At 57.1% G+C, this 162,986-nt stretch carries 154 protein-coding genes, 7 tRNA genes, 1 rRNA gene, 1 riboswitch and 1 other annotated feature (1 of these 164 cut by a window edge); of the genes, 143 read left to right on the forward strand and 19 right to left on the reverse strand.

The features are described from left to right. The 3 genes from FX155_RS01480 to FX155_RS01490 all read left to right on the forward strand — a co-directional run. Window positions 1-779, forward strand: partial view of an alpha/beta hydrolase gene (locus FX155_RS01480; protein ID WP_154487531.1) — the 3' portion only. The gene continues 205 nt to the left of window position 1, outside the view; 779 of the gene's 984 nt are visible here — the last part of the coding sequence; its start codon lies beyond the left edge, outside the window; the stop codon is at window positions 777-779. Window positions 780-792: 13 nt separating this feature from the next. Further along, the gene (gene ygiD, locus FX155_RS01485) at window positions 793-1,584 is read left to right on the forward strand and encodes a 4,5-DOPA dioxygenase extradiol (RefSeq protein WP_154487533.1); all 792 of its coding nucleotides are present in this window, start codon (window positions 793-795) and stop codon (window positions 1,582-1,584) included. A gap of 161 nt (window positions 1,585-1,745) precedes the next feature. After that, a complete protein-coding gene (locus FX155_RS01490; protein ID WP_154487535.1) occupies window positions 1,746-3,140 on the forward strand; it encodes an NAD-dependent succinate-semialdehyde dehydrogenase in 1,395 nt (464 codons plus the stop codon). A 42-nt stretch (window positions 3,141-3,182) separates the two neighbouring features. Here the strand turns inward: FX155_RS01490 and FX155_RS01495 are convergent, their stop codons facing one another. Next, a complete protein-coding gene (locus tag FX155_RS01495; RefSeq protein ID WP_154487537.1) occupies window positions 3,183-4,424 on the reverse strand; it encodes an aminopeptidase in 1,242 nt (413 codons plus the stop codon). Between the two features lie 415 nt (window positions 4,425-4,839). Here FX155_RS01495 and FX155_RS01500 point away from each other — a divergent pair, with 415 nt between their 5' ends. The 20 genes from FX155_RS01500 to FX155_RS01595 all read left to right on the forward strand — a co-directional run bounded on the left by FX155_RS01500 (window position 4,840) and on the right by FX155_RS01595 (window position 22,079). Further along, complete coding sequence (locus tag FX155_RS01500; RefSeq protein WP_154487539.1) at window positions 4,840-5,151, forward strand: hypothetical protein; 312 nt, start codon at window positions 4,840-4,842, stop codon at window positions 5,149-5,151. Then, a complete protein-coding gene (locus tag FX155_RS01505) occupies window positions 5,145-7,001 on the forward strand; it encodes a V-type ATP synthase subunit I (RefSeq protein ID WP_154487541.1) in 1,857 nt (618 codons plus the stop codon). Before FX155_RS01500 ends, FX155_RS01505 begins: the two co-directional genes overlap by 7 nt. Window positions 7,002-7,015: 14 nt before the next feature. Next, complete coding sequence (locus FX155_RS01510; RefSeq protein WP_022487985.1) at window positions 7,016-7,492, forward strand: V-type ATP synthase subunit K; 477 nt, start codon at window positions 7,016-7,018, stop codon at window positions 7,490-7,492. A 16-nt stretch (window positions 7,493-7,508) separates the two neighbouring features. Then, window positions 7,509-8,117, forward strand: coding sequence for a V-type ATP synthase subunit E (locus FX155_RS01515; RefSeq protein ID WP_326831098.1), 609 nt, complete (start codon window positions 7,509-7,511; stop codon window positions 8,115-8,117). 1 nt (window position 8,118) lies between these two features. Beyond that, window positions 8,119-9,114 carry a V-type ATPase subunit gene (locus FX155_RS01520; RefSeq protein ID WP_154487543.1) on the forward strand — a complete coding sequence of 332 codons (996 nt, stop codon included), beginning with the start codon at window positions 8,119-8,121 and terminating at the stop codon, window positions 9,112-9,114. A gap of 26 nt (window positions 9,115-9,140) precedes the next feature. Continuing rightward, a complete protein-coding gene (locus FX155_RS01525; RefSeq protein WP_022487988.1) occupies window positions 9,141-9,467 on the forward strand; it encodes a V-type ATP synthase subunit F in 327 nt (108 codons plus the stop codon). A gap of 6 nt (window positions 9,468-9,473) precedes the next feature. After that, on the forward strand, window positions 9,474-11,249 hold the full coding sequence (locus FX155_RS01530) for a V-type ATP synthase subunit A (RefSeq protein ID WP_347567374.1): 1,776 nt from the start codon (window positions 9,474-9,476) through the stop codon (window positions 11,247-11,249). Then, a complete protein-coding gene (locus FX155_RS01535) occupies window positions 11,242-12,633 on the forward strand; it encodes a V-type ATP synthase subunit B (RefSeq protein WP_022487990.1) in 1,392 nt (463 codons plus the stop codon). The genes FX155_RS01530 and FX155_RS01535 overlap by 8 nt, the downstream gene beginning before the upstream one ends. 3 nt (window positions 12,634-12,636) lie before the next feature. Then, on the forward strand, window positions 12,637-13,272 hold the full coding sequence (locus FX155_RS01540) for a V-type ATP synthase subunit D (RefSeq protein ID WP_012937587.1): 636 nt from the start codon (window positions 12,637-12,639) through the stop codon (window positions 13,270-13,272). Window positions 13,273-13,376: 104 nt separating this feature from the next. After that, a complete protein-coding gene (locus tag FX155_RS01545; RefSeq protein ID WP_154487545.1) occupies window positions 13,377-14,729 on the forward strand; it encodes a PLP-dependent aminotransferase family protein in 1,353 nt (450 codons plus the stop codon). Between the two features lie 94 nt (window positions 14,730-14,823). Beyond that, window positions 14,824-15,381: a hypothetical protein gene (locus FX155_RS01550; protein WP_154487547.1), complete on the forward strand. Its 558-nt coding sequence runs from the start codon at window positions 14,824-14,826 to the stop codon at window positions 15,379-15,381. A gap of 15 nt (window positions 15,382-15,396) precedes the next feature. After that, the gene (locus FX155_RS01555) at window positions 15,397-15,972 is read left to right on the forward strand and encodes a nitroreductase family protein (RefSeq protein WP_154487549.1); all 576 of its coding nucleotides are present in this window, start codon (window positions 15,397-15,399) and stop codon (window positions 15,970-15,972) included. Between the two features lie 26 nt (window positions 15,973-15,998). Continuing rightward, a complete protein-coding gene (locus tag FX155_RS01560; protein WP_154487551.1) occupies window positions 15,999-16,856 on the forward strand; it encodes an NAD(P)/FAD-dependent oxidoreductase in 858 nt (285 codons plus the stop codon). Then, complete coding sequence (locus tag FX155_RS01565; protein ID WP_154487553.1) at window positions 16,853-17,860, forward strand: hypothetical protein; 1,008 nt, start codon at window positions 16,853-16,855, stop codon at window positions 17,858-17,860. Before FX155_RS01560 ends, FX155_RS01565 begins: the two co-directional genes overlap by 4 nt. Before the next feature lie 224 nt (window positions 17,861-18,084). Continuing rightward, window positions 18,085-18,552, forward strand: coding sequence for a peptidylprolyl isomerase (locus tag FX155_RS01570; protein WP_022487996.1), 468 nt, complete (start codon window positions 18,085-18,087; stop codon window positions 18,550-18,552). After that, window positions 18,549-18,818, forward strand: a complete 270-nt coding sequence (locus FX155_RS01575) for a GIY-YIG nuclease family protein (RefSeq protein WP_154487555.1) — start codon at window positions 18,549-18,551, stop codon at window positions 18,816-18,818. The genes FX155_RS01570 and FX155_RS01575 overlap by 4 nt, the downstream gene beginning before the upstream one ends. Window positions 18,819-18,974: 156 nt before the next feature. Further along, window positions 18,975-19,172 (forward strand): cold shock domain-containing protein, encoded by a 198-nt coding sequence (locus tag FX155_RS01580; RefSeq protein ID WP_009015310.1) that lies wholly within the window; start codon window positions 18,975-18,977, stop codon window positions 19,170-19,172. A 109-nt stretch (window positions 19,173-19,281) separates the two neighbouring features. Then, a complete protein-coding gene (locus FX155_RS01585) occupies window positions 19,282-20,037 on the forward strand; it encodes an SDR family NAD(P)-dependent oxidoreductase (RefSeq protein WP_022487998.1) in 756 nt (251 codons plus the stop codon). 9 nt (window positions 20,038-20,046) lie between these two features. Continuing rightward, window positions 20,047-21,393, forward strand: coding sequence for a branched-chain amino acid transport system II carrier protein (brnQ, locus tag FX155_RS01590; protein ID WP_154487557.1), 1,347 nt, complete (start codon window positions 20,047-20,049; stop codon window positions 21,391-21,393). 77 nt (window positions 21,394-21,470) lie between these two features. Next, on the forward strand, window positions 21,471-22,079 hold the full coding sequence (locus FX155_RS01595) for a porin family protein (protein ID WP_022488000.1): 609 nt from the start codon (window positions 21,471-21,473) through the stop codon (window positions 22,077-22,079). A gap of 41 nt (window positions 22,080-22,120) precedes the next feature. Here FX155_RS01595 and FX155_RS01600 read toward each other — a convergent pair whose 3' ends face one another. Further along, window positions 22,121-24,379, reverse strand: a complete 2,259-nt coding sequence (locus FX155_RS01600) for a LuxR C-terminal-related transcriptional regulator (protein ID WP_154487559.1) — start codon at window positions 24,377-24,379, stop codon at window positions 22,121-22,123. 169 nt (window positions 24,380-24,548) lie between these two features. On the opposite strand from FX155_RS01600, the gene FX155_RS01605 reads away from it, so the two are divergent. Then, window positions 24,549-24,625, forward strand: a tRNA-Arg gene (locus tag FX155_RS01605). A 33-nt stretch (window positions 24,626-24,658) separates the two neighbouring features. On the opposite strand, the gene FX155_RS01610 is transcribed toward FX155_RS01605, so the two are convergent. Continuing rightward, a complete protein-coding gene (locus FX155_RS01610) occupies window positions 24,659-26,062 on the reverse strand; it encodes an aspartate ammonia-lyase (RefSeq protein ID WP_154487561.1) in 1,404 nt (467 codons plus the stop codon). Between the two features lie 287 nt (window positions 26,063-26,349). Here FX155_RS01610 and FX155_RS01615 point away from each other — a divergent pair, with 287 nt between their 5' ends. The 11 genes from FX155_RS01615 (at window position 26,350) to FX155_RS01665 (ending at window position 38,166) form a co-directional block, all read left to right on the forward strand. Further along, window positions 26,350-26,718 carry a CidA/LrgA family protein gene (locus FX155_RS01615; protein WP_154487563.1) on the forward strand — a complete coding sequence of 123 codons (369 nt, stop codon included), beginning with the start codon at window positions 26,350-26,352 and terminating at the stop codon, window positions 26,716-26,718. Then, on the forward strand, window positions 26,711-27,394 hold the full coding sequence (locus FX155_RS01620; RefSeq protein ID WP_154487565.1) for an LrgB family protein: 684 nt from the start codon (window positions 26,711-26,713) through the stop codon (window positions 27,392-27,394). The genes FX155_RS01615 and FX155_RS01620 overlap by 8 nt, the downstream gene beginning before the upstream one ends. A 139-nt stretch (window positions 27,395-27,533) precedes the next feature. Continuing rightward, window positions 27,534-28,688 carry a M20 family metallopeptidase gene (locus FX155_RS01625; protein WP_154487567.1) on the forward strand — a complete coding sequence of 385 codons (1,155 nt, stop codon included), beginning with the start codon at window positions 27,534-27,536 and terminating at the stop codon, window positions 28,686-28,688. A 21-nt stretch (window positions 28,689-28,709) separates the two neighbouring features. Beyond that, window positions 28,710-30,149, forward strand: coding sequence for a YfcC family protein (locus tag FX155_RS01630; RefSeq protein ID WP_022488006.1), 1,440 nt, complete (start codon window positions 28,710-28,712; stop codon window positions 30,147-30,149). 91 nt (window positions 30,150-30,240) lie between these two features. Next, window positions 30,241-30,494: a binding site (T-box leader), on the forward strand. An 85-nt stretch (window positions 30,495-30,579) separates the two neighbouring features. Further along, the gene (locus FX155_RS01635; protein WP_022488007.1) at window positions 30,580-31,560 is read left to right on the forward strand and encodes a bile acid:sodium symporter family protein; all 981 of its coding nucleotides are present in this window, start codon (window positions 30,580-30,582) and stop codon (window positions 31,558-31,560) included. A gap of 86 nt (window positions 31,561-31,646) precedes the next feature. After that, window positions 31,647-32,402 carry a hypothetical protein gene (locus FX155_RS01640; RefSeq protein ID WP_154487569.1) on the forward strand — a complete coding sequence of 252 codons (756 nt, stop codon included), beginning with the start codon at window positions 31,647-31,649 and terminating at the stop codon, window positions 32,400-32,402. A gap of 130 nt (window positions 32,403-32,532) precedes the next feature. Next, window positions 32,533-33,408 (forward strand): NAD(P)-dependent oxidoreductase, encoded by an 876-nt coding sequence (locus FX155_RS01645; RefSeq protein WP_154487571.1) that lies wholly within the window; start codon window positions 32,533-32,535, stop codon window positions 33,406-33,408. A 128-nt stretch (window positions 33,409-33,536) separates the two neighbouring features. After that, the gene (locus tag FX155_RS01650) at window positions 33,537-34,580 is read left to right on the forward strand and encodes an ABC transporter substrate-binding protein (protein WP_154487573.1); all 1,044 of its coding nucleotides are present in this window, start codon (window positions 33,537-33,539) and stop codon (window positions 34,578-34,580) included. 109 nt (window positions 34,581-34,689) lie between these two features. After that, window positions 34,690-36,375, forward strand: coding sequence for an ABC transporter permease (locus FX155_RS01655; RefSeq protein WP_154487575.1), 1,686 nt, complete (start codon window positions 34,690-34,692; stop codon window positions 36,373-36,375). Between the two features lie 14 nt (window positions 36,376-36,389). After that, a complete protein-coding gene (locus tag FX155_RS01660; RefSeq protein WP_326831099.1) occupies window positions 36,390-37,460 on the forward strand; it encodes an ABC transporter ATP-binding protein in 1,071 nt (356 codons plus the stop codon). A gap of 325 nt (window positions 37,461-37,785) precedes the next feature. Beyond that, entirely contained in the window at window positions 37,786-38,166 is a 381-nt protein-coding gene (locus tag FX155_RS01665) for a RidA family protein (protein WP_022486751.1), read from the forward strand. A 38-nt stretch (window positions 38,167-38,204) separates the two neighbouring features. On the opposite strand, the gene FX155_RS01670 is transcribed toward FX155_RS01665, so the two are convergent. Next, the gene (locus FX155_RS01670) at window positions 38,205-38,957 is read right to left on the reverse strand and encodes an IclR family transcriptional regulator (RefSeq protein ID WP_022486752.1); all 753 of its coding nucleotides are present in this window, start codon (window positions 38,955-38,957) and stop codon (window positions 38,205-38,207) included. Window positions 38,958-39,156: 199 nt separating this feature from the next. Between FX155_RS01670 and FX155_RS01675 the strand changes: the two genes are divergently transcribed. Both FX155_RS01675 and FX155_RS01680 read left to right on the forward strand, forming a co-directional pair. Then, complete coding sequence (locus FX155_RS01675; RefSeq protein ID WP_154487579.1) at window positions 39,157-40,125, forward strand: agmatinase; 969 nt, start codon at window positions 39,157-39,159, stop codon at window positions 40,123-40,125. A gap of 3 nt (window positions 40,126-40,128) precedes the next feature. Beyond that, entirely contained in the window at window positions 40,129-40,647 is a 519-nt protein-coding gene (locus tag FX155_RS01680; RefSeq protein ID WP_154487581.1) for a folate family ECF transporter S component, read from the forward strand. Window positions 40,648-40,689: 42 nt separating this feature from the next. Here the strand turns inward: FX155_RS01680 and FX155_RS01685 are convergent, their stop codons facing one another. The 3 genes from FX155_RS01685 to FX155_RS01695 all read right to left on the reverse strand — a co-directional run bounded on the left by FX155_RS01685 (window position 40,690) and on the right by FX155_RS01695 (window position 43,334). Continuing rightward, entirely contained in the window at window positions 40,690-42,093 is a 1,404-nt protein-coding gene (locus FX155_RS01685) for a radical SAM protein (RefSeq protein WP_154487583.1), read from the reverse strand. Window positions 42,094-42,261: 168 nt separating this feature from the next. Further along, the gene (locus tag FX155_RS01690) at window positions 42,262-42,585 is read right to left on the reverse strand and encodes an AzlD domain-containing protein (protein WP_022486756.1); all 324 of its coding nucleotides are present in this window, start codon (window positions 42,583-42,585) and stop codon (window positions 42,262-42,264) included. Continuing rightward, window positions 42,582-43,334: an AzlC family ABC transporter permease gene (locus tag FX155_RS01695; RefSeq protein ID WP_195839598.1), complete on the reverse strand. Its 753-nt coding sequence runs from the start codon at window positions 43,332-43,334 to the stop codon at window positions 42,582-42,584. Before FX155_RS01695 ends, FX155_RS01690 begins: the two co-directional genes overlap by 4 nt. Before the next feature lie 185 nt (window positions 43,335-43,519). On the opposite strand from FX155_RS01695, the gene FX155_RS01700 reads away from it, so the two are divergent. From FX155_RS01700 to FX155_RS11625, 5 genes are all read left to right on the forward strand, one after another. After that, window positions 43,520-44,785: a DUF1015 domain-containing protein gene (locus tag FX155_RS01700; protein ID WP_154487587.1), complete on the forward strand. Its 1,266-nt coding sequence runs from the start codon at window positions 43,520-43,522 to the stop codon at window positions 44,783-44,785. Then, window positions 44,769-45,854 carry a 3-phosphoserine/phosphohydroxythreonine transaminase gene (gene serC, locus FX155_RS01705; protein ID WP_154487589.1) on the forward strand — a complete coding sequence of 362 codons (1,086 nt, stop codon included), beginning with the start codon at window positions 44,769-44,771 and terminating at the stop codon, window positions 45,852-45,854. The genes FX155_RS01700 and serC overlap by 17 nt, the downstream gene beginning before the upstream one ends. Window positions 45,855-45,866: 12 nt before the next feature. Beyond that, window positions 45,867-47,117 (forward strand): sodium/glutamate symporter, encoded by a 1,251-nt coding sequence (locus tag FX155_RS01710; protein ID WP_154487591.1) that lies wholly within the window; start codon window positions 45,867-45,869, stop codon window positions 47,115-47,117. Between the two features lie 134 nt (window positions 47,118-47,251). Then, a complete protein-coding gene (locus FX155_RS01715) occupies window positions 47,252-47,806 on the forward strand; it encodes a LemA family protein (RefSeq protein ID WP_022486761.1) in 555 nt (184 codons plus the stop codon). A 30-nt stretch (window positions 47,807-47,836) separates the two neighbouring features. Then, window positions 47,837-48,619: a TPM domain-containing protein gene (locus tag FX155_RS11625; protein WP_154487593.1), complete on the forward strand. Its 783-nt coding sequence runs from the start codon at window positions 47,837-47,839 to the stop codon at window positions 48,617-48,619. Window positions 48,620-48,701: 82 nt separating this feature from the next. Here FX155_RS11625 and hydG read toward each other — a convergent pair whose 3' ends face one another. The 3 genes from hydG to FX155_RS01735 all read right to left on the reverse strand — a co-directional run bounded on the left by hydG (window position 48,702) and on the right by FX155_RS01735 (window position 51,269). Next, window positions 48,702-50,123, reverse strand: a complete 1,422-nt coding sequence (hydG, locus tag FX155_RS01725; protein WP_154487595.1) for a [FeFe] hydrogenase H-cluster radical SAM maturase HydG — start codon at window positions 50,121-50,123, stop codon at window positions 48,702-48,704. A 341-nt stretch (window positions 50,124-50,464) separates the two neighbouring features. Next, window positions 50,465-50,992 (reverse strand): hypothetical protein, encoded by a 528-nt coding sequence (locus FX155_RS01730; protein WP_154487597.1) that lies wholly within the window; start codon window positions 50,990-50,992, stop codon window positions 50,465-50,467. Window positions 50,993-51,192: 200 nt separating this feature from the next. Continuing rightward, window positions 51,193-51,269 (reverse strand) — tRNA-Arg (locus FX155_RS01735). A gap of 184 nt (window positions 51,270-51,453) precedes the next feature. On the opposite strand from FX155_RS01735, the gene obgE reads away from it, so the two are divergent. The 7 genes from obgE (at window position 51,454) to FX155_RS01770 (ending at window position 58,530) form a co-directional block, all read left to right on the forward strand. Continuing rightward, entirely contained in the window at window positions 51,454-52,731 is a 1,278-nt protein-coding gene (obgE, locus tag FX155_RS01740; protein WP_022486765.1) for a GTPase ObgE, read from the forward strand. Window positions 52,732-52,787: 56 nt separating this feature from the next. After that, window positions 52,788-53,912 carry a glutamate 5-kinase gene (proB, locus tag FX155_RS01745; protein ID WP_154487599.1) on the forward strand — a complete coding sequence of 375 codons (1,125 nt, stop codon included), beginning with the start codon at window positions 52,788-52,790 and terminating at the stop codon, window positions 53,910-53,912. A 15-nt stretch (window positions 53,913-53,927) separates the two neighbouring features. Continuing rightward, window positions 53,928-55,184 (forward strand): glutamate-5-semialdehyde dehydrogenase, encoded by a 1,257-nt coding sequence (locus FX155_RS01750; RefSeq protein ID WP_154487601.1) that lies wholly within the window; start codon window positions 53,928-53,930, stop codon window positions 55,182-55,184. Between the two features lie 189 nt (window positions 55,185-55,373). After that, window positions 55,374-56,447, forward strand: a complete 1,074-nt coding sequence (locus FX155_RS01755; protein ID WP_302573729.1) for an efflux RND transporter periplasmic adaptor subunit — start codon at window positions 55,374-55,376, stop codon at window positions 56,445-56,447. Between the two features lie 17 nt (window positions 56,448-56,464). Further along, on the forward strand, window positions 56,465-57,163 hold the full coding sequence (locus FX155_RS01760) for an ABC transporter ATP-binding protein (protein WP_154487603.1): 699 nt from the start codon (window positions 56,465-56,467) through the stop codon (window positions 57,161-57,163). Continuing rightward, entirely contained in the window at window positions 57,156-58,370 is a 1,215-nt protein-coding gene (locus tag FX155_RS01765; protein ID WP_154487605.1) for an ABC transporter permease, read from the forward strand. The genes FX155_RS01760 and FX155_RS01765 overlap by 8 nt, the downstream gene beginning before the upstream one ends. After that, window positions 58,363-58,530: a hypothetical protein gene (locus FX155_RS01770; protein ID WP_154487607.1), complete on the forward strand. Its 168-nt coding sequence runs from the start codon at window positions 58,363-58,365 to the stop codon at window positions 58,528-58,530. Before FX155_RS01765 ends, FX155_RS01770 begins: the two co-directional genes overlap by 8 nt. A gap of 198 nt (window positions 58,531-58,728) precedes the next feature. Here FX155_RS01770 and gltS read toward each other — a convergent pair whose 3' ends face one another. Together gltS and FX155_RS01780 are read right to left on the reverse strand one after the other, a co-directional pair. Beyond that, complete coding sequence (gene gltS / locus FX155_RS01775; RefSeq protein WP_022486772.1) at window positions 58,729-59,928, reverse strand: sodium/glutamate symporter; 1,200 nt, start codon at window positions 59,926-59,928, stop codon at window positions 58,729-58,731. Window positions 59,929-59,986: 58 nt separating this feature from the next. Beyond that, a complete protein-coding gene (locus FX155_RS01780) occupies window positions 59,987-60,877 on the reverse strand; it encodes a bifunctional 5,10-methylenetetrahydrofolate dehydrogenase/5,10-methenyltetrahydrofolate cyclohydrolase (RefSeq protein ID WP_022486773.1) in 891 nt (296 codons plus the stop codon). 349 nt (window positions 60,878-61,226) lie between these two features. Here FX155_RS01780 and FX155_RS01785 point away from each other — a divergent pair, with 349 nt between their 5' ends. Both FX155_RS01785 and glyA read left to right on the forward strand, forming a co-directional pair. Beyond that, on the forward strand, window positions 61,227-61,565 hold the full coding sequence (locus FX155_RS01785; protein ID WP_106787911.1) for a DUF3870 domain-containing protein: 339 nt from the start codon (window positions 61,227-61,229) through the stop codon (window positions 61,563-61,565). Between the two features lie 147 nt (window positions 61,566-61,712). Beyond that, window positions 61,713-63,041 carry a serine hydroxymethyltransferase gene (gene glyA / locus FX155_RS01790; RefSeq protein ID WP_022486775.1) on the forward strand — a complete coding sequence of 443 codons (1,329 nt, stop codon included), beginning with the start codon at window positions 61,713-61,715 and terminating at the stop codon, window positions 63,039-63,041. A gap of 89 nt (window positions 63,042-63,130) precedes the next feature. On the opposite strand, the gene FX155_RS01795 is transcribed toward glyA, so the two are convergent. Beyond that, window positions 63,131-63,694, reverse strand: a complete 564-nt coding sequence (locus FX155_RS01795; protein WP_022486776.1) for a HutD family protein — start codon at window positions 63,692-63,694, stop codon at window positions 63,131-63,133. Window positions 63,695-63,893: 199 nt separating this feature from the next. On the opposite strand from FX155_RS01795, the gene ftcD reads away from it, so the two are divergent. The 3 genes from ftcD to FX155_RS01810 are packed head-to-tail and all read left to right on the forward strand — an operon-like array spanning window position 63,894 to window position 67,137. Beyond that, a complete protein-coding gene (ftcD, locus tag FX155_RS01800) occupies window positions 63,894-64,799 on the forward strand; it encodes a glutamate formimidoyltransferase (protein WP_022486777.1) in 906 nt (301 codons plus the stop codon). A 27-nt stretch (window positions 64,800-64,826) separates the two neighbouring features. After that, a complete protein-coding gene (locus tag FX155_RS01805; RefSeq protein ID WP_106787907.1) occupies window positions 64,827-66,497 on the forward strand; it encodes a formate--tetrahydrofolate ligase in 1,671 nt (556 codons plus the stop codon). 19 nt (window positions 66,498-66,516) lie between these two features. Next, a complete protein-coding gene (locus FX155_RS01810; RefSeq protein ID WP_022486779.1) occupies window positions 66,517-67,137 on the forward strand; it encodes a cyclodeaminase/cyclohydrolase family protein in 621 nt (206 codons plus the stop codon). Window positions 67,138-67,219: 82 nt separating this feature from the next. On the opposite strand, the gene FX155_RS01815 is transcribed toward FX155_RS01810, so the two are convergent. After that, complete coding sequence (locus FX155_RS01815) at window positions 67,220-68,668, reverse strand: sigma-54 interaction domain-containing protein (RefSeq protein WP_154487609.1); 1,449 nt, start codon at window positions 68,666-68,668, stop codon at window positions 67,220-67,222. A 274-nt stretch (window positions 68,669-68,942) separates the two neighbouring features. On the opposite strand from FX155_RS01815, the gene FX155_RS01820 reads away from it, so the two are divergent. The 4 genes from FX155_RS01820 to hutH all read left to right on the forward strand — a co-directional run bounded on the left by FX155_RS01820 (window position 68,943) and on the right by hutH (window position 75,260). Continuing rightward, window positions 68,943-70,541 carry a BCCT family transporter gene (locus tag FX155_RS01820; protein ID WP_022486781.1) on the forward strand — a complete coding sequence of 533 codons (1,599 nt, stop codon included), beginning with the start codon at window positions 68,943-68,945 and terminating at the stop codon, window positions 70,539-70,541. 4 nt (window positions 70,542-70,545) lie between these two features. Further along, window positions 70,546-72,075 (forward strand): HAL/PAL/TAL family ammonia-lyase, encoded by a 1,530-nt coding sequence (locus tag FX155_RS01825; RefSeq protein ID WP_022486782.1) that lies wholly within the window; start codon window positions 70,546-70,548, stop codon window positions 72,073-72,075. Window positions 72,076-72,327: 252 nt separating this feature from the next. After that, window positions 72,328-73,632: a Na+/H+ antiporter family protein gene (locus tag FX155_RS01830; RefSeq protein ID WP_154487611.1), complete on the forward strand. Its 1,305-nt coding sequence runs from the start codon at window positions 72,328-72,330 to the stop codon at window positions 73,630-73,632. Window positions 73,633-73,700: 68 nt separating this feature from the next. After that, window positions 73,701-75,260 carry a histidine ammonia-lyase gene (gene hutH, locus FX155_RS01835; RefSeq protein ID WP_154487613.1) on the forward strand — a complete coding sequence of 520 codons (1,560 nt, stop codon included), beginning with the start codon at window positions 73,701-73,703 and terminating at the stop codon, window positions 75,258-75,260. Window positions 75,261-75,365: 105 nt separating this feature from the next. Here the strand turns inward: hutH and FX155_RS01840 are convergent, their stop codons facing one another. Beyond that, on the reverse strand, window positions 75,366-76,781 hold the full coding sequence (locus FX155_RS01840; RefSeq protein WP_022486786.1) for an FAD-binding oxidoreductase: 1,416 nt from the start codon (window positions 76,779-76,781) through the stop codon (window positions 75,366-75,368). 215 nt (window positions 76,782-76,996) lie between these two features. Between FX155_RS01840 and FX155_RS01845 the strand changes: the two genes are divergently transcribed. The 29 genes from FX155_RS01845 to FX155_RS01985 all read left to right on the forward strand — a co-directional run bounded on the left by FX155_RS01845 (window position 76,997) and on the right by FX155_RS01985 (window position 102,053). Beyond that, window positions 76,997-78,625, forward strand: coding sequence for an FG-GAP repeat protein (locus FX155_RS01845; RefSeq protein ID WP_154487615.1), 1,629 nt, complete (start codon window positions 76,997-76,999; stop codon window positions 78,623-78,625). 107 nt (window positions 78,626-78,732) lie between these two features. Beyond that, entirely contained in the window at window positions 78,733-79,887 is a 1,155-nt protein-coding gene (locus tag FX155_RS01850; protein ID WP_022486788.1) for an efflux RND transporter periplasmic adaptor subunit, read from the forward strand. Window positions 79,888-79,901: 14 nt separating this feature from the next. Next, entirely contained in the window at window positions 79,902-83,051 is a 3,150-nt protein-coding gene (locus FX155_RS01855) for an efflux RND transporter permease subunit (protein WP_022486789.1), read from the forward strand. A gap of 172 nt (window positions 83,052-83,223) precedes the next feature. Then, complete coding sequence (locus FX155_RS01860; RefSeq protein ID WP_326831100.1) at window positions 83,224-84,981, forward strand: ABC transporter ATP-binding protein/permease; 1,758 nt, start codon at window positions 83,224-83,226, stop codon at window positions 84,979-84,981. A 19-nt stretch (window positions 84,982-85,000) separates the two neighbouring features. Next, the gene (locus FX155_RS01865; protein ID WP_022486791.1) at window positions 85,001-86,362 is read left to right on the forward strand and encodes an alanine/glycine:cation symporter family protein; all 1,362 of its coding nucleotides are present in this window, start codon (window positions 85,001-85,003) and stop codon (window positions 86,360-86,362) included. Between the two features lie 133 nt (window positions 86,363-86,495). Continuing rightward, complete coding sequence (locus tag FX155_RS01870) at window positions 86,496-87,677, forward strand: FprA family A-type flavoprotein (protein WP_154487617.1); 1,182 nt, start codon at window positions 86,496-86,498, stop codon at window positions 87,675-87,677. A gap of 111 nt (window positions 87,678-87,788) precedes the next feature. Then, window positions 87,789-88,541, forward strand: coding sequence for a 23S rRNA (guanosine(2251)-2'-O)-methyltransferase RlmB (gene rlmB, locus FX155_RS01875; RefSeq protein ID WP_022486793.1), 753 nt, complete (start codon window positions 87,789-87,791; stop codon window positions 88,539-88,541). Between the two features lie 102 nt (window positions 88,542-88,643). Further along, complete coding sequence (gene sigH, locus FX155_RS01880) at window positions 88,644-89,378, forward strand: RNA polymerase sporulation sigma factor SigH (protein ID WP_154487619.1); 735 nt, start codon at window positions 88,644-88,646, stop codon at window positions 89,376-89,378. 118 nt (window positions 89,379-89,496) lie between these two features. Continuing rightward, window positions 89,497-89,958 (forward strand): BREX-3 system P-loop-containing protein BrxF, encoded by a 462-nt coding sequence (gene brxF / locus FX155_RS01885; RefSeq protein ID WP_022486795.1) that lies wholly within the window; start codon window positions 89,497-89,499, stop codon window positions 89,956-89,958. A 23-nt stretch (window positions 89,959-89,981) separates the two neighbouring features. Continuing rightward, complete coding sequence (locus tag FX155_RS01890) at window positions 89,982-91,100, forward strand: 6-phosphofructokinase (RefSeq protein WP_022486796.1); 1,119 nt, start codon at window positions 89,982-89,984, stop codon at window positions 91,098-91,100. Between the two features lie 157 nt (window positions 91,101-91,257). After that, window positions 91,258-92,061: an undecaprenyl-diphosphate phosphatase gene (locus tag FX155_RS01895; protein WP_308664058.1), complete on the forward strand. Its 804-nt coding sequence runs from the start codon at window positions 91,258-91,260 to the stop codon at window positions 92,059-92,061. Between the two features lie 130 nt (window positions 92,062-92,191). Further along, window positions 92,192-92,267 (forward strand) — tRNA-Thr (locus tag FX155_RS01900). Window positions 92,268-92,289: 22 nt separating this feature from the next. After that, window positions 92,290-92,374 (forward strand) — tRNA-Tyr (locus FX155_RS01905). Between the two features lie 5 nt (window positions 92,375-92,379). Continuing rightward, window positions 92,380-92,455, forward strand: a tRNA-Met gene (locus tag FX155_RS01910). 3 nt (window positions 92,456-92,458) lie between these two features. Beyond that, window positions 92,459-92,534, forward strand: a tRNA-Thr gene (locus FX155_RS01915). A 5-nt stretch (window positions 92,535-92,539) separates the two neighbouring features. Further along, a tRNA-Met gene (locus FX155_RS01920) sits at window positions 92,540-92,616 on the forward strand. 74 nt (window positions 92,617-92,690) lie between these two features. Further along, window positions 92,691-93,884, forward strand: a complete 1,194-nt coding sequence (tuf, locus tag FX155_RS01925) for an elongation factor Tu (protein ID WP_154487621.1) — start codon at window positions 92,691-92,693, stop codon at window positions 93,882-93,884. Between the two features lie 138 nt (window positions 93,885-94,022). After that, on the forward strand, window positions 94,023-94,184 hold the full coding sequence (gene rpmG / locus FX155_RS01930; protein ID WP_022487512.1) for a 50S ribosomal protein L33: 162 nt from the start codon (window positions 94,023-94,025) through the stop codon (window positions 94,182-94,184). Between the two features lie 14 nt (window positions 94,185-94,198). Next, on the forward strand, window positions 94,199-94,423 hold the full coding sequence (gene secE / locus FX155_RS01935; RefSeq protein ID WP_022487511.1) for a preprotein translocase subunit SecE: 225 nt from the start codon (window positions 94,199-94,201) through the stop codon (window positions 94,421-94,423). Between the two features lie 2 nt (window positions 94,424-94,425). Then, the gene (gene nusG, locus FX155_RS01940; protein ID WP_022487510.1) at window positions 94,426-95,001 is read left to right on the forward strand and encodes a transcription termination/antitermination protein NusG; all 576 of its coding nucleotides are present in this window, start codon (window positions 94,426-94,428) and stop codon (window positions 94,999-95,001) included. A gap of 17 nt (window positions 95,002-95,018) precedes the next feature. Further along, window positions 95,019-95,444 (forward strand): 50S ribosomal protein L11, encoded by a 426-nt coding sequence (gene rplK / locus FX155_RS01945; RefSeq protein WP_012937656.1) that lies wholly within the window; start codon window positions 95,019-95,021, stop codon window positions 95,442-95,444. A 54-nt stretch (window positions 95,445-95,498) separates the two neighbouring features. Further along, entirely contained in the window at window positions 95,499-96,200 is a 702-nt protein-coding gene (gene rplA / locus FX155_RS01950; protein ID WP_154487623.1) for a 50S ribosomal protein L1, read from the forward strand. A 161-nt stretch (window positions 96,201-96,361) separates the two neighbouring features. After that, window positions 96,362-96,895 carry a 50S ribosomal protein L10 gene (gene rplJ / locus FX155_RS01955; protein WP_022487508.1) on the forward strand — a complete coding sequence of 178 codons (534 nt, stop codon included), beginning with the start codon at window positions 96,362-96,364 and terminating at the stop codon, window positions 96,893-96,895. A 74-nt stretch (window positions 96,896-96,969) separates the two neighbouring features. Beyond that, the gene (rplL, locus tag FX155_RS01960; RefSeq protein WP_012937659.1) at window positions 96,970-97,335 is read left to right on the forward strand and encodes a 50S ribosomal protein L7/L12; all 366 of its coding nucleotides are present in this window, start codon (window positions 96,970-96,972) and stop codon (window positions 97,333-97,335) included. Between the two features lie 381 nt (window positions 97,336-97,716). Further along, entirely contained in the window at window positions 97,717-98,742 is a 1,026-nt protein-coding gene (locus tag FX155_RS01965) for a methionine ABC transporter ATP-binding protein (RefSeq protein ID WP_154487625.1), read from the forward strand. After that, window positions 98,739-99,404 (forward strand): methionine ABC transporter permease, encoded by a 666-nt coding sequence (locus tag FX155_RS01970; protein ID WP_022487506.1) that lies wholly within the window; start codon window positions 98,739-98,741, stop codon window positions 99,402-99,404. Before FX155_RS01965 ends, FX155_RS01970 begins: the two co-directional genes overlap by 4 nt. 22 nt (window positions 99,405-99,426) lie before the next feature. Then, on the forward strand, window positions 99,427-100,278 hold the full coding sequence (locus FX155_RS01975) for a MetQ/NlpA family ABC transporter substrate-binding protein (protein WP_154487627.1): 852 nt from the start codon (window positions 99,427-99,429) through the stop codon (window positions 100,276-100,278). Between the two features lie 65 nt (window positions 100,279-100,343). Beyond that, window positions 100,344-101,519, forward strand: a complete 1,176-nt coding sequence (locus FX155_RS01980) for a M20 metallopeptidase family protein (RefSeq protein WP_154487629.1) — start codon at window positions 100,344-100,346, stop codon at window positions 101,517-101,519. 78 nt (window positions 101,520-101,597) lie between these two features. Further along, window positions 101,598-102,053: a DUF441 domain-containing protein gene (locus FX155_RS01985; protein ID WP_022487503.1), complete on the forward strand. Its 456-nt coding sequence runs from the start codon at window positions 101,598-101,600 to the stop codon at window positions 102,051-102,053. Between the two features lie 280 nt (window positions 102,054-102,333). Here the strand turns inward: FX155_RS01985 and FX155_RS01990 are convergent, their stop codons facing one another. Together FX155_RS01990 and FX155_RS01995 are read right to left on the reverse strand one after the other, a co-directional pair. Beyond that, window positions 102,334-102,756, reverse strand: a complete 423-nt coding sequence (locus FX155_RS01990) for a flavodoxin (protein ID WP_154487631.1) — start codon at window positions 102,754-102,756, stop codon at window positions 102,334-102,336. Between the two features lie 47 nt (window positions 102,757-102,803). After that, the gene (locus tag FX155_RS01995) at window positions 102,804-103,367 is read right to left on the reverse strand and encodes a DUF3793 family protein (protein WP_022487501.1); all 564 of its coding nucleotides are present in this window, start codon (window positions 103,365-103,367) and stop codon (window positions 102,804-102,806) included. 242 nt (window positions 103,368-103,609) lie between these two features. Between FX155_RS01995 and FX155_RS02000 the strand changes: the two genes are divergently transcribed. The 24 genes from FX155_RS02000 to FX155_RS02115 all read left to right on the forward strand — a co-directional run bounded on the left by FX155_RS02000 (window position 103,610) and on the right by FX155_RS02115 (window position 128,065). Next, window positions 103,610-105,139 (forward strand): efflux transporter outer membrane subunit, encoded by a 1,530-nt coding sequence (locus FX155_RS02000; RefSeq protein ID WP_195839599.1) that lies wholly within the window; start codon window positions 103,610-103,612, stop codon window positions 105,137-105,139. Continuing rightward, a complete protein-coding gene (locus FX155_RS02005; protein ID WP_154487635.1) occupies window positions 105,136-106,176 on the forward strand; it encodes an efflux RND transporter periplasmic adaptor subunit in 1,041 nt (346 codons plus the stop codon). Before FX155_RS02000 ends, FX155_RS02005 begins: the two co-directional genes overlap by 4 nt. Then, window positions 106,169-107,920 carry an ATP-binding cassette domain-containing protein gene (locus FX155_RS02010; RefSeq protein WP_154487637.1) on the forward strand — a complete coding sequence of 584 codons (1,752 nt, stop codon included), beginning with the start codon at window positions 106,169-106,171 and terminating at the stop codon, window positions 107,918-107,920. Before FX155_RS02005 ends, FX155_RS02010 begins: the two co-directional genes overlap by 8 nt. After that, a complete protein-coding gene (locus tag FX155_RS02015) occupies window positions 107,917-109,026 on the forward strand; it encodes an ABC transporter permease (protein WP_154487639.1) in 1,110 nt (369 codons plus the stop codon). Before FX155_RS02010 ends, FX155_RS02015 begins: the two co-directional genes overlap by 4 nt. Beyond that, window positions 109,027-110,142 (forward strand): ABC transporter permease, encoded by a 1,116-nt coding sequence (locus FX155_RS02020; RefSeq protein WP_154487641.1) that lies wholly within the window; start codon window positions 109,027-109,029, stop codon window positions 110,140-110,142. It abuts the gene before it with no gap. A gap of 37 nt (window positions 110,143-110,179) precedes the next feature. After that, entirely contained in the window at window positions 110,180-111,295 is a 1,116-nt protein-coding gene (locus tag FX155_RS02025) for a M20/M25/M40 family metallo-hydrolase (RefSeq protein WP_154487643.1), read from the forward strand. A gap of 144 nt (window positions 111,296-111,439) precedes the next feature. Next, the gene (locus tag FX155_RS02030; protein ID WP_195839600.1) at window positions 111,440-112,207 is read left to right on the forward strand and encodes a double zinc ribbon domain-containing protein; all 768 of its coding nucleotides are present in this window, start codon (window positions 111,440-111,442) and stop codon (window positions 112,205-112,207) included. Window positions 112,208-112,226: 19 nt separating this feature from the next. After that, window positions 112,227-112,826: an SH3 domain-containing protein gene (locus tag FX155_RS02035; protein ID WP_154487692.1), complete on the forward strand. Its 600-nt coding sequence runs from the start codon at window positions 112,227-112,229 to the stop codon at window positions 112,824-112,826. 24 nt (window positions 112,827-112,850) lie between these two features. Next, window positions 112,851-113,468, forward strand: a complete 618-nt coding sequence (locus FX155_RS02040; RefSeq protein WP_154487647.1) for a L,D-transpeptidase — start codon at window positions 112,851-112,853, stop codon at window positions 113,466-113,468. Window positions 113,469-114,014: 546 nt separating this feature from the next. After that, on the forward strand, window positions 114,015-114,329 hold the full coding sequence (locus FX155_RS02045; protein ID WP_154487649.1) for a hypothetical protein: 315 nt from the start codon (window positions 114,015-114,017) through the stop codon (window positions 114,327-114,329). Window positions 114,330-114,361: 32 nt separating this feature from the next. After that, complete coding sequence (locus tag FX155_RS02050; RefSeq protein ID WP_154487651.1) at window positions 114,362-114,712, forward strand: hypothetical protein; 351 nt, start codon at window positions 114,362-114,364, stop codon at window positions 114,710-114,712. A gap of 106 nt (window positions 114,713-114,818) precedes the next feature. Beyond that, window positions 114,819-115,109, forward strand: coding sequence for a GNAT family N-acetyltransferase (locus tag FX155_RS02055; RefSeq protein WP_154487653.1), 291 nt, complete (start codon window positions 114,819-114,821; stop codon window positions 115,107-115,109). A 480-nt stretch (window positions 115,110-115,589) separates the two neighbouring features. After that, the gene (locus FX155_RS02060) at window positions 115,590-117,053 is read left to right on the forward strand and encodes an anthranilate synthase component I family protein (RefSeq protein WP_154487655.1); all 1,464 of its coding nucleotides are present in this window, start codon (window positions 115,590-115,592) and stop codon (window positions 117,051-117,053) included. 1 nt (window position 117,054) lies between these two features. Beyond that, complete coding sequence (locus FX155_RS02065) at window positions 117,055-117,660, forward strand: anthranilate synthase component II (protein WP_022487488.1); 606 nt, start codon at window positions 117,055-117,057, stop codon at window positions 117,658-117,660. After that, entirely contained in the window at window positions 117,653-118,675 is a 1,023-nt protein-coding gene (trpD, locus tag FX155_RS02070; protein WP_022487487.1) for an anthranilate phosphoribosyltransferase, read from the forward strand. Before FX155_RS02065 ends, trpD begins: the two co-directional genes overlap by 8 nt. 16 nt (window positions 118,676-118,691) lie before the next feature. After that, window positions 118,692-119,477, forward strand: a complete 786-nt coding sequence (trpC, locus tag FX155_RS02075) for an indole-3-glycerol phosphate synthase TrpC (protein ID WP_022487486.1) — start codon at window positions 118,692-118,694, stop codon at window positions 119,475-119,477. Next, on the forward strand, window positions 119,474-120,100 hold the full coding sequence (locus FX155_RS02080) for a phosphoribosylanthranilate isomerase (protein WP_326831101.1): 627 nt from the start codon (window positions 119,474-119,476) through the stop codon (window positions 120,098-120,100). The genes trpC and FX155_RS02080 overlap by 4 nt, the downstream gene beginning before the upstream one ends. After that, entirely contained in the window at window positions 120,097-121,281 is a 1,185-nt protein-coding gene (gene trpB, locus FX155_RS02085) for a tryptophan synthase subunit beta (RefSeq protein WP_022487484.1), read from the forward strand. The genes FX155_RS02080 and trpB overlap by 4 nt, the downstream gene beginning before the upstream one ends. Then, the gene (trpA, locus tag FX155_RS02090; protein ID WP_154487657.1) at window positions 121,274-122,056 is read left to right on the forward strand and encodes a tryptophan synthase subunit alpha; all 783 of its coding nucleotides are present in this window, start codon (window positions 121,274-121,276) and stop codon (window positions 122,054-122,056) included. The genes trpB and trpA overlap by 8 nt, the downstream gene beginning before the upstream one ends. Window positions 122,057-122,212: 156 nt before the next feature. Further along, a complete protein-coding gene (locus FX155_RS02095; RefSeq protein ID WP_154487659.1) occupies window positions 122,213-123,592 on the forward strand; it encodes an LCP family protein in 1,380 nt (459 codons plus the stop codon). A 582-nt stretch (window positions 123,593-124,174) separates the two neighbouring features. Then, window positions 124,175-125,041, forward strand: a complete 867-nt coding sequence (locus FX155_RS02100; RefSeq protein ID WP_022487481.1) for a shikimate dehydrogenase family protein — start codon at window positions 124,175-124,177, stop codon at window positions 125,039-125,041. A gap of 43 nt (window positions 125,042-125,084) precedes the next feature. Further along, the gene (locus FX155_RS02105) at window positions 125,085-125,687 is read left to right on the forward strand and encodes a TRAP transporter small permease (protein ID WP_229778396.1); all 603 of its coding nucleotides are present in this window, start codon (window positions 125,085-125,087) and stop codon (window positions 125,685-125,687) included. After that, window positions 125,688-126,983, forward strand: a complete 1,296-nt coding sequence (locus tag FX155_RS02110; RefSeq protein ID WP_154487663.1) for a TRAP transporter large permease — start codon at window positions 125,688-125,690, stop codon at window positions 126,981-126,983. 17 nt (window positions 126,984-127,000) lie between these two features. Continuing rightward, window positions 127,001-128,065, forward strand: coding sequence for a TRAP transporter substrate-binding protein (locus FX155_RS02115; protein WP_154487665.1), 1,065 nt, complete (start codon window positions 127,001-127,003; stop codon window positions 128,063-128,065). A 117-nt stretch (window positions 128,066-128,182) separates the two neighbouring features. On the opposite strand, the gene aroD is transcribed toward FX155_RS02115, so the two are convergent. Then, window positions 128,183-128,935, reverse strand: coding sequence for a type I 3-dehydroquinate dehydratase (aroD, locus tag FX155_RS02120; protein WP_154487667.1), 753 nt, complete (start codon window positions 128,933-128,935; stop codon window positions 128,183-128,185). Window positions 128,936-129,179: 244 nt separating this feature from the next. On the opposite strand from aroD, the gene FX155_RS02125 reads away from it, so the two are divergent. The 5 genes from FX155_RS02125 (at window position 129,180) to FX155_RS02145 (ending at window position 135,066) form a co-directional block, all read left to right on the forward strand. Then, entirely contained in the window at window positions 129,180-130,736 is a 1,557-nt protein-coding gene (locus FX155_RS02125) for a YfcC family protein (protein WP_154487669.1), read from the forward strand. Between the two features lie 46 nt (window positions 130,737-130,782). Continuing rightward, on the forward strand, window positions 130,783-132,222 hold the full coding sequence (locus tag FX155_RS02130) for an aminoacyl-histidine dipeptidase (protein WP_154487671.1): 1,440 nt from the start codon (window positions 130,783-130,785) through the stop codon (window positions 132,220-132,222). 10 nt (window positions 132,223-132,232) lie between these two features. After that, window positions 132,233-132,802 (forward strand): DUF5714 domain-containing protein, encoded by a 570-nt coding sequence (locus tag FX155_RS02135; RefSeq protein ID WP_022487474.1) that lies wholly within the window; start codon window positions 132,233-132,235, stop codon window positions 132,800-132,802. Window positions 132,803-132,927: 125 nt separating this feature from the next. After that, window positions 132,928-134,568, forward strand: coding sequence for an ArnT family glycosyltransferase (locus FX155_RS02140; RefSeq protein ID WP_154487673.1), 1,641 nt, complete (start codon window positions 132,928-132,930; stop codon window positions 134,566-134,568). Window positions 134,569-134,574: 6 nt separating this feature from the next. Continuing rightward, a complete protein-coding gene (locus tag FX155_RS02145; RefSeq protein WP_154487675.1) occupies window positions 134,575-135,066 on the forward strand; it encodes a hypothetical protein in 492 nt (163 codons plus the stop codon). Window positions 135,067-135,245: 179 nt separating this feature from the next. Here the strand turns inward: FX155_RS02145 and FX155_RS02150 are convergent, their stop codons facing one another. Then, window positions 135,246-136,148, reverse strand: coding sequence for a LysR family transcriptional regulator (locus FX155_RS02150; RefSeq protein ID WP_022487471.1), 903 nt, complete (start codon window positions 136,146-136,148; stop codon window positions 135,246-135,248). Window positions 136,149-136,424: 276 nt separating this feature from the next. On the opposite strand from FX155_RS02150, the gene FX155_RS02155 reads away from it, so the two are divergent. The 27 genes from FX155_RS02155 to FX155_RS02285 form a co-directional block, all read left to right on the forward strand. Beyond that, window positions 136,425-136,988 (forward strand): biotin transporter BioY, encoded by a 564-nt coding sequence (locus tag FX155_RS02155; protein WP_022487470.1) that lies wholly within the window; start codon window positions 136,425-136,427, stop codon window positions 136,986-136,988. A gap of 1 nt (window position 136,989) precedes the next feature. After that, window positions 136,990-137,856 carry a hydroxymethylbilane synthase gene (gene hemC, locus FX155_RS02160; RefSeq protein WP_154487676.1) on the forward strand — a complete coding sequence of 289 codons (867 nt, stop codon included), beginning with the start codon at window positions 136,990-136,992 and terminating at the stop codon, window positions 137,854-137,856. Further along, window positions 137,843-139,312 carry a uroporphyrinogen-III C-methyltransferase gene (cobA, locus tag FX155_RS11630; RefSeq protein WP_154487677.1) on the forward strand — a complete coding sequence of 490 codons (1,470 nt, stop codon included), beginning with the start codon at window positions 137,843-137,845 and terminating at the stop codon, window positions 139,310-139,312. Before hemC ends, cobA begins: the two co-directional genes overlap by 14 nt. After that, complete coding sequence (locus FX155_RS02170; protein ID WP_022487111.1) at window positions 139,309-139,881, forward strand: precorrin-2 dehydrogenase/sirohydrochlorin ferrochelatase family protein; 573 nt, start codon at window positions 139,309-139,311, stop codon at window positions 139,879-139,881. The genes cobA and FX155_RS02170 overlap by 4 nt, the downstream gene beginning before the upstream one ends. A gap of 154 nt (window positions 139,882-140,035) precedes the next feature. Next, window positions 140,036-140,584: an NADH peroxidase gene (locus tag FX155_RS02175; RefSeq protein WP_154487678.1), complete on the forward strand. Its 549-nt coding sequence runs from the start codon at window positions 140,036-140,038 to the stop codon at window positions 140,582-140,584. A 93-nt stretch (window positions 140,585-140,677) separates the two neighbouring features. Then, window positions 140,678-141,307, forward strand: coding sequence for a lactate utilization protein (locus FX155_RS02180; protein WP_022487112.1), 630 nt, complete (start codon window positions 140,678-140,680; stop codon window positions 141,305-141,307). Window positions 141,308-141,399: 92 nt separating this feature from the next. Then, window positions 141,400-142,449: a [citrate (pro-3S)-lyase] ligase gene (citC, locus tag FX155_RS02185; protein ID WP_374047549.1), complete on the forward strand. Its 1,050-nt coding sequence runs from the start codon at window positions 141,400-141,402 to the stop codon at window positions 142,447-142,449. 58 nt (window positions 142,450-142,507) lie between these two features. Continuing rightward, a riboswitch (SAM riboswitch) is annotated at window positions 142,508-142,616 on the forward strand. A gap of 52 nt (window positions 142,617-142,668) precedes the next feature. Beyond that, on the forward strand, window positions 142,669-143,847 hold the full coding sequence (gene metK, locus FX155_RS02190; protein ID WP_022487114.1) for a methionine adenosyltransferase: 1,179 nt from the start codon (window positions 142,669-142,671) through the stop codon (window positions 143,845-143,847). Between the two features lies 1 nt (window position 143,848). Beyond that, window positions 143,849-146,242: a primosomal protein N' gene (priA, locus tag FX155_RS02195; protein ID WP_154487680.1), complete on the forward strand. Its 2,394-nt coding sequence runs from the start codon at window positions 143,849-143,851 to the stop codon at window positions 146,240-146,242. Window positions 146,243-146,337: 95 nt separating this feature from the next. Beyond that, on the forward strand, window positions 146,338-146,814 hold the full coding sequence (gene def, locus FX155_RS02200; RefSeq protein WP_154487681.1) for a peptide deformylase: 477 nt from the start codon (window positions 146,338-146,340) through the stop codon (window positions 146,812-146,814). Then, window positions 146,811-147,749 (forward strand): methionyl-tRNA formyltransferase, encoded by a 939-nt coding sequence (gene fmt, locus FX155_RS02205; RefSeq protein ID WP_154487682.1) that lies wholly within the window; start codon window positions 146,811-146,813, stop codon window positions 147,747-147,749. The genes def and fmt overlap by 4 nt, the downstream gene beginning before the upstream one ends. Before the next feature lie 3 nt (window positions 147,750-147,752). Further along, entirely contained in the window at window positions 147,753-148,526 is a 774-nt protein-coding gene (locus FX155_RS02210; RefSeq protein WP_022487118.1) for a DUF116 domain-containing protein, read from the forward strand. Beyond that, window positions 148,523-149,863, forward strand: coding sequence for a 16S rRNA (cytosine(967)-C(5))-methyltransferase RsmB (gene rsmB, locus FX155_RS02215; protein WP_154487683.1), 1,341 nt, complete (start codon window positions 148,523-148,525; stop codon window positions 149,861-149,863). The genes FX155_RS02210 and rsmB overlap by 4 nt, the downstream gene beginning before the upstream one ends. 8 nt (window positions 149,864-149,871) lie before the next feature. Continuing rightward, the gene (gene rlmN, locus FX155_RS02220) at window positions 149,872-150,933 is read left to right on the forward strand and encodes a 23S rRNA (adenine(2503)-C(2))-methyltransferase RlmN (RefSeq protein ID WP_022487120.1); all 1,062 of its coding nucleotides are present in this window, start codon (window positions 149,872-149,874) and stop codon (window positions 150,931-150,933) included. Further along, complete coding sequence (locus FX155_RS02225; protein WP_154487684.1) at window positions 150,930-151,661, forward strand: Stp1/IreP family PP2C-type Ser/Thr phosphatase; 732 nt, start codon at window positions 150,930-150,932, stop codon at window positions 151,659-151,661. The genes rlmN and FX155_RS02225 overlap by 4 nt, the downstream gene beginning before the upstream one ends. Next, on the forward strand, window positions 151,646-153,622 hold the full coding sequence (pknB, locus tag FX155_RS02230; protein ID WP_022487122.1) for a Stk1 family PASTA domain-containing Ser/Thr kinase: 1,977 nt from the start codon (window positions 151,646-151,648) through the stop codon (window positions 153,620-153,622). The genes FX155_RS02225 and pknB overlap by 16 nt, the downstream gene beginning before the upstream one ends. Then, complete coding sequence (rsgA, locus tag FX155_RS02235) at window positions 153,619-154,506, forward strand: ribosome small subunit-dependent GTPase A (protein ID WP_022487123.1); 888 nt, start codon at window positions 153,619-153,621, stop codon at window positions 154,504-154,506. The genes pknB and rsgA overlap by 4 nt, the downstream gene beginning before the upstream one ends. Beyond that, entirely contained in the window at window positions 154,503-155,144 is a 642-nt protein-coding gene (gene rpe / locus FX155_RS02240; RefSeq protein ID WP_022487124.1) for a ribulose-phosphate 3-epimerase, read from the forward strand. Before rsgA ends, rpe begins: the two co-directional genes overlap by 4 nt. 6 nt (window positions 155,145-155,150) lie before the next feature. Beyond that, on the forward strand, window positions 155,151-156,482 hold the full coding sequence (locus FX155_RS02245; protein WP_022487125.1) for a hypothetical protein: 1,332 nt from the start codon (window positions 155,151-155,153) through the stop codon (window positions 156,480-156,482). Between the two features lie 56 nt (window positions 156,483-156,538). Beyond that, window positions 156,539-157,495: an ABC transporter substrate-binding protein gene (locus FX155_RS02250; protein ID WP_154487685.1), complete on the forward strand. Its 957-nt coding sequence runs from the start codon at window positions 156,539-156,541 to the stop codon at window positions 157,493-157,495. 1 nt (window position 157,496) lies between these two features. Further along, window positions 157,497-158,324, forward strand: a complete 828-nt coding sequence (locus FX155_RS02255) for an ABC transporter ATP-binding protein (protein ID WP_154487686.1) — start codon at window positions 157,497-157,499, stop codon at window positions 158,322-158,324. A 4-nt stretch (window positions 158,325-158,328) separates the two neighbouring features. Then, window positions 158,329-158,967 (forward strand): MotA/TolQ/ExbB proton channel family protein, encoded by a 639-nt coding sequence (locus FX155_RS02260; protein WP_022487128.1) that lies wholly within the window; start codon window positions 158,329-158,331, stop codon window positions 158,965-158,967. After that, window positions 158,964-159,386: an ExbD/TolR family protein gene (locus FX155_RS02265; RefSeq protein ID WP_022487129.1), complete on the forward strand. Its 423-nt coding sequence runs from the start codon at window positions 158,964-158,966 to the stop codon at window positions 159,384-159,386. Before FX155_RS02260 ends, FX155_RS02265 begins: the two co-directional genes overlap by 4 nt. Then, on the forward strand, window positions 159,373-160,167 hold the full coding sequence (locus FX155_RS02270; protein WP_154487687.1) for an energy transducer TonB: 795 nt from the start codon (window positions 159,373-159,375) through the stop codon (window positions 160,165-160,167). The genes FX155_RS02265 and FX155_RS02270 overlap by 14 nt, the downstream gene beginning before the upstream one ends. An 82-nt stretch (window positions 160,168-160,249) precedes the next feature. Further along, the gene (locus FX155_RS02275) at window positions 160,250-160,993 is read left to right on the forward strand and encodes an RsiV family protein (RefSeq protein WP_022487131.1); all 744 of its coding nucleotides are present in this window, start codon (window positions 160,250-160,252) and stop codon (window positions 160,991-160,993) included. Window positions 160,994-161,159: 166 nt separating this feature from the next. Beyond that, window positions 161,160-162,245 carry a M48 family metallopeptidase gene (locus FX155_RS02280; protein WP_022487132.1) on the forward strand — a complete coding sequence of 362 codons (1,086 nt, stop codon included), beginning with the start codon at window positions 161,160-161,162 and terminating at the stop codon, window positions 162,243-162,245. Window positions 162,246-162,729: 484 nt separating this feature from the next. Further along, a 16S ribosomal RNA gene (locus tag FX155_RS02285) occupies window positions 162,730-162,986 on the forward strand; the annotation flags it as partial.

Genomic DNA, 162,986 nt, shown 5'->3' on the forward strand with positions numbered 1-162,986 from the left:
TGGATCTGCTCCAGCCCCAGAAAAAAGAGAAAATGCCCGCCATCGTCTTTGTCACTGGTGGGGGCTTCATCAACGCCAACCGGGACAACGGGGTCCAGCTGCGGAACTACCTGGCGGAAAAAGGCTATGTGGTAGCCAGCATTACCTACCGGGTGGCGCCCACCGCCCGGTTCCCGGAACCCTTGGAAGATGTGAAGGCATCCATCCGGTATCTTCGGGCCCATGCGGACAAATGGAACATCGACAAAAACCGGATCGGCATCGTGGGAGGCAGCGCCGGGGGTTATCTCTCCGCTTTTGCAGGGACCACCAGCGGCACCAGGACCTTTGACAAGGGAGAGAACCTCCAGGAATCCAGCCAGGTGAACTGTGCCGTGGATCTCTACGGGCTCTCCGACCTGAGCCGGGTGGGCATGGACTACCGCCCGGAAAACCAGAAGCTCCATCAGTCCGCCGGAGCCACGGAAGCCCTGTGGATCAACGGCAGTCCGGTGTTCGGCGGAAAAGACGGCGGGGTCAGCGCCGATCCCAAAGCCACGGAAGCAGCCAACCCCATTGCCTATATCGGGAAAAACAGCGCCCCCATGCTGCTGATGCACGGGACGGCGGACAAAGTGGTGTCCCCGGGCCAGACGGACCTGCTGTACCAGGCCCTGAAAACCAAGGGGGTGCCGGCAGAACGGTACGAAATCCCCGGAGCCGCCCATGGAGGCGTGTACTGGGTTCAGGACAATGTGCTCCAGGTGATTGGAGATTTCTTTGACAAGTATCTGAAATAAAAGGAGAGAAACCATGGAAGATCAGAAAATCATGCCGGTGGTGTTTTCCGGCCATGGCAGCCCCATGATTGCCCTGGCACACAATGCAATCACGGAAGGGATGGACCGGATCGGCCGGGCCGTGGAAAAGCAGTTCGGCAAACCCAAGGCCATCCTCATGGTGTCCGCCCACTGGTATACCCACGGGACCTTCGTCCAGAGCGCCCCGGAACCCCGGCAGGTCTATGACATGTATGGGTTCCCCAAGGAACTGTACCAGGTGAGGTATCCCGCCAAAGGGGACCGGGAACTGACCGGGAAGGTGCAGGAACTGCTGGGTTCCGCCGTGGCCGTCAATGACGACTGGGGCATCGATCACGGGGCCTGGACGGTGCTGGTGCACATGTTCCCCAAGGCGGATATTCCCGTGGTCCAGCTGTCCGTGGACGGGGATATTTCCCATGAGGAAGAATTCCAGCTGGGCCGGAAGCTGGCAGATCTCCGGAAACAGGGATATCTGATCCTGGGCAGCGGCAACGTGGTCCACAACCTCCGGGAAGTGGAATGGGACAACAAGGGCGGTTCTGCCGCCACTCTCCGGTTCAATGACTATATTACCGAAGCGGTGCTCCAGGGAGACACGGACAAGGTGATCGGGTTCGGATCCCATCCGGATGCGGCGTATGCCGTACCCACTCCGGACCACTACCTGCCCCTGCTGGTGTGCCTGGGAGCCGCCGGAAGCGACCGGGCCCAGGTGGTCAACAAAGTCTGCAACCTGGGATCCATGGCTATGACCGGGTATGCCTGGGGGATGGAGAAATAAAGAGAATACAGGGCTGCTGCAGGAACTGTTGCATATGCAACAGTTCCTTTTTAATTAATAAAAATTCTTAAAAACACTTGCGCTTCTGGAAGCCATATCGTATAATATGGTTAACTGTAAACGACATAAATACAATTGAAAAAAATAAAGGAGGAACAAAGATGGCTTATCAGACGATTTACCCCTATACCAATGAAGTGCTCCAGTCCTATGAAAATCTGTCCGATGCTGGGGTGGAAAAAGCCCTGGAACGGGCCTATGGACAATATCAGGCCTGGCAGCAAGACAATGATGTGGAAGGCCGGAAAGCTGTCCTGCGTCAGGTAGCCGCACTGCTCCGGAGGGATTTGGACCGGTATGCGGAAACCATGACCAAAGACATGGGCAAACTGTTTGTGGAAGCCCAGGGAGAAGTGTCCCTCTGCGCCGCCATTGCCGAATATTATGCGGACCAGGCGGATGGATTCCTGGCTCGGGAACCGGTGGAAACCCCTGCCGGCAAAGCCTATATCCTGAAACAGGCCCGAGGTGTGATCATGGCGGTGGAACCCTGGAATTTTCCCTTCTATCAGGTGATGCGGGTGTTTGCTCCCAACTTCATCATAGGGAATCCGCTGCTGCTGAAACATGCCTCCAATTGTCCTGGCTCTGCCCTGGCCTTTGAAGCCCTGGTCCGGGAAGCGGGGGCTCCGGAAGGAGCTTTCCAGAATCTGTTTGCCAGCTATGATCAGGTTTCCCGGATCATCGAGGATCCCCGGGTGGCCGGAGCCTGCCTGACAGGATCGGAACGGGGAGGTTCCTCTGTAGCAGAGCATGCCGGAAAGGCCCTGAAGCCTTCCTCCCTGGAATTGGGGGGCAATGATGCCTTCATTGTCCTGGATGATGCGGATATGGACGAAGTGAAGTCCCAGCTGTTTGCCGCCCGTTTGTACAATGCAGGGCAGGTCTGTGTTTCTTCCAAACGGTTCATCGTGACGGAAAAGAACTATCACCGGTTCCTCCAGGATCTGACCGAAGTCTTTGCTTCCGCCCAATGGGGGGATCCCATGGATCCGGCTACCACGCTGGCACCTCTGTCCTCCGCCACAGCCAAGCGGGATGTGCTGGCCGCCATTGACCAGGCTGTCCAGGCCGGTGCCCGGGTGGTGTACGGGAACCAGCCTATCGAGAGCCCCGGTTATTTCGTGATGCCCACCATCCTGACCGATGTGACGAAAGACAATCCCCTCTACAACAAAGAAGTCTTCGGCCCGGTAGGTGTGGTATACAAAGTCCGGGACGAAGAGGAAGCCATTGCCTTGGCCAATGATTCCAGTTATGGACTGGGGAACACGGTGTTCAGCAGTGATATGGACCATGCAGGCCGGGTGGCGGCCCGGATCGAAACCGGTATGAGCTTCATCAATCATGGCTGGACCTCTCTGCCGGAACTGCCCTTCGGAGGCGTAAAGAATTCCGGTTACGGCCACGAACTGTCCCGGAGCGGATTCGATACCTTCGTGAATCAGCACCTGGTGTTCATTCCTCAGGCTGTATGGGAACGGCACGGGAAGTAAAAATTAAAAGGGGGTGTGAATTTTTTCACACCCCCCCTTTTTTTACGCCCAATCCCCGTCCACGAACACGGGCACCCGGGTGCCGTCTTTCCGGATCCCGGTGATGGAAAGATCCGGGCTGCCCACCATGAAGTCCACGTGGATCATGGAATCGTTGAGGCCGGCTTTTTTCTGCTCTTCGTCGCTCATGTCCGCTCCCTTTTCCACACAGGTGGGATAGGCATCTCCCAGGGCCAGGTGGCAGGAGGCGTTTTCGTCCAGGAGGGTTTCGTAGAAAACCCTGTCCATAAGGGAAATGGGGGAGTGGTAGGGAATGAGAGCCACTTCCCCCAGCCGGCAGGCGCCTTCGTCCATTTTCAGCAGGTCTTTCAGGATTTCTTCTCCTTTTTCTGCCGTGGCCTCCACCACTTTTCCGTTTTTAAAGGACAGCCGGAAATTTTCAATGAGATTGCCGCTGTACACCAGAGGCCGGGTGCTGCACACCACCCCGTCCACCCGATCCGCCTGGGGAGCGGAATAGACTTCTTCCGTGGGGATGTTGGCGTTGAACAAAAAGCCCCGGCCGGTAGTTTCGGCTCCGCCCTGCCAGATGTGACGGTCCGGCAGGCCCACGGTGAGATGGGTGCCCAGGCTGTTTCTATATTCCAGGGAAGTGAACTGCTGGGCGGTCAGCCATTCCCGCCGCTGTTTCAGCTCTGCCAGATGCTTGTCCCAGTCCGCCAGCGGGTCTTCTCCCAGACACCGGGCCGCATCCAGCAGCTGGATCCACAGCCGGTCCCTTCCTTCCTGTTCCGGCAGATCCGGATACAGCAGGCGGGCCCAAACGGTACTGGGGACGGCGGCCACCAGCCAGTTGGTCTTGGAAGCCATCATCCCGTCGGAATACTCCTTTACCGCCTGGTGGAACGCCTTCTGCCAGGCCATGATCTTGTTCCGGTCGATGCCCTTCATGGCATAGGGGTCTGCGGAGATCAGGCTCAGGAAGGCCGCTCCCTTCCGGTAGTAGTACAGGTTGAATTCGCTGCGCCAGCCCGGGACGGATTCAAACTTGTCCTGGGTTTCATATTCGTACCGGAGCCGGGTGGTGCCGTTGCAGTACCAGTTGAACACCACCTGGGAAGCACCGGCCCGATAGGCCTCTTCCGTCAGCAGAGTGGCGAAAGAACTGGCCTCCACCGGGGCGTTGATCACCAGGATCTGGTCCTTCTGGAGGCAGATTCCTTTCTTCACCAGCACCCGGGCATACAAAGGCAGCTGCCGGGTCAGGGTTTCTTGTATATCCATGGAAAATCTCTCCTTTACAGTGTTAGTATGAATCTATTATAGCGGAAAAACAGGAACAGGCCAATGGAAGGGAGCGGGGCCAACGCCCCTACGGTTTGTACTGGCTCAAAATCAATTTGCTGAAATGGATTTCTTTTGGCCGCTGACCGTTGAGAAGGCTGCTGTGCAGGCAGCGCCTCTTTTTATATTTGTACCAAATGATACAAAAACTTTTGATAATGGAACAAAGTCAGGAAAAACTCTTAAATTTCCACAAAGTTTATGTTACAAAAATAGATACAGTATAGTATAATGGGTCTATAGTATACCAGCAGGAATTTTTCTGTTTTTGTTGAAATACTATATTGTTACCGCAATTTTATTTTTCATTGGAATCCGGAAGGCACAGCCTTCCCTGTGCAAAGGTGGTGATACCATGTCCATGCTGGAAGACATCAAAAATGCCGAACAGAAGGCGGATGACCTGAAGAAACAGGCCACCCTGGAAGCCCGGAACACCGTACGGGATGCTCAGGCAGAAGCCCACAAGGAGGCGGACGCCCTGATTGCGGAAGCCCGGAAACAGGCCGCCGCAGCCATTGCCCAGGCGGAAACCCAGGCCAAACAGGAAGCAGACGCCCTGGTGGAAGAAAACCGGAAACGGGATGAGGCCCAGGCGGCGGAAGCCCGGAAAAATCTGGATGGGGCAGTCCAGTATATTATGAAGAAGGTCGTGATCGAATGTTAGTACCCATGCAAAAACTGACCCTCTATGCTCTGAAAGCCGATCGCGATGCCCTGCTCCTGGCCCTCCAGAAGGACGGGAGTGTGATGCTGGAACCGGAAGCGGGAACCAAGGCCCTGCCCGGATCAGAAAAAGTCAGCGCCCAGCTGGATAAGACCGGCCAGGTGCTCCAGTTCCTGGTCCAGAACGGTGCCAAGAATCCTCTGTTTCCCCAAAAAGAAGCCATTTCCTATGGAAATTTCCTGAAAGAGACCCAGGAAGGCCGGCAGCTGACGGAGAAACTGGATACTACGGCCAGCAAGATCGCTTCCCTGGAAAGTGAAGCGGCCGCCCTCCGGACTCAGGCAGAAAGCCTGGATCCCTGGCTGAAACTGGATATTCCCCTGGAGCAGCTGAGCTTTACGGAAACCACCCGCTGCCATGTGGGTTTCCTGCCGGAAAAGGAACTGCCGGAATTCCAGAAGGCCATCAGCAGCCTCCTGGCGGATGTGAGCCTCTATGACTTGACCCAGGACGGCCAGGCCATGGTGATCCTGGCTTATGAAGACGCTGACAATGAGGTGAAGCATCTCCTGAAGGAACATGATTTCAGCGAGGCGGTGCTGCCCAAGCGCAGCGGCCTGGCAGCGGATGTCCGGAAGGAACTGCTCCAGGAAGCGGAAGAAAAGGAAAGTCGGATCACCCGGCTGAAAGAGGAAACCCGGCAAAGCATCCCTCAGAAACAGCAGGTGGAACTGTACTACGACCAGCTGAACGCCGCCCATGACCGTCTCCAGAACGGCGGGGTGGAAACCGTCAGTGCCTTCAAGGTACAGGGCTGGGTCCGGAAGGACCGGGTCCAGCGGGTGGAAAAAGTGGTCCAGGGCGTCACCGATGCTTACCAGCTGACCTTTGCCGACCCGGCGGAAGGGGAGATCCCTCCCACGGTGCTGGAAAACGGGAAGCTGGTAGAACCCTACGAAAGCGTAGTGGAATTGTACTCTCTGCCCAAAGCCGGGTCCATCGATCCGGACCTGATCATGGCTCCTTTCCATTTCATCTTTTTCGGGATGATGCTTTCGGACGCAGGCTACGGGCTGGTGCTCACGGTGATGCTGTATTTCGCTCTGAAGAAGTTCCGGCCTACGGGCTTTGCCCGGCAGCTGGCCATGGTGATTTTCTTCGGCAGCATTTCCACCATCCTGTGGGGGGCCATGTTCGGAGGCTGGTTCGGGCTGGAGTGGAAACCTCTGCTCTTTGTCCCCATGAAGGAACCCCTGAAGATGCTGGCCCTGTGCTTCGGCCTGGGGGCCATCCATCTGGTGGCCGGCATGCTGGTGAAGGTCTACATGCTCTTCCGGGAGGGAGACATTGTGGGAGCGGTCTGTGACCAGATCAGCTGGCTGATCATGTTCCTGGGCTTTTTCCTGATGGCTCTGGTTCCGGGGCCTGTGGGCAAATACCTGGCCTGGCTGGGTGCCGGGATCATCATCCTTTTTGGAGGCCGGGAGAAAAAAGGCATCGTCAGCCGGCTCCTGGGAGGGCTGCTGACTCTGTACAACATCAGCGGCTATCTCAGCGATCTGTTGAGCTATTCCCGGATCTTTGCCCTGGGACTGGCCACCGGGGTCATCGCCATGGTCATCAACACGGTGGCCCAGATGCTCTGGAGTGCAGGACCGGTGGGCATTGTGGCCGCCATCCTGGTGCTTCTGGCCGGTCACTATTTCAACATCATCATCAACGTGCTGGGTGCCTTCGTGCACAGCAGCCGTCTGCAGTACATCGAGTTCTTCGGCAAGTTTTATGAAGCCGGCGGCCGGGCGTTCCTGCCTTTGGCACTCCGGACCAAGTATACGGATATTACGAAATAAGGGAGGATTTCATTATGATTACTTTAGGAACAGCGCTGGCATTTGGTGGAGCAGCAACGGCTGCAGCTCTGGCAGGGGTTGGCAGTGCCATTGGTGTAGGGATTGCCGGGCAGGCCGCTTCCGGCGTGGTCAGCGAAGATCCGGACAAATTCGGTAACGTGCTGGTGCTCCAGGCTCTGCCTGGTACCCAGGGCATTTATGGCCTGCTGATCGCCTTTATCATCATCCTGAACCTGGGAGTCATCGACGGGAACGTAAAGGACCTGACCACCTTCCAGGGCCTGGCCTATCTGTTCGCCGCCATGCCCATGGGCATCGGGGGCCTGCTGTCCGCCATTTACCAGGGGAAAGTGGCTGCCTCCGGCATCTACCTGACCGCCAAACGGCCGGAAGAAACCGGTAAAGGCATTATCCTGACGGCTATGGTGGAAACCTACGCCGTGCTGAGTCTGCTGATTTCCTTCATCATGGTGAACGGGATCAAATTATAAGAAAGGGTGACCCGTCGTGTCTGGCGATAAAATCATTCAGAAAATAGAAGAAGAAGCGAAGCGGGACGCGGCAGCCATCGGAGCAGCAGCCCAGGAAAAGGCCCGGAAGGAAAAGGAACAGATCCTGGCCAAAGCCCAGGAACAGGTCCGGGAAATCCAGGCCAAATCCCAGGTGGATGCCAAAGAGGCTGCAGGCCGTCTGCAGCTGATTGCCGAACTGCAGAGCCGGAAAGAGAACCTGGCCAGCAAGCGGAAAGTGCTCCAGGAGGCCTTTGACCGGGCCCGGGAGCAGCTGGAAGCCCTGCCCCAGGAACAATGGGAGAAACTGATCGGGCGGATCATCCTGGAAGCGGATCTTACCGGCCGGGAAACCCTGGTGGTGCCTGCCAAGGACCGCCCCCGGTATGAAAAGGGATTCCTGGACCGGCTGAACAAAGAGCTGAAGGCCCAGGGCCGGAACGGGTCCCTGACCCTTTCGGACAAAGAGGCGGAGTTCACCGACGGTGTGCTCATCGAAGGGGAGACCTGTGATTATGACGGCTCCTTCGCCACCCTGCTGGAAGACGTACGGACCGGGGAGGAATACCGCGTGGCAGAGCTCCTGTTTGGCGCGGAGGTGAAGTAATATGCCCCAGCCCAGTTATGAATATGCCCTGGGCCGGATCAGCGTCCTGTCCACCCATCTGCTCACCGCCGCCCAGCTGCGGCGGATCGCGGAAGCGGACAGTACGAAGACAGCCATGAAGCTGCTGCTGGAAACCGGCTATGGGGAAAACGTGGCCACGGAACAGGAAGTGGTCCGGGGAGAAATCGACCTGATCATCCGGGCCCAGATGCAGCTGACCCGGAAACGGATCAAGGAACTGACCCCGGATCCGGAGCTTACCGGCCTGTTCCTGCTGCCGGTGGATACCCACAACCTGAAATGCCTGCTGAAGGCACGGCTGCTGGGGATCCAGGCCGATGACATCCTTCGGGAGGGAGGCAATTTCGACCTGAACCTGCTGAAGGACATGGTCCATACCAAGTATTATGAAGATCTGCCGCCCATTTACTGCCAGGTGCTCAACGAAATCGAAGGGGACCTGGCCCGGGAAGCGGATCCGTTCCGGCTCAGCGCGCTCCTGGACGGAGCCCTGTTCCGCCAGGCCAAAGAGGTGCTGGACCGGAAAAAGGAGCGGGGCTTCATCCGAAACTACTTCTCCCTGTGGGCGGATTACCAGAACACCATCAGCCTGATCCGGGCCCAGAACCTCCACTGGGAGCTGTCCCAGCTGCGTCTGGTCCTGGTGGACTGTGGGGATATCCCCAAAACGGTGTTCGAGGAAAGCCTGGATGTGCCTCCGGAACAGCTGGGAGCCCGGCTGAACCAGGGGAGCCATGGAGCCGAACTGGTCCAGGCCATCAATGAATTTGCACAGACCAATGAGCTGGGGGTCATTCCCCGCCGGATGGAAGAGGGCATGAGCCTGATCCTCCGCCGGGCCAGATGGGACACCCATACCCTGGGACCCATCGTAGGGTATCTGGAAGCCCGGGAAACCGAGGCGGAAGCCCTGCGGATGATCTTCGGAGCCATCCAGGGCGGTTTTGAACCCCAGCTGCCCAGCGTCTATGCCTGATCACAGGAAGCATGGGAGGCAGCAAGATGGATAAAAAGAAAATTGCAGTGATCGGCGATCCCAGCTCTGTGATGATCTTCAAGGCCGTAGGGTTCGATGTATTCTACGAGGAAGAACAGGAACAGATAGAGCGCAGGATCCACCGTCTGGCCGATGAGGGCTATGCCGTGATTTACATTACGGAAACCGCAGCCCAGAAGGCCCAGACCGTGATCGCAGAATATGCTACCGCTACCTTTCCCGCTATCATCCCCATCCCGGCCGGGAACAAATCCCTGGGACTGGGCATGAAGCGTGTCCGGGAAAATGTGGAAAAAGCAGTAGGCGCCGATATTCTATTCAAGGAAGGGTAGGGAACAATCGTGAGTGGAAAGATCGTGAAAGTATCCGGCCCGCTGATTGTCGCCGAAGGCATGAAGGACGTGCAGCTCCATGATATGGTCCGCGTCAGTGACAAGCGCCTGATCGGTGAAGTCATCGAGCTTCGTGATGATAAGGCTTCTATCCAGGTATACGAAGAAACGGCCGGCCTGGGGCCTGGGGAACCGGTGGAATCCACCGGCTCTCCCATGAGCGTGGAACTGGCTCCCGGGCTGATCGAAAGTATCTTCGACGGAATCCAGCGCCCGCTGGAAAAAATCTATGAACTGGCCGGGGACCGGATCAGCCGTGGGGTGGAAGTCCCCAAACTGGACCGGGAAAAGAAATGGCAGTTCGTGCCGGTGGCCAAAGTGGGGGACCAGGTGTCCGGCGGCGATGTGATCGGTACCGTCCAGGAAACCCCCGCCGTGCTCCACAAGATCATGGTGCCTCCCGGCCAAAGCGGCACTGTGGAATGGGTCTATGAAGGGGAAGCCACCATCCTGGACCCGGTGTACAAACTGAAGGACAGCAAGGGGAATGTGAAGGACTATCCCATGCTTCAGCAGTGGCCGGTCCGGGTGGCCCGTCCCTACAAGACCAAGCTGCCTCCGGAAGAACCCATGGTTACCGGCCAGCGGGTCATCGATACCCTGTTCCCCATTGCCAAAGGGGGCGTGGCCGCCGTACCCGGTCCTTTCGGCAGCGGCAAGACCGTGATCCAGCACCAGCTGGCCAAGTGGGCGGATGCGGACATCATCGTGTACGTGGGCTGCGGAGAACGTGGGAATGAAATGACCGACGTGCTGAACGAATTCCCGGCCCTGAACGACCCCCGCACCGGCCTGCCTCTGATGAAGCGGACCGTGCTGATCGCCAACACCTCCGACATGCCGGTGGCCGCCCGGGAAGCGTCCATCTATACCGGCATCACCATTGCGGAATATTACCGGGACATGGGGTACAAAGTGGCCATTATGGCTGACTCTACCTCCCGCTGGGCAGAAGCCCTCCGGGAAATGTCCTCCCGTCTGGAAGAAATGCCCGGCGAAGAAGGGTACCCGGCGTACCTGTCTTCCCGTCTGGCCGAATACTACGAACGGGCCGGGGAAGTGGAATGTCTGGGGAAGGACGACCGGGTAGGCGCCGTTTCCGCTATCGGGGCCGTGTCCCCTCCCGGCGGGGATATTTCCGAACCGGTTTCCCAGGCCACCCTGCGGATTGTGAAGGTGTTCTGGTGCCTGTCTTCGGCTCTGGCCTATGCCCGGCATTTCCCGGCCATCGACTGGCTCCAGAGCTATTCCCTGTATTCCGACCGGCTCCGGGCCTACTATGATGCCAAAGTGGCTCCCGACTGGTCCAAACTGGTGGGGACCGCCATGGAAATCCTCCAGGAAGAATCCAACCTGAACGAAATCGTCCGTCTGGTAGGGATCGATGCCTTGGGCTTCAAGGACCGGATCACCATGGAATGTGCCCGGTCCATCCGGGAAGACTTCCTGCATCAGAACTCCTTCCACGAAGTGGATACCTACACTTCCCTGGAAAAACAGTACGATATGCTGAAGCTGATCATCACCTGGTATGAAAAGGCCCTGGATGCCATGACCAAGCATGTGAAGCTGGACAAGCTGATCGACATGCCCATCCGGGAACAGATCGGCCGTGCCAAGTACATTCCGGAAAAAGAACGGAAGGAAAAATTCGGCCAGCTGAACCGGGAACTGGAGCAGGCCTTTGCAGAACTGACGGAAGAGGGTGAAGAAAATGCGTAAGGATTACAAAACCATCCGTGAAGTGGTGGGCCCTCTGATGCTGGTGGACCAGGTAAAAGGCGCAACCTATGACGAACTGGTGGAAATCCACCAGCAGAACGGGGAAGTCCGGAACGGGAAGGTGCTTACCGTGGACGGGGACAAAGCCCTGGTCCAGCTGTTCGAGGACTCCCAGGGGCTGCAGCCGGCTACCGCCAAAGCCCGGTTCCTGGGCCACGGGATCCAGCTGGGGGTGTCCCCTGCCATGCTGGGCCGTGTGTTCGACGGTATGGGCAACCCCATTGACGGAGGCCCGGCCATCATTCCGGAAGAATACAAGGACATCAACGGGGAGCCTATGAATCCGGCAGCCCGGGAATATCCTTCGGAATTCATCCAGACCGGGATCAGTGCCATCGACGGCCTGAACACCCTGGTCCGGGGCCAGAAGCTGCCGGTGTTCTCCGGCTCCGGTCTGCCCCATGCCCAGCTGGCTGCCCAGATCGCCCGGCAGGCCAGAGTCCGGGGAACCGATGAAAAATTCGCCGTGGTGTTCGCCGCCGTAGGGATCACCTTCGAAGAAGCCAACTTCTTCATGCAGGACTTCAACCGGACCGGGGCTCTGAGCCGTGCGGTGATGTTCATCAACCTGGCCAACGACCCGGCGGTAGAACGGATCGCCACCCCTCGTATGGCCATTACCGCAGCGGAATATCTGGCCTTTGAACTGGATATGCACGTGCTGGTCATCATCACCGACATCACCAACTATGCCGATGCCCTCCGGGAAGTGTCCGCTGCCCGGAAGGAAGTCCCCGGACGCCGGGGCTACCCCGGGTATCTGTATACGGACCTGGCCACCATGTACGAACGGGCCGGCCGGATCCGGGGCAAGAAGGGGTCCATTACCATGATCCCCATCCTGTCCATGCCGGAAGACGACAAGACCCATCCCATCCCCGACCTGACCGGGTACATCACCGAAGGCCAGATCATCCTGTCCCGGGAACTGTACCGGAAGGGGCTGACCCCTCCCATCGACGTGCTGCCTTCCCTGTCCCGTCTGAAGGATAAAGGGGTGGGCAAGGGCAAGACCCGGGAAGACCATGCGGATACCATGAACCAGCTGTTCGCCGCTTATTCCCGGGGGAAACAGGCCAAGGAACTGGCCACCATCCTGGGGGATTCGGCCCTCAGCAAAGTGGACAAGCTGTATGCCCAATTCGCCGATGCCTTTGAAAAGGAATACGTGTCCCAGGGGTACCGGACCAACCGGTCCATCGAAGAGACCCTGGATCTGGGCTGGAAGCTGCTGGGGATCCTGCCCCGCAGCGAGCTGAAACGGATCCGGGATGAATACCTGGACAAGTACTACAAACCGGCGGACGGCACCAAGGGGGAATAACCCATGGCTACCAACGTAAACCCTACCCGGATGGAGCTGACCCGTCTGAAACGCCGGCTGGCCACCGCCGTCCGGGGGCATAAACTGCTGAAAGACAAACGGGACGAAATGGTCCGGCAGTTCATGATCTACATCCGCCGGAACCACGAACTGCGGCTGAAAATGGAAAAAGCTCTCCAGAACGTGTCCCACCATTTCGTGGTGGCCCGGGCCCATATGGGATTCCTGACCATGAACGAAGCCCTGCTGTACCCGGCACGGAGTGCCGAGTTCGAAGTGGGAAGCAAGAACGTGATGAGCGTGGATGTGCCCACCCTGACCTATACCGGGGCCACGGCGGATGATGCGGCCCAGGTGCCTTATTCCTTCGCCTTCACCACCGGGGAACTGGATACGGCGGTGACGGAACTGACCACCTGCCTGCCGGATCTCCTGGAACTGGCGGAAGTGGAAAAGACCTGCAACATGCTGGCGGATGAAATCGAAAAGACCCGCCGGCGGGTCAACGCCCTGGAATATGTCATGATCCCGGAAATGCAGGAAAGCATCAAGTACATCACCATGAAGCTCAGCGAAAACGAAAGAGCCAGCACCGTACGCCTGATGAAAGCCAAGGAAATCATGGCGAAACAGGCGTGAAAAGCAGAGTGCTGCAGATTGTCTGCAGCACTCTGTTTTTTTATGCTACAATATCCGTGACCATATATCCTGCTGAAAAGCAGCACTGAAAGGAGCACGGTTCTTTGCTGACCACTTTTAATTTCCGGGCACAGCCGGGGGCGGGTCCCCTTTACCGGCAGCTGGCCGCTTATTTCTGCCGTGAGATCCGGCTCCACCACCTGGGATCCCAGGACTTCCTCCCTTCCATCCGGAAGCTGACCCGGGACCTGAAACTGAGCCGGACTACCGTGGAGGGAGCCTATCAGATCCTCATCGACCAGGGAGTGGTGGAAAACCTGCCCAACCGGGGGTACCGGGTGGCTGCCTACCGGCCCCGGGAAGAGGGAGAGGAACCGAAAACCCCGCCGGATCCGGCCCGGCCGACTGTCCTTTACAATTTTTCCAACAATTACATCGATACCTCCACTTTCGACACGGTGCTCTGGCGCCGGTGCCTGAACCAGGTGCTCCGGAATCCCGCCTCCATTGCCGGATACGGGGATCCACAGGGAGAACCGGAACTGCGGAAGGTGCTGGCCCGGTACAGCTACGCTTCCCGGGGGGTGGTGTGCCGGCCGGAACAGATCCTGGTGGGAGCCGGTCTCCAGACCCTGCTGCTGGTGCTGCTGCCCCTGCTGCCTCTGGAACGGAAGGTGGCGGGACTGGAAGCCCCCGGGTTCCCCCAGGCGGAACAGATTTTCCATCTCATGGGCTGGGAAACCTGTGCCTACGATCCGGCAGACCCCAAAGGGGACTGGCCCGGCCTTTTGATGATCTCTCCCGCCAATCCCTACAAGGGACGGGCCCTGACGGAAAAAGAACGGAACAACCTGATCGTGGCCACCCAGCTGGAGCGGGTGTACCTGCTGGAAGACGACTACAACGGGGAATTCCGCTACCTCCACCGGCCCACCCCTGCCCTCCACAGCTTCGGGAACCGGGAACAGATCATCTATCTGGGGTCCTTTTCCCGGACCATGCTGCCTTCCCTGCGGATCAGTTTTTTGGTGCTGCCGGAAAAACTGCTGCCTGCCTACCGGGCCATTGCCGGCCGGTACAACCAGACCTCGTCCACTGTGGAACAGCTGGCCCTGGCGGCCTATATTGAAGAAGGGCACCTGACCCGGCACATCCGGAAGCTCCGAACCCTGTACCGGACCAAGAGCCGGCTGCTCCAGGAAGCTCTGACTGCCGTGTTCGGGGACCAGGTACGGCTGCTGGGCTACGGCTCCGGGCTCCATCTCCACATTGCCCTGGATCGGTCGGGGACAGCAGAAGAACTGGCCGCCCGGGCCCTGGAAAAAGGCGTCCGGGTGATCCCTGTCCGGGGTACGGAACCGGGCCGGCCTCCGGAATTCCTCCTGTCCTTTGCCGGCATCGGAGAGGAAAAGATCCGGGCAGGAGTGGAGGCCCTCCGGGAAGCCTTGGAGGAGTAAAGGAAAAGACAATTGTCTTCTTTCCTCTGGGTAGGGTATAATAAAAAGGATACAGAAAAATCATGAAAGCCCAAACATTGGGGGAGGTGGATGTATGAAAAATACCTGGGAAATTGCCCTTCTGGCCGTGATGCTGGGGATGGGCGGGCCGGCGGCCGGGGAAGCGGCCCAGTATTTTGCTCCCCGTTACAGCCTCAGCGCCAACGGCCAGCTGCAGCCCCCTCTGACGGTGGAATTCCAGAAAGGGGTTCCCCAGAAGATCAGTGCCAGCCTTACCGGTGCCGCCGGCAGCGAAAAAGTCCTGGTGCTGGGCTGGCAGGTGGGAGACGGAGTAGGCCTGTGCACCCTCCAGAAAGGGGTGGAATACGCCCTGTACAAACTGGATTTCCGTCCGGGAAAACAGGATATCTTGGTGCTCAGCTACGGCCGCCGGGGCACCGGCAAGACCCATCTGAATGAAGTGGCCGTCATCGGGGAGGATTCCCTGGGGGTGATCCGGCAGCTGCCGGTGAACGGCTTTGTGCCCACCGATGTGTTCAACAGTCCTCTCCAGATCCGCCAGCAGGAAGCGGTGCTGTTCCTGGAACAGGCTCCCCATGTGCTGGCCCTCCGGGCGGACGGAGAAAACGGCTATGTGGCCGAAGTGGAATAAAAAGGAGTGATTGGAATGGAATTGGCTTCCCTGTATGATACCTGCCGGACCTACCGGCGTTTTGAACAGAAACCGGTGGATCCGGCCCTGCTGCGGACCCTGGCGGATGTGGCCCGGAAACGGAGCTGCGGCCGGAACGGCCAGAGCCTCCGGTTCACGGTGGTGGCAAGCCCCGCCAACGTGAAGGCCATGCAGCCGCTGCTCCGGTGGGCGGCAGCCCTGCCCAAAGAAATCGGCACCCCCAGGGAAGGGGAACAGCCGGTGGCCTTTGTGGTAGTGTCCCGGCCCAAGGAGGCCAACCCCACCATCACCAGCATCGACGTGGGCATCGCCCTGGATGCCATGGCCATCACTGCCTGGACCCAGGGGGTGGGCAGCGCCATCCTGGCAGCGGTGGACCGGGTAAAGATCGCCGCTCTGCTGGAGATCCCGGAAGACCGGGAAGTGGTCACCGTGCTGGCCCTGGGCTATCCCGCCCACAAAAGCACCCTGGTGCCCGGGGAAGAAGGGAAACTGGCCTACTATGTGGATGAGGCCCGGGATTATTATGTGCCCAAACTGCCCCTGGAAAAAGTGGCGGATTTCAAATAAACGGATGAGAAAACAAGGAGAAAGCTATGCTGTATGACATTGCCATTGTAGGGGGCGGCCCTGCAGGCTGCAGTGCGGCGGTGACCGCCGCCAACCGGTCCCTGTCCGCCCTGCTGCTGGATACCGGGGATTTCGGCCTGGCCCTGCGGAAAAGCACCCTGGTGAAAAACTACCTGGGGATGCCGGACCGGTCGGGAGCGGAACTGATGGACGCCTTTACCGCCCACATGAAGGCCGCCGGGACCACGGTGGTCCCCCACAAGGTGCTGAGCATCCTGCCCCGGGAAAAGCACTTCTATCTGGCCACCCCGGGAGAAGTGTACGAGGCCCGGAGCATCCTGCTGTGCCCGGGAGCCTCCCACGGAAAGCCCCTGGAGGGAGAAACGGCCCTTGTGGGGAAGGGGGTCACCTACTGTGCCACCTGCGACGGGTACCTGTACCGGGGAAAGACCATCGGGGTGGTGACCAATCTGCCCTCTGCCTGGGAAGAAGTGGAATTCCTGGCGGGGGTGGCTGGAGAAGTGAAGCTGTGGGCGGACTTCCCCCTGCCGGAAAAACGGCCTGCCAATGTGCAGATCATGGAAGGCAAACCCCGGAAGGTGCTGGGAGAGGAACGGGTGGAAGCCCTGGAAACCACTGCCGGCACGGAAAAACTGGAGGGGCTGTTCCTGCTCCGGGAAACGGATCCTCTGGACCGGCTCCTGCCGGGACTCCGGCTGGATGGTCCCTTCATCCGGGTGGATGACAACCTGGCCACCAGTGTGGAGGGAGTTTTTGCCGCCGGAGATGCGGTGGGCTATCCCTGGCAGATCAACAAAGCGGCGGGAGAAGGCCAGAAGGCTCTGCTGTCTGCGGCTTCCTGGCTCCGGGAGAACCCGGTATGAACGGTGGCAGGATCCGGCATTTCCTGCTGGTCCTGACGGTTCTGGCATTTTTGGGCTGCTTGGCCGGCGGGTGCAGCCGGTCCCAGACGGCAGAAAGCAGCCAGACCGCCGGAGAAACGGAAGCGGCTTCGGAAACAAAGGCCCTGGCTCCCGGGGAGGGGGAACAGGGAGCAAGGGTGGAATTCGTCAACCGGGAACACAAAATGGAACGGGTCATATTCAGCGGAGGTTACCTGCGCAGCCTGCCGGAAGAAAAGCCGGAAACCATCCTCCGGCCGGCCCCGGAGGGAGCCCAGGGGATGATCTTCGGGAAACGGGAGATCAACGGACTGGAATGGGCCAAGGTGGCCACCCGGGACGGGGTCACCGGCTGGTATGCGGTGCCGGCCAAAGAAGGGGCCGGGCCCCGGGACAAACGGAATCCCCTGCAGATCACCAACGATGGGTATGAGACCACCTTTCCCCAGGTGACCGGCGGTGTGGCTCCTCAGGTCCAGGACCGGATCAACCAGGAACTGGGGAACTACCTGTCTGTGTACCGGCACATTACCGGCCCGGTGGAAAGCGAGCTCCAGTGCCAGGTCACCTACAACCGGCGGCAGATCCTGAGCCTGGTGTTCCAGGGGACCCCCATCCTGTACCGGAGCTATCCGGTGTCGGAAGTGAACAGCCTGGCCAGCTGGACCCGGCTGAAGAACTACGCTTATGTATCCTCCCTCCAGGGAGGGGCTGATCCCACCCTGCTGGTGGCCCGGATCACGGACCTCCACTATGCCCTGGTGTTCGACCTGGCCACCGGCAGCCGGCTGACCCTGGAGTATTTCCTGGGAGCCAACCGGCAGGAAGAGCTCCAGGAACGGCTGGCCGGACTGGGCGAAGGAGCCCGGCTCCAGAAGGATGATTTCTACATCACCACCCAGGGACGTCTGGTGGCCCTGGCCTCCGTCCCGGGCAAAGGACGGGTGGATCTGGATCTGTCGGATCTGGTGATCAGGGAGTTTTAGGGAGGTGCGGTGCACCTCCTGTCAGCTGTCAACGGTCAACGGCCGTTGGAAATCAATTTTGCCAATTGATTTTGAACCCTGAACCGTAGGGGCCGCACGCCGGGCGGCCCGCAAACCCTGCGGACAAACGGTGATTTGGCGGGGGGCCGGGCGGGCCTGCCGCCCCTACAGAAACGATTTCCAGGGGCTGCTGAAGGCAGCCCCACAACAACGAGGTGAACAACATGAACAAAAAAGTGCATTTCCATACGAATCTGGGAGATTTTACTGCGGAGCTGTTTGAGGACAAGGCTCCCAAAACCGCCGGGAACTTCCGGGAGCTGGTGGAGAAGGGATTCTATGACGGGGTCATTTTCCACCGGGTCATCGACGGCTTCATGATCCAGGGCGGGGATCCCACCGGCACCGGCATGGGCGGCCCGGGCTACACCATCGACGACGAATTCGGTCCCGGCCTGGCCCACAGCGGGGAAGGGATCCTGTCCATGGCCAATGCCGGCCCCAACACCGGAGGCAGCCAGTTCTTCATCACCCTGGATGCCACCCCCTGGCTGGACGGCCATCATGCGGTCTTCGGGAAAATCACCCAAGGGATGGATGTGGTCCATAAAATCGGCTCCACCCCCACGGATTTCGCCGACCGTCCCCTGAAGGACGTGGTGATGGAAAAGGTGGAAATCGTAACAGAATGACTGCCTACGTCTATATGGTGCGCTGTGCCAACGGCGCCCTGTATACCGGCTGGACAAACGACCTGGTCCACCGGCTGGCCATGCACCGCCGCGGGTCCGGGGCCAAATACACCCGGGCCTTCAAGGCGGTGGACCTGGCCTATTTTGAGGAACTGCCGGACAAAAGGACGGCCCTTCAGCGGGAATATGCACTGAAACAACTGGCAAAAAAACAAAAAGAAGAGCTGGTCCGTCAATTTCCTCGAAAATCTTTGAAAATACCCTGAGTCGTCTGTACTCTCGCAATTCTTTTGCTTGTAAAAGTCCAGGGGTTATGCTAGAATGGAACACAGAAACAACGGACTTACTGAATGTTGAACTCACGCAGGTATCACATATAGTTGGATCGTTTTTCGCAATAATTTTTAGGAGGCCAAGTAAAGATGACTGGCAAAGTTAAATGGTTTAATGCTGAAAAGGGTTATGGTTTCATTGAACGGGAAGATGGCGGCGATGTATTCGTTCATTTCTCCGCAATCCAGGGTGAAGGCTTCAAAACTCTGGAAGAAGGCCAGGCTGTAGAATTCGACGTTGTCGAAGGCAACCGTGGTGAACAGGCTGCCAACGTTGTGAAACTGTAAGATATAGATATCTGCAAGAACAACAAGCGCAACAAAGAGGGGATATCGTGGAAACGGTATCTCCTTTTTTTCTGTTTGGGGAACAAATTGCAGGAAGGGAGTCGTGGATATGATCGGATACGGAATGGAGAAGAAAAAAGGGGTCATCAGCGGCGGCACGTCCGGCATCGGCCTGGCAGCAGCCCGGCTGCTGGTCCAGGACGGAGCCACAGTGTGGCTGGTGGGCCGGGATCCGGAACGGGGCCAAAAGGCAGTGGAGAGCCTCACAGGGCTGCCGGGAGAAGCCCTGTATCTCCAGGGAGATGTAAGCACCGTGGAAGGCTGCCGGAAAATCGCCGGGGAACTCCAGGCACAGCACCAGGAACTGGATTTTCTGGTGAACAGCGCCGGGATCTACCAGGAAAAGCCTTTCCAGGACGTAACAGAAGAGGATTATCAGCAGCTGATGGATGTGAATGTGAAGGGGACCATTTTCCTCACCCAGGCCCTGCTGGACCTTTTTGTCCAGGACGGTCCGTCCATTGTGAACATTGCTTCTGATGCAGCCCTGGAAGGAAATTACGGCTGCTGTCTCTATGCCGCTTCCAAGGGAGCTGTGGTGGCCTTTACCCGGTCCCTGGCCCTGGATCTGGCCCCCTGGATCCGGGTGAACTGCCTGTGTCCGGGGGATGTGGATACCCCTCTGGTGGAAAAACAGCTGGCGGAAGGGGGCTATTCCCGGGAATCCATGGCTTCTGTATATCCCATGGGACGGATCGGAAAACCGGAGGAAGCGGCCCATATGATCTGTGCGGTGCTGTCCCCTATGAACGGCTTCATGACCGGCGCCATCATTTCCGTGGATGGCGGCCTGACCGCCAAATAAGGAGGCACCATGAACAATCACAAACTGACTTCTGCTGAATATCTTTTTGTGGGCTCCATGCTGTTCGGGATGCTGTTCGGAGCCGGGAACCTGATCTTCCCGGTGCACATGGGCCAATTGGCCGGTGCCCATTTCTGGAGCGCCAACATCGGCTTCATTGCCACCGGGGTGCTGATGCCCTTCCTGGCGCTCATTGCCTTCGGCCTTTCCGGCAGCGGCAGCCTGGAAGAACTGGCCGGAAACGTGCACCCTGTCTTTGCCCGGGTCTTTACAGTACTGCTGTATCTGACCATCGGGCCGGCCTTTGCCCTGCCCCGGACTGCCACCGTGTCCTACCAGATCGGGATCGTGCCCTTTGTAGGAGAGAACCAGACCCTGATCCTGGCCGGGTTTACCTTTCTGTTCATGGGAGTGGCCCTGCTGTTTTCCCTGAAGCCATCCAAACTGGTGGTGTACATCGGGAAATTCCTGAACCCGGTGTTCCTGGCTTTCCTGGCCATCCTGGTGGCAGTGGCCCTGGTCCATCCCATGGGGTCCATTGCCGGAAGCCTTCCCCAGGGAGACTATGTGGACCATGCTTTCCTTACCGGGTTCAAGGAAGGGTACAATACCATGGACGTACTGGCCATGCTGGCCTTTTCCGTGGTGGTGATCGATACCCTGAAGAATCTGGGCGTCCGGGATGTGGCCACCATTTCTGTGGATCTGCTGAAGGTAGGGGGCATTGTGGTGTTCCTTATGTCCCTGATCTATACTCTGATCACCTGGCTGGGCACCTCCAGCCTGGGACAGCTGGCGGTATCCGCCAACGGGGGCATTGCTCTGGCCCAGATCGCCCATGGCTATTTTGGACCGGTAGGAGGTATGCTGCTGGCGGCCATTGTGACCTTCGCCTGCCTGAAGACCGCCATCGGCCTGATCACTGCCTGCGCCAACACCTTCCAGGAACTGTTCCCCGGGACCCTGGGCTACAAGGCTTACTGTGTGGTCTTTGCAGGGATTTCCTTCCTGATCGGGAATGTGGGGCTCACCCAGATCATTGTGCTGGCTGTGCCCATCCTCATGTTCCTGTATCCCATGGCCATTACCCTGATCCTGTCCTCCTTTGCCTCCGCTCTTTTGGGGAAGGACCGGCGGTTGTACCGGTGGCCCATGGTGCTGGCCGGTGTGGCGGCTTTTGGGGATGCCCTCAGCGTGCTGCCCAAAGGGCTCCAGGGGACGGCGCCGGTCCAGGCTTTGCTGGGCTGCTACCATCAGCTTCCCCTGTTTTCCCTGGGGATGAGCTGGCTGCTGCCCACCCTGGCGGCCCTGGCTGCAGCCGCAGCGGCCGTGAAGCTCTCCGGGGGAAAACAGTGAAATTTTGCGAAAATTGATGAAAAAGTGTATAATGAAAGAATGATGAATGTTTGAATCCATTGAAGGAGGGATTTCCCATGAAAAAAATGATGATGGCCACTGCAGTGCTGAGCCTGCTGCCTTTGACCGTGGCCTGTGCTTCTCCCCTGGCCAAGATTGCTCCTGGCGCTGCAAAAGTCGATGCCAACGTCACGGTGGGCAATACTCTCAAATGGAAACAGCACGGAGAGACCAAAGACTTTGGAGGTGATTCCCGGTACCGGGTGGGGGGTACCATCGGGATCGCCGACAACCTGGGTCTGGATTACCGGTATGCAGCCCATGAAGGGGACCATGATGCTTCGGCCCAGTCCCATCAGGTAAGCCTGATCTATCAGTTCAATCCCTATCTGTACGGGTACGGGGGCTATGTGCGGAACCGGCTGAAACAGCATGGCTACCATGACAACAACAGCGGCTATCAGGTGGGGGCCATAGGCCGGCTGCCCATTACGGACAAGACCACCGGCTGGGCCAAGTTCGGCACCGGCAACAACATCACCCAATATGAACTGGGCGTGGGCTATGCCTTCACCGACAACTGGGAAGCCAACGTCTCCTACAACGACAGCAAGTACAAAGATTTCAAAGGAGACATCGATGCCAAGACCCATGAAGTGAATGTGGGGGTATCGTACAAGTTTTAAAAAAAGGAGATGTCATGCGTCCTGTGTGACATCTCCTTTTTTCACATTTTCTCCACCGCATGGAGCAGCTGGGTCCTGTTCTTTACCTGGAAACGCTGATAGAGCAGGCTCAGTTGTTTTTTTACGGTGATTTCCGCCACGTTCAGTTCTTGGGCGATTTCTTTGTTGGTCCGGCCTTCTTTCACCCGCCGGATCACCAGCTTTTCCCGGGCAGTGAAGGATGCCTCCTTCAACGGGCGGCCTTTGGCCGGAGTGAGGGAATAGGACAGGACCGCCTGCAGGAATGCGGCAAATTCCGGCTGCCGGGCGGCTTTCACCAGCAGGGGACCCAGCAGGGACTGGTGCTCAACAAAAGGCAGGTACAGTCTGTCTTTCAGGGCTTCAGCCAGGGTGGACCGGAGCAGGGCGGCCGCTTCTTCCCCAAGGCCCGTATGCTCCAGGGCCGCAATCTGGACAATGGCATCGTAGCACCGGCACATTTGGGAAGAAGTGGGAGCTGGGACGGCATCCTGGGGACGGGTGGAAAGGAGCAGCAGCTGGTATCTGCCCATGGTCAGCTGGAGACGGTGCCGGGTGGACTGGCGCATCCCCTGGAGGGAAGGATAATCCGGCAGGCTGTTCATCCGTTCCAGATGTTTTGCCAGGCTGGGAGAAGGCTGTTCCAAAAGGCTCTGGACGAAAATCCCCACCAGATCCAGGTCCGTCCGGGTCAGGGGGTCTGTAATCAGCTGGGACAGCTTCTGGTAATGCTTTTTCCAGCCTAGGAACTGTTCCTGGTCCTGCCGGATCAGGGCGATCCGGGGCATCAGGAACAGAGCGATGATGGCCCGCTGCTGTTCATCCAGGGTCCGGCAGGGAGCATCCAGAAAAGCCTGGAGCACTTCTTCGGCCGTGGACAGTTCCCCCTGGAGATAGGCCAGCTCCGCCGCCACTGTGGAACGCCACAGGGGACCGCTGACGCCCTGGAGGGCTTCTCCGCAGCCGTCATAGAGGGCCTGGAGCTGGCGGGTGTTCCGGGCCAGGCTGCCGGCCCGGCGGTAGTACAGCACCAGTTGACCTGAGACACCCCGGTGGATGCCTTGGAAATAATCCCGGGGCAGCCGGATACGGTGCTCCCGGCAATAGGTGAAGAACTGCCGGAAGGCCGGCTCCATGGCGCCCAGGTCCGGCAGGCTGTCCAGGGCCGTAAGGAAAAGGATCCGGGCTTGGTCTTCCGGGGTACAGGTCCAGGCATCGGGCAGGGAGGCCAGCAGGATTTCCCGTTCTTCCCGGGCGGTCTGAGGGGACTGGAGCAGGTTCAGGGCCAGGAGGATCAGGCCGCAGCCAGCAAAATGCCGGGCTTTTTCCTCCTGAGGGCATTTCCGGAGCAGCTGGATCAGCAGGGAGGGAGGCTGCTGGTATAAAATGGCAAGGCCCGCCTGTTCTACGGCCTGGAGGGCCTGGGGCCAGGCTTTTCCCCTGAGAGCCAGGGCAAGGGCCTGGGCAAAATCTCGGCTGCGGAGCTGCCACCGGGCGGCCTGGAGACAGGCTTTCTTCTGCCAGTTCCAGGATTCACACTGGAACTGGCTCTGGAGATATTCCTGGAACACCGGATGGAAGGCAAAGGTCCCCTGGAAAGGCTCGTAGGTCAGGAAGGGGCTGCGCTTCCAGTGTTCTTCCAGCCGGGCTAGGGTGTCCGGGTGGGGGCAGAGGAATTCCGCCTGGGCCCGGGAAAAACGGGGGAACAGGGAAAGAATCAGGCAGACCTGCTGTTCTTCCCGGGAAAGGGGATGGAACAGTTTCCGGATCAGCTGGTACATCAGTTCCTTGTCGTGGGGGGTGAACAGGTCCGGATCCGCCGTCTTCAGCTTCCGGAAGTTCCGGATTCCCTGGCTGATGGCAAACAGCTCGTTTTCCCGGACGGCCTCATAGGCCATGGAATGGTTCAGATAGGTGATTTCCCAGCGGCCGGCGGCGTTTTTCCGGAAACAGAAGGCACAGCGCTGGTAGCCCTGGAGATACATTTTGTAGGAGGGATCCGTTTCCACCAGGGAAGACACCTGGACCAGCCACAGTCCCTCTGCCAGAGGACGCACCAGGGACCGTTCCTGGCTCTGCCGGCAGGGAATCAGCTGATCCTGGCCCTTCCGGAAAATGGCGGCAACCCTGTCCCGGCCTTCCACCTCCATTTCCTGCCCGGCCCCCAGCCAGATCACATCAGGAGCCAGATGGGCCAGCAGAGGATCCGGATCCGTTTTTTCAAAATAGGCATGGAGGATGGTGCGGGCCAGCTGGAGCAGTTCCTGTTCGATGGCTGTCATGGGAATTCCTCCTTTCAGGGATACAGAGGACCGCCCCTGGGATAAAAGGACGGAATAAACTGTTAATTTATATTATAAGGGAGAATCAGGAAAAATGTCTACATTTCCTGACAAAAGCAGGGGTATACCTTGCTTCCGGGGACGGCAGTTGTTATAATAATCATGTTATGCGGTTGTAGCTCAGTTGGATAGAGCATCTGCCTCCTAAGCAGAGGGTCGCGCGTTCGACTCGCGCCAATCGCACCATATGATAAAAAAAGCTGCCGCAAGGCAGCTTTTTTATTTCGCCACCGGCGTGGTCATCTTATAGGGATCCAGGACTCTGTCCAGCTGGGTGTCGCTGAGGTAATGGCGGCTCCGGGCCAGTTCCACCACCGGGATGTTCTTGGCCAGGGATTCCTTGGCCAGCTTGGCGGCTTTTACGTAGCCGATGTAGGGGCTCAGGGCCGTTACGATGCCGGCGCTCATTTTCAGCAGGTGCTGGCAGTGTTCCCGGTTGGCGGTGATCCCTTCCACACAGTTGATCCGCAAGGTGTCCGCCGCTTCCCGGAGCATGTCGATGCTCTGGAACAGGGAATAGAAGATCACCGGTTCAAAGGCGTTCAGTTCCAGCTGTCCCGCCTCCACGGCCATGGCGATGCAAGTGTCGTTGCCCACCACCCGGAAGGCCACCTGGCTCACCACTTCCGGGATCACCGGGTTCACTTTCCCGGGCATAATGGAAGATCCGTTCTGCTTGGCAGGCAGGTTGATCTCTTCCAGGCCGGTCCGGGGACCGGAAGACATGAGCCGCAGGTCATTGGAAATCTTGGACAGGGCGATGGCACAGTCCTTCAGGCTGCCGGATACGGCGGCGAAACTGTCGATGTTCTGGGTGGCATCGATCAGGTCCGCGGCCTGGGTAAAAGAAAAGCCGGTCAGCCGGGAAAGATCTTCGGCAATATGGCGGGAGTAGGCAGGGGCTGCATTGACTCCGGTACCGATGGCGGTACCGCCCATATTGATTTCGGTCATTTCTCTGGCTGCCGACTGGATCCGTCTGAGCCCTCTGTCCAGGGCGGTGGCATAGGCTTTGAATTCCTGGCCCAGGCGGATGGGCACTGCGTCCTGGAGCTGGGTCCGGCCCATTTTCAGGATCGGGTCGAATTCCACTCCTTTTTGGGCAAAGGCCTCTTTCAGGGCTTTCAGGCTTTTGTACAGGTCTTCCAGCAGGAAAAGGGCGGTCAGTTTCCCGGCGGTGGGGATCACGTCATTGGTGGACTGGCCCCGGTTCACATCATCGTTGGGATGGACCAGGGTGTAATCTCCCTTTTCCCCGCCTAAAATCTCGATGGCGATGTTGGCGATTACTTCATTGGCATTCATGTTCAGGGAGGTGCCGGCGCCGCCCTGGATGGGATCCTGGATGAACTGGTCCTGGTATTTCCCTTCCAGGAGCTGATCGCAGGCGGCCACAATGGCATCTGCGGTTTTGGGAGTCAGGGTGCCTGCCTGCCGGTTGGCCAGGGCGCAGGCTTTTTTGATGTACGCCAGGCTGCGGATCATGACGGGATGAGTGGACTGACCGGTGATGTGGAAGTTCTTATGGGCACGGAGAGACTGCACCCCATAATAGGCGTCCCGGGGGACGTACTTCTTGCCGATAGAATCACTTTCCAAACGTTCGAGTTTTTGCTCACTCATTGCCTGTTTCCTCCTTGGAAATCAATTTATGGTCCCATTATAAACCTTTTTCTCGAACAATCAAGCATAAATTCTTCATAGCGTTCTAAAAATATTGAACGGCAATGTAAAACTCAATGACGTATGTTCGATAAAATTTGAATTCGTACAGAAGAATTGTCAGCTAATTAAGTAAAAATAAGTCAGATTTTACAGTAAACATCTTCCCTTCCGGCCGTTGATACTATATACTATTAATATTGTGTGTTGCGGAACGTCTTGTATTTGCAGTGTAGTTGGGGGGAGTCATGAATATTGTCATGGAATTGGCGCTGATTTTCGGCGTCTGTCTGATCGGCATCGGCATCGCGGAGCTGCTGCCCTTTACGGTACCCTACAGTGTGATCAGTCTGCTGGTGCTGACTTTTCTGCTGTACCGGAAAATCCTGAAACCGGAGCAGATTAAAGATGCCGGCGGGTTCTTCATCCGGAATATGGGTATTTTTTTCGTCCCGGCGGTGGTGGGGACCCTGGAATATGTGGAAACCCTGAAAAACTATCTGATCCCCTTCCTGGTGATCACCCTGGTGACCACGCCTCTGGTGTATTTCATTACCGGCTGGAGTGTCCAGATTTGTTTGAAACTGTGGAGAAAGAAAGGAGCCTCCCATGCCTGATGCATTTACCCGTACCCCGTTTTTCGGCCTGACCCTGATCTTCATTTGCTGGGTCCTGGGGGTGAAACTCCAGAAAAAGACCGGCTGGCTCCTGTGCAACCCGGTGCTCACGTCAGCCCTGATGATCGTGGTGATCCTGACGGTCACCGGGGTGCCCCTGAAGCATTTCAATATGGGCGGGTCGGTGATCACCATGCTCCTGGGACCGGCCACGGCGGTGCTGGCCCTGAATATTTATCAGCAGCGGAAGGTACTCCAGGAGAACTTCCTGCCCATCCTGGTGGGCTGCACCATCGGCAGCCTGGGGAGCATCATTGCGGCTCTGGCCCTGTGCCATCTGTTCGGTACCAATTCCGTCTTTTCCGCCTCCATGCTGCCCAAAAGCGTCACCACGGCCATTGCCCTGGGGATTTCGGAAAACGGCGGGGGCATCCCGGGCATCACCGCAGGAGCGGTGGTGATCACCGGCATCGAAGGGGCGGTATTGGCTCCCTTCCTGAGCAAACTGTTCCATATTACGGATCCGGTGGCGGAAGGGGTGGCCATCGGTGCCTGCAGCCACGCTGTAGGCACCAGCAAGGCCCTGGAAATCGGCAAGATCCAGGGTGCCATGAGTTCCATATCCCTGTGTGTGTGCGGGATCATAACCACGGCAATGGCGCTGTTTTTTATGTGAAAAAGGGGGTGTGAAAGAATTCACACCCCCTTTTTTCTATTGCCAACTCCGAAGATTTTCGATAAAATAAAAATTAATATACACTATATCTGTATAAAATATCGATGATAAGTTGCTGTATTGTACAAAGGAGAAACCCATGGAGCAGCAAAACAAACAAATCCAGGAAGCGGTGGAAAGCTTCCGGCAGGACATGCTGGATTTTTGGAAGGATCTGATCAACTTCCAGGCCGGCAGCAAGGAAAAAGAACGGATGGAGACCCTGATGGAAAAGGTGTCTGCCTATCTCCAGAAGCTGGGAATGGAAAGCGAACTGGTGGAAACCGGGGCGGTCCCCCTGATCCGGGCCTGGTCCGGGAAGGAAAGGGCCGGCCAGCCCATCCTCCTGAGCGGACACCTGGATACGGTGTTCCCCAACGGCAGCTACCCGGAAAATCCCTTCACCATCAAGGAAGGAAAGGCCTATGGCCCCGGGGTCTGCGACATGAAGGGGGGGATTGTCATGGCGGTCTACCTGGCCAAAGTGCTGGAAAAAATCGGCTATGACCGGCATCCCATCAAACTGCTTTTCGTCCCCGATGAGGAAATCACCCACCAGGGGTCCCGGGCGGACCAGCTGCTGGCGGAAGAAGCCAAGGGCTGCCTGTGCGCCTTCAACTTGGAAACCGGCCGGATGGACAACTGCCTCACCGTAGGCCGAAAAGGCTGCATGGATGTGTGGATCACCGTCCACGGGAAGGCCGGCCATGTGGGCAATGCCTACACCAAATCCGCCAACGCCATTGAAGAAATGGCCCACAAAATCGTGGCCCTCCGGGCTCTTACGGACCTGGACAAAGGCCGGATCGTCAGCACGGACATCATTTCCGGGGGCACGGCCTCCAATGCGGTGCCGGATACCTGCCGGATCGAAGTGGACTGCCGGTACGATTACAATGAGGACAAGGACAAGCTCCAGGAAGCCATCCGGGCCATCTGCGCCGAGACCCATGTGGCCGGCACCCGGACAGAAGTGGAATTCCCGGCCTTCATGCCCGTCTTTGAACGGACCGAAGGCAATGACCACCTGCTGGCCCTGGTGAACCAGGCGGCTGCGGAATTCGGGATCCCGGCTTTCGGTGCGGCTCATCCCGGGGGCTGTTCCGATGCCTCCTTCATGGCCCAGGCGGGGATCCCCATCCTGGATTCCGTGGGGGTCCAGGGGGATGGAGCCCATACTCTCCAGGAATATGCCATCGTTGAAACCATGTTTGAACGGACCATGCTGCTGACCGCAGCCATCTGCCGTCTGTAACTGCTGTAAAGGGGAGTTGTTATGACAGAAAACAAACAGGACACCGTCCAGAAACCGGTGAACAAAAAAGTATCGGTACCCAGCCCGATCATTATCATCTTCTTTATCCTGATCCTTACCGCCATTGCCACCTATCTGATCCCGGCCGGGATCTTTGACCGGGTGAAGGATGCGGCCAGCGGCCGTATGGTGGTGGATCCCAACACCTTCCATTTCATCGCCAAGCATCCTGCCGGCTTCTTCGACGTGTTCAAGGCGGTGCCCCGGGGCGTCAAAGGGGCCAGCGGTATTGTAGGTTTCCTGATGATCATCGGGGGAGCTTTGAACGTAATGGCGGCCACCGGGGCCATCAACGGGGCTCTGGGCCATGTGGTCACCAAGGTGAAGGGTCGGGAAATGCTGCTGATCCCGGTGCTGCTCACCATTATGACCTGTCTCAGCACCTTTGCCGGCTGCAGCGAGGAATACATCGCCTTTGTGCCCCTGATCATGGCCGTATGCTATGCCCTGGGGTTCGACTCCATTGTGGCGGTGGCCATGCCTCTGGCCGCTGTAAGCGGGGGCTACGGAGCCGGGGTGACCAACGCCTTTACCGTAGGGGTGGCCCAGAGCATTTCCGGCCTGCCCATGTTCTCTGGCATCCAGGTCCGGGTGGCCATGCTGGTGGTGCTGATTGTGATCAATGTGGTGTATACCATGTGGTATGCCCGGAAGATCAAGAAGAATCCGGAAAGCAGCTACATGTACGATTATGACCAGATCTACCGTCCCCAGATGGATCTGAGTGCCTATGAAGGGGATAATGTGCTCATGACCGGCCGTCAGAAGATCATCATGGGCGGCTTTGTGGTCACCGTGGCCGCCATCCTGGTGGGGGTCATCAAATACGGCTTCTACATGGATGAACTGGCCGCCCTGTTCCTGATGATGGCGGTGTTCGCCGGCATTGTGGGACGGCTCAGCGTCAACGACTTTGCCAACGCCTTCATCGGCGGAGTGAAGAACATGGCCATGCCCTGCATGATGGTTTCCCTGTGCAAAGGGGTGACCCTGCTCATGGGGGACAGCAAGATCCTGGATACCATTATCTACTACCTGGCGGCCGGGCTGAATGTATTCCCTCATTCTCTGCTGGGCTTCGGCATGTTCATCGTCCAGGACGTGTTCAACCTGGTGGTGCCTTCCGGCTCCGGCCAGGCAGCCATCACCATGCCCATTATGGCACCGCTGGCGGATCTGGTGGGGCTCACCCGGCAGACCGCCGTCCTGGCCTTCCAGATGGGGGACGCCTTCACCAACATGATCACCCCGGCCAGCGGCACCACCATGACCGTGCTCACCGTAGCCGGTGTGCCTCTCCGGCGCTGGTGGAAGTTTGCCTTCCCTCTTTTGGGGCTGGAATGGATCTTTGCCTTCGTGGTGATGTGGTACGCTTCCGCTACCCATCTGGGACCCTTCTGATGGACGTATGGATGTCCGCGTATTGAGGACTTGAAAAAAACTTGTTGACAAATTTTCTCAAAAGCGTATAATAAAGCCCATAACAAAACATCAGACAGTGTTGAATGGGAAAAGTACTTGTCCAGTCTCACATTCCAGAGAACCTGCCGCTTGGTGCGAGGCAGGATGCTGAGAGGAGAAGGAAAATCACCCAGGAGCTGCCCGCTGAAAGATTCCAAGTAAGTGGGGCCGGCTGACAGCCGTTATTCTGTCCGGCATTGGAAGGGAAATCCGGAGATGCTAGTAAAGAGGTCGCAGCAGCGACAACAAGAGTGGTACCGCAGAGCACAGCGCTTTGTCTCTTACAGGAGACAAAGCGCTTTTCTTTTTCTCCCAGGGAAGCCATCAGCCGTTTGATTTTTGCAGAAAACATTTTTTGGAGGGGTAAAACATGAATCTGTTGACAAAAGTAAGTGGCTTTGTAGGGAAAAATCTCACCTGGCTGGTGCTGGCTACCATCGTGGGCGGCTATTTTGTTCCGGGGGCCTTTTCCTGGTCCGTCCATTACACTGTATGGCTCCTGGGTGTGGTGATGTTCGGCATGGGCATGACCCTCCATTTGTCCGATTTCAAACTGGTGCTCCAGCGGCCTAAGGAAGTCCTGGCCGGTACGGTGTGCCACTACACCATCATGCCTCTGGTGGCCTTTGCTCTCACCAAGGTGTTCCATCTGAGCCCGGATCTGGCGGTGGGCATGGTGCTCCTGGGTTCCTGCCCCAGCGGCACCGCTTCCAATGTGATGAGCTTCCTGGCCAAAGGGGATGTGCCTCTGGCCGTATCCGTCACCACTGTTTCCACCCTGCTGGCTCCTGTGATGATGCCCTTCCTGGTATGGGCCCTGGCCGGTGAATATGTGAATGTTTCCTTTGTTTCCATGGCTCTCACGGTGATGAAAGTGATCCTGGTGCCTCTGGTGCTGGGGCTCCTGGTCCACAAAGCCGTAGGGGAAAAGTTCCTGGCCCAGATCCAGAAAGTGCTGGTGCTGCTGTCCGCTTTTGCGGTGCTGTCCATCCTGGGCGGCGTGGTGGCTGTGAACGGAGCCAAGATCGTGGCCCTGGGTGCCTTTGTGGTGGTGCTGGTGCTGCTCCATAACCTGGTGGGCTTCGGCATGGGATATTTTATCACCGGGAAACTGGGTATGGGCAAACCCCAGCAGCATTCCGTGACCCTGGAAGTGGGGATGCAGAATGACGCCCTGGCCCTGTCCATCTGCGCCGTGTACTTCGCTCCTGCCGTGGCCATCCCGGCTGCTGTAGGCGCCGCCGTCCATCAGATCACCGGTTCCTTCCTGGCCGGCCTCTTCGCCCGGAATATGGACCGGTACGAAGCCAGAAAAGCCGCCAAAAAAGCAGCGGTGGCAGTGGGGGACTGAGTTAAAGGGAGTGCTGCACGTTCTGTGCAGCACTCCCCTTTTTTTTTATGCTATAATATTCCCGTATCAGAAAGGCGGGAAATCGTATGTTGAAGAAAATCATGCTCCTTGGCTGCCTGCTGGCCCTTTTCCTGGGGGCCGGGTGCGGCAAAGAGACCAATAAAACAGAACAGGTCCATGTGGCTTCCTATCCGGGCTGGGTAGAAATCCAGGCCGGGGATCAGGGATCCTTTGCGGTGCCTCCGGAAATGATCCTCCAGAGCCAGGAAACCCGGGATGGACTGCTGAAGGCTCCAGACCTGGATCCGCTCCTGAAAAAATGGCTGGAAGCGGACCAGGAAGTGGTGAAGAGCCCCGGGTCCGTCATCGTCCAGAGCGGGAAACTGGATCCGGTGCCCTGGAATACCGATGAACACCTGGTGTGGGTGGAATTCAAGACCGTGGCCAGCCCGGAAAAAATGCCCCGGTATGGCCAGAACATCGGCCTGAAAGGGGACCAGATCAAAGAATTCGGGGACATTACCCAAAAAAGCATCCAGGGGATCTACACCAAGATGCTGCCGGAAGGCTATTCCCTGAAATTCACCAACTGGCAGCCCATGGCCAGCAATATCGTGAACGGAGTGGAAAGCCTCCATACCAGCTATGACATGGAAGTGCTCCAAAAGGGACAGCACCTGATGACCTTCCACGCGGAACGGTGGACTCTGTTCAACCTGGACCGGGTCCATACTCTGACTGTGGTGTGGAACAAGGCAGATGACGGCTACTGGAAGGAAGACACCCACAAGCTCACCAACATCATCAATACTCTGAAGATCACCCCCAGCAAGGGGAAATAGGGGGATGTGAGGTTTTGTCAACGGTCAGCTGACAATCCAATTCCCTCTTGCGCGCCTCCATTCTCATAAATTATAATGATTCTAAATGATGTGGTTTTGTTTTGCATTTTTCCGGAAAGAAGGGGTTTGTATGACGGAAATCCGTGATATTGGTTTTATCGGTACGGGTATTATGGGGAAATCCATGCTGCGGAATCTGGGAAAGGCGGGCTATGCCATGCACTGCTATGCCCGGCATCCGGAAAAAGTGGCGGATCTGAAGGCAGAAGGGGTTACCTTTCATCCTTCCATCTCCGATCTGGCCGGTGCCTGCCAGTGCCTGATCACCATTGTGGGCTTTCCCCGGGATGTGGAGGAAGTCTATCTGGCCCCCGGGGCTCTTATGGACAGCGCCCGGCCCGGCAGCTTCCTCATTGACATGACCACCACCAGTCCCACCCTGGCCCGGAAACTGTATGAAGAAGGGACCAAACGGGGCTTCCATGTGCTGGATGCACCGGTGACCGGCGGGGATACCGGCGCCCGGAACGGCACCCTGTCCATCCTGGTGGGCGGAAAAAAGGAAGATTTCGATGTGCTCCAGCCGGTGTTCCAGGGCATGGGTACCAACATCAACTACATGGGAGAAGCGGGGATGGGCCAGCACGCCAAAATGGCCAACCAGATCATGATTGCCGGTGCCTTGTCCGGGGTCTGCGAAGCCCTCCGGTACGCCCAGGCCAACGGCCTTGATCTGGAAACCCTGTTGAAGGCAGTGTCCACCGGGGCGGCGGGCAGTGCCCAACTGAACGCCTTCGGGCCCAAGATCATCCAGGGAGACTATGCTCCCGGCTTCTTCCTGAAGCATTTCATCAAGGACATGGGCCTGGCGGAAGAAGAAGCGGAAAAGAAGGAACTGAAGCTGCCGGTGCTCCACCAGGTGCTGAAGGAATACCGTTCCCTGGCCAAGGAAGGAAAGGGAGATCTGGGGACCCAGGCTCTGTTCACCTATTATGAAAAAAAGTAATGGACAAAACTGATTTTTGACGTTTTTCCGGATGAAAACGGATATACTGAAAGAAATCATCCCTGACAGGCATCAGGGCATCACAAATTATCAGAATAGAAAAAATCATCAGGAAAGGACGGGATTGTATGAGCAGCAAGAAATGGCTGGCCGCGGCAGCGGCTCTGCTGGCCTGCGGAACCCTCCTCCTGGCCGGCTGCGGCGGGGGAGACAAAAAGGCGGCGGATGGGAAGAAAGGGGTATCCGGGAATGTAATGGTCTACACCTCCATGTATCCGGATATCGTCAATTCCATGTGCAAACCAAAAGTCCAGAAAGCCTTCCCGGATCTGAAAGTCAGCTGGTTCCAGGGCGGAACGGAAAAGATCAAGACCAAGATCGCCGGGGAAGTAAAGGCCAACAAGATCAGCGACGATGTGCTGATGGTGGCGGATCCTTCCTATTACATCTATCTGAAGGAAAAAGGTCTGCTGCTGGATTACAAATCGCCGGAAACCAAGCATCACATCATGGAAGTGGACAAGGACGGAGCCTGGGCTGCCGTCCGGGTGTGCAACATGATCATCGCCTACAACAAGGACAAACTGAAACCGGAAGATGTGCCCACCAGCTGGCAGGACCTGACCAATCCCAAGTACAAGGGGCGCATCGCCATGCCCAACCCGCTGCTGTCCGGTACCGCCTATGTGGCCGTAGGGACCCTGGCGGACAAATTCGGCTGGGAATACTTTGATGCCCTGAAAGCCAACGGACTCAGGGTGGAAGAAGGGAACAGCGCCATTCAGAACAAGCTCCTGACCGGAGAATACATGGCCGCCATCATCCTGGAAGAAAACATCCTGAAGCTCCAGCAAACCAAGAAGGAACCTCTGGAAGTGGTCTATCCCAAGGAAGGCTGCATCCTGATTTCTTCCCCCATCGGGATCTTCAAGGCCACCAAGAACCCGGAAGGGGCCAAAGCCCTCACCGACTGGTGGCTGAGCAAGGAAGGCCAGGCGGCGGTAACAGCCGGCTGGATGCATTCTGTGCGGGATGATGTGGAAAAACCCAAAGGGGCCAAGTACAGTCTGAAGGAACTGCTGAAGAACGCTCTGAAAGTGGATTGGGAAAAACTCACCCGGGACGAATCCAAGATCAAGGAAGAATTCCGGTCCAGAGTCATGGATGCCTGATCCGGCGTGTTGCGGGACATGATGCCCAAGTATGCCTGGAGACAAAAGGAGTCAGGGTCGGGAATCCAGCCCTGGCTCCTTTCCTGCCTCATTGTGTCCAAAGGAGTGTATGGTGAAAAAGTGGAATTTGCCTCGAATCGACAGTAAGTTTGCGGTCATTGCCCTTACCGTCCTGGCTCTGTTGTATTTTATCGTGCTGCCTCTGGCGGTACTGATCTGGGACAGCGTGATGGTGGAGGGGACCTTTGACCTGAGCAATTATGCAGCGGTGTACAGCCAGAAAGTGAACCTGAAAGCCCTGCGGAACACCGTGGAGATTTCCCTTCTGGTGATGCTGCTCAGCGTGCTGATCACCTTTCCCCTGGCCTGGCTCATTGGCCGGACGGACCTGCCGGGACGGAAAAAGTTCCGGACCATCCTGGTGGCCAGTTACATGATCCCACCCTATGTGGGAGCCATTGCCTGGACCCAGCTGCTGAACCCGGATGTGGGCTATCTGAACCAGCTGCTGAAAACCCTGTTTTCCCTGTCCCAGGCGCCTTTCAACATCTATACCCGGGGCGGGATGATCTGGGTCCTGACCTTATTCTATTCTCCCTTTGCCTTCATTACCATTTCCCGGGCCATGGAAAAAATGGATCCTACCCTGGAGGAGGCTTCCCGGATCGCCGGAGCGTCTCCCCTCAAAGCCCTGTGGGATGTGACTCTGCCTCTTATGGCTCCCAGCATCTTGGCCGGGGGACTCCTGGTGTTCATCGGTGCCGGTTCCTGTTTCGGGATCCCGGCCATAGTGGGGATGCCCGGGAACATCGAAGTGCTCACCACCCGGATCGTATCCTTCGTGTACATGGGGGATGACCAGGGAATCCGGGACGCCACCACGTTAGCGGTTTCTCTGATGTTTCTGGCCAACGGGCTGCTGTTCTTCATGAGCTGGCTCATGGGCCGGAAGGACTACACCACCATCAGCGGCAAAAGCACCCGTCCGGTGCTGGTGGAACTGGGCCGTTGGAAAGGACTGGCCACTTTCTTTGTGGGGCTCTACGCCTTCCTTTCCGTGATCCTGCCCCTGGGGTCCATTGTGATGACCTCCTTCATGGTCAGCATGTCCAAGGGCATCCGGCTGGACAATTTCGGCATCGACGCCTGGATCCCGGTGCTGGAAAACAGCCAGTACCTGGACTGCATTTGGCGGTCCCTGGGCTATGCCTTCATTTCCGCCTGTGTGGGTACCCTGCTGGCCCTGTTTGTAGCCTATCTGTCCGTAAAGACCCGGGTGCCCGGCCGGTCCCTGCCGGATATCCTGGTGATGGTGGGGGGCAGTACCCCCAGTGTGGTCATTGCCCTGGCCCTGATCATCTTCTTTTCCGGCAACTATGGGCTGAACCTGTATTCCAGCATGTGGATCCTGATCGTCAGCTATCTGGTGAAATACATGACCATGAGTGTCCGGACCATTGCCGCTTCCCTGAGCCAGGTCTCCAGCAGTCTGGAAGAGGCGGGGCTCAACGCCGGGGCCGACTGGCTGCGGGTGTGCCGGGACATTATCATGCCCCTGATCGCCCCCTCCATTGTGGCCGGCTGGTTCCTGATCTTCATGCCCAGCTTTTATGAACTGACCATGTCCAACCTGCTCTACGGCAGTGACACCCAGACCATCGGGGTGCTGCTTTACGAGCTCCAGACCTATGCGGATACCCAGAATGCCTCCGTGCTGTCGGTGATCATCCTGGTGATCGTCATGGTGGGGAACCTGATCCTGAACAAGGTATCCAAGGGCAATATTGCCATTTGATGAGGAGGACTATTGTGGCTCAAGTAAAATTGGAACATCTCTACAAACGGTTCGGTGCCGTGACGGCCGTGGGGGATTTCAACCTGGAGGTGGCGGATGGGGAATTCATATCCTTCCTGGGACCCTCCGGATGCGGCAAATCCACTACCCTGCGGATGATCGCCGGCTTTGAACGGCCCACGGAAGGGAACATCCTGCTGGGGGACACCCTGGTGAGCAGTGCGGAATCCCATGTGTTCGTACCCCCGGAAAAGCGGAACATCGGCATGGTGTTCCAGTCCTATGCGGTATGGCCCCATATGACTGTGGCGGAAAACGTGGCTTATCCCCTGAAGATCCAGAAGGTCCCCAAAGAGGAACGGGACAAACGGGTGGCCGAGGCTCTTTCCATGGTCCATCTGGACAAGTACGGGGAACGGTATCCCAGCCAGCTGTCCGGAGGCCAGCAGCAGCGGGTGGCTCTGGCCCGGGCTCTGATCGCCCAGCCGGGTCTGCTGCTTCTGGACGAACCGCTGTCCAACCTGGATGCCAAACTCCGGGAAAGCATGCGGTTCGAAATCTCCTCCCTCCAGAAACGGCTGGGGATCACGGTGATCTACGTGACCCACGACCAGTCGGAAGCCATGACCATGAGTGACCGGATCGTGGTGATGAACGGAGGCGTGGTCCAGCAGGTGGGACGGCCTTATGAAGTGTATACCCATCCGGTGAACCGGATGGTGGCGGATTTCATCGGCCTGGTGAATTTCCTGCCGGCGGAAGTCCGGGGCGAACGGGTCTTTGTCCAGGGCACCCAGGTGTCCTTCCCCAATAAGGCGAACCTGCCGGCAGGGCCGGCCATCATCGGGGTCCGTCCGGAAAACATCACCCTGTCCAAAACCGGTGGGATGCTCCAGGGAACGGTGAAGCACCGGTTTTACATGGGAGATGCGGTGGATTACCGGATCCAGGTGGGAGACCATGTCCTCCGGGTGATGACCCACGGCAGCGCCTACCACCAGTGGGCTGACGGAGAGAACCTGTACCTGGACCTGGAGGACGTGATCCTCCTGAACAACGAAAAGAGCAATTATGTGATTACGTGAAAGAGGGGGTGTTGCACGTTTCGTGCAACACCCCCTTAGCTGTAGAGCCGCATAGCGGCTCAAGTCTGGAGTCGGAAGTCTGGAGCCGAAGGTTAAATTTGCAGGCAAATTTTTTGAATGTGTAGAACCTTTGGACGAAATGATCGCTCAGATTGATTTCGATTCTGGTTTTACATAATCAAAAGGATCCGTCCAGCCAGACGGATCCTGTCCTGAGGCTTCCGACTTCAGACTCCCGACTTCCGACTAAGGGGCTGTTGCGCATGCAACAGCCCCTTTTCCATGGTATAATACCCCTATCCCAACTTTTAAGGAGGTTTTTCCCATGAACAAACAGATTGCAACTCCCAAAGCCCCCGGTGCCATCGGACCTTATTCCCAGGGTATCGAAGCGTCCGGCAAGACCGTGTATGTTTCCGGCCAGATCCCCATCGACCCGGCTACCGGTGAATTTGCCGGGACAGATATTGTGACCCAGACCCGCCAGTCCCTGACCAATGTGAAAAACATCCTGGAAGCCGCCGGCTACACCATGGAGGATGTGGTGAAGACTACAGTGCTTCTCAGCGACATTGCCGATTTCGGTCCCATGAACGAAGTGTACGGCACCTTCTTCACCGGCGTATGCCCGGCCCGTGCCTGCTTCCAAGTGGCCGCTCTGCCCAAAGGGGCCCTGGTGGAAATCGAAGCTTTTGCGTGCAAGTGATAAAAGGGGGCTGTTGCCATGGGCAACAGCCCCCTTTTTCACTCTTCCAACAATGCACTTTTCCGCTCCAGCCGGGTTACCGTTTCTTCCAGTCCCTGCCGGAGCACCGGGTAGGTGATGGCCCGAAGCCGGTCCACTGGACCGGAAATGGTCAGGACGAACCGTTTATCCTTCAGATGGAGGGGCATGGCGATGGCGGCCACCCCCTGGTCCACTTCTCCTTCCGAAATACAGTATCCGTCCTGGAGGATCTTCAGCAGCTGGTTCTTCAGGATCCGTTGCTTCGTCCGGTCCGGTTCCAGTTCCTGGAGCAGCTGCTCCCGCAGTTCTTCCGGCTGGGCGGCCAGCAGGGTCTTGCCTGTGGCGCCGCTGCGCAGAGGGACGATGTAGCCCCGTTCTCCCGCCACCCCCAGACGGTGCCGGCTTTTGGCCAGGTCCGCACAAATCCCCGTATGGCCCAGGAGCACGGACAGTACCACGGTTTCGTTGAACTTTTCCGCCAGCCGGTGCATTTCTTCCGACAGCAGATCCCGGGAGGTGTTGTGGACGGAAACGGCGGAAGCCACCAGCAGGATCCCGGTTCCCAGGTAGTACTTTCCGGTTTTGGCGGATTGTTCCATCCATCCAGCCTGCTGGAGGGTCCGGAGGATCCGGTAGACCGTGGTCTTGTGGAGCCCCAGGGCTTTGCTGATTTCCGTAAGGCTCAGGGTTTCCCGGCGCTGGGCGGCATACAGCTCAAGGATCCGGATGGCATGGAGGACGGAATGGACCGCCGGTGTGGTTTCTGCCATAACATTGAACTTCCTTTCCCAATGGATCTTGTTTTCCCTCATTATACGGAGAACCAAAAACAGGGTCAAGGAAAATTGTTTCGTTATAGTGTCCGTATTGCGAAATAGTGTCCAATTTCGTTGACTTCCCAGAGGGGTCTTCCTATAATGGTCCCAAGAGAAGGGAAAACCCAAGTACAGAAAGAAGAGGAGATTGCACATGGACAACTTCAGCCTGCAGAAACCTTTGAATATGGCCCCTACGGGCATTGCCACCTTTGCCAAAACCGACCTGGCGCCGGATATTTACAACCTGAATGCGGATATCGCCATCCTGGGAGCGCCGTTTGACCTGGCTATCCAGGGACGTACTGGCTGCCGGCTGGGGCCCCGGGGCATCCGTCTGGGTTCCACCCGGTTTACCTACAAAAAAGGCGGCACCTACGATTCCGAACGGAAAGAATTCTACATGGATACGGACAAATGGAAGGTGGTGGACTGCGGGGATGCGGATTATATCCCCGGGGACCTGATGGGTACCATGGCCAACCTCCGGGAAGCGGTCCGGATCATCCAGAGCCAGGGTACCATGCCGGTGGTGCTGGGTGGGGACTGCGCCGTGGACTTCCCTATGCTTCAGGGCATGGAAGGGGCCGGCAAGTTTGACATCATCCACATTGATGCCCATCTGGACTGGACCAAGCCTCTGGACGGGCAGAAATATTTCAATGGGTCTCCCATGCGGAACGCAGCCAGCCTGCCCTATGTGGGACGGATCCTCCATCTGGGGATCCGGGGCATCGGCAGCAGCGGCCCGGAAGACTTTGCAGAAGCCCGGGAACACGGGGACGGGATCTACTCCGTCCGGGACGTGCGGAAAAAGGGCATCGAGGCCATCCTGGACGAATTCCAGCCGGCGGACAAAGTGGTGCTCTGCTTCGACATCGATGCCATGGATGCGGTGTACGCTCCGGCCACCGGTTCTCCCATGTTTGGGGGCTTCAACTACGACGATGCGGTGGATATCCTGGAAGCCATTGCCAACCATACGGAACTGGTGGGGATGGTGCTGACGGAAGTGGCCCCTCCTTTTGACGATGTGGGGGGCACCACCGGGTATCTGGCGGCCCGGCTGATTTCTGACATGCTGGGGTTTGCCACCAAGGCCCGGGAAAAGAAACAGGAGTAAGCCATGACAGGGCTGCAGAAAAGGCGGCCCGGACAGTGGATCACCATGATCGGGTTCTGTGTGGCCATGGAGGTGATCCTGGCCCGGTTCCTGTCTCTCCATACCTGGAATCTGAAAATCGGCTTCAGCTTTCTGCCGGTGGCGGCGGCTGCCCTGTGGGGCGGGCCTCTGGCCGGCGGCATCACCGGGGCCCTGGGGGATCTGATTGGAGCCCTGCTGTTTCCGGTGGGAGCTTATTTCCCCGGATTTACCCTGTCCAGCTTCCTGGATGGGGTGGTGTACGGCTGGTGCTTCCGCCGGGGCATCGGCAAGCGGCAGATCCTGTTGGCGGTGCTGGTGGTCCAGGTGGCCATCAGCCTGCTGCTGAACACCTTTTGGCTCACGGTATTGTTCCAGGTCCCCTGGAAAGACCTGGCCACTCTCCGGCTGTTCCAGTGCGCTGCCGGGATCGTGATCAAGTTCGGGATCCTGAGCCTGGTACTGCCGGTATTGAAGAAACATCTGGTTCCCTTAGGAAAATAAAAGATGGGTGTGCTGCACGTCTTGTGCAGCACACCCATCTTTTCAATCTGCTCCTAAAGGTATTTCTTCTTTTTCTTTCTTTTCCTGGATCTCCTTCCAAAGTTTTGCAGCCATAGGAGCCCAGGCTTTGGCATAAGCTTGGCAGCTGCCGCAGAGGGTATCCACGTCTTCCGGCGACTGGAGGTCGGTGGAACGGGCACCGGAGCGATGGACCATGGCTTTCAGGCAGTCAGGGTTCTCCAGCATGGGACAGGGCCGCAGGTGGTTTGCATTGAAAGGCTGCCCTTTGGCATATTCCTGGAACAGGGGCTGGCGCAGGCAGGTGAGCAGGTCGTCCCGGTTGATATTGGCACTGGAATAGTGGATGAATACACAAGGTTCCACATCCCCGGCCGGGTTGATGTGGCAGTAGTTCCGACCCCCGGCGATGCAGCCGCCGATGAATTCCCCGTCGTTCTGGAAGTCGATGGGGAACAGAGCGATGGGATTTTCGCTGCTGCGGATCTCCCGGATCCGCCGGACCATATAGGCACGCTGTTCCGGGGTGGGCAGCAGATCCAGAGAGGCTTCATTGCCTACAGGCATGTAATGGAAGAACCAGCTGTACCAGGCTCCGTTGTCCACCAGCATCTGGAGGAAACGGTCACTGGTGACGGTTTCGATGTTCTTCCGGGTGTAGCAGATGGAAGTCCCGAAGAAAATCCCATATTTCTTCAAGAGAGCCATGGCGTGCATCACTTTATCGAAATCACCTTTGCCACGGCGGCTGTCATTGACTTCCCGATAGCCTTCGATGCTGATGGAGAAGCTCAGGTTCCCCACGTCCACTACCTGGCGGCAGAAATCCTCATCGATCAGGGTGCCGTTGGTGAAGGCGTGGAATTCACAGTCCGGATGGGCCCGGCAGAGCTTCAGGATATCCCCTTTCCGGACCAGAGGTTCGCCCCCGGTCATCATGAAGGTATGGACCCCCAGGGCTTTCCCCTGAGTCACGATCTTGTCCATGGTTTCATAGGAAAGGTTCAGGGTATGGCCGTATTCCGCCGCCCAGCAGCCGATGCAGTGCATGTTGCAGGCACTGGTAGGGTCGAACAGGATGGTCCAGGGAATGTTGCAGTGGTATTTTTCCCGGCAGGCTTTCCGGGTCTTCAGTCCATAAAATCCCGATTCAAAACCCAGATTCATGATCCCGGTTTTCAGGATATGGGGATTCAGGGTATCCAGGCCCCGTTCCACAAACTTCCACCATTTTCCGTCCTGGCGAATCAGTTCCCGGGCACCGGCAAAGGAGGAAGGGGCGAAAAAGCTCCCAAAGAATTTCTCCATCAGATAGGAAAGACGGAGCAGGGATTTCTTCCGTTCTTCCGGATCTTTTACAGACAGTACATGATCAACCACCGTTTCCACGGCTTTCCGTTCAGCATCATGGATCAGCTTGCTTTCCATGATCCCTCATCTCCTTCATTACAACTTCAGATATAAGTATAGCAGACGGAGATTAAAAGTCAAAAAGACAAATCAATTTCACAATTAAAAAATAAACAAAGAGAAAAGTGTAACATGGTGTTACAAAAAAAGCTGTGAAGAAATGAGGATCCATTTCTTCACAGCTCCTTACAAAAAGTGCTCCAACAACGCAAACACGCCGCCTCCGGCCAGCACTGCTACGCCCAGGGATTTGGTCTTCAATACCAGGGGAGTGATCAGCAGGGTGGTCAGCAGGGGAATGTTGTGGAGGGACAGGTTCAGGCGGCCTTCTGTCAGGAAAATATCCGGGAACACCAGGGCTCCGAAAATGGCCGGAGGCACAAAATTCAGCCACACCTTGAACCAGTGGGGAATGGGATGTTTCCGGATAATGGCCATGGGGATCACCCGGGGCAGGAAGCCGGTCAGGGCCATGATCAGGATTACACAGAGAATATAAGTCTGGTTCATGCTTCACTGCCTCCTTCCACAGGCCCGCAGTCTTCTTCCGCTTCCGGCGCTTTTTCCGGCTGGATTTTCTTTTCATGCTTCAGGTATACCCAGGCGGCCAGTCCGGAAGGGATCAGGGACGCCAACACAATATGGAGCTTGTAGGGTACCACCTGGGACAGCACCACAGCCAGGATCCCGGCAGTCAGGCCGGTGATCACCATGGTCCGGTTCTTCAGGTAGTTGGACCAGATCCCCAGGAACATGGCGGTAAGGATGTAGGACACCAGGGACAGATCCAGGTGGATCAGCCGGGAGGCATAGCAGCCGAAGGCGTTGGCTACTGCCCACACCCCCATGCTGAGGATATCCAGGCCCAGCGCTTCTTCATGGGTCCAGTGGTCCTGCCCTTCCTGGAAGGAAGAAAGGTTCACCGCAAAGGTCTCATCGGTGGTACCGTAGGCGAACAGCCCGGTGTAGAGTCCTGATTTTTGAGAGACCAGAGGAGCCAGAGTGGAGGTGAACAGGGAATACCGGAGGTTCACCATCAGGATGGTGAGAGCAATGGAAATATAGGAGGCACTCTGGAGCATCATGGCGATCCCGATGAACTGGGAACTGCCGGCAAAGGCCAGCACGCTCATAATGAACATATGGAAGGGATTCAGGCCGGCCTTTTCTCCCAACATGCCGCAGGCCATTCCCAGCACCCAGTACCCCAGGATGATGGGAGCGTCTTTCTGCAGTACACGTCGTGTAATATAAGCCATGAACAAAACCCCTCTTTCTATGTATAATGGATACAGAATTCTTTGTCCCATATTATATACCAGTTTACGAATTTTTACTATAAAAACGCAAATATGGTATAATGAACCTATGACACAATATTGCAGAGGGACTTTTGTTACGAAAAGCACCCAAAAATCAAAGCTATCATTCGGGAGTGATAATTATGGCAGAAATCAGACCTTTTGCTGCCCTGCGTCCGGTTCCGGAACTGGTCAGTCAGATTGCTGAATTACCTTATGATGTAATGAGCACCCAGGAAGCACGGGATATCCTGAAAAAGAATCCTCTGAGTTTCGTCCGGGTCACCCGGGCGGAAGCGGATCTGCCGGAAAATGTGGCAGAATCGGATCCCAGGGTTTATGCCAAAGCCCGGGAAAACCTGGAGAACTATGTGGCCAAAGGCCAGATGAAACAGGATCCCCAGCCCTGCTACTATATCTACCGGCAGCAGATGGGGGCCTATATCCAGATCGGTCTGGTGGCTGCCGCCTCTCTGAAGGAATATAAAGAAGGGATCATCAAACGCCATGAACTGACCCGCCAGGTGAAGGAAACGGACCGGGTGAATCACATTCTGTCCACCAAAGCCCAGACCGGGCCGGTGTTCCTGGCCTACCGAAGCAAGGGGCTTTTGACCGCCTTCCTGCTGGAATACATGGGCAGCCATACGCCGGTGTACAATTTTGTAGGGGATGACAAGATCCGCCACACCCTGTATGTAATCAGCGAACCCCTGAAGGTAAAGGAAGTGACCCGTCTGTTCCAACAGGTGCCGGAACTGTACATCGCCGATGGCCATCACCGGTGCGCCGCAGCCCTGCGGGTGGCGGAAGAACTGGCCAAACGGCCGGGTCAGACCGGAAAGGAAGAATACAACTACGTGCTGTCCGTGATCTTCCCCTCCAACATGCTCCATATCCTGCCCTACAACCGGGTTGTCCGGGATCTGGGAGAACTGAGCGAAGAGAAGTTCCTGGAAATGGTCCAGGAAAACTTCCTGTTGGAAAAGGACGACCGGCCGGTGGAACCTCAGGTTCCTCACACCTTCGGCATGTATATCAGCGGCCAGTGGTACCGGCTGACCGCCAAACCGGATACCTATCCCACCGCTGACCCCATCCATTCCCTGGATGTAAGCATCCTCCAGGACAATCTGCTGGCACCGGTGCTGGGCATCGACGATCCCCGGACGGATCCCCGGATCGACTTTGTGGGAGGCGTACGGGGGCTGGGAGCCCTGGAAGACGCGGTGGACGGGGAAGATGCCACCGTGGCTTTCTCCCTGTACCCCACTTCCATGGATCAGCTGATGACGGTGGCGGACAAGGGACTGGTGATGCCTCCCAAATCCACCTGGTTTGAACCGAAGCTCCGGGACGCACTGACTGTACACTTAATAGGAGATGAACAAGATGGGAAGAATCTTTAATTTCGGGGCAGGGCCCTCCATGATGCCCCTGCCGGTGCTGGAACAGGCCCAGCGGGAACTGCTGGATTACAAGGGAAGCGGCATGTCCATGCTGGAAATCAGCCACCGGAGCCCCCTGTTCGAGGAAGTGAACGACCAGGCCCAGGACCATATCAAAAAACTTCTGGGCATGGATGACAGCTGGAGCGTAATGTTCATGGGCGGCGGGGCCACCCTGCAGTTCTCCATGATCCCCATGAACTTTCTGACCCCCGGGAAGACCGCGGCTTATGCCATTACCAGTACCTTCTCTGAAAAGGCCATCAAGGAAGCCCATAAAGTGGGAAATGCGGTGGAAGTGTACAGCAGCAAAGCCACGGGCCTGGACCGGGTGCCCCGGCCGGAAGAACTGGTGCTGCCGGACAACTGCGCCTATCTCCATCTTACCGGGAACTGCACCGCAGAAGGCCTGGAATATTTTGACTATCCGGATACGGGAGATGTGCCCCTGATCGTGGACATGTCTTCTGACATCCTCAGCCGGCCCATCCCCCTGGACAAGTTTTCCCTGATCTACAACGGGGCTCAGAAGAACATCGGCCCTGCAGGGGTCACGGTGGTCATGGCCAAAAAGGATTTCCTGAAGGGACGGGATCCCCAGCTGCCCATTATGATGAACTACGAAACCTATGCGGACCACGATTCCACCTACAATACCCCGCCGGTATTCGGCATCTATCTGGTGGATCTCATGTCCCAGTGGCTGCTGGACCAGGGAGGCCTGGAGAAGGTGGAACAGCGGAACATCGCCAAGGCCAGAAAGGTCTATGACGTGCTGGATGCCCATCCGGACTTCTACAAGGGCCATGCCCAGAAAGACAGCCGGTCTCTGATGAACGTAACCTTCAACCTGCCCTCCAAAGATCTGGAAGGCAAATTTGTGGAAGAGGCCAAGGCTCGCGGTATGGCAGGGCTGAAGGGCCACCGGGCCGTAGGCGGCATCCGGGCTTCCATCTACAACGCCATGCCGCTGGAAGGCGTCCAGAAGCTAGTGGACTTTATGGAAGATTTCTGGAAGAAAAATCGCTAAGGACGTGACACCATGTTTATTTCCCTGTCCGAGGGAATATTGACCATCCGGGCGGATGGCATCTGCACCACCGCCCTGGCAGCGGTGATGCTGCTTTTGGGGGTGTGGCTGAAGGGACAGAGCCGGCTGCTGCGGAAATACTGCCTTCCTGCACCGGTGGTAGGGGGCACCCTGGCCATGCTCCTGGTGTTCCTGGGCCACGAAACCGGGCTGTTCCAGATGGAATTCGATACCCAGTTCCAGATCCCCTTTATGATTTCCTTCTTTACGGCGGTGGGACTGGGCGCCAAGCTGTCTGCCTTCAGCAAAGGGGTGAACAAAGGCGGGAAACTGCTGCTGATCTACTGGCTGATCACCGCCTTCATCTCCCTGTGCCAGAATCTCATCGGCCTCACCGTAGGCCGTGTGATCGGCCTGGAACCGGCCTATGCCCTGCTGTCTTCTGCCATTTCCATGGTGGGAGGCCATGGGGCCGCCGGGGCCTATGGGAGCACCTTCCTGAAAATGGGGTATCCCGCCAGTATGGAAGTGGGGGCCTCCGCCGCTACCTTCGGGCTCATTGCGGCGGTGATGTGCGGAGGGCCCATGGGCCGTTTCCTCATTGAAAAATACCATCTCCATTCGGAAGATATGGAAGAGGTCCGGCCCCTTCCGGAAAAGCCCAGGGAACTGACCCATCAGCAGATGGCCAAACTGGACATCCTGATCAATGTGGCGGTGATCCTGATCTGCATGGGCCTGGGGGTATGGCTGGCCCAGGGGGTGGGAATCCTGCTGAACATGACCTTCCCCAGTTATGTGTGCGCCATGTTTGTGGGGGTGCTGGTCCGGAATCTGAATGAAAAGTTCCAGGTATACCGGTTCAGTGAATCCCTGGTGGGGTCCTTCGGGGAAATCATGCTGAACCTGTATCTGGCCATTGTGCTCATGTCCCTGAAACTGTGGGAAATGGCCGGGATCCTCAGCGGGGTCATGCTCATTGTGCTGGCCCAGGTGGCCTTCATGCTGACCATGTGCTATTTTGTGGTGTTCCGGCTGCTGGGGAGCAACTACGATGCGGCGGTGATGTGCGCCGGTCTCTGCGGCCACGGGCTGGGGGCGGTGCCCTCTGCCATGGTGAACATGACGGTGCTGGCGGACCAGTACGGCATGAGCCGGAAAGCCTTCCTGATCGTGCCGGTGGTGGGGTCCTGCCTGGCTGATCTGGCCTATCAGCCCCACACCCTGCTGTTGATCAAGCTTTTTGTGGAGAATCTGGATTAGGGGGTGCTGCTGAGCAGCACCCCCCTTAATTCACAAGAAGTTTGACTTTTGACATTGACAGGGTTACAAAAATCGGATACCATGCAGAGTAGAGAAGGAAATTTTGACAGTTCTTTACAAGGAGGAACGGACAGATGAAAAAAGGTCTGGTGATTTTCTTTGCGGTGGTCCTGCTGCTGGCCGGGTGGATCTTCGGGTCCTACAACGGGGTGGTCACCGCCAACGAAAATGTCAATGGAAAATGGAGCCAGGTGGAAACCCAGCTCCAGCGGCGGAGTGATCTGATCCCCAACCTGGTGAATACGGTGAAAGGATATTCCGCTCATGAAAGCCAGGTGTTCACCGATGTGGCCAATGCCCGGGCCAAACTGGCAGGGGCCCAGAACGTCAGCGAAGCGGCCCAGGCCAATGGGGAACTGAGCAGTGCTTTGAGCCGGCTTCTGGCCATTTCCGAAAACTATCCCCAGCTGAAGGCCAATACCAACTTCATCCAGCTCCAGGATGAACTGGCCGGGACGGAAAACCGGCTGGCGGTGGCCCGTAAGGACTACAACGATGCGGCCCAGGCCTACAACGCCAAGATCAAAAGCTTCCCCACGGTGCTGGTGGCCCGGATGATGGGCTTCCAGGAACGGAGCTATTTCAAGGCGGATCCCCAGGCCCAGAAGGCGCCCCAGGTGAAGTTTTAACCGGGGGAACACCATGAAAGGAGGAGGCCTATGAAACAGCTGCTGCTGCTTCTGGTGCTGGTCTGCCAAATGGTCTTTGCCCCGCTCCAGGCAGGAGCGGCAGCCCAGGTCCCGCCCCGGCCCACATCCAGCATCTATGTCCAGGACCAGGCGGGGGTCCTGTCCCGGAGCACCCGGGACACTATCCGTGCCTACAGTACGGCCCTGGCTCAAAAGACCAAGGCCCAGATTGTGGTTCTGACGGTGCCCAGCCTCCGGGGCCAGTCCCTGGAGGACTACTCCCTGACGGTGCTCCGTCAGTGGGGGATCGGGGACAAGGAAAAGAACAACGGGGTCCTGCTGCTGGTGGCAGTCCAGGATCGGAAAAGCCGGATCGAAGTGGGGTATGGGCTGGAAGGCGCCCTGCCGGACGGGCTCACCGGACGGATCCAGGACCAGGCCATGCTGCCCTATTTCCGTCAGGGGGATTATGACCGGGGCATCCTGAATGCCTATTCGGCCATCCTCCAGACGGTGCTGAAAGAGTACAATCTTACCCCTCAGGACCTGCAGGTGGAAAAGACCCTGCCGGCCAAACAGGGGGACAGTGTGACCGTATCTCCCTTGATGGCAGGGGCCGGGCTCCTGGGGATCCTGATCCTGTTTCTCCTGGACCGGGTGCTTTTGGGAGGCGCCCTGTTCCGGTTCCTCTTTTATCTGTTCTTCTTCCGGGGCGGCGGCCGCGGAGGCGGCGGCTTCGGCGGAGGAGGCTTCGGAGGCGGCAGCTACGGGGGCGGCTCCGGAGGCGGCGGGGGCTCCAGCAGGAGTTGGTAGGGGCTGCGGAGCAGCCCCCTGGACAACGGTCAGCTGACAAAAAAGGGTGTTGCACGCAACGTGCAACACCCTTTTTTTACTATTAGAACCGGAAATCCCGTTCCCCTCCATCGATTTTCTGGAGATAGGATTCGCAGGTGGCTCTTACTTGCGGGTTGGGAATGTGGTTCAGTTCTCTTTGGATGGCTTCCATGCCTTTCTGGCGGGTTTCCGGGGAGGCGTAGTCGTCCAGGTATTCCCGGAGGGTCAGCAGGGCATTGGGCTGGCAGCAGTTGGAGATTTCTCCCGTTTTGGCCAGGCTCATGAACCGGTCCCCGGTGCGGCCGGCCCGGTAGCAGGCGGTGCAGAAGCTGGGGATGTACCCGTCGGTGAGGAGCCAGTTGATCACCTGGTCCAGGGTCCGGTTGTCATTTACTTCAAACTGGGCGGAATCTTCTTCTTCCTCTTCTGCATAGCCTCCTACGCTGGTCCGGGAAGCGCCGCTGATCTGGGAAACCCCCACTTCCAGTACAGCTTTCCGGGTGGCAGCGGATTCCCGGGTGGAAATGATGATCCCGGTGTAGGGAACGGTGATCCGCAGGATGGCCACGATCTTCTTGAACATGGCATCGGAAATGGCGTTGGGGAAGGATTGGACGGAAATGTCGTCGGCCGGACGGATCCGAGGCACGCTGATGGTGTGGGGCCCTACCCCGAACATGGCTTCCAGGTGTTCCTTGTGCATCAGCAGGCCGGCAAAGTCATACCGGTACATATTGAGGCCGAACAGCACCCCGACTCCCACGTCGTCGATGCCCCCCTCCATGGCCCGGTCCATGGCTTCCGTATGGTAGGCATAGTCATGTTTGGGACCGGTGGGATGGAGCTTTTCGTAGTTTTCTTTATGGTAGGTTTCCTGGAACAGGATGTAGGTGCCGATACCGGCTTCCTTCAGCTTCCGGTAGTTTTCCACGGTGGTGGCGGCGATGTTCACGTTCACCCGGCGGATGGCGCCGTTTTTGTGTTTGATGCTGTAGATGGTATGGATGCATTCCAGGATGTAGTCAATGGGGTTGTTCACCGGATCTTCCCCGGCTTCCAGGGCCAGCCGTTTGTGGCCCATGTCCTGGAGGGCAATGACTTCTTTCCGGATTTCGTCCTGGGTGAGCTTCTTCCGGGCAATGTGTTTGTTCTTCATGTGATAGGGGCAGTACACACAGCCGTTGACGCAGTAGTTGGACAGATACAGAGGGGCAAAGAGCACGATCCGCTGGCCGTAGATCTTGTCCTTGATTTCCCGGGCCAGGTCATAGATCCCTTCCAGGATGGAGGGGTCTTCGCAGGCCAGGAGCACGGAAGCTTCCCGGTGGGTGAGGCCTTTCAGGGTCCGGGCCTTTTCCAGCAGGCTCCGGCAGTAGTCCAGGTCTTTGCTCTGCTTATCCGCAAAGGCCAGGGTGTCCAGGATTTCCTGGTGGTTGATGAATTCATCCGCTTTCGGAGATGCAGGATTGTACGGTATGGTCATTTTTTCCTCCCCTTCGCTCCCTCTGAAATAGAAAAAAGGAGCCCGGCCTGAAAAAGGCCCAGCTCCCCCTGTGATTCGTTCCTGTACTGCCTTAGTACTCGGTTCACCTTGTACGCAGGGAGCAGATTATGGATATTGTAACGTGTGGAACAAAAAAAAGCAAGGTCATAAAACAACGATCCCAGGAGCCAGCTTACCGCTCCTGGGATCATTCTCTGTATTCAGTTGTCAAAGTTTCCAGGTCTTTCTCACTCAATTGTATTTTGGACTCACCCCAATAATCATTTCTGTTCGTACTTACACGATCCTGTATTTTGGACTCACCCCAAAAGCCAATTGGCTTACTTGAATTTCAATTCCTGATAACCGATCAACGCAGTTGCCGGGTTCAAAAGAGCAGTCCCGGTAAGGGTTGCAGTTTCGAAAGTGGCTTTGTAAATCACAAACGGTGTACCGCTTTTATCGTCTGTATATTTCGTGACCACAATATTCTTGGCATCCGGATAGTCTGCCAATATGGTTCCTTTCACATCAGCTTCCGTTTTGTTCACCGTAACGGATCCAGGATAGTTGCTCGTCTTGATGACGGCACTCTGTACCTTGCTGGTGGCCCGGTCCACAACGATTTCGTACCGCTGCAGAGTATCGGGAACCAGATACTCCAGATCAAACTTTGCATCATCCGTCTTCGCACTTGTCAGCACCGCTTCAGGCGGTACGACCTTCGCTGCAGCATCAATCGCAGCCTGTTTGCTGGCAATGGTATCTTTTACGGTTGGTGCAGCCATTGCGGGAACAACCGTACCAAAAGAGGAAGCAACAACCAATCCGGCAACGATTGCTTTCGCGATCTTTTTATCTAGGCCCATTGGAAACCCCTCCTGTCTTTCGGAACTTCCAACCTTCCCTGTCTTTGGTTGGATTTCCTTTCTTGGCTTTATCATAGCATTTTTCTAAAAATATGCAAGAAAAATCAGAAAGCGGCTGAAAAAGTTACAGTTTTTGTATAAAATGGTACGGCACAAAAAAAGAAGCTGTTGCATTTGCAACAGCTTCCTGTACATTCAATTGGTGGCCCCGGAGTGATTCGAACACTCGACCTTTTGGTTCGTAGCCAAACGCTCTATCCAGCTGAGCTACGGAGTCATTACCGAACAGTCATTATTATACGGGAAAGGGGAAAATCTGTCAAGGTGTTTTTGAAAAAACGGAAGAAAATCGGAGATATCCGGGAGGAAAGCCGGGACCCTCTAGGCATTTCCGCCCTGATATTATATAATAAGATATTAATCAATTACTGTTTTTACAGAAAGAAAGGCAAAGGTGTAACATGCTGTTTACGGATAAAGCAAGAATTTATGTGGAAGCCGGATCCGGTGGCGACGGTGCTTCCAGTTTCCGGAGAGAGAAATATGTGGCCTGCGGGGGCCCGGACGGAGGCAACGGAGGCCGGGGCGGTTCCGTGGTGCTGGTGGCGGACAAGGATCTGAATACCCTGGTGGATTTCCGCTACAAGCGGAAGTTTGTGGCCCAGCGGGGCGGCAACGGGGCGGCTAAGAACTGCACCGGGGCCAAGGCACCCAATGTGGAAGTGAAAGTGCCTCTGGGGACCGTGGTCTATGACGATGCCACCGGGGTGGCCCTGGCGGATCTGGCCCATCCGGGAGACCAGTTTGTGGCTGCCCGGGGCGGCCGGGGCGGCAAAGGGAATGCCTGCTATGTGACCAGCACCAAGCAGGGGGTCACTTTTGCGGAAAAAGGCGAACCGGGGACCAAGGGCTGGCTCCGGCTGGAACTGAAGATGCTGGCGGATGTGGGGATGGTCGGGTATCCCAGCGTGGGGAAATCCTCCATTGTGGCCCGGGTATCCGCTGCCCGTCCGGAAGTGGCGGCCTATCACTTCACCACCCTGACTCCCGTGCTGGGAGTGGTCCGGCTGGATGCGGAAACCAGCTTCGTACTGGCGGACTTGCCGGGGCTCATTGAAGGGGCGTCCCAGGGTGTGGGCCTTGGCCATGACTTCCTCCGGCATATCGAACGGACCCGGGTGATCCTCCATGTGGTGGATGTAAGCGGCTGCGAAGGCCGGGATCCGGTGGAGGATTTCAAGAAGATCAATGAAGAGCTGGTCCTCTACAGCGAAAAGCTGGCCAAACGGCCCATGCTGGTGGTGGCCAACAAAATGGACCTGCCCGATGCGGAAGAGAACTTCAAAAAGCTGGAAGCCTATGTGACGGCCCAGGGGTATCCCATTATGAAAGCCTCTGCCGCCACCGGTCAGGGGCTCCGGGAAATCATGTGGAAGGCCTATGAGATGCTCCAGAAGGCTCCGGCGGAAGAGGAAGTCATCGACATCGGCAAAGTGGAAGAAGCGGATCCGGATTCCTTTACCATCCTGCGGGATACGGAAGATGCGGATTTCGAAGTGAAAGGGAAGAACATCGAACGGCTGGTGGCCATGACCAATTTCGACAACGAGGAAGCGGTGTACCGGTTCCAGCTGATCTGGCGGAGACTGGGGATTGAAAAGGCCCTGAAGGAAAAGGGCATCCAGGAAGGCCAGTCGGTGAAAATCGGAGACATGGTCTTCGATTACGAAGAGCAGTAAGGGGAAGCGGGGCCTGAAAAGCAGGTTCTGTCTGTATGCACAAAGGGGTTGATTCCATGGATCGCGCCAAAATGGCAGAAGTCAAACGTGTGGTGGTGAAAGTCGGGACCAGTACCATTACTTATCCCAACGGCAAGATCAACTATGAAAAAATCGAGAAACTGGCCCGGATCATGACGGACCTCCAGAACCAGGGGAAAGAAATGATCCTGGTGTCTTCCGGGGCCGGAGCAGCCGGGGTGGGCCGGATGGGCCTGGACGCCAAGCCTTCCACCATTCCCGGGAAACAGGCCTGTGCCGCTGTGGGCCAGGGCATCCTGATGCATATTTACGAACGGCTTTTCGGGGAATACGGCCAGGTGGTGGCTCAGGTACTGCTGACCAAGTCGGACATGGTGAACCGGCACAGCTATGCCAATGCCCGGAATGCGCTCCAGGAGATGATTTCTTGGGGGGTGATTCCCATCATCAACGAAAACGACGTGGTGGCCATCGATGAATTCAAGATCGGGGACAACGACAACCTGTCCGCCCTGGTGGCCAGCCTGGCGGATGCGGATCTGGACATCCTGCTGTCGGACATTGACGGACTCTATACCGCCAATCCCAAGACCCATCCTGAGGCCAAACTGGTTTCTGTGGTGGAGGAAGTGACGCCGGAAATCGAAGCCACTGCCGGAGGAGCCGGATCCAAGAATGCCACCGGCGGCATGCTCACCAAGCTCCAGGCGGCCAAGAATGCCATGAGCGCCGGCATTGCCCTGATCATTGCCAACGGAGAGGATCTGGAAATCCTTCGTCGGATCATGAGAGGAGAACCAGTGGGGACTCTGTTCGTCCCTCGGGAAAACCATCTCCGGTTCCGGAACCAGTGGCTGGCTTTCGGGTCCAAGATCAGCGGAAAGATCATTGTGGATGAGGGGCTGGCCAAAGCCCTGCGTCAAAAGGGGAGCTGCAGCATCCTGCCGGTGGGCATTACCGCTGTGGAAGGCAGCTTCGACAGCGGGGACACGGTGAGTGTCCGGGATCAGGAAGGCCATGAACTGGCCCGGGGCATGACCAACTACAACGCGGAAGACCTGAATCTGATCAAAGGCTGCAAGACCAGCCAGATCGAAGAAAAGATCGGCTACAAACATTATGATGAAGTCATCCACCGGGACAACCTGGTGGTATTGTAAGAGGGGGCGGAAACCATGTATGAAGTGGGAATGGTGCGGACTCAGGGAGAAGCCGCCAAAAAGGCTTCTCTGGAACTGGGCATCCTGAATACCCGGGTAAAGAATGCGATCCTGGAAAGTATGGCGGACGGGCTCTTGGCGGAAGAAAAGGCCATCCTGGAAGCCAATGCCGTGGATATGGAAGAAGGCCGGAAATCCGGGCTCCGGGACTCTCTCCTGGACCGGCTGCTGTTGACCCATGACCGGCTGGCCCAGATGGCCAAAGGCATCCGGCAGGTGGCCGGGCTGCCGGATCCGGTGGGGCGGATCCTCAGCGGGGCCAATCTGGCCAACGGACTGACCATCACCAAGATTTCCGTGCCTCTGGGGGTGATCGGGATCATCTATGAAGCCCGGCCCAATGTGACCGCCGACGCCATTGCCCTGTGCGTGAAAAGCGGCAATGCTGTGATCCTGAAGGGGGGCAGGGAAGCCCTCCATTCCAACAAGGCCGTCAGCGATGTGCTGATTGCCTACGGGGAAAAGGCGGGACTGCCCCAGGGATCGGTTCAGTTCGTCAATGTGCCGGACCGGGCTGCGGTGGATGAACTGATCCATCTGGAAGGCCTGGTGGATGTGGTGATTCCCCGGGGCGGGGCCGGACTGATCAAAAACGTGGTCCACAATGCCTCTGTACCGGTGATCGAAACAGGTGCCGGGGTGTGCCACACCTATGTGGATGCCTATGCCAATGTGCCCATGGCGGTGGAAATCGCCATGAACGCCAAAGTGAACCGGCCTTCCACCTGTAATGCCATGGAAACACTGCTGGTCCACAAGGACATTGCGGACGCTTTCCTGCCGGCCATGCTGGAGGCTTACAAAAAGGCCCATGTGACCATCCTGGGGGATGCCCGGACCCAGGGCTACAGCGGAGACGTGCAGCCTGCCACGGACGAGGACTGGGCCACGGAATACGGTGACCTGCGGCTTTCCGTGAAGGTGGTGGACAGCCTGGAAGAGGCCGTGGCCCACATCCGCCGGTACGGCACCGGCCATTCGGAAGCCATTGTCACGGACAACTACGAAAATGCCCGGAAGTTCCAGCAGCTGGTGGATGCGGCAGCGGTGTATGTGAACGCCTCCACCCGGTTCACTGACGGGTTCGAATTCGGCTTCGGGGCGGAAATCGGCATCAGCACCCAGAAGCTCCATGCCAGAGGGCCCATGGGCCTGCCGGAACTGACCACCACCAAATATCTGGTCAACGGCAATGGCCAGGTCCGGAAATGACCGAAACGACCATGCATAGACAGTAAGAATTTCTGAGTTGTTTACAGACTGTTCATGGGAGATTCATAAATCTTTTATACAATAGCAGTATCCATAAGAGAATGAGGGAACGGATGTATGGAGAGCCATTCTCTGTACATCCGTGCTTTTTTTCCTGCAGGAGCAGGAGGATGATGGAGGGAAAACAGCGTGAACATCGTGCAGAAGCATAAAGTGCTGCTGATAGTCCTGGCAGTCCTGATTGCCGGCGGGGCCGGCGGCTACAAGTACTACCAGGTCAAAAAGACCCAGGAGGCCGTGGCGGCCACCCGGACCGATGCCGTGCAGCGGGGGGATCTGCGGAAGACCATTTCCGCCACCGGGGCCCTGAAAGCTCTGGACAACGTGGATATCAACTCCAAGATCACCGGCCGTATCGTCCAGGTCTATGTAACGGAAAACCAGCATGTGACCGCGGGCCAGGCTCTGGTGAAACTGGATGACACCTCTTTAAAGGCCACCCAGGAAATGAAGCGGGCTGCTCTGGCGGACAAACAGGCCACCTACGAACGGGACCAGGCACTGCTGGAACAGGGGGCCATTGCCCAAAGCGTATTCGATACGGCAGAAGCCAATTATCGGGTGGCCAAAGCAGAATATGAACAGGCTACGTCCAATGTGAATGATACGGTGATCAGCACTCCCATTGACGGGTATGTGATCGGTAAACCCACTCCTGTGGGGCAGACCGTATCCTCCGGTATTTCCACGCCTCAGGTACTGATGAGTGTGGCCAACCTGGACAAAATGCAGATCTACCTGATGGTGGATGAATCGGATATCGGCCAGATCAAACAGGGGCAGACAGTGGAGTTCACCGTGGACGCCTATCCCAATGAAACCTTCAAGGGAACCATCAGCCTGATCGGCCGCAGCGCCACCACCACCAACAACGTAAACTACTACACCTGCTATGTGGATGTGGAAAATTCGGAAGGGAAGCTGCTGCCCACCATGACCGCCCGGGCCAATGTGATCGTGGATGAAATCCAGGATGCCCTGACTGTTTCCAACAAGTGCCTCCATACGGAGAATGGGGAAAAGTATGTGCTGGTCTATGACAAGGCCACCAACACCAGCCGGAAGGTGCCGGTGCAGGTGCTGCTTACCGGGGAAGACCGGGTGGCGGTCCAGGGGGATCTCCAGCCTGGGGATGAACTGGTGGTGAAGACCACCAAGGCCACCGGCGGCACCAACAACAGACGGATGGGGCCTCCGATCTAAGAGACGGGAGGACAGCCATGAACGTCATTGAACTGAAAGACATTGTAAAAAGCTATCAGATGGGGGATACCATCGTCTATGCCCTGAACCATGTAACAGTGGATTTCGAACAGGGCAAATTCACTTCCATTGTGGGGCCTTCCGGCAGCGGAAAATCCACCATGATGAACATCCTGGGCTGTCTGGACCGGCCTACTTCCGGGGAATATTATCTGGAGGGAAAGAACATCGCCAACTACACTGACGATGAACTGGCCCGGACCCGGAACCGGCGGATTGGATTCGTGTTCCAGAGCTTCAACCTGCTGAACCGGCTGACGGCGGTGGAAAATGTGGCCCTGCCCCTGATTTACGCCGGGGTGAACCTGGAAGAGCGGACCAAAAGGGCGGAACAGGCCCTGACCAATGTGGGGCTGGGGTCCCGGATGTATCACAAACCCAACGAAATGTCCGGGGGCCAGCGGCAGCGGGTGGCCATTGCCCGGGCCCTCATCAACAATCCGGCCATCATCATGGCCGACGAACCCACCGGGAACCTGGACACCAAATCCACCCTGGAGATCATCGACATCTTCGAGAAGCTGAACCAGGAGGGGAAAACAGTGATCATGGTTACTCACGAACCGGAACTGGCGGCCATGACCCAGCGGATCCTGGTGATGCGGGACGGCCGGCTGACGGAAGAGAAAGAGGGAGGAGGTCAGGTGGTTGTTTAGAGAATGTGTGAAAATGGCCTTTGAAGGGATGCTGGCCAACAAGATCCGGACCTTCCTGACTATGCTGGGGATCATCATCGGGGTGGGCGCCGTCATCGCCATGGTATCTCTGGGACTGGGGATGCAGCAGAAGGTCAAGGAAAACATCACCAGCATGGGCAGCAACCTGCTGATCGTTATGAGCGGCGGCCGGACGGCCAATGGCCAGCGGATCGCCAGCGGCAGCGGGGCCAAACTGACCTACGAGGATGCCAAGGCCATCGAAAAGAACGTGGACGGCATCAAGTATGTGGCCCCGGGGGTGCAGGCCAGCTATCAGCTGGTGGCCGGGAACCAGAACTGGACCTCCCAGGTCCAGGGTGTCACACCCAACATCCTGTCCATCCGGAACTATTCCATCGATCAGGGCCGGATGTACAGCCAGCGGGATATGAACGGACGGGAACGGGTGTGCGTCATCGGGAAGACCGTGGTGGATACCCTGTTCCCGGACGGGAATGCTGTGGGGCAGATCATGCGGATCAACAAGGCTCCCTTTACGGTGATCGGGGTGCTGGCTTCCAAGGGACAGTCGGCTATGGGACAGGACCAGGATGACATTGTGTTCGTTCCCCTGACCACAGCCATGCAGCGGCTCATGGGGCTCACCTATATCCGGAACATCACCATCCAGTGTGAAAATGAAAACACAGTGTCCCAGGTCCAGTCCGATGTGGTGACGCTCCTCCGGACCCGGCACAAGATCAAGACGGGAATGGATGACGACTTTTCCGTCCGGGATCTGACGGAAATCATCAAGACCGCCCAGGAGACCACTGGGTCCATTACCCTGCTGCTGGCCATTGTGGCCGGAATCAGCCTCCTGGTGGGGGGCATCGGTATCATGAACATCATGCTGGTGTCCGTTACGGAACGGACCCGGGAAATCGGCATCCGAAAAGCCCTGGGGGCCACCTATCACGATATCCTGCTCCAGTTCCTGGTGGAATCCATGGTAATCGGGGTCACCGGGGGCACCACTGGCATGATCCTGGGGACGGTGATTTCGGTGATTGCTGCCAAGATCATTGGCTGGCCCATTGTGATTTCCATTGCAGCCACCATTATTTCTGTGGTGTTCTCCGTGGGCATCGGCCTGTTTTTCGGCCTCTATCCGGCCAAGAAGGCAGCCCTTCTGGACCCCATCGACGCCTTGCGCTATGAATGAGGCTCCAAAGCCCACCCTCCGGCAGAAATGGAGAGGGTTCCAAGAATTCCTCCGCCGTCCCAAGACCCGCTTCGACATTAAAGACCGGGGCCGGGCCCTGGTCCTGTTCCTGACAATTGTGGCAGGACTTATGTGGGTGGTGGAGAAAATAGGAGAATAAAAAAGCTTGCTGTCCGTGGATGTCTTCCACACGGGCAGCAGGCTTTTTTTGTCAGCGGCAAACGGTTAACGGTCAACGGCCGGATGATAAAATCTGCAGGCAGATTTTTTGAATAGGGAACTCGGAATCCGTAGAGGACGCACTTCGGGCGGCCAGCAAGTTTAACGGATACAAAGGCGAAAAGAGAGAGCATCTGTCTTACAGCAGATTCATGAACAGGGTGATGATCAGCGAGTTTACGATATCCGTAAAAAATCCTCCGCAGATGGGAATGATCAGATAAGCCTTTTCCGAAGGACCATAGACCTTTGTCAGGGAATCCATATTGGCCATGGCATTGGGGGTGGCCCCCATACCAAATCCGCAGTGGCCGGAGGACAGGACAGCTGCATCATAATCCCGTCCGCAGCAGGAAAAGGTGATAAAATAACAGAATGCGGCACAAATGCCTGTCTGGATCAGGAGAATCACCAGCATGGGCAGAGCCAGCCCTGCCAGCTGTTGGAGTTTCAGCCCCATCATGGCCAGGGCCAGGAAGAAATTCAGACAGATGGAACCTATGGTGCTGATTTCCGGGACGGGAATATTCTGCCCCTGGCTGTCACTGATATTGCGGATCAGGATCCCGATAATCATGGAGCCTACATAAGAGGCCATGGTCAGGTGGATCTGGTTGAAAAAGTACGTGATAAAGGTGCCTGCTCCAGAGGCCAGGAATAAAAGAGCAAGGGCCCAGGTCCCTCGTTCTGGATCCAGCGTTTGTCGAAAATGCGTGTTTTTCTCCAGTTCTGCTTTGGCTTCTTCGTTCTTGAAACCTGAAGAACTGGTTGTCAGGTGAAGAGAAACAATGCGTTTTCTGGCAACCGGATTGCCAATGAGATTTCCTGCAATCAGGCCATAGGTGGCTGCAGCAATGGCAACTGTTAAAGCATTGCTGATGCCCATGTCTTCCAGCAGAGGAGCGAAAGCAGCAGAAGTTCCATGGCCTCCTGTCAGGGGCAGAGAACCCAACGCCAATCCCAGCAGAGGCGGAAGACCGAAGAAGTGACACAGCAGGGCACCGGCCGTATTCTGGAGAACTATCAGAACAGCTACAACCGCCATAAAGACAATCAGTGTCTTACCTCCTTTTTTAACCATGGAAATGCTGGCGGAAAACCCCACACTGGTAAAAAAGAGATTCATGAAAACACTTTGAAGACTGGTGTCCAGAGTCAGATTCAGCAGGTTGAGTTCAAAAAGGGAAAACTGGAGAAGTGCAAAAACAATTCCTCCGATTACCGGACTGGGAATACAGTATGTCTGGAAAAATGCAATTCTCTTTTTCAGGACGGATCCCAGATAGAATACGATAACGGCCAAAGCCATGGTATGATAAAGATTCAGGGATATAGTCATGGTAATACCTCCTTTTCAAGAGATGGAAGGACAGTGTCTTTTTGCTGCCGTCATTCTTTTATCCATTTTCAGGGGATGGGCGGCCAAGGACCAGGAACGGTCTGGATGCTTTTTCAGCTGCTTCCAGTACATGCCGGGCCAGTATGGCTGTAGTGACGGAACCGACGCCGCCGGGAACCGGGGTGATGGCGTCCACAATAGGGGATACGTTGGAAAAATCCACATCGCCGCAGATTCCCCCGTTTTCTGCAGGGTTGATGCCCACATCGATGAGGGTCTGTCCTGGACGGACCATGGAGGCGGTAACCAGGTTCCGGCAGCCGGCGGCGGAAACGATGATGTCAGCGGACCGGCAGTACTTCCCCACATCTTTTGTCCGGATGTGGCAGATGGTGACGGTGGCTTCCCGTTTCAGAAATTCCATGGCAACAGGCCGGCCGATGACCAGGCTGGATCCGATTACCACCACATCCCTGCCTTTGACAGGGATATCGTAATGATCCAGGATTTCCATACAGGCAGCGGCGGTGCAGGGGGAATATCCGGTGGGAGCTCCGGTAAAAAGCCCGGCCAGAGATGCATCCGTGATTCCGTCCACGTCTTTTTCAGGGGCAAGAGAAGCCCGGATCAGAGCATCATCAAAAGCCGGTGGGAAAGGACGAAAAATCAGGCATCCGTGAATGGACATATCCTGATTGACCTGGCGGATCAGACGGAGCAGATCCTGCTGTCGGCAGTTTTCCGGAAGGATCTGGGGACGGCAGGTGATGCCGATGCTGCTGCAGCGTTTCTGGATGCTGGTCTGATACCGTACATCACTGAGCCGGTTTCCAATCCGGATCAGGGCCAGGACCGGTTCCACACCTTTTTCTTTCAGCAGGGAAGCCTGGTTCTGCAGAGAGGGCAGCAGGGCTGCGCTTACGGTTTTACCAATCAGTAATCTGGACATTGGATATTCCTCCTTGGCCTGACAGGAAATAAAAAAGCCTGACGGCAGCTGCAGTGCAGTTGGTCAGGCCTTCTAAACAGAGGGTAATGAAGGAGATTCAGTACCCTGTCTATAAGGGGTTTGAAATTTGTTATACTATACCACAGCAAACAGGAATCCTGCAAGTGGTATTTTCTGAAAAATCGATTTTCCAAAATATTCTTGACAGAATAGCCGGACCATGCTATGATTCACCTAAATCGTCGAGTATATGGGTTGCAGGATAACCTTCTGGAACCGACATATGGGAGGCTGACAAAAGAGTTTTCTTTTTGTCGGCTTTTTTTGTACCTGAAAAGAGGGCAGAGCTATGAGAGAATGTATCTATCCGGAAGATTCGGTCTTTGTGACCGGGGTGGCCAAAGTTACCCGGGAAGACGCCATCAATGCCATGTATGGTACGTTCAGCCTGAGCCTGATCATCGATGGACACACCGGGATGATCCTCAATGCCAGTGCCAATATGGTGATGCAGGATACGGTGGAGTTCCTGAAAGACATCCTGATAGGGCGCAATCTGCTGACAGATGGGGAAGCCGTTACGTTGATCTTAAAGAAACGGTTCCTGGCACTGTCACAAAAAGCCGTTATTACCGCTTTCAAGGATGCCCAGAATCATTTTCTGCTGGTGTACCCACAGGCGAAATAAGCACTCTTCTGCAGATTCTTTTTTAATGGGACTGGGATGACCTCTCAGTACTGTCTTGGGGAAGAACAGGCAGCTGTTGGATTTCAGCTGTATTGTTCTTCTTTTTTCTTGTGTTCTCAACCTCTCATGCTGGAAAGGAGTCCTGAAATGAAACCTGTAAAACAAGATGCTGTAAAACTGCTGGATATTTTCGATCCTGAAATGGCCAGTCTGCTGCATAGAGAAGAAAAAAGGCAGTTCGAAACCATTGGCCTGATCGCCTCTGAGAATGTGGCATCTCCGTTGTCCACCTGCCTGGAAGGATCCGTATTCACCAACAAAAATACGGAAGGGTATCCGGGAAAACGGTTCGTGGGAGGCTGTGAACTGGCGGATCAGGCGGAACTGCTGGCCTTGGAAAGAGTCAAAAAAGTCTTTGGGGCAGAACATGCCAATATCCAGTCTGGCAATGCGACGATTGCCAATTGCGCCGTACTGACCGGTCTTCTGGAAAGAGGAGATACTTTTTTAGGATTGACTCTGGATAATGGAGGCCATTTAAGCCATGGAGCCAAATTCCATTACAGTGGGCGGGAGTTCAATGCCCTTCACTATGGTGTCAACCGGGAAACAGAACGGATCGATATGGATCAGGTTCGCCAGATGGCGTTGGAACATCATCCCAAACTGATTGTTACCGGGGCTTCTTCTTATCCCCGTATGATTGACTATGCAGGATTCCGGTCCATCTGTGACGAAGTGGGGGCCTATTTCTGGGTTGACTGTGCTCACGATATCGGGCTCATTGCAGGCGGTGCCATTCCCAGTCCCGTACCCTATGCGGATGTGGTGACATTCTCTACCCAGAAAACGCTCCGGGGGCCCCGGGGCTGTGGAGTGATCCTGTGCAAAGAGGCTCTGGGGAAGAAAATCGACAGAGGGGTCTTTCCCCGTATCCAGGGCGGGCCCAAAGGGGATATGCTGGCCGCCAGAGGCGTGCTGTTTTTGGAACTGATGCAGCCGGAATTCCGGACCTATGCCCATCAGGTGGTGAAAAATGCCAAGGCACTGGCCAAAGGCTGTGCGGATGAAGGGATGCGGCTGATTACCGGCGGGACGGATACCCACATGGTTATGCTGGATGTGACGCCGGTCATTGCCAATGGACAGCTGGCGGAGACACTGCTGGCCAGCGTGGGAATCATCACCAACAAGAACATGATCCCCTATGATACGCTGCCTCCCAGTCTTGGCAGTGGGCTGCGCATCGGTTCTCCCACCATGACCACCCGGGGTGCAAAGGAAGAGGAGATGTATGAAATCGGCCGGCTGCTGGGAAAGGTGTTGAAGAACAAAGACAATGAAGAGTTGCTGGAACAGGTAAAGCAGGAAGTCCGTCAGCTGGCCGTCAGCCATCCCATGTTTTCCAGTGAATGGATGCCGGAAAAAATCAGGGCCCAGTTCGATGCCATGTACTGTCACGAAACCTTTGAATAAGGATCAGGTCAGGATGCATAAACGGCCGATGACCGCTGACAAAAAGAAGGTGCTGCCTGTATGCGTTTTTGCACAGGCAGCACCTCTTTTTACTTCACCACAATATACAACACGGCCACCCCTTCCGGCAGGACCAGCTCACAGGTCCCTTCCGGGGGAAGAACATAGAGAGTGTCCGGTTCTAGGGGCTTCCCGTCCAGAGTGGCGCCTTTCAGCTGGGCTTCCGTCCAGAAGGGAACGTAGACGAAACGCCGGGGAGCGGGCTGGAGCGGCTTGTTCCCAGTGATCTTTTCGCAGTGGGCCGTCAGGCCTTTCCGGGTCATCACGTTGAAATCCACCGCTTTTCCCATGGAGTGGGTATGCCAGGCTCCGTCAAAAGAAGCCTGTTCCAGGGGCCCCAGGGTCACCTGCCGGTTCCCGTCTTCCGGGAAGGTGAGGGTAAAACCACCCTTCAGGGGCAGGATGATCCGGTCGTAATCAGGGAGCAGGGTAAAATCCGAGGCTTCCAGATCCACCGTGGCGGAACTGATCCGGACGGCGAAATCCCGTCGGGCATAGGCGCTGCCAGGGGGATCGATGTAAAATTCCGTGGTGGTGCCTCCGGACCAGCGGGTGGTCACCGCCTGGGCCCGGGACAGTTTCAGGATGTCCATAGTATCACCTCATTGCAAGAGTCTTTTCCAGTTTCATCCTAGGGAAAGAACGTCCAGAAAGTGTCAAAAAATAAAAATATCGGAAAAAATTGATTTCAGACGTTTTTTAGGCGAAGAATTCATACTATAATAGCAAACAGGGGCATAAAGATGCCTTTCAGCTGTTACCAAACTATAACTGTCTGATGGAGGTGCCATTATGGCGAAAAAATTGGTTGAATTTGTTCCGAATTTCAGTGAAGGCCGGGATAAGGAAAAGGTTGAAAAGATCGTTGACGAAGCCCGCAAGATCAAAGGGCTGAAGATCCTGGATTACTCCAGCGATGCTGACCACAACCGTTCTGTCGTCACCATCATCGGTTCTCCTGAAGCGGTTACGGAAGCAGCCATCAACATGGCCAAAGTTGCCATCCAGCTGATCGATATGCGGACCCACCATGGGGCTCATCCCCGGTTCGGTGCCGTGGACGTGGTTCCCTTCACTCCGGTGATGGGCGTGACCATGGACGAATGCGTGGCCATTGCCAATGCTGTGGGCAAGGCTTATGGGGAAATGGGCATCCCTGTGTATCTGTATGAAGATGCCTGCACCAAGGAAGCCCGCCGGAACCTGGCTGCAGTACGGAAAGGCCAGTACGAAGGCTTCTTTGAAAAGATCAAGGATCCGGAATGGAAACCGGATTACGGCCCTGCCGTCATGAACGAAAAATCCGGCTGTTCCGCTGTAGGCGCCCGGGTGCCTCTGGTGGCCTTCAACGTGAACCTGGACTGCAGCGACAAAGCGGTAGCCGATGCCATTGCCCGGAAAGTCCGGAACATCGGCGGCGGTCTCCACTATGTAAAGGCCATGGGCGTGAAACTGGAAGAACGGAACCAGGTACAGGTTTCCATGAACTTGGTGAACTACGAAAAATCCGCTGTGTACCAGGCTTTTGAAATGATCAAGATGGAAGCCCGCCGGTACGGCGTCAATGTGGTGGGCAGCGAAGTCATCGGGACCGTTCCCATGAAGGCCCTGCTGATGGCTGCAGAATATTATCTGCAGATTGAAAACTTCAACCTGGACGAAATCCTGGAAAAACGGCTGCTGGAACTGGAAGAGTAACAAGTCGGTCCACAAGGAGGAAATTCGATGCTGAGCGATATCGAGATTGCGCAAAAGAATGTGATGGAACCCATCAGCAAGATTGCTGACAAAGTGGGGATCCTGCCGGAAGAACTGGAACAGTACGGTCATTACAAAGGAAAAATTTCTCTGGATGTGCTGAAACGTCTGGAAAACAAACCCAACGGGAAACTGGTGCTGGTCACTGCCATTACCCCTACCCCTGCCGGGGAAGGAAAATCCACCACCAGCATCGGCCTGGCCCAGGCTCTGAACCGGGTGGGCAAAAAGGCTGTGGTGGCCCTTCGTGAACCGTCCCTGGGACCTGTGTTCGGGATCAAGGGCGGGGCTGCCGGCGGCGGTTATGCCCAGGTGGTTCCCATGGATGACATCAACCTCCATTTCACCGGAGACATGCATGCCATTACTGCAGCCAACAACCTGCTGTCCGCTATGATCGACAACCACATCCATCACGGCAACGAACTGCGGCTGGATGCCCGTCAGATCACCTGGCGCCGGGTCATGGACATGAACGACCGTGCCCTGCGGAACGTGGTGGTGGGCCTGGGGGGCAAAGTCTGCGGGTTCCCCCGTCAGGATGCCTTCACCATTACCGTGGCTTCTGAAATCATGGCCATCCTGTGCCTGGCCAAAGACCTGGAAGACCTGAAAGCCCGGTTCGGCCGGATCGTCATCGGCTGCGACCTGGACGGGAATCCGGTCCATGTACACCAGCTGGGCTGCGAAGGGGCCATGGCCATGCTCATGAAGGATGCCATCAAACCGAACCTGGTCCAGACCCTGGAACACACTCCGGCCATTATCCACGGGGGGCCTTTTGCCAACATCGCCCACGGGTGCAACTCCCTCCTGGCCACCAAGATGGCCCTGAAACTGGGCGACATTGCCATTACGGAAGCCGGCTTCGGTGCTGACCTGGGTGCTGAAAAATTCATGGACATCAAATGCCATTACGGCAACATCTATCCGGATGCAGTGGTGCTGGTTGCCACCATCCGTGCCCTGAAGATGCACGGGGGCGTCGCCAAGGCTGATCTGAGCCAGGAAAATGTCCAGGCTGTCAGCGACGGGTTCTCCAACCTGGCCAAACAGGTGGAAAACATGCGGACCTTCGGGCTGCCGGTCCTGGTGGCCATCAACAAGTTCGCCACGGATACTCCGGCGGAAATCGACATGCTGCTCCAGAAATGCGCCAGCTACGGAGTGGAAGTCAGCCTGAACGAATGCTGGGAAAAAGGCGGCGAAGGCGGCATCGACATGGCCAACAAACTGGTGGCCATGCTGGAAGAACAGGCTCCGGAAAAAGTGGAACTGTACGATGTGAACGATACCATCCCCAACAAGCTGAAGGCCATTGTGACCAAGATCTATGGCGGTGACGGAGTGACCTTTACCCCCAATGCCAAGAAACAGATCAAACAGCTGGAAGACTGGGGACTGGACAAACTGCCGGTGTGCGTGGCCAAGACCCAGTATTCCCTCAGTGACAATCCGGCTCTCCTGGGCGCTCCCAAAGGGTTCAAGATCAATGTCCAGGATGTGCGGGTATCCAACGGGGCAGGGTTCATTGTCTGCCAGACCAGCAACATCATGGTAATGCCCGGCCTGCCCAAGAAACCGGCGGCCCTGAAGATGGACATCGACAACAACGGCAAGATCTACGGCCTGTTCTGAGCAGGGAGGAAAGGATCCTATGGAATTACGCAAACTGACAGTGGAAGGATTCATCAATGAAACGGCCTCGTCTTCTCCGGCTCCCGGAGGGGGCAGCATTGCAGCCCTGAACGCTTCTTCTTCCGCCGCCCTGATCGCGATGGTGGCCAACCTGACCCTGGGCAAGGAAAAGTATGCGGCTGTGGAAGGGGACATGAAGGATGTGGCGGCCAAAGCCACGGCCCTGAAAGATGATTTCCTGGCCCTCATTGATGAGGACAGCAACGCTTTCAATAAAATCATGGCAGCCTTCAAGCTGCCGAAGGATACGGACGAAGCCAAGAAAGCCCGGAGCGCGGCCATCCAGGAAGCCACCAAGGGCGCAGCCCTGGTGCCCTTCAAGGTGGGCCAGAAAGCCAACGAGCTGTTTGCTCTGGCAGAAACCGTGATCACCAAAGGCAACCAGAACGCCATCACCGATGGGGCAGTGGCGGCCATGAATGCACGGGCTGCCGTACGGGGAGCCTTCCTGAACGTAAAGATCAACCTGGGCAGCATCAAGGATGCTCTGTTCGTGGAAGATCTGAAAAAGAGAATGGCTGAAATCGAAGCCGATGTGGATGCCAGAGAACAGGCACTGCTGGGCAAGGTGAAGCTGTAAGAAAAGGGGCTGTTGCACAGGCAACAGTCCCTTTTGGGTCGCGGGCCGCGGCCGGGGGTGTGGATCTTTCCACACCCTTTTTTTACACCTCGATCCCGTATTTCCTGATCCGGTACTGGAGATTTTGACGCTGGATCCCCAGCTCTTTGGCGCTGCGGGTAATGTTCCCCTGGTTCCGGCGGAGGGTTTCCTCCAATAGGTACATTTCGTAGCTGGCCATTTTTTCCGCCAGGGTACGGCCCGGCATATCCGGAGGCGGGTCCTGGCGCCCGGACCGGGGCAGGGCGGATCTCTTCCGGCTGGTCTCCCTGAGGGAGGGGGCCGTCCAGGGGGCACGGATAAAGTCCGGAAGCAGGTCATCGGTGAGCTCGTTGCCTTCCGCCAGGTTCATGGCATAGTCCAGTACATGGAACAGCTCCCGGACATTTCCCGGCCAGCTGTACTGCTGCAGCTGCCACAGGGCTTTGGGGGCAATATGGGTAAGGGGATAGGCATAGCGGCTGGCGCAGCGGCGGAGGTAGAAATGGCACAGGGCTTCCAGATCATCGATCCGATCCCGGAGCGGGGGAATCTGGAGCACCATGGTGGCCAGCCGGTAAAACAGGTCTTCCCGAAGCCGGCCGGCCCGGACCAGCTGGAAGGGGTCCTTGTTGCAGGTGGAGATCACCCGCACATCCACTTCCCGTTCCCGGGTCTCTCCCACCCGGCGGAAAACACCTTCCTGGAGTACCCGGAGAAGCTTGGCCTGCATGGCCGGACTCATGGAATTCAGTTCGTCCAGGAACAGGGTCCCTTCATGGGCGGTTTCCAGCAGACCTTTCCGGTTGGTGGAACCGGTATAGGCCCCGGCTACGGTACCGAACAGGATGCTTTCAATGAGGCTTTCGGGAACGGCGGCGCAGTTGAACACCACCAGGGGCTTGTCTTTCCGGCGGCTCAGCTGGTGGATGCTTTGAGCCAGGATTTCCTTGCCGGTGCCCGTCTCTCCGTAGATCATGATGTTGCTGTCCTGGGGAGCCACCTTTCGGACCGTCTTTTTCAGTTCCTGCACGGATGGAGCTTCTCCAATGAAATCCTCCAGGTCATAGCTGCGCTTTTTCTTTTCCTGTCCCTGAGCCAGGGCCAGGTTCTGGGCCCGGTTCTGGAGCTGTTCCAGCAGCTGCCGCCGTTTGTCCAAGAGAAACACGTCTTCTTCAAAGTCGATGGCCGCCGTCAAAGTCCTGTTCTCAAAGACCGGATGGGCGGTGTTGAAAGTGTAGTGTTCCTTTCCGTCCATGGTTTTGTACCGGCAGAGCCGGTTCCGGATCTCTTTCTGTTCCCGGATGCAGGACAGGGTGGTGCTTTCTTCTGAAGTCACATTGACCACGGACAGCAGAGCTTCTCCCCGATACGGACTGTTTTCCGGCACACCCATCATCTGCCGGGCCTTCCGGTTCATGAAAATGGCTTTCCCCAGAGGAGAATAAATGTAGACTGCTTCATCCAAAAGGTCCAGGGCTTTTTCCAGAAAATGGATATAAGATGTCATCATGCCCTCCTTTTATGCGCAGAAAAATTTTGCAGATGCAGAATGATTTTGCATTTCTCTTTTCATTATGCCTGTTTCCCAGGGCAAAGGCAAGAGAAATCTGCTTCAGAAAGGCAGAAATTTGTTGTAAATGAAATAAAACAGGGTGAGAAGAAAAAGTATGCAGTATACATAGGAGATTTTTCCGGAAAACAGAGGAACTGGTATCCAATTTGCATAATAAAAAGACAGAAATCAACAAACGCAGCCACAACTGCAGAATCTGGGAGGGATTGCAATGAATGCGCAGACAACCGACAAAAAGGGCATCCGCTGGGATGTCTTCGTCCCCTGTTTCCTGATCATCGGCGGAGCCGCCATCCTGGGGGTGGTGAACAACGCCTGGCTGACAAAGGTGACCCAGGCCATATTCGGCTGGTCCCTGGAAACCTTTGGCTGGCTGTATCAGTGGGTGGCCCTGGGCACCCTGATCCTGATCACCCTGCTGGCCTTTTCTCCTCTGGGGAAGATCCGGTTCGGCGGACCCAACGCCAAAGCCAAATTCTCCTTCGGTGCCTGGTTTGCCATGACCCTGACCGGAGGCATTGCCACCGGGCTGATCACCTACGGGGTCAATGAACCGTTGATCTATTACGGCAGCATCTACGGGGAACTGAAGGAAACGGGCATTGCTCCCTTTACGCCGGAAGCCTCTTTCTTCGCCATGGCACGGTGTTTCTACAACTGGACTTTTATTCCTTATGCCATGTATGCCCTAAGCGGTGTGATCATTGCCTACATGTATTACAACCGGAAGAAGGAACTGTCCGTAGCCGCGTCCCTGACTCCTCTCTTCGGGGAACGGGTGACCAAAGGCTTCTGGCGGGCAGCCATTGACACTCTGTCGGTGCTGGCCATCGCCCTGGGGCTAGCGGCTTCCCTGGGTGCCGGGCTGGCTCTGGTGGGCACCGGGCTTACGGCTGCCTACGGAATCAAACAGGGGCCGGTGGTCTGGTTCATCCTGACGGCCGTCATCACCGCCACCTTTACAGTTGCCTCCGTCATGGGTATCGACAAAGGGATCAAATGGCTGGCCAACCTGACCACCAAGATCTTCTATGCCCTGCTGATCCTTTTAATCATCATCGGGCCCACCGTGTACATCCTGAACATCACCAATGTGGGGATGGGCTACTGGCTGGACCGGTTCTGGACCTGGGCCCTGGATCCCTACCTGGCGGAAGGGAAAGCTCTGGTCACCTGGTGGACCATGTATGACTGGGCCATCTGGATCGCCTATGCACCCCTCATGGGGATTTTCTTTGCCATGATCGCTTACGGGCGCACCATCAAACAGTTCCTGCTGATCAACTGGATCCTGCCGGCAGTGTTCGGTCTGGTGTGGTTCTCCGTCTGGGGCGGCACAGCTCTCCAGTGGCAGATGGACGGCCGTGTGGATATTGTCCAGGCCATCAAGGCCGGGGGCGCGGTATCCGGGATCTGGACCTTCCTCCAGGCCATTCCTTTTGGGGGCGTGCTGATCCCGGTGATCATCATCACCCTGATCGCCGCTTTCTCCACTACTGCGGACACCATGTCCACCACCATTGCAGCTCTGTGCACCAAAGGAGCCAGCCATGATGAAGAACCGGCTCTCTGGCAGAAAGTGGTCTGGGGGGTCTCCATCGGTGCCATTGCCGCCATCATGGTGGCCTTCGGCGGCGGGGAACAGGGAGTCGACGGGGTGAAATTCCTGGCGGCCTGCGGCGGCTTTGTGGTGCTGGCCATCTTTATCCTTCAGGTGGCAGCTGCAGTGAAGGTGTTCTTTATGGAAAAAGAAACCAAAAAGGACATTGTGGACAGTGAAGATCTGATCGAGACACCGGAAGGGAAGTGACACCATGGCTGAGACAATTATCCTTGGACCGAAAATCAATCTGGAAGATTTTATGGCCGTGGCCCGGTTCCATGCTCCGGTGGAATTTTCTCCCGGGTATTGTGAACGGGTGAACCGGTCCCGGGCCCTGGTGGAAAAATGGGTGGAAGAAGAAAAAGTCATGTACGGGGTCACCACCGGTTTCGGGGCCCTGTGCACCAAAGCCATCAGCAGGGAAGAAACTGCCCAGCTCCAGGAGAACATCATCCTGTCCCATTCCGTGTCCGTAGGGGAACCTCTGCCGGAAGAAGCGGTCCGGGGAACCCTTTTGATGATGCTCCAGAATCTGGGCCAGGGATACAGCGGGGTCCGTCTGGAAGTGCTGGAACAGGTCCGGCAGTTCCTGAACCGGGGAGTGACGCCCTGGGCTCCTGGAGACGGCAGCGTGGGATACCTGAGCCCGGAGGCCCACATGGCCCTGGTGATCACCGGACGGGGAAAAGCTTGGTATCAGGGGAAACTGCTGGAAGGCCGGGACGCCCTGGCACAGGCGGGACTGGAGCCCCTTACCCTGGCTTCCAAGGAAGGGCTGGCCCTGGTGTCCGGCACCACGTCTCCCACGGCCCTGGGAGCCATCGGTCTTTATGATCTGCTCCAGGCGGCCCGGACCGCCGATGTGGTGGGGGCCATGAGCCTGGAGATCCTCCAGGGGGTCATGAATGCCTTCGATCCCCGGGTCATGGCCGTCCGGCCCCATCCGGACCAGGCCAAAGCGGCGGAAAACGTCCGGAACCTGCTGGCGGATTCCCAGGTGATTGCCGCTGCCCAGGGGAAAAGAGTACAGGATGCCCTGTCTCTCCGGTGCATCCCCCAGCTCCACGGGGCGGCCCGGAAAACCCTGGAAGATGCCAGGAGAACCCTGGAAATCGAAATGAATGCCTGCTGCGACAATCCCATCCTGTGGCCGGAGCCCGGGAACGAGGACGTAATCTCCGCCTGCAATGCGGATTCCGCCTATGTGGGGATCGCCATGGATTCGTCCTGTATGGCGGCCACCATGATGGCCAAAATGTCCGAACGGCGGAACAACCGGCTCATTGACGGAAATCTGTCCGGGTACCCCTGGTTCCTGATCCAGAATCCGGGGCTCAATTCCGGGGTGATGATTCCCCAGTACACCCAGGCGGGGCTGCTGAACCAGATGCGGATCCTGTGTACTCCTGCGGTGATTGACAACACGCCTACCTGCGGGAACCAGGAAGATTATGTGGCCATGGGATACAATGCGTCCCTGAAATCCCTGAAAGTGGCGGAGAAACTGGAATACATCCTGGCCATTGAGCTGCTGTCCGTCTACGAGGTCCAGCCCTTTGTGGACGGAAGCCTCCGGCGGAGCAGCGCCAGCCGGCAGGTGCTGGAGGAAATCGCCCAAACAGTGCCGGAAATGAAAGAGGACATGTACCTGTATCCCCATATCGAGTTCCTGAAGAAAAAGATCCACGACGGAAGCATCCTTCGTTGGGCGGAAGAAGGAATGGGGAAGAAGCTGGTGTAAAAAGAAGGTGCTGCTCGTTGCCTGCAGCACCTTCTTTTTGTCCATAAAACGTCCCCTGCTTTAGTGCAATACTGGAATAAAAACGACAAAGTATACTGTATACAATAAAAAGAAAATTCAAAATCGTGTCCCGAGTGAAAAATATTTGACATTCTTCTGACTTTTTTACAGTACAATAAATCCGTAAGACAAAGGGGATTGCGCAGGAATCCCCGCAAACGGAAAAGTGAATAGAAAAGGAGTGATCAATGTATGGAAATCTTAACCAACCCCATCGTCGTCTCCGTAATTGTCATGTCCGTCTTGTGCCTGCTCAAGATGAACGTCCTGTTCGCCATCCTGGTGGCAGCCATTGTAGCCGGAGCCACCGGCGGCCTGGCCATTGACAAAACGGTGAGCATCCTGATCGGCGGGATGGGCGGCAACTCGGAAACCGCTCTCAGCTACATCCTGCTGGGGACCCTGGCAGTGGCCATCGGACGGTCCGGCCTGGCAGACATTGCAGCACGGAAAATCACCAAGGTGGTAGGGACGAAAAAAACAGCCTTTGTATTCCTGATCGCTTTCGTGGCCTGCTTCTCCCAGAACCTGATCCCGGTACATATTGCATTCATCCCTATCCTGATTCCCCCTCTGCTGGTGGTAATGAACCATATGAAACTGGACCGGAGAGCGGTTGCCTGCGCACTGACCTTCGGACTGAAAGCCCCGTACGTATCCCTTCCTGTAGGGTTCGGGCTGCTGTTCATGACCATCATCAAGGATCAGATGGTGGCCAACAACGTAATGGTTTCCATCAGTGACATTTCTTCCGTTATGTGGATCGGCGGTGCCTCTATGTTGGTGGGCCTGATCCTTTCCACCATTTTCTACAGCCGTGACCGGGAATACAAGGACCTGCCCATTATGGGCCAGGATGAAAAAGCCGGGGAAACGGAAATGAACGCGGACTGCTGGAAAGCCCTGGCCGGTGCCGTAGCCGCCTTTGTGGCCCAGCTGTACTTCAAATCCCTGCCCATCGGCGCCATGTGCGGCCTGCTGGTGATGCTGGTTACTGGTTCCATCAAATGGAACAAGATGGATGAAATGGTGGATGGCGGCGTCAAGATGATGGGCTTCATCGCCTTCGTTATGCTGGTGGCTGCCGGTTATGCCAATGTGCTCCGGGAAACCCATTCTGTGGAATCCCTGGTTATGGCCACCACGGCTGTAATCAACACCAAATTCAGCGGCGCCTTCCTGATGCTGGCCGTGGGCCTGCTGATCACCATGGGCATCGGCACTTCCTTCGGGACCATCCCTGTGGTGGCTTCCATCTACATCCCCATGGGCCTGAAACTGGGCTTCAGCATCCCTTCCATCATCCTGCTGATCGGGATCGCCGCAGCACTGGGGGATGCCGGTTCTCCTGCTTCCGACTCCACTTTGGGACCCACCTCGGGGCTTAACGCGGACGGACAGCACAACCATATCTGGGATACCTGCGTACCCACCTTCATTTTCTTCGATGTGACCCTGTTCATCGGCGGCCTGATCGGCGCCATGATCCTGGGCTGACTGGATAACAATCAGGGGCTGCCAGGCAGCCCCTTTCTATGGAATTCACTTGTAAGGAGGAAAATCACATGCTGAAAGATGTAAAAGCCATTAAAGAAGTCGTACTGAACGGGAATGACCTGACCCTGGAACAGCTGATCGCCGTCAGCCGGTACAATGCCAAGCTGAGCTTCGATCCTGATGCTGTGGACCGGATCAAGGCTTCCCGGGCTCTTATCGATGATATCGTCAACAGTGACCGTGTGGTTTACGGGGTTACCACCGGGTTCGGCTCCCTGTGCCGGGTCCACATCTCCAAAGATGACTGTGCCCAGCTCCAGGAAAACCTGATCCGTACCCATTCCTGCGGCTATGGGAAACCTCTCAGCCGGGAAGTGACCCGGGCTGCCATGACCATCCGGGCCAACGCCCTGGTGAAAGGCTATTCCGGCATCCGGCTGTCCACCCTGCAGACCCTGGTGGATATGATCAACAAAGGTGTCCATCCCTACATTCCGGAAAAAGGTTCCCTGGGGGCTTCCGGTGACCTGGCGCCTCTGGCCCACATGGTCCTGCCCATGCTGGGGCTGGGTGATGCGGAATACCAGGGCACGGTAATGCCCGGCAAGGAAGCCATGGAAAGAGCCGGCATCCCCATTATCCATCTGGAAGCCAAGGAAGGGCTGGCTCTCATCAACGGCACCCCGATCCTGACCGCCATGGGCGTGTTTGCCCTGTGGGAAGGCATGTCCCTGCTGAAACAGAGCGACATTGCCGCCGCCCTGTCCGTAGAAGCCCAGCGGGGCATCATCGATGCCTATGACGAACGGCTCCATGTGATCCGCCCCCACAGAGGGCAGCTGGATACCGCCTACAACATGCGGAACCTGCTGGCCGGCAGTACCTATGTGACCCATCAGGGCCAGCTGAAGGTGCAGGATGCCTACTGCCTGCGCTGCGTACCCCAGATCCACGGGGCCAGCAAGGATGCCCTGGGCTTTGTGAAGGACAAAGTGGACATTGAAATCAATGCGGCCACTGACAACCCCATTGTGCTGCCGGATGGTGACGTGATCTCCGGCGGGAACTTCCACGGCGAACCCATGGCTCTGCCCTTCGACTTCCTGGGCATCGGGATCTCCGAAATCGCCAACGTTTCTGAACGCCGTCTGGAACGGCTGATCAACAACTCCCTGAGCGGATTCCCCTCCTTCCTGGTGAAACATTCCGGCCTGAACTCCGGCTTCATGATCACCCAGTATGCGGCAGCCGCTCTGGTCAGCGAAAACAAGGTCCTGGCCCATCCTGCTTCTGTGGACTCCATTCCTTCCTGCGAAAACCAGGAAGACCTGGTCAGCATGGGTGCCCATGCCGCACGGAAAGCCGGAGAAATCGCCTTCAACGCACGCCGGGTGGTGGCAACGGAAATCCTGGCCGCCTGCCAGGCCATCGACCTGCGGGAAGGGGAAGGCTTCAAACTGGGCGCCGGTACTCAGGCTGCCTATGATGCAGTCCGGAAGACCAACGATTTCATCGCCTACGACAAGGACATCGAAATGTTCAAAGAACTGGAAAAGATCACCAACCTGGTCCAGGAAGGCGGTATCCTGGATGCAGTAGAGGACAAGGTGGACCTGAAGTTCTTCTGAGAAATCCCATAACCATCCCTCTGGAGGCTGTTGCTTTTGCAACAGCCTCCATTTTATGCACAAAAAAAGACTGCCGCGGCTGCGGCAGTCTTTTGGCTGCAAAAATCAGAAGCAGACTTTGTTGGGGTTCAGGATCAGGTTGGGGTCGAAGACTTCCTTGATGCCCTGCATCAGGGAAATGGTGGTGTCGCCCAGGTTTTCTGCCAGGAACTGGACCTTGCCGAAGCCGATGCCGTGTTCCCCGGAAATCTGGCCGCCCAGTTCCGTGCATTTGGCGTACAGCAGATGCATGAACTGTTCCACGGATTTCTTGAATTCCATCAGATCCATGTCGTTGGCACAGGTGTAGATGTGCAGGTTGCCGTCCCCGGCATGGCCGAACATCTTCACTTCGAAGGGGAAGTCTCCCTGGATTTCCTTGATGTACAGGACAAAATCCGGGATCTTGGATACAGGGACCACCACGTCACATTCATCCAGCAGCTTGAACTGTTCTTCGATGCCTTCCAGGAAGGAGGAACGGGCTGCCCAGGTCTTTTCCAGGAACATGGGAGTATCTGCCACCAGCACATCCAGGGCACCGGCTTCCAGGAGCATTTCTGCCGCTTCTTCCACCTGTTTGTCCAGCAGGTCCCGGTCGTTGGAATCCAGGGTCACCAGGAGATAGGCACCCACTTCCTGGCCTTCCACTTCTTTCGGGAAGACGCTTTTGCCCATGTAGGCTTCGGAAGATTCCAGGATTTCCTTTTCGAAGAATTCCAGGGTCTGGGGATCCAGGCCGGAATGTTTGATGGCCGGCACGGCACCGATGCCGTCAGCCAGTTCCGCAAAGGGAACGATCAGGGTTACATGGCATTTGGGCGGGGCAATCAGTTTCAGGGTCAGTTCCGTAATGATCCCCAGAGTGCCTTCAGAGCCGATGATCAGGTTCAGCAGGCTGTAGCCGGAAGAGGTCTTGGAGACGGGAGCCCCCAGATGGATCACTTTCCCGGTGGGCAGGACCACGGTCATGGCTTGGACGTAATCCCGGGTGGTGCCGTATTTTACGGCCCGCATGCCTCCGGCGTTGGTGGACACGTTGCCTCCCAGGGTGGCGAATTTTTCGCCCGGATCCGGGGGATAGAACATCCCGTGGGCCAGGGCGTCCTTGGACAGGGTGTCCAGCAGGACCCCGGGCTGTACCCGCACGTTCATGTTCTTTTCGTCATAGCCCAGGATCTGGTTCATCCGGGAGGTGCACAGCACCAGGCCCCGCTGGACCGGAGTGGCTCCGCCTGCCAGGCCGGTGCCGGCGCCCCGGACGGTGACCGGGATGTGATGTTCGTTGCACAGCTTCATAATGGCGGCGATTTCTTCGGTGCTTTCCACATCGATGGTGGCTTCCGGCATGCCGATGCCGTAAATGGGCATATCATCATGGGTGTAGTCCGGGTTGATGTCTTCGCCGGTGATCACCCGTTTTCCAGAAATTTCACGGAGTGCTTCCAGCACATCCGGTGTAATCGGATTGTATTCGATCATTGTACAAGCTCCCCCTTCGGTTCTATAAAAAGAAACATGGGGATAGTATAATCAATTTCTTACGGACTGTAAAGAACTTTCTTAATATTTGGTAATCCGTGAAAACTTATCCATCCACCGGATACAGAATCTTTTCAGAGAAAGCAGACGAAAAGGGGAAACCTATAGTATAATGAACTATAAAACATGATGGAAAGGGTAAGTGTGGGTGGACCATGGAACAACCAATCGGGAAAAAAATCATACTCAGCCTGGCCCTGGCAGGAAGTCTCTGCCTGCCGGTAGTGGCAGATGCAGCAGCACCGGTGCATGACCTGCGGACTTTTGCTCAGACAGACGGAACGGAACCGGCTGCCGGCTCCGGAGAAACGGCTCTGGCTGACAAAAAGGGACCGGCCAAGACCGGAACCCAAAAGCCGGGGATGGAAGCAGCCGGGAAGGACAGTGTCAATCCGGTCCAAAAAGCCGATGATCTGCGCCGGACCCGAGAAGTGGACTTTTCCCTCCAGCGGGGTCAGCTGCTCAGCGAAGCCATCGGGGATATTGACGGAGATGGCGTGGAGGAAGTGGTGGATCTTATGGGGAATCCCCTGGTGGATAAATCCAGCTACATGGGGGATATGTACCTGATCGTCCGGGAAACCGGCGCTGCCGGGGCCAACCGGGTGAAATACTACTACCGGCCTCAGAACCTGGGAGGCTACAATGCCTACCTGACCCTTGCGGATGTGACTGGAGACGGGTATCCGGACGTGATCATTGCTGCGCCCAGCGGCGGCTCCGGCGGGATGGTCTCCTACCGGATCCTGGATGTGATCGACGGGAAGCTCCAGGAGGTGTTCGGCCAGGAAGAGAACCGGGGGGTGTCCATGGTGGGCACTTATCTGCCGGATTACCGGGCCAGCCTGTCCTTCCCGGATCTGAAACAGGACATGGTGCTGGATCTTTCCGGGGAGAAGGACGCCTACCGGAACCTGAACGTGTACAATGAGGACGGCAGCCTGAAAGAATCCGGCCTGCGGCCCTATATCCAAAACCTGAGTCAGCTCAGTGCCCTGGACGTGAACGGGGACGGGGTGGATGAAGTGATCACCATCCAGAAGGTGCTGGGGGTGCTGAACGCGGACCCCCTGGGCTATGTACGGATTGTGTGGGAATACCGGGCCGGAGGCTGGGAACCCAGGAACGTGGGGTTCCAGGCGGAGCTGTACACCAAACCCACCTATACCAGCGGAGACAAGGTCACCGGAGAAAGCGGCTACGAAATCGTTTCCCTGAAGGTGCCGGCGGAAAACGGGGCGGTGGAATATCCCCACTTCCAGAAGCTGGATGGGAAACTGGCCTGGAAACTGAACCATGGCATCGAATCCTTTGTCCGGAATCAGCTGAAGAACGTGTCCATCGGCACCCGGCTGAACCTGGATTATGATGTGAAATACAGCGGCCGGCACTATGCCAGCATTATGGTCCTGGGGCTCCTGACGGAACGGGACAAGAGCCAGGCCATTACCCGGTGCTGGAACTTCAATATGGATACCGGAGAGGAAGTGGCCCTGAAGGACATGATCCGGCCCTGGGGAAAATTCTGGCGGATGGTGGAAAAGGAAACAGCCGCCGGCGGACTGCTGCTGAAGCCGGAAGACGTGACTGGCTATTACTTCGATGGAGAGGCTCTGGGCCTTTTGTACGGTGACCAGAAGGAATACGATCTGGAGGCGGAAAAGGTCCTGCCGTTCCTGACGAAAAACCGTCCCGGGGAAGTATTTTTGACTAGCCAGTCAAATGAAGAAAACGTGAAAAAAGAAGTAAAAAACGTAGAAAATAAAGAAAAAACCTCTAAATAACAGGTTTGAATCTGGAAATTGCATACGATATAATATACAAGGTTTTCTATAACTGTTTCACGATTGCAGTACATGCCCGCAAGGGCAGGATTTTAGGAGGATTGTCCATGTTAGGAAAGAAAAAAGCGATATCCATCGGGATGGCTCTCCTTCTGCTGGTAGGCGTTGCCGGCTGCGGCAGCAAGACCACACCGGCGGCGGGAGACGTGGCTGTAAAGTCCATGAAGGTCATCAAGCGGGATACCCCCATTACCTATGATTACACCGGCTTCGTGGAAGCGGCCAATGACGTGCAGATCAAGAGCAAGGTCACCGGTACCATTGTCCAGAAACTGGTGAACGGCGGGGATTATGTGGAAGCCGGTCAGCTGCTCTATGTAATCGACCCCCGGAACTATCAGAATTCCGTGCTGAATGCCCAGGCCAATTTGGCCAATGCCCAGGCCACTCTGGCCAATGCCCAGCGGGATGCCGCCCGGTACCAGACCCTGTATGAACAGGGGGCTGTAAGCAAACAGACCGCGGACCAGTACAACACCCAGCTGGCTCAGGCCCAGGCTGCCGTGGATGCCCAGTCTGCCATCCTGGCTTCTTCCCAGGTGGATGTAAGTGATACCCAGATCGTGGCTCCTTTCTCCGGGAAGATCGATACCAATCCTCTGGCGGAAGGTTCTTTCGTAACGGCCAACTCCACGGTGCTCACCACCATTTCCGGCAGTGATCCCATGCGGGTGCGGTTCTCCGTATCCCAGGCGGATTACCTGGATATCATGAAAGGGAACACCAACAACGGCACCAAGCTCCAGAACGTGACCATGAAGCTCAGCGACGGCACCACCTATCCGGAAAAAGGTTCCGTGACCCAGGTGGACCGGGGCGTCAGCGACACCACCGGTACCCTGACCCTGAAGGCGGAGTTCCAGAATCCCAACGGGGTGCTGCTGCCCGGTATGTTCGCCAACATTTCCGTGGTGGGTTCCACGGTGCCCAACGCCATCCTGGTGCCTCAGCGGGCTGTCACCGACGTGATGTATAAGCATTTCGTCTATGTGATCAACAGCGACAACACCGTCAGCATGAAGGAAGTCCAGCTGGGGGCCCGGATCGGGAAACTGTGGCTGGTGAAGAGCGGTCTGGACGGTACGGAAACCGTTGTGGTGGAAGGGGTCCAGAAGCTGAAGGAAGGCGCCAAAGTCAACGCTTCCCCTATGACGGAAGCGGATCTGGATACCACCGACACGACCCAGACCAGCGGGAAGTAAGGAGGTAAAGTAGAGTGGCAAAGTATTTCATTGATCACCCTGTATTTGCCTGCGTCATAGCCATCATCATCACTCTGGTGGGAATCATTTCCGCCTACAACCTGCCTATTGCCCAGTATCCCCAGATCTCCAATCCCCGGATCAGTGTGCGGACCAACTATGTGGGGGCCAGTGCGGAGGTTGTGGAACAGTCTGTGGCCCAGGCCATTGAAAAGCAGGTCAACGGGGTGGACAGCATGGTGGATATGAACTCCACCAGTGACAACCAGGGCAACTACACCCTGGACGTAAAGTTCGAACTGGGGACGGATCCGGATATGGACTCCGTCAAGGTGCAGAATCGGGTAGCCCAGGCTTCTGCTTCTCTGCCCAGTGAAGTAAGCACCTACGGGGTCACCACCAAGAAGGAATCGGCGGAAACCATCATGTATTTCGCCCTGACTTCCCCCAACGGCACTTATGACACCCTGTTCATGAAAACCTATGGGGCCACCCAGTTCGTGGATGCCCTGAAGCGTGTGAAAGGGGTATCTGAAGTCAGCGAATATGGACCGGAACTGTCCATGCGGGTATGGCTGGATCCCATGAAAATGGCCCAGCTGGGCGTGACGGCGGCAGATGTAAAGAATGCCATTGCCAGCCAGAACGTCCAGGCACCTGCTGGGAGCATCGGGGCCCGGCCCAATGAGGCGGATCAGGAATTCCAGTATTCCGCCCGTGTGAAAGGCCGTCTCTCCACTGCGGATGAATTCGGCAACATCATCATCAAGAACAGCAGCGGGAATCTGCTCCGGGTAAAAGATGTGGCCCGGGTGGAATTCGGTCCCCGTGACGACAGCGTTACCTCCAAACTGGACGGAAAGAACGCCATGAACTACGCCATCAGCCTGAACACCGACGCCAACGCCCTGGAATCCGTGGCAGAAGTGAAGAAGGTGCTGGCGGAGGCGGAAAAGAACTTCCCGCCGGATCTGAAACTGACCATCGTACAGGACAACACCGAATATGTACGGGAATCCCTGAAGGAAGTGGTGGTCACCCTGGTGGAAACCCTGGTACTGGTGGTGCTGATCACCTGGGTGTTCCTGCAAAGCTGGCGGGCCACCCTGGTTCCTACCCTGGCCATCCCGGTTTCTCTGTTGGGAACTTTCGGGTCCTTCATCATTTTTGACTTTACCATCAATACACTGACACTGTTCGCCCTGGTGCTGGCCATCGGGATCGTGGTGGACGACGCCATCGTAGTGGTGGAAGCCGTGGAACACAATGTGGATGCCCTGGGGATGGATCCCAAGGAAGCCACCTACAACGCCATGCGGGAAGTATCCGGAGCCATTGTGGCCACTGCCTTCGTACTGCTGGCCGTGTTCCTGCCCGTAGCCTTCCTGAGCGGGATCACCGGGGTACTGTACAAACAGTTCGCCCTGAGTATCGTGGTGGCTCTAAGTATCTCCGCCGTAGTGGCCATGTCTTTGAGCCCCGCCGTGTGCGCCATGGTGATCAAACCCAAGGATCCCAACGGCAGCAAAGGATTCCTGGGCAAAATGTTCGGCTATTTCAACCGGTGGTTGGAACGGACCACCGGCAAATACGTAAAGAACGTGAAACGGCTGCTCCGGCATTTCAAACTGGGGCTGGTGGGACTGGCCATCGTCTTTGTGCTGATCGGCATGTTCTTCAAGCTGATCCCTTCCTCCTACCTGCCTGATGAAGACCAGAGCTTTGCCATGATGACGGCTTCTTTGCCGGAAGCGGCTTCCACCAACCGGACCACCAAAGTCACCAATGAAATGGTGGAAGAGATCCGGAAGATCCCCGGGGTGAAACATGTACTGCAAATCGTGGGCATCGATGTACTGTCCATGGGCAGAAAGCCCAATGCGGCCATCATACCGGTAAAACTGGATGATATCCAGAACCGGACCACGGAGGATACGAGTGTATTCAGCGTCCTGAAAAAGCTGAACATGATGGGTGCCCAGAACCCGGCGGCCACTTCCATGGCCTTCAACCAGGCCGTACTCCCCGGTCTGTCCAACACCGGGAGCCTGAGCCTGTACATCATGGATACCACCGGCCATGACACCAACACCATGGCCAAAGATGTGCAGACCATCCTGGGCAAGCTTCGGCAGCGTCCGGAACTGGCCACCATCTACACCACCTTTACCGATAATACTCCGGCCCTCCAGTTCGATGTGGACCGGGCCAAGGCGGAAAGCCTGAACGTGCCGGTATCCAGCGTATTCACCGCCCTCCAGGCCAACCTGGGCGGCAGCGAAGTCAACGACTTCAACCTGCTGGGCAAGACCTGGAAAGTGGTCATCCAAGCTGATCCCAAATACAGAGGGGATGTAAAGAGCTTCTCCAACCTGTATGTGGCCAGCACCACCGGGTCCCTGGTGCCTCTGAGCGCTTTGGTAACCAGCAAGGAAATTCCGGCTGCCCCAGTTATCACCCGGTTCAACGGGGCCCGTGGGGCCAAGATCGCCGGGTCTCCGGCCACCAACGTGTCCACCGGTCAGGCCATTGCCGCCATCGAAAGCGTGCTGAACAGCGAACTGCCCAGTGGGTATACCTACCAGTGGACGGACCAGAGCCGGGACGAAAAAGCCGCCGGGAACTCTTCCTTCATGATGTTCGGGATCTCCTTGGTGTTCGTGTACCTGTGTCTGTCCGCCCTGTATGAAAGCTGGACCCTGCCTCTGGGCATCATCTTCGCGGTGCCTTCCGCCGTTATGGGCGCTGTAGGCTTCCAGTTCCTCCGGGGGCTCACCAGTGATATCTACATGCAGATCGGGCTGATCGTGCTGATCGGGCTGTCCGCCAAGAACGCCATCCTGATCGTGGAATACGCCAAGATGAGAGTGGACGACGGCTGGGCTGTCATGCCCGCTCTGGTGGATACGGTTACGGTCCGTCTCCGTCCTATCCTGATGACTGCCTTCTCCACGGTCATCGGGGCTGTGCCTCTGGCCTGGGCCAGCGGCGCCGGTGCCGGCAGCCGTACCTCCATCGGTACCGCCATCATCGGCGGCATGATGGCTTCCACCTTCCTGAGCCTGTTCCTGGTGCCGGTCCTGTTCCTCACCATCGAAAAGGTCTTCCATCCCAAGGTGCCTGTAGGCTCCGTGGATGATCCGATTCCGGAAGAAAAGAAATAACGTGGTAAAGGACTGCTGCATTGCAGCAGTCCTTTACTGTCAATAGTCAATCGACAATTGAAAAGGGGCTGTTGCGTATGCAGCAGCCCCTTTTTTCTCCAAAAATCTTTGCTTTTTTTCATTGGAACGGATATAATAGTTTTTATTCTTGATTGTGTAAGGTGAAGGACACGTGAAACAAACAAATGGTACGAAAAAACTGCTCATTCAGGTTTGGCACCTGACCCGCAGCTATTGGAAAAGTGAAGAAAAGAAAAAAGCCTACGCCTTACTGCTGGCCATACTGGTGCTGACCCTGGCGGTGGTGGCCATGCTGGTGCTGCTGAACCAGTGGAACAATGCCTTCTATACAGCGCTCCAGAACTACCAGACAGATGAAATCTTCCATCAGCTGAAGCGGTTCACTGTGCTGGCTTTTATCTATATCATCCTGGCCGTTTACGCCTACTACCTCCAGCAGGTGCTGGTGCTGAACTGGCGGCGCTGGCTCACCAACCGGTACATCGACCGGTGGCTCCAGCACCGGACCTATTACCGGTTGGAAATGTTCGGGAAGGAAATGGACAACCCGGACCAGCGGATCAGTGAGGACGTGAATCTGTTCGTTACCAAGACCCTTGGGTTCTTTGTGGGGATCGTGAAGGCCCTGTGCACTCTGGTTTCCTTTGTGGTGATCCTGTGGCAGCTGTCCGGTCCCTTTTCCTTCGCCTTTTTGGGCCGTACCTGGCACATTGCCGGGTATATGGTCTGGGTGGCGGTGGCTTACGCCTCTGTAGGAACCTGGCTCACCCACCGGGTGGGCCACAAGCTGGTGGCCCTGAACTTCTTCCAGCAACGCCGGGAGGCGGATTTCCGGTTCAGCATGATGCGTATGCGGGAAAATGCGGAAAGCGTGGCATTCTATCAGGGAGAACAGCTGGAAGGGAAAGTGTTCAAGAAACGCTTCGCCCTGCTGCTGGACAACTTCTGGAAAATCGTCCTGAAGCAGAAACAGCTGGTGTGGCTGAATTCCGGCTATTCCCAGATTGCCATCATCTTTCCTTTTGTAGTGGCCATTCCCCGGTTCCTGCGCCGGGAACTGACCCTGGGGGGCCTGATGCAGGTGGCCACGGCCTTTGGCCGGGTCCAGGATTCCCTGTCCTACTTTGTGGACATGTACGCTTCCCTGGCGGAATGGCAGGCGGTGGTGGACCGGCTCACGGGGTTTGAGGAAGACATGGTCCGGGTCCAGGAAGCCGGCAGCCAGAGCCATGTGGAACGGGTGGAAAGCACCGGCGGCGCTGTCCGTCTGGAGCCTCTGGAAGTGGACCTGCCCAACGGACAGCCCATCCTGAAACCTCTGGACCTGACCCTGGAGCCGGGCACCAATGTGCTGATCAAGGGCATCAGCGGCAGCGGGAAAAGCACTCTGCTCCGGGCCCTGGCGGGGATCTGGCCCTTTGCCCGGGGAAAGGTAGCCCTGCCGCCCCAGGATCAGCTGATGTTCATTCCCCAGCGGCCCTATCTGCCCTTGGGGACTCTCCGGGATGCGGTGCTGTATCCCGGCACCCGGGAATTTTCCGACGAAACCCTGAAGGAGGCCCTGGAACAGTGCCGGATCGGGTATCTGGCAGTCCATCTTCAGGAAGAAGGGGACTGGTCCCATGTGTTCTCCATCGGGGAACAGCAGCGGCTGGCCTTTGCCCGGGCCCTGCTTTATCAGCCCCGGTGGCTGTTCCTGGATGAATCCACTTCCGCCCTGGATGAGGAAACGGAAGGGGCCCTGTACCGGACCCTGGGAGAAAAGCTGCCTGGGACCACCCTGGTCAGCGTTGGACACAGAAGCACGCTGCTCCGCTATCACCAGCGGGTGCTGGCTTTGGATAAAGAAACACATACAGCTTCTCTGGAAAGTGCGGAGAAGTGGGAAGAGCGCCTGCGGGCTCAATGAAAAAGGGGGAAGTTTGTTTATGAGTATTGCGTTGCTGAATCAGATCGACAGCTTTGTCTGGGGACCGCCCTTGCTGGTCCTGTTGGTGGGGACCGGGATTTTCCTCAGCTTCCGGCTGGGTTTCCTGCAGATTTTCCGTCTGCCCCGTTCCCTGAAGCTGATCTTTTCCGCGGAAAACCAGGGAGAAGGGGACATCGATTCCTTCAAGGCCCTGTGCACCGCCCTGGCTGCCACTGTGGGCACCGGGAACATTGTAGGGGTGGCTACGGCCATCAAAGCCGGGGGGCCGGGGGCCATCCTGTGGATGTGGATCGCCGCCTTCTTCGGCATGGCCACCAAATATGCGGAAGGCTGCCTGGCAGTGAAATACCGGACCGTGGATGACAAGGGACAGATTTCCGGGGGCCCCATGTACTACATTGAAAACGGGCTGGGCCGGGCCTACCGGCCTCTGGCCATTGCTTTCGCCTTCTTCGGGGTACTGGTGGCCTATTTCGGCATCGGGACCTTTGCCCAGGTGAACTCCATTGTCCAGATCACCCAGCTGAATGCCGGGATCCCGGTGGAATACACCGCCGTGGTGCTCACCATCCTGGTGGCGGCCATTACTCTGGGAGGCCTTCAGAGCATTGCCAAGACCGCATCCAAGGTGGTGCCGGCCATGGCTGTAATCTACATGGCTTCTACCCTGGGCTTCCTGGTGATCTTTGCGGACAAAGTGCCGGGGGCCATTGCGGAAGTGTTCTATGATGCCTTCCATCCCACGGCGGCAGTAGGGGGCTTCCTGGGAGCCAGCGTGCTGTTCGCCATGCGGAACGGGGTGGCCCGTGGGGTATTCTCCAACGAATCCGGCCTGGGGAGCGCTCCCATTGTGGCCGCTGCTGCCAAGACCAAATGGCCGGCGGAACAGGGAATGGTTTCCATGACCGGTACCTTTATCGACACCATCATCATCTGCACCATGACCGGTCTGGTAGTGGTGATCAGCGGTCTATGGAAAACGGATCTGAACGGAGCCGCACTGACCAATGCGGCCTTCCTCCAGGCTTATCCCCACTTCGGGGGCTACATGCTCATGGTGGGGCTGGTGCTCTTTGCCTTCACCACCATCCTGGGCTGGAACTACTACGGAGAACGGTGCATGGAATACCTGGTGGGGGTCAAAGGGATCATGCCCTACCGGGTGGGCTTCATCCTGCTGGTGGGCTGCGGGGCCTTCCTGAAACTGGAATCCATCTGGATCCTGGCAGATATCGTAAACGGCCTTATGGCCATCCCCAACCTGATCGCCCTTCTGGGCCTGTCCGGTGTGGTGGTGTCCGAGACCCGGAAGTATATGGAGCATGTGAAAGAGGAAAAGAAGAATGGTTCTGCTGCCTGAGCAGCAGAACCATTGACCATTGACAAAACGGAAGTCTCTCTGGGACTTCCGCTTTTCAAATTGTCATGGAAAGAAGAAAATAGTATAATGATAGGGCGAAAAAGGAACTGTTATTTTTGAAAGGAGATTCAACATGAAAGCTCGTACTATTGTCAATGATATATACGAAGTGGGGATCCGGGACTGGACCCTCCATGATTTCCACGGCTTTGCCACTCCACGGGGGGTCACCTACAACTCCTTCCTGATCATGGATGAAAAAATCTGCCTGATCGACGGGGTGAAGGCTCCCTTCGCCGGGGAACAGCTGAGCAACATCCGGACCATTGTGGATCCGGAAAAAATCGACTACATTGTAGTGAACCATGTGGAACCGGACCATTCCGGAAGCCTGCCGGCTCTGGCCCAGGCCTGCCCCAATGCCACCTTCCTGATCACGGTCCAGGGGGCCAATGAACTGAAGGAACATTACGGGGATATCTTCAAGACCCAGATCGTGAAAAAAGGGGATACCGTAAGCCTGGGCAAACGGACCCTGGCCTTCCAGCCCATTCCCATGCTCCACTGGCCGGATTCCATGGTCACCTACTGCCCGGAAGAACAGATCCTGTTCTCCAGCGATGCCTTCGGGCAGCACTACTGCTGCAGCAAGCTGTTCGATGACGAAACCGAAGTGGAAAACATGTTCTTCGAAGCCCAGAAATACTTCGCCAACATCCTGATGCCCTACCGGAAACTGGTACCCAATACGGTGAAACTGGTCCGGAGCCTGCCTCTCAAGATGATCTGCAGCTGCCACGGCTGCATCTGGCGTTCCCACATCGACGACATTCTGAGCCGGTACGAATCCTGGGGCAAGGGTGAAACCGTGGACCGGGTACTGGTGGTATTCGACACCATGTGGGGCGGCACTGCCGCCATGGCCCGGGCCATGATCAAAGGTATCGAAAAGCAGGGAATGCGGGTGAAGCTGTACCGGTATGAAAGCAGCCTGAAGGCGGATATCGTCAGCGACCTGCTCACCGCCAAAGGGATCCTGATCGGTTCTCCCACCCAGAATTCCGGCATGATGCCCACCATCGGCGGATTCCTTACTTACCTGAAGGGCCTGAAACCCACTGGCAAGAAGGCCGCTGCCTTCGGGACCTACGGCTGGGCCGGCGGTGCGGAAAAGGATATGGAAGCCATGATCAAGGAGTCCGGCATGGAACTGCTGCCCGGGTACAATGTGAAATGGCGTCCGCTGCCTGCTGAACTGGAAGCGGCAGAACAGTACGGCTACGACTTTGCGGAAAAAGTCAGCAAGGGAGAATAAAATCTGCCGGAACCAGCGGACCGGATGCCAAAAGGCGGAAGGCGCTGACCGGGACAACGGGAAAGGGGTTGTCGCAGCTGCGGCAGCCCTTCCCTTGTATCAGGAGGAACCATGGAAGATTTCATTGTGGGACGGAATGCGGTGCGGGAAGCCCTGCGCAGCGGCCGGCCCTTCAACAAAGTGCTGATCCAGGAAGGCAGCCACGGGGGCAGTCTCAGCGAGATCCTGGAACTGGCTCAGGAACGGAAAATCCCGGTGGAAAAGGTGACCCGGGAAGCCCTGGACCGGATTTCTGACGGGGTCCGTCACCAGGGGGTGGCGGCCCAGGGGGCGCCGGTGGCCTTCCAGGATCTGGATACGGTGCTGGCCCGGGTGGAAAGCCGGGGAGAAGTGCCCCTGCTGCTGCTCCTGGATGAACTCCAGGATCCCCAGAATGTGGGAGCCCTGATCCGGACCGCCAATGCGGCCGGGGTCCACGGGGTGCTGCTGCCCCAGCGCCGGAGCTGCCCTCTCAACGGAGTGGTGGCCAAGATTTCTGCCGGTGCCATTGAATATGTGCCGGTGATCCAGATCGGCAATATTGCCCAGACCATGAAGCAGCTGAAAAAGCGGGGCTTCTGGATCGCCGGGGCGGATATGGACGGGGAATCCCAGTATTTCGACGCCAACCTTACTGGCCCCATGGTGCTGGTGGTGGGGGCGGAAGGCAAGGGCCTGGGCCGTCTGGTGAAAGAAAACTGTGACTTCATCGTCCGCATCCCCATGCTGGGGCAGGTGTCCAGCCTGAATGCCTCTGTGGCAGGCGGGATCCTGCTCTATGACATTGTCCGGCAGCGGATCCTGGAAGGGCGGAAGAAGCCGTGAAGGGTGCAGAGTAAAGAGCACAGAGGCTGAGGCAGGCGGCATGCAGCCCCTCGGTCTCAACCTCGGAAGGAGCACAAAACACACCAGAGGGGGCGGGAACTGTTGCAGGAAGAACTGCGGAAAGTCTATGACACCCTGTCCGACGAAGAGCTGATCCAGCTGATCCAGGACCGGGATGACCGGCAGGCTCAGGAGTATCTGCTGGACAAGTACAAGGAATTCATCCGGATCCGGGCCAGCCGGTATTTTCTGGTGGGGGCGGAAAAGGAGGACATCATCCAGGAAGGGATGATCGGCCTTTTCAAGGCCATACGGGATTACCGGCCGGGAAAGCAGGCTTCCTTCAAGGTCTTTGCGGAAGTCTGCGTGAACCGGCAGATCATTTCTGCCATCAAAAGCGCCACCCGGCAGAAACACCGGCCTCTCAACTGTTATGTGTCCCTGGACAAGCCGGTGTTTGAGGAAGGCAAGGAACGGACCCTGTTGGACATGCTGGGGGGAAGCCACGGGGTGGATCCGGAAAATCTGCTGGTGGACCAGGAAGCCTTCAATGACATTGAGCGGAACGTCAGTGCCATGCTCAGCAGTCTGGAATGGCAGGCCCTATGCAAATACCTGGAAAGCAAAAGCTACCAGGAGATTGCCCGGGAACTCCAGCGGAGCACCAAATCCATTGACAACGCTCTTCAGCGGGTAAAACGGAAACTGGAAAAATATCTGGCCAGCCGGAACCATGAACTGGACCTGATGACACTGAACAAGGGACTTTTGATTATGGCAGCCAAGGAACATCTCCGGACCAGCCATAACAAGACTGATAGAATTGAAACAATCTGACAATTCGCTGGCCGGTGAAAAGAAGAAAAAAACTCTTTTGCAGGAATTCTCTTTTCTCACGGCGAATAACATGGTATAAACAGCGGAAAATCCATGCATCTAAGGGAGGGCGATACACATGAGTCAAATGGAAGAATTTCTGAAACAGGTGGAAGCCGTACAGGCAAAGGATGAAAAGGTCCTGGTCGTTACCGGGAAACCCGGCAGCGGCAAAAGCAAACTGCTCCGGGAAGCGGCGGAAGCCAAAGGCTGGGATTATGTGGATACCCGGCTTTTGATCACCGAAGAGTTCCTGAAGCTGCTGCCCAGTGAACGGAAGGAAAAAGCTCCGGAAATGCTGACGGAAGAACTGTCCGGCCACCGGGGAGATGTGATCCTGCTGGACCGGGTGCAGACGCTGTTCGTTCCCGTGTTCCACATTGATCCCAAGAGCGTCATCGATGCCCTGGGGAAAGCCTATACGGTAGTGCTGGCCTGGCCCGGTTATGTAAACGACGGGCTGCTGTGCTATGACAAGTTCGACGGCACGGAATCCATCCGGATCTCCGCCGCGGACTATACGGTGTGGGAAGTGGAATAACAGCCAGGAAAGGGTGAAGTCCAATGCAGGAAAAGAAAAGGGGAACCCTGGCGGTCCTTACCGGCGGAGGTGACTGCCCGGGCCTGAACGCCGTGATCCGGGCCGTGGTAAAGACGGCCATCCATCATGGATTTGAGATCTACGGCATTTCCAATGGCTTCCACGGGCTGATCTGCAACGACATGAAGCTGATGGGCCTGGAGGATGTTTCCGGGATCCTGCCCCGGGGCGGGACCATCCTGGGAACCACCAACCGGGACAATCCCTTCCATTATGCCGCCGGAGAAGATGAAAAAGGCAATGTGATCTATGAAGACCGGCGGGAAGATGTGGTCCGGAACCTGAAGGACCACGGCATCGGCTGTCTCATCGTCATCGGCGGGGACGGCAGCCTGAAGATCGCCTATGATCTCCACCGGTTCTGCGGGGTAAACGTAGTGGGGGTCCCCAAGACCATCGACAACGATCTGCCCTGCACGGAACGGACCTTCGGCTTCGATACGGCCATGGCCATGGCCACGGAAGCCCTGGACCGTCTCCATACCACGGCGGAATCCCATCACCGGGTGATGGTGCTGGAAGTCATGGGCCGGTATGCAGGCTGGATCGCCCTCCATTCCGGGATAGCCGGGGGAGCGGATGTGATCCTGATCCCGGAAATCCCCTATGACCTGGATGCGGTGATCCGGAAAATCCGCCGGCGCCAGCAGAATGGGAAGAAATTCAGCATCATCACTGTGGCGGAAGGGGCCAAACCCATCGGGGGCCAGCTGACCATTGCCCGGATGGTGAAGGAAAGTTTCGAACCTATCCGGCTGGGTGGCATCGGGGAAAAACTGGCCCGGGAAATCGAAGAGAAAACCGGCATCGAATCCCGGTGCACGGTTCTGGGCTACCTCCAGCGGGGAGGCTCTCCCACCGCCTACGACCGGGTGCTTTCCACCCGGTACGGGGCAGCGGCTGTGGAAGCCTGTCTGGATGAGGAATACAATGTGATGGTTTCCCTCCAGGCCAATCAGATCGTCCGGGTACCCATTGCCCAGGCGGCCTCCAAACCGCATCAGGTGCCGGTGGATTCGGACATTGTCCGGACCGGCCGGGAAGTGGGGATTTCTTTCGGGGACGAAAAGCCGGAAGAATGACTTTCTGAACAACCAAAAAAGAGAAGCACAATTTTTCTTAAACTCAGGGGAAAAATCCGTGTCTTCTCTTTTTTTTTTGCTCCGGATGCCATATAATGAACAAGTTCTTAAAACGAAATGGAATCTCAGACGAAGAAGAGAAGAAGGAGTGTGCATTGTGAGTGAAAATCTGATTGCGGTGCTGTTGGGCATTGTGGAAGGCCTGACGGAATTCATCCCCGTATCTTCCACCGGCCATATGATCATTGTGGGCCATATGATCGGCTTCGAAGGGAACCTGGCCAAGATCTTTGATGTAGTGATCCAGCTGGGGGCCATCCTGGCGGTGCTGGTGCTCTACAAGGAACGGTTCGCCCAGTTCCTGACCAAAGAGGGCTGGCAGCTGGGAAACGGGCTCACCGGCTGGCATATTGCCGCCGGCTGCGTGCCCACCATGGCTTTCGCCTTCCTGGTCCACTCCTTCATCAAGAAATACCTGTTCTCTCCGGCTACGGTGGCCATCGGCCTGGTGCTGGGGGCTTTGCTGATGATCTATGCGGAACATCGGATCAAGGGCCATGAAAAGGAACTGGTCCAGGATGTGGATCACATCAGCATCCGGCAGGCCCTGTACATCGGCTTCTTCCAGTTCCTGTCCCTGTGGCCCGGGTTCTCCCGGAGCGGCTCCACCATGGGAGGAGCCCTGCTGGTGGGGGTGAACCGGAAGGCCGGGGCGGACTTTACCTTCATCATGGCCCTGCCCATTATGGTGGCGGCCTGCCTGTTTGAACTGCTGAAGAATCTGGCCGGTCTCAGCGCCGGAGACCTGACGGTGCTGGCCATTGGGTTCGTCACTGCCTTCGTGGTAGGGTACCTGTCCATTGTCTGGTTCATGAAATTCCTCCAGCGGTCCACCCTTACCGCCTTCGGGATCTACCGGATCCTTCTGGCCCTGGTGACGGTCTGGTATTTTTATCTGTGAGAAAAGGGGCGGCTGCCGGTGCAGCAGCCCCCTTTTTTTCGGTTTATAAAATTCCTTACACTTTTTTTGAAAAACCTGTTGACAAAAACCCCATGTTCCTTTATACTTATCCTTGTTACGAACGAAAAGCGCTGGCATAGCTCAATAGGTAGAGCAACTGACTTGTAATCAGTAGGTTGAGGGTTCAATTCCTTTTGCCAGCTCCAAATATTCGTGACAGACAAATGTGGAGAGATTCCCGAGTGGTTAAAGGGAGCAGACTGTAAATCTGCCGCCTCTGGCTTCGAAGGTTCGAATCCTTCTCTCTCCACCAAACATCGCGGGGTGGAGCAGTTGGTAGCTCGTCGGGCTCATAACCCGAAGGTCGTTGGTTCAAGTCCAGCCCCCGCAACCACATGCTGATGTAGCTCAGATGGTAGAGCGTATCCTTGGTAAGGATAAGGTCACCAGTTCGATTCTGGTCATCAGCTCCAATTATGGCGGCGTAGCTCAGTTGGCTAGAGCAGTCGGTTCATACCCGGCCTGTCCGCGGTTCAAATCCGTGCGCCGCTACCATTACCAACACAGCCCCGTAAAGGGGCTATTTTAAAATCCAAAAAAATATTCAGAAAGCGTTGGGAGGTATTCTAATGGCTAAAGAGAAATTTGAAAGAACCAAACCCCATGTGAACATTGGGACCATCGGTCACGTTGACCACGGCAAGACGACCCTGACTGCGGCCATCACCAAGGTGCTGTCCGAAACTCCGGGCTGCAAGGCCACTTTCGAAGCCTATGCTGATATCGATAAGGCTCCGGAAGAAAGAGAACGTGGTATTACCATTAATACCGCCCACGTTGAATATGAAACCGAAACCAGACACTATGCACACGTTGACTGCCCGGGGCACGCTGACTATGTAAAGAACATGATCACCGGTGCTGCTCAGATGGACGGCGCCATCCTGGTTGTTTCCGCTGCTGACGGCCCCATGCCTCAGACCCGTGAACACATCCTGCTGGCCCGCCAGGTTGGCGTACCTGCCATCGTAGTGTTCCTGAACAAATCCGACCAAGTTGACGATCCTGAACTGATCGAACTGGTTGAAATGGAAGTCCGTGACCTGCTGAGCCAGTATGGCTATCCTGGAGACGAAGTGCCCATCGTTGTGGGTTCCGCTCTGAAAGCCCTGGAAGGGGACAAAGAACAGGAAGACAACATCCGGAAACTGATGAAGGCTGTTGACGAATACATTCCTACTCCTGTCCATGACCTGGCCAAACCGTTCCTGATGCCTATCGAAGACGTGTTCACCATCACTGGCCGTGGTACCGTAGCTACCGGCCGTGTGGAACGTGGCGTGATCAAAGTTGGGGACACTGTTGAAATCGTTGGTCTGTCCGACGAAAAGAAACAGTCCGTAGCCACCGGTCTGGAAATGTTCCGGAAGACCCTGGATCAGGCTGAAGCCGGCGACAACATCGGCTGCCTGCTGCGTGGTATCGACCGTACCGAAATCGAAAGAGGTCAGGTACTGGCCAAACCGGGCACCATCCATCCTCATACCAAATTCAAAGGTCAGGTTTACGTACTGACCAAAGAAGAAGGCGGCCGTCATACTCCGTTCTTCAACGGCTACCGTCCGCAGTTCTACTTCCGTACCACCGACGTTACCGGTGTTGCTCACCTGCCTGAAGGCACCGAAATGGTTATGCCTGGGGACAACGTGGTGATGGATGTTGAACTGATCACCCCGATCGCCATCGAACAAGGTCTGCGTTTCGCTATCCGCGAAGGCGGCCATACCGTTGGTGCCGGTGTGGTTACTGAAATCGAAGGCTAATCGAATCACCGGATGTAAAACTGAGGCCGACCTATCCATCGGCCTCACTTTTTTGTTGACATCCTGGCGGTTCTATGATAACCTTTATAGGCGGCTTTTGGGAATCAAGAGTTTTGAATGTAAGTGAGGTGTTAAGGAATGGCAGCTGGAAACCGTGTGGGTATTACCCTGGCTTGCACCGAATGCAAACAGCGTAACTACCAGACTACGAAGAATAAAAAGAACGATACCGAACGTATCGAAATCAAAAAGTATTGCAAGTTCTGCAAAAAGCATACGTTGCATAAAGAAACGAAATAAGGTGGAGCGATACTATGGCAGGAACTCAATTCACCCCGGAAGTAAAGAGCACCTCTGGTGTGGGTGGTTTTCTCCGAGAAGTGAAAACCGAAATGAAAAAGGTAACATGGCCCACCAAGAGGGAACTGATCGGGTACACCATTACGGTGATCCTCTCCTCTCTCTTTGCAGCTTTCCTGATCTGGGCTATTGATGCTGTCTTGTCCGTACTGTTTCGCTTAGTGATGGGAGTGCAGTAAGCATGGAAAATCAAAAGCACTGGTATGTCATTCATACTTATTCTGGTTACGAGAATAAGGTAAAGATGAATCTGGAAAGCAAAATCCATTCCCTGGGTATGGAAGAGCAGATCTTCCAGGTGCTGGTTCCCATGCAGAATGAAGTAGACGCAAAGGATGACAAGCAGAAGGTCGTGGCGCGGAAAGTGTTTCCAGGCTATGTACTGATCGAAATGATCGTGGACGACCGGACTTGGTATGCTGTGCGGAACACCCCTGGTGTAACTGGCTTCGTTGGTACCGGCACAAAACCCATTCCTTTATCTGACCGTGAAGTAGAACGCATCCTGGGGGCCATGCCCAAAGAAGGAGAACAGACTGCTGCAGTCGGCAAGACTGTGGAAGAACCTGTAATCCGGATGGAATGCCCTGTAGGTTTGAATGATACCGTCCGCATCAAAGCCCCTGGCTTTACCGATATGGTAGGGACGGTAGCGGAGATCAACGACGAACAGCAGAAGATCAAAGTGATGGTCGAAATGTTCGGACGTGAGACTCCCATTGAAGTTAAATTCACCCAAGTGGAAGCTATTGAATAAGTAAGGAGGTGTAAATTATGCCTAAGAAAGTCGTTAAGATGGTCAAACTGCAGGTCCCTGCTGGTAAGGCAACTCCGGCACCTCCCGTAGGTCCGGCACTGGGCCAGGCTGGTATCAACATCATGGCCTTCGTAAAAGACTTCAACGAACGGACTGCCAAACAGGTTGGCCTGATCATTCCTGTTGAAATCACCGTTTTCGAAGATCGTTCTTTTACTTTCGTTACCAAGACTCCTCCGGCAGCTGTACTGCTGAAGAAAGCCTGCGGCATCGAAAAGGCTTCTGGTGAACCCAACAAGAACAAAGTTGCCACCATTAAACGTGACAAAGTTCGGGAAATCGCTGAAAGCAAAATGAAAGACCTAAACGCTGGCTCTGTTGAAGCTGCCATGCGCATGGTCGAAGGTACTGCCCGGAGCATGGGTATTACTGTAGAAGACTAATGTCTGAAAAACTGTGGGAGGCAAAAGCCGCTTGACCACAAGGAGGAACAAACAATGAGTAAAGCTGGTAAGAAATATACCGACGCCGCAAAGCTCATCGAAGCTGGCAAGGCATATTCCCCCAAGGAAGCAGTTGATCTGGTTAAAAAGACTTCTGTGACCAAATTCGACAGCACGGTGGAAGTTTCCGTCCGCCTGGGCGTTGATCCCAAGTACGCTGACCAGCAGGTCCGCGGCGCTCTGGTTCTCCCCAACGGCACCGGCAAATCCAAGACTGTGCTGGTATTCGCCAGAGGCGCTAAGGCCAAAGAAGCCGAAGCTGCCGGCGCAGACTTTGTTGGCACTGATGAATACGTGGAAAAGATCAAAGGCGGCTGGACCGACTTCGACGTCTGCGTAGCCACTCCTGACATGATGGGTACTGTAGGCCGTCTGGGTAAAATCCTGGGCCCCAAAGGCTTGATGCCTAACCCCAAAGTGGGTACTGTGACCATGGATGTCACCCGTGCCGTCAACGAAATCAAAGCTGGTAAAATCGAGTACCGTACCGACAAAGCCGGTAACGTACAGACTGCCATCGGCAAGGTTTCCTTTGACGCTGACAAGCTGCTGGAAAACTATCTGACTCTGATCACCACCCTGATCAAAGTAAAACCCTCCGGCGCAAAAGGCCAGTACATCAAGAGCGTAACCCTGAGCACCACCATGGGCCCTGGCGTTCCTGTTGACGTACTGAAAGCTGACAGCAACAAATAATCAAATAGAAAATGACCATCGGACCCAAGACAGCAGGCGCGCAAGCCTAACGGATTTCCACCTGCCTAGGTCGGAGTGTTGATAAACATGACCTCCGGCTGACCCGCCGAGAGGTCTTTTCATTGATTAATAAAAAACTGACGCAAGGAGGTGTACTACTGATGCATGACATTAGACCTGAAAAAGCTGGTAAAGTGGCAGAACTGAAAGATCTGCTGTCCAGTTCCAAAGGTGCTGTTCTGGTTGACTACTGCGGTCTCACCGTGGCTGAAGATACCGAACTGAGAAGCAAAATGCGTGAAGCCGGTGTGAAGTACATGGTTGCCAAGAACACCTTTATCCGCATTGCCGCCAAAGAAGCTGGTGTTGAAGGACTGGATTCCTATCTGGAACACAATACCGCCGTGGCCTTCTCCGCTGAAGACCCTGTGGCTCCTGCCAAGATCCTGAACGATTTCAGCAAGGACCACAAAGCTCTGGAAATCAAAGCCGGTATCCTGGACGGTAAAGTAATCGCCCTGGACGAAGTCAAGGCTCTGGCAGAACTGCCTTCCAGAGACGAACTGCTGGCCAAACTGGTTGGCAGCATGCAGGCCCCCATTTCCGGGCTGGTCAACGTACTGCAGGGGACCATTCGCAACTTTGTGTATACCCTGGAAGCCGTACGGCAAAAGAAAGAGCAGGAATCTGCTTAATCGGAAAACAGGCTGATTCTGCAGCCTGATGAAAACCATTACCCATTTCATTAAAAATTTTGGAGGTATGAAAAATGGATAAAGATCAAATCATGGAAGCCATTGAAAATATGACTGTTCTGGAACTGGCCGACCTGGTTAAAGCCATGGAAGACAAGTTCGGTGTTAGCGCTGCTGCTCCTGTTGCCGTAGCTGCTGCTCCTGCTGCCGGCGCTGCCGCTGCTGAAAAGACCGAATTCGACGTTGTTCTGAAAGATGCTGGTGCCAGCAAGATCAACGTAATCAAAGTTGTTCGGGAACTGACCGGCCTGGGCCTGAAAGAAGCCAAAGCTGCCGTTGATGCTGCTCCCAACGCCATCAAAGAACATGTTGCCAAAGCTGACGCTGAAGCCATGAAAGCCAAACTGGAAGAAGCTGGCGCTACCGTAGAACTGAAATAATTTCTGCTGGTATTTCAAAAGGACTGTCCCTCTGGGGCAGTCCTTTTTTACTGTTCGAAAAAAGATTACATTTCCTCTTGACAAAATACCCCCTGCATAGTAGGATATTATCATATTGAAAAAAGCAATGAGCGGAACCAGTACCTTTGGGGAAGGCCCACAGAGAGTCCGGCGGCAGCTGAGAGCCGGGCGGCGGGAACCTTGGGGAATGCCTCCGTGAGCTGGGCCTCGAATTTCCAGTAGAGCGCCCCGGGTCAGCAGCCGTTATCCCTGCTGCAAAGGCCGGCCTTTGGATGCCGGTGAATCAGAGTGGAACCACGGGCCATCGTCTCTGTTGAGACGATGGCCCTTTTTGTTTACACAGACCAAGAGGTGTTGGATTTGATCAAGTTTCAGGATATCAGCAAAACTTTCAAGATCGGCAGCGGGGCTGTACAGGCTCTCCAGCATGTGAACCTGGAAGTGGAAAAGGGAGATATCTTCGGAGTCATCGGTTTCAGCGGGGCAGGAAAATCCACCCTGCTGCGGATGGTGAATGCCCTGGAGACTCCCACGGAAGGCCATGTGGAGATCGAAGGACAGGTCATAGACCAGTTGTCCCACAATGAGCTGCGGAAGGTACGGAAAAAGATCGGCATGATCTTCCAGCAGTTCAATCTGCTGGATTCCCGGACCGTCTACGAAAATGTGGCCATTCCCCTGCGGCTGAACCACACGGAGCCGGTGCAGCTGGACCGGACGGTAAAGACCCTGCTCCAGTTCGTGGGACTGGAAGACAAGGCCGGGTCCTATCCCATCCAGCTGTCCGGGGGACAGAAACAGCGGGTGGGCATTGCCCGGGCTCTGGCCACCAACCCCAGCATCCTCCTTTGCGATGAAGCCACCAGCGCCCTGGATCCGGAAACCACGGAACAGATCCTCCAGTTGCTCCGGCGGATCAACAAGGAACTGAAGATCACCATCCTGTTCGTCACCCATCAGATCCAGGTGATCCAGCAGCTGTGCAACAAGGTGGCTGTCATGGAACACGGCCGGGTGGTGGAACAGGGGTCCGTGCTGGAAGTATTCAGCAATCCCCAGCAGGAGATTACCCGGAAGTTCGTCCGGACGGTCATCCCGGACACCATCCCGGAAAGCATCCAGGCAGATCTGAAAAAGGATCCCCGTCCCTTCAAGCTGCTGAAACTCCGTTTCCTGGGCCGCCAGGCCTCGGAAGGAGACATCTCCGTACTTAATGACCGGTTCGGTCTGAAAACCAACATCGTTTTCGCTACGGTGACAGAACTCCAGCAAACCGCCCTGGGCCTGTTCATCCTCCAGTGCATGGATGAAGGAGACAAAATTGCCCGGAGTGAGGCATACCTGACCCAGCAGGGCATTCTGTGGAAGGAGGTGAGCCTGTCATGATCGACCAATTGGGTGTTCCCGCGTCCCAGCTGATCCTGAGCGCGGAACAGACATTGTACATGGTGTTCGTTTCCCTTCTGGTGGGCTCCATACTGGCCATTATCCTGGCCATGATCCTGGTGCTGACCAACGACAACGGGATCCTGAAGAACCGGCCCATTTATCTGGTGCTGAACACCATCATCAACATCATCCGGAGCGTTCCTTTCATTATCCTGATGGTTTTCATCATGCCCCTGACCAAGGCCATTGTGGGGACCCGGATCGGCACCACCGCGGCGCTGATTCCGCTGATCGTCTTCATCACGCCCTATCTCACCCGGCTGTTCGAGAACTCCATCCTGGATGTGAACCGGGGCATTGTGGAAGCCGCCCAGTCCATGGGGGCCTCCTATTTTGAAATCGTCTGGTACTTCCTGCTGCCGGAGGCCAAGGGATCTTTGATCCTGTCCATTACCACCGGCACCATCGGGCTGATCGGCGCCACGGCCATGGCCGGTGCCATCGGGGCCGGGGGCGTAGGGGACCTGGCCCTGACCTACGGGTATGAACGGATGAACACGCCGCTGATGCTGTTTACGGTGGTGGTACTGATTGTCTTCGTCCAGATCATCCAGACCGTGGGCAACCACTTTGCGTATAAAACCAGAAATCATGGATAACAAATTTTGAGGGGGTAACATCATGAACACAAGCAAACTGAAAAAATGGCTGGTAATCGGATTGGCAGCGGTGATGACCACCGCCCTGGTGGCAGGCTGCGGCAGCGATTCCGGCAAAAGCGCCGACAAAGGGGCTTCCACCAAAAAGGAACTGAAGTACAGCAAATCCCAGGGTCCTTATTCCGATCTGTTTGAAAAAGGGGTAAAGCCCATCCTGGAAAAGAAAGGCTACAAGTTTGTGGGCAAGGACATGTCCGACCTGCTCCAGGCGGACATCGCCCTGAACGAAGGGGAAGTGGACTTCAACGTGGAACAGCACACCGCTTATATGGAAAACTTCAACAAGAAACAGAACGGCCATCTGGCGGCCATCACCCCCATCCCCACGGTTCCGGCCGGAATCTTCGCCGGATCCAAGAGCAGCCTGGATCAGGTGGCTGACGGGGATACGGTGGCCGTCCCCAACGATGCCTCCAACACCTCCCGGGCCTATGCCCTGCTCCAGAAGGCCGGCTGGATCAAACTGGATCCCAAGAAGGATCTGTCCACGGTGACCCAGCAGGATATCATTGAAAATCCCCATCACCTGAAATTCACCGAAATGAAATCTCTGAACATCCCGGCTGTCCGGAATGACTTCTCCTACATTGTGATCACCGGTGCCATCATCTACAACGCCAAGATCGATCCTTCCACCGCTCTGATGAAGGAAGATATCCTGCCGCACCTGCTGCTCCAGCTGGTTGTCCAGGACAAGAACAAGGACGCCCAGTGGGCCAAGGATATTGCCGACGCTTACAAGTCCGCGGAATTCCAGGAATACATGAAGAAAAACAACAAGGGTCTGTGGTTCGACCCCAATGCCAAGAAATAAACAGGTGCAGACAAACCCCGGAGGCCCAGGCTGATGGGGTTTCCTGCTGAAAAGGAGACTTTGCCATGGATGTAAAAGAACAGGTGGCAGCCCTCCAGCCGGAACTGGTCCGGCTGCGCCGCCATTTCCACGAAAATCCGGAACGGTCCTGGAAGGAATTCCAGACCCAGAAAGCCATTGAAGCCTATCTGGATGAACTGGGGATCCCCTATGTGGAATCCTGCCATTCCGGGGTGATCGCTACTTTGAAGGGGCCCCATGCTTCGGACCGGATTATCGGGATCCGGGCGGACATCGATGCCCTGCCCATTACGGAACTGAGAGAAGCGGAATACAAATCCCGGAACCCGGGGACCATGCATGCCTGCGGCCATGATACCCACATTACCATCCTGCTGGGGACGGCCAGGATCCTGGCGGCCCTGAAGGACCAGCTGACGGTGACCGTCCGGTTCCTGTTCCAGCCGGCAGAAGAAGAAATCGCCAACAGCGGGGCCGCCTACATGAAGGAAGAACCTCTGGTGAAGGAATGCGACCGGCTGATCGCCCTCCATATCTGGAGCAAGATCCCTGCGGGCTGGGCTTCCCTCCGGTATGGGCCTGTCATGAGTGCCGCGGATACCTTTGATGTAACAGTGGAAGGGAAGGGAGGCCACGGGGCCCTGCCTCATCAGACCATCGATCCCATTGTGGCCGGAGCGGAATTCGTTACCGCCCTCCAGTCCGTGGTGAGCCGGGAAGTGAATCCTCTGGAACCGGCGGTACTCAGTGTCACCCGGTTCCAGGGGGGCACCACCAGCAATGTGATCCCGGGAGAAGTCCAGCTCTCCGGCACTGCCCGGACCTTCAGCAAGGAACTCCGGGAAGCCTATCCCGGGATCCTGGAACGGGTGGCCCAGGGCGTGGGCACTGCCACCCGGGCCACCCTGCGGACGGTGTATCATTTCGGGCCTCCGCCCATGATCAACGACAAGGCCTGTGTGGATACGGGCCGGAGGGCCTGCGCCAAAGTCTTCGACCCGGACAAGCTGGTGGACTGGGAACTCCAGATGGGAGGCGAAGACTTCGCCAAGTACTACAATCCCAAATGCCTGCTGCTGTTGGGCGGCGGCTTCCCGGAAGAAGACCGCCGGTATCCTCAGCACAGCCCCTACTTCGACATCGACGAAAAAGCCCTGGGACTGGGTGTGGAATATTTTGTCCAGTATGTATTGGAGTGGGAGGAGGAATTGAAGAAATAGGATAAGTAGGGTAAAATAAAGAGACTGTGGCGTTCTGCCCAGCCTCTTATTTGTTGATTACGGAAGGGAAGTAGGTATATGCAGCCTTATCTGATCCTTGGCTTTCTGATTGTCCTGGGCTATCTGGCCCATAATCTGACGGTATCTTATGCCGCCGGCCTCCTGGTCTTGCTGAAGCTGTTCCTGCCGGAGGAGAAACTGCTCTATTTCGGCGGCCACGGGGTGAACTGGGGGGTCATGCTGCTGATGGCAGCGCTGATGGTGCCCATCGCTACCGGGAAAATCGGTCTGGCGGAAACCCTGGGAGTGTTCAAGACACCTCTGGGCATGGCCTCTCTGGTCATCGGTGCCCTGGTGGCCTTATTGGGCCGCTGGGGGGTGGAACTGATGGGGGCGGATCCTCAGGTGGTGGCCGCCATGCTGATCGGCACCATCATCGGCGTCATCCTCTTCAAAGGCGTCCCCGTAGGTCCCATGATCGCCAGCGGGATTTTGTACTGTGTAATGAAAGTGTTGGGAATGGTGTTTCATTGAAAGGGGCTGTTGCATGCGCAACAGCCCCTTAGTCGGAAGTCGGGAGTCTGCAGTCGGAAGCCTCAGGACAGGATCCGTCTAGCTGGACGGATCCTTTTGATTCTGTAGAAACAGAATCGCAATCAATTTGAGAGATCATTTCGTCCAAAGGTTCTACACATTCAAAAAATTTGCCTACAAATTTAACCTTCGGCTCCAGACTTCCGACTCCAGACTTGAGCCGCTATGCGGCTCTACAGCTAAGGGTGGTGTTGCACGCAATGTGCAACACCACCTCTTTTTACGCCAGTGCATCGCCCAGTCCTTTGCACTGATTCAGGGCATCGTCATCCGGGGCGTTGTTGGCGATTACCGGATCAGCGGCCAGCACGGCGCCTTCGGCTTCCGCGTCGGCTTTCCAGCTGTCCATCCATTCTCCGGTGCCCCAGCCGTAGGAGCCGAACAGGGCGATTTTCTTGCCTTTCAGGCTGCCTTTCACTTCATCCCACATGGGCTGGAATTCCCCTTCTTCCAGGACTTCCGCTCCCATGGCCGGGCAGCCGAAGGCGATGGCGTCGAAATTGGCCACTTCCCCGGCGGAAAAGGCGGAAGCATTGTATTCCACCACTTCAGCTCCTTTGCCTTTGGCACCGTCCTCCACGGCCTTGGCCATGGTTTCTGTGTTGCCGGTCCCGCTCCAGAATACCACTGCGATTTTGCTCATTGTAATCCATCCTTTCCGCCGGCCACGCCGGCTGACAAACATTTTATTTAAGCCACCGCCAGCCTGCTGAGGGGAGTGCCGGCGCAGTAGCAGCGCCAGTAGATCCGGGTGCATTTCTGGCATTTGGCAAAATAACAGGCGGCCCGTTCCCGGTTTCCGTAGGCCTTCCAGCACCCGGAACAAACGCCTTTGTCCCGGGGGGAGGCCATGTAGGCTTTCACATCTTCCAGAGGATAGTCCAGCAGGATGCCGATTTCATGAGGGAAGGGGTCCCGCCGTGCCAGGCGCAGGGCCATCTGGTCCAGGATCTCCTGACAGGTGGAGCCCTCATAGCCCTGGCGTTTCAGGAAGGAACTGCTTTCCGGATCCTGGAGAAGGATGCTGAGCCGGTGGGGGCGGTACACATACAGGAGGGCACTTTTCCGGATGCAGTCATAGCTCAGGACTTCCAGACGGATTTGTTTGGGTTCCAGGCTGCGCTGGATTTCCCCGATCTGGGCGAAAGGGCTGTCTCCGGGACGGAAAACGAAGCGGAACAGACTGGCGGCTTTGAGACCGGCCAGGGTGGGCGCGCACTGGCGCACCAGTTCTGTTTCCAGGGTGATGGTCATAGTGGAGCCTCCTTGAATAAGTTAGCTATGACTAATTAATAACCAAAGAAAAATGGCTGTACTTCGAAAAATACCAGCCAAAATAGTTAGCAATTACTAACTAAACGAAGTATAACAAATCCCTCTGTTTTGTGCAACCATTTTTTTTCTCCATCTTGCCACCGGACCGGTTTTGGGCTATAATGAGGGTATAATTAATCAAACGAATAATTATTTTACTGGTACAGATGGGAGCGATGACCATGAAATGGTGGAAACCTGTGGTGGTGGGGCTGTCCCTGACCCTGGCACCGGGGATGATGCAGCCGGCCCTGGCCGGGAAGAAGGATCCCCAGCCCAAGGCGGTGAAGATGCCCTCCTGGACAGAACTGGCCCAGAAGCAACCGGCAGCTTATGACAAGGCCACGCCGGAGGCCAGGCTCAGTGAGGAACAGCTGGCGGACTGGTGGAAGACCTTCCAGGACCCCAAACTGGACGCCCTGATCGAACTTTCTCTGAAAAACAACCGGGATCTCCAGGCGGCCCAGGCCCGGGTGGAAGAAGCACGGGCCCAGTTGGGGATCAGCAAGGGAGAAGCTCTGCCCTGGCTGAATGTGGGAGGCACCTACGGACGGTATGAAGCCCCTCAGGGGGTCAACGACAAAATCAGCGATATGAGTCCCTATCCGGGGATGATCAACCCGCCCAACCGGAATTCTTCCGTAGCCGGGCTGGGCATCGATGCTTCCTGGGAACCGGACTTCTTCGGCCGGCTGAAAGCCAAGAAGCAGAGCGCCGCCCACAACCTGGCAGCCCAGCATGCAGCCCTGTACAGCACCTGGGTGACCCTCAGTGCGGAAACAGCCCTCAACTATGTATCTCTCCGGACCCTCCAGCAGGATCTGGACCTGTTGGAACGGCATGCAGCCCTGGAAGGGGAAAAAGCAGATCTGCTCCAGACCAATTACAATGCGGGGCTGATCAGCGGCTATCCTCTGGAAGCCATGCGGACCCAGGAACAGAATACCCGGGCGGAGATCCCCCGGACCCGGCAGTCCATCCAGGAGACCCTTACCCGGCTGTCCATCCTTACCGGGACGGAACCGGGCCAGCTCAATGACCTGTTGGAACCGGAAGATCTGCCGGAAATCGATCCGGAACTGTATCATGCCATTCCCGCCAACCTGATGCGCCAGCGGCCGGATATCCGGGCGGCGGAAGAGCGGCTGGAAGCCCAGATCGCCCGGACCAAAGAGGCACGGGCGGAACTGAAGCCCCGGTTCACCCTGGACGGGTTCCTGGGGCTCATCACCCTGGGGGGCGGGAATCTGTTCGGTTCCGGCGCCCACTCCTTTGCCATTGCGCCTTCCTTCACCTTCCCCCTGTTCCATGGGGGACAGCTGCGGCAGAATGTGAAGCTGCAGGATGCCCGGGCCAAAGAATACCAGGCCCAGTATGAAAACACGGTGCTGAAGGCGGCCGGGGAAGTCCAGGATGCCATGACCGGTATCGTCCAGGAAAAGGAACGGAAAGACAAGCTCACCGCCGGGGTGGACAATGCCCAGGGGGCTTTCGACCTGGCGGAAAACCGTTTCCAGGCGGGACTCAGCGATTATCAGCCGGTATTGGACAGCGAACGGACCCTGCTTACCATGAAACGGCAGGAAAACCGCAGCCGGGGCCAGGAACTGGCGGACCTGATCCACCTGTACAAGGCACTGGGCGGCGGCTGGCAGCCTCTTTCTGATGCGGAACAGGCGGAAATCAGCAGGGCAGAAGGGAAGGATAAATGATGGCATTTTGGGAAAACCTTTTACAGGACAAAAAGAAACTGGCGGCCCTGGTGGCAGCGGCAGCCCTGCTCATCGGCGGGGGCTCCTACGGCTACCACCGGTATCAGGTGCAGAAGGCGGCCCGGCAGCTGACCCTCTACGGGAACGTGGATGTGCGGGAAGTATCCGTGGCCTTCCGGGAAAGCGACCGGATCGCGGAAGAAATGGTGGAAGAAGGAGACAAGGTCACCAAGGGCCAGGTACTGGCCCGGTTGGATACCGATGAACTGAAAATCAAGAAGAGCAAGCTCCAGGCCCAGATCGCTGCCCAGCAGAGCGTGGTGGACAAACTCCACAACGGCACCCGGGCGGAAGATCTGGAAGCGGCCCGGGCCAAAGCCGATGAGGCGGCAGCCCAGGCGGACCAGGCCCGGCAGGATCTGGCCCGGGTGGAGAACGCCTTTGCCTCTTCCAATGGAAAATCCGTCAGCAAACAGGACCGGGATGCGGCCCGGACCAAGGTGGATGTAACGGCGGCCCAGGCGGAAGCGGCCCGGCAGGAATATGAAAAAGCCCAGGCTGGCCCCCGGGATGAAGATGTGGCCAGCGGGGAAGCCCAGCTGAAAGCCCTCCAGGAAGACGCCAAACACGTGGACTACCTGCTGAGCCAGGCGGAACTCAAGGCACCGGCAGACGGGGTCATCCGGTCCCGGCTGCTGGAAGTGGGGGATATGGCTTCTCCTCAGAAACCGGTGTTCAAGCTGTCCCTCAATGAAAAGAAATGGGTCCGGGTCTATGTAAGCGAAAAGGATCTGGGCCGGATCTATGAAGGGATGAAGGCGAAGATTTATACGGACAGCCATCCCAAGGATCCCATCGAAGGCCAGATTGGCTATATTTCCTCTACGGCAGAATTCACCCCCAAAACGGTCCAGACCACGGAACTGCGTACCTCCCTGCTGTACGAAGTCCGGGTCTATGTAACCGATCCTGACAATGTGCTGCGGATGGGAATGCCCGCCACGGTGCAGATCGACACGGAGCAGAGCCATGACTGAATGGGTGGTCCAGGCTGAAAAGCTGGACAAACTCTTTGATGACAAGCAGGGAAAGACCCATGCTCTCCAAGGCATCGACTTCCGGGCGGAAAAAGGGAAAATGACCGCCCTCATCGGTCCGGACGGGGCCGGGAAGACCACCACCATGCGGCTGATCTGCGGGCTCATGGACCCCACCGGCGGGAGCCTGAAGGTGCTGGGGCTGGATTCAGTGGCCGGGGCGGAGGAAATCCAGTCCCGGATCAGCTACATGCCCCAGAAATTCGGCCTTTATGAAGACCTGACCATCCAGGAGAACCTGGATCTGTATGCGGACCTTCACGGGATCCCCCAGGATACCCGGAAGGACCGTTTTGCCAAACTGCTGGATATGACCGGACTGGCTCCCTTTACCGGACGGCTGGCCGGGAAGCTGTCCGGGGGCATGAAGCAGAAACTGGGACTGGCCTGCACCCTGGTACGTTCTCCGGATCTGCTGATCCTGGACGAACCTACCGTAGGGGTGGACCCTCTCAGCCGTGACGAGTTGTGGATCATCATTAAGCAGATGGTCCGGGAAGAAAACCTCAGCGTCATTGTATGCACCGCCTACATGAACGAGGCGGCCATGTGCGACCATGTGTATGTGCTGAACCTGGGCCAGATGCTGTTTGAAGGGACTCCCCAGGAACTGAGCCAGGTGGCGGCGGGAAAATGCTTCGAAGTGGACCCGCCGGAAGAACTGCCCTACCGGGTGCTCCAGGGATCCCTGCTGGATGACACGGAACAGATCATCGATGCGGTGCCGGAAAGCGGTACCGTCCGGTACATTGCCGCCCGGCCCGGGGAACCCATCCCCACCCTGGAGCGGTGGAGCCTGACCCCCCGGGCGGTGGAACCCCGGCTGGAAGACGGGTTCATGATCCTTCTCCACCAGGCGGCGGATCTGGAAAAGACCCGGATCCCCCTGGCTCCTCTGGACAAGATCCCGCCCCGTCCTTCCCAGAATGAAGTGAGCATCGAAGTGAAGGACCTGGTGAAGAAGTTCGGGGATTTCACCGCGGTTTCCCATACTTCCTTCCAGGTCCACAAAGGAGAGGTGTTCGGCCTTCTGGGGCCCAACGGGGCCGGGAAGACCACCACCTTCCGGATGCTCTGCGGCCTGATCCCCGCCACCGGCGGCAAGCTCAGCGTGGCCGGGGAGAACCTGCGGACCGCCCGGACGGAGGCCCGGGCCAAGATTGGCTACGTGTCCCAGAAATTTGCCCTGTACACCAAGCTCAGCGTACTGGAAAATCTCCAGTTCTACGGAGGCATGTACGGACTGCCCCGGAAGAAGCTCCAGGAACGGATCCGCACGGTGCTGGAGGAATTCCAGCTCACCGGGACGGAATCCCACAATGCCGGGGACCTGCCGGGAGGCTACAAACAGCGGCTGTCCATGGCCTGTGCCCTGCTCCAGGAGCCGGAGATCCTGTTCCTGGACGAACCCACCAGCGGCATCGATCCTCTGGCCCGGCGGATGTTCTGGCGGGAAATCACGGATCTGTCCTGCAAAGGGACCACCATCATCATCACCACCCACTTTATGGAAGAATCCGAGTACTGCGACCGGATCATGATCCAGGACCACGGGAAGATGCTGATCATCGGTTCCACAGACGAGATCCGGGAAAAACTCCATAAACCGGGAGCCAATATGGATTCCATGTTCATCGACATTGTGAACCAGTCCCGGGCCAGGGGAGAGGAGGCAGCCCAATGAAAGACAATCTGCGCCGGATCCGGGCTCTGACGGTGAAGGAGTTCCGGGAGGTGCTCCGGGACAACTCCAGCCTGGCCCTGGGCATCCTGCTGCCCATCATCCTGATCCTGGTGATCGGCTACGGCATCAGCCTGGATGTGAAGCACGCCCCCATCGGGGTGGTGCTGGAAGATGCGTCTCCGGAAGCCCAGCAGGTGGTGGATTTCGTGGATGGGTCGGAATACTTCCGACCTACCTACATGACCAGCATGAATCAGGCGCTCCGGGCCATGGAACAGCGGAAGATCGACGCCATCCTCCGGGTACCGCCGGATTTCAGCCGCCAGCTCCATCAGGGGGACGGACGGATCCAGCTGCTGCTGTACGGCACGGACACCACCACTGCCATGAGCATCCAGAGCTATGTGGAAACGGCGGCGGCCCAGTGGTCCGCCCGCCAGATGGCCAGCCGGGGCGTGGGAGCCGTGGAACTGGAATCCCGGCTCTGGTTCAATGATGCCCATGAAAGCACCTGGTACTTTTTGCCCGGGCTGATCCTGATGATCGTGACCCTTGTGGGGGTGCTGCTTACCGCCGGGGTCATGGCCCGGGAATACGAACGGGGGACCTTTGAATCCCTGTTTGTAACCCCGGTAAAAAAAGGGGAAATCATCGTGGCCAAGATGATCCCCTATTTCTGCATTGCCATGCTGGGTGTCCTGATCTGTCTGGTCCTGTCCCGGTTCCTGTTCCAGGTGCCTTTGGTGGGATCTCTGTCCCTGGTGATCCTGATGTCCATCCTGTATCTCCTGACGGCCCTGGGTATGGGGATGCTGATTTCCGTGGTGACCAAAGCCCAGTTCATGGCCATCCAGATGGCTCTCCTGGTCAGCTTCCTGCCCAGCATCATGCTGTCTGGGTTCCTGTTCGACCTACGGGCCACGCCCCAATGGGTCCAGTGGATTGGGGAAGTGCTGCCTTTCAAACATTATCTGGTTGTATTGAAAACCTTGCTCTTGGCCGGTGATCTCTGGCCGGTGATCCTGCCCCAGACCGGGTTCCTGATTTTCTTCATGGCCCTGTTTGTGGGTCTGGCCCTGAGAGCCATTCGAAAGAAGGTGGAGTGAATGAATGCCTGGCAGCTTTTCTGTCAGCAGGTCCGGTTCATCTGCCGGAAGGAACTGCTGGCCATCTGGAAGGACAAGGCCTTCCGCTACGTGCTGGTGATCCCTACCCTGGTATTGGGGGTGGTCTTTGGCTACACCGCTACGTTCAACGTGGAAAATGTTTCCTATGCGGTATTGGACCAGAGCCATTCGGAAGCATCCACCTCTTTGCTGGCCACCCTGGACGGCACCCATTTCTTTTATCGGGTGGCGGATCTGCAGAATTCTTCTCAGATCCAGGGACCCATCGACCGGGAGGAAGCCATGGTGGTGCTGGCCATTCCCTCTGATTTTGAAGAGAAACTGGCCCAGGGAGAAAAAGCCCCCCTCCAGGTAATCACCGATGGCCGGAATACCATGACCGCCAGTCTGGCTTCCGCCTACACCTCCCGGGTGGTCCAGCAGTGGCTGGAAGCCCGGACCGGCCAGAAACCGCCCCTTTCCGTGGAAACCCGGACCTGGTTCAACCCCAACCAGCTGACCCTGTGGTATTTTGCTCCCGGGATCCTGGGGCTCATGAGCTTTTCCCAGGTGATACTCCTGGCCGGGATGTCCGTGGCCCGGGAACGGGAGGAAGGGACCTTCGAACAGCTGCTGGTGACTCCGGCTTCCCCTCTGGTGCTGCTGATCGGGAAGGCCTTCCCTCCGGTGCTGGTGGGGCTGATGCAGGGGACCCTGCTCTTGCTGCTGGATCTGTTCTGGTTCCAGGTGCCTTTTGAAGGATCCTACCTGACCCTGTACCTGGTGCTGCTGGTCTATTTCCTCAGTTCCACCGGCATCGGGCTGAGTATTTCTTCCGTGTGCAGCTCCATGCAGCAGGTCCAGGTGTACACCTATGTGTATCTGATCCCCAATGCCCTTTTGAGCGGGGTGGCTACCCCGGTGCGGAACATGCCCCAGTTCCTCCAGATTCTCACCTACGGGGATCCTCTCCGGTTTGCCCTGGATGCCATCCGCCGGATTTATTTTGAAGGAGCCGGCCTTGGCACCATTGCCCCGGATCTGTTGCCCATGGCCATAGTGGCCGTCCTGACCCTCTGGCTGGCAGCGGTTTTATTCCGGAAGAATTTGGGGTAGAATAAGGGAAGAGTCGAATACGAAAGGAGCCATGCCCATGAATGACGTGCTGCGCAAAATGGTGGAGGACTATATCCACAACCGGATGCCGGAATACCTCCAGACCCTGTATGATGTGATCACCATCCCTTCTCCCACAGGAGAAGAGGACAGGAAGGCCCAGTGGATCCTGGAACAATTGGAAGCCATGGGGGCGGAAGGCGCATACCGGGATGAAGCCGGCAATGTGATCTATCCCCACTGCATTGAAGGAGTGGACAAGTTCCCTTTGTACACTGCCCATATGGATACGGTGTTTGCGGGAGTGGACAAGATCACTCCGGACATCGACGGCCACATCCTGAAGGCCCCTTCCTGCGGGGACAACAGTTCTGACGTGGCTGCCCTGCTGTTCCTGATCCGGATGATGCTGACACTGAAGCTCCGGACGCCGGCGGTGTTCGCCTTCAATGTGGGCGAAGAAGGGCTGGGGAACCTGAAAGGGAGCCGGGCCCTTACTGATGCCTTCGGAGACCGGCTCAGCTATTTCATGGCCGTGGACGGGAACAGCGACCGGTTCGTGAACCTGGCCGTAGGGTCCCGGCGGTACGCGGTCCATGTGGTCACGGCCGGGGGCCACAGCTATGCGGCTTTCGGGGCAGCCAACGCCATCAACGAAGCCGCGGGAATCATCCGGGATTTCTACAGCCTCCAGGTGCCCAAAGATCCCCGGACCACCTACAATGTGGGGACCATCCAGGGAGGCACCACCATCAACTCTATTGCTGCGGAAGTGGAATTCACCGTGGACCTGCGGTCCGTATCCCATTCCGAACTGGAAAAGCTGGATGCCGCCTTCCAGGCCATCCTGAAGGCCCACACCACGGACAAGGTAAAGGTGGAGACCCTGCTTCTGGGAGAGCGGCCCTGCAGCGAAGGGGTGCAGCACCATGAAATCCATGACCGGATCACCGCCATCCGGAAACGGGAAGGCCTGAAAACGGTGTTCAGTGCCAGCAGTACTGATGCCAACATTCCTCTCAGTCGGAACATCCCGGCCATCGCCTTCGGCATCAGCCTGGGCAAAGGGGCCCACACCCTCCAGGAAGAACTGGACATGACCAGCCTGGAACCGGGCCTGAAGCAGCTGGCGGCGTTTATTTGGGAGATGTAAGAGCTGCTGACAGGGAAAGGGGCTGTTGCGCACGCAACAGCCCCCTTTCCTATTCCCAATTTTCTGCGTATAATAAGAATCATAAAGAAAACTGCGGGAAACCGGGAGTTGGGGATGGTTTCCTTATACGGAAGGGGAATGGTTATGTCCAAGAAATGCAAACAGTGCGGCTGCGAACTGGCGGACGATGCCCTGTTCTGCGTCCAGTGCGGCGCCAAACAGGATCCGGTGGTGAAATGCCCCAAATGCGGTCATATGAACCCGGCGGCCAATGATTTCTGCACCGAATGCGGTACCCGGCTGAAGGAAACAAAGCCGGAGGAAAAGGGTGCCGGAGATGAAAAGCCGGCTGAATCCGTACAGCCAGCTCAGGAAGAAACTTCCAAAGTAGTGGTGGCGGAACCGGTTTCCGGCGGCCAGGGAGGCGGCGGGAACCAGGGCTTCCAGAACTTCCGGATGCCTCCGGAGGGTAACGGAAAGAAAAAGAAGATCCTGGCCATCATCGGGGTACTTGTGGTGGTCCTGGGACTGTTCTTCGTCTTTGGGGGCGGCAGCAAACCCATCCAGGTGAAATCCGGTGAAATCGTGGATGACTATATCCGGGACCAGAGTTCCGGAGATAAAAAATACAAGGACAAGACCGTCCAGGTTTCCGGTAAGGTAAAATGGAAGGGGCAGTTCAACAATTCCCAGAATTACAGCATTACCCTGGAAAGCCGGAAAAACGGCGGCAAGACCTATCAGGTGCTGGTGGATGTGCCGGCCAAACGGGCCAGCATCGTCAATGATCTGAAAATCGGGGATTTCGTCAATGTGAAGGGGAAATGCGTGGGTATCGTGAAACAGAAGAGTCCCACCCTGATCAGTGTCCAGATCAAATCCACCAAGATCAATGACCAGGATGCGGACTGAGGGGCAGGAGGCGTAACCCATGGCGAAATTTTGTGCCCATTGCGGGAATCAGCTGACGGAAGAGGAAAAATTTTGTCCGGTCTGCGGCACGCCGGTGGAGCAGTCGGCGGCCCCGGCTCAGCCGGACCAGCAGGAAAAGGGAGCAACCCAGCCGGCACCCCAGCCCCAGAAGGCTTCCTTTGAGACTTTCCAGCCCCGGGAAGATCTGCCCCACAAAAGCGGCCGGGGCAAATGGATTGCCCTGGTGATCCTCCTGATGCTGGCGGCGGCCGGGGCAGGAATCTTCTTTGCCAGGCAGAAGGATGCCGGGTCCGATACCAAACCGGCGGTGACCCAGGAAGAAAAGAAACCGGGAACTTCGGCTCCCAAGACCCAGCCCAAGGCGGAAGGGGCTGACCAGAAAGCCGCGGACGGGAAAAAGACGGACAAATCCTTCGGAAAGATCACCGGTACCGACGTGCGTCTCCGGGCGGGTGCCGGAACCAATACGGATATTGTGGACTATTTCGATGAAGGAGAAAAGGTGGAGATCACCGGACGGAAGGACAACTGGTACCGGGTGAAACGGGACAACGGCCAGACCGGGTACGTTTCGGTCCAGTTCTGCCGGCGTTTGTAACCGGCTTCCGGAAAGGAGGGGACCATGGGAAAATATCATGACGCGTACCAAAAACGGAGATGGAAGGGACCGGCCTGGGGCGTCTTTTTCATCCTGGTCCTGCTGCTGGCAGCGGGGTTCGCCATCAAAGGCTGCCGGGGCGGACAGCCGGCGGAAGAAGCAGAGGAAACTCCGGCGGCACCGGCTGTTACCGGGGATGTGCGCCAGACCCCGGAACCCCATGACTACTCCATCCTGGTCAAAAAAGGAGAATTCACCCTGTTCCTTCTGGACCACGGGGAACCGGTGGCCCAATGGCCGGTGGCCCTGGGGAAGAATCCCGGGCAGAAGCAGGTGAGCGGGGACATGAAGACCCCGGAGGGAACCTTCCCGGTGGATGAAATCATCGATGCCTCCAACTGGTCCCATGATTTCCACGACGGCAAAGGGGTGATCCAGCACGCCTACGGGCCCTGGTTCATCAGCCTGGACACCCGGAGCCTGAGCCAGGGAAAATGGGACGGCATCGGCATCCATGGCACCCACGACCCGGCCTCCATCGGCACCCGGGCCTCCGAAGGCTGCATCCGGATGAACAATGAAGATCTGGAAAAGCTGAAGGCCTGTGTGAAAGTGGGGACCAAGGTGACGGTGGAAGAGTAAAAGGCTGTCAGCGGCCGTTGGATGTCAGAATCCAATGATTCATTGCGGTGCCGTAGGGGCTCCACGCCGGGGAGCCCGCAGCTGGTACGGGCTGGCAGTCGATGGTCACTAGCCTCTAGCCAATGGAAGAAACCCGCCGGGCGGGTTCCTGGGAATATAGAAAACCGCAGGCCGGGAAGGGCGGGCCTTTGGCACGCCCCTACGCCGTTGGAATCGAATGTTGGATACCAACGGTCCCAGAAACGGATTTTTCGGAAACCCCGTTTCTCTGATTTTCCGTTGGTCCTTGACCCCAACGTTGTAAGGGCTCGCCGGGGCGAGCCCATCCCGGCCGCCCAGGGGGTCAATACGTTCAAAGGCAGATGCCTGGCATCTGGCATCCTTTTGCGGTGAACCGGCGTGGACGGGCGGCTTTGTCGACATTTTGCTTGCAAAAGCCTTGAACCGCCCCTACGGACTATCATCGGGGATGTGACAGGTGCCATAGGTGCGGACCAAGGGTTGCGCAGCGATTCCGCCCGGTTAGTCCGCTTGAAAGGGAGAGAAATGGAAAATGACGGTGATTGGGGTGAACTGAACTTCCATGATGGGGAAATCCTGTCCGTCAATTTGGAGTACGGGAACAAACGGGCCAATTTGGTGATCCAACTGGCCAATCCTCATACCAGGGTGGCAGTAGAAGCCCAAGGACTGTATGCTTTTCTCATGAGCTGCCGGGAACCTTGGGGAAGAGGAACCTATATTTTCAGTGTAACCACCAAACGGCAAAACGATAAAATCAAAATGGATATCCTGTTCAATTCAGGAGACCATATGGTCATTGGCTGCAAAAACTTAAAAGCCACTGCCCGTACCGACTGATTCAGTAAAAGTTCCAGAAAGGCAGATAAACCATGATCATGAGCATTTTTTTCCTTCTGGGGGCTTTCCGGACGTTTTACTATGTCATATGGGAGGCTGCAGAGAGAAAAACAGCAACAGCCTGGCGGGTGATGTTTGGGCTGTTGGGGCTGGCTGAACTGCTTCTGGCTTTTTATCTTTCACCGTTTTCTGCTGTTTTAAGAAATCTGGAAGAGCTGGAAACCGTTTATCATTATCTCATTCGGGCAGTCGTTGTTATTTTTTTGATTTTGGGCTGGACCGAAAGCAAAAATCTGGAAAGCAAGACCCAAAGGAAAGTGAAATCGTATATGCTGCGGGTTTATATTGCTTTGCTCATATACTTGGCCTTGAAATATTTGTGAGGGTCTTGTTATTCAGAGAAAACTGCCAAGGCAGTTTTCTTCCATCGGCCGTTGACCGTTGACCGGCCTGGCTGCTTCAGCGGCCAGGCCTTGAAAGGAGAAATTCATGGACACCATTCGTCTTGTAAAGGAACCGGAAAACTTCCGGGCGGCCCTGTATGACGGGGCCGTGGAAATCGGAAAATGCACCTATGGGGTGATCCGTCCCGGGGTTTGGACCCTGGAACACACCATTGTGGATCCCCAGTACGGAGGCCAGGGCCTGGCCGGGAAACTGGTCCGGGCGGTGGCGGACATGGCCCGGGAAGCCGGGGTGAAGATCATCCCCCAGTGTTCCTATGCCCGGGTCCAGTTCGACCGGAAACCGGAATTTGCAGATGTGTATGAAAAAGAGTAGAGTGTACAGAAACAAAAGTCCCAGAAACTGTTAAAAGAGATACAGAAGTGAACAATTTAAACTTTTTCAGAAAAAATATTTGACAAGCTGTTTCTCCAGTGCTACTATACAACCATCAATTCAATAAGAACCAAAAACCTTTGAGGTGGAGATAACGCCAGAAAATGTGCGCACAGAGAGTCCGGGAAGCTGAGAGCCGGACCGTGGCAGTCTGACAAATGGACCACTGAGGGCGCGATGAAATCTTCGGAAAGTATCCCGCGACGCAGCACCGACGTTACCGGTGAGGAATGTGTTGGCATTCTGCTTGAGGTGTGGAGCTTTGGCTCCATTACAGGGTGGTACCGCAGGTTATGACACCTGTCCTTGTAGGAGGACAGGTGTTTTTTTATTGCAGAGACAGTGACTTGCAGGAACAGGCATCCAGGTGGAATATCCAACCTGGATGTCTTTTTCTTTTATCAGTAAGGAGGAACAGTCATGAAACAACAGAGTCTGGAAGAAAGCAAAGCCCTGGCCCAGGGATATGCGGCGGTGCCTGTGGTCCGGGAAATCCTGGCGGATACCGCCACTCCCATCGGCCTGGTGAGCCTGGTGCGGAAGGAAAGCAGCCGGTATTTCCTGTTGGAAAGCCTGGAACAGAACGACCAGGCTGGCCGGTATTCCTTCATCGGCTTCGACCCTGTTGTCCGGCTCCGGGCCAAGGACCGGAACGCCCAGGTGGAATTTGCCGGCAGCCGGATCCCGGTAGATCCCAACCGGCCCCTGGAGGCCCTCCGGTCCATCCTGAAGGCCTACCGGGTCCCCAAAATCCCCGGGCTGCCTCCTTTTACCGGCGGGTTCGTAGGGTATTTCTCCTACGACTTTTTCCAGTACTGTGAACCCAGCCTCCATTTCGACCCGGCCAAGGCCACGGCCTTCCCGGATTTCGACCTGATGCTCTTCGACAAGGTGATCGCCTTCGACCGGGTGCTCCAGAAAATGTACCTGATCGTGAACATCAAGACCGATGACCTGGAAGGGAACTACGCCAAGGCCCAGAAGAACCTGGATGCCATGGAAGCCCTGGTCCGGCAGCCGGTGGCGCCGCCGGCCTTCACACCGGCTCATCTGGGGCCCATCACCAGCAATCAGGACAAAGCGACCTATGGAGAAAATGTGGAGAAGATCAAAGAACACATCCGGCAGGGGGATATTTTCCAGGCGGTGTATTCCCAGCGGTTCTCCGCTTCCTACGACCAGGATCTGTTCAACATGTACCGGATCCTCCGGACCACCAACCCTTCCCAGTACATGGTGCTGCTGAAGAACGACAATCTGGAAATCGCCGGTTCTTCTCCGGAAACCCTGATCAAGGTCCAGGACCGGGAAATCACCTCCATGCCCATTGCGGGCACCCGGCGGAGAGGCCGGACCGAAGAGGAGGACAAAGCCCTGGAACGGGACATGCAGACGGACCCCAAGGAACTGGCGGAACACAATATGCTGGTGGACCTGGCCCGGAACGATGTGGGCAAGGTGGCGGAATTCGGGTCCGTAAAAGTCCATGATCATCTGCTGGTGAAAAAGTTCTCCCATGTGATGCACATGACCACCCGGGTCACCGGTACTCTGAAGGAAGGGAAGGATGCCATCGACACCCTGTGTGCCGCCTTCCCGGCCGGGACCCTTTCCGGGGCTCCCAAAGTCCGGGCCTGTGAGATCCTGGATGGACTGGAACCGGAACGGCGGGGACCCTACGGCGGGGGCATGGGATACCTGGATTTTGCCGGGAACATGGACATCTGCATTGTGATCCGCACCGCTGTGAAATACGGGGACACCGTTTCCTTCCAGACCGGCAGCGGTATTGTGGCCGACTCCAAGGTGGAGGACGAATTCATGGAAACCATCAACAAGGCAGCGGCCGTACGGCAGGCTTTGGAAGCAACCACGGAGGCGTAACATGGAACTGATCATCGACAACTACGACAGCTTTACCTACAATCTGTATCAATATATGGGCACCCTGAACCCGGACATCCAGGTGATCCGGAACGATGCCATTACGGTGGAAGGGATCCGGAAGCTCCAGCCGGACCACCTGATCCTGTCTCCCGGGCCCGGCCGGCCCTGCGATGCAGGGGTCTGCGAACCGGCTCTCCGGGAACTGAAAGGGGAATTCCCCATCCTGGGGGTGTGCCTGGGCCATCAGGCCATCGGAGAAGTGTTCGGAGGCACCGTTACCTACGCCCGGCAGCTGATGCACGGGAAGCAGTCCACGGTGACCCTGGACCGGACTTCCCCCCTGTTCAAGGGCCTGCCGGAACAGATCCTGGTGGGGCGGTACCATTCCCTGGCCATCGACCCGGATAACCTGCCGGAAGTCCTGAAGGCAACGGCCACTACGGAAGACGGGGAAGTGATGGCGGTGGAACATCGGGACTATCCCATTTACGGACTCCAGTTCCATCCGGAATCCATCCTGACCCCGGAAGGCATGACCATCATCCGGAATTTCCTGGATCTGAAAATCACCAAGCAGCAAGCAGGAGGCATAGATCATGATTAAAGAAGCCATCATCAAACTGGTCAACAAAGGAGACCTGACCTACAACGAAGCCAAGGAAGTGATGCTGGAGATCATGGGAGGCAAGACCACTCCCACCCAGAATGCAGCGTTCCTGGCGGCTCTTTCCACCAAAAGCGCCAAGGCGGAAACCATCGACGAAATCACCGGCTGTGCGGAAGCCATGCGGTCCCTGGCCACTCCCGTCCCCCATCCCGGGATGGAAGTGATGGAAATCGTGGGCACCGGCGGGGACGGAGCCCATTCCTTCAACATTTCCACCACCTCCGCCATGGTACTGGCCGCCGGCGGGGTGAAGGTGGCCAAACACGGGAACCGGGCCGCTTCTTCCCTGTGCGGCACCGCGGACTGTCTGGAAGCCCTGGGGGTGAACATCCAGCAGGATCCGGCCCTGGCTCTGAAAATGCTGGAGGAGACCAACTTCTGCTTCCTGTTTGCCCAGAAATACCATGCAGCCATGAAGTATGTGGGGCCCATCCGGAAGGAACTGGGGTTCCGGACCGTGTTCAATATCCTGGGGCCCCTTACCAACCCGGCCAAACCGGAAATGTTCCTCCTGGGGGTCTATGACGGCTACCTGGTGGAACCTTTGGCCAAGGTGCTGTGTTCCCTGGGGGTGAAACGGGGCCTGGTGGCCTACGGCCAGGAAAAACTGGACGAAATCTCTCCCAACGGGCCCACCACCATCTGTGAGCTCCGGGACGGGTACTACCGGTCTTCGGTGATCCGGCCGGAAGATTTCGGTCTGGTTCCCGGGAAGAAAGAAGACCTGGTGGGAGGGACCCCGGAAGAAAATGCCCGGATCACCCGGGACATCCTCTCCGGGAAGCTCCAGGGCACCAAACGGAATGCGGTGCTCATGAATGCCGGGGCCGGCCTGTTCGTGGCCGGGAAGGCGGACACCATCGCTGACGGGGTGAAACTGGCGGCGGAACTCATTGACAGCGGCAAGGCCCTGGCCGCCCTAGAAAAAGTCATCAAAGTCAGCAACGAATAAACGGAAGGTGCGGAACATGATCCTGGATACCCTGGCAGAAGCCACCCGGCAGCGGGTGGAAAAACAGAAAAAGGAAAAAGACTTCTACACCCTCCGGCGGGAAGCGGAAGCCCTGCCCCGGGACCGGGAGGGCTGCTTCCGGGAAGCCCTGGGGAGACCGGGCCTCAACTTCATTACGGAAGTGAAGAAGGCCTCTCCGTCCAAAGGGCTCATCGCTCCTGACTTTCCCTATGTGGCCATTGCCCGGCAGTATGAAGCCCTGGGGGCTGCCGCCATTTCCGTGCTGACGGAAACGGACTACTTCCTGGGCAGCGACCGGTATCTCCGGGAAATCCGACAGGCGGTGGGAACGCCCCTCCTGCGGAAGGACTTCACCCTGGATGACTACATGGTGTGCCAGGCCAAGACCCTGGGGGCCGATGCCATCCTGCTGATCGCCGCCATCCTCAGCGACAGCCAGCTCCAGGAATACCGGCTGCTGGCGGAAAGCCTGGGCATGGACGCCCTGGTGGAAGCCCATGATGAAGAGGAAGTGGAACGGGCCCTCCGGAGCGGCGCCCGGGTCATCGGAGTGAACAACCGGAACCTGAAGGACTTTACCGTGGACATCGGCAACAGCCTCCGGCTCCGGTCCCTGGTACCGGAAACCATTCCCTTTGTGGCGGAAAGCGGCATCAAAAGCCGGCAGCAGACCGCCCAACTGGAACAGGCCGGGGTCAACGGAGTGCTCATCGGGGAAACCCTCATGCGGAGCCCGGATATGAAAGCCGCCCTGGCAGAACTGCGGGGTGAGGTCCTGTGACGAAAATCAAGCTGTGCGGGATCCGGCGGCCAGAGGATGTGGCCATGGTGAACCGGGCCCAGCCGGATTATGCCGGGTTCATCTTCGCCCCCGGCAGGCGGCAGGTAACGGCGGAACAGGCAGAAAACCTCCGCCGGCAGCTGGACCCGGCCATTGCCGCCGTAGGCGTCTTCGTAAAGGCTCCTGTGGAAGAAGCGGCGGCCCTGGCCAACCGGGGCACCATCCAGCTGATCCAGCTCCATGGAGAAGAAGACGAAGCCTATGTGAAGGCCCTCCGAGAACGGACAACGGCTCCCATCATCCGGGTGATACGGGTACGGGGACCGGAAAGCCTCCGGGACCTGGACCGGTATGACTGCGATTATTTCCTGCTGGATACCTATTCCGGCAGCCAGTTCGGAGGGCTGGGGAAAACCTTCGACCACAGTCTGCTCCGGCAGGCCCGGTTCCCCAGACCCTTTTTCCTGGCCGGGGGACTGGATGCAGACAATGTGGCGGCGGCCATTGCTGGGTGCAGCCCCTTCGGGGTGGATACCAGCAGCGGCATCGAAACTGCCGGAACGAAAGATGAAAACAAAATCCGCGCTTTTGTGAGCGCTGTAAGAAAAGAGGAAGAATCATGAGCAATGGAAGATTTGGCAGACACGGCGGCCAATATGTATCGGAAACCCTGATGAACGCAGTGCTGCAGCTGGACGAAGCCTACAACCGGTTCAAGGATGATCCGGAATTCCTTCAGGAACTGCGGACTCTGTACCATGACTATGCCAACCGGCCCAGCCTGCTGTACTATGCGGAAAAGATGACCAGGGATCTGGGGGGCGCCAAAATCTATCTGAAACGGGAAGACCTGAACCACACCGGGGCTCACAAGATCAACAACGCCCTGGGCCAGTGCCTCTTGGCCAAGAAAATGGGCAAGAAACGGGTCATCGCCGAAACCGGCGCCGGCCAGCACGGGGTGGCCACCGCTACTGTGGCGGCTCTCATGGGCCTGGAATGTGAAGTGTACATGGGCAAGGAGGACACCATCCGCCAGGCCCTGAACGTGTACCGGATGGAACTTCTGGGGGCCAAAGTGGTGCCAGTGACCACCGGCACTGGCACCCTGAAGGACGCGGTCAGCGAGGCCATGCGGGATTGGTGCACCAATGTGGAAAACACCTTCTATGTGCTGGGATCCTGCATGGGGCCCCATCCCTATCCCACCATCGTCCGTGATTTCCAGAAAATCATCGGGGAAGAAGTGAAAGCCCAGATGCTGGAGAAGGAAGGCCGGCTGCCCGATGTGGTCATGGCCTGCGTAGGGGGCGGCAGCAATGCCATCGGCTTGTTCTACGATTTCATCCCGGACAAAAACGTCCAGCTGATCGGGGTGGAAGCCGCCGGCCGGGGAGTGAACACCGCGGAAACCGCCGCCACCATCGCCCGGGGGAAACCGGGGATCTTCCACGGGATGGAATCCTATTTCCTCCAGGATGAAGACGGGCAGATCGCCCCGGTGTACTCCATTTCCGCCGGTCTGGATTATCCGGGGATCGGGCCGGAACACGCCAACCTGTACGATACGGGCCGTGCCCAGTACGTGCCCATCACCGACGACGAATCGGTGGAAGCGTTTGAATATCTGTCCCGGACGGAAGGCATCATTCCGGCCATTGAAAGTGCCCATGCGGTGGCCTATGCCATGAAACTGGCACCCACCCTGCCCAAGGACAAGATCATCGTGGTGAACCTGTCCGGCCGGGGGGACAAAGACGTGGCAGCCATTGCCAGATACAAGGGGGTAGACCTGCATGACTAGGATAACTGACGCATTCAAGAAACAGGGGAAGCTGTTCATTCCCTTCATTACCGCAGGGGATCCGGACCTGGACACTACGGAAAAACTGATTTATGCCATGGAAGAGGCAGGAGCCGGGCTCATTGAAATCGGCATCCCCTTCTCCGATCCCACTGCCGAAGGGCCGGTGATCCTGGAAGCGGACACCCGGGCCCTGGCTGCAGGGACCAGGATCAAGGCCATTTTCGCCATGCTGGCCCGGGTCCGGGAAAAGACCCGGATCCCCATGGTGTTCCTCACCTATGTGAACCCCATCTTCACCTACGGCCGGGAGAAGTTCTTCCAGCAGTGCCGGGATGTGAAAATCGACGGGGTCATCGTCCCGGACGTGCCCTATGAAGAAAAGGACACCATCGCTCCGGAAGCGGAAAAATACGGGGTGGAGATCATTTCCATGATTGCTCCCACCTCCCACCAGCGGATCCAGATGATTGCCAGAGAAGCCCAGGGATATATTTACCTGGTTTCTTCTCTGGGGGTCACCGGGGTGCGGAAATCCATTACCACCAACCTGAAGGAAATCGTGGACAAGATCCGGGAAGTCTCCGACAAACCCATTGCTGTAGGCTTCGGCATCTCCACCCCGGAACAGGCCAAAGAAATGGCAGCCATCAGCGACGGAGCCATCGTAGGCAGCGCCATCGTGAAACTCTGCGCCCAGTACGGTAAAGACGCCGTGGAACCGGTGAAGGCGTACGTAAAGGAAATGGCAGAGGCAGTGGAAGAGGCGAAGTGAAACAAGGCTGTTGCTTCTCCGCCAGCTGCGGCCCGTGACCAGGGGGTGTGAATTCTTTCACACCCCCTTTTTCTGATGCATCCATTTCTTTTTTACGGTATAATAGAAATGAAAGAAGGAATGATCATAAATTGTAACGTTTAAAGGAGAACCATCATGCTGGGAAAATATAAAGCGGTGATTGCGGGAATCGGGGTCCTTTTGGCGGCGGTGGCGGGATTTTTCCTGCTGGGGCCGGGAAAGAAGCCGGACCCGGGCCAGGTGGCCCAGATCCAGGGGAAACGGAACATCCTGGTGATGGGAGTGGACAGGCGGAGCGGCGATACCGGCCGGTCTGACACCCTTTTTGTGACCATGCTGGACACTTCCCGGAACCAGGCAGCTCTTTTGTCCATCCCCCGGGATACCCTGGTCTCCATTCCCGGCCACGGCTGGGACAAGGTGAACCATGCCTATGCCTACGGAGGCCATGAACTGAGCCGGAAGACTGTGGAAAACTTCCTGGGGATCCCCATCAGCAACTATGTACTGGTGGATTTCCAGGGGTTCATCAAGCTGGTGGATGCCATTGGCGGGGTGGACATCGATGTGGAAAAGTCCATGCAGTATACGGACCCTTATGACGGGGAAAACGGCCTGGTGATCAATCTCCAGCCCGGGAAGCAGCATATGGACGGGACCACCGCCATCCAGTACGTCCGGTACCGGGACGAGGAAGGGGACATCGGCCGGGTGGCCCGGCAGCAGAAGTTCATGAAGGCGGTGTTCGCCAAGCTCCGGTCCGCCAGCCTCCTGACCCGGGCCCCGGAAATCGCCCATACTCTGTACCAGAGCATCGATACGGATCTGTCGGCAGGGGACCTGGCATCTCTTTTGGTGACCTTTGCCAAGAACGTGTCCGGCACCTCCCAGCTGGAAACCGCCATGGTCCAGGGAAGCCCCGCCTATATTGATGACATCAGCTACTGGATCCCCAACATGACGGCCCTGCGCCAGCAGGTGGCCCAGCTCCAGGGGGTCCAGCCAGGGGAAGGGTACCGGATGGCGGCCCAGGCAGCCAAGAAGAAGTATGACGAACTGCTGGGCACCAACAGTGCCGCCGGCAGCGGGGAGAAACGGACTCTCCAGGTGCAGAACCAGGAACTGAAGAAAGCCGTGGAAAAAGCCCGGAAAATGGACAAAGAAAAAGCGGCCCTGCCTGTGGGAGACAGCAGCGGTACCGGCAAGGGCAGCACGGCGCCCAATCTGCCGCCCCCGCCGCCCCAGAAAACCCTCCGGGCCTCCCTGGTCAACTGCAGCGGCAATCCTCAGTACGGAGTGGAAGCGGCCAATGACGCCCGGAACGCCGGGTTTGCCATTGTGAGCATCACCAACGGCAGCCCCATGGACCGGACCCAGGTGCTGATCAATGCCGGCAGCAGCGCCGCCGAAGAGCGCACAGGAGCCCTGCCTTTCGACTTCCAGCTGATCCAGGGAGCCGTAAGCCCCAGCAGCGGGGATGTGGTGATTTATGTAGGACGGGATTATGGGAAGTAGGGGGGTGAATGAATTCACCCCGGTCGCGGACCGCGACTTATAGCTCGCGACTCGCGACCAAAAGTGGTTGTTGCCTACGCAACAGCCACTTTTTTACTCTACCAACATTATATGAATTAACCAACAAATAAAATAACTATGAAAAAACTGAAAATATTCTTGCATATTGTATACAAGAGTGCTATAATGCAACTGTAAGTTGAATTTGCCCCTCATTTGGCCCTTGTTTTCAAGGGCTTTTTTTTTTTTATGGCGTTTTGCCCGTCAGCGGTCAATGATCAGCGGCCGGATGATAAAATTTGCAGGCAAATTCTATGAATGTGTAAATTGGACCCGTAGGGGCTCCACGCCGGGGAGCCCGCTTTTGCATCGTTGGTTCGTGCATTCGGCGGGGCGCCGGGCCTGCGCCCCCTACGGTCTGACCTATTTTAAGATTAATTTGTTAAAATTGATTTCCTTCGGCTGTCAACCCTGTAGGGAAGTCATTGACAAAACAACATTACAGGCCTAAAATGAAAAACATCACGAATGTATACAAAATGCGGGACTGTCCCGCAGAGCAGGAAAGTAGGATGGTAGAACATGCATATCGATATCCACACCCGTTTCATTACCCTGTTGGGAGATCCCCTGACCCAATCCTTTGCGGCCCGGATGCAGAACAGAGGGTATGAGGCGGCAGGGCTGAACCTGGTGTATTTCTACACGGTGACCGGGAACGAACACCTGGGTGAAATCATCCAGGGACTGCGGCACATGCCCTTTGCCGGGTTTGCCGTCACCAAGCCCAACAAGGTGAAAGTCCTGGAATACCTGGACGAACTGGATCCCCTGTGTGCCAAAATGGGGTCCAGCAATACGGTGGTGAAACTGCCGGATGGACGGCTGAAAGGGTACAACACCGACGGGGTGGGCTTTTACCGGGCCCTGGAGGAAGCCGGGGTGCCCGTCAGCGGAAAGACCTTCTTCTGTTTCGGCAGCGGAGGAGCCGGCCGGGCCATTTGTTCGGCCCTGGCTTACCATGGAGCCGGCCGGATCCTGATTACGGATCTGGTGGAAGAAAGCGCCCGGAGCCTGGTGGCGGACATCAACAAAAACTTCGCACCTGTGGCGGAATTCGTGGCTTATGGAGATTTTTCCCGGGTCAAAGAAGCCAATGCCGTCATCAATGCCAGCGGGGTGGGCATGGGGAAAACCGCAGGCCGGACCCCTCTGCCTCCGGAATACATCCGGCCCGGCCAGTTTTACTTCGACGCCTGTTACAATCCGGCCCGGACCCGGTTCCTGGAAAATGCGGAAAAAGCCGGGTGCCCGGTGCTGAACGGGCTCACCATGAGTCTCTACCAGGGAACGGCCCAGGTGGAACTGTGGTCAGGGAAGAAGGCTCCGGTGGAAGCCATGGGTCAGGAACTGGAGAAAATCCTGGCAGAAAAAAAGCAGCAGGAGTAGGGCTTCTGCTGCAAAGTAGCAAAGTAGAATGGAGAGAAACAAAATGGAAAATGTGAAGGAAAGCAGCAAGGCAGTACAACGCAACTCTGTAAACGCTCTGATCCACTGGCTGGATCTGCACCTGGAAGAGACCTTCCTGGTGGTGATGCTGGTTCTCATTGCCGGCATCACTATGCTCCAGGTCATTGTCCGGAAAATCCCGGGCATGGCGTCTCTCACCTGGGCAGAAGAACTGTGCCGGTTTTTGTGGATCTGGAGCGTTTTTCTGTCCCTGCCCTATACCATCCGGATGGACAGTATGCTCCGGGTGGGGGTGCTGAAGGACATGCTCCCGGAAACTCTCCGGAAGGTGCTGAATCTGGTGGTGGACGGGATCACCCTGGGCTGCATGGGGGTCCTGGGCCTTTATGCGGTGGAAGTGGTGTCAGTAATTGCTGAAAGCCACGAGATTTCCCCGGCTATGCAGTGGTCCATGGCCTTTGTGTACAGCTTCATGGTCCTGGGGTTCTTCCTGGGAGTGGTCCGGTCCGTCCAGATGCTCTGGATCCATGTCCAGCATCTCCAGGAAAAGGAACTGTCCACCCTGGAACAGACTCTCCAGGATGCGGCTGACGAAGCGGCCCTGGCCCGGGAAGGGGATGACTGAATGTCCGCGGTACTGATTTTTTCCGTCTTTCTCCTGGCCATTGCTCTGTCCCTGCCTATCGGCATCAGCATGATCCTGGGGGCCACCGCTCCCATTGCCCTGTTCCATCAGGGAGGCACCATGGGCCAGGTGCTGAACAATGCCTTTTCCGGGGCCAATTCCACCCCCATCCTGGCAGTGCCCCTGTTCATCCTGGGGGGTGTGATCATGGCCAAAGGCGGGATTTCCCGGAAACTGTTCAACTTCTTCGCCTTTTTTGCCGGCCGGATCCCCGGGGGTCTGCCCTGTGCAGTGATCCTCACCTGCCTGTTCTACGGGGCCATTTCCGGCTCCGGTCCGGCCACCACGGCGGCAGTGGGAGCCATGTGCGTACCCTTCCTGACGGAACTGGGCTATGACAAGACCTGGAGTGCCGGTCTGGTGGCCGTGGCCGGGGGCCTGGGAGTTATCATTCCGCCTTCCATCCCCTTTGTGCTCTATTCCCTGGCCACCGGGGTTTCTACCGGGAAACTGTTCCTGGCGGGAATCATCCCCGGCTTCCTGGTGGGCCTGGCTCTGATGGTCTATGCGGTGATCCACTGTCTCCGGAACGGGGAGGACAAGAACAAAGTCCGGGAACGGATGGAAGAACTGTCCAGGATGGGTTTCCTCCAGCTGTTCCGGGACAGCGCCTGGGCCCTGCTGTGCCCGGTGATTGTCCTGGGAGGCATTTACACCGGGTTCACCACCCCTACGGAAGCGGCGGCGGTGTCCGTGTTCTATGCGTTGCTGGTGTCTCTTTTTGTCTATAAGACCATGACCTTCGGGGATATCCTGCCCATGCTCCGGGAATCGGTCCGGACCTATGGGGGGCTGGCCTTCGTGCTGGCCTTTGCCACCGCTTTCGGACGGGTCCTGTCCATGACCCGGGCTACCAAAGCGGTGGAAAGCTTCATCCTGGGGAACTTCACCTCCGGGGTGGCGGTCCTCACGGTACTGGTGCTGATTTTCCTGGCCCTGGGCATGGTGATGGACACGGGACCGGCCATCATCATCCTGGTACCGGTGCTGCTGCCGGCCTGTAAAAAGCTGGGAGTGGATCCCATCCATCTGGGGGTGGTGCTGGTGTGCTGCCTGTCCATCGGCCTGGCCACTCCGCCTTTCGGCCTGGACCTGTTTGTGGCCGGGAACATTGCAGAACAGCAGCCCATGAGCGTGGCCCGGAAATCCGTTCCGTTCATCTGTGCTTTTCTGGCGGCTCTGGTGGGCATCACCTACATTCCGGCGCTTTCCACCTTCCTGCCGGCATTGTGGTAAGAAAGGACGGAACAACCATGGATAGAATATGGAAGAAACTGGCCGCAGCCTGCCTGGGGATGGTGCTCCTTTTGGGAACCGCCGCCTGCGGCAGCCAGCCGGCGGCCGAAAACAAAGAGAAGGAAGCCGGGCCCTATGCCGGTCTGCCCAAAGTGGTGCTGGTGGGAGGGGATTCCTCCGGCAAAGGCTCCGTGGGCCAGCGGTTCGGGGAACTGGTGGCCCAAAAGGTGGGCAAGAAGACCGGGGGACAGCTGACCATCGACTACCACCCCAATGCGGAACTGGGCGGGGATGAAGACCTGCTCCGGCAGCTCCGGGCCAACGACATCCAGCTGGTGGTGGGCCAGATGGCTCCGGTGACGGCTTTTGTGCCGGAGGGAGCGGTGTTCGACCTGCCCATGGTCTTTGCTCCCTATGACGGGAAAACCATCGACCGGGTACTCAACGGGGACGGGTCCTTCCGGCAGAAACTGGCGGCGGCCTATGACCGGGCGGGGCTCCACTATATGGGTACCCTCCAGAACGGTACCTACCGGCTGATGACCTCCAACCGGCCGGTGAAAAGGGTGGAGGATTTCCAGGGGCTGAAGATCCGCACCATGAGCAACCGGAACCATATGGCCTTCTGGTCCGCCCTGGGAGCCAATCCCACGCCCCTGGCCTGGCCGGAGCTGTATTTTTCCCTCCAGAGCGGCATTGTGGATGCGGAAGAAAATGCGGCGGACAGCATCCTTTCCGCCAATTTCAACGAAGTCCAGAAATACGTGGCGGAAACCAATGTGATCCTGTACGCCAACGAAATGGTCCTGAACAAAAAAGCCTGGGAGAATCTTCCCAAGGCATACCAAAAGGCTCTGGAAGACGCGGTCCGGGAAGCCCGGGAAGAACTGGCACCTACCCTGATCCAGGTGGACCGGGACTGCAAGGAAAAACTCCAGAAAAAAGGCATGACCCTGGTGGCCTATCCTCCGGAATTCTACCAAGCAGTCCGGAACCAGCCCGCCGTCCAGGAACTGTACAAGAAAATAGACGCCCAGACCGGAGGACTGGGAACGGTGATGAGGGAAGAGCTGGAAAAGTAAGAACGGGGCTGCTGCAGCGCAGCAGCCCCGTCAACGGTCCGCTGACCGTTGACCATTGACCGCTGACAAAAAAGAACTGTGAAAAAATGATTCCTCATTTTTTCACAGTTCCTTTTTTCATACCCGCTGAATCACCTGGGCCAACAGGTCCGCCGGGAGCTGGCCGGGGGCGGAGGCGGCTCCGGCGGTGCCGAAAGTGACTGCGGAACCGAACCGGCCTCCTCCGATCCGGGTAATGGCCCCCATGGGCCCCATGGCCATGGTGATCACCGGAGTCCTGGGATGGCCTTCCTTCATTTCCAGGGTGGCGGCCAGAAGGGTCAGCACATCTTCTTCCTTCTGGGGCATCACCGCGTATTTGGCCAGGTCGCAGCCCAGGTCCTGCATGGTGCACAGGGTCCGGACCAGGGTTTCCCGGGAGGGAGTCTTCTGGAAATCATGGCAGGATCCCACCACCTTGATCCCGGCCCTGTGGGCCCGGTTTACCAGATGTTCCATCACATCTTTTCCCCGGGACAGCTCCACATCCACCAGGTCCATGGCTCCGCTGTCCATCGCTTCTTCCAGCAGCCGCACATAGTCTTCCGTGGAAATCTCCAGCTGGCCTCCTTCTACCGTGGTGCGGATGGTGAACAGCAGGGGCAGGTGGGGGATCCGCTGCCGGAACAGGGCCAGGGGAGCCTGCCAGCTTCCCGGTTCCCGGATGGAGGCGTAGCAGTCTCCCCGCCACTCCGCCAGGTCGCAGGGAGCTTCCGCCAGGGAATCCAGGGCTTCTTCCAGCCCGGACAGGGTAGGGGCCGTGAGAGGGATGGCGATTTTCGGCTGCCCTTCGCCGATTGCCAGATTTTTCACAAGTACAGGTTGGGCCATGATGATTCGCTCCTTTTTTCGTCTTTGCTCCAGTATACGGCAGCGGCTGGAAAAGTGTCAATGAAGGCTCTATTCTGTGGACAGGAAGGCCGTTCTTTCAGTCTCTTCTCCAGCCCTGTTTTTCCGCACTGTCAAACTATACAAAAGTTCGAAAAATTCGCTTTTCTATGCTATAATTTTTTTGTACAACCGCAGCCAACAGCTGCACCGGCAAAAATGCGACTGCAGAAAGAAGGAATGTGAAATGTCCGATCAACCCAAGAAACAGAGAAAGATGCTCAGCTCCTATTCCATCGTGTTCCTGTTCCTGATCTTTACCGCCATCCTTACCTGGTTCGTGCCCCAGTCGGTGGTGGTCAATGATCACGGAACCAAGAAGATCATCTACGACGCCATTATGGTCAAAGGGAAAGTGGTCGCAGGCCAGGGACTCCAGCCCATGGGACTGTGGGACATCATCATGGCACCGGCCAAGGGCTTTGTAAAGGCGGCCCAGCTGTGCTTTGCCCTGCTGATGGCCGGGGCCTTCCTCCACCTGCTGAACTATGTGGGAGCCATGCGGGCCGGGATCGGCTGGCTGCTGAAACGGTTCACCGGCAAGACCCTGATCGTGGTACTCACCTTTTTCTCCGCCCTGTTCGGTGCCGTCTACGGCCTGTGGGAAGAAATCCCCGCCTACTCCATGGCGGTGGTGCCCCTGTTCGTCCTGGCCGGCTATGATGTGGTCACCGGGATCGGGGTCCTGACCGTAGGGGCCACCGCAGGCAATATGGCCAGCGTGGTGAATCCTTTTTCCATTGGCGCAGCCGTAGGGGCCATCGGCAACGAAAGCCTGTCCCTGGGCAGCGGCATCGTCCTCCGGCTGGTGCTCTTTGCGGTGCTGTATCTGGTGGCCCTGGCCTATGTGCTCCAGTATGCGGCCCGGGTGAAGAAAGATCCCTCCAAATCCATTGTAGCCGGGCTGCCGGTGAACACCATGGTGGAGGAAAAACAGGAAGAAGTGGAAATCACCACCCGGCAGGCCCTGTCCATCGGGCTCCTGGTGCTGATCGTCATTGCCATGATCTGCGGCTATGTGCCCTGGGATTCCATCAAGTTCGCCGACGGGACCACTGCCAAGACCCTGGTGAACCTGCCCTTTACTTCCCTGGCCAAGGTACCGGTACTGGGGAACCTGCTGGGGGCGGAACACTACACTCAGTTCGGGGACTGGTACTTTGAAGAATTTTCCTTCGTGTTCCTGGCCGGAGCTCTGCTCCTGGGGATCATCAACAAGATCCCGGAAGCCACCTTTATCAAAGAATTCATCGCCGGGGCCCGGGACCTGCTCAGTGTGGTCCTGGTGCTGGCCATTGCCAACGGGATTTCCGTGATCATGGGGAGCAAGACTGCCGGCATGTCCGTCACCTTCGTGTACTGGATCCAGAGCGCCCTCCAGGGTGTGCCCTCCTGGGCCTTCTCCCTGGCGGTCATCGCGTCCTATGTGGCCATCGGTTTCTTCATGCAGTCCACCAGCGGGGTGGCCGGAATCACCATGCCCATCCTGGGGGCTGTGGCCTATGCCCTTTATGAAACCGCTCCCATCGGACCGGTGGGCGGCCAGGTGCTGCTGATTGCCAGCTTCACCATCGGGCTCAACTTCACCAGTGCCCTGTACCCCAGCGCCACCAACATGGGGACCCTGGAACTGTACAAGGTGCCCTATGACATCTATTTGAAATTCATCCTGAAGGGCGCTCTGCTGCTGCTCATTACCGGGGCCGTGATCGTTTCCGTGGCACCCATGCTGGGCATCCTGTAAGCCCTTGGAATATAAGGAAACTAACAAGCAAAGGAGTCGTAGCGTCATGACTGTACTGGATTCTCTGGAACCCCGCCGGGTGTTCCATTTCTTTGAAGAACTGTCGAAAATCCCCCATGGATCCCGGCACACCAAAGCCGTCAGCAACTGGCTGGCGGATTTTGGCCGGCAGCGGGGGCTGGAAGTCCATCAGGATGCCCTGGACAATGTGATCCTGGTGGGATCGGCTTCCCCCGGCTATGAACAGGCGGCTCCGGTGATCTTCCAGGGCCATATGGATATGGTCTGCGAAAAGGCACCGGACTGCACCAAGGATATGGAAAAAGAAGGCCTGGACCTGGAAGTGTCCGGGGATGAAATCACCGCCCGGGGCACTACCCTGGGAGCCGATGACGGGATTGCCGTGGCCATGGGCCTGGCTCTCCTGGATGATCCCGCCATTCCCCGGCCCCGGCTGGAAGTGGTGTTCACCGTAGATGAGGAAATCGGCATGCTGGGGGCGGAAGCTCTGGATGCCAGCGGTCTCAAAGGCCGCCGGATGATCAATATGGATTCGGAAGAGGAAGGGGTATTTACCGTAGGCTGCGCCGGCGGCGTGGATGTAAACTGCGCCCTGCCCGTCCGCCGGGAGGCCTTTGGAGGCACCTGCCTGGAACTGAAAATCAGCGGTCTGACCGGAGGCCATTCGGGAGCGGAAATCGGCCGGGGACGGGCCAATGCCCACATGCTCCTGGGACGGCTTCTGCTCCATCTGGATCGGGAAGCCCTGTACCGGCTGGTGGAAGTGGAAGGCGGCACCAAGGACAATGCCATTCCCCGGGAAGCCCGGGCTCTTTTGGTGACCCCGGAACCGGACCGGCTCCAGAGGGCGGCGGAAGCTTTCGGAGAGGCGGTCCGGAAGGAATACCATGTGACGGATCCGGAACTCCAGGTGGCTGTGAGACCGGCTGTAACGGAAACCCTGCCCATGGACCGGACTTCCACAGAAAAGGTCCAGTGTCTGCTGACCAGTCTGCCCAATGGCGTCCAGGCCATGAGCCCGGAACTGGCGGGCATGGTCCAGACCTCCCTGAACCTGGGGATCCTGTATACGGAGAGGGACCAGGTCTGTGCAGGTCTCCTGGTCCGGAGCAGCGTGGAAAGTCAGAAAGAAATGGTGGCGGAACGGATCGAAGGACTGTTGCGGCAGCTGGGAGGTCAGGCCTTCCGGGAAGGGGATTACCCGGGCTGGGAATACCGGGCGGATTCTCCACTCCGGGATCTGTTCGTCCAGGTGTACCGGGAACAGTACGGAAAGGACCCTAAAGTGGAAGCCATCCATGCGGGGGTGGAATGCGGCATGTTCGCCGCCAAGCTGCCGGGACTGGACTGCATTTCCCTGGGGCCCACCCTGACGGAGATCCACACCTACCGGGAAACCATGCACATTGCTTCTGTCCAGCGGACCTGGAACCTGCTGCTGGAAGTATTGAAGCGGATGAAATGAGGTGTGCAGCATGAACGATCTGGAACAGCGGACCCAGGCCATCATCGAAGCCTGTGTAAAAGAAAAGGAAACCAATCCCCTGGCCGTTTTCCGCCATGTGGCAGGACAGGATTTCGTCCGGATCCATGGGCCGGAGCACCATGTGCTGGACGGGGCCTGCCTGCTGACGGCCCTCCATAACGCCGGCATGGAATTTGATTTGGAGGAGATGCTCCAGAAGCTCCGCCGGGAAGGGCTCCAGATGCCCGGGGCCATGTGCGGCCACTGGGGAGTCTGCGGGGCCGTGGCATCCGTAGGCGCCGCCCTGGCTCTCCTGGAAGGAACAGGCCCGTTGACCACCGGTTCTTCCTGGGGCAGCCACATGACCTGTACCTCCCGGGCTCTGGCCAATCTGGCAGCCATGGGTGGACCCCGGTGCTGCAAAAGGGACGCCTATACAGCTCTCAAAACCGCCATTCCCTACGTAAAAGAACGGTTCGGGATCACCCTGCCGGAAGAAAACACAGTCTGCGGGTTCTATCCAAAGAACGGGCAGTGTCTGGGGGAGAGGTGTCCGTATAATCCGGGATATAAAAAATAGGGGGGAAGGGATTCACCTGCAATCCAGAAAGAGGTTGTTGCATCTGCAACAGCCTCTTTCTTCTTCCCCCATTCTAGTGTAAAATAGATTAGATATGTGTACGCTAAAGCATTGGAGGAACGTGTATGAAGAAAAAATACTGGCTGGGGTTTTGGGCCGCGGCGGTTTTTTTGCTGTTTTTCATGAATTCATCCCTGCCCCTGACGGACAGTGTGGAAGGGAACTACGCCCTGACGGCCAAGGAAATGGTCCTCAGCGGAGACTGGCTGTCTCCCCAGATCTACGGCCGGTACTGGTATGACAAACCGGTCTTTGCCTACTGGATGATTGCCCTGGGGTTCAAGATCTTCGGGTTCAGCGAATTCGGGGCCCGGTTCTTTCCCTCCCTGTTTGGGCTGGGAGGCCTGTGGCTGACGGTCCAGGCGGGAAAACGGCTGTACCGGGAAGAAGTGGGTTTCCTTAGCGGTGTTTTGCTGCTTATGACCCTGGAATTCTTTACTATTTCCAAAAGTGTCCTGACGGACGGGATGCTGTTCCTGTTCATGGACGGGGCCCTGCTGTGCTTCTTCCTGGGGTACAGCAGCCGGGAAAAGAACTGGTACTACGGGGTGTACATCCTGTCCGTCCTGGCCACCCTGACCAAGGGCCCTATCGGCTTTCTGATGCCCGGGCTCATCATTACCCTGTTCCTGCTGTACCAGAAGGACTGGAAATGCCTGAAGGATGCCAAGCTGGCCACCGGGATCCCGCTGTTCCTTTTGGTGGCTCTGCCCTGGTACATAGCCATGGCCCGGGTCCATCCGGATTTCCTGGGCAGCTTCCTGGGGACCCAGAACGTGCTCCGGGCCACCGTGTCCGAACATCCCCGGGACAATGTGGTCTGGTACTATACGGCGGTGAACCTGCTGAACGCCTATGCCTGGGTGGGTTTTGTCCCCGGCATGCTCTGGAGCCTTCTGCGGAAAAACGGGAAATGGAACTATCCGGCTCCCCGGGAAGCTTTCCTGCTGCTGTGGATCGCCGCCATTTTCGTGTTCTTCCAGTGTATGGCCACCAAATACATCACCTACACCTATCCCCTGCTGCTGCCTCTGTGCGTCCTGACGGCAGATTACATCTGGAAAAAGGGCAGCCGTCTGGATATCCGGGGGATGCTGGCCGGAAACCTGCTGTTCTACGGGGCTCTGACCTACGCCGCCTCCCAGGTGACCAAGCTGGCTCCCGGGGTGTTCCCCAATCCCCAGAACCTGTTTTATTTCATGCTCCTCTACACTCTGTGCATGGCGGTGCTGGCCTTTCACAAGTATAAAGGCAAAACCAGCCAGGAAGTATTTTCCACGGTGGTGCTGCTGACCATCGCTTTCCACTGCTGCAGCCTGGATCTGCTGGCCAAGCCTTTGATGGAGGATGTGACCGGGAAAACGGCGGCCCAGTTCATCAACGCCCTGGTGCCGGAAGACATGCCCATCTACATCCGGGGCGGGGGCTATCCCACTTCCGGAGTGTTCTACACCGGCCGGGAAATGGTGATGCTGGTGCCTGATGAGGAGGCGGATGCCTTCAAACCCCGGAAAGACAGCTGGTCCGCCAAAAACATCATGCCCTGGACCACTTACGGACAAGTCAGGCAGCAGCCGGGAAGGGCCCTGGTACTGGTGGACACCAAGACACGGAAACTGAAGACGAAACTGGAAGAAGACTGGCCCGGGACCTGGAAACGGGTGAAATTGCCCGGCCAGTGGACGGTAATGATCAAGGAAAGGTAGGCAGCCATGGAAGAAGAAAAAATCCGTTCCTATCTGGAACGGCAGGATTTCATCGGATTTCAGGTGCATCAAGAGGAACTGGACCATCCGGAACGGCTCCAGCGGTATTTCCAGCTGCTGGAGACGGTAGGGAGCCAGCCGGCTCTGGCCCGGAAGTTCTGCAGCCGGTGGGGACTTTCCTTTGCTGGGGACTGCGGGGAGGCCCTGTGGGAAAACAAAAAAGCCGTGGCCTTTGTCCGGAAACTGGGGGAGACCTTTCCCTTTCTCTTTTTCCTGGCGGAAAAGGAAGGGGAGACACTGAAGCTGCTGGTGATGCTCACCTGTCAGAGTGACAAATTGGAAGGGGACAACCTGTCCCTGGATCCGGAAAAGTTCAACGGCTTTCTGAAGAACCAGTTGAAGGGGCTGCTGCTCCTCAGCCAGAAAGTGGGGCTGAGCCCGGAAAATGCCCAGGGGCTGATCCAGAATATCTATGAATATTTCGGGCTGTCTGACTGAGTAGTCAAATTCACAAATTATTCATGGGTTTGCCCTTCCTTTGACACAGGTCATGGGTATACTAATAACCGTAACAGGGATTACCCCTCCTTGTTACATCTTCCCCATCAAATCATCATAAACAACTTCCTTTCAAGGAAAAAGCCTTCTGCTTCCCCAGCAGAAGGCTTTTTCCTCTTTTATTTCGTCTGTTCCAGATTCTCCGGTTCTTTGATGACCCCGTGCTTCCGGGCAAACTCCAGGAAGGTACGGATGGTTTCGTTTTCCACAGAGTTTTTCTGCCACAGCATTTCGATTTCATAATACAGAGGGGGATTCAGGGAAATGGGCACCAGTTCCGGTTCCCGTTCCGCCACCGTCCGGTACAGGAAGCCGCCGGCCACGCCGCTGCGGATCAGCTGGATCTTGGTGTACAGCTGGGTGGTGGACCACTGGATCCGGGGGGTGCACCGTTCCTGATGGAACCGCTCCAGGATGGTTTCCCGGAATTTCTGGCTGTTTTCGATTTCTACCAGATCATCCTGGGCCACCTGGGGCAGGGACAGGACCTTTTCCCGGGCATAGGGATGGCTCTGGTTTACACAGTAGACGATTTCGCTGCGTTTCATGGCACGGGCGGCCATGGTATCCTGATCCCCGTCCTGGCCGCTGACAATGGCAATGTCGATCCGGTCATCCTGGAGCGCCTTCCGGAGGGACAGGGAATTCCCGTGATGGAGTTCCAGCCGGATGTCCGGATGGTCCTTGTGGAACAGGGCCAGAAGAGGAATCTCCAGAGCCTCGATCATAGGGGGCAGGCCCACCCGGATGGAGGTGTTCTTTTTCTGGAGACGGGTCATATCATCGGCAATCTGCTTGGCTTTTTGGAGCAGTTCTTCCACTTCCAGAGAAAAATAGGACCCTTCGGTGGTGAGAATCAGCTTTTTGTGGGACCGTTTGAACAGTCTCAGCCCAAATTCTTCTTCCAGTTCTCGGATCGCTGCTGAAACCGCAGGTTGGGATATATGCAGTTCTTCGGCCGCCTTGGTGATGCTGTGCTGCCGGCAGACCTCCTGAAAATAGCGCAGTTGATGTAATTTCATGAATACGTCCTCCCAAACCTGGGGACTTTACCTTGTGAAAAAGTCCCGATTTCTGATTCTTGTCTGAAATATTGTGTCTTGTATACATTATATACAAAAGCAAAAAGAAAAATAATAACAGGTTTTCTTATGTAAAATATAAAAGAAATGTATAAAAATGAAAAAACACGGTGCTGTGGGAAAAACAACGGTGAAAACCAGCAAATCCTGTTATAATAGATACAAAAATCACAGTTTTCTTCTCTGGATTCCAGAGGGGAATTTGCAGGAGGTACCATGCATCCAAATCATTCTTCGCTGGCCCTGTGCGGGCTGTTTACGGCTCTCATGGCAGTGGGGGCCTTTATCCATATCATGATTCCCCTGGGCATCTGGCAGGTGACCATTTCCCTGCAGATTTTCGTGGCGGTGCTGGCCGGACTGTTCCTGGGCCGCCGGCAGGGGTTCCTCAGTGTCCTGGCTTACCTGGTGCTGGGGCTCTGCGGGCTGCCGATTTTCGCCCATGGAGGCGGGGTGGGGTACCTGGCCAAGCCCACCTTCGGGTTCCTGCTGGGGTTCCCCTGTGCAGCCTGGGTCACGGGAGCCCTGGCCGGGGACGCACCTCTCCAGGCCGGCCGGAAACGGCTGGTGGGAGCGGCTCTGGGGGGAGAAATGGCCTACTACTTCTGCGGGCTCCTGTACTATGATGTGATGTTCAATTTCGTCCTGCAGAATACCGGGGGCATCGGCCTGGTCCGGCTGCTGGAAATCTGGTTTCTGAGCACGGTGCTGCCGGACGGGGCCCTTTGTGTACTGGCGGTGCTGGTCTATGGAAAACTGGCCCCCAGGGTAAGGAGATAAGATGAAAAAACTCATTGTAGCCACCCGGGGCAGCCGGCTGGCACTGGCACAGACCCATATTGTATGCGGTCTTCTGAAGGAAGCGGGGGTGGAAACGGAAGTCCGGACCATTACCACCGCAGGGGACCGGGACCGGATCCACGCCCTGGTGAAAATCGGCGGCCGGGGGATTTTTGTCCGGGAAATCGAGCGGGAACTCCTTAGTGGAGAGGCGGATATCGCCGTCCACAGTGCCAAAGATCTGCCCTATCAGCTGGCCCAGGGGCTGGTGATCGCCGGTACCCCCCGGGGGGCGGATCCCCGGGATGCCCTGGTGCTGCTCCGGGATAAGAAACTCCGTGAAGGAAATGTGGTGGGCACCGGCAGTCCCCGGCGGATCCGGGAATTCAGCCGGCAGCGGCCGGACCTGCAGTTCCGGGATATCCGGGGGAATGTGACCACCCGGCTCCACAAGCTGGAACGGGGAGAGTATGATGCCATCGTATTGGCCATGGCAGGCATTGAACGGCTGGAACTGGACATGGGCCGGTTCCAGGTGATCCCCTTTTCTCCGGAGGAAGTGATCCCTGCCGGCTGCCAGGGCATCATCGGAGTGGAATGCCGGACCCAGGACCGGGAGCTGGTCCGGCTCCTCCGGCAGCTCTCTGATCCGGAGACCTGGCGCCGGTTCCGGTGGGAACGGCAGCTGTTCTGCGCTATGAAAGTAGACTGTTCCTGCCCGGTGGGAATCCACTGCCGGCTCCTGCCCGGGGAACGGATGGAACTGATGGCTATGGTGGACGGGAAACGGGCCCGGCGGATGGGAAAGGAAAAGGATGGGCAGGCGCTCTGCCAGTCCCTGAAGGAGGAACTTTATGACCGGCACTGAAAATACAGTGGGAAAAGTGTGGCTGGTGGGAGCCGGCTGCGGACGGGGCCTTCTGACCCAGGAAGGACGCCGGATACTGTCCCGGGCCCAGACCGTGCTCTACGATGCCCTGGTGGCCCCGGAAACCCTTCTGGAAGCCAGTCCGGAAGCGGAACTGCTGCCGGTGGGAAAACGGAGCGGACGGCACAGCGTGGCCCAGGAAGCCATCAATGCACTGCTGATCCGGAAGGCCCGGGAAGGCAAAAGGGTGGTACGGCTGAAAGGGGGGGACAGTTTTGTCTTCGGCCGGGGGGGAGAAGAAGCCCTGGCTCTCCAGAAGGCCGGGATCCCCTGGCAGGTGGTGCCGGGAATCAGCTCGGCCATTGGGGTGCCGGAACATTTCGGCATCCCGGTGACTCATCGGGGACTGGCCCGGTCCTTTACGGTGATCACCGGCCATACCCGGGACGGGGCGGAAGAGGACTGGCAGGTCCTGGCTCATCTGCAGGGTACTCTGGTATTCCTGATGGGTCTGGAACGGGTGGAAACCATTTGCCGCCGGCTGATTCAGGCCGGCAAAAAAGCGGATACGCCGGCCTCCGTCCTTTGCGGAGGATACGGAGAAGGGGAAAAACGCATTGACGGGACCCTGGAGGACCTGCCGGAAAAAGCCCGGCAGCAGGGGGCCTTCCCTCCAGCGGTGATCCTGGTGGGACCGGTTGCCGGCCTGGGACTCTGCCCGGAGGTGCCGGGGAAAAAAGAAAAAATCCTGGTAACCGGCACCCTCTCGTTCTGCCGGGAAGTGGCACGGGAACTGGCTGAGGGCGGCAGGGAAACAGGAGAACTGCCCCTTCTGGCCGCAGAGCCACTTTGGGGGAATATTCCTGAAGACTTCGGACAATGGGACTGGCTGGTATTCACCAGCCGGAACGGGGTCCGGCTCTTTTTCCAGTGGTTCCGGGAAAAGAAAAGAGACTTCCGGCTCCTGGGGCAGGCCCGGTTTGCCTGCATCGGGGAAGGGACCGCCCGGGAACTGGCAGAGCAGGGATTCCAGGCGGATCTGCTTCCGGAATGCTACACGGCAGAAGCGCTGGGAAAGAGTCTGGCTGAAAAAATGGGACCTGGGGAGCGGTGCCTGCTGCTCCGGGCGGAAAACGGGTCCCCGGATCTGGTCCGGGAACTGGAAAAGGCCGGGCGGCCATACAGGGATGCTGCTGTGTACAGAATCTGCCCCCGGGAGGGACAGCCGGAAAAAGGGACCTGCCTGGCTCCGGATGTAATGATCTTCGGCAGTGCCGGAGGGGTCCGGGTCTTTTTCCAGCAGTATACCCTGGCTTCGGAAACCCGGGTCCTGTGCATCGGTCCGGTTACGGCCCGGGCTGCCCGGGAAGCCGGCTGCCTGGAGGTGGAAACAGCCCGGGTCCATTCAGCAGCGGGGATCCGGGCGGCCCTGGAACAGCCGGGAGGGGAATCATGAGCTATTTTCCTTTGATGGTCCAGCTGGAGGATGCTCCGGTGCTCCTGGTGGGAGGAGGCAGGACAGCCTTCCACAAGGCAAAGATCCTGGTGGATTTCGGAGCCCGGGTCCAGGTGGTGGCTCCGGAACTCCTATCGGAATTCCGGGAGCTTCCGGTCCGGTGGGAGAGCCGGACCTTCGAACCGGAAGATCTGGACCGGGGGGACTGGATCCTGACAGTGGCGGCTACCAATCACCGGGAAGTGAACCGGACCGTAAGCCGTCTCTGCCGGGAAAAGCGGATCCCGGTGAATGTGGTGGACGATCCGGAGCTGTGTTCCTTTATCTTTCCGGCCCTGATCCGGGAAGGAGAAGTGGTCTGCGCCGTCAGCAGCGGAGGCCGGAGTCCTTTGGTGGCCCAGTATGTGAAAAAAAAGATCCGACAGGCCCTGCCGGAAGGACTGGGGGCCCTCAATGAAAAAATGGGGAGCTTCCGCCGGCAGCTGAAGGTGGCGGAACCGGATCCCCAGGTCCGGAACCAAAGGCTCCGGGAACGGTTCCGGAAGCTGCTGGAAGAGCTGCACCTCTGACTGCAATAAAAACCTTTCGAAATGGAAAAATATTTTCCAAAAGTACTTGCATTATTTTGAGAGTCTGTTATAATGAAAACCGTAAGAGATAACAAATATCAACAAATAGCAAGTCCTTAAATAAAGGGCTTGACCATTTAGGGGAGGCAATATTATGAAAAAATTCATTTGCAGAGTGTGCGGTTATGTGTATGAAGGGGAAGAAGCTCCGGAAAAGTGCCCTCAGTGCGGCGCTCCCAGAGACAAGTTCGATGAACTGAAGGAAGGCGTGAAGGAATACGCTGATGAACACGTGGTAGGCGTTGCCAAAGGCGTGGATGAACGGGTCCTGGAAGGCCTGCGTCAGCACTTCACCGGGGAATGCTCCGAAGTGGGCATGTACCTGGCCATGAGCCGGGTGGCTGACCGGGAAGGGTATCCGGAAGTGGCAGAAGCCTACAAACGGATCGCTTTCGAAGAAGCGGAACACGCTGCCAAGTTCGCTGAACTGCTGGGCGAAGTGGTTACCGACAGCACCAAGAAGAATCTGGAAATGCGGGCTGCCGCTGAACAGGGTGCCTGCGCCGGCAAGAAAGAAATCGCCACCCTGGCCAAACAGCTGGGCTACGATGCCATCCACGACACCGTTCATGAAATGGCCAAAGACGAAGCCCGTCACGGCCGTGTATTCGACGGACTGCTGGCCCGGTATTTTGCAAAATAAGAAGGTAAGGCAGGGAGAGGTTGCTGCACAAAAGGTGCAGCAACCTCTTTTTCTATGATAAAATAAAAAAAACACAAATGAGGGGGAATCGAAATGCAGGAGGCTTTGAGACGGCGGAATGAACTGCTGGCCCAGGTGGTGATCCGGGGGCTGGCATCCCGGAACATGAAGGGGTATTATGCGGCAACGGTGGAAGAGGCGGTGCAGAAGGCCCTGGAACTGATCCCGGAAGGCAGTGTGGTGAACATGGGCGGCAGCACCACCGTACGGGAAAGCGGTCTGGTGGAGAAACTGAAGGAAGGCAACTGGACCTTCATCGACCGGGACGAATATCCCACCCGGCGGCCGGCCCATCTGAAGGCCTATGATGCGGACTGGTATCTGGCCAGCTGCAACGCCATGACCCGGGACGGAATCCTGGTGAACATCGACGGCAATGGCAACCGGGTCTCCGCCATTTCCTACGGGCCCCACCATGTATTGTTCCTGGTGAGCCTGAACAAGGTGTGCTCCAGTCTGGAAACAGCCCTGGACCGGGCGGAAAACACGGCGGCTGCGGTCTGTGCCCAGAAATTCGACATCCAGACACCCTGTAAGACCACTGGGTTCTGTTCCCACTGCAAGGCGCCGGAAACCCGCTGCTGCCAGATCCTGATCACCCGGTATGCCCGGCATCCGGAACGGGTCCATGTGATCCTGATCAACGACCAGCTGGGTTTCTGACCGGGAAGAAAAGGGAAAGGGAGTTGGCGGACCAACCCTTCCTTTCCCTTTTTTGTGGTATAATGGATTCACTTTGAAACCAGAAGGAGACCGTGATGTCTGATTATTTTATTTCTCAAGTATATCCTTCCGATAAACGGACCAATGCCCAGGTGGATGCCCTGCTGGAGCAGGAGGGAATCCGCCGGGATGCCAACCTGGACTATACCTGTGTGATGTTCGACAATGATTACCGGGCCATTGCCACCGGAAGCTGTTTCGGCAACACCCTCCGGTGCATGGCGGTGGACCATCACCACCAGGGGGAAGGGCTGATGAACGAGATTGTGTCCCATTTGGTCCAGTACCAGTATGAACGGGGAAATCTCCACCTTTTCCTGTATACCAAATGCAGTTCCGCCAAATTTTTCGGGGACCTGGGTTTTTATGAAATCGCCCGGATCGAAGACCAGATCGTCTTCATGGAAAACCGGAAGGACGGTTTCTCCAGCTATCTGGACCAGCTGGCCCGGAGCCGGGTGGAAGCTCCCAAAGTGGCGGCCATTGTCATGAACGCCAACCCCTTTACCCTGGGGCATCAGTACCTGGTGGAAAAAGCGGCGGCAGAAAACGACCTGGTCCACCTGTTCATGGTCAGCGAGGACGCCAGCCTGTTCCCCTATGCCGTCCGGAAGAAGCTGATCCAGGAAGGGACACGGCACCTGGCCAATCTCCGGTACCATGACAGCGGTCCCTACATCATCAGCCAGGCCACCTTCCCCAGCTATTTCCAGAAGGATGCGGAAGCGGTGATCGCCAGCCATGCCAACCTGGATCTGGCCATTTTCGTGAAGATCGCCCGGAAACTGGGGATTACCGCCCGGTATGTGGGGGAAGAGCCCACCAGTGTGGTCACCGGCCTGTACAACCAGGTGATGGAAAAGCGGCTGCCGGAAGCGGGGATCCAGTGCGTGGTGGTGCCCCGTCGGGAAGAACAGGGCCAGGTGGTCAGTGCCTCCACAGTACGGAAGGCTATCCAGGAAGGAAAATGGGCGCTGGTACGGGAGCAGGTGCCTCCCACCACCTGGGACTTCCTCCAGAGCCAGGAAGCCCGGCCCATCCTGGACCGGATCCGGAAAGAGCAGGACGTGGTCCATTACTGAGGACCCGTCTTGTATTTTCCTACTGTATCTGTTATAATTACAAAGCAAAATCGAATACAGCTCATCAAGAGTGGCGGAGGGAATGGCCCTGTGAAGCCACAGCAACCATGGCCCTGGGCCAACGGTGCTAATTCCTGCAATGCGGTTTGTCGATTGTAAGATGAGAGTCCCATAGGTACTCTCATTTTGGGAGTATTTTTTTTGTGTAAGGAGGAAATAATGAAGAAAGTATTTACGTCTGAATCTGTCACGGAAGGCCATCCTGACAAAATCGCCGATCAGATCTCTGATGCGGTGCTGGATGCCATCCTGGAACAGGACCCGGATGCCCGGGTTGCCTGCGAAACCCTGGTGGCCACCGGCCAGATCCATATTGTGGGGGAAATTTCCACCAGCTGCTATGTGGACATTGCCAAGATTGCCCGGCAGACGGTGATCGACATTGGCTACGACCGGGCCAAATATGGTTTTGACGGAGCCACCTGCGGGGTGCTGATCTCCATCGATGAACAGTCCCCGGACATTGCCCAGGGGGTGGATGAATCCGATGAATCCAAACAGGGCGCTCAGGGAGAAGAAGAAAAAATCGGCGCCGGGGATCAGGGGATGATGTTCGGCTATGCCACCGATGAAACCCCCGAATACATGCCCCTGCCCATTTCCCTGGCCCACAAGCTGTCCCGCCGGCTGGCCCAGGTCCGGAAGGACGGCACCCTGCCTTATCTCCGTCCTGACGGGAAGACCCAGGTCTCCGTGGAATATGATGACGACAAACCGGTACGGGTGGACACCATTGTGGTTTCTGCCCAGCACAGCCCGGAAATCACCATGGAACAGCTGCGGAAGGACATCCTGGAACAGGTGATCCGGCCGGTGGTGCCGGCGGATCTGCTGGATGAAAAGACCATTTACCACATCAACCCCACCGGCCGGTTCGTCATCGGCGGGCCCCAGGGGGATTCCGGCCTCACCGGGCGGAAAATCATCGTGGATACCTACGGGGGCATGGCTCGTCACGGAGGCGGTGCCTTTTCCGGGAAGGATCCCACAAAAGTGGACCGGAGTGCTGCCTATGCGGCCCGGTATGTGGCCAAGAACGTGGTGGCTGCCGGCCTGGCCAGGAAATGCGAAATCCAGCTGGCCTATGCCATCGGGGTGGCCCGTCCGGTGTCCATCAGCGTGAACACCTTTGGCACCGCTGCCATTCCGGAAGAAAAGATCGTGGAACTGATCGAAAAGAATTTCTCCCTGACTCCGGCGGGTATCATCCGGAGCCTGGATCTGCGCCGGCCCATTTACCGCCAGACCGCTGCCTATGGCCATTTCGGCCGGACGGATGTGGATCTGCCCTGGGAACGGCTGGATAAAGTGGATGTGCTGAAAAAAGCACTGGAATAAGATGGAATACGCAAAGGTTGCCATCAATCTGCCTGCCAAAAACATTTTTCGGCAGTTCACCTACCATGTGCCCCAGGCCCTGGATTTCCTGGGCCAGGGCTGGCGGGTGGTGGTGCCTTTCGGCCAGCAGCTGCTGGAAGGTTTCATTGTGGAAGAGGACCGGAGCCCGGATCTGTCCCGGGAACTGAAGGACATTGCCGATGTGGTGGGGACGGAACCCTGGTTCGACAGTGAAATGCTGGCCACCGCCTACTGGCTGTCCCAGTACTACCTGTGCACCCTGGCGGAGGCCCTGCGGCTGTTCATCCCGGGCCGGAAAAGCCTGGCGGCAGTGGGAAAATACGTCCCAGTGCCTGAAGTGGCCGGGCTTACCCCTGAGGAACAGGAACTGTACGATTTCCTGACCCTGAAGGGTCCCCAGTCCCGGCGGGCCATCCGGAATCTCCCGGGAGGAGAGACGGCCCTGAAGGGACTGATTGCCCAAAAGGCGGTGGTCCTTTCCTACGATGTGAAATACAAACTGCGGGAAAAAACAGAGCGGACCTTTACAGCAACACCGGAAGGGCTGGCCGCACGGGAAAACGGAGAGGTCCGGGGCAAAAGCCAGCTGGCTGCCCTGGACTTTTTGCTGTCCGGGAACACCGCCAGCGCCGGGGAGCTGGAAGGGAAAGGCATCTCCTCCGCGGTGCTCCGGAACCTGGTCCAGAAAGGCTGGCTGCTGGAAGGCCGGCGGCGGGTCCTTCGGGACAGCTACCAGGGGCTGGAAGCCCGGAAGGAAACCCTGGAACTGACGGAAGAACAACAGGCGGCCATCCAGGCAGTGGACCGGGCCCGGGAAAACCGGGATCCCCGGACCTTCCTGCTCCAGGGGATCACCGGCAGCGGCAAGACGGAAGTCTATCTCCGGCTCACTGCCAGGGCCCTCCGGGCAGGCCAGCAGGTAATGGTGCTGGTGCCGGAAATCGCCCTTACCGGACAGATCGTGAAACGGTTCAAGGCCTGGTTCGGCGCCGGGGTGGCGGTGGCTCACAGCCGGCTTTCCCCCAGCGAGCGGGGAGACGTGTGGAGCCGGATGCGGTCCGGCCAGGCCCGGGTGCTGATCGGGGTCCGGTCCGCGGTGTTCTGTCCCTTTGCAGACCTGGGACTGATCCTGATGGATGAAGAGCATGAAGGGACCTACAAGCAGGAGGAACGGCCCAGCTACCATGCCCGGCTGGTGGCCCAGTACCGGGCCCATTACCGGAAGGTGCCGGTGGTGCTGGGGTCCGCCACCCCGGACCTGGAGTCTTATTATCTGGCGGAACAGGGGGTCTACACCCGTCTCCGGCTTACCCACCGGGCCAAGACCGGCAGTCACCTGCCCCAGGTGTCCATTGTGGACATGCGGGAGGAACTCCGCCAGGGGAACCGGACGGTGCTGTCAGAAGCCCTGCGGAGGAAGCTGGAAGACGTGGTGAAGAACGGGGAGCAGGCCATTGTACTGCTGAACCGCCGGGGGTTTTCCACCTTTGTGCTGTGCCGGGACTGCGGGGAATCCCTCAGCTGTCCCAACTGTGCGGTGTCCCTGGTGTACCATGCCCGGGAGCAGCTGATGGAATGCCATTACTGCGGCCATACGGAACCGGTGCCCACCAAATGTCCCTACTGCGGCAGCCCCCGGATCCGGTTCTTCGGCACTGGCACGGAAAAGGCGGAACGGGAAATCCGGGACCTGTGCCCGGGGGTGCGGCCCCTGCGCATGGACCAGGATTCCACCAGCGGAAAGTTTGCCCATGAGCAGATCCTCCAGGCCTTCCGCCGGAGGGATTACAATGTGCTCCTGGGGACTCAGATGGTGGCCAAGGGCCATGATATCCCCAATGTGACCCTGGTGGGAGTCCTGAGTGCGGATTCCCAGCTGAACCTGCCGGATTTCCGCAGCGGAGAGCGCTGCTTTGCCCTGCTGACCCAGGCCGCCGGCCGGGCAGGACGGGGAGAGAAGCCGGGGCAGGTGATCTTCCAGGCCTATGATGCGGAAAATCCCATTCTCCAGATGGCCGCCCGGCAGGACTATGAAGGGTTTGCCGAAAGGGAGCTGGCCCAGCGGAAGGAACTGGGGTATCCGCCCTTTACCCGGATGCTGAAGGTCACCGTCCATCACAAAAGGGAAGAGGAGGCCCTGGCCACAGCCCAGAAACTGGTGAATGCCCTGGAAGCCTGGCAGCTGGAAACCGGCCATCCCCTGGAGATCCTGGGTCCCTTCCCGGCCATCGTGGCCAAAGTGAACCAGATCTACCGGATCAACGTGCTGCTGAAAAGCCCCCGGATGAAGCCGGTAAAAGAATGGCTCCGCCAGTCCGAATACAGGAATATGGCCAATGTGTATTTTGATGTGGATCCCATGAGTGTGGTGTAGGGCCGCGACCGGGGGTGTGAATTTTTTCACACCCCCCTTTTTTTATCTCCTATGGTATAATAGAGAGTAAAAATTGCGATAGGAGTCGATGATATATGGCAATCTATGACATTGTAAAAGTGGGGGCGCCCATCCTTCGGGAAAAGGCGGTTCCTGTTACCAAATTCGATAAAAAACTGGGCCGGCTGCTGAAGGATATGGCGGAGACCATGTATGCGGCCAACGGCTGCGGACTGGCGGCCCCCCAGATCGGCCTCAGCAAACGGCTGGTGGTCATTGACGCCGGCGACGGGGCCGGCATCCGGGAATTCGTGAACCCGGTGCTTACGGACCCGGTGGGAGAAGCAGTGGATTCGGAAGGGTGCCTAAGCGTCCCCGACTACGAAGGGGAAGTGAAGCGGGCCGCCCAGATCACCGTCCATTTCCAGGACCGGAAAGGGGACCATTACCGGCTTACCGCCGACGGGCTCCTGGCCCGTGCCCTCCAGCACGAATGTGACCATCTGGAAGGGGTCCTGTTCATTGACAAGGCCATCAGCCTTTCTGCCAAACCGAGGGAAGGTCAAGAATGAAGATCGTATTTATGGGAACCCCGGAATTTGCCGCGGCCAGCCTGAAGACCCTGGTGGAATCCGGACAGTATGAAATCGCAGCGGTGGTCACCCAGCCGGACCGTCCCAAAGGACGGGGCCACAAGGTGATGATGAGCGCCGTGAAGGAATATGCCCTGACCCGGGATCTGCCGGTGCTCCAGCCGGAACGGGTGAAGACTCCGGAATTCCAGGCAGAGATGGAAAAAATCCGTCCGGATCTGATCGTGGTGGCGGCTTTTGGCCAGTTCCTGCCCAAAGTCCTGCTGGATCTGCCCCAATACGGCTGCATCAACGTCCACGCTTCCCTGCTGCCCCGGTACCGGGGAGCAGCCCCCATCCATTACGCCATCCTGAAAGGGGAAAAGGAAGCGGGGGTCACCATTATGCAGATGGACGTGGGGATGGATACCGGCGCCATGCTTAGCAAGGTGGCGGTGCCGGTGGGACCGGAAATGACCCAGGGAGAACTCCATGACATCCTGAAGGAAAAAGGCGCCCGGCTGCTGCTGGACACCATTCCTCAGCTGGCGGCTGGGACCCTCCAGCCGGTACCTCAGCCGGAAGAAGAGGCCACCTATGCCTCTCTCATTACCCGGGACATGGAAAAGGCGGACTGGACCAAAACGGCGGAAGCTCTCCACAACCAGTTCCGGGCCTTTGACCCCTGGCCCGGTTCCTTTACCCTGCTGCCGGACGGGAAGCGGCTGAAGCTCTGGAAGAGCCGGATCTTCACGCCAGAAGGCAACCAGGGTGCTCCGGGCACCGTGCTCCAGGCGGACGGAAAGGGTTTCCGGGTAGCCTGCGGACAGGGTACCCTGGAGATCCTGGAATGTCAGCCGGAAGGGAAAAAAAGGATGCCGGCAGCCTCCTTCGTAAACGGGGGCCATGTGAAACAGGGAGACAGACTGGAATAGATTATGAACATGGGATTTCGGCCGAAGAAACGGCTTTTCATGGCACTGGCCTCTCTGGCGGTGCTGCTGGCGGCGGCAGCGGCTTATGGGCTATGGCAGCTGCTGGTGCCGGGACTGGCGCAGATCCATCCCTGGCTGCCCCAGGTGGTGGGCTGGATCGTCCTGGTGGTGATCCTGGCTCTTTTTTCCGGAGTGGTGGGCATCGTCCTGGCCATTTTGGGCTTTCCCACCATCCGGTTCTTTTATTTCTGGGCCTGGCACATCATCAACCTGCTCTATCCTCTGGCCCTGTTCCTGGGGAAACTTATGGGGATTTCCAAACGGCGGGTGGAGCAGTCCTTTATTGAAGTCAGCAACCATCTGGTCCGGAACCAGCATATCCGGGTCCCGGCCAACCGGCTGCTGATCCTGACACCTCACTGCATCCAGCTGGATACCTGCCCCTATAAGGTGACCCGGGACATCAGCAACTGCCACCAGTGCGGCCGCTGTGGAGTGGGCCAGCTGCTGGCCCTGTCCCAAAAGTACGGGGTCCATGTGGCCATTGCCACCGGAGGGACCCTGGCCCGGCAGGCGGTGAAGAAAGCCCGGCCCAAAGCCATCCTGGCGGTGGCCTGTGAACGGGATCTTACCAGCGGGATCCAGGACGTGTTCCCCCTGCCGGTAATCGGGGTGCTCAACGAGCGGCCCAACGGACCCTGCTTCAACACCCGGGCGGACATGGGGAAAATCGAAGAGGCCATACGGTCATTTATTCTGGAAGAGGACGAACAATGAGAAGAATCGGCAAGAATCCGCGGGAAGCGGCATTACAGATACTGGAACAAATCTTTCTCAAGGGAGCCTATGCAAACCTGGCTCTGGCTCAGGGGCTGCGTGGGGCTCCTTTGTCGCCCCTTGACCGGAGCCTGACCACGGAACTGGTCTATGGCACCGTAAAGACCATGGGGACCCTGGACTGGTATCTGTCAAAGGTGGTGAACCGGCCCCTGCGGAAGCTGGATCCCCTGGTGCTGGTGATTTTGCGGCTGGGAGCCTACCAGCTGCTGTACCTGGACCGGATCCCGGTTTCCGCCGCCTGCAACGAAAGTGTGAAACTGGCCAAGAAATGGGTCCATGAGGGAGCGGCAGGAATGGTGAACGGAGCTCTGCGCCAGCTGGCCCGGACCCGGAAACAATGGAAATTCCCCCAGGGACCGGATCATGAGCTGGAACGGATCGCTTTGGAATATTACCATCCGGAATGGCTGGTCCGGAGGTGGAAATTCCGCTATGGACTGGAAGATGCGGTGAAGCTCTGTGCCTATGACAACGCCCGGCCCACTTTTTCCTTCCGGGTGAATACCCTGAAAATGAATCGGGAGGCGCTGCAGACCAGCCTGGCTGCCCAGGGCATCGAAACCCATCCTTCCCGGTGGTCCCCGGACGGGCTGATCTGTGACAGCCTGCCTTCCCTGGAGACCCTGGTGGACCGGTTCGGAGAGGACATCTATATCCAGGACGAAAGCTCCATGCTGGATGCGGCGGTGCTGGATCCCCAGCCCGGAGAACGGGTGATGGACCTGTGCAGCGCCCCGGGAGGGAAGACCACCCATCTGGCCCAGAAAATGGAGGACCAGGGAGAAATCCTGGCCCTGGATCTGTATGACCACAAACTGGCCCTGGTCCGGGAGAATGCCCGGCGGCTGGGCATCCACTGCATCCAGACGGAAAAACGGGACGGGACAACCTTTGTGCCGGAATGGGAAAACACGGCTGACCGGGTGCTGGTGGACGCTCCCTGCAGCGGCCTGGGGGTGCTGAACCGGCGGGCAGAAGCCCGGTGGACCAAAGAGGAACGGGCCCTCAGCCAGTTCCCCCCGCTCCAGAAAAAGATCCTGGAAAACGGAGCCCGGTATGTGAAGCCAGGGGGACGGCTGCTGTACAGTACCTGTACCCTGGAACAGGATGAAAATACCCGGGTGCGGAAATGGTTCCTGGAAAACCATCCGGATTTTGTTTCCGTTCCCTTTGCCCATCCCCTGACCGGAGAAAAAGTGGAGGAACTCCAGATCCTGCCTCAGAGGGACGGAATCAACGGATTCTATCTCTGCCTTTTTGAAAAACGAAAGTGAGATCTGCCATGTGCAAAAAAGAAATCATGGGCCTGACCCTGGAAGAACTCCAGACAGAACTGGCCGGACTGGGCATGAAGAAGTTCCGGGCGGAACAGGTGTTCCGCTGGCTGTATGAAAAGGCGGCCACGGACTTTTCCCAGATGAGCAACCTGAGCAAGGAAGCCCGGCAGCAGCTGGAAGAGCGGTACACCATTGCCACCAGCCAGGTGAAGGTCCTGAAGGAATACAAATCCCGGGACGGGCTGACCCACAAGGTGCTCCTGGAGCTGACGGACGGGGCCACGGTGGAAACGGTGCTCATGCACCACGACTATGGCTACAGCGTCTGTCTTTCTTCCCAGGTGGGCTGCGCCATGAACTGCGCCTTCTGTGCCAGCGGCCTCCACGGCTTCGTCCGGAACCTGACGGCGGCGGAAATCCTGGCTCAGCTGTATTTCTTCCAGAGCGGGCTCCAGCCCCGGGGAGAACGGGTGAGCCGGATCGTGGTCATGGGCAGTGGGGAACCCATGCTGAACCTGGACCATGTGCTCAAGGCTCTGGACATTCTCCACAGCGACCGGGGCCAGTGCATCGGCTACCGGAACATGACCGTTTCCACCTGCGGGGTGGTGCCGGGCATTGAAGAACTGACCGCCCAGGGCCGGAACATCAACTTGGCCATTTCCCTCCACGGGGCTTCCATGGAACTGCGGAACCGGCTGATGCCCATCAACCGGAAGTATCCTTTCCCGGAAGTAATCCAGGCGGCGGATGCCTATGAAAAAAGCAATGGCCGTCAGGTCATGTACGAATACATCCTGCTGGCCGGCATCAACGACCGGCCGGAAGATGCCCGGAACCTGGCGGATGCCCTGGAACACAAAGAATGTGTGATCAACCTGATCCCTGCCAACCCGGTGCCGGAAAAGGGCTTTGAACGGCCCAGCGACCGGGCGGTGGACCATTTCTTCCAGCTGCTGAAGAAACGGCATCTGAACGTGACGGTCCGGAAGGAAATGGGGAAGGACATCAATGCGGCCTGCGGCCAGCTGCGGGCCAGCGCATTAAAGGAGGCGCAGAACCAATGATAGCAGTGAGCCGGACCAACCGGGGCATGGTGCGTCCCAACAATGAGGACAGCATCCTGGTACGGGAACCGGATCTGTATGCCATTGCCGACGGCATGGGCGGTGCGGATGCGGGAGAAGTGGCCAGCTATGAAGCGGTTCATCAGCTGAGCCGTCTGGACCTGTCCGGACTTTCCAGAAAAGAAATCCTCCCATTTTTGGAACGGAGCATCCAGAATATCAACAAGAAAATCTGGGAACTTTCCCAGGAAAAAGCAGGATTCACCGGCATGGGCACCACCCTGACGGCGGTGTACCTGCCCAATCCCCACAGCGCTTTTGTGGCCCATGTGGGAGACAGCCGGATCTATGTGTGGCAGGAAGGGATCCTGCGCCAGGTGACCAGCGACCACAGCTATGTGGCGGAACTGGTCCGGCAGAAGCAGATGACCCAGAAGGAAGCGGAAGCCTCCGCCCAGAAGCACATGATCACCCGGGCCATCGGGGTGGATCCCCAGGTCCAGGTGGACACCTTTGAAATCCTCCTGGACGGGGCCCAGAAGCTGCTGGTCTGCTCCGACGGCCTCACCAACATGATCTCGGAAGCGGAAATCGAACGGATTCTGGGAGACCGGAACCTGGAACGGCTGGCGGACGGCCTGATGAACGGGGCCATGACCGCCGGCGGCGACGACAACATTTCTTTTATTGTCATTGATCTGGAGGCTGCAGAATGGAAGGAAGAATAACGCTCAATGGCCGCTATGAAATCATTGACAAAATCGGCGGAGGCGGCATGGCCGAGGTGTTCCACGGCTATGATACGGTGCTCCACCGGGATGTGGGGATCAAGATCCTCCGGGATCAGTTCATCCAGGACAAGCAGTTTGTGGCCCGTTTCCGCCAGGAAGCCTGCAATGCCGCCTGTCTGTCCCATCCCAACATTGTCAATATTTACGACAGCGGCAATGAAAATGACATTTACTATATTGTGATGGAATATGTGGTGGGCCGGTCCCTGAAGGAAGTGATCCAGGAAAATGGCGCCCTGGACTACAAAACGGCAGTCCGGTATGCCATCGGCATTGCTTCAGCCTTGAAACAGGCCCATGACCATTCCATCGTTCACTGCGATGTAAAGAGCCAGAACATCCTCATCGACACCAAAGGGGTGCCCAAGATTACGGATTTCGGCATTGCCCGGGCCTTCGGCCAGCCCAGCAACGGGACGGACAAGAATGTGATCGGCTCCGTGTACTATCTGTCTCCGGAACAGGCGGCCGGCCAGCCGGTGACCCCCCAGTCGGACCTGTACTCCCTGGGTGTGGTGCTTTTCGAGATGCTCACCGGGAAGCTGCCCTATGACGGGGATACCCCGCTGGAAGTGGCCCGGATGCATCTGGAATCCTCCACTCCATCCGCCCGCCGGTACGATCCGGACATTCCCTACTACCTGGACAACATCATCACCAAGGCCCTGGCCAAGAATCCCCGGCTCCGGTATGCCACCGCCGATGATTTTCTTACGGATCTGAAGCGTGCCCAGACCCATCTCCTGGGAGATATGGGCGGGGAAGAAGAGACCTGGAACGATGCCCGGAAGCACCCGGTCAGCGACGAGACCATGGTGATCAGCAAAAGCGACATGCTGGACGGGCTGCTGAAGCCCCAGACTGCAGAAGCGGCTGAAAAGAGCCCGGCAGCGGGACCGGAGAAACCGGATCCGAAGAAAAAAGAAGAGCCGGAAACCCTCCTGGAAAAATACGGGAAAAAGAAGCTTCTGGCCTTTTTCATGGCGGCCATTGTACTCCTGTCCGGGGTCATCTATGCCATCCTCAGCTACACCAGCGGGGATGTAACGGTGCCGGACCTGAAGGGCAAGACCATTGTAGAGGCGGAAGCCATCCTGACCAAGGACAAACTGGGGTATACCCTGACGGAAGCCTATGATGCCACTGCCACTCCGGGGGTGATCATCAAGCAGAATCCGGCGGCTCACAGCCGGGTGAAGGCTGGACGGAAGATCCAGCTGGTGGTCAGCAAGGGACCGGAACCAGGGGTGGTGCCGGACCTGAAAAAGAAGACCCTGGCGGAAGCCACCACCATGCTGGAAAAAGCCAAGCTGAAGGTGGGCACCGTGACTGTGAAGTATGAGGCGGGGGCCGGGAAAGGGACTGTCCTGTCCCAGAGCATCGCCCCCAAACAGAAAGTCAGCGAAGGGACCAGTGTGGACCTGGTGGTGAACATCAGCGGCAACCAGACGGTGGTGCCCGGTCTGGCCGGTATGAGCCTGGCAGAAGCCCGGAATCAGCTGAGCAGCGTGGGACTCACCATCGGCAGCATCCAGACCCAGGAAAGCGACCAGGCCAAGGATACGGTCCTGTCCAGTGATCCCGGCAGCGGCTCCGTCATGGACCGGGGCGGCGCGGTGAGCCTGGTGGTATCCGCCGGCAAAAAAGAAGAAAAGAAGAGCCGGAGCAGCTCCGGCAGCAGCGGCGGGGGCAGCACCCGGACCATCGGGTACACGGTTCCCGGCAGCGGCAGCGCCAAGAATGTGAAGATCATCGTTTCCGATGACAGCAGTACCCGGACCATCTTCTCCGATTCGGTGGCTCCCGGTACCAGGATCACCCGGACCGTAAATGTGGGGTCCGGGGCCAGCGTCCAGATTTACGTGAACGGAGAACTGGCGGAGGATAAATCTCTGTGAGCAATCCCATTGGAAGAATCATCAAGACCTACAACGGCTACTACTATGTGGCCGGAGAAGACGGCATCCTGTACACCTGCAAGGTGAAGGGCCGGATGAAGCAGAAACGGTTCACCATGGCTGCCGGGGACCGGGTGGAACTGGAAGCCCAGGGCACCGAAGGGATGATCCGGCAGGTGCTGCCCCGGAAGAATCTGCTCCAGCGGCCTCTGGTGGCCAATCTGGACTGCCTTATGGCGGTCTTCGCCTGCAGTGACCCGGATCCCAGTTTCCTGCTGGTGGACAAGCTGCTGGCCCTGGCGGAAGCGGCCGGAATCCCGGCCGCTCTGGTACTGAACAAACGGGACCTGGCGCCGGAAGGGCTGGTGGAACGGTTCCAGGCGGTCTACCAGCCCCTGGGCTATCCGGTGTATCCGGTGGAAGCCCGGGAGGGAATGGGGCTGGAACCCATCCTGGAACAGGTCCGGGGCCACATTGTGGCCTTCGGGGGACCTTCCGGGGCCGGGAAATCCACTCTGCTGAACCATCTGGATCCTTCCCTGACCCTGAAAACCGGCCATGTAAGCAGCAAAATCGGCCGGGGCCGGCATACCACCCGGTTTGCCCAGCTGCTGCCCTTTGGAGGCGGCTACATTGTGGATACCCCCGGCTTCGGGAACATCGATCTGGCGGAACTCCAGATGGAGGATGCCGCCGACGGGTTCCGGGAAATCCGGCAGCGGGAAGGCTGTTGCCGCTTCACCGGCTGCACCCATACCCATGAACCGGACTGTGAAGTCAAGGCGGCCCTGGAACGGGGCGAAATCGCTCCCAGCCGTTATGCTTCCTATTGCACGATCCGTCAGGAATTGGCGGAACCAAAGAAAAGAGGAAAAAAATCATGACCATCATCGCTCCTTCCATTTTGTCTTCCGATTTTTCCTGTCTGGCCGAAGAAGTGGCCCGCATCCAGGATGCGGGTGCCGACTGGTGCCACATCGATGTGATGGACGGCCAGTTCGTTCCCAACCTGACCTTCGGGGCTCCGGTGGTGAAATGCCTCCGGAAACGGACGGACATGTTCTTTGACTGCCATCTGATGGTGGAGAATCCGGAAAATTATGTGGACAGCTTTGCTGCTGCCGGCGCGGACCTGATCTGTGTCCATGCGGAAGCCACCCATCATCTCCACCGGCTGCTCCAGTCCATCCACAGCAAGGGCATCCAGGCCGGGGTGGCCCTGAATCCGGCCACGCCCCTGTGCCAGATCGAGGAAATCCTTCCTTATGCGGACATGATCCTGATCATGAGCGTGAACCCGGGGTTCGGGGGGCAGAAATTCATCCCCACCAGCGTGGACAAGATCCGCCGGCTGAAGGCCATGATCCGGGAACGGAATCTGAAGGTGCTCATCGAAGTGGACGGCGGGGTCAACGGGGAAACTGCCAAAGCCTGCCGGGACGCCGGGGCTGACGTGCTGGTGGCCGGGTCCTTCGTCTTTGGGGCTCCGGATATGCAGGAAGCGGTCTCTGCCCTGCGGTAATCAGCCATGAAAAGGTTGAAAGGGTTTCTCCAGAAGCACCGCCGGAAAATCAAATGGATCCTGCTGAGCTTCCTGGCCAGTCTGCTGGTGCTGGTGTGGCTGGCCTACATTGCCAGTGTCCATGCGGCCCAGATTTTCAACCGGGAAATGGCCAAACAGCATTTCTTTGACGGGACCATTACCGTGGAGCGGCTGACGGCCACCCCCATGGGCCATGTGCGGTTCGAAAACCTGGAATGGAAGGGCAGCCATGACGGGAACCGGGTCTTCATCCCCAGCGGCTCCTTCCAGGTACGGCCTCTGGACATTGTGCTGAAACGGATCAGCACCCGGACCATCCAGGAACTGGAGCTCAATGAGGCGGAAATCCAGCTGACCTTTACGGAGAACATGCATATCCGGGGGATCCGGGCGGCAGAAGTACCCAAACCGGCTGAGCAGAAGGGCCGGAAGAAAAAATTCGACATCAAGCTGAAAAACGTGGATGCCCATGTGAAGCTGAACCACTGCAAACTGACTGCCTGCTACAAACAGCGGATTCACGCCTTCCAGGATGTGAATGCGGACCTGCGGTACAACAGCAGCGACAAGCTGACCATTGATTTTTCCACCGGGGAACTGGGAGGGACCCTGGAAGGCAAGGGAGTGGACATCCAGGGCAGTGTGGACCTGAAACCCCAGGTTTCCACCTACGACCTGAAACTGGGGATCAAGGAGTTGAATCCTTCCTCCCTGGGCACCGGCCTGGACATCAAGGAACGGGTTACCGCCAGCGCCACCGTAACCGGGGAACTGCCGGATCCGGTGATCGTGGGGGAACTGTACATGCCCAAGCTGAACCTGCCGGGACTGCGGTTCACCAATGTGAAAGGGAACTTCAAGTATGCGGACGGGTACATCGATGCCCAGAACGTGACGGCGGATGTGTTTGAAGGGACCTGCGACGCCCGGGGCGGGTTCAACATCGATACCAAAGCCTACAATGTAAGCGTCATGGGCCATGATCTCCACAGTGAGGATGCCACCAACATTCCCTACTTCCGGACGCTGGTCCAGCTGGACCTGAAAATGCTCTGCGACGGGAACAGCCGGTCTACCCTCACCTACGGATCCTTTTATTCCGGCAAGGGCATTTATGCCATCATCAAATTCAATTCCATCAAGGGGACTTTTTCCAACCAGTACAAACAGCTGAAATTCAGCGATGTGGAAATCAAATCCGACGGGGGCGACATTGTGGCTCCCCAGTTTGAACTGATTGACGGGAAGCTCCGGATGGGGAATCTGTATTATGTGGCTCCGGGAGGCAACCGGGCCCGTATCCATTTCTTCAGTTGAACCAGGGGCTGCTGCATGGGCAACAGCCCCATCTTTTTTTGCGAAGGAGAAGATCTATGAAACTGCTGCGGATCCTGGGGATCCTGTTTCTGTTCCTGACGGCCGGCTGCGGCCCTGCCGCTCCGGAACAGGGAGGCTATACGGTGGAGGATGTACGGGGAAAGACGGTCCGTCTGGCCCGGCCTCCCCAAAAGATCCTGACGGATTCCCTCCATCTGGATGAGACCCTGCTGACCCTGGTGCCGGCAGACCATCTGGCCGGGGTTTATTACCTGGACCGGGAACCGGGGATTTCCTTCATTGCGGAAGAAACCCGTGACCTGGAACCGGTGCTCCGGCAGGTGACTCCGGAAACCGTGGCCCGGACCAAACCGGATCTGTTCCTGGCTTCCACCTGGTCCGATCCCGGGCTGATCCAGAAAGTGGAGGAAATGGGGATCCCTGTGGTGGTCTGCCGGGGTCCGGTGACTGTGGAGGAAATCCGTGACAATGTGGGGCTCATGGCCCGGGCTCTGGATCGGCCGGAAGCCGGGAAACAGGTCCTGGCCCGGATGGACGGAGAACTGGAAGAGACGGAACGGGTCCTGAAGAATCTGCAGGGCCCGGAACCGGTGGGCCTGCTGGTTTCCCTCATGAGCCGGTACGGAGGCTCCGGGTCCCTGTATGACGACCTGTGCCGCCGGGCCCATGTGGGGAACGGACTCAGCCGGGCCGGGCTGAAAAACGGCCAGCCTCTGACCCGGGAAGCCATCCTCCAGGCGGATCCGGACTTTTTCCTGGTAGCCCTGCCCTATGGAGAGGAAAAGGCGGACTATGAAAAATTCCAGCAGCAGTTCTTCGCCGATCCGGCCCTCCAGGGGCTGAAAGGCCTGGAACGGCGGGTGGCCCTGCCGGACCGGTACGTGTACGATGCCTCTCCCATGGCGGTGTACGGCATCCGGGCCCTGGCCAACGGGGCCTATGGGAAGGTCCTGTTCCCTCAGGGACAGGAACCTCTGCTGAAAGGATACTGATATGGAATTTGCAATGGAAAAGGGCAGCCTGGGCTATGGCCGGGAACCGGTGCTGACGGGATTGGATTTCACCCTGGAAGCGGGAGAGTGCGTAGGGCTCATCGGCCCCAACGGGGCAGGGAAGAGTACCCTGCTGAAGACCCTGGCCGGGATCCTGCCCCTCCAGTCCGGGACCCTGGAACTGGAAGGAAAACCTCTGGAATCCTGGAACCGGCAGGCTCTGAGCCGAAAGGTCAGCTATCTGCCCCAGGACCGGGAACTGCCCTTTGCCTATACGGCGGAACAGGTGGTGCTCATGGGCCGGTATCCCTATCTGGACTGGCACCAGCAGGAAGGCAGCCGGGAAAGAGCTCTGGCCCGGGACTGTTTGGAGGTCTTCGGTCTGGGGAATCTGCAGGAGCGGCCAGTGACGGATCTTTCCGGGGGACAGCGGCAGCGGGTGCTGCTGTCCCGGATCCTGATCCAGCAGACCCCGGTGATCCTGCTGGATGAACCTACCGCAGAGCTGGATCTGGTGTATGAAAACACCGTGCTGGAACTGAGCCGGCACCTGGCCCGGGCAGGGCGGACCGTGGTCCTGTCCCTCCATGACATCGGCCAGGCGGCCCGGTACTGCACCCGGCTGCTGCTGTTGGGACAGAGAAAGCTGCTGGCCCAGGGGACACCGGAACAGGTGCTCCGGAAGGAAAATCTGGAAGCGGCCTACCAGGTTCCCTTCCAGGTCCGGCAGGGAGAAGAGGGACTGGAAATCCGGATCTGTCCGGATCCGGAACAGCAAAAAAGAGAGCTGGCAAGACTCAATACAATACTGGAAAACAGGGAGGCATAATTAGATGATTGGTTGGCTGCAGCATGGGTGGACATTTTTTCTCCGGGGCGGGGTGGTCATGTGGCCCCTTCTGCTCTGTTCTCTGGCATCCCTGACTATTATCCTGGAACGGCTGGCTTTTTACCGCCGGGAAGATTCCGGAAGAGCCTATGCCCGGACCTTCTGCCGGCAGGTCCGGCAGGGAAAATGGCAGGAACTGCTGGACGGGACCTGGGAAACACCGGGAGCCCAGGCGGCACTGGGCAAAAAACTCCTGACGGCGCCATCTGCCGTCCGGGAAAAGGAAAGTTATATCCTGGGGGAGAGCCAGCAGCTGGTGAACCAGTTTGAAAAAGGGCTGAACTACTTGTCCGTCATCGTGACCCTGGCCCCCATCCTGGGGCTCCTGGGGACCATTACCGGCATGATGTCCTCCTTCCAGGCTCTGGGAGACCGGTGGGAAAATCCTCTGGGAGTGACCGCCGGGGTGGCGGAAGCCATGATCACCACAGTGTTCGGACTGCTCATTGCCATTGCCACCATCTGTTTCCACACCTATTTCTCCCAGAAGGTGAATACGGTGATGGAGGAAGTGGAGCAGATGGACAACGCCTTTATGGAAAATGCCGGGAAAATGCCCGGCCAGGGAGGGCAGGGGGCATGATCCATCTCCATCGTTCCGGAGGGGACAAAAAGCCCTCCATCCAAATTTCTCCCATGATCGACATGGTGTTCCTGCTGCTGATCTTTTTCATTGTGTGCACCATGTACATGACCCAGCAGAAAGGGGTGCCGGTGGAACTGCCGGAAGGCCGGGGACAGCTCCAGCAGAAGGCTCAGGTGGAAGTGACCCTGCCCCGGGACGGGACCATCTGGTTCCAGGACCATCAGGTGACCCTGGAGGAACTGCTCCGGGAAGGAGCGGCTGCGGCCCGGGAAAATCCCAGACAGACGGTGAATCTCCGGGCGGACAAGGAAGTGAGCTACGGCCGGGTCATGGGCATTATGGGAGAACTGAAACGGGCGGGCCTGGAAGATTTCTCCCTGTCCGTCTCCACAGGAGAAGACCATGGGAAAGCCTGAGTGGAGCCGGTATGTCCGGCTGTCCCTGGTGATCCACCTGGTCCTGCTGTCCGCCGGAGGAGCCCTGCTCTATGCTCATCGTTCCCTGCCGGACAAAGGGGCGGAACCCATCCGGGTCCATCTGGCAGAGCCGGGGCCGGTTGGAGGAAACTCCGGAAAGACCCGGGGGACGGGAAACGGAAACCAGGGCGTTCTCGGGGAACCAGTTGGCGGGGGAACACCGGCATCCCGGGAATCTGGGGAAACAGCCAGGGAGGCTCTGTTGGAACAGCTGCTGGAAGCCCCCAGCCGGGTCAGTGACCAGGGAGAAGTCCAGGCACCGGCCGGTTCCTCCGGGGAAACGGCGGACAGCACCTTGTCCGGGAGCGGCTCGTCCCAGGGGAGCGGCGGAGAAGTTCCGGGAACAGGAACAACCGGAGGCAGCGGCAATGGAGAGAGCGCTTCGGAAGGCGGAACCGGAACCTCCGGCGGGGGCGGAGAAGGAGGGGGAGAAGAGGCCGGCGACCGGAGCCGGGATGCCAGCCTCACCGGCTACAGCAAAATCTATCCCCAGGCCTCCCGGGCTTCCGGGGAAGAAGGGACTGCCCTGGTGGGGGTGGCGGTAAGCGCCGGGGGAGAAGTGACCTCCGCCTGGCTGGAAGGGAGCTCCGGGTATGACCGGCTGGACCGGGCAGCCCTGAAAAGCGCCTGGCAGTGGAGTTTTTCCCCGGCCCTGGATGCCTCCGGGCGGCCAGTACCTACCCGGAAAACCGTCCATGTGGTCTATTCCCTCAACGAGTAGCTCTTTTGGCGATGCGTCTTGCACCAGGGGAAGAGTCTTTGTATAATACAGTCGATGGAGAAAAGGGAAAGGAAGATGTACGATGGATCAGAAAAAAATCCGTGCCTTTGCCGGCACTGCTCTGTTGGCAGGGTTCATAGCCTTTATTGGAACAGGAGCCGTCCAGGCTCAGTCGGTCACTCCTTCCGAAGCGGCTCACCATGTGATTGAACAGGAACTCCAGAGCCATGTACCAGGCCAGGCAGTCTATGCCCAGAACGGTGTGGTGATCCGTAGCGGGATCATCCGGGAGAAAGATCTGCTGATCCACTATCCTCAGGTGAGGGTCATGGGCAAACCGGAAGTGTCCCGGAGAATTACCCGGTATTTTGAAAAACAGGCGGAAATTTCCCGGGAGAATTACAACAAGGCCAATACCATGGAGGAAAAACTCACTTCCCGGGTGGATTTTGCAGTCAGCTACCATGGAGAACGGTATCTCTCCTTCCAGACCTACGGCTATGATTTTGTGGAAAGGGCAGCCCATCCCACCAGTTGGGAACTGGGGAAGACCTTTGATCTGGAAACCGGAAAGCTGGTTCCCTGGCAGAAGGTCCTGACACCGGCCTTGAGAGGGAACTTTACCCTGGACAAGATCAACAAGGCCCTGTGGAATACAGATTACGGAAAAGGACACTATTTCTTCCAGGATTTCAAGGGCTTGGAAAAATTGCCGGAAAACTATTATCTGGACCAGGAAGGACATATCCATTTTGTCTTTGGACAATATGAAATTGCCCCTTATGCTGTGGGGATCATCGACCTGAATATGAAGCTGGGAGTGTAACGTAAGAAACGTTCTTCCCGGCAGCTGAAGCAGACAGCGGACGGGGAGTGGTCCGGCTGTCTGTTTTGGGTTACAATAACAGGAGAACGAGCCATAGGGGGACGGGGACCGGGAAACTGCCGGCAAAACCATGAGAAAGGCATATTGGATAAAGGAGTGACTTGGGATGAAATTGTGGAAGAATCGACTGATGGGGTGTGCACTGGCCGGAATGCTGGGCCTGGGAGCCGTGACGGGAACGGTGATCCCTCCGCAGCAGGCGGAAGCCGGCGGGGTGCTGGTGGACGTACTGGGTACTGCCATTGCCGGCACCATGTACAGGGACAAGGTGATGGGGGTCTACAAGACCTACAACAATACGGACAAGGGCCGTCAGGAATGGTTCGAACAAATGAAGAAGGAAGAAGGGGTGGATGAAGATGAGTATCTGAACAGCCGGCTGGATACCATTATGAGCAATGTGACCGCCGGAATCGCTGCTGTGGATCCTACGGTGTACAAGAAACCCTACAACTACTTCATCAGCCCCAATGATGATGCCAATGCCTACTGCACCATTGGGCACAATGTGAATGTGTACCGGGGCATCTTCAATCTGATGCCCATGGATGATGAAATTGCTGTGGTCATCGGCCATGAACTGGGCCATGGGCAGAAAGACCATCCTCTCCAGGGCGTCAAGAAGTCTCTGAATGCTGCAGTGCTGGCGGAAATGGCCAATGCGGCAACCGGAGGGATTGCCAGCGGGGCAATCGGTCAGCTGTATACCTATACCCGGAACGTCCATCTGTCCAAACCCATGGAATGGGAAGCGGACAACCTGGCCTTTGATTACATCACCCACACCAATTACAACCCAGGAGCTACGGCTGCCGTATGGCAGCGGTTCCTGGAAAAGTACGGGGATATGAACATCCATTGGAGCGACCATCCTACTTGTACGGAACGGCGGGAAAACTACGTAAAGAAGCTGAACGCCTGGAGCAACAAACATGTGGATGACAAAGATGGGGTGGTCTATGTGAACAAGAAAGAGTTCCTGACACCCAGCGCCACCGGATCCATGTCCAGCAAAGAGCGGTCCTATTTTGTCATGGGGAATCTGGCTGCGGTGTATCACAACAACAAGACCGCGCCGGAAGCCTATGCCAGTGGAGATACAGTGATGATGGGACAGCAGCCTATTATCACCAGCACCGGGGACGATCCCTCTGCGGAAGAACTGGCAGCCAAGTTAAATAAAATCAAATGATTGGATAAAATAAATAAAAGAACGTTTAATTGTCCGAACCGTATCGAACAATTAAACGTTCTTTTATAAACAAAACGAATTAAAATAAAAAATGAAGCTAAAGAATGTAAAAAACAGGTATAAAAGTAAAATATACGTAAATAAACTTAAATAACGAAATAATAAACTTAAATACCGAAATTGAAGGTTTCCCATAAGTGTGGTATTATAATTAAGCATTCTCGAGAGAGAGTGACATCGGGAAACTTTCTCAACAGCCGAATGTTTTCGAAAGAAAATAAAAAAGTTGTTGACAAGATGAAAGTTTCTTGATAAAATAAACAAGCTGTCGCTGAGACAGTGAGACGAACTTTGAGAACTGAATATTGTTGACAGATGTGCGGGTCAAGTCACTTTTAGTGATGAGATCGAGTCACCTGGATGACAACCAGGTTAAAAAATCAAAGCTAGTTTTTCGAGAGCCATGAGGCTCTTCAAAATACCTATTTTGGAGAGTTTGATCCTGGCTCAGGACGAACGCTGGCGGCGTGCTTAACACATGCAAGTCGAACGGAGAACTTTCTTCGGAATGTTCTTAGTGGCGAACGGGTGAGTAACGCGTAGGCAACCTGCCCTCTGGTTGGGGACAACATTCCGAAAGGGATGCTAATACCGAATGTGATCCTTCTTTCGCATGAAGGAAGGATGAAAGATGGCCTCTACTTGTAAGCTATCGCCAGAAGATGGGCCTGCGTCTGATTA

Origin of the sequence: Acidaminococcus fermentans (genome assembly GCF_009696675.1) — a bacterium.
In the GTDB taxonomy this organism is placed as follows: Bacteria; Bacillota; Negativicutes; order Acidaminococcales; family Acidaminococcaceae; genus Acidaminococcus.

Coding starts and splice junctions, on each gene's coding strand:
- ygiD (WP_154487533.1), top strand. CDS start 793: ATGGAAGATCAGAAAATCATGCCGGTGGTGTTTTCCGGCCATGGCAGC.
- FX155_RS01490 (WP_154487535.1), top strand. CDS start 1,746: ATGGCTTATCAGACGATTTACCCCTATACCAATGAAGTGCTCCAGTCC.
- FX155_RS01495 (WP_154487537.1), bottom strand. CDS start 4,424: ATGGATATACAAGAAACCCTGACCCGGCAGCTGCCTTTGTATGCCCGG.
- FX155_RS01500 (WP_154487539.1), top strand. CDS start 4,840: ATGTCCATGCTGGAAGACATCAAAAATGCCGAACAGAAGGCGGATGAC.
- FX155_RS01505 (WP_154487541.1), top strand. CDS start 5,145: ATGTTAGTACCCATGCAAAAACTGACCCTCTATGCTCTGAAAGCCGAT.
- FX155_RS01510 (WP_022487985.1), top strand. CDS start 7,016: ATGATTACTTTAGGAACAGCGCTGGCATTTGGTGGAGCAGCAACGGCT.
- FX155_RS01520 (WP_154487543.1), top strand. CDS start 8,119: ATGCCCCAGCCCAGTTATGAATATGCCCTGGGCCGGATCAGCGTCCTG.
- FX155_RS01525 (WP_022487988.1), top strand. CDS start 9,141: ATGGATAAAAAGAAAATTGCAGTGATCGGCGATCCCAGCTCTGTGATG.
- FX155_RS01535 (WP_022487990.1), top strand. CDS start 11,242: ATGCGTAAGGATTACAAAACCATCCGTGAAGTGGTGGGCCCTCTGATG.
- FX155_RS01540 (WP_012937587.1), top strand. CDS start 12,637: ATGGCTACCAACGTAAACCCTACCCGGATGGAGCTGACCCGTCTGAAA.
- FX155_RS01550 (WP_154487547.1), top strand. CDS start 14,824: ATGAAAAATACCTGGGAAATTGCCCTTCTGGCCGTGATGCTGGGGATG.
- FX155_RS01555 (WP_154487549.1), top strand. CDS start 15,397: ATGGAATTGGCTTCCCTGTATGATACCTGCCGGACCTACCGGCGTTTT.
- FX155_RS01560 (WP_154487551.1), top strand. CDS start 15,999: ATGCTGTATGACATTGCCATTGTAGGGGGCGGCCCTGCAGGCTGCAGT.
- FX155_RS01565 (WP_154487553.1), top strand. CDS start 16,853: ATGAACGGTGGCAGGATCCGGCATTTCCTGCTGGTCCTGACGGTTCTG.
- FX155_RS01570 (WP_022487996.1), top strand. CDS start 18,085: ATGAACAAAAAAGTGCATTTCCATACGAATCTGGGAGATTTTACTGCG.
- FX155_RS01575 (WP_154487555.1), top strand. CDS start 18,549: ATGACTGCCTACGTCTATATGGTGCGCTGTGCCAACGGCGCCCTGTAT.
- FX155_RS01580 (WP_009015310.1), top strand. CDS start 18,975: ATGACTGGCAAAGTTAAATGGTTTAATGCTGAAAAGGGTTATGGTTTC.
- FX155_RS01585 (WP_022487998.1), top strand. CDS start 19,282: ATGATCGGATACGGAATGGAGAAGAAAAAAGGGGTCATCAGCGGCGGC.
- brnQ (WP_154487557.1), top strand. CDS start 20,047: ATGAACAATCACAAACTGACTTCTGCTGAATATCTTTTTGTGGGCTCC.
- FX155_RS01595 (WP_022488000.1), top strand. CDS start 21,471: ATGAAAAAAATGATGATGGCCACTGCAGTGCTGAGCCTGCTGCCTTTG.
- FX155_RS01600 (WP_154487559.1), bottom strand. CDS start 24,379: ATGACAGCCATCGAACAGGAACTGCTCCAGCTGGCCCGCACCATCCTC.
- FX155_RS01610 (WP_154487561.1), bottom strand. CDS start 26,062: ATGAGTGAGCAAAAACTCGAACGTTTGGAAAGTGATTCTATCGGCAAG.
- FX155_RS01615 (WP_154487563.1), top strand. CDS start 26,350: ATGAATATTGTCATGGAATTGGCGCTGATTTTCGGCGTCTGTCTGATC.
- FX155_RS01620 (WP_154487565.1), top strand. CDS start 26,711: ATGCCTGATGCATTTACCCGTACCCCGTTTTTCGGCCTGACCCTGATC.
- FX155_RS01625 (WP_154487567.1), top strand. CDS start 27,534: ATGGAGCAGCAAAACAAACAAATCCAGGAAGCGGTGGAAAGCTTCCGG.
- FX155_RS01630 (WP_022488006.1), top strand. CDS start 28,710: ATGACAGAAAACAAACAGGACACCGTCCAGAAACCGGTGAACAAAAAA.
- FX155_RS01635 (WP_022488007.1), top strand. CDS start 30,580: ATGAATCTGTTGACAAAAGTAAGTGGCTTTGTAGGGAAAAATCTCACC.
- FX155_RS01640 (WP_154487569.1), top strand. CDS start 31,647: ATGTTGAAGAAAATCATGCTCCTTGGCTGCCTGCTGGCCCTTTTCCTG.
- FX155_RS01645 (WP_154487571.1), top strand. CDS start 32,533: ATGACGGAAATCCGTGATATTGGTTTTATCGGTACGGGTATTATGGGG.
- FX155_RS01650 (WP_154487573.1), top strand. CDS start 33,537: ATGAGCAGCAAGAAATGGCTGGCCGCGGCAGCGGCTCTGCTGGCCTGC.
- FX155_RS01655 (WP_154487575.1), top strand. CDS start 34,690: ATGGTGAAAAAGTGGAATTTGCCTCGAATCGACAGTAAGTTTGCGGTC.
- FX155_RS01665 (WP_022486751.1), top strand. CDS start 37,786: ATGAACAAACAGATTGCAACTCCCAAAGCCCCCGGTGCCATCGGACCT.
- FX155_RS01670 (WP_022486752.1), bottom strand. CDS start 38,957: ATGGCAGAAACCACACCGGCGGTCCATTCCGTCCTCCATGCCATCCGG.
- FX155_RS01675 (WP_154487579.1), top strand. CDS start 39,157: ATGGACAACTTCAGCCTGCAGAAACCTTTGAATATGGCCCCTACGGGC.
- FX155_RS01680 (WP_154487581.1), top strand. CDS start 40,129: ATGACAGGGCTGCAGAAAAGGCGGCCCGGACAGTGGATCACCATGATC.
- FX155_RS01685 (WP_154487583.1), bottom strand. CDS start 42,093: ATGGAAAGCAAGCTGATCCATGATGCTGAACGGAAAGCCGTGGAAACG.
- FX155_RS01690 (WP_022486756.1), bottom strand. CDS start 42,585: ATGAACCAGACTTATATTCTCTGTGTAATCCTGATCATGGCCCTGACC.
- FX155_RS01695 (WP_195839598.1), bottom strand. CDS start 43,334: ATGGCTTATATTACACGACGTGTACTGCAGAAAGACGCTCCCATCATC.
- FX155_RS01700 (WP_154487587.1), top strand. CDS start 43,520: ATGGCAGAAATCAGACCTTTTGCTGCCCTGCGTCCGGTTCCGGAACTG.
- serC (WP_154487589.1), top strand. CDS start 44,769: ATGGGAAGAATCTTTAATTTCGGGGCAGGGCCCTCCATGATGCCCCTG.
- FX155_RS01710 (WP_154487591.1), top strand. CDS start 45,867: ATGTTTATTTCCCTGTCCGAGGGAATATTGACCATCCGGGCGGATGGC.
- FX155_RS01715 (WP_022486761.1), top strand. CDS start 47,252: ATGAAAAAAGGTCTGGTGATTTTCTTTGCGGTGGTCCTGCTGCTGGCC.
- FX155_RS11625 (WP_154487593.1), top strand. CDS start 47,837: ATGAAACAGCTGCTGCTGCTTCTGGTGCTGGTCTGCCAAATGGTCTTT.
- hydG (WP_154487595.1), bottom strand. CDS start 50,123: ATGACCATACCGTACAATCCTGCATCTCCGAAAGCGGATGAATTCATC.
- FX155_RS01730 (WP_154487597.1), bottom strand. CDS start 50,992: ATGGGCCTAGATAAAAAGATCGCGAAAGCAATCGTTGCCGGATTGGTT.
- obgE (WP_022486765.1), top strand. CDS start 51,454: ATGCTGTTTACGGATAAAGCAAGAATTTATGTGGAAGCCGGATCCGGT.
- proB (WP_154487599.1), top strand. CDS start 52,788: ATGGATCGCGCCAAAATGGCAGAAGTCAAACGTGTGGTGGTGAAAGTC.
- FX155_RS01750 (WP_154487601.1), top strand. CDS start 53,928: ATGTATGAAGTGGGAATGGTGCGGACTCAGGGAGAAGCCGCCAAAAAG.
- FX155_RS01760 (WP_154487603.1), top strand. CDS start 56,465: ATGAACGTCATTGAACTGAAAGACATTGTAAAAAGCTATCAGATGGGG.
- FX155_RS01770 (WP_154487607.1), top strand. CDS start 58,363: ATGAATGAGGCTCCAAAGCCCACCCTCCGGCAGAAATGGAGAGGGTTC.
- gltS (WP_022486772.1), bottom strand. CDS start 59,928: ATGACTATATCCCTGAATCTTTATCATACCATGGCTTTGGCCGTTATC.
- FX155_RS01780 (WP_022486773.1), bottom strand. CDS start 60,877: ATGTCCAGATTACTGATTGGTAAAACCGTAAGCGCAGCCCTGCTGCCC.
- FX155_RS01785 (WP_106787911.1), top strand. CDS start 61,227: ATGAGAGAATGTATCTATCCGGAAGATTCGGTCTTTGTGACCGGGGTG.
- glyA (WP_022486775.1), top strand. CDS start 61,713: ATGAAACCTGTAAAACAAGATGCTGTAAAACTGCTGGATATTTTCGAT.
- FX155_RS01795 (WP_022486776.1), bottom strand. CDS start 63,694: ATGGACATCCTGAAACTGTCCCGGGCCCAGGCGGTGACCACCCGCTGG.
- ftcD (WP_022486777.1), top strand. CDS start 63,894: ATGGCGAAAAAATTGGTTGAATTTGTTCCGAATTTCAGTGAAGGCCGG.
- FX155_RS01805 (WP_106787907.1), top strand. CDS start 64,827: ATGCTGAGCGATATCGAGATTGCGCAAAAGAATGTGATGGAACCCATC.
- FX155_RS01810 (WP_022486779.1), top strand. CDS start 66,517: ATGGAATTACGCAAACTGACAGTGGAAGGATTCATCAATGAAACGGCC.
- FX155_RS01815 (WP_154487609.1), bottom strand. CDS start 68,668: ATGATGACATCTTATATCCATTTTCTGGAAAAAGCCCTGGACCTTTTG.
- FX155_RS01820 (WP_022486781.1), top strand. CDS start 68,943: ATGAATGCGCAGACAACCGACAAAAAGGGCATCCGCTGGGATGTCTTC.
- FX155_RS01825 (WP_022486782.1), top strand. CDS start 70,546: ATGGCTGAGACAATTATCCTTGGACCGAAAATCAATCTGGAAGATTTT.
- FX155_RS01830 (WP_154487611.1), top strand. CDS start 72,328: ATGGAAATCTTAACCAACCCCATCGTCGTCTCCGTAATTGTCATGTCC.
- hutH (WP_154487613.1), top strand. CDS start 73,701: ATGCTGAAAGATGTAAAAGCCATTAAAGAAGTCGTACTGAACGGGAAT.
- FX155_RS01840 (WP_022486786.1), bottom strand. CDS start 76,781: ATGATCGAATACAATCCGATTACACCGGATGTGCTGGAAGCACTCCGT.
- FX155_RS01845 (WP_154487615.1), top strand. CDS start 76,997: ATGGAACAACCAATCGGGAAAAAAATCATACTCAGCCTGGCCCTGGCA.
- FX155_RS01850 (WP_022486788.1), top strand. CDS start 78,733: ATGTTAGGAAAGAAAAAAGCGATATCCATCGGGATGGCTCTCCTTCTG.
- FX155_RS01865 (WP_022486791.1), top strand. CDS start 85,001: ATGAGTATTGCGTTGCTGAATCAGATCGACAGCTTTGTCTGGGGACCG.
- FX155_RS01870 (WP_154487617.1), top strand. CDS start 86,496: ATGAAAGCTCGTACTATTGTCAATGATATATACGAAGTGGGGATCCGG.
- rlmB (WP_022486793.1), top strand. CDS start 87,789: ATGGAAGATTTCATTGTGGGACGGAATGCGGTGCGGGAAGCCCTGCGC.
- brxF (WP_022486795.1), top strand. CDS start 89,497: ATGAGTCAAATGGAAGAATTTCTGAAACAGGTGGAAGCCGTACAGGCA.
- FX155_RS01890 (WP_022486796.1), top strand. CDS start 89,982: ATGCAGGAAAAGAAAAGGGGAACCCTGGCGGTCCTTACCGGCGGAGGT.
- tuf (WP_154487621.1), top strand. CDS start 92,691: ATGGCTAAAGAGAAATTTGAAAGAACCAAACCCCATGTGAACATTGGG.
- rpmG (WP_022487512.1), top strand. CDS start 94,023: ATGGCAGCTGGAAACCGTGTGGGTATTACCCTGGCTTGCACCGAATGC.
- secE (WP_022487511.1), top strand. CDS start 94,199: ATGGCAGGAACTCAATTCACCCCGGAAGTAAAGAGCACCTCTGGTGTG.
- nusG (WP_022487510.1), top strand. CDS start 94,426: ATGGAAAATCAAAAGCACTGGTATGTCATTCATACTTATTCTGGTTAC.
- rplK (WP_012937656.1), top strand. CDS start 95,019: ATGCCTAAGAAAGTCGTTAAGATGGTCAAACTGCAGGTCCCTGCTGGT.
- rplA (WP_154487623.1), top strand. CDS start 95,499: ATGAGTAAAGCTGGTAAGAAATATACCGACGCCGCAAAGCTCATCGAA.
- rplJ (WP_022487508.1), top strand. CDS start 96,362: ATGCATGACATTAGACCTGAAAAAGCTGGTAAAGTGGCAGAACTGAAA.
- rplL (WP_012937659.1), top strand. CDS start 96,970: ATGGATAAAGATCAAATCATGGAAGCCATTGAAAATATGACTGTTCTG.
- FX155_RS01970 (WP_022487506.1), top strand. CDS start 98,739: ATGATCGACCAATTGGGTGTTCCCGCGTCCCAGCTGATCCTGAGCGCG.
- FX155_RS01975 (WP_154487627.1), top strand. CDS start 99,427: ATGAACACAAGCAAACTGAAAAAATGGCTGGTAATCGGATTGGCAGCG.
- FX155_RS01980 (WP_154487629.1), top strand. CDS start 100,344: ATGGATGTAAAAGAACAGGTGGCAGCCCTCCAGCCGGAACTGGTCCGG.
- FX155_RS01985 (WP_022487503.1), top strand. CDS start 101,598: ATGCAGCCTTATCTGATCCTTGGCTTTCTGATTGTCCTGGGCTATCTG.
- FX155_RS01990 (WP_154487631.1), bottom strand. CDS start 102,756: ATGAGCAAAATCGCAGTGGTATTCTGGAGCGGGACCGGCAACACAGAA.
- FX155_RS01995 (WP_022487501.1), bottom strand. CDS start 103,367: ATGACCATCACCCTGGAAACAGAACTGGTGCGCCAGTGCGCGCCCACC.
- FX155_RS02000 (WP_195839599.1), top strand. CDS start 103,610: ATGAAATGGTGGAAACCTGTGGTGGTGGGGCTGTCCCTGACCCTGGCA.
- FX155_RS02005 (WP_154487635.1), top strand. CDS start 105,136: ATGATGGCATTTTGGGAAAACCTTTTACAGGACAAAAAGAAACTGGCG.
- FX155_RS02010 (WP_154487637.1), top strand. CDS start 106,169: ATGACTGAATGGGTGGTCCAGGCTGAAAAGCTGGACAAACTCTTTGAT.
- FX155_RS02015 (WP_154487639.1), top strand. CDS start 107,917: ATGAAAGACAATCTGCGCCGGATCCGGGCTCTGACGGTGAAGGAGTTC.
- FX155_RS02020 (WP_154487641.1), top strand. CDS start 109,027: ATGAATGCCTGGCAGCTTTTCTGTCAGCAGGTCCGGTTCATCTGCCGG.
- FX155_RS02025 (WP_154487643.1), top strand. CDS start 110,180: ATGAATGACGTGCTGCGCAAAATGGTGGAGGACTATATCCACAACCGG.
- FX155_RS02030 (WP_195839600.1), top strand. CDS start 111,440: ATGTCCAAGAAATGCAAACAGTGCGGCTGCGAACTGGCGGACGATGCC.
- FX155_RS02035 (WP_154487692.1), top strand. CDS start 112,227: ATGGCGAAATTTTGTGCCCATTGCGGGAATCAGCTGACGGAAGAGGAA.
- FX155_RS02040 (WP_154487647.1), top strand. CDS start 112,851: ATGGGAAAATATCATGACGCGTACCAAAAACGGAGATGGAAGGGACCG.
- FX155_RS02045 (WP_154487649.1), top strand. CDS start 114,015: ATGGAAAATGACGGTGATTGGGGTGAACTGAACTTCCATGATGGGGAA.
- FX155_RS02050 (WP_154487651.1), top strand. CDS start 114,362: ATGATCATGAGCATTTTTTTCCTTCTGGGGGCTTTCCGGACGTTTTAC.
- FX155_RS02055 (WP_154487653.1), top strand. CDS start 114,819: ATGGACACCATTCGTCTTGTAAAGGAACCGGAAAACTTCCGGGCGGCC.
- FX155_RS02060 (WP_154487655.1), top strand. CDS start 115,590: ATGAAACAACAGAGTCTGGAAGAAAGCAAAGCCCTGGCCCAGGGATAT.
- FX155_RS02065 (WP_022487488.1), top strand. CDS start 117,055: ATGGAACTGATCATCGACAACTACGACAGCTTTACCTACAATCTGTAT.
- trpD (WP_022487487.1), top strand. CDS start 117,653: ATGATTAAAGAAGCCATCATCAAACTGGTCAACAAAGGAGACCTGACC.
- trpC (WP_022487486.1), top strand. CDS start 118,692: ATGATCCTGGATACCCTGGCAGAAGCCACCCGGCAGCGGGTGGAAAAA.
- trpB (WP_022487484.1), top strand. CDS start 120,097: ATGAGCAATGGAAGATTTGGCAGACACGGCGGCCAATATGTATCGGAA.
- trpA (WP_154487657.1), top strand. CDS start 121,274: ATGACTAGGATAACTGACGCATTCAAGAAACAGGGGAAGCTGTTCATT.
- FX155_RS02095 (WP_154487659.1), top strand. CDS start 122,213: ATGCTGGGAAAATATAAAGCGGTGATTGCGGGAATCGGGGTCCTTTTG.
- FX155_RS02100 (WP_022487481.1), top strand. CDS start 124,175: ATGCATATCGATATCCACACCCGTTTCATTACCCTGTTGGGAGATCCC.
- FX155_RS02105 (WP_229778396.1), top strand. CDS start 125,085: ATGGAAAATGTGAAGGAAAGCAGCAAGGCAGTACAACGCAACTCTGTA.
- FX155_RS02110 (WP_154487663.1), top strand. CDS start 125,688: ATGTCCGCGGTACTGATTTTTTCCGTCTTTCTCCTGGCCATTGCTCTG.
- FX155_RS02115 (WP_154487665.1), top strand. CDS start 127,001: ATGGATAGAATATGGAAGAAACTGGCCGCAGCCTGCCTGGGGATGGTG.
- aroD (WP_154487667.1), bottom strand. CDS start 128,935: ATGGCCCAACCTGTACTTGTGAAAAATCTGGCAATCGGCGAAGGGCAG.
- FX155_RS02125 (WP_154487669.1), top strand. CDS start 129,180: ATGTCCGATCAACCCAAGAAACAGAGAAAGATGCTCAGCTCCTATTCC.
- FX155_RS02130 (WP_154487671.1), top strand. CDS start 130,783: ATGACTGTACTGGATTCTCTGGAACCCCGCCGGGTGTTCCATTTCTTT.
- FX155_RS02135 (WP_022487474.1), top strand. CDS start 132,233: ATGAACGATCTGGAACAGCGGACCCAGGCCATCATCGAAGCCTGTGTA.
- FX155_RS02140 (WP_154487673.1), top strand. CDS start 132,928: ATGAAGAAAAAATACTGGCTGGGGTTTTGGGCCGCGGCGGTTTTTTTG.
- FX155_RS02145 (WP_154487675.1), top strand. CDS start 134,575: ATGGAAGAAGAAAAAATCCGTTCCTATCTGGAACGGCAGGATTTCATC.
- FX155_RS02150 (WP_022487471.1), bottom strand. CDS start 136,148: ATGAAATTACATCAACTGCGCTATTTTCAGGAGGTCTGCCGGCAGCAC.
- FX155_RS02155 (WP_022487470.1), top strand. CDS start 136,425: ATGCATCCAAATCATTCTTCGCTGGCCCTGTGCGGGCTGTTTACGGCT.
- hemC (WP_154487676.1), top strand. CDS start 136,990: ATGAAAAAACTCATTGTAGCCACCCGGGGCAGCCGGCTGGCACTGGCA.
- cobA (WP_154487677.1), top strand. CDS start 137,843: ATGACCGGCACTGAAAATACAGTGGGAAAAGTGTGGCTGGTGGGAGCC.
- FX155_RS02170 (WP_022487111.1), top strand. CDS start 139,309: ATGAGCTATTTTCCTTTGATGGTCCAGCTGGAGGATGCTCCGGTGCTC.
- FX155_RS02175 (WP_154487678.1), top strand. CDS start 140,036: ATGAAAAAATTCATTTGCAGAGTGTGCGGTTATGTGTATGAAGGGGAA.
- FX155_RS02180 (WP_022487112.1), top strand. CDS start 140,678: ATGCAGGAGGCTTTGAGACGGCGGAATGAACTGCTGGCCCAGGTGGTG.
- metK (WP_022487114.1), top strand. CDS start 142,669: ATGAAGAAAGTATTTACGTCTGAATCTGTCACGGAAGGCCATCCTGAC.
- priA (WP_154487680.1), top strand. CDS start 143,849: ATGGAATACGCAAAGGTTGCCATCAATCTGCCTGCCAAAAACATTTTT.
- def (WP_154487681.1), top strand. CDS start 146,338: ATGGCAATCTATGACATTGTAAAAGTGGGGGCGCCCATCCTTCGGGAA.
- fmt (WP_154487682.1), top strand. CDS start 146,811: ATGAAGATCGTATTTATGGGAACCCCGGAATTTGCCGCGGCCAGCCTG.
- FX155_RS02210 (WP_022487118.1), top strand. CDS start 147,753: ATGAACATGGGATTTCGGCCGAAGAAACGGCTTTTCATGGCACTGGCC.
- rsmB (WP_154487683.1), top strand. CDS start 148,523: ATGAGAAGAATCGGCAAGAATCCGCGGGAAGCGGCATTACAGATACTG.
- rlmN (WP_022487120.1), top strand. CDS start 149,872: ATGTGCAAAAAAGAAATCATGGGCCTGACCCTGGAAGAACTCCAGACA.
- FX155_RS02225 (WP_154487684.1), top strand. CDS start 150,930: ATGATAGCAGTGAGCCGGACCAACCGGGGCATGGTGCGTCCCAACAAT.
- pknB (WP_022487122.1), top strand. CDS start 151,646: ATGGAAGGAAGAATAACGCTCAATGGCCGCTATGAAATCATTGACAAA.
- rpe (WP_022487124.1), top strand. CDS start 154,503: ATGACCATCATCGCTCCTTCCATTTTGTCTTCCGATTTTTCCTGTCTG.
- FX155_RS02245 (WP_022487125.1), top strand. CDS start 155,151: ATGAAAAGGTTGAAAGGGTTTCTCCAGAAGCACCGCCGGAAAATCAAA.
- FX155_RS02250 (WP_154487685.1), top strand. CDS start 156,539: ATGAAACTGCTGCGGATCCTGGGGATCCTGTTTCTGTTCCTGACGGCC.
- FX155_RS02255 (WP_154487686.1), top strand. CDS start 157,497: ATGGAATTTGCAATGGAAAAGGGCAGCCTGGGCTATGGCCGGGAACCG.
- FX155_RS02260 (WP_022487128.1), top strand. CDS start 158,329: ATGATTGGTTGGCTGCAGCATGGGTGGACATTTTTTCTCCGGGGCGGG.
- FX155_RS02265 (WP_022487129.1), top strand. CDS start 158,964: ATGATCCATCTCCATCGTTCCGGAGGGGACAAAAAGCCCTCCATCCAA.
- FX155_RS02270 (WP_154487687.1), top strand. CDS start 159,373: ATGGGAAAGCCTGAGTGGAGCCGGTATGTCCGGCTGTCCCTGGTGATC.
- FX155_RS02275 (WP_022487131.1), top strand. CDS start 160,250: ATGGATCAGAAAAAAATCCGTGCCTTTGCCGGCACTGCTCTGTTGGCA.
- FX155_RS02280 (WP_022487132.1), top strand. CDS start 161,160: ATGAAATTGTGGAAGAATCGACTGATGGGGTGTGCACTGGCCGGAATG.